Annotated in this window: 239 protein-coding genes, 2 tRNA genes, 1 other RNA gene and 8 pseudogenes (2 of these 250 running past the window's edge); 152 read left to right on the top strand and 98 right to left on the bottom strand. The window is 47.0% G+C overall.

Annotation, left to right across the window (positions count from 1 at the left end; all coding sequences use genetic code 11):
- The 3 genes in view from CELL2_RS02105 to CELL2_RS02095 are tightly spaced (at most 5 nt apart) and all read left to right on the top strand, a layout consistent with a single transcriptional unit that may run on beyond the window.
- Positions 1-873, top strand: the 3' portion of a protein-coding gene (locus CELL2_RS02105) for a clostripain-related cysteine peptidase (protein ID WP_039446261.1). Its footprint begins 48 nt before the window's first position; only the last 873 of its 921 coding nucleotides appear in the window; the start codon falls outside the window, past its left edge; the stop codon is at positions 871-873.
- A gap of 5 nt (positions 874-878) precedes the next feature.
- Entirely contained in the window at positions 879-1,484 is a 606-nt protein-coding gene (locus CELL2_RS02100; protein WP_231555953.1) for a DUF4234 domain-containing protein, read from the top strand.
- Positions 1,481-1,675, top strand: coding sequence for a DUF6485 family protein (locus tag CELL2_RS02095; protein ID WP_004081411.1), 195 nt, complete (start codon positions 1,481-1,483; stop codon positions 1,673-1,675). Before CELL2_RS02100 ends, CELL2_RS02095 begins: the two co-directional genes overlap by 4 nt.
- A 9-nt stretch (positions 1,676-1,684) precedes the next feature.
- Here the strand turns inward: CELL2_RS02095 and CELL2_RS02090 are convergent, their stop codons facing one another.
- A complete protein-coding gene (locus tag CELL2_RS02090; protein ID WP_012310534.1) occupies positions 1,685-2,614 on the bottom strand; it encodes a GAF domain-containing protein in 930 nt (309 codons plus the stop codon).
- On the bottom strand, positions 2,611-3,687 hold the full coding sequence (gene mnmA, locus CELL2_RS02085) for a tRNA 2-thiouridine(34) synthase MnmA (protein WP_038033664.1): 1,077 nt from the start codon (positions 3,685-3,687) through the stop codon (positions 2,611-2,613). Before mnmA ends, CELL2_RS02090 begins: the two co-directional genes overlap by 4 nt.
- 81 nt (positions 3,688-3,768) lie before the next feature.
- On the opposite strand from mnmA, the gene hslV reads away from it, so the two are divergent.
- The 18 genes and pseudogenes from hslV (at position 3,769) to CELL2_RS01995 (ending at position 20,698) form a co-directional block, all read left to right on the top strand.
- Entirely contained in the window at positions 3,769-4,299 is a 531-nt protein-coding gene (gene hslV / locus CELL2_RS02080; RefSeq protein ID WP_011943053.1) for an ATP-dependent protease subunit HslV, read from the top strand.
- 11 nt (positions 4,300-4,310) lie between these two features.
- Positions 4,311-5,702: an ATP-dependent protease ATPase subunit HslU gene (hslU, locus tag CELL2_RS02075; protein ID WP_012310532.1), complete on the top strand. Its 1,392-nt coding sequence runs from the start codon at positions 4,311-4,313 to the stop codon at positions 5,700-5,702.
- A 10-nt stretch (positions 5,703-5,712) separates the two neighbouring features.
- A complete protein-coding gene (locus tag CELL2_RS02070; RefSeq protein WP_012310531.1) occupies positions 5,713-6,345 on the top strand; it encodes a hypothetical protein in 633 nt (210 codons plus the stop codon).
- Between the two features lie 64 nt (positions 6,346-6,409).
- On the top strand, positions 6,410-6,628 hold the full coding sequence (locus tag CELL2_RS02065; RefSeq protein WP_038033666.1) for a hypothetical protein: 219 nt from the start codon (positions 6,410-6,412) through the stop codon (positions 6,626-6,628).
- Entirely contained in the window at positions 6,555-7,319 is a 765-nt protein-coding gene (locus CELL2_RS02060; protein ID WP_038033669.1) for a class I SAM-dependent methyltransferase, read from the top strand. Before CELL2_RS02065 ends, CELL2_RS02060 begins: the two co-directional genes overlap by 74 nt.
- Complete coding sequence (gene miaA / locus CELL2_RS02055) at positions 7,316-8,233, top strand: tRNA (adenosine(37)-N6)-dimethylallyltransferase MiaA (protein ID WP_038033670.1); 918 nt, start codon at positions 7,316-7,318, stop codon at positions 8,231-8,233. The genes CELL2_RS02060 and miaA overlap by 4 nt, the downstream gene beginning before the upstream one ends.
- Before the next feature lie 36 nt (positions 8,234-8,269).
- The gene (gene hfq, locus CELL2_RS02050) at positions 8,270-8,542 is read left to right on the top strand and encodes an RNA chaperone Hfq (protein ID WP_038033672.1); all 273 of its coding nucleotides are present in this window, start codon (positions 8,270-8,272) and stop codon (positions 8,540-8,542) included.
- Between the two features lie 13 nt (positions 8,543-8,555).
- Positions 8,556-9,776, top strand: a complete 1,221-nt coding sequence (hflX, locus tag CELL2_RS02045; protein ID WP_011943048.1) for a GTPase HflX — start codon at positions 8,556-8,558, stop codon at positions 9,774-9,776.
- Positions 9,773-10,713 (top strand): annotated as a pseudogene (fmt, locus tag CELL2_RS02040) (methionyl-tRNA formyltransferase). The gene hflX and the pseudogene fmt overlap by 4 nt, the downstream one beginning before the upstream one ends.
- Complete coding sequence (locus CELL2_RS02035) at positions 10,710-10,922, top strand: heavy-metal-associated domain-containing protein (protein WP_004081382.1); 213 nt, start codon at positions 10,710-10,712, stop codon at positions 10,920-10,922. Before fmt ends, CELL2_RS02035 begins: the two are co-directional and overlap by 4 nt.
- Before the next feature lie 16 nt (positions 10,923-10,938).
- Positions 10,939-12,108 carry an ABC transporter ATP-binding protein gene (locus CELL2_RS02030; RefSeq protein ID WP_038033678.1) on the top strand — a complete coding sequence of 390 codons (1,170 nt, stop codon included), beginning with the start codon at positions 10,939-10,941 and terminating at the stop codon, positions 12,106-12,108.
- Positions 12,109-12,123: 15 nt separating this feature from the next.
- Positions 12,124-13,863, top strand: coding sequence for an ABC transporter substrate-binding protein (locus CELL2_RS02025; protein WP_038033680.1), 1,740 nt, complete (start codon positions 12,124-12,126; stop codon positions 13,861-13,863).
- A 58-nt stretch (positions 13,864-13,921) separates the two neighbouring features.
- The gene (locus tag CELL2_RS02020) at positions 13,922-14,887 is read left to right on the top strand and encodes an ABC transporter permease (RefSeq protein ID WP_004081376.1); all 966 of its coding nucleotides are present in this window, start codon (positions 13,922-13,924) and stop codon (positions 14,885-14,887) included.
- Between the two features lie 13 nt (positions 14,888-14,900).
- Positions 14,901-16,451 carry an ABC transporter permease gene (locus tag CELL2_RS02015; RefSeq protein ID WP_011943043.1) on the top strand — a complete coding sequence of 517 codons (1,551 nt, stop codon included), beginning with the start codon at positions 14,901-14,903 and terminating at the stop codon, positions 16,449-16,451.
- 1 nt (position 16,452) lies between these two features.
- Positions 16,453-17,034: a sigma-70 family RNA polymerase sigma factor gene (locus CELL2_RS02010; RefSeq protein ID WP_004081373.1), complete on the top strand. Its 582-nt coding sequence runs from the start codon at positions 16,453-16,455 to the stop codon at positions 17,032-17,034.
- Positions 17,035-17,040: 6 nt separating this feature from the next.
- Positions 17,041-17,658, top strand: coding sequence for a hypothetical protein (locus CELL2_RS02005; protein ID WP_008192245.1), 618 nt, complete (start codon positions 17,041-17,043; stop codon positions 17,656-17,658).
- 182 nt (positions 17,659-17,840) lie between these two features.
- Entirely contained in the window at positions 17,841-18,425 is a 585-nt protein-coding gene (locus CELL2_RS02000; protein WP_038033683.1) for a hypothetical protein, read from the top strand.
- Positions 18,422-20,698: an ATP-binding protein gene (locus CELL2_RS01995; protein ID WP_029683201.1), complete on the top strand. Its 2,277-nt coding sequence runs from the start codon at positions 18,422-18,424 to the stop codon at positions 20,696-20,698. The genes CELL2_RS02000 and CELL2_RS01995 overlap by 4 nt, the downstream gene beginning before the upstream one ends.
- On the opposite strand, the gene CELL2_RS01990 is transcribed toward CELL2_RS01995, so the two are convergent.
- Together CELL2_RS01990 and CELL2_RS01985 are read right to left on the bottom strand one after the other, a co-directional pair.
- Positions 20,695-21,549, bottom strand: a complete 855-nt coding sequence (locus tag CELL2_RS01990; RefSeq protein ID WP_038033684.1) for a cation diffusion facilitator family transporter — start codon at positions 21,547-21,549, stop codon at positions 20,695-20,697. The two genes, CELL2_RS01995 and CELL2_RS01990, sit on opposite strands and share 4 nt — an antisense overlap.
- 13 nt (positions 21,550-21,562) lie before the next feature.
- Positions 21,563-22,842, bottom strand: a pseudogene (locus CELL2_RS01985) (TrpB-like pyridoxal phosphate-dependent enzyme).
- A gap of 45 nt (positions 22,843-22,887) precedes the next feature.
- Between CELL2_RS01985 and CELL2_RS01980 the strand changes: the two are divergent.
- From CELL2_RS01980 to CELL2_RS01970, 3 genes are read left to right on the top strand one after another with little or no spacing between them, the layout of a single operon-like run.
- Positions 22,888-23,706 (top strand): fumarate hydratase, encoded by an 819-nt coding sequence (locus tag CELL2_RS01980; RefSeq protein WP_011943039.1) that lies wholly within the window; start codon positions 22,888-22,890, stop codon positions 23,704-23,706.
- The gene (locus CELL2_RS01975) at positions 23,696-24,190 is read left to right on the top strand and encodes a FumA C-terminus/TtdB family hydratase beta subunit (RefSeq protein ID WP_011943038.1); all 495 of its coding nucleotides are present in this window, start codon (positions 23,696-23,698) and stop codon (positions 24,188-24,190) included. The genes CELL2_RS01980 and CELL2_RS01975 overlap by 11 nt, the downstream gene beginning before the upstream one ends.
- Before the next feature lie 5 nt (positions 24,191-24,195).
- Positions 24,196-25,326, top strand: coding sequence for an NADP-dependent malic enzyme (locus CELL2_RS01970; protein ID WP_011943037.1), 1,131 nt, complete (start codon positions 24,196-24,198; stop codon positions 25,324-25,326).
- Here the strand turns inward: CELL2_RS01970 and CELL2_RS09485 are convergent.
- The 6 genes from CELL2_RS09485 to CELL2_RS01945 are packed head-to-tail and all read right to left on the bottom strand — an operon-like array spanning position 25,318 to position 31,333.
- Positions 25,318-26,004, bottom strand: a complete 687-nt coding sequence (locus tag CELL2_RS09485; protein WP_241208683.1) for an ABC transporter permease — start codon at positions 26,002-26,004, stop codon at positions 25,318-25,320. The genes CELL2_RS01970 and CELL2_RS09485 overlap by 9 nt on opposite strands.
- 38 nt (positions 26,005-26,042) lie before the next feature.
- A complete protein-coding gene (locus CELL2_RS09480; protein ID WP_241208682.1) occupies positions 26,043-26,555 on the bottom strand; it encodes an ABC transporter permease in 513 nt (170 codons plus the stop codon).
- Positions 26,537-27,271: an ABC transporter ATP-binding protein gene (locus CELL2_RS01960; RefSeq protein ID WP_038033691.1), complete on the bottom strand. Its 735-nt coding sequence runs from the start codon at positions 27,269-27,271 to the stop codon at positions 26,537-26,539. Before CELL2_RS01960 ends, CELL2_RS09480 begins: the two co-directional genes overlap by 19 nt.
- Positions 27,272-27,282: 11 nt before the next feature.
- Entirely contained in the window at positions 27,283-28,128 is an 846-nt protein-coding gene (thrB, locus tag CELL2_RS01955; RefSeq protein WP_012310514.1) for a homoserine kinase, read from the bottom strand.
- Positions 28,125-29,171, bottom strand: a complete 1,047-nt coding sequence (gene thrC, locus CELL2_RS01950) for a threonine synthase (protein ID WP_012310513.1) — start codon at positions 29,169-29,171, stop codon at positions 28,125-28,127. The genes thrB and thrC overlap by 4 nt, the downstream gene beginning before the upstream one ends.
- Positions 29,171-31,333 carry an aspartate kinase gene (locus CELL2_RS01945; RefSeq protein ID WP_038033697.1) on the bottom strand — a complete coding sequence of 721 codons (2,163 nt, stop codon included), beginning with the start codon at positions 31,331-31,333 and terminating at the stop codon, positions 29,171-29,173. The genes thrC and CELL2_RS01945 overlap by 1 nt, the downstream gene beginning before the upstream one ends.
- 228 nt (positions 31,334-31,561) lie before the next feature.
- Between CELL2_RS01945 and ilvB the strand changes: the two genes are divergently transcribed.
- From ilvB to leuB, 9 genes are read left to right on the top strand one after another with little or no spacing between them, the layout of a single operon-like run.
- Positions 31,562-33,307 carry a biosynthetic-type acetolactate synthase large subunit gene (gene ilvB, locus CELL2_RS01940; RefSeq protein WP_038033699.1) on the top strand — a complete coding sequence of 582 codons (1,746 nt, stop codon included), beginning with the start codon at positions 31,562-31,564 and terminating at the stop codon, positions 33,305-33,307.
- Complete coding sequence (ilvN, locus tag CELL2_RS01935) at positions 33,304-33,819, top strand: acetolactate synthase small subunit (protein WP_004081340.1); 516 nt, start codon at positions 33,304-33,306, stop codon at positions 33,817-33,819. Before ilvB ends, ilvN begins: the two co-directional genes overlap by 4 nt.
- A complete protein-coding gene (gene ilvC, locus CELL2_RS01930) occupies positions 33,819-34,829 on the top strand; it encodes a ketol-acid reductoisomerase (protein ID WP_004081338.1) in 1,011 nt (336 codons plus the stop codon). The genes ilvN and ilvC overlap by 1 nt, the downstream gene beginning before the upstream one ends.
- The gene (gene ilvD, locus CELL2_RS01925; RefSeq protein ID WP_038033701.1) at positions 34,819-36,483 is read left to right on the top strand and encodes a dihydroxy-acid dehydratase; all 1,665 of its coding nucleotides are present in this window, start codon (positions 34,819-34,821) and stop codon (positions 36,481-36,483) included. Before ilvC ends, ilvD begins: the two co-directional genes overlap by 11 nt.
- Before the next feature lie 12 nt (positions 36,484-36,495).
- Positions 36,496-38,112: a citramalate synthase gene (cimA, locus tag CELL2_RS01920; protein ID WP_004081335.1), complete on the top strand. Its 1,617-nt coding sequence runs from the start codon at positions 36,496-36,498 to the stop codon at positions 38,110-38,112.
- Entirely contained in the window at positions 38,099-39,640 is a 1,542-nt protein-coding gene (gene leuA / locus CELL2_RS01915; protein WP_038033703.1) for a 2-isopropylmalate synthase, read from the top strand. The genes cimA and leuA overlap by 14 nt, the downstream gene beginning before the upstream one ends.
- A gap of 1 nt (position 39,641) precedes the next feature.
- Entirely contained in the window at positions 39,642-40,895 is a 1,254-nt protein-coding gene (gene leuC / locus CELL2_RS01910; protein WP_038033705.1) for a 3-isopropylmalate dehydratase large subunit, read from the top strand.
- A gap of 4 nt (positions 40,896-40,899) precedes the next feature.
- The gene (leuD, locus tag CELL2_RS01905) at positions 40,900-41,400 is read left to right on the top strand and encodes a 3-isopropylmalate dehydratase small subunit (RefSeq protein WP_011943026.1); all 501 of its coding nucleotides are present in this window, start codon (positions 40,900-40,902) and stop codon (positions 41,398-41,400) included.
- Positions 41,401-41,403: 3 nt separating this feature from the next.
- The gene (gene leuB / locus CELL2_RS01900) at positions 41,404-42,468 is read left to right on the top strand and encodes a 3-isopropylmalate dehydrogenase (protein WP_011943025.1); all 1,065 of its coding nucleotides are present in this window, start codon (positions 41,404-41,406) and stop codon (positions 42,466-42,468) included.
- 18 nt (positions 42,469-42,486) lie between these two features.
- Here the strand turns inward: leuB and carB are convergent, their stop codons facing one another.
- Positions 42,487-45,786, bottom strand: coding sequence for a carbamoyl-phosphate synthase large subunit (gene carB, locus CELL2_RS01895; RefSeq protein ID WP_038033706.1), 3,300 nt, complete (start codon positions 45,784-45,786; stop codon positions 42,487-42,489).
- Positions 45,786-46,964, bottom strand: a complete 1,179-nt coding sequence (gene carA / locus CELL2_RS01890; RefSeq protein ID WP_038033707.1) for a glutamine-hydrolyzing carbamoyl-phosphate synthase small subunit — start codon at positions 46,962-46,964, stop codon at positions 45,786-45,788. Before carA ends, carB begins: the two co-directional genes overlap by 1 nt.
- Before the next feature lie 211 nt (positions 46,965-47,175).
- Here carA and CELL2_RS09475 point away from each other — a divergent pair, with 211 nt between their 5' ends.
- The 4 genes from CELL2_RS09475 (at position 47,176) to corA (ending at position 49,683) form a co-directional block, all read left to right on the top strand.
- A complete protein-coding gene (locus tag CELL2_RS09475) occupies positions 47,176-47,439 on the top strand; it encodes a hypothetical protein (RefSeq protein WP_235231259.1) in 264 nt (87 codons plus the stop codon).
- Positions 47,436-47,900, top strand: coding sequence for a hypothetical protein (locus tag CELL2_RS09470; RefSeq protein ID WP_235231258.1), 465 nt, complete (start codon positions 47,436-47,438; stop codon positions 47,898-47,900). Before CELL2_RS09475 ends, CELL2_RS09470 begins: the two co-directional genes overlap by 4 nt.
- 97 nt (positions 47,901-47,997) lie before the next feature.
- Entirely contained in the window at positions 47,998-48,546 is a 549-nt protein-coding gene (gene dps / locus CELL2_RS01880) for a DNA protection during starvation protein (protein WP_004081317.1), read from the top strand.
- An 81-nt stretch (positions 48,547-48,627) separates the two neighbouring features.
- A complete protein-coding gene (gene corA, locus CELL2_RS01875; RefSeq protein ID WP_012310506.1) occupies positions 48,628-49,683 on the top strand; it encodes a magnesium/cobalt transporter CorA in 1,056 nt (351 codons plus the stop codon).
- Between the two features lie 21 nt (positions 49,684-49,704).
- Here the strand turns inward: corA and CELL2_RS01870 are convergent, their stop codons facing one another.
- Entirely contained in the window at positions 49,705-50,244 is a 540-nt protein-coding gene (locus CELL2_RS01870) for a hypothetical protein (protein WP_038033894.1), read from the bottom strand.
- 86 nt (positions 50,245-50,330) lie between these two features.
- On the opposite strand from CELL2_RS01870, the gene CELL2_RS01865 reads away from it, so the two are divergent.
- The 5 genes from CELL2_RS01865 to CELL2_RS01845 are packed head-to-tail and all read left to right on the top strand — an operon-like array spanning position 50,331 to position 53,521.
- Positions 50,331-50,882, top strand: coding sequence for a hypothetical protein (locus tag CELL2_RS01865; protein WP_241208681.1), 552 nt, complete (start codon positions 50,331-50,333; stop codon positions 50,880-50,882).
- Positions 50,879-52,258 carry an MFS transporter gene (locus tag CELL2_RS01860; protein ID WP_038033711.1) on the top strand — a complete coding sequence of 460 codons (1,380 nt, stop codon included), beginning with the start codon at positions 50,879-50,881 and terminating at the stop codon, positions 52,256-52,258. The genes CELL2_RS01865 and CELL2_RS01860 overlap by 4 nt, the downstream gene beginning before the upstream one ends.
- On the top strand, positions 52,179-52,658 hold the full coding sequence (locus CELL2_RS01855) for a flavin reductase family protein (protein ID WP_011943018.1): 480 nt from the start codon (positions 52,179-52,181) through the stop codon (positions 52,656-52,658). Before CELL2_RS01860 ends, CELL2_RS01855 begins: the two co-directional genes overlap by 80 nt.
- Complete coding sequence (gene sfsA / locus CELL2_RS01850) at positions 52,655-53,323, top strand: DNA/RNA nuclease SfsA (protein WP_004081303.1); 669 nt, start codon at positions 52,655-52,657, stop codon at positions 53,321-53,323. Before CELL2_RS01855 ends, sfsA begins: the two co-directional genes overlap by 4 nt.
- A gap of 3 nt (positions 53,324-53,326) precedes the next feature.
- Positions 53,327-53,521 (top strand): hypothetical protein, encoded by a 195-nt coding sequence (locus CELL2_RS01845; protein ID WP_004081301.1) that lies wholly within the window; start codon positions 53,327-53,329, stop codon positions 53,519-53,521.
- Between the two features lie 18 nt (positions 53,522-53,539).
- Here CELL2_RS01845 and CELL2_RS01840 read toward each other — a convergent pair whose 3' ends face one another.
- The 5 genes from CELL2_RS01840 to ftsY are packed head-to-tail and all read right to left on the bottom strand — an operon-like array spanning position 53,540 to position 57,133.
- Positions 53,540-53,953 (bottom strand): RrF2 family transcriptional regulator, encoded by a 414-nt coding sequence (locus CELL2_RS01840; protein ID WP_004081299.1) that lies wholly within the window; start codon positions 53,951-53,953, stop codon positions 53,540-53,542.
- A 1-nt stretch (position 53,954) separates the two neighbouring features.
- Complete coding sequence (locus tag CELL2_RS09465) at positions 53,955-54,230, bottom strand: 3D domain-containing protein (RefSeq protein WP_241208680.1); 276 nt, start codon at positions 54,228-54,230, stop codon at positions 53,955-53,957.
- On the bottom strand, positions 54,172-55,620 hold the full coding sequence (locus tag CELL2_RS01835) for a peptidoglycan DD-metalloendopeptidase family protein (RefSeq protein WP_241208679.1): 1,449 nt from the start codon (positions 55,618-55,620) through the stop codon (positions 54,172-54,174). Before CELL2_RS01835 ends, CELL2_RS09465 begins: the two co-directional genes overlap by 59 nt.
- Complete coding sequence (locus CELL2_RS01830) at positions 55,596-56,252, bottom strand: DUF2225 domain-containing protein (protein ID WP_011943013.1); 657 nt, start codon at positions 56,250-56,252, stop codon at positions 55,596-55,598. Before CELL2_RS01830 ends, CELL2_RS01835 begins: the two co-directional genes overlap by 25 nt.
- Complete coding sequence (gene ftsY / locus CELL2_RS01825) at positions 56,249-57,133, bottom strand: signal recognition particle-docking protein FtsY (RefSeq protein WP_038033718.1); 885 nt, start codon at positions 57,131-57,133, stop codon at positions 56,249-56,251. The genes CELL2_RS01830 and ftsY overlap by 4 nt, the downstream gene beginning before the upstream one ends.
- Positions 57,134-57,246: 113 nt before the next feature.
- Between ftsY and CELL2_RS01820 the strand changes: the two genes are divergently transcribed.
- The 6 genes from CELL2_RS01820 (at position 57,247) to polC (ending at position 66,982) form a co-directional block, all read left to right on the top strand.
- Complete coding sequence (locus tag CELL2_RS01820; RefSeq protein ID WP_038033720.1) at positions 57,247-58,626, top strand: DegQ family serine endoprotease; 1,380 nt, start codon at positions 57,247-57,249, stop codon at positions 58,624-58,626.
- A gap of 96 nt (positions 58,627-58,722) precedes the next feature.
- A complete protein-coding gene (locus tag CELL2_RS01815; RefSeq protein ID WP_011943010.1) occupies positions 58,723-59,874 on the top strand; it encodes a DegT/DnrJ/EryC1/StrS aminotransferase family protein in 1,152 nt (383 codons plus the stop codon).
- Complete coding sequence (lnt, locus tag CELL2_RS01810; RefSeq protein ID WP_011943009.1) at positions 59,867-61,330, top strand: apolipoprotein N-acyltransferase; 1,464 nt, start codon at positions 59,867-59,869, stop codon at positions 61,328-61,330. The genes CELL2_RS01815 and lnt overlap by 8 nt, the downstream gene beginning before the upstream one ends.
- Positions 61,305-62,312, top strand: coding sequence for a tRNA preQ1(34) S-adenosylmethionine ribosyltransferase-isomerase QueA (gene queA, locus CELL2_RS01805; RefSeq protein ID WP_011943008.1), 1,008 nt, complete (start codon positions 61,305-61,307; stop codon positions 62,310-62,312). Before lnt ends, queA begins: the two co-directional genes overlap by 26 nt.
- A gap of 82 nt (positions 62,313-62,394) precedes the next feature.
- Positions 62,395-62,892: a crossover junction endodeoxyribonuclease RuvC gene (ruvC, locus tag CELL2_RS01800; protein ID WP_011943007.1), complete on the top strand. Its 498-nt coding sequence runs from the start codon at positions 62,395-62,397 to the stop codon at positions 62,890-62,892.
- On the top strand, positions 62,879-66,982 hold the full coding sequence (gene polC / locus CELL2_RS01795; RefSeq protein WP_038033722.1) for a DNA polymerase III subunit alpha: 4,104 nt from the start codon (positions 62,879-62,881) through the stop codon (positions 66,980-66,982). The genes ruvC and polC overlap by 14 nt, the downstream gene beginning before the upstream one ends.
- Here polC and CELL2_RS01790 read toward each other — a convergent pair.
- Both CELL2_RS01790 and proC read right to left on the bottom strand, forming a co-directional pair.
- Complete coding sequence (locus tag CELL2_RS01790) at positions 66,979-67,518, bottom strand: GNAT family N-acetyltransferase (protein ID WP_038033724.1); 540 nt, start codon at positions 67,516-67,518, stop codon at positions 66,979-66,981. The two genes, polC and CELL2_RS01790, sit on opposite strands and share 4 nt — an antisense overlap.
- Complete coding sequence (gene proC / locus CELL2_RS01785; protein ID WP_038033726.1) at positions 67,519-68,286, bottom strand: pyrroline-5-carboxylate reductase; 768 nt, start codon at positions 68,284-68,286, stop codon at positions 67,519-67,521.
- Between the two features lie 89 nt (positions 68,287-68,375).
- Here proC and CELL2_RS01780 point away from each other — a divergent pair.
- From CELL2_RS01780 to CELL2_RS01755, 6 genes are all read left to right on the top strand, one after another.
- Positions 68,376-68,451, top strand: a tRNA-Thr gene (locus tag CELL2_RS01780).
- A 78-nt stretch (positions 68,452-68,529) separates the two neighbouring features.
- On the top strand, positions 68,530-69,774 hold the full coding sequence (tilS, locus tag CELL2_RS01775; RefSeq protein WP_038033727.1) for a tRNA lysidine(34) synthetase TilS: 1,245 nt from the start codon (positions 68,530-68,532) through the stop codon (positions 69,772-69,774).
- Entirely contained in the window at positions 69,761-71,593 is a 1,833-nt protein-coding gene (gene ftsH, locus CELL2_RS01770) for an ATP-dependent zinc metalloprotease FtsH (RefSeq protein WP_038033732.1), read from the top strand. Before tilS ends, ftsH begins: the two co-directional genes overlap by 14 nt.
- On the top strand, positions 71,590-72,015 hold the full coding sequence (locus CELL2_RS01765; protein ID WP_038033733.1) for a thioesterase family protein: 426 nt from the start codon (positions 71,590-71,592) through the stop codon (positions 72,013-72,015). The genes ftsH and CELL2_RS01765 overlap by 4 nt, the downstream gene beginning before the upstream one ends.
- Positions 71,975-73,435, top strand: a complete 1,461-nt coding sequence (locus CELL2_RS01760) for a radical SAM protein (RefSeq protein ID WP_038033735.1) — start codon at positions 71,975-71,977, stop codon at positions 73,433-73,435. The genes CELL2_RS01765 and CELL2_RS01760 overlap by 41 nt, the downstream gene beginning before the upstream one ends.
- Positions 73,429-74,733: a nucleotide sugar dehydrogenase gene (locus CELL2_RS01755; RefSeq protein WP_038033736.1), complete on the top strand. Its 1,305-nt coding sequence runs from the start codon at positions 73,429-73,431 to the stop codon at positions 74,731-74,733. Before CELL2_RS01760 ends, CELL2_RS01755 begins: the two co-directional genes overlap by 7 nt.
- On the opposite strand, the gene CELL2_RS01750 is transcribed toward CELL2_RS01755, so the two are convergent.
- Genes CELL2_RS01750 through CELL2_RS01735 form a run of 4 tightly spaced genes read right to left on the bottom strand, consistent with a single transcriptional unit; the run spans position 74,720 to position 78,975 of the window.
- On the bottom strand, positions 74,720-75,427 hold the full coding sequence (locus tag CELL2_RS01750; protein WP_011942998.1) for a rhomboid family intramembrane serine protease: 708 nt from the start codon (positions 75,425-75,427) through the stop codon (positions 74,720-74,722). The two genes, CELL2_RS01755 and CELL2_RS01750, sit on opposite strands and share 14 nt — an antisense overlap.
- Positions 75,424-76,506 carry a Gfo/Idh/MocA family protein gene (locus tag CELL2_RS01745; protein WP_011942997.1) on the bottom strand — a complete coding sequence of 361 codons (1,083 nt, stop codon included), beginning with the start codon at positions 76,504-76,506 and terminating at the stop codon, positions 75,424-75,426. Before CELL2_RS01745 ends, CELL2_RS01750 begins: the two co-directional genes overlap by 4 nt.
- Entirely contained in the window at positions 76,436-77,341 is a 906-nt protein-coding gene (locus CELL2_RS01740) for a DMT family transporter (RefSeq protein ID WP_011942996.1), read from the bottom strand. Before CELL2_RS01740 ends, CELL2_RS01745 begins: the two co-directional genes overlap by 71 nt.
- Positions 77,338-78,975, bottom strand: coding sequence for a putative manganese-dependent inorganic diphosphatase (locus CELL2_RS01735; protein WP_011942995.1), 1,638 nt, complete (start codon positions 78,973-78,975; stop codon positions 77,338-77,340). The genes CELL2_RS01740 and CELL2_RS01735 overlap by 4 nt, the downstream gene beginning before the upstream one ends.
- A gap of 81 nt (positions 78,976-79,056) precedes the next feature.
- Between CELL2_RS01735 and CELL2_RS01730 the strand changes: the two genes are divergently transcribed.
- From CELL2_RS01730 to CELL2_RS01715, 4 genes are read left to right on the top strand one after another with little or no spacing between them, the layout of a single operon-like run.
- The gene (locus CELL2_RS01730; RefSeq protein ID WP_038033738.1) at positions 79,057-80,067 is read left to right on the top strand and encodes a rod shape-determining protein; all 1,011 of its coding nucleotides are present in this window, start codon (positions 79,057-79,059) and stop codon (positions 80,065-80,067) included.
- Positions 80,067-80,690, top strand: coding sequence for a hypothetical protein (locus CELL2_RS09350; protein WP_038033896.1), 624 nt, complete (start codon positions 80,067-80,069; stop codon positions 80,688-80,690). The genes CELL2_RS01730 and CELL2_RS09350 overlap by 1 nt, the downstream gene beginning before the upstream one ends.
- The gene (locus CELL2_RS09345) at positions 80,687-81,031 is read left to right on the top strand and encodes a hypothetical protein (protein ID WP_038033740.1); all 345 of its coding nucleotides are present in this window, start codon (positions 80,687-80,689) and stop codon (positions 81,029-81,031) included. Before CELL2_RS09350 ends, CELL2_RS09345 begins: the two co-directional genes overlap by 4 nt.
- Positions 81,028-82,701, top strand: a complete 1,674-nt coding sequence (locus CELL2_RS01715; protein ID WP_038033741.1) for a penicillin-binding transpeptidase domain-containing protein — start codon at positions 81,028-81,030, stop codon at positions 82,699-82,701. Before CELL2_RS09345 ends, CELL2_RS01715 begins: the two co-directional genes overlap by 4 nt.
- On the opposite strand, the gene CELL2_RS01710 is transcribed toward CELL2_RS01715, so the two are convergent.
- From CELL2_RS01710 to CELL2_RS01690, 5 genes are all read right to left on the bottom strand, one after another.
- Positions 82,646-83,374 (bottom strand): amino acid ABC transporter ATP-binding protein, encoded by a 729-nt coding sequence (locus CELL2_RS01710; RefSeq protein WP_029683163.1) that lies wholly within the window; start codon positions 83,372-83,374, stop codon positions 82,646-82,648. The two genes, CELL2_RS01715 and CELL2_RS01710, sit on opposite strands and share 56 nt — an antisense overlap.
- Positions 83,371-84,021 (bottom strand): amino acid ABC transporter permease, encoded by a 651-nt coding sequence (locus CELL2_RS01705; protein ID WP_012310487.1) that lies wholly within the window; start codon positions 84,019-84,021, stop codon positions 83,371-83,373. The genes CELL2_RS01710 and CELL2_RS01705 overlap by 4 nt, the downstream gene beginning before the upstream one ends.
- Before the next feature lie 14 nt (positions 84,022-84,035).
- Positions 84,036-84,776 (bottom strand): basic amino acid ABC transporter substrate-binding protein, encoded by a 741-nt coding sequence (locus tag CELL2_RS01700; protein WP_012895946.1) that lies wholly within the window; start codon positions 84,774-84,776, stop codon positions 84,036-84,038.
- 38 nt (positions 84,777-84,814) lie between these two features.
- On the bottom strand, positions 84,815-86,131 hold the full coding sequence (locus CELL2_RS01695; protein ID WP_012310485.1) for an NCS2 family permease: 1,317 nt from the start codon (positions 86,129-86,131) through the stop codon (positions 84,815-84,817).
- 123 nt (positions 86,132-86,254) lie between these two features.
- Positions 86,255-87,514: an ABC transporter substrate-binding protein gene (locus tag CELL2_RS01690; protein WP_038033742.1), complete on the bottom strand. Its 1,260-nt coding sequence runs from the start codon at positions 87,512-87,514 to the stop codon at positions 86,255-86,257.
- 94 nt (positions 87,515-87,608) lie between these two features.
- Between CELL2_RS01690 and CELL2_RS01685 the strand changes: the two genes are divergently transcribed.
- Genes CELL2_RS01685 through CELL2_RS01670 form a run of 5 tightly spaced genes read left to right on the top strand, consistent with a single transcriptional unit; the run spans position 87,609 to position 94,004 of the window.
- Positions 87,609-88,871 carry a carbohydrate ABC transporter permease gene (locus tag CELL2_RS01685; RefSeq protein ID WP_038033743.1) on the top strand — a complete coding sequence of 421 codons (1,263 nt, stop codon included), beginning with the start codon at positions 87,609-87,611 and terminating at the stop codon, positions 88,869-88,871.
- 9 nt (positions 88,872-88,880) lie between these two features.
- Positions 88,881-90,986: a carbohydrate ABC transporter permease gene (locus tag CELL2_RS09340; protein WP_039446200.1), complete on the top strand. Its 2,106-nt coding sequence runs from the start codon at positions 88,881-88,883 to the stop codon at positions 90,984-90,986.
- A 13-nt stretch (positions 90,987-90,999) separates the two neighbouring features.
- Positions 91,000-91,233 (top strand): hypothetical protein, encoded by a 234-nt coding sequence (locus CELL2_RS09460; RefSeq protein ID WP_241208678.1) that lies wholly within the window; start codon positions 91,000-91,002, stop codon positions 91,231-91,233.
- Complete coding sequence (locus tag CELL2_RS01675; protein WP_241208677.1) at positions 91,230-92,657, top strand: CehA/McbA family metallohydrolase; 1,428 nt, start codon at positions 91,230-91,232, stop codon at positions 92,655-92,657. Before CELL2_RS09460 ends, CELL2_RS01675 begins: the two co-directional genes overlap by 4 nt.
- Positions 92,658-92,660: 3 nt before the next feature.
- Positions 92,661-94,004 carry an NAD(P)/FAD-dependent oxidoreductase gene (locus CELL2_RS01670; RefSeq protein ID WP_029683158.1) on the top strand — a complete coding sequence of 448 codons (1,344 nt, stop codon included), beginning with the start codon at positions 92,661-92,663 and terminating at the stop codon, positions 94,002-94,004.
- On the opposite strand, the gene CELL2_RS09335 is transcribed toward CELL2_RS01670, so the two are convergent.
- Positions 93,992-94,306: a hypothetical protein gene (locus CELL2_RS09335; protein ID WP_235231254.1), complete on the bottom strand. Its 315-nt coding sequence runs from the start codon at positions 94,304-94,306 to the stop codon at positions 93,992-93,994. The genes CELL2_RS01670 and CELL2_RS09335 overlap by 13 nt on opposite strands.
- Before the next feature lie 77 nt (positions 94,307-94,383).
- Here CELL2_RS09335 and CELL2_RS01660 point away from each other — a divergent pair, with 77 nt between their 5' ends.
- From CELL2_RS01660 to rpsR, 4 genes are all read left to right on the top strand, one after another.
- Entirely contained in the window at positions 94,384-94,839 is a 456-nt protein-coding gene (locus CELL2_RS01660) for a metal-dependent transcriptional regulator (RefSeq protein ID WP_008192436.1), read from the top strand.
- 76 nt (positions 94,840-94,915) lie between these two features.
- Complete coding sequence (rpsF, locus tag CELL2_RS01655) at positions 94,916-95,302, top strand: 30S ribosomal protein S6 (RefSeq protein WP_011942980.1); 387 nt, start codon at positions 94,916-94,918, stop codon at positions 95,300-95,302.
- On the top strand, positions 95,302-95,727 hold the full coding sequence (locus CELL2_RS01650) for a single-stranded DNA-binding protein (protein WP_011942979.1): 426 nt from the start codon (positions 95,302-95,304) through the stop codon (positions 95,725-95,727). Before rpsF ends, CELL2_RS01650 begins: the two co-directional genes overlap by 1 nt.
- 14 nt (positions 95,728-95,741) lie before the next feature.
- A complete protein-coding gene (gene rpsR, locus CELL2_RS01645; RefSeq protein ID WP_011942978.1) occupies positions 95,742-95,969 on the top strand; it encodes a 30S ribosomal protein S18 in 228 nt (75 codons plus the stop codon).
- A 25-nt stretch (positions 95,970-95,994) separates the two neighbouring features.
- Here the strand turns inward: rpsR and CELL2_RS01640 are convergent, their stop codons facing one another.
- The gene (locus CELL2_RS01640) at positions 95,995-96,342 is read right to left on the bottom strand and encodes a hypothetical protein (RefSeq protein WP_011942977.1); all 348 of its coding nucleotides are present in this window, start codon (positions 96,340-96,342) and stop codon (positions 95,995-95,997) included.
- A 117-nt stretch (positions 96,343-96,459) separates the two neighbouring features.
- Here CELL2_RS01640 and CELL2_RS01635 point away from each other — a divergent pair, with 117 nt between their 5' ends.
- From CELL2_RS01635 to CELL2_RS01595, 9 genes and pseudogenes are all read left to right on the top strand, one after another.
- Positions 96,460-97,335: an MBL fold metallo-hydrolase gene (locus CELL2_RS01635; protein ID WP_038033748.1), complete on the top strand. Its 876-nt coding sequence runs from the start codon at positions 96,460-96,462 to the stop codon at positions 97,333-97,335.
- On the top strand, positions 97,335-98,045 hold the full coding sequence (locus CELL2_RS01630) for a queuosine precursor transporter (RefSeq protein WP_029683151.1): 711 nt from the start codon (positions 97,335-97,337) through the stop codon (positions 98,043-98,045). The genes CELL2_RS01635 and CELL2_RS01630 overlap by 1 nt, the downstream gene beginning before the upstream one ends.
- A gap of 5 nt (positions 98,046-98,050) precedes the next feature.
- Positions 98,051-99,144, top strand: a pseudogene (locus CELL2_RS09880) (glycosyltransferase family 4 protein).
- On the top strand, positions 99,141-100,205 hold the full coding sequence (wecB, locus tag CELL2_RS01620; RefSeq protein ID WP_029683149.1) for a non-hydrolyzing UDP-N-acetylglucosamine 2-epimerase: 1,065 nt from the start codon (positions 99,141-99,143) through the stop codon (positions 100,203-100,205). The pseudogene CELL2_RS09880 and the gene wecB overlap by 4 nt, the downstream one beginning before the upstream one ends.
- A gap of 239 nt (positions 100,206-100,444) precedes the next feature.
- A complete protein-coding gene (locus CELL2_RS01615; protein ID WP_008192466.1) occupies positions 100,445-101,431 on the top strand; it encodes a hypothetical protein in 987 nt (328 codons plus the stop codon).
- 16 nt (positions 101,432-101,447) lie between these two features.
- Positions 101,448-101,723 (top strand): type II toxin-antitoxin system Phd/YefM family antitoxin, encoded by a 276-nt coding sequence (locus CELL2_RS01610; RefSeq protein WP_008192469.1) that lies wholly within the window; start codon positions 101,448-101,450, stop codon positions 101,721-101,723.
- 126 nt (positions 101,724-101,849) lie between these two features.
- Positions 101,850-102,242 (top strand): HEPN domain-containing protein, encoded by a 393-nt coding sequence (locus CELL2_RS01605; protein ID WP_235231253.1) that lies wholly within the window; start codon positions 101,850-101,852, stop codon positions 102,240-102,242.
- Positions 102,193-102,549, top strand: coding sequence for a nucleotidyltransferase domain-containing protein (locus CELL2_RS01600; RefSeq protein WP_029683144.1), 357 nt, complete (start codon positions 102,193-102,195; stop codon positions 102,547-102,549). The genes CELL2_RS01605 and CELL2_RS01600 overlap by 50 nt, the downstream gene beginning before the upstream one ends.
- A gap of 389 nt (positions 102,550-102,938) precedes the next feature.
- Entirely contained in the window at positions 102,939-104,333 is a 1,395-nt protein-coding gene (locus tag CELL2_RS01595; protein WP_029683143.1) for an ATP-binding protein, read from the top strand.
- A 438-nt stretch (positions 104,334-104,771) separates the two neighbouring features.
- Here the strand turns inward: CELL2_RS01595 and CELL2_RS09080 are convergent, their stop codons facing one another.
- The 25 genes and pseudogenes from CELL2_RS09080 to CELL2_RS01475 all read right to left on the bottom strand — a co-directional run bounded on the left by CELL2_RS09080 (position 104,772) and on the right by CELL2_RS01475 (position 124,894).
- A complete protein-coding gene (locus CELL2_RS09080) occupies positions 104,772-105,632 on the bottom strand; it encodes a formyltransferase family protein (protein WP_162178791.1) in 861 nt (286 codons plus the stop codon).
- 228 nt (positions 105,633-105,860) lie between these two features.
- Positions 105,861-107,300 (bottom strand): lipopolysaccharide biosynthesis protein, encoded by a 1,440-nt coding sequence (locus CELL2_RS01585; RefSeq protein WP_029683400.1) that lies wholly within the window; start codon positions 107,298-107,300, stop codon positions 105,861-105,863.
- The gene (locus CELL2_RS01580; RefSeq protein ID WP_038033751.1) at positions 107,297-108,334 is read right to left on the bottom strand and encodes a polysaccharide pyruvyl transferase family protein; all 1,038 of its coding nucleotides are present in this window, start codon (positions 108,332-108,334) and stop codon (positions 107,297-107,299) included. The genes CELL2_RS01585 and CELL2_RS01580 overlap by 4 nt, the downstream gene beginning before the upstream one ends.
- The gene (locus tag CELL2_RS01575) at positions 108,331-108,774 is read right to left on the bottom strand and encodes a glycosyltransferase family 2 protein (protein ID WP_039446199.1); all 444 of its coding nucleotides are present in this window, start codon (positions 108,772-108,774) and stop codon (positions 108,331-108,333) included. Before CELL2_RS01575 ends, CELL2_RS01580 begins: the two co-directional genes overlap by 4 nt.
- Before the next feature lie 200 nt (positions 108,775-108,974).
- Positions 108,975-109,295 (bottom strand): glycosyltransferase family 2 protein, encoded by a 321-nt coding sequence (locus tag CELL2_RS01570; protein ID WP_039446198.1) that lies wholly within the window; start codon positions 109,293-109,295, stop codon positions 108,975-108,977.
- On the bottom strand, positions 109,292-110,479 hold the full coding sequence (locus CELL2_RS01565) for a glycosyltransferase family 4 protein (RefSeq protein WP_038033755.1): 1,188 nt from the start codon (positions 110,477-110,479) through the stop codon (positions 109,292-109,294). Before CELL2_RS01565 ends, CELL2_RS01570 begins: the two co-directional genes overlap by 4 nt.
- A gap of 143 nt (positions 110,480-110,622) precedes the next feature.
- Positions 110,623-112,044, bottom strand: a complete 1,422-nt coding sequence (locus CELL2_RS01560) for a lipopolysaccharide biosynthesis protein (RefSeq protein ID WP_038033757.1) — start codon at positions 112,042-112,044, stop codon at positions 110,623-110,625.
- 27 nt (positions 112,045-112,071) lie between these two features.
- Positions 112,072-112,785, bottom strand: coding sequence for a polysaccharide pyruvyl transferase family protein (locus CELL2_RS01555; protein WP_256380511.1), 714 nt, complete (start codon positions 112,783-112,785; stop codon positions 112,072-112,074).
- A 23-nt stretch (positions 112,786-112,808) separates the two neighbouring features.
- The gene (locus CELL2_RS09770; protein WP_039446196.1) at positions 112,809-113,159 is read right to left on the bottom strand and encodes a polysaccharide pyruvyl transferase family protein; all 351 of its coding nucleotides are present in this window, start codon (positions 113,157-113,159) and stop codon (positions 112,809-112,811) included.
- Between the two features lie 234 nt (positions 113,160-113,393).
- Positions 113,394-114,461, bottom strand: a complete 1,068-nt coding sequence (locus CELL2_RS01545; protein WP_081980985.1) for a glycosyltransferase family 2 protein — start codon at positions 114,459-114,461, stop codon at positions 113,394-113,396.
- 54 nt (positions 114,462-114,515) lie between these two features.
- Positions 114,516-115,716 (bottom strand): annotated as a pseudogene (locus tag CELL2_RS01540) (glycosyltransferase family 4 protein).
- A 365-nt stretch (positions 115,717-116,081) separates the two neighbouring features.
- Positions 116,082-117,247: pseudogene (locus CELL2_RS01535) on the bottom strand (nucleotide sugar dehydrogenase).
- A 4-nt stretch (positions 117,248-117,251) separates the two neighbouring features.
- Positions 117,252-118,442: a glycosyltransferase gene (locus CELL2_RS01530; RefSeq protein ID WP_038033762.1), complete on the bottom strand. Its 1,191-nt coding sequence runs from the start codon at positions 118,440-118,442 to the stop codon at positions 117,252-117,254.
- 19 nt (positions 118,443-118,461) lie between these two features.
- Positions 118,462-118,710 carry a glycosyltransferase gene (locus CELL2_RS09875; RefSeq protein ID WP_369700512.1) on the bottom strand — a complete coding sequence of 83 codons (249 nt, stop codon included), beginning with the start codon at positions 118,708-118,710 and terminating at the stop codon, positions 118,462-118,464.
- Positions 118,711-118,835: 125 nt separating this feature from the next.
- Complete coding sequence (locus tag CELL2_RS01520) at positions 118,836-119,942, bottom strand: EpsG family protein (protein ID WP_038033765.1); 1,107 nt, start codon at positions 119,940-119,942, stop codon at positions 118,836-118,838.
- On the bottom strand, positions 119,930-120,304 hold the full coding sequence (locus tag CELL2_RS09870; protein ID WP_039446195.1) for a glycosyltransferase: 375 nt from the start codon (positions 120,302-120,304) through the stop codon (positions 119,930-119,932). The genes CELL2_RS01520 and CELL2_RS09870 overlap by 13 nt, the downstream gene beginning before the upstream one ends.
- Positions 120,301-121,038 (bottom strand): glycosyltransferase, encoded by a 738-nt coding sequence (locus CELL2_RS01510; RefSeq protein WP_039446194.1) that lies wholly within the window; start codon positions 121,036-121,038, stop codon positions 120,301-120,303. The genes CELL2_RS09870 and CELL2_RS01510 overlap by 4 nt, the downstream gene beginning before the upstream one ends.
- A gap of 2 nt (positions 121,039-121,040) precedes the next feature.
- Entirely contained in the window at positions 121,041-122,048 is a 1,008-nt protein-coding gene (locus CELL2_RS01505) for a glycosyltransferase (RefSeq protein WP_038033768.1), read from the bottom strand.
- Positions 122,045-122,173, bottom strand: a complete 129-nt coding sequence (locus tag CELL2_RS09765; RefSeq protein ID WP_255327267.1) for a hypothetical protein — start codon at positions 122,171-122,173, stop codon at positions 122,045-122,047. The genes CELL2_RS01505 and CELL2_RS09765 overlap by 4 nt, the downstream gene beginning before the upstream one ends.
- Positions 122,152-123,378, bottom strand: coding sequence for a sugar transferase (locus tag CELL2_RS01500; RefSeq protein ID WP_038033769.1), 1,227 nt, complete (start codon positions 123,376-123,378; stop codon positions 122,152-122,154). The genes CELL2_RS09765 and CELL2_RS01500 overlap by 22 nt, the downstream gene beginning before the upstream one ends.
- Before the next feature lie 25 nt (positions 123,379-123,403).
- On the bottom strand, positions 123,404-123,811 hold the full coding sequence (locus tag CELL2_RS01495) for a glycoside hydrolase family 73 protein (protein ID WP_038033770.1): 408 nt from the start codon (positions 123,809-123,811) through the stop codon (positions 123,404-123,406).
- Positions 123,812-123,853: 42 nt separating this feature from the next.
- Positions 123,854-124,231 carry a sigma factor gene (locus CELL2_RS01490; protein ID WP_012310443.1) on the bottom strand — a complete coding sequence of 126 codons (378 nt, stop codon included), beginning with the start codon at positions 124,229-124,231 and terminating at the stop codon, positions 123,854-123,856.
- Entirely contained in the window at positions 124,224-124,457 is a 234-nt protein-coding gene (locus CELL2_RS01485; protein ID WP_038033772.1) for a hypothetical protein, read from the bottom strand. The genes CELL2_RS01490 and CELL2_RS01485 overlap by 8 nt, the downstream gene beginning before the upstream one ends.
- 18 nt (positions 124,458-124,475) lie before the next feature.
- Positions 124,476-124,685 carry a DUF2922 domain-containing protein gene (locus CELL2_RS01480; RefSeq protein ID WP_038033773.1) on the bottom strand — a complete coding sequence of 70 codons (210 nt, stop codon included), beginning with the start codon at positions 124,683-124,685 and terminating at the stop codon, positions 124,476-124,478.
- Between the two features lie 14 nt (positions 124,686-124,699).
- Positions 124,700-124,894 carry a DUF1659 domain-containing protein gene (locus CELL2_RS01475; RefSeq protein ID WP_038033775.1) on the bottom strand — a complete coding sequence of 65 codons (195 nt, stop codon included), beginning with the start codon at positions 124,892-124,894 and terminating at the stop codon, positions 124,700-124,702.
- 225 nt (positions 124,895-125,119) lie between these two features.
- Between CELL2_RS01475 and CELL2_RS01470 the strand changes: the two genes are divergently transcribed.
- From CELL2_RS01470 to CELL2_RS01450, 6 genes are read left to right on the top strand one after another with little or no spacing between them, the layout of a single operon-like run.
- Positions 125,120-128,098: an SLBB domain-containing protein gene (locus tag CELL2_RS01470; RefSeq protein ID WP_038033777.1), complete on the top strand. Its 2,979-nt coding sequence runs from the start codon at positions 125,120-125,122 to the stop codon at positions 128,096-128,098.
- A gap of 1 nt (position 128,099) precedes the next feature.
- Entirely contained in the window at positions 128,100-129,302 is a 1,203-nt protein-coding gene (locus tag CELL2_RS01465) for a hypothetical protein (protein ID WP_038033779.1), read from the top strand.
- The gene (locus tag CELL2_RS01460; RefSeq protein WP_052123918.1) at positions 129,292-129,903 is read left to right on the top strand and encodes an HAD family phosphatase; all 612 of its coding nucleotides are present in this window, start codon (positions 129,292-129,294) and stop codon (positions 129,901-129,903) included. The genes CELL2_RS01465 and CELL2_RS01460 overlap by 11 nt, the downstream gene beginning before the upstream one ends.
- Before the next feature lie 4 nt (positions 129,904-129,907).
- A complete protein-coding gene (locus tag CELL2_RS01455) occupies positions 129,908-131,335 on the top strand; it encodes a hypothetical protein (protein WP_038033905.1) in 1,428 nt (475 codons plus the stop codon).
- A gap of 13 nt (positions 131,336-131,348) precedes the next feature.
- On the top strand, positions 131,349-131,921 hold the full coding sequence (locus tag CELL2_RS09445; protein ID WP_235231252.1) for a hypothetical protein: 573 nt from the start codon (positions 131,349-131,351) through the stop codon (positions 131,919-131,921).
- Positions 131,840-132,802, top strand: coding sequence for a clostripain-related cysteine peptidase (locus CELL2_RS01450; protein ID WP_235231251.1), 963 nt, complete (start codon positions 131,840-131,842; stop codon positions 132,800-132,802). The genes CELL2_RS09445 and CELL2_RS01450 overlap by 82 nt, the downstream gene beginning before the upstream one ends.
- A gap of 28 nt (positions 132,803-132,830) precedes the next feature.
- On the opposite strand, the gene CELL2_RS01445 is transcribed toward CELL2_RS01450, so the two are convergent.
- Both CELL2_RS01445 and nadE read right to left on the bottom strand, forming a co-directional pair.
- Positions 132,831-134,756 (bottom strand): exopolysaccharide transport family protein, encoded by a 1,926-nt coding sequence (locus tag CELL2_RS01445; protein ID WP_038033781.1) that lies wholly within the window; start codon positions 134,754-134,756, stop codon positions 132,831-132,833.
- A gap of 26 nt (positions 134,757-134,782) precedes the next feature.
- The gene (gene nadE / locus CELL2_RS01440) at positions 134,783-135,628 is read right to left on the bottom strand and encodes an NAD(+) synthase (RefSeq protein WP_038033782.1); all 846 of its coding nucleotides are present in this window, start codon (positions 135,626-135,628) and stop codon (positions 134,783-134,785) included.
- A gap of 53 nt (positions 135,629-135,681) precedes the next feature.
- Here nadE and CELL2_RS01435 point away from each other — a divergent pair, with 53 nt between their 5' ends.
- Genes CELL2_RS01435 through CELL2_RS01425 form a run of 3 tightly spaced genes read left to right on the top strand, consistent with a single transcriptional unit; the run spans position 135,682 to position 137,039 of the window.
- Positions 135,682-136,212 (top strand): Holliday junction resolvase-like protein, encoded by a 531-nt coding sequence (locus CELL2_RS01435; protein ID WP_012310436.1) that lies wholly within the window; start codon positions 135,682-135,684, stop codon positions 136,210-136,212.
- Between the two features lie 4 nt (positions 136,213-136,216).
- Positions 136,217-136,699: a 2-C-methyl-D-erythritol 2,4-cyclodiphosphate synthase gene (gene ispF / locus CELL2_RS01430; protein WP_038033784.1), complete on the top strand. Its 483-nt coding sequence runs from the start codon at positions 136,217-136,219 to the stop codon at positions 136,697-136,699.
- Positions 136,700-136,736: 37 nt separating this feature from the next.
- Positions 136,737-137,039, top strand: coding sequence for a nucleotidyltransferase family protein (locus tag CELL2_RS01425; RefSeq protein ID WP_052132630.1), 303 nt, complete (start codon positions 136,737-136,739; stop codon positions 137,037-137,039).
- A gap of 1 nt (position 137,040) precedes the next feature.
- On the opposite strand, the gene CELL2_RS01420 is transcribed toward CELL2_RS01425, so the two are convergent.
- The 7 genes from CELL2_RS01420 to CELL2_RS01390 form a co-directional block, all read right to left on the bottom strand.
- A complete protein-coding gene (locus CELL2_RS01420) occupies positions 137,041-137,775 on the bottom strand; it encodes a hypothetical protein (protein ID WP_200877811.1) in 735 nt (244 codons plus the stop codon).
- A complete protein-coding gene (locus CELL2_RS01415; RefSeq protein ID WP_012310432.1) occupies positions 137,735-138,541 on the bottom strand; it encodes a Cof-type HAD-IIB family hydrolase in 807 nt (268 codons plus the stop codon). Before CELL2_RS01415 ends, CELL2_RS01420 begins: the two co-directional genes overlap by 41 nt.
- Entirely contained in the window at positions 138,519-139,379 is an 861-nt protein-coding gene (locus CELL2_RS01410) for a phospholipase D-like domain-containing protein (protein ID WP_038033789.1), read from the bottom strand. The genes CELL2_RS01415 and CELL2_RS01410 overlap by 23 nt, the downstream gene beginning before the upstream one ends.
- Complete coding sequence (gene miaB / locus CELL2_RS01405) at positions 139,342-140,673, bottom strand: tRNA (N6-isopentenyl adenosine(37)-C2)-methylthiotransferase MiaB (RefSeq protein WP_038033790.1); 1,332 nt, start codon at positions 140,671-140,673, stop codon at positions 139,342-139,344. Before miaB ends, CELL2_RS01410 begins: the two co-directional genes overlap by 38 nt.
- Positions 140,674-140,746: 73 nt before the next feature.
- The gene (gene speE, locus CELL2_RS01400; RefSeq protein ID WP_038033791.1) at positions 140,747-141,628 is read right to left on the bottom strand and encodes a polyamine aminopropyltransferase; all 882 of its coding nucleotides are present in this window, start codon (positions 141,626-141,628) and stop codon (positions 140,747-140,749) included.
- A 13-nt stretch (positions 141,629-141,641) separates the two neighbouring features.
- A complete protein-coding gene (gene speD / locus CELL2_RS01395; RefSeq protein WP_011942943.1) occupies positions 141,642-142,034 on the bottom strand; it encodes an adenosylmethionine decarboxylase in 393 nt (130 codons plus the stop codon).
- Between the two features lie 24 nt (positions 142,035-142,058).
- On the bottom strand, positions 142,059-142,589 hold the full coding sequence (locus CELL2_RS01390; protein ID WP_012310429.1) for a cupin domain-containing protein: 531 nt from the start codon (positions 142,587-142,589) through the stop codon (positions 142,059-142,061).
- 281 nt (positions 142,590-142,870) lie between these two features.
- Here CELL2_RS01390 and CELL2_RS01385 point away from each other — a divergent pair, with 281 nt between their 5' ends.
- From CELL2_RS01385 to CELL2_RS01365, 5 genes are all read left to right on the top strand, one after another.
- Positions 142,871-143,383, top strand: coding sequence for a rubrerythrin family protein (locus CELL2_RS01385; protein WP_004081119.1), 513 nt, complete (start codon positions 142,871-142,873; stop codon positions 143,381-143,383).
- A gap of 12 nt (positions 143,384-143,395) precedes the next feature.
- Positions 143,396-143,791, top strand: a complete 396-nt coding sequence (locus tag CELL2_RS01380) for a class II SORL domain-containing protein (protein WP_004081116.1) — start codon at positions 143,396-143,398, stop codon at positions 143,789-143,791.
- 10 nt (positions 143,792-143,801) lie between these two features.
- On the top strand, positions 143,802-143,963 hold the full coding sequence (gene rd, locus CELL2_RS01375; protein WP_004081114.1) for a rubredoxin: 162 nt from the start codon (positions 143,802-143,804) through the stop codon (positions 143,961-143,963).
- 159 nt (positions 143,964-144,122) lie between these two features.
- Positions 144,123-144,914, top strand: a complete 792-nt coding sequence (locus CELL2_RS01370) for an S-adenosyl-l-methionine hydroxide adenosyltransferase family protein (RefSeq protein ID WP_004081113.1) — start codon at positions 144,123-144,125, stop codon at positions 144,912-144,914.
- On the top strand, positions 144,911-145,840 hold the full coding sequence (locus CELL2_RS01365; RefSeq protein WP_004081112.1) for a hypothetical protein: 930 nt from the start codon (positions 144,911-144,913) through the stop codon (positions 145,838-145,840). The genes CELL2_RS01370 and CELL2_RS01365 overlap by 4 nt, the downstream gene beginning before the upstream one ends.
- Positions 145,841-145,846: 6 nt before the next feature.
- On the opposite strand, the gene CELL2_RS01360 is transcribed toward CELL2_RS01365, so the two are convergent.
- The 5 genes from CELL2_RS01360 to cysE are packed head-to-tail and all read right to left on the bottom strand — an operon-like array spanning position 145,847 to position 149,513.
- The gene (locus tag CELL2_RS01360) at positions 145,847-146,092 is read right to left on the bottom strand and encodes an acyl carrier protein (RefSeq protein WP_004081111.1); all 246 of its coding nucleotides are present in this window, start codon (positions 146,090-146,092) and stop codon (positions 145,847-145,849) included.
- 33 nt (positions 146,093-146,125) lie between these two features.
- Entirely contained in the window at positions 146,126-147,694 is a 1,569-nt protein-coding gene (locus tag CELL2_RS01355) for a ribonuclease J (protein ID WP_038033795.1), read from the bottom strand.
- A complete protein-coding gene (locus CELL2_RS01350; RefSeq protein WP_012895997.1) occupies positions 147,633-148,064 on the bottom strand; it encodes a DUF123 domain-containing protein in 432 nt (143 codons plus the stop codon). Before CELL2_RS01350 ends, CELL2_RS01355 begins: the two co-directional genes overlap by 62 nt.
- Positions 148,061-148,936: a cysteine synthase A gene (cysK, locus tag CELL2_RS01345; protein ID WP_012895998.1), complete on the bottom strand. Its 876-nt coding sequence runs from the start codon at positions 148,934-148,936 to the stop codon at positions 148,061-148,063. The genes CELL2_RS01350 and cysK overlap by 4 nt, the downstream gene beginning before the upstream one ends.
- Entirely contained in the window at positions 148,851-149,513 is a 663-nt protein-coding gene (gene cysE, locus CELL2_RS01340) for a serine O-acetyltransferase (protein WP_012895999.1), read from the bottom strand. The genes cysK and cysE overlap by 86 nt, the downstream gene beginning before the upstream one ends.
- A gap of 163 nt (positions 149,514-149,676) precedes the next feature.
- Here cysE and CELL2_RS01335 point away from each other — a divergent pair, with 163 nt between their 5' ends.
- Positions 149,677-150,447 (top strand): TatD family hydrolase, encoded by a 771-nt coding sequence (locus tag CELL2_RS01335; RefSeq protein ID WP_038033798.1) that lies wholly within the window; start codon positions 149,677-149,679, stop codon positions 150,445-150,447.
- Positions 150,444-151,577 (top strand): DegT/DnrJ/EryC1/StrS aminotransferase family protein, encoded by a 1,134-nt coding sequence (locus tag CELL2_RS01330; protein ID WP_038033800.1) that lies wholly within the window; start codon positions 150,444-150,446, stop codon positions 151,575-151,577. Before CELL2_RS01335 ends, CELL2_RS01330 begins: the two co-directional genes overlap by 4 nt.
- On the opposite strand, the gene CELL2_RS01325 is transcribed toward CELL2_RS01330, so the two are convergent.
- Positions 151,574-152,173: a hypothetical protein gene (locus CELL2_RS01325; RefSeq protein ID WP_012310422.1), complete on the bottom strand. Its 600-nt coding sequence runs from the start codon at positions 152,171-152,173 to the stop codon at positions 151,574-151,576. The two genes, CELL2_RS01330 and CELL2_RS01325, sit on opposite strands and share 4 nt — an antisense overlap.
- Positions 152,174-152,681: 508 nt before the next feature.
- On the opposite strand from CELL2_RS01325, the gene CELL2_RS01315 reads away from it, so the two are divergent.
- From CELL2_RS01315 to fliY, 10 genes and pseudogenes are all read left to right on the top strand, one after another.
- Complete coding sequence (locus CELL2_RS01315; RefSeq protein WP_012896002.1) at positions 152,682-153,596, top strand: hypothetical protein; 915 nt, start codon at positions 152,682-152,684, stop codon at positions 153,594-153,596.
- Positions 153,593-155,599, top strand: a complete 2,007-nt coding sequence (locus CELL2_RS01310; protein WP_038033804.1) for a flagellar hook-length control protein FliK — start codon at positions 153,593-153,595, stop codon at positions 155,597-155,599. Before CELL2_RS01315 ends, CELL2_RS01310 begins: the two co-directional genes overlap by 4 nt.
- On the top strand, positions 155,596-156,270 hold the full coding sequence (locus tag CELL2_RS01305) for a flagellar hook assembly protein FlgD (RefSeq protein ID WP_012310418.1): 675 nt from the start codon (positions 155,596-155,598) through the stop codon (positions 156,268-156,270). The genes CELL2_RS01310 and CELL2_RS01305 overlap by 4 nt, the downstream gene beginning before the upstream one ends.
- Positions 156,270-158,537 (top strand): flagellar hook-basal body complex protein, encoded by a 2,268-nt coding sequence (locus CELL2_RS01300; RefSeq protein ID WP_038033907.1) that lies wholly within the window; start codon positions 156,270-156,272, stop codon positions 158,535-158,537. Before CELL2_RS01305 ends, CELL2_RS01300 begins: the two co-directional genes overlap by 1 nt.
- A 6-nt stretch (positions 158,538-158,543) precedes the next feature.
- Positions 158,544-158,747 (top strand): flagellar FlbD family protein, encoded by a 204-nt coding sequence (locus tag CELL2_RS01295; protein WP_011942928.1) that lies wholly within the window; start codon positions 158,544-158,546, stop codon positions 158,745-158,747.
- Between the two features lie 4 nt (positions 158,748-158,751).
- The gene (locus CELL2_RS01290; RefSeq protein ID WP_011942927.1) at positions 158,752-159,540 is read left to right on the top strand and encodes a motility protein A; all 789 of its coding nucleotides are present in this window, start codon (positions 158,752-158,754) and stop codon (positions 159,538-159,540) included.
- Entirely contained in the window at positions 159,540-160,406 is an 867-nt protein-coding gene (locus CELL2_RS01285) for a flagellar motor protein MotB (protein WP_012310416.1), read from the top strand. The genes CELL2_RS01290 and CELL2_RS01285 overlap by 1 nt, the downstream gene beginning before the upstream one ends.
- A 9-nt stretch (positions 160,407-160,415) precedes the next feature.
- Complete coding sequence (fliL, locus tag CELL2_RS01280; RefSeq protein WP_012310415.1) at positions 160,416-160,925, top strand: flagellar basal body-associated protein FliL; 510 nt, start codon at positions 160,416-160,418, stop codon at positions 160,923-160,925.
- Between the two features lie 9 nt (positions 160,926-160,934).
- A pseudogene (gene fliM / locus CELL2_RS01275) lies at positions 160,935-161,922 on the top strand (flagellar motor switch protein FliM).
- Positions 161,919-162,958: pseudogene (gene fliY, locus CELL2_RS01265) on the top strand (flagellar motor switch phosphatase FliY). The pseudogenes fliM and fliY overlap by 4 nt, the downstream one beginning before the upstream one ends.
- Here the strand turns inward: fliY and CELL2_RS01260 are convergent.
- The gene (locus tag CELL2_RS01260; protein WP_038033808.1) at positions 162,948-163,688 is read right to left on the bottom strand and encodes an MBL fold metallo-hydrolase; all 741 of its coding nucleotides are present in this window, start codon (positions 163,686-163,688) and stop codon (positions 162,948-162,950) included. The pseudogene fliY and the gene CELL2_RS01260 sit on opposite strands and share 11 nt — an antisense overlap.
- A 62-nt stretch (positions 163,689-163,750) precedes the next feature.
- Here CELL2_RS01260 and csaB point away from each other — a divergent pair, with 62 nt between their 5' ends.
- The 3 genes from csaB to CELL2_RS01245 are packed head-to-tail and all read left to right on the top strand — an operon-like array spanning position 163,751 to position 165,782.
- Positions 163,751-164,701 (top strand): polysaccharide pyruvyl transferase CsaB, encoded by a 951-nt coding sequence (gene csaB, locus CELL2_RS01255; RefSeq protein ID WP_012310411.1) that lies wholly within the window; start codon positions 163,751-163,753, stop codon positions 164,699-164,701.
- Positions 164,695-165,312 (top strand): site-2 protease family protein, encoded by a 618-nt coding sequence (locus CELL2_RS01250; protein ID WP_011942920.1) that lies wholly within the window; start codon positions 164,695-164,697, stop codon positions 165,310-165,312. The genes csaB and CELL2_RS01250 overlap by 7 nt, the downstream gene beginning before the upstream one ends.
- Positions 165,309-165,782 carry a tartrate dehydratase subunit beta gene (locus tag CELL2_RS01245; RefSeq protein WP_011942919.1) on the top strand — a complete coding sequence of 158 codons (474 nt, stop codon included), beginning with the start codon at positions 165,309-165,311 and terminating at the stop codon, positions 165,780-165,782. The genes CELL2_RS01250 and CELL2_RS01245 overlap by 4 nt, the downstream gene beginning before the upstream one ends.
- On the opposite strand, the gene CELL2_RS01240 is transcribed toward CELL2_RS01245, so the two are convergent.
- Entirely contained in the window at positions 165,779-166,348 is a 570-nt protein-coding gene (locus CELL2_RS01240; RefSeq protein WP_128080884.1) for a transglycosylase SLT domain-containing protein, read from the bottom strand. The two genes, CELL2_RS01245 and CELL2_RS01240, sit on opposite strands and share 4 nt — an antisense overlap.
- Positions 166,349-166,436: 88 nt before the next feature.
- Here CELL2_RS01240 and dnaX point away from each other — a divergent pair, with 88 nt between their 5' ends.
- The 11 genes from dnaX to clpP are packed head-to-tail and all read left to right on the top strand — an operon-like array spanning position 166,437 to position 175,079.
- Positions 166,437-167,873: a DNA polymerase III subunit gamma/tau gene (dnaX, locus tag CELL2_RS01235; RefSeq protein WP_012896012.1), complete on the top strand. Its 1,437-nt coding sequence runs from the start codon at positions 166,437-166,439 to the stop codon at positions 167,871-167,873.
- 1 nt (position 167,874) lies between these two features.
- Positions 167,875-168,231, top strand: a complete 357-nt coding sequence (locus tag CELL2_RS01230; protein WP_011942916.1) for a YbaB/EbfC family nucleoid-associated protein — start codon at positions 167,875-167,877, stop codon at positions 168,229-168,231.
- Between the two features lie 16 nt (positions 168,232-168,247).
- Positions 168,248-169,249: a type I glyceraldehyde-3-phosphate dehydrogenase gene (gap, locus tag CELL2_RS01225; protein WP_011942915.1), complete on the top strand. Its 1,002-nt coding sequence runs from the start codon at positions 168,248-168,250 to the stop codon at positions 169,247-169,249.
- A 52-nt stretch (positions 169,250-169,301) separates the two neighbouring features.
- Positions 169,302-170,501: a phosphoglycerate kinase gene (gene pgk, locus CELL2_RS01220; RefSeq protein ID WP_038033810.1), complete on the top strand. Its 1,200-nt coding sequence runs from the start codon at positions 169,302-169,304 to the stop codon at positions 170,499-170,501.
- A 32-nt stretch (positions 170,502-170,533) separates the two neighbouring features.
- Positions 170,534-171,265: a triose-phosphate isomerase gene (gene tpiA, locus CELL2_RS01215; RefSeq protein ID WP_038033811.1), complete on the top strand. Its 732-nt coding sequence runs from the start codon at positions 170,534-170,536 to the stop codon at positions 171,263-171,265.
- Positions 171,266-171,311: 46 nt separating this feature from the next.
- A complete protein-coding gene (locus tag CELL2_RS01210; protein ID WP_038033813.1) occupies positions 171,312-171,761 on the top strand; it encodes a GatB/YqeY domain-containing protein in 450 nt (149 codons plus the stop codon).
- Positions 171,758-172,408 (top strand): tRNA1(Val) (adenine(37)-N6)-methyltransferase, encoded by a 651-nt coding sequence (locus tag CELL2_RS01205; RefSeq protein WP_004081068.1) that lies wholly within the window; start codon positions 171,758-171,760, stop codon positions 172,406-172,408. The genes CELL2_RS01210 and CELL2_RS01205 overlap by 4 nt, the downstream gene beginning before the upstream one ends.
- Positions 172,405-172,914: a holo-[acyl-carrier-protein] synthase gene (locus CELL2_RS01200; protein ID WP_004081065.1), complete on the top strand. Its 510-nt coding sequence runs from the start codon at positions 172,405-172,407 to the stop codon at positions 172,912-172,914. The genes CELL2_RS01205 and CELL2_RS01200 overlap by 4 nt, the downstream gene beginning before the upstream one ends.
- Before the next feature lie 5 nt (positions 172,915-172,919).
- The gene (locus tag CELL2_RS01195) at positions 172,920-173,192 is read left to right on the top strand and encodes a flagellar protein FliT (protein WP_004081063.1); all 273 of its coding nucleotides are present in this window, start codon (positions 172,920-172,922) and stop codon (positions 173,190-173,192) included.
- 26 nt (positions 173,193-173,218) lie between these two features.
- Complete coding sequence (tig, locus tag CELL2_RS01190) at positions 173,219-174,496, top strand: trigger factor (RefSeq protein WP_011942908.1); 1,278 nt, start codon at positions 173,219-173,221, stop codon at positions 174,494-174,496.
- Positions 174,468-175,079, top strand: coding sequence for an ATP-dependent Clp endopeptidase proteolytic subunit ClpP (gene clpP, locus CELL2_RS01185; RefSeq protein WP_004081059.1), 612 nt, complete (start codon positions 174,468-174,470; stop codon positions 175,077-175,079). The genes tig and clpP overlap by 29 nt, the downstream gene beginning before the upstream one ends.
- Before the next feature lie 17 nt (positions 175,080-175,096).
- Here clpP and CELL2_RS01180 read toward each other — a convergent pair whose 3' ends face one another.
- The 8 genes from CELL2_RS01180 to CELL2_RS01145 are packed head-to-tail and all read right to left on the bottom strand — an operon-like array spanning position 175,097 to position 181,147.
- Entirely contained in the window at positions 175,097-175,750 is a 654-nt protein-coding gene (locus CELL2_RS01180) for a YSC84-related protein (RefSeq protein WP_004081057.1), read from the bottom strand.
- A 12-nt stretch (positions 175,751-175,762) separates the two neighbouring features.
- Entirely contained in the window at positions 175,763-176,029 is a 267-nt protein-coding gene (gene fliQ, locus CELL2_RS01175) for a flagellar biosynthesis protein FliQ (protein WP_004081052.1), read from the bottom strand.
- A gap of 6 nt (positions 176,030-176,035) precedes the next feature.
- The gene (fliP, locus tag CELL2_RS01170; RefSeq protein ID WP_011942906.1) at positions 176,036-176,785 is read right to left on the bottom strand and encodes a flagellar type III secretion system pore protein FliP; all 750 of its coding nucleotides are present in this window, start codon (positions 176,783-176,785) and stop codon (positions 176,036-176,038) included.
- A complete protein-coding gene (locus CELL2_RS01165; RefSeq protein WP_012310404.1) occupies positions 176,782-177,075 on the bottom strand; it encodes a flagellar biosynthetic protein FliO in 294 nt (97 codons plus the stop codon). The genes fliP and CELL2_RS01165 overlap by 4 nt, the downstream gene beginning before the upstream one ends.
- Positions 177,076-177,081: 6 nt before the next feature.
- Positions 177,082-177,444, bottom strand: a complete 363-nt coding sequence (cheY, locus tag CELL2_RS01160; RefSeq protein WP_004081049.1) for a chemotaxis protein CheY — start codon at positions 177,442-177,444, stop codon at positions 177,082-177,084.
- Positions 177,445-177,447: 3 nt separating this feature from the next.
- Positions 177,448-177,903, bottom strand: coding sequence for a chemotaxis protein CheW (gene cheW, locus CELL2_RS01155; RefSeq protein WP_010865187.1), 456 nt, complete (start codon positions 177,901-177,903; stop codon positions 177,448-177,450).
- 5 nt (positions 177,904-177,908) lie between these two features.
- On the bottom strand, positions 177,909-179,924 hold the full coding sequence (gene cheA, locus CELL2_RS01150) for a chemotaxis protein CheA (protein WP_038033816.1): 2,016 nt from the start codon (positions 179,922-179,924) through the stop codon (positions 177,909-177,911).
- Positions 179,921-181,147, bottom strand: coding sequence for a competence/damage-inducible protein A (locus CELL2_RS01145; protein ID WP_004081038.1), 1,227 nt, complete (start codon positions 181,145-181,147; stop codon positions 179,921-179,923). The genes cheA and CELL2_RS01145 overlap by 4 nt, the downstream gene beginning before the upstream one ends.
- Before the next feature lie 42 nt (positions 181,148-181,189).
- Here CELL2_RS01145 and CELL2_RS01140 point away from each other — a divergent pair, with 42 nt between their 5' ends.
- Positions 181,190-182,143 (top strand): protein-L-isoaspartate O-methyltransferase, encoded by a 954-nt coding sequence (locus tag CELL2_RS01140; RefSeq protein ID WP_004081036.1) that lies wholly within the window; start codon positions 181,190-181,192, stop codon positions 182,141-182,143.
- Here CELL2_RS01140 and CELL2_RS01135 read toward each other — a convergent pair.
- Both CELL2_RS01135 and CELL2_RS01130 read right to left on the bottom strand, forming a co-directional pair.
- Entirely contained in the window at positions 182,107-182,784 is a 678-nt protein-coding gene (locus CELL2_RS01135; protein ID WP_012896017.1) for an ABC transporter ATP-binding protein, read from the bottom strand. The genes CELL2_RS01140 and CELL2_RS01135 overlap by 37 nt on opposite strands.
- 5 nt (positions 182,785-182,789) lie before the next feature.
- A complete protein-coding gene (locus CELL2_RS01130; protein ID WP_004081033.1) occupies positions 182,790-185,348 on the bottom strand; it encodes an FtsX-like permease family protein in 2,559 nt (852 codons plus the stop codon).
- A gap of 47 nt (positions 185,349-185,395) precedes the next feature.
- Between CELL2_RS01130 and rsmG the strand changes: the two genes are divergently transcribed.
- From rsmG to CELL2_RS01035, 19 genes and pseudogenes are all read left to right on the top strand, one after another.
- Complete coding sequence (rsmG, locus tag CELL2_RS01125) at positions 185,396-186,082, top strand: 16S rRNA (guanine(527)-N(7))-methyltransferase RsmG (protein ID WP_038033819.1); 687 nt, start codon at positions 185,396-185,398, stop codon at positions 186,080-186,082.
- Positions 186,079-186,789: a biotin/lipoate A/B protein ligase family protein gene (locus CELL2_RS01120; protein WP_012896019.1), complete on the top strand. Its 711-nt coding sequence runs from the start codon at positions 186,079-186,081 to the stop codon at positions 186,787-186,789. Before rsmG ends, CELL2_RS01120 begins: the two co-directional genes overlap by 4 nt.
- Position 186,790: 1 nt before the next feature.
- Positions 186,791-187,459, top strand: a complete 669-nt coding sequence (gene rsmI, locus CELL2_RS01115; protein WP_004081030.1) for a 16S rRNA (cytidine(1402)-2'-O)-methyltransferase — start codon at positions 186,791-186,793, stop codon at positions 187,457-187,459.
- A gap of 4 nt (positions 187,460-187,463) precedes the next feature.
- The gene (locus CELL2_RS01110; RefSeq protein WP_012310398.1) at positions 187,464-187,895 is read left to right on the top strand and encodes a MarR family winged helix-turn-helix transcriptional regulator; all 432 of its coding nucleotides are present in this window, start codon (positions 187,464-187,466) and stop codon (positions 187,893-187,895) included.
- 60 nt (positions 187,896-187,955) lie between these two features.
- Entirely contained in the window at positions 187,956-189,170 is a 1,215-nt protein-coding gene (locus tag CELL2_RS01105; RefSeq protein WP_011942902.1) for an S-layer homology domain-containing protein, read from the top strand.
- A complete protein-coding gene (locus CELL2_RS01100; RefSeq protein ID WP_029683478.1) occupies positions 189,167-189,931 on the top strand; it encodes a patatin-like phospholipase family protein in 765 nt (254 codons plus the stop codon). Before CELL2_RS01105 ends, CELL2_RS01100 begins: the two co-directional genes overlap by 4 nt.
- Positions 189,932-189,975: 44 nt before the next feature.
- A complete protein-coding gene (locus CELL2_RS01095; protein ID WP_011942900.1) occupies positions 189,976-190,671 on the top strand; it encodes a hypothetical protein in 696 nt (231 codons plus the stop codon).
- The gene (locus CELL2_RS01090; protein WP_011942899.1) at positions 190,668-191,285 is read left to right on the top strand and encodes an LptA/OstA family protein; all 618 of its coding nucleotides are present in this window, start codon (positions 190,668-190,670) and stop codon (positions 191,283-191,285) included. The genes CELL2_RS01095 and CELL2_RS01090 overlap by 4 nt, the downstream gene beginning before the upstream one ends.
- Positions 191,286-193,877, top strand: coding sequence for a CBS domain-containing protein (locus tag CELL2_RS01085; RefSeq protein ID WP_039446192.1), 2,592 nt, complete (start codon positions 191,286-191,288; stop codon positions 193,875-193,877).
- Position 193,878: 1 nt separating this feature from the next.
- On the top strand, positions 193,879-195,426 hold the full coding sequence (locus CELL2_RS01080; RefSeq protein WP_012310395.1) for an acyl-CoA carboxylase subunit beta: 1,548 nt from the start codon (positions 193,879-193,881) through the stop codon (positions 195,424-195,426).
- 9 nt (positions 195,427-195,435) lie between these two features.
- Entirely contained in the window at positions 195,436-195,744 is a 309-nt protein-coding gene (locus tag CELL2_RS01075) for an OadG family protein (RefSeq protein WP_012310394.1), read from the top strand.
- Positions 195,717-196,121, top strand: a complete 405-nt coding sequence (locus CELL2_RS01070; protein ID WP_038033823.1) for a biotin/lipoyl-containing protein — start codon at positions 195,717-195,719, stop codon at positions 196,119-196,121. The genes CELL2_RS01075 and CELL2_RS01070 overlap by 28 nt, the downstream gene beginning before the upstream one ends.
- A gap of 12 nt (positions 196,122-196,133) precedes the next feature.
- Positions 196,134-196,517: a chemotaxis protein CheW gene (locus tag CELL2_RS01065; RefSeq protein WP_241208671.1), complete on the top strand. Its 384-nt coding sequence runs from the start codon at positions 196,134-196,136 to the stop codon at positions 196,515-196,517.
- A gap of 85 nt (positions 196,518-196,602) precedes the next feature.
- Positions 196,603-197,984 (top strand): annotated as a pseudogene (gene cysS / locus CELL2_RS01060) (cysteine--tRNA ligase).
- Between the two features lie 11 nt (positions 197,985-197,995).
- Positions 197,996-199,279, top strand: coding sequence for a serine hydroxymethyltransferase (gene glyA / locus CELL2_RS01055; RefSeq protein ID WP_012310391.1), 1,284 nt, complete (start codon positions 197,996-197,998; stop codon positions 199,277-199,279).
- On the top strand, positions 199,276-199,905 hold the full coding sequence (gene upp / locus CELL2_RS01050) for a uracil phosphoribosyltransferase (RefSeq protein WP_038033826.1): 630 nt from the start codon (positions 199,276-199,278) through the stop codon (positions 199,903-199,905). The genes glyA and upp overlap by 4 nt, the downstream gene beginning before the upstream one ends.
- Before the next feature lie 14 nt (positions 199,906-199,919).
- On the top strand, positions 199,920-202,052 hold the full coding sequence (gene rnr / locus CELL2_RS01045) for a ribonuclease R (RefSeq protein WP_038033827.1): 2,133 nt from the start codon (positions 199,920-199,922) through the stop codon (positions 202,050-202,052).
- Positions 202,049-202,468, top strand: a complete 420-nt coding sequence (locus tag CELL2_RS01040) for a secondary thiamine-phosphate synthase enzyme YjbQ (RefSeq protein WP_012310389.1) — start codon at positions 202,049-202,051, stop codon at positions 202,466-202,468. Before rnr ends, CELL2_RS01040 begins: the two co-directional genes overlap by 4 nt.
- A 7-nt stretch (positions 202,469-202,475) precedes the next feature.
- Complete coding sequence (locus tag CELL2_RS01035) at positions 202,476-203,405, top strand: calcium/sodium antiporter (protein WP_038033829.1); 930 nt, start codon at positions 202,476-202,478, stop codon at positions 203,403-203,405.
- On the opposite strand, the gene CELL2_RS01030 is transcribed toward CELL2_RS01035, so the two are convergent.
- Complete coding sequence (locus CELL2_RS01030; RefSeq protein WP_038033830.1) at positions 203,402-204,259, bottom strand: FlgD immunoglobulin-like domain containing protein; 858 nt, start codon at positions 204,257-204,259, stop codon at positions 203,402-203,404. The two genes, CELL2_RS01035 and CELL2_RS01030, sit on opposite strands and share 4 nt — an antisense overlap.
- Positions 204,260-204,367: 108 nt before the next feature.
- Between CELL2_RS01030 and CELL2_RS01025 the strand changes: the two genes are divergently transcribed.
- The 15 genes from CELL2_RS01025 (at position 204,368) to CELL2_RS00965 (ending at position 217,775) form a co-directional block, all read left to right on the top strand.
- On the top strand, positions 204,368-205,756 hold the full coding sequence (locus CELL2_RS01025; RefSeq protein WP_012310387.1) for a TldD/PmbA family protein: 1,389 nt from the start codon (positions 204,368-204,370) through the stop codon (positions 205,754-205,756).
- Complete coding sequence (locus tag CELL2_RS01020; RefSeq protein WP_038033833.1) at positions 205,753-207,060, top strand: TldD/PmbA family protein; 1,308 nt, start codon at positions 205,753-205,755, stop codon at positions 207,058-207,060. The genes CELL2_RS01025 and CELL2_RS01020 overlap by 4 nt, the downstream gene beginning before the upstream one ends.
- Positions 207,044-207,511: a DMT family transporter gene (locus CELL2_RS09430; protein WP_235231249.1), complete on the top strand. Its 468-nt coding sequence runs from the start codon at positions 207,044-207,046 to the stop codon at positions 207,509-207,511. Before CELL2_RS01020 ends, CELL2_RS09430 begins: the two co-directional genes overlap by 17 nt.
- Positions 207,436-207,873 (top strand): DMT family transporter, encoded by a 438-nt coding sequence (locus tag CELL2_RS09425; protein WP_327147106.1) that lies wholly within the window; start codon positions 207,436-207,438, stop codon positions 207,871-207,873. Before CELL2_RS09430 ends, CELL2_RS09425 begins: the two co-directional genes overlap by 76 nt.
- Positions 207,874-207,878: 5 nt before the next feature.
- An RNA gene (gene rnpB / locus CELL2_RS09075) (RNase P RNA component class A) lies at positions 207,879-208,216 on the top strand.
- Between the two features lie 41 nt (positions 208,217-208,257).
- A complete protein-coding gene (locus CELL2_RS01010) occupies positions 208,258-210,402 on the top strand; it encodes a bifunctional (p)ppGpp synthetase/guanosine-3',5'-bis(diphosphate) 3'-pyrophosphohydrolase (RefSeq protein WP_038033908.1) in 2,145 nt (714 codons plus the stop codon).
- Positions 210,399-210,848 carry a D-aminoacyl-tRNA deacylase gene (gene dtd / locus CELL2_RS01005; RefSeq protein ID WP_038033835.1) on the top strand — a complete coding sequence of 150 codons (450 nt, stop codon included), beginning with the start codon at positions 210,399-210,401 and terminating at the stop codon, positions 210,846-210,848. Before CELL2_RS01010 ends, dtd begins: the two co-directional genes overlap by 4 nt.
- Before the next feature lie 10 nt (positions 210,849-210,858).
- Positions 210,859-211,428 (top strand): epoxyqueuosine reductase QueH, encoded by a 570-nt coding sequence (locus tag CELL2_RS01000; protein WP_038033836.1) that lies wholly within the window; start codon positions 210,859-210,861, stop codon positions 211,426-211,428.
- A complete protein-coding gene (locus tag CELL2_RS00995) occupies positions 211,394-212,161 on the top strand; it encodes a DUF4940 domain-containing protein (RefSeq protein WP_038033839.1) in 768 nt (255 codons plus the stop codon). Before CELL2_RS01000 ends, CELL2_RS00995 begins: the two co-directional genes overlap by 35 nt.
- A 1-nt stretch (position 212,162) precedes the next feature.
- Positions 212,163-212,573 carry an anti-sigma regulatory factor gene (locus CELL2_RS00990; protein WP_012310380.1) on the top strand — a complete coding sequence of 137 codons (411 nt, stop codon included), beginning with the start codon at positions 212,163-212,165 and terminating at the stop codon, positions 212,571-212,573.
- A 4-nt stretch (positions 212,574-212,577) separates the two neighbouring features.
- Entirely contained in the window at positions 212,578-213,885 is a 1,308-nt protein-coding gene (gene trmFO, locus CELL2_RS00985) for a methylenetetrahydrofolate--tRNA-(uracil(54)-C(5))-methyltransferase (FADH(2)-oxidizing) TrmFO (RefSeq protein ID WP_038033840.1), read from the top strand.
- Between the two features lie 15 nt (positions 213,886-213,900).
- Positions 213,901-215,268, top strand: a complete 1,368-nt coding sequence (locus tag CELL2_RS00980) for a DUF342 domain-containing protein (protein WP_038033842.1) — start codon at positions 213,901-213,903, stop codon at positions 215,266-215,268.
- Positions 215,265-216,101, top strand: a complete 837-nt coding sequence (locus CELL2_RS00975; RefSeq protein ID WP_038033844.1) for a type I phosphomannose isomerase catalytic subunit — start codon at positions 215,265-215,267, stop codon at positions 216,099-216,101. Before CELL2_RS00980 ends, CELL2_RS00975 begins: the two co-directional genes overlap by 4 nt.
- Positions 216,102-216,174: 73 nt before the next feature.
- Positions 216,175-217,293 carry a metallophosphoesterase gene (locus CELL2_RS00970; RefSeq protein WP_241208670.1) on the top strand — a complete coding sequence of 373 codons (1,119 nt, stop codon included), beginning with the start codon at positions 216,175-216,177 and terminating at the stop codon, positions 217,291-217,293.
- Entirely contained in the window at positions 217,290-217,775 is a 486-nt protein-coding gene (locus tag CELL2_RS00965) for a hypothetical protein (protein WP_012310375.1), read from the top strand. Before CELL2_RS00970 ends, CELL2_RS00965 begins: the two co-directional genes overlap by 4 nt.
- Here CELL2_RS00965 and CELL2_RS00960 read toward each other — a convergent pair.
- Genes CELL2_RS00960 through CELL2_RS00900 form a run of 13 tightly spaced genes read right to left on the bottom strand, consistent with a single transcriptional unit; the run spans position 217,755 to position 229,280 of the window.
- Positions 217,755-218,594 carry an HD-GYP domain-containing protein gene (locus CELL2_RS00960; RefSeq protein ID WP_038033847.1) on the bottom strand — a complete coding sequence of 280 codons (840 nt, stop codon included), beginning with the start codon at positions 218,592-218,594 and terminating at the stop codon, positions 217,755-217,757. The genes CELL2_RS00965 and CELL2_RS00960 overlap by 21 nt on opposite strands.
- A gap of 2 nt (positions 218,595-218,596) precedes the next feature.
- Positions 218,597-220,519: a threonine--tRNA ligase gene (thrS, locus tag CELL2_RS00955; RefSeq protein WP_012310374.1), complete on the bottom strand. Its 1,923-nt coding sequence runs from the start codon at positions 220,517-220,519 to the stop codon at positions 218,597-218,599.
- Positions 220,516-221,001 (bottom strand): pantetheine-phosphate adenylyltransferase, encoded by a 486-nt coding sequence (gene coaD, locus CELL2_RS00950; RefSeq protein WP_012896027.1) that lies wholly within the window; start codon positions 220,999-221,001, stop codon positions 220,516-220,518. The genes thrS and coaD overlap by 4 nt, the downstream gene beginning before the upstream one ends.
- A 1-nt stretch (position 221,002) precedes the next feature.
- Positions 221,003-221,632, bottom strand: coding sequence for a metallophosphoesterase family protein (locus tag CELL2_RS00945; RefSeq protein ID WP_038033849.1), 630 nt, complete (start codon positions 221,630-221,632; stop codon positions 221,003-221,005).
- Positions 221,632-222,276 carry a hypothetical protein gene (locus CELL2_RS00940; protein ID WP_038033851.1) on the bottom strand — a complete coding sequence of 215 codons (645 nt, stop codon included), beginning with the start codon at positions 222,274-222,276 and terminating at the stop codon, positions 221,632-221,634. The genes CELL2_RS00945 and CELL2_RS00940 overlap by 1 nt, the downstream gene beginning before the upstream one ends.
- Positions 222,277-222,281: 5 nt before the next feature.
- Complete coding sequence (locus CELL2_RS00935) at positions 222,282-223,502, bottom strand: glycosyltransferase family 4 protein (RefSeq protein WP_038033853.1); 1,221 nt, start codon at positions 223,500-223,502, stop codon at positions 222,282-222,284.
- A gap of 6 nt (positions 223,503-223,508) precedes the next feature.
- The gene (locus CELL2_RS00930; protein ID WP_015646121.1) at positions 223,509-223,934 is read right to left on the bottom strand and encodes a hypothetical protein; all 426 of its coding nucleotides are present in this window, start codon (positions 223,932-223,934) and stop codon (positions 223,509-223,511) included.
- The gene (locus tag CELL2_RS00925; RefSeq protein ID WP_004080971.1) at positions 223,934-224,320 is read right to left on the bottom strand and encodes a hypothetical protein; all 387 of its coding nucleotides are present in this window, start codon (positions 224,318-224,320) and stop codon (positions 223,934-223,936) included. Before CELL2_RS00925 ends, CELL2_RS00930 begins: the two co-directional genes overlap by 1 nt.
- Positions 224,317-225,525 (bottom strand): S41 family peptidase, encoded by a 1,209-nt coding sequence (locus CELL2_RS00920; RefSeq protein ID WP_038033856.1) that lies wholly within the window; start codon positions 225,523-225,525, stop codon positions 224,317-224,319. Before CELL2_RS00920 ends, CELL2_RS00925 begins: the two co-directional genes overlap by 4 nt.
- Positions 225,522-226,310, bottom strand: coding sequence for a tRNA (adenine-N1)-methyltransferase (locus CELL2_RS00915; RefSeq protein WP_004080966.1), 789 nt, complete (start codon positions 226,308-226,310; stop codon positions 225,522-225,524). Before CELL2_RS00915 ends, CELL2_RS00920 begins: the two co-directional genes overlap by 4 nt.
- Positions 226,295-226,741 carry a GerMN domain-containing protein gene (locus CELL2_RS00910; RefSeq protein WP_004080964.1) on the bottom strand — a complete coding sequence of 149 codons (447 nt, stop codon included), beginning with the start codon at positions 226,739-226,741 and terminating at the stop codon, positions 226,295-226,297. Before CELL2_RS00910 ends, CELL2_RS00915 begins: the two co-directional genes overlap by 16 nt.
- Entirely contained in the window at positions 226,738-227,616 is an 879-nt protein-coding gene (locus CELL2_RS00905) for a DUF4941 domain-containing protein (protein ID WP_004080962.1), read from the bottom strand. Before CELL2_RS00905 ends, CELL2_RS00910 begins: the two co-directional genes overlap by 4 nt.
- Positions 227,613-229,280: a nucleoside kinase gene (locus CELL2_RS00900; RefSeq protein WP_004080960.1), complete on the bottom strand. Its 1,668-nt coding sequence runs from the start codon at positions 229,278-229,280 to the stop codon at positions 227,613-227,615. The genes CELL2_RS00905 and CELL2_RS00900 overlap by 4 nt, the downstream gene beginning before the upstream one ends.
- A gap of 60 nt (positions 229,281-229,340) precedes the next feature.
- Between CELL2_RS00900 and CELL2_RS00895 the strand changes: the two genes are divergently transcribed.
- Positions 229,341-229,414: transfer RNA gene (locus CELL2_RS00895), tRNA-Gln, on the top strand.
- A 34-nt stretch (positions 229,415-229,448) separates the two neighbouring features.
- On the opposite strand, the gene aglA is transcribed toward CELL2_RS00895, so the two are convergent.
- On the bottom strand, positions 229,449-230,108 hold the end of the coding sequence (gene aglA / locus CELL2_RS00890) for an alpha-glucosidase AglA (RefSeq protein ID WP_038033858.1). 750 nt of this gene lie beyond the right edge of the window; the window shows 660 of its 1,410 coding nt (coding positions 751-1,410); its start codon lies off the right edge, out of view; its stop codon occupies positions 229,449-229,451.

The raw sequence follows: 230,108 nt of genomic DNA, 5'->3' as shown, positions 1-230,108 counted from the left end.
GCGTCCGCTTCTGATACCCTGTACCGTGTGGAAAGTGATCTGGTACCTCTGGAAACGTTCAACGAGATAGATTCCGGTGATCCAGAGGCTCTTTCTTCCTTTCTGAAAGAGTACCGGGGAAACGATCTTTCCTTCCTTGTGATCTGGAATCACGGTGACTGGTGGCGTGGTGAAGCCCAGGTGAAGACGAAGGGTGTGGCTTACGATGTAAAAAACTCAGATTTTCTCTCGGTGAAAGAGATAAAGAACGTTTTAAAAAACTCTCCTGTCACGATACTTGGCTTTGATGCCTGTCTGATGGGAACTTTCGAGATCCTGTGGGAATTCAAAGACTGTGCAGAGTACATTGTGACCTCCTCCAAGGAGATTCCAGAAGAGGGCTGGGACTACACCGCATTGAGGGGGGTAACAGATCTTCCTTCGCTTCTTTCCAGAGTCGTTCAAAAATATTACGAGGGTTACGGGGAAGATTTTTCTTTGAGCGTCTGGGACACCTCGAGGCTGGATGAAATCATGTACTGGCTGAACAGAGTTTCTCAGTACATGATGGAAAAGGAGATCTCGCCGTGGAGTTTCACCGTTGAAAGAAGAAAAGCAGAAGGTGTTTTCACCGAACTCATAGAACTTGGAAGTTTTGCAGAAGCACTCTACGGGTCTTCAGACGATACCCTCAGATATTATGGGGAAAAGCTTCATGGTGCCATCGTTTCTGCCAGAATCTACGGAACACCGGAAGGCTACAGAGATCTTCTCATCTATCTGCCGGAGAACATGAAAAACCCTGAGTACTGGGATGATTTTTTCGCACTGAGTGACTTCATAACAGACAGTTTTTGGGACGATCTCATTTCGTACTGGAGGGATAGAGATTGAAGAGGGTGAGCACGAACCTTGCCTGGATAGGTGTGATCTTTTCGATCGCAAGCACCGTGCTGCTGGTAAAATATTACGGGGAAATCCTCGCCGGAAGGCAAGTTCACGTCTTCGGTCTCACGGCACTTTTTCTCTCGATGATTTCTTCTCTTTCTCTTTTTGTTGTCTACAGGCAGTGGACGGTCTTGCTGAACGAAAACGCTTTGAAAACGCAAAGGCTGGCGGAAAGCCACGGTTTTGATCTGAAAGGAGTACTGCTGGTTCCAAACTGGACGTATTTCACCTTCGTTCTTTTCTGGTTTCTTTCCTTTCTTTTTCCGGAGGTGTGGCTGTTTTCGCTTCTTCAGGTGGTGTTCTTTGTAACCTTTCTGCACTTTCTTTTCGAAGCAGCCAGGCACCTTCAGGAGGAAAAAGTACGTCTTTACCGTGTGCTGTTCGATGTAGAGTTTCGGCCCATCATAAAGGAAAGAAACGTTCTAACTGTTCTTCTGCTCACTTTGATCACATTCGGCGTGTACTGGCTGTATCTGATCGTTGAACTTTCAAAGGAAATCAACGAATTTCTCGATGCCGACGAGAGAACCATGAAGAATCTGGAGGTGAAACCGTGAAGGCCTGTCCGAACAAGGAAAGGAACCTCTCCTACTGCAACTGTTCATATCCTGGCTGTCCGAGGAAGGGTATCTGCTGTGAGTGTATGCACTACCACAGACAGCACGGAGAACTTCCCGCGTGTTATTTCCCGAACGACGCAGAGAAAACCTGGGACAGATCCATCGAGCACTTCAAAAGAGTGGTGTGAGGGAGAACCTCACACCACCTTTGATACGAGTTCGCACACCTTTTCGAGAAAGGCTCTGTCTTCTTCGGAGAAAGGAGAAGGACTGTACGAATCTATATCCAGTTCTCCTATGATTTTTCCATCTTTGAAAATGGGAACCACGATTTCCGCTTTCGTCTTTGGACTGCAGGAGAGATAGTTTGTTTCTTTGCTCACATCCTGAACAACGAAGGTCTCTTCTCTCTCCGCTGCCTGACCACAGATTCCAACTCCGAACGGTATCTCCACGTGTTCTGTTGGCTCTCCTATGAACGGACCGAGTTTTAGCTTTCCATCCTCCACGAAGTAAAATCCCACCCAGTCGTAGTACGAAACGTGGTTTCTCAAAAATTCGCACAGATCACCGAGAGCTTCTTTTCCTCTTTTTAAAATCTTCTCGATTTCCTTCAGCAGAGAATCGAAGTACTCTTTTTTTCCTCCGTAGTTCCCGATTTCTTTTCCTTTTCTGAACTCTATCACCGCGTGGAGCGTGGCGAGTGAAAGCTCTCTTAGAAGTCCCTTTCTCCAGAGAGAGAACACATCCATCACCACGATCTTCTCTTTCTCTCCATCCACAACAACCCAGTCTGAAAGACCCAAAAGCGACATGAGGAAAACGGAGAAGTCTTCTCTTTTCAAATCGAGGAAATCTTCTCTCTCTGAGAGCGATTCTGCACACTCTATTTTTTTGTTCCTCGAGACGTCCAGCCAGTCCCACTTGAATCTGTCGAGCTCTCTTCGTTCTATTTCCCAAAGGATCTTCTCGATCTTTTCATCGTTCAATTCGAGTTTTCTCTCGTAGTTTGGGACTATCGGGCCGAACTTTCTTCTCAACTCTCTCCAGAAGTCGATCCATTTCGTTTTGTCCCACTTCAATATCTCGAGACACTCTTCCACCTTGTTCTGAACGATGCTTCTCATCGGATTCCCTCCTTTATGATCGCTCCTCCAAGGAGTGTGTCTTCGTCGTAGAAGGCAGCGATCTGACCTGGTGTCACTGCAAATATCTTCTTTTCAAATCGAACTTCCACTTCAGAATTTTTCACCCTGACGATCGCCGGTGCCTCCTCTGCTTTCTTTCTCACCCTGCAGACACATCTGAACTCTTCCGGAAGATCGACGTGCCATACGGGATCGACGGCGATCAGTCCAGAGAAGAAAACACCTTCCAGACCAGAGACCACAACGACGTTGCTTTCTGGTATCTTCTCTCTCACGTAAAGTCTTTCACCGAACTTTTCTATCTTCAGTCCTTTCCTCTGGCCGACCGTGTAGAGTGGATAACCTCTGTGGTGTCCGACGACTTCGCCTTTTTCTGTGATCACCTTTCCTTCTGAAAGGGTTATTCCTTCATCTTTCAGAAAGTTTTCGATGCTTCCATCCGGTATGAAACACACGTCCTGGCTTTCCTGTTTCTTTGCCACGTGTATACCGGCCTCTTCTGCGATTCTCCTGATCTCTTCCTTCGTGTAGATGCCGTTTGGAAAGAGAAGTTTCTCTATCCTCCAGGGTTCTATCCTGGCAAGGAAATACGATTGATCTTTTTTTCCGTCCACGCCCTTCTTTATTACCTTTTTTCCGTATTTGCCACTGAACTCAACACGCGCATAATGCCCGCTTGCGAAAGCGTCGAATCCTTGCGAAAGTACGTAGTCCATGAAGTATCCAAACTTCACATACCTGTTGCAATGGACGCAGGGATTGGGAGTGAGTCCTCTGAGCAGATCCCTCTTGAAAGGTTCTATGACCTTTTCTCTGAAGACTTCTCTCACATCGACGATCTCTATCTCCACTCCGAGAAAGTGTGCTATTCTCATTGCGTCAGCCGTATCCGATGGACTACAGCATACCTTCTTCTTTATCTCTTTTCTGATGAAGAATTCATCTTCCTTCGTCTTCATGTGGAAGGCCTTTACCTCGTGCCCTTCTTTCAGCAACAGATAGAGAGCTACCGCACTGTCCACTCCTCCGCTGAGAGCCACCCCTACTTTCAAGTTCGCACCTCCTCATTTAAGATGATACCATTTCCTTCATTTGAGAAATTGAGTTAAAATAACTTGAGGAGGTGTTGAACCATGAAATTTCACGGAACAACGATACTGGTTGTGAGAAGAAACGGGCAAACGGTGATGGGAGGAGACGGTCAGGTCACTTTCGGTTCGACCGTTTTGAAGGGAAACGCGAGAAAGGTTAGAAAGCTTGGGGAAGGAAAAGTACTCGCTGGTTTTGCGGGATCTGTGGCGGACGCTATGACGCTCTTCGATAGATTCGAAGCGAAACTGAGGGAATGGGGCGGCAACCTCACAAAGGCCGCCGTTGAGCTCGCAAAAGATTGGAGAACGGACAGAGTTCTGAGAAGACTGGAAGCCCTGCTTCTTGTAGCAGATAAAGAGAACATCTTCATCATATCGGGAAACGGCGAGGTCATCCAGCCCGACGACGATGCGGCCGCCATCGGTTCAGGAGGACCTTACGCACTCGCCGCCGCCAAGGCCCTTCTCAGAAACACCGATCTCTCCGCGCGGGAAATCGTGGAGAAAGCGATGATGATAGCAGGTGAGATCTGCATCTATACGAACCAGAACATAGTGATCGAAGAAGTTTAGGAGGTGTTCTTATGAAGAGTTTCGATGAAATGACTCCGAAGGAAATCGTTCAAGAACTCGATAAATACATAGTTGGTCAGTACGAAGCGAAAAAGGCCGTGGCGATAGCAGTTCGAAACAGAATCAGAAGACAGAAGCTTCCAGAAGAATGGAGAAAAGAAGTGCTTCCCAAGAACATCCTGATGATCGGACCCACGGGTGTGGGAAAGACAGAGATCGCCCGGAGACTGGCTCAGCTTTCCGGATCCCCGTTCTTGAAAGTCGAAGCGACGAGGTTTACGGAAGTGGGATACGTGGGAAAGAACGTGGACTCGATGATAAGGGATCTGGTTGAGATCAGTGTCAACATGGTGAAGCAGGAAAAGATAAAAGAAGTGGAAAGACAGGCAGAAGAACTGGTTGAAGAGCGAATTCTCGATGCTCTCGTGCCCGAATCGAAAGCCGTGCCGGTTGTCACGAATCCCTTCATAAACCTCATAACCGGTGGACAGCAACAGCAGTACACGCCGGAAGACAGGAGAAGGTTCAGAGCGAAAAGGGAAGAAATGAGGGAGAAACTGAGAAAGGGAGAGCTGGAAAACGAAGAGATCGAAATAGAACTCGAAGAAACGGTTTCTCCGTTCATGGGAATCTTTGGACCGGGTATGGAAGACCTCGGGATAGAGATCACGAATATGTTCAGTGGGATGCTTCCAAAGCAGAAGAAAAAGAGAAAGATGAAAGTCTCTGAAGCGAGGAAGGTTCTGCTGCCTTTGGAAGCGGAAAAACTCATAGACATGGACAAGGTGGTTCAGGAAGCACTCGACAGAGCTCAGAACAGGGGAATCATCTTCATAGATGAAATAGACAAGATCGCCGGGAAAGAGAGTGCGGTGGGACCAGATGTCTCCAGACAAGGTGTCCAGAGAGACCTTCTCCCCATCGTCGAAGGTACCACGATCATGACCAAGTACGGACCGGTGAGAACGGATTACATTCTCTTCATAGCGGCTGGAGCATTTCACGTTTCGCGACCATCGGATCTCATCCCGGAGCTTCAGGGACGTTTCCCGATACGTGTGGAACTGTCACCTCTCACCGAGGAGGATTTCGTGAGGATACTGAAAGAACCAGAGAACGCCATCATAAAACAGTACCAGGCACTCCTTTCGACGGAAGGCGTGGAACTCGTCTTCACCGAGGATGGAATCAGAGAAATGGCTCGAATAGCGTACCAGTTGAATCAAAGGCTCGAAAACATCGGAGCCAGAAGGCTCTACACGGTCGCGGAAAAGGTCCTCGAGGAGATCTCTTTCGAAGCACCGGATATTCCGGAAAAGAGGATCGTTGTGGATGCCGAATACGTGAGAAGGAGGCTCGAAAGGATCGTTCAGGACGAGGACCTTAGCGCGTACATACTGTGAGGTGTTTCCCGTGAGGGTTCTTCTTCCTGCTTTTCTTCTGCTGCTCGCCGTTGGCTGTGCTCTGGTGAGCCCTGGAAAGGCGGATCTGTACGTCTATTTGTTCAACGTGGGAACAGACGAAAACGCTACTGTGGATCTGGAAAGCAGTTATTTATCGGTGAATGGAAAAGAGTACACGCTCGAGGATGTATTGGCCAATGATGAGGGAGTCTTTTTGACCACGGTGGATATACCGTTCGATCTGTCGGATTTTGAGCTCACCGTGGCGGCTACGATCGTGTTCGATGAGCAGACAAAAGAAGTGTCTTTTAAGACAACACCGGTGGTGCTTTACCACTCCGCGGGAAAGTTCAGCACCGACACGGTGCTGAAAAGCAACGCGTACCAACTCCTCGATCTCGAAAAGAAAAAAATCTTCGCAGTGGAAGACCCTGTGAAGGTGTACGGTGAACTCACCAGCGAGGGAAGTGTGGTGACGCTGAGTTTCGGGGAATACGAAATGAAAGTTCCCGTTTACAATGGGGAATTCCTGTTTTATCTGCCAGGAACGGATGAAAGTTACGATGTGGATGTGTTTTTTGATAGTGATTCAACATCCCTCACCATACAGGAGGGGAGGGACGAATACGAGGTCGCGTTCTAAACTGAGGCCAAGAAGGCGGAAACATTTCAGAGTTAATCTGGGACTTCTGACGCTTCTTTTCTTTATGATCTTTGTTTTTCTCGTGAGCTATCACAACTATCAGGTGGCACTGGAGAAGCACAATCGGTTGATGTCGAAATACCAGGAATTGAAGATAAAGATAGAGGAACAGAAGGCGCTGAACGAGAAGCTCTTAGAGGTGATAGAGAATGAGAAACTTCGTGGTCACAACCTCACACAAACCGGACAGGGAGCAGGTAATGAAAGCGAAGGAACTCGCTGAAAAACTCGGCACCATCTACGTTTCAAGAAGGAGATTGAAAGAGTTCAAAGTGGACTTTTACTACGTGGTGGAGAAGAACAGAATCTCAATAAAATGGCCCGGAGGAGAGTTCTTTTTTCATCCTTCTTCGGCTATCCTCCGGATGAGGAACATAAGAAGCGGTCAGAAGGACTACCTGATAGAATCCCTTCAACCGGAGGGAAACGAAATCGTGCTGGATACGACCTTTGGTCTTGGAAGCGAAGCCATCCTCATGGCCGCTTTTCTTCCTGAGGGTAAGGTAATCGGTCTTGAAGGATCCATTCACATATACACCATCGTGAAATACGGAATGGAAAATTTTGAGACTGACATTCGGTGGTTGAAAGACGCTTTAAAAAGAATAGAGCTTTATCACGCGAATTTCAAAGAATACATCAGAAGTCAGCCCGACAATTCTTTCGATGTGGTCTACTGTGATCCCATGTTTGAGAATCCCGTGTACGAGTCCTCTGCCATGAATCCTCTGAGGCCCTTCGCTGTGTACGACACGGTGAACGAAGAAGACATTGAGGAAATGCTGAGAATCGCGAAGAAGAAGGTGATCCTCAAAAGCCACGTGAAGGATTCTCTCTTCAAAAGAATCAGGGTTGACGAACTGAAAGGTTCCAGAAAGAGCGGTGTTCTCTATGGGGTGATATACAAGCGATGAAGATAGCCATAGTCGGTGGGCCCACTGCTGTTGGAAAGACAGATATCATGATCGAAGTCTGTGAAGAAATAGGTGCGGAGATCATCTCGATGGACTCGAGGCAAATCTATCGTTATATGGACATAGGAACAGCCAAACCAACACCAGAGCAGAGAAAGAGGGTTCTTCATCACATGATAGATATCATCGATCCTGATGAGTATTACAACGCTTTCATGTACAGGAAGGATTCTCTGAGAGCAATGGAAGACGTTCTCAGACGTGGGAAGATCCCTGTTTACGTTGGAGGAACGGGACTGTACGCCGACGCGCTGGTTCGGGGTATATTCGAAGGAGTGCCCGCCGACGAGAACATAAGAAAAGAGCTCAGAGAATTAGAGAGAAAAGAGCCCGGGATTTTGAGAAAAATGCTCGAAGAGTTCGATCCTGAAGCGGCGACACGCATTCATCCAAACGATCTCAAGAGAACGATCAGAGCCCTTGAAGTTTACATGAAAACGGGAAGAAGGATCTCGGAACTTCAAAAAGAAGCAAAGGGTGACGACAGGTTTTTCATAATTGTTTTGACTCGGGAAAGGTACGAACTTTACGAGAGAATAAACAAAAGAGTTGATAAGATGATAGAGATGGGCCTAGTAGATGAGGTGAAGAGACTCTTGGGGATGGGATATTCGAAAGATCTCAATTCGATGAAAACGATAGGATACAGAGAAGTCATCGACTATCTGGAAGGGAAGTACGATCTTGACAAGATGGTTCATCTCATAAAACGAAACACCAGACACTTTGCCAGAAGACAAATCATATGGTTCAAAAGATACAAAGAAGCTGTGTGGTACAATTTAACGTTCGAAGATGTAGGAGAAGTAAAGGAGAAACTCAAGAAGCTGATAGTTGAAAATTTTTCAGTATAATTCTATTTTGAAATCACATCGAGGGGGGAGTTTGCCTTGGCGGAGAAGTTCAACCTTCAGGACAGGTTTCTGAACCATCTCAGGGTTAACAGAATCGAAGTGAAGGTGTATTTGGTGAACGGTTTTCAGACAAAGGGATTCATCAGATCTTTCGACAGCTACACGGTTTTGCTGGAGAGCGGAAACCAACAGAGTCTCATCTACAAACACGCGATCAGCACGATCATTCCTTCCTCTTATGTGATGCTGATGCCAAAGAAACAGGAAACAGAGCAGGAGGATGAGATCTCTGAGAACGAGGGATCTTGAAGGGAAAAAAGCGGTGATCGTTGCTGTTGGTAAAGATGAAGAGAAAATAAAAGAGTCTCTTGAAGAAATGAAGGGTTTGTGTAAAACCCTTGGTGTTGAGGTTGTTGAATGGCTCTGGCAAAAGAGGGCAAAACCGGATCCGGCTACCTACCTTGGAAAGGGGAAGTTACAAAAGCTCAAAGAAGTAGTTGAATTCTGCGAAGCGGATCTCGTGGTCGTTGACGATGAAATCACACCGGTGCAGTACAAAAATATGCAGGAAGAGCTGAACATAGATGTTCTTGATAGAACGCAGGTGATCCTTGAAATCTTTGCCCGTCACGCAACGAGCGAAGAAGGAAAGCTCCAGGTGGAGATGGCGAGTTTGCTTTACGAGCTTCCAAGGCTCGTAGGAAAGGGTGAGGAACTCTCCAGACTCGGTGGAGGTATTGGCACCAGAGGGCCGGGTGAACCCTTGCTGGAGGTTTTGAGAAGGCACATAAAAAACCGCATCGCACAGCTTCGAAAAAGATTGAAAGAAATAGAGCAAGAAAGAAACACTCAGAGAAAACAAAGACTGGAAAAGAAAATCCCACATGTTTCCATAGTTGGATACACAAACGCCGGGAAATCTACTCTTCTCAAGGTTTTAACCGATAGTGATGTGTACGTCGCTGACAAACTCTTTGCCACTCTCGAGCCAGTCACGAGACGGTTGAAGCTGAAGAGCGGAAGAGTAGTTCTTGTGAGTGACACTGTCGGGTTCATCAGAAAGCTACCTCACACCATTGTGAGTGCGTTCAAAGCGACACTCGAAGAGATAAAGTATTCGGATGTGCTCATACATCTTGTTGACGCTTCCGATCCGTATCTCGAAGAAAAGATGAAAGCCTCTGAGAGGGTTCTGGAAGAAATCGGTGCCGATAAGATTCCAAGGATTCTGGTTTTCAACAAGATCGATCTCTGTCCCAGAGAGAGGATAGAAACGCTGAAATGGAAGTATCCGGAGGCTCTGTTCATTTCAGCGGAAAAAAGGATAGGACTGGATCAGCTTCTGGACACACTGGAAGAAATCATGGGACAAAAGGATATTCAGGAAACTTTGAAAGTTCCCCTGGAAAAGATAGGGCAGATCTACGCTCTGAAAGATCGACTGGAGATACTGAACGAAGACTACGGGGAAGGATACGCTCTTATCACGTTGAAGACTGATCGGGAAACTCTTGAGATGTTGAAAAGGAAGGTGGCATCTTGAGAATTGTCTTTGTGGGGACACCGGAGTTCGCAGCGGAAATACTGGAGCATTTGATCAAAAACGGGTTCAACGTGGTGGGTGTGGTCACCCAGCCGGACAAACCGAGGGGACGGGGAAGGAAAGTTGAGCCAACTCCGGTGAAGGTAGTAGCTGAAAAACACAGAGTTCCTTTCATTCAACCCGAATCGATAAACAAGAAAGAAGCTTTAGAATTTCTCCGGTCTGTGGGGCCAGATGTTATAATAGTCGCATCCTACGGAAAGATCCTGGGTGAAAAGGTACTTTCTCTTCCAAGCCTCGGTTGTTACAACATTCATCCCTCTCTTCTTCCAAAATACAGGGGCGCTTCTCCTATACAGAGAGTGCTCGAGAACGGTGAAGAAAGAACGGGCGTTACCATATACAAAATGGTGAGAGAGCTCGATGCAGGTCCCATCGCACTCCAGAGGGAAATTTCTATAGATCCATTTGAAACTTTCGATCAGCTGGAGAAACGTTTGATAGAACTGTCGAAAGAGATGTCGAACGAATTCTTAGAGAAGTTGAAAGTGGGGGACATAGAGCTGAAAGAGCAGGATCATTCTAGAGCAACCTATGCTCCAATGATAAAAAAGAGGACCTGATCGTGGATTTCTCAAAGGACGCTGAATCGGTGAAGAACAAGATCAGGGCTTACGATTCCAGACCCGGTGCAAGAGCTTTCTTGGGAAACGTTGAAGTGAAATTGTTCGGAGTGACAGCGATAGATAGTTCGGGAGATGAACCAGGTTTGATAAACTATATTGATAGGGAAGGTGCATGGATAGGTACCGGCGACGGAAAAGTGAAAGTGAGATACATTCAATTTCCCGGAAAGAAGAAGATGACCTTCTGGGAAGCAAAAAACGGAAGATTGATAATCGAAGGCATGAGATTCGAAAGGAGGTATGAGAGTTGAGAAGGTTGAACTATTTCATGCTCAAAGGTGCAAAAACAGAGGAAGATTACAAGAGAGTTAAAGAAGCCATCGAGAAACTCGACGGTGTGTTCAAGGTAGATTACGAAATGGCGGCTGAGGTTGTCGGCGTGGATTACGATGATGAAAAGGTCTCCAAAGAGCAAATAAAAAGCGCTGTGGATAGTTTGGGATACACACTCATCGTATGAAGGGGAGCTGTTCAGGATGAAGACTATCGAGGTGCTGAGTCTGAGAAAGTATTTCCCGATCAGAAAAGGATTTCTTGTGAAAAAGATCGTTGGTTACGTGAAAGCGGTCGATGATATCTCTTTTTCCGTGGAAAAGGGAAAAACGTTCGCCCTCGTTGGCGAGTCGGGATGTGGAAAAACAACGACTGCAAAGACGATCCTGCGCCTCACGAATCCCACCGCGGGCCGTGTTGTGATCGACGGTGACGACACCACGTACTACTTCATGAAAAGAAGAGATGCGGAGAACTATCTGAAAACGACCTACGTGGATATATTCCGCGAAATGAGGGAAAAACTCTCACCGGATCAGATTGTGGACGTGCTCGAGGATGTGGATAAGAAGTACGCGGAGATCTTCTTTAAAAAAGCGAAAGAAAGCGAAGAGAAATTCTATCAGATCCTGCTCGACGACATCGATGAAAAGAGAATGAAATTCAGAAGGAAGATACAGATCGTCTTTCAGGATCCTATGAGTTCCTTGAACCCGAGAATGACGGTTGGCGACATCCTCACTGAGCCCATTCTGTTCCACGGACTGGCGAAAACACGAGAAGAAGCCGTAGATATGGCAAAAGATCTTCTCAAAAGCGTGGGACTCAAGGAATATCACCTCGAAAGATATCCCCATCAGTTCAGTGGAGGCCAGAGACAGAGGATCGCTATCGCAAGGGCGATCTCCATAAACCCCGAGATAGTGATACTCGACGAACCCACGGCTTCACTGGACGTTTCCGTTCAGGCACAGGTTATAAACCTGTTTCTCAAACTGCAGGAAGAGAAAGGTTTCACATATCTTTTCATCTCGCACGACCTTGGACTTGTGAGATTTATAAGCCACGAGGTCGGCATCATGTACCTCGGCAGGATCGTGGAGATGGGAAACACCGATGAGATATTCGACAATCCCCTTCATCCGTACACCCAAGCCCTGCTTTCTGCTGTTCCCGTGCCGGATCCGAAGGTTGAGCGCACAAGAAAGCGTATCATTCTCAGGGGTGGGGTTCCAAGCCCGATCAACAGGCCGACTGGCTGCTTCTTCCATCCGAGGTGTCCTTACAAGATGCCCGTGTGTGAGAAAGAGTATCCGGTGATGAAGGAAATTTCCCCAGGTCACTGGGTGGCGTGTCATTTACATTCGTCATAGAGGAGGTGTGATGTTATGCGTAGGTTTCTTGGTATTTTCCTTATGATTGCAGCCGTTGCACTTTTCGCAGAACTTTCACCGTTCGCTCAGTTCGAAACGTACATCGGAGCAGAGTTCACAGGACAGTACGGGGGAGTGCTCGTAGTACCGACGCTTTCTGGTCCCAGAACGTGTAACGATGTCGTGGCTCAGGAGACGAGCTCTACAGATGTTATAGCGAGGTTCATGGCTTCCATGATCGAGCTCGACAATTACGCAAGGATCCATCCCGCTCTCGCAGAAAGCTGGGAACTCATCCAAAACGAGGACGGAAGCATGGAAATCGTTTGGCACCTGAGGAAGGGTGTCAAATGGAGTGACGGAACACCGTTCACAGCAGACGATGTGGTCTTCACAATTAACGATGTCTATTTCAACCCTGACATACCGAACGATATGCAGGATCTCTTTGCAGACAACTGGCCAGTAGCCGAAAAGATCGACGATTACACGGTGAAGACACCCCTCAAAGAAACGTACAGACTTGCGGTAAGGTACATTGGAGATATTCCCATCTTCCCAAAACACCTCGCGGAACCGTATGTGAAAGAAGGAAAATTCAAGGAATTCTGGACGGTTGACGCCATCAACAAGGGAGAAATCGTGGGACTTGGTCCGTTTATTCCGGTTGAGTACGTTCCCGATCAGTACGTGAGATTCGTGAAGAACCCCTACTACTGGAAGTACGACAAAGAAGGAAAGCAGCTTCCTTATCTCGACGGTATCATCTTCAAGATCATTCCGACACAGGACGCCCAGAGGCTCGCGTTCGAAAACGGAGAAGTTGACGTGTACGGGCCACGCGGAACAGAATACGCTGAGCTCAAGGCCATGGCTCAGGAAAAAGGCTGGGTTGTCGGTGTGGGTGGCCCCAACTTTGGTACCACGTTCATCACTTTCAACTGGAACGCCCCAGATCCTGTGAAGAGGAAATGGTTCAGAAACGACTTCTTCAGAAGGGCTGTTGCTTACGCCATCGACAAACAATCCATGATAGACACGCTCTACAACGGCCTCGCGGTTGAACAGTGGGGCCCCATCAGTCAGGCTGCGACCGTTTATTACGATGAATCCGTTCTCAGAAAGTACCCGTACAACCTCGATCTTGCCAGAACGATGCTCAAGCTCGGTGGTTTCAAATGGGATGAAAACGGCCAGCTCCTCGACAGCGAAGGAAACCCGGTGAAGTTCATCATCATGACTAACGCCGGAAACCAGATCCGCGAAGGAATGGGTAACATCATAACAGAAGCGCTCAAAAAACTCGGAATGGATGTCACCTTTGCTCCCATCGATTTCAACACGCTCGTCCAGAAGCTCGTTGTGAACGGTGACTGGGAATCTATCATTATAGGACTCACCGGATCCGATGAACCTCAGGGAGGAGCCAACGTCTGGAGAATCAAGGGATCTCTCCACTTCTGGAACTACCATCCGGAGGTCAAAGACTTCGTCGATCCCAACGATTACTACCTGCCAGACTGGGAAAAAGAGATCGACAGAATCTTCGAAGAGAACGTGAAGATACTCGATCAGCAGAAAGTCGTAGATATGTTCAGAGAATTTCAGAGGCTCGTGTCTGAACACATACCGCTCATCTACACCACCCAGCAGCTCTATCTCTACGCCTACAGCAACAAACTTCACAACGTGGAACCCACCGCTTTCGGCGGTGTGTGGGGTTGGAACCAGGATTGTGTCTGGAAAGAGCAGTAATCTATCGGGAGGGGATCTTCCCCTCCCCTTCAAATTCTGTTCAAAGAGGTGATCTTGCTTGCTCAAGTACATCGCACGTAGATTGATCATCATGATTCCTGAGCTCATAATCATCTCTTTCATAGTTTTCATCATCATGGAGGCGGCTCCAGGAGATTTCCTGGACATGTACCGTCTCGATCCTTCCGTTTCTCAGCAGTTCCTCGAGAAGATGGAAAAGGAGCTTGGCCTGGACAAGCCCTGGATCGTTCAGTACGGCATCTGGCTGAAAAACGTTTTGAAAGGAGATTTTGGTTACTCGTTCTACTACAGAAGGCCCGTTTCCACACTCATCTGGGAGAGGGTCTTCGCTACGGTGATACTCTCCGTTTCTTCCCTTGCGTTCGAGTGGTTGCTTGGAATAATCGTCGGTGTTTTCTCGGCTCTGAAGAAGTACAGCATCTGGGATAAGATTCTCACAGTTGTCGCTTTCAGTGGAATTGCCCTTCCAGGGTTTTTCCTGGCCATTCTGCTCCTTTACATGGCTGCGAAGACCGGCTGGTTTCCAATCGCCGGTATGGTCTCGGTGAATCACAACCAGATGACAACCTGGGAGAAGTTCAAGGATATCGCATCTCATCTTGTTCTTCCAACCATCGCTCTTGGTTTCGGTGGTTTTGCTTCCCTCATGAGATACATGAGAGGTAGTCTTCTCGACGTGCTGAACGAGGACTACGTGGAATTTGCCCGTGCGAAAGGAATGCCAGAACGTGTGGTGATATACAAGCACGCCCTGAGGAACGCTATCAACCCCATGATCACTTTCCTTGGGTTCAGTATTTCCAACGTTCTCGGAGGAGCGGTCATCATAGAGAACATCTTTGCCTGGCCCGGCATGGGAAGGCTCATTTACCAGGCACTCCTTCAGCAGGACATTTACATCGTTATGGCGTCCGCCGTGATCAGTGCGATAATGCTCGTGATTGGTAACCTTGTGGCGGATGTGCTTCTCGCCGCTGTGGACCCAAGGGTCAGATTCGAGTGAGGGAGGAATCGCAATGGCTGAGGAAAAGACGATGATAGAGAACGGGGAAATAGAGTTTAAGGAAAGGGTCCTTTCCAGGAGGGAACTCGTCTGGAGAGCCTTCAAAAGAAACAAACTCGGAATGTTCGGGCTGTACGTTCTGATCGTCCTCTATCTCATGGCGTTGTTCGCGGATTTTCTCTCCCCGCACCATCCCTACGAACAGTCTCTCAAGCATTCCTTCGCTCCTCCCACGAAGATACACAGGGAGTACAAGGGAGAACGAGTGGGTGCCTACGTGCTTCCCACGATAAGCTACGTGGACAAAGCAACTTTCGAGAGAAAATTCTACGAAATGCTCTTCCCGAAAAGGCTCGTTCTCGATGTTTTCGGAACACAGGTTGAGTACGAAATCGGAAAAGACGGTGTAACGGGATTCTCTTTCATGCTGGACGAAGAGTATTACATCGTTCCAAAGGACGGCACCATGAAATACGCCGGTTCAACAACGAAAGTGGTTGATTACCTTCTGTTCGGATACGACGAAAAGGTTCTAACGAAAGGAGAGGCAGATATAGAAACCTCTTCCGAAGCCGCGAAAGACACGTACTTTGGGAAATACGGTTTCAGACTTGGCCTGAATTCCCCCGATGAGATCGAAAAGGTCGTCATAAAAGAGAAGCTCAACATGATCCTCGTGAAAAAAGGTGAAGACATTGAGATGATCACAGGAAAGGTGGTCGATTACGATTACAAAACGTATCCGGTAAAATGGTTCATCAAATCTTGGGGTGGTGACAGAAAGCACAGACTCGGTTATCTTTTTTGGCTCATACCCTTCAGGTACCACCTCTTCGGTGTGGACAATTATGACAACAACGAATACGTGAGATTCTACATAATGGGTGCGGATCAGTACGGTAGAGACATCTGGAGCAGGCTCGTGTTTGCTTCGAGGATCTCCCTTTCCATTGGTTTCATAGGAATGTTCATCACCTTTGCGCTCTCTTTGATCTTTGGCGGAATCTCCGGATACTACGGTGGACTCGTGGACGAATTCATGATGAGGTTCTCTGAGATCATCATGTCGCTTCCGGGATTCTACCTTCTGATCCTTTTGAGGTCGTTGCTTCCCCTGGACATCCCATCCACACAGGTGTACATCTTGCTTGTCTTCATACTCTCTTTCATCGGATGGGCGGGCAGAGCCAGGGTGATAAGGGGAATGGTGCTTTCCATAAAGCAACGGGAGTTCGTGGAGGCAGCAAAGGCGCTCGGCTTTCCAGACACGAAGATCCTCTTTCGTCACGTTCTTCCAAACACGACGAGCTATTTGATAGTTGCCGCCACTCTTGCAATACCCGGATACATCCTGGGGGAGGCGAGTCTCAGCTTTCTGGGTCTCGGTATAAGAGAACCCGATGCAAGCTGGGGGCTCATGCTCGCACAGGCTCAGAACGTCACCTACATGACGAAGTACCCCTGGCTTCTCATACCCGGTATCTTCATCTTCATCACCGTGCTTTCTTTCAACTTCGTTGGTGACGCGTTGAGAGACGCTCTGGATCCGAGGTCTCTCGGATAGAATGCTGAAATACAGACTGAGAAGTAAGAGAGTTGAAGAACTCGTTGAGTACGCGCAGGCAGGATTCAAAGAAGCCATCGACCTCATTGTTGAGAAGTATTACCCTATGGTTGTTAAGATCGCTTCCCAGTATTTTGCGAGCTGGGCCGAACACGAAGATATAGTTCAAAACGGCCTTGTGGGATTGATAAAGGCGATTTTCTATTACGATAAAACCAAAAGCTCTTTCACGTCTTTTGCATGGAGGAGTGTTGACTCCGAGATAAAGTCCTTTCTCACTTATCTGAACAGAAAGAAGAACAGGATGCTCTCAGACGCTGTGAACGTGGATGGTATGGAAAAAGAGGAAGATGACGCACCTTTTGAAGTGCCCGATAGCGAGACCGATGTTGCCAGAAGCGCATTTTCTGGCATAATTTTAGAAACAGTCCTTGAACTATTGAATGAAAAAGAAAAAGAGATCTTTCTCAGATGGCTTGATGGATGCTCATACAGCGAGATAGCGAAAGAGCTCGGTGTGAACACAAAGAAAGTTGACAACACGGTTCAGAAGGTGAAGAGAATGATTTCTGGATTAGGGTGATCGAAGATGAAAAAAGACAGTCTCGTAACGTTTTTCGCTTCTTTGATAGTCATCGCTATTTTACTCTTCTTCGTGCTGTCTGTTTTCAATTTCTATTTTTTGAAGAAGCTTGAAGCCAGGATGGACGAAGTGGAAAAACAGTTTCAATCTACACTGAAGAGTTACGAGGAACGACTGAAGGTGGTAGAGGAACTTCTGAAACCCAATTCCATTATCAGTCGCTATATAACTGCGTACGAATACTTTGAAAAAGCCAGCGTGGATTTTGAAAGGATATTTTCTGAGATCGAAGACGATCCCACGACTGGATACATGAGGATCTTTGTCATAGGGAACGATCCCGTGTGGATCACCGTCAAGGACGGAAATGAAGTACTCTTTTCAAGGGATGTGAAGCCAGGTCTTTCACCTTACAGGTTCTTCTACTACAAAAAACCGAAGATCTCCACAGAATACGATATTGTAATACCACGAGACGCCACCTTAATAGTGGGGATTCCAAACAGGGTGTTCCTGCTCGTTTTCGGGGTTGGTACAACCTACCATCCCACGAAGATCGTTCAGGTGCAGCAGACCAGAATAGACAACATCGAGCGTGATTTGAAGCTTTACATACCTAAATAAAAACACAAGGAGGGACTTTCGTCCCTCCCATACTTTGTGTCTTGTCTTCATCGGGTCAGGGGGATCGGGGGGATGAGGGACACGCAAGTTAGAATTTAACCGATCTCCGTAACATCCTCTTGAAACGATCAAAAAGAACGCCTTAAATTTTCTTGAAAAACCCTTGAAAAAGGAGGGGTGAAATGAAGTACATTTTGATCAAAGGTTTGAGGTTTTTCGACTACCCGGGGGGCTGGTTGTTTTTTCGGAAAGAACTGGACAGCGCAAAACTTGAACTTTTGAACCACGTCTTGAGGACATTTGAAGGAGTGTTTGTGTTTATAAACCTCTTTTCAGAAGAGGTGGATCCTATCATCGCTGAAAAATTCATAAAGGACTATATTCCTCAGAATTCGATTGTTCTGGATGAGATCGTGGATTATCTCGATGTTTCTGTTGAACGAAGGCTGGATTTTTCCTACCCTGAGTTCACGTCTTCTCCCCTCTCTGAAAAATGTGAATGCCTCGTGTACGATGGTGAAAAATTCGAAAGAATAGATCTTTCGGGTTTCAAAGTGAAGCTCGAAGAAATAAGCGTTTTCGACGAATTGATGGAAGTTCCCGAGGAGTCTTTTACCCTTTTGAAAGGGATCTTCTGGGATAGGGAAGTTGAGAGAATAAAGAACAGAAGAAGCGTAAAGTTCACTGGTAAAATCTTGAAAAAGAAAAACCGGCCAAAGCTTGATGCATTGCTGCTGGAAGAAATCGAAACGGGGGATGAAACATGAAAATAGAGCGTGTACACGTTGAAGGGTTTGGAAAATTCGAGAATTTTTCTTTCCCCCTGAAAAGCGGGTTGAACATCATCTTCGGAGGGAACGCAGCTGGAAAAACCACCCTTGCGAATTTTATAAGATACTGCCTCACGGGAGAGCTTCCCGAACTTGAGAACTACAGGCCATGGTTTTCGAACAGGTTTGGGGGATATCTCGAGACGAGTGAGGGAAGGGTGGAATTCGGTCAGGGAAGACTGGATCCCGAACTGTTTTCCTTCACTTCTTTCATATCGGAGGGAGTGGACAACACCCTCAACGGTTCGAAAAAGGTCGCTTCCTTCCTTATGGAAAGCTACAGAAACAGACCCGAAGCAGTGGAACTTGAAAGGATATTGAACGAGGATTTCTCTGTCTTGATGAAGAAGACGAAAGAACTGGAGGCTGAGATCTCAAACCTGAAAGAGAGAGTTGAGGCCTGGAAAGAAAAAAGGCGATCGCTCCTTCTGGTTTTGAAGAGAAAGAAAGAGCTTTCGCGGGATCTTCAGGAGAAGAGAAGACTTCTGGAGGAAGAGATCGATAGATTCGAGAGTGAAAAATCTGAGAGATTGTCTTCTATCGAAGCCAGAATCAATGAGATGAAAGCGGAGCTTCTCCGTGTTGAAAAAGAACTCGAGGAGATCGAAAGGAAAACAGCGGTTTCCGAAGAAAAAGTTCGTGAAGCGATCGAGATTGCCCAGAAACTGGATTATTTGAGAGAGCGCGGTAAAGAACTGGAAAAAGAGATAGAATCACTCGAGGAAAAATCGAAAGATACGGAAGAAAGACTGAAGACGATCATGAAAGACTTCTCCGTCAGCAGTCTTGAAGAACTGAAACTCAAGTTGGAGAACATGAAGTTACAGATAGAATTGGTGGAAAACGAACAGAAAGCAAAGCTGAACGAGATAATAGGTCATCTCAGAGAGCCTCTCAGGGAAATAGATGAAAAACTCGAAGAAACTCAGGCAAAGATCGAAAATACAGGTGACGACATGAAGCGCTTCGACAAAACACTTTCTATTTTCAGGATTTTTGTTGCCGTTTTCCTGACCTTTGCACTGGTTTCCATCATCTTTGCCTTTCTCAAGTCGGGATACCTGTTCTTCTATCTGACACTGGCAGGAACAGGTGCCTCCGTGGTTTCCATGTGGAACTATTACAGGTTGAGAAGGAAATTGTTTGAACTTGAAAGTGAGCTCATGAATCTTTCGACGCAAAAGAGGTCGTTGATCGAGAGAAAGAACCAGATCGTGAGCAAGCTGAAGGAAACCGCAGGTGTTGATAACATCGAAGAACTCGAAAAATTTTTGAGGGATCAGATCGTGAAGAAGGTCTTCGAAAGAATACCGTTTCTTTCGAAGTACGGAAGTGAACCACGAAAGGCGGTTGAAAACGTGGAAGAACAGATGAGAGAACTTCTGATTTTGAAAAGCTCCGTTGAGGCTTCTCTATCTGCCAAGAAAAAGAATCTGGAAGAACTGCAGGAGTACTCCAGAGAGCAGGAAGAAGTACTGAAAAACACGCTGAAGGAAATAGGAGTCGACAGCGAAGATGAATTGAAGGTGTTGAGAGACCTTCTGGAAAGACGTGCAAATCTGAGGAAAACCAGAGATTCACTGGAAAAAGAAATCGCTAACTTCATGAAAGAAAAAGAAGAGATAGAATCGAGCAGATCAAACGCGATAATAGAAGAACTCAAAAGAGAAGTGGAACAGATAGAAAGTGAACTGGAGAAACTCGTGGTTTCACCTCTCGAAGAACCTTTCGATGTTCTGGAAGCGCTTTTCAGGAAGAAGGTTGAACTCGAGATTTTTGAGCGGGCCATTGGTTACATTCCCGAGTTTAAGGATCGGATCAAAAAAGAACACGAGGAACTGTTGAGGGGTTACACAAGGGATCTGGCAGTAGAGTTGACGGATGTTTACAGAAGGTTCTTCAAAGAAAGTCAGGTTTTCAAGGTTTCTCCGGATCTGATGGTGACGATCAACGTTCCCGAAGAAAAAAAGGTTGTCGATGTGTTGAACACCTCCGCTTTGAAACTCCTGAGTTTTCAGATGAAGAGGTTTATAAGTCGTGTTCTGGAGATTGAGAGTCCCCTTGTTGTGGACAACACTTTTGTCGATCTGGACGATGAGAAGATAGACCTACTCTGGCAGGAACTGAAAGAGGTGTCCAAGACCAGACAGGTTGTACTATTCACCAGCGACAGGAGGCTTTTGAAAGAAGAACCCGTTTTGAAACTCTAACTGCAGATCATCTCTTTGCTGCATCTTTCACATTCGAGCTGAACGGTGGTGTGGGTTATCCCGTATTTTTTCAATCTTTTTTCTATTTCGTCTATGATCTTCTGGGCGTCTTTCAGTTCCATGTTGTCCACTTCAACGTGACACTCGAAGTGGATTTCTTTCTCTCCCACTCTCCAGGCGTGAAAATAGTGGGCGTTCCTCACACCTTCTATTTTTTCAATTTCCTCCTTTATTTTCTCAAAGTCCAGGTTCGGTGAAGCTTCCATGAGAATTTCAAGAGACTCCTTCACTATCTCATAGGCTTCTTTGAACATGTATAAGGCTATAACGAAGGCGAGAACAGGGTCGAGCCAGTATATTTTCCAGACCCTCATGAAAACAGCCCCAAGAACCACAAGGATCGAGGACAGGGTGTCTGCGATGAGATGCAGGTACGCAGATCGAACGTTCATACTTTCTTTGCTGTGGGTGTGAAGAAGGATGACGGAAAAGAAGTTGGCAGTGAGACCTATCGAGGAGACGAGGAGAAGCACCGACGTGTGAACGGTGGCGGGGTTTACCAATCTTTTCACCGCTTCGATGACAACGAGTGTTGAAACAACGAAGATGGATACGGAGTTCAAGAAAGCCACAATGATTTCGCTTCTTCTGTAGCCGAAGGTGTACTTTTTGTTCTTCGGTTTCTCGCTGATCTTCATCGCGATGAAGCTTCCGAGAAGGCTCATGGTATCGGAAAAATTATGAAGGGAGTCGCCCAGAAGGGCGAGACTCCCGGATATCAAGCCGCCGACCACTTCAAAGAGCGTTATGATGGCGTTCAGCCATATGGAGAACAGCAGTTTCTTCTTCACGTGTTTTACCTCCTCACACGTACGCTGTGAGATCGAGCAGACCGTGGCCGCTCAGAGTGAATACTATCACACGTTCTTTTCCTTCTCTTTTCCTTCTTCTTTCGCTTTCTTTGCTTCCCTTATGGCTCCTGCGATGGCGTGAGCGGATTCCGGGGCGGGAATTATTCCTTCGAGCTTTGCGAAGATCTTCGCTGCCTCAAACGTCTCGTCCTGATCGAAAGCCTGTGCCTCCACAAGTCCTTCTTTCACGAGTCTTGCGATTATCGGAGCGGAGCCGTGGTATCTGAGACCTCCCGCGTGTATCTTCGGAGGAATGAAGTCCTTTCCAAGGGTGTACATTTTCAGCAGAGGTGTGAGTCCCGCGGTGTCTCCGAAATCGTAATCGTAATTCCCTTTCGTCAAGGATGGACACGCGGCGGGCTCGCAGGCGACGAACCTGATATCCCTTCCGGAAAGTTTGTCTGGAACGAAGGGAAGTATCGTTCCTCCAAAATTCGATCCTCCTCCGTGACATCCCAGTAAGATGTCTGGTTTTTCACCTATGAGTTCGAGCTGTTTCTTGATTTCGAGGCCTATAACCGTCTGGTGGAGCAGAACATGGTTCAATACGCTTCCGAGGGAGTACTTCGTGTTCGGATCAGACACGGCCACTTCCAGTGCTTCACTGATGGCGATGCCAAGACTACCTGGATTGTCTGGATCTTCACTCAGGATCTTTCTTCCGAAATTCGTTTCTTCACTGGGGCTTGGAGTTACCTTTCCTCCGAAGAGGTTCATCATGTATTTTCTCATCGGCTTTTGCTGGTAACTGATCTTCACCATGAACACTTTCACTTCCAGCCCGAACTTGGCGCCGGCGTACGAGAGAGCGCTGCCCCATTGTCCCGCTCCCGTTTCTGTGACGAGTCTTTTGACTCCTTCGGTTTTGTTGTAGTAGGCCTGGGCGATGGCCGTGTTCGGCTTGTGGCTTCCAGTGGGGCTCACTCCTTCGTACTTGTAGTAGATCCTCGCCGGAGTCTGGAGGTACTCTTCTAAGAAAGTGGCTCTGATGAGGGGAGTGGGTCTGTAAACGGCGTATTCTTTCAGAACGGGCTCGGGTATTTCGATGAACCGCTCTTCTGAGACCTCCTGTTCGATCAGACTCATGGGGAAGATAACAGAGAGCTTCTCGGGTGAAATGGGTTGTTTCGTTTCGGGGTCCAGCGGCGGATCGAGTTTGAACGGAAGATCTGCGAGTACGTTGTACCAGTGCTTTGGGATTTCCTCAGGTTTCAAATTCACAACAATTCTCATATTCCCCCTCCTTCAGTGATATAATCTCTCTTGAGGTGAAGAGCTTTGATAAACAAACATGTTATTTCCGAAAAGATCAAGAAGGCTATCATTGATGCCAACATAAAGATCAATCCAGAGGTAGAAGAAATCATCGAGCGGTACGAAGGTCCCTTTTCAGATATAATAAAGGAAAACTACCGCGTTTCCAAAGAGGAAAAACTTCCACTCTGTCAGGACACAGGGATAGTGGAATTCTTCGTCTTCATCGGTCACGAGGTAAAACTGGAAGAACCCATTGAGGAAACTCTGAACAGAGCCGTTGGAGAGGTGTACAGCGAGTATCCTTTTCGTTATTCGATCGTCACCGATCCACTCTTTGAAAGAATCAACACTGGAACGAACACTCCCGCAATCGTCCACATCTTCCAGGTGAAGGGAAAATCCCTTGAGATCAGATTTCTGGTGAAAGGTGGAGGCAGTGAAAATCTCACGGTTCTTCGTATGATGACTCCCACCTCGGATGTGGAGAAAGTCAAAGAATTCGTTATCGAGCACATCAAAGAACACGGAGCAAAGGCCTGCCCGCCGCTTCACGTGGGTATCGGAATCGGAGGAACAGCCGATAAGGCCCTTCTCCTCTCGAAGTTAGCGCTTACGAAGAGCTTCAAAGAGAGAAACAAAGATCCAAAGTACGCAGGGCTCGAAAAGGAACTTGAAAAGGAACTCAACTTTCTCGGAATAGGCTTTCAAGGTCTCGGAAAGGGTATCACCGTTTACTCCGTTCACATAGAACATTTTCCGACCCACATCGCCACCCTGCCGGTTGCCGTTTCGGTGGATTGTTACCTCTGCAGAAGGGGGAAAGTGACTTTTGAGGATTGAAGATCTGAAAGCCGGTCAGGAAATTCGTTACTCCGGTAAGCTCATCGTGATGAGAGATCAAGCTCAAAGACGTTTGAAAGAGATCGTCGATAGAGGAGAAGAACCACCGGTGGATCTCAGGGGTCAAATTGTCTTTTACGCGGGTCCCGCCAAAACGCCGTCTGGAAAGCCCGTGGGTGCCATAGGACCCACCACGAGTGCTCGAATGGACGACTACCTGGAGATGCTTTTCAAATTGGGAGCCATCGCAACGATAGGGAAGGGAAAGCGTTCAAAAAAGGCGATAGAGGCCTGTAAGAAGTGGAAGAGGGTTTATTTCGTTACCCCAAGCGGCACGGCCGCTGCCCTCTCGAAAAGGGTGAAGAAATCGAGAGTTTTGGCCTTTGAAGACCTCGGGCCCGAAGCGATCTACGAGATAGAAGTGGAGGATTTTCCCCTCATCGTGGCGATCGACAGCAGTGGGAACACGATTTTCAAGGAGTGAGAGATATGGATGCACTCGAGATACACAGATTTCTGAAGGGAAAGATAAGAACTGCCCTTCCTGTTGAGAAGGTTGATAGGGAGACGCTATCTCTGCTCTACACACCCGGTGTCGCGGACGTTGCCAAAATCTGCGCTGAGGATCCAGAAAAGACCTACGTTTACACCTCAAGATGGAACACGGTTGCCGTTGTTTCAGACGGAAGCGCCGTTCTGGGACTCGGTGACATAGGGCCTTACGGTGCCCTTCCAGTGATGGAGGGGAAAGCCTTTCTTTTCAAGGCTTTCGCCGATCTCGACGCCTTTCCCATCTGTCTCTCTGAATCGGATGAGGAAAAAATAATCTCCATTGTGAAGAGTTTAGAGCCGAGCTTTGGCGGCATAAACCTCGAGGACATAGGAGCGCCGAAGTGTTTTCGAATCCTTCAGCGCCTCTCGGAAGAGATGAACATTCCTGTTTTCCACGACGACCAGCAGGGAACCGCCGTTGTGGTGTCCGCAGCTTTTCTCAACGCGCTGAAACTCACGGGGAAAAAGATCGAAGAAGTAAAGGTGGTTGTGAACGGCATAGGAGCCGCTGGCTACAACATCGTGAAATTTCTACTCGATCTTGGTGTAAAAAACGTTGTAGCTGTCGACAGAAAAGGTATCCTCAACGAAAAGAATCCGGAGACCTGTTTGAACGAGTACCACCTCGAAATCGCACGTACCACCAATCCAGAAGGACTATCGGGCGATCTTGAAACGGCCCTGGAAGGGGCTGATTTCTTCATAGGTGTTTCGAGGGGGAACATCCTCAAACCAGAGTGGATAAGGAAGATGAACAGAAAACCTGTGATATTCGCCCTCGCGAATCCTGTTCCCGAGATAGATCCAGAACTCGCAAGGGAAGCGGGTGCCTTCATCGTTGCAACGGGAAGGTCAGATCATCCAAACCAGGTGAATAACCTCCTCGCTTTCCCCGGCATTATGAAAGGAGCTGTGGAAAAAAGATCGAAGATCACAAAGAACATGCTTCTCTCCGCCGTGGAAGCCATCGCTCGCTCGTGTGAACCAGAACCAGAGCGTATCATACCAGAGGCCTTCGACATGAAGGTTCATCTGAATGTCTATACTGCTGTCAAAGGTTCAGCGTGAGAAGAATTTCAACCTTTTCTCTCTTTGCCATCCGAGAACAGCGTAATCTGAGTTGAATATTCTGAACACAAAAACTGTGGTGACAATCGAAAAGATGAGAAGGTACAGAATTCCTGAAACAATGAGACCGTAGTCTCCATAGAAAGCCAGCTTTGGAGACATTATGGGATGGGAGAAAGGAATCAGGAAAACGATCACTTTGAGAACTCCTGGAAGGTTCGAAAAATCCATTATCATGTTCGCTATCATCGGAACCAGTGCGAGTATCGAAATGGGAAACGTGAGAAGCTGAGCGCTTCTGTAGTCTTTTGCCATCATACCGAGTAGCATACAGAGAGAAAGGCCAGCCAGGATGGAAAGAAAGAGACTCGATCCTATTAGCAGGAAATCCACAGCCTTAAAGTTCAATCCCATTCCCTGAACATTCTGCGTCAGAGAATTCATATAGCTGTAAAAGCCTGCCATGTATATTCCCGCAAGGATCGGACCAACGATCGCACTTCCCACGATCTTTGCGAGTGCGATGTGTTCTCTCTTCACGGGCATCGTGAGGAGTGTCTCGAGAGTCTTGTTCTCCTTTTCCAGCGCGAGTGAAGAGATGAGGGAAGATCCCGACATGATTATCAGCATCATGATGAGAATGGGAATCATTATGTTTTGAGAGTAGAAGACGTTCATTATCGCTTCTGGTGAGTGATTTTCGAAGAGGTTGCCCCTCAAGTAGGTGTGTTGAACGATCTCGAGTGGATCGAACAGAAGCTGGGCTTTTTCGGATCGTTCAGTAAGAATGAAGCAAGCTGCACCTTGAGGGATTCGATCAGGGATGAGATCATACCCGTGGAGACCGCTTCTGACAGGCCGGTTCCTCTCAGGTACCACACAATTTCCAACCGCGCTTTTTCACCTGATTCCAAGCTTTGAGAAAAACCTTTGGGTATCACAATGATCGCAGAAGCCTTTTCCTTCTTCACAGCTTCTTCCGCTTCTTTCAGATCACTTCCTGCGTACACGATATCCACCATATTGCCGAGTGCTTTTTCTGCGAGTTCGGCGATCGTTCCTGTGTCTTCCCTCACGATCGCCACCTTCTGACCAACAGTGGATTTCTCTACGGTGCTTTTGAACACGTTGCCCAGTGAACCGTACAGAACAGCCACCACAACGACAGAAACGATCGTCCCCAGATTGAGAAGCTCTTTTATCTCTTTTTTCAGGAGTCTTCCGAACATTTCACCACCTCCTCGAAGACCTCTTCGATGTTCTGTGCTTTGTACCTTTCCTTGAGTTCTTCAACGGTTCCCGTTTCCACAATCGTTCCGTTGTGAATCAGCGCTATTCGATCACAGAGGAATTCCACTTCGAGCATGTTGTGAGAAGAGACCAGTATGGTGAGACCTTCCTGAGATGCCTGTTTCAATATCTTTCTCACTTCTCTTGCGTTGAGGACATCGAGGCCGGAGGTGGGTTCGTCGAGGATGGCGAGACGAGGATTCACCATCAAAGCCCTCGCTATGAGGAGTTTTCTCACCATACCTTTGCTGTAGGTTAAGATTCTGTCTTTTATCTTTTCACCGAGACCGGCGATCTCCGTTGCCCGTTCGACCATCTCTTCTATCTCGCTTGAACTGGAAGCGTAGAAACCCGCGACGAATCTCAGATATTCGATTCCCCTCATGTTTCTGTAGGCACCCGCTTCTTCGGGAAGGTAGCTGATCAGCTTTCTCACTTCGTGTGGTTCTTCAACAACGTTCTTTCCAAATACGGTGACGATTCCGGAGGAAGGCTTGATCAGCGTGGAGATGATCCTGAGTGTTGTGGTCTTTCCCGCACCGTTCGGTCCTATGAGACCAAAGATCTCTCCTTCTTCGATCTCAAAAGAAATTCCTTTCAGGATCTCTTTCTTTCCAATCTTTCTTTTCAGATCCTTTACAACCACTGCCCCCATCGATACACCCCCTATTCTGAAACTATCATCCCCCTGTTGTTCACCCTCAGCTTCAGAACGTCCTTGAGATAGGGAATCCCTTCAAAGTCATTTATATTGGAACAAACAGAAGGACCGGATCCGCTCACAAACCAGTACTCGGGATTTTTTGATAAGATGGCTTCCACAAACTCTTTCATCTTCTTATTGTCGTTTATCCTGTAGTTCTGGTGAAGACGATCCCCTACGTATTTCAGAGCCTCTTTGATCTTTCCAGCTGCGATCTTTGCAAGGAACTGGCATGAATTCTTTATGTTGAAGACCGCATCTTCGAAAGGGACCTTCTCCGGAAGGATCTTTCTCATCTCGTTCGTGCACATCGAAAAGTTTGGAACGAAAAATGTGAGAGAAAGATCGATTTCGAACTTTTCGAAATCAAGATGACTTCCGTTTTGATAGCAAACGACAAGCCCCCCTGTGAAAGCGGGTACAACGTTGTCAGGGTGTCCTTCCAGCTCCACAGCGAGTTTCATGAGATCTTCCCGTGAAAGATTTCTGCCCGTTCCTTCGTTCGCAATGTGGAGCGCCGCGACGATCACAGCGGCGCTCGATCCAAGACCGCTCGATACAGGGATGTTGCATGTCTGCTTGATCCTGACTGGCGGAACTCTGTACCCGGTTTTTCTCTCAAAGAACCTGAAGACTTCGAAAAACAGATTGTGGTCCTTCAAATCCGAAGCGTATTTTCCAGTACTTTCTATGGTTGTCTCTTTTGTATCGAAAGAAAACTCCACTTCGTTGAAAAGATCCAGCGCGAGTCCAAAGACGTCGAATCCCGCTCCGAGATTGGTCGTTGTGGCCGGTACCAGGACCTTCATATGTCGAGTACCTCCAGAATCTCTTCTACTCTTCCTTCTATGGTCCTTGGGGGTTCGAGCTGTGAGATGACGATGTTCGGATCTTTCAAACCGTTCCCTGTGAGGGTACACACAACGATCTCTCCACCCCTGAAGATTCCCTGTCTGTGCTTCTTCAAAAGCCCCGCTATCGATGCAGCGGATGCGGGCTCACAGAAGATCCCTTCTTTCTGAGCCAAGAGTCTCTGTGCGCGCAGTATTTCTTCGTCGCTCACCATGTCGATGTCTCCACCCGATTCATCGCGTGCCCGGACCGCTTTTTCCCAGTTCGCGGGGTTACCGATCCTTATTGCAGTGGCGACCGTCTCCGGGTTTTCTATGGGATGACCGCGAACTATGGGGGCGGCCCCTTCCGCCTGGAATCCCATCATCTTTGGAAGCTTGGTGGAGAATCCATGCTGATAATACTCCTTGTATCCCATCCAGTAAGCGGAGATGTTGCCCGCGTTTCCCACGGGGATGAAGTGGTAGTCCGGTGCATCTCCGAGCTCGTCGACTATCTCAAAAGCGGCCGTTTTCTGACCTTCGAGTCTGTAGGGATTGATACTGTTCACGAGTGTGATGGGATATTTGGATGTGATCTCCTTGACCAGTTCCAGACACTTGTCGAAATTCCCTCTCACCTGAAGCACCACGGCGCCGTATATCATCGCCTGAGCCAGCTTTCCGAGTGCGATCTTCCCTTCTGGTATCAGAACGATCGCCTTTATTCCTGCCCTTGCGGCGTACGCGGCAGCGGATGCGGAGGTGTTCCCCGTTGAAGCGCACATGATGGCTTTCGAGCCTTCTTCCAGTGCCTTTGCGACGGCAACGACCATTCCTCTATCTTTGAAGGACCCCGTCGGATTGGATCCTTCGTACTTCACGTAGATGTTTATTCCGAGTTCCCTGCTCATGTTCACAAGAGGTATGAGAGGAGTGTTCCCTTCATTCAAAGAGAGCATAGGGGTTTTGTCTGTTACGGGAAGAAATCTTCTGTACTTTTCGAGTATGCCCAATTTCATCACTCCCTGTCCAGTTCGAATCTGCTGTGTATCGCCTTCACGGCATCCTCCACGTATTTTCCGTCTATGATCACAGAAATCCTGCTGCTCGATGCACTGATCATATCGATGTTGATCCCCTCGTTCGCCAGTGTTTCAAAGAGAGTAGCGGAGATTTCCGGTGTTGAAGTGAGGTTCACCCCTACGATGGAGACCTTTGCGAGTCCTTTTTCAATGATGATCTCTTTTGCTTCGCTTCTTGTTTTCAGAAGATCGATGTCGAGTTTTCCGAGTTGGGACTCCGGAACGATGAACGCCACGGTGTTGTACTCCCCGCTCTTCATTCCCTGTATGATCATGTCGATGTTCACTCCCATCTGAGAGAGTGTTCTCATAATCCGTGCTGCGACACCGGGTTTGTCCGGTACATCTTTCAGAACAACCTTCGCCATACCATCTTCAAAGGTAACCGCCCTGACGATTGGATTCTCCACTTTTGTCCCCTCCCATATAAGGGTTCCACGAGTTTCTTTGTGTGCGTTCTTTATGAGAACCTTGACACCATACTTTCGCGCGAACTCCGCCGCTCTCGCCTGCAGCACCTGGGCACCGTGTCTCGAGAGCTCGATCATCTCTTCCCAGGAGAGCTCTTTTATCACCCGCGCGTCTTTTACGATCCTGGGATCCGCCGTGTACACCCCGTCCACGTCTTTGTAGAGCTCACACAAATCCGCTCCCAGTGAGTAAGCGAGAGCGATCGCTGTGAGATCTGAGCCACCCCTCCCAAGTGTGGTGATATCCCCCGTTTCGGTTATACCCTGAAACCCGGCGACAACGGGTATGAAATCCTGCTTCAGATACCTCGAAATGATATCCGTGTTGATGTCGATGATCCTCGCTGATCCGTAACGCTTGTCGGTTATGATCTTCAGCTGATTTCCAGTGAAAGAGATCGCTTTGTAGCCTCTCTTTCTGAGTGCGATGCTCATGAGAGCCACACTCTGTATTTCTCCCGTCGAGAGGAGAAGATCCAGTTCTCTCGGGTCGGGGTTTTCATCGATCGTCTTTGCGAGTTCTATTAAGTGATCCGTGGTGTCTCCCATGGCGGAAAGCACGACAACGGGCTTCACACCGCTCTTCTTTCTCTTTATGATTTTCTCGGCCACTTTCTCGAGTTTTTCCACATCGGAGATAGCGGCTCCACCGAACTTCATCACCACAACCGAGAACTTCTCGGCACCGCCGAGCACTTTGTATTTCGCCACTCTGAAAAGATCCGCTATCACGGCGCTGGCGGTGGGATATCCACCCGCTCCCCTTCCCTTCAGCAGAAAATCTCCAGCGAGATCAGTTGAAACTTCTATCGCGTTGTCTACACCATCCACGTTGAAGAACGGATCCTCCGGTGTCACTTCTCTCAAACGTACCTCGTATCTGTTTGTTGAAAAATCGAGTTCCTCGATCAGCTTCAGCTTTTTTCCGGAGCGAACGATCTCTTTTAGATACTCCGGATCTATTCTGGTTATGCCCTCGAACTGCACGCTGTTTATGCCCGGAAACCTTCCCGTTACCACACCAGCTAAGACGGAGACCTTGTACGCCACGTCGTAACCTTCGATGTCGTTTGTGGGATCAGCTTCAGCATAGCCAAGTTCCTGTGCTTCTTTCAGAACTTCTTCGAAATGTCTTCCCTTGCTCATCTCCGTGAGGATGTAGTTCGTCGTTCCGTTCATTATTCCGCGTATCCTGGTGACTTTCTGAAAGATCAGATAATCCTGAAGGAGAGATATGATGGGAATACCCCCACCCACGGATGCCTCGAAGAAGAGCTTCCGTTTTTTTATGTACTCTGAGAACTCGTTGCCGTATTCGGAGATGAGATTTTTGTTTGGAGTTACGACGATTCGCCCCAGCTCCAAGGCACGTCGCACAAGATCGACCGCCACATCCGTTCCACCTATTGCTTCTACAATCACATCGCTGTTCAAAATGAGGTCATCGAAATCGAAAGCTATCTCCTCTTTCGGAACGCCAAGCAGTTCGTACTTTTGAGGAGAGCGATTTATCACCTTCGAAATGATGAACTTTTCACCGATCCTTTTTTCTATTTCATTTCCTCTTTCTTTCAGTATGCGGTATATACTGCCACCCACAGTTCCAAGCCCTGCGATTCCTACCCGCACTTTTCTCACTCCTTGGGAAGAGTTTGTGAACATTTTAAAGGATCGATATGTTCTCATCTTATCCTAAATTTTACATTTTCATGATAAAAATGCTACTTCTAACAAAAAATTCGATTCAACAACTTGACATTTTAAAGTGAGTGATATACCATTCCTAAAAACCCCCCGTGATTTATTTATTATTCCAGGTCTGGTATAATCATTCAATCTCCGAGAGGAGTGGTTCACGTGAAGATGAAAGGTTCAAAGATGTTATTCGAAGCCCTTCTGAAAGAAGGAGTCGATACGATTTTCGGTATCCCCGGCGGTGCCATCATCAACGTATACGACGAACTCTGCAATTACGAGGATAAGATAAACTTCTATCTTTTCAGACACGAACAGGGAGCCACACACGCGGCAGACGGTTACGCGAGGGTCACGGGAAAACCCGGAGTGGTCATCGTCACTTCTGGCCCAGGTGCCACGAACACGGTCACAGGCATAGCCACCGCCTACATGGATTCGATTCCGATCGTGGTGATTACCGGTCAGGTTCCCACCTCTTTCATAGGAACAGACGCCTTTCAGGAAGTGGATGTCACGGGAATCACCATGCCCATCACCAAGCACAACCACCTCGTTACGAGTATAGAAGAACTTCCTTACGCGATAAAGGAAATGTTCTACGTTGCCACAACGGGAAGGCCGGGACCTGTCCTTCTGGACTTTCCAAAAGATATACAAACGGCCGAGGGAGAATTCAACTATCCTGATACGGTGGAAATTCCGGGATACAAACCCACGGTGAAAGGCCATCCCAAACAGATAAAGAAGGCGATTGAACTCTTGAAAGAATCGAAGCGCCCCGTTGTCATCGTGGGTGGTGGAGCGAATCTTTCCGGTGCCATGGATCTTGTGAACCAGTTCATCGACAAATTCAAGGTTCCAGCTGTCAGCACGCTCATGGGACGCGGTGTGAATCCTTCCGACGAGAAGCTTTACTACGAAGGAATCGGAATGCACGGTACTTACTATGGGAACTACGCCGTGGCCAACGCAGATCTCATCATCGCCCTCGGTGTGAGATTCAGCGACAGAATCCTCGGAAATCCCAGGACGTTCGCGAAGAACGCCAGAATAGTCCACGTTGACATAGATCCCGCCGAAATCGGAAAGAACGTTCGGGTGGACGTGCCCATAGTCGGCGATCTGAAGAGTGTCCTTGAGGAATTCCTGAAGTACGAAATCGAGACGGACTTCTCAGACTGGATCGAAGAGCTCCAGGAGATAAAGAAAAAGTATCCGCTCACCTACAAGAGGGATGGGAAGCTCATAAAACCCCAGTACGTTGTGGAAAAGGTGAACGATGTCTTTCCAGACGACACGGTGGTCGTTGCGGATGTGGGGCAGAACCAGATGTGGGTTGCTCAGTTCTACAAGTTCAAACACCAGAGGTCTTTCCTGTGTTCCGGAGGACTCGGAACGATGGGATACGCCCTTCCCGCTGGAATAGGAGCCAAGATAGGAGCCCCAGACAAGGAGGTTGTAGTTTTTGCCGGAGACGGCGGTTTCCAGATGAACATACAGGAGCTCATGACGATAAAAAGGTACAACCTTCCTGTGAAGATCATCGTGATGGACAACAAAGCGCTGGGAATGGTGAGACAGTGGCAGCAGCTCTTTTTCAACTGCAGATACTCTGCCACCATTCTGTCTGACAACCCGGATTTCGCGAAGATAGCGGAAGCTGTTGGTATAAAAGCAATGAGAATAGAAAAGCCCGATCAGGTCGATGAAGCGATCGAGAAACTCGCAAAATCCAAAGAGCCGATGCTCATTCACGCCGTCGTTGATCCCGCCGAGAACGTTCTTCCGATGGTACCACCGGGAGGAGACGTGGGAACACCGCTCATTGAAGCCCCATACGACGAAACCTTCGTGGAAAGAGTTCTGAAGGTCATCGAAGAGAGCAGGAGAGGTGATGAAAGATGACGGACCAGATTCGAGAGCATCTTGTGTCCATGCTCGTTCACAATAAACCCGGTGTAATGAGGAAGGTGGCGAACCTGTTCGCCAGAAGGGGGTTCAACATCAGCAGTATCACCGTTGGAGAATCGGAAACTCCGGGTCTTTCTAGGCTCGTCATAATGGTGAAGGGCGACGATAAAACGATAGAACAGATAGAAAAACAGGCCTACAAACTCGTGGAGGTTGTGAAGGTAACTCCCATCGATCCCCTTCCGGAGAACCGCGTGGAAAGAGAAATGGCTCTGATCAAGGTGAGGTTCGATGAGGACAAACAGGAGATCTTCCAGCTCGTCGAGATATTCAGGGGTAAGATCATCGATGTTTCCAGAGAAGGCGCAATCATAGAAATCACTGGTGCGAGAAGCAAAGTGGAGGCTTTCATAAATCTTCTTCCTCAGAAGCAGGTGGAGGAAATAGCGAGAACAGGTATCGTAGCCATGAACAGGTGGAACGTAAAAGAAGGGGAGGGATTCTGATGGCAGTGATTTATTACGACAAGGACGCGGATCTCAATCTGATCAAGGACAAAAAGATCGCTATCATAGGGTACGGGAGTCAGGGGCATGCGCACGCGTTGAATCTGAAAGACAGCGGTCTCAACGTTGTGGTCGGATTGAGGGAAGGAAGCAAGAGCTGGAAGAAGGCGGAGGAACAGGGTCTCACCGTGAAAACAATAGAAGAGGCGGCAAAAGAGGCCGACATCATCATGATACTCATTCCCGATGAACACCAGCCGGAGATCTACAAAAAGTACATAGAAAAACACCTCACCGAGGGTAAGATGCTGATGTTTGCCCACGGGTTCAACATCCACTATCATCAGATCATTCCTCCAAAGAACGTGGATGTGACAATGATCGCTCCAAAGAGCCCTGGTCACATCGTGAGAAGAGAATACGTCGAAGGAAGGGGTGTGCCGGCTCTTGTAGCGGTCTATCAGGACTACACCGGTAAGGCCAAAGATATAGCGCTCGCCTACGCCAAAGGTATCGGCGTGACGAGAGCTGGTGTGATAGAGACGACCTTCAAGGAAGAGACGGAAACGGACCTGTTTGGAGAGCAGGCGGTCCTCTGCGGTGGAGTAACGGCTCTCATAAAAGCCGGTTTTGAAACTCTCGTGGATGCGGGTTATCAACCGGAAATTGCCTACTTCGAGTGTCTCAACGAGCTCAAGCTCATCGTTGATCTCATCTACGAAGGTGGTCTTTCCTTCATGAGATACTCCGTCAGCAACACCGCAGAGTACGGTGACTACATCAGTCAGGAAAAGATCGTTACAAAAGAAGTGAGAGAGAACATGAAGCAGATGCTCAAGGACATTCAGACAGGAAAGTTCGCTAAAGACTGGATACTCGAGAATCAGGCGGGAAGACCCTACTTCTACACCATGAGAAAGAAAGAATCCGAACATCTCATAGAAAAAGTGGGAAAAGAACTCAGAAAAATGATGCCATGGCTCAAGGAGAGGAACGTCGATGAGGAGTGATGTGATAAAAAAGGGCCTCGAAAGGGCTCCTCATAGATCTCTTTTGAAGGCACTCGGAATAACGGACGACGAAATGCGAAGGCCTTTCATCGGCATAGTGTCCTCGTGGAACGAGATCATTCCCGGCCATGTCCGCCTTGACAAGGTTGTCGAGGCGGTGAAAGCCGGTGTGAGAATGGCCGGAGGAGTTCCTTTCGTCTTTCCAACGATCGGGATCTGTGACGGAATAGCCATGGATCACAGGGGAATGAAGTTTTCCTTGCCCTCGAGGGAACTCATAGCGGACTCCATAGAGATCGTTGCAAGCGGTTTCCCCTTCGATGGTTTGGTCTTCGTCCCCAACTGCGACAAGATCACACCCGGCATGATGATGGCCATGGGAAGATTGAACATCCCGTCCGTTCTGATATCCGGCGGTCCCATGCTCGCAGGTCGCTACAACGGCAGAGACATCGATCTCATCACCGTCTTCGAAGCGGTTGGTGGATACAAAGTGGGAAAAGTCGATGAAGAAACGCTCAAAGCGATAGAAGATCTCGCGTGCCCGGGTGCCGGTTCGTGTGCTGGATTGTTCACCGCGAACACGATGAACTCTCTGGCGGAAGCTCTCGGAATCGCACCGAGGGGGAATGGGACTGTACCGGCCGTACATGCGAAGAGGTTGAGAATGGCGAAAGAAGCGGGAATACTCGTTGTGGAACTCGTGAAAAGAGATATAAAACCAAGAGATATCGTCACTCTGGACTCTTTCATGAACGCTGTCATGGTGGATCTCGCAACGGGAGGATCCACGAACACAGTTCTGCATTTGAAGGCGATAGCCGAGAGTTTTGGAATAGATTTCGATATAAAGCTCTTTGACGAACTCAGCAGGAAGATTCCTCACATCTGCAACATCTCTCCCGTTGGTCCGTACCACATCCAGGATCTCGACGATGCTGGTGGTATCTACGCTGTGATGAAACGTCTCCAGGAAAATGGTCTTTTGAAGGAAGACGCCATGACCATCTATTTGAGAAAGATTGGAGATCTCGTCAGAGAAGCTAAGATCCTGAATGAAGATGTGATCAGGCCCTTCGATAATCCGTACCACAAAGAGGGCGGGCTCGGTATCCTCTTCGGGAACCTCGCTCCGGAAGGAGCGGTTGCCAAACTCTCCGGTGTTCCCGAGAAGATGATGCACCACGTTGGCCCGGCCGTCGTCTTTGAAGACGGAGAAGAGGCGACAAAAGCCATTCTATCTGGAAAGATCAAAAAAGGAGACGTGGTTGTGATTCGCTACGAAGGACCGAAGGGTGGTCCCGGGATGAGGGAGATGCTCTCACCCACCTCCGCTATCGTGGGGATGGGCCTTGCGGAGGACGTGGCTCTCATCACAGACGGTAGGTTCTCGGGTGGATCGCACGGTGCCGTGATAGGTCACGTTTCTCCAGAAGCGGCAGAAGGCGGTCCTATAGGTATCGTGAAAGACGGGGACCTCATCGAGATAGATTTTGAAAAAAGAACCCTGAATCTCTTGATCTCAGACGAAGAGTTCGAAAGAAGAATGAAAGAGTTCACGCCTCTGGTGAAAGAAGTGGACAGCGATTACCTGAGAAGGTACGCGTTCTTCGTGCAGTCGGCGAGCAAGGGGGCAACCTTCAGGAAGCCCTGAGGAGGTGGTCTTTTGAGTATAAAGGTCTACGATACAACGCTCAGGGACGGTGCGCAGGCCTTTGGAGTTTCTTTCTCACTCGAAGATAAGATCAGAATTGCCGAGGCACTCGATGACCTCGGTGTTCACTATCTTGAAGGGGGTTGGCCTGGCTCCAACCCGAAGGATATAGCGTTTTTTGAAGCTGTAAAAGGTATGAACTTCAAGAATCTGAAAGTGGCGGCCTTCAGTTCCACAAGAAGGCCCGATGTGAAAATAGAAGAAGACGCGAACATTCAAACCCTCATAAAAGCGGAAACACCTGTTTACACGATCTTTGGAAAGAGCTGGGATCTTCACGTGGAAAAAGCCTTGCGAACGACACTCGAAGAGAATCTGAAGATGATATACGACACAGTTTCATATCTCAAAAGATTCGCCGATGAGGTGATATACGACGCGGAACACTTCTTCGATGGGTACAAGGCGAACAGAGAGTACGCCCTCAAAACTCTGAAGGTGGCTGAAGAAGCGGGGGCTGATTGTCTCGTTCTCGCTGACACGAACGGTGGAACGCTTCCACACGAGATCGAGGAGATCATCGAGGATGTGAAAAAGCACGTGAAAGCTCCGCTCGGAATACACGCTCACAACGATTCGGATGTGGCGGTGGCGAATACACTCGCGGCTGTGAGAAAGGGAGCCGTGCACGTCCAGGGGACCATAAACGGCCTTGGAGAGAGATGTGGAAACGCGAATCTCTGTTCGGTGATTCCGAATCTCGTTCTCAAGATGGGACTTGAGGTTATACCAAAGGAAAACTTGAAGAAGCTCTTCGATGTGGCACACCTCGTGGCAGAACTCTCCGGAAGGCCCCACATCGAGAACATGCCCTATGTGGGTGATTACGCCTTCGCTCACAAGGGAGGAGTCCATGTTTCTGCCATAAAACGCGATCCAAGGACTTACGAACACATCGACCCGGAACTCGTGGGGAACAGAAGGATCATATCCATCTCGGAACTTTCCGGTAAGAGCAACGTGCTGGAGAAGATAAAGGAAATGGGATTCGAAATAGATGAGTCATCGCCCAAGGTCAGGGAGATCCTCAAAAAGATCAAGGAATTGGAAGCGCAGGGGTACCACTTCGAGGGTGCGGAGGCATCTTTCGAGCTTCTCGTCAGGGATATGCTCGGGAAAAGAAAGAAGTACTTTGAGTTTCTCGGTTTCACCGTGATGACCATAAAGAACAGGGATGAGGAGAGTTTCTCCGAAGCAACCGTGAAAGTCAGAGTCCCGGACGAAGTTGCGAAGAGACTGGGACACGACGAACCCTTTGAACACACAGCAGCGGAAGGAGAAGGACCGGTAGAAGCGCTCGACAGAGCGGTGAGAAAAGCCCTCGAGAAATTCTATCCATCTTTGAAAGACACGAAACTCACGGACTACAAGGTGAGAATCCTGAACGAGCAGGCGGGCACCAAAGCGACAACACGGGTTCTCATAGAGTCCAGCGATGGAAAGAGAAGGTGGGGAACTGTGGGCGTCTCACCGAACATCATAGAGGCTTCCTGGACCGCTCTTCTCGAATCCTTAGAGTACAAGCTTCACAAGGATGAAGAGGAGATGAGAAACGATGAGGAGAATTAAGATCTTCGATACAACGTTGAGAGACGGAGAGCAATCCCCGGGAGCTTCGATGTCGATTGAAGAAAAAGTAGAAATGGCGCTCATGTTGGAGGATCTCGGCGTCGATCTCATCGAAGCCGGGTTTCCCGTTTCATCTCCCGTGCAGTTCGAGGCTGTGAAAAGAGTTGCGAGCGCCGTTCAGAAACCCATAGTGGTGGGACTCGCAAGGTGCGTTGAAAAAGACATAGACGCAGCATACGAGGCTCTCAAGGATCGACCAAAGGACAAACGTATGATACACGTTTTCATAGCGACTTCTCCGATTCACAGAAAGTACAAGCTGAGAATGGAAAAAGAAGAGATCCTCGAGAGGATCAGAAGATACGTCGGTTACGCCAAACAGTTCTTCGACCTCGTGGAGTTCTCGGCGGAAGACGCTTCGAGAACGGAGGTTCCCTTCCTGATAGAGGCTTACAAGACGGCGATCGAAGCCGGAGCCACTACGATCAACGTTCCGGACACGGTGGGGTACGCCCTTCCCGACGAGTTTGGAGAACTCATAAAGACTCTGAGGGAGGGTGTGCCCGGTATAGAAAACGTCGATCTCTCTGTGCACTGTCACAACGATCTCGGACTCGCCGTGGCGAACTCCCTTGCCGCCGTTCAGAACGGAGCCACCCAGGTCGAGGTGACTTTGAACGGCATCGGAGAAAGGGCAGGAAACTGCGCCCTGGAAGAGTTCGTGATGATCCTCAAGGTGAGGAAAGACAAACTTCCCTACGAGACGGGTATAAAGACGGAGCTCATATACCCCGCTTCCAGACTCCTCACACACATAACGGGGCTCATCCCGTCCAGAAACAAACCCATAGTGGGAGAGAACGTGTTCCTTCACGAGTCGGGAATACACCAGGACGGTGTGCTGAAACACAGAGAAACCTACGAGATCATGAAACCTTCAGATATCGGCAGGTCTTCCGAGACGCTCGTGCTTGGAAGACACTCCGGAAAACACGCCCTCAGGAAGAAACTGGAGACATACGGCATCAAACTCGACGAAGAGACTTTCCAGAAAGTGTTCGAGAAATTCACAGAACTCGCCGACAGAAAAAAAGAGGTTTACGACGATGATCTTTTCTCGATCGTCTCTGAAGTTTTGAGGGAACCCATCAACGGTTACAAACTCGTTCACTTCCATGTACACACCGGAAACACACTGCTTCCAACTGCGGCGGTCGTGCTTCAGGTTGGAAACGAGAAGAGAGAAGCAGCAGAGGCAGGAAACGGACCGGTGGATGCCATTTTCAAGGCCATAGACAAAGCGCTCGGTATACAGCCGAAGCTCGAAGAGTACATAATTCAGGCGGTTGGAACAGGAAAGAACGCGCAGGGAGAAGTCAAACTCACGTTGAGAATAGACGGCGAACTCTACAGCGGCAGGGGTGTTTCCACGGACATAGTGGAAGCCTCTGCGATAGCTTACATAAACGCGATAAACAAGTACCTCATCGCTAAAGGCCTTCTCAGAAAAAACGGAGGTGCTGAGTGAGATGACACTCGCAGAAAAGATACTCTCTCAAAAAGCGGGAAGAAAGGTGGAACCGGGAGAATTTCTCCTTCTGGAGCCGGACATCGCTCTCGCGAACGACATAACGGCTCCGCTTGCGATAAAGAAGTTCAAGGAGTACGGTGGAAAGAAAGTGAAGTATCCAGACAGAGTGGTGCTCGTTCCAGACCATTTCACCCCCAACAAGGACATAAAATCCGCCATGCAGGTAAAGATGATGAGAGAATTCGCCAGAGAGCAGGGGATCGAAAAGTTCTTCGAAATAGGCAGGATGGGAATTGAACACGTACTGCTTCCAGAAGAAGGAATCGTGAAATCCGGAGATCTCGTGGTCGGTGCGGATTCACACACCTGTACCTACGGAGCCCTTGGAGCGTTCGCGACCGGAGTGGGGTCCACCGACATCGCGGGCTTCTACCTCATAGGAAAGGTGTGGTTCCGTGTCCCCGAGAGTATAAAGGTGACTCTTCGCGGGAAGTTCGGAGATCTGGTGACTGCCAAAGACCTCGTGTTGAAGCTCATCTCGATACTCGGTGTGGATGGAGCCAACTACAAGGCGATAGAATTCTCTGGACCGGGTGTGAAAGAGATCAGCATGGACGGCCGTTTCACCATTTCGAACATGGCGATCGAGGCGGGAGGAAAGACGGGACTGTTTCCGGTGGACGAGATCACCATCGCCTACGAAAGAGAAAGAGGCATAGAAGTGGAAGAGATGTACCCGGACGAAGACGCAAAATACGTGAGAGAAGTGGAAATGGACCTTTCTGAACTCGAACCTCAGGTTGCCTATCCCTTCCTCCCATCCAACGCGAAGGACGTTTCCGAAGCTGAGAAAGAGAAAATAAAGATAGATCAGGCGGTGATAGGAAGCTGTACCAACGGAAGGATAGAAGATCTCAGACTTGCCGCGCAGATCCTGAAGGGAAGGACGGTATCACCGGACGTTCGATGCATCATAATTCCGGGATCCCAGAAGGTTTACAAACAGGCTCTCAAAGAAGGACTCATCGACATCTTCATCGATGCGGGCTGCGCCGTTTCCACGCCCACATGTGGACCCTGTCTTGGCGGACACATGGGAGTGCTCGCGGAAGGAGAGGTTGCGATCTCCACAACGAACAGGAACTTCGTTGGAAGGATGGGACATCCGAACAGCAAGGTTTTCCTGGCATCTCCCGCAGTGGCGGCGGCCAGCGCAATAAAAGGATACATCGCAGATCCGAGAAAGCTGTGAGGTGATGGTGGTGAAGATAAAGGGAAAGGTTTTCGTTTTTGGGGACAACGTGAACACGGACGAGATCATACCGGCTAGGTACCTCAACACTTCTGACCCTCAGGAACTCGCAAAATACTGTATGGAGGACGCGAGACCCGGCTTTGGAAGACGAGACGATATAAAAGGATCGATCATCGTGGCAGGAGAGAACTTCGGATGCGGTTCCTCGAGGGAACACGCTCCCGTTGCCATAAAGGCGGCTGGAATCTCCTGTGTCATAGCCAAGTCTTTTGCAAGGATTTTCTTCAGAAACGCTATAAACATCGGTCTCCCCATCGTCGAACTGAAAGAAGCCGACGAATTCGAAGAGGGAGACGTAGCAGAGGTGGATCTGGAAAACGGAGTGGTGAGGAATCTCACGAAAGGGAAAGAGTACAGAATAAGACCATATCCTGAGTTTCTCATGAAGATCATGGAAGCGGGTGGATGGCTTGAATACTGTCTCAAAGAAGTGGGGGAGTGACGGATGAAGATAGCGGTTTTACCTGGAGACGGTATAGGTCCTGAAGTTGTAAGGGAAGCTCTGAAAGTGCTCGAGGTGGTGGAAAAGAAAACGGGGAAAACCTTTGAGAAAGTCTTTGGACACATCGGAGGGGATGCCATAGACAAATTCGGTGAACCCCTTCCTGAAGAGACAAAAAAGATATGTCTGGAAGCCGACGCGATCTTCCTTGGAAGCGTCGGAGGACCTAAATGGGACGATCTTCCTCCGGAGAAGAGGCCGGAAATAGGGGGGCTTCTTGCCCTAAGGAAGATGCTCAACCTTTACGCAAACATAAGACCGATAAAGGTCTACAGATCGCTTGTGCATGTCTCTCCTTTGAAAGAAAAGGTGATTGGATCCGGGGTCGATCTTGTGACCGTCAGGGAACTTTCCTACGGAGTTTACTACGGCCAGCCGAGGGGATTGGATGAAGAAAAGGGATTCGACACCATGATCTACGACAGAAAAACCGTGGAACGGATCGCGAGAACTGCCTTTGAAATCGCAAAAAACAGAAGAAAAAAGGTCACCTCCGTTGACAAAGCGAACGTCCTCTACAGTTCCATGCTGTGGAGGAAAGTTGTGAACGAAGTAGCGAGAGAATACCCTGATGTGGAGCTGACGCACATGTATGTGGACAACGCTGCCATGCAGCTCATCCTGAAACCATCGCAGTTCGATGTGATCCTCACAACGAACATGTTTGGAGACATTCTCTCGGATGAGAGCGCGGCACTTCCTGGTTCTCTTGGTCTTCTGCCGTCCGCGTCTTTCGGTGATAAGAACCTCTACGAACCGGCAGGAGGTTCCGCTCCTGATATAGCCGGAAAGAACATCGCCAACCCGATCGCACAGATCCTCTCTCTCGCCATGATGCTCGAGCATTCCTTTGGAATGGTGGAAGAGGCAAGAAAGATAGAAAGAGCGGTTGAGCTGGTGATAGAAGAGGGATACAGAACCAGAGACATCGCAGAGGATCCAGAAAAGGCGGTTTCGACCTCTCAGATGGGAGATCTCATATGTAAAAAACTCGAAGAAATATGGTGAAGGGCCCTTCAGGGCCCTTCACATTTTCCATGTGTCGGTGAGTCTTCTCACCTTCACGATAGAGCCTTTCTTCATCTTTCTGATCGCCGCCACCGCTGCTCTGAGTGACTCGACTGTGGTCAGGTATGGGATCTTCCTCTTCAGCGCCGTGGTTCTTATCATGTATCCGACGGTTCTTCTTCCTTCAACTTTGAAGGGTTCCTTTCCATGAGAGACGGCGACGAGCGCAGGTTCATCACTGGACTGGGTGATCACGACAAGGGATATCTTTCCCTGCTCCAGAAGATCTATCACGTCCGGTCTTCCTTCTCCCACCTTTGGAACCACCTTCACTTCCACACCGTGTGACTGCAGAGCCTTTGCCGTTCCTCTTGTTGCGTATATCTCAAAGCCCATGTCTGCGAGGTGAGCCAAGAGAGGAACGGCTTCCCTCTTGTCTTTGTCTGCGACGGTTGCGAGGATTGCACCCGTTGTTGGCAGGGGGTTTCCGGCGGCTATCTGAGCCTTCGCGAATGCCTCTGCGAAATCTTCACCGATTCCCATCACTTCTCCTGTGGAGCGCATCTCTGGCCCGAGAAGTACATCCGTTCCCGGGAACTTATGGAACGGTATCACCACCTCTTTCACAGAGAACATCTTCGGCCAGGGAGTTGGGAGGATCTCACTCTCTCCCAGTTTATCAACTTTTACCCCTGGTCTTGTGGGATATGGGAAGTACTCAGAAAGGAGCTCGGGCAGGTTTCTTCCCACCATGATTTTGGCGGCGATTCTCGCCACGGGGATTCCGATCGCTTTGCTCACGAAAGGAACTGTTCTCGATGCTCTGGGATTTGCCTCTATGATGTAGATCTCCTCGTCTTTCACCGCAAGCTGTATGTTCGCAACTCCCACAACCTTCAGCGCTTTTACAAGCTTGTAAACGGTTTCCTCTATCTCTTCCACGAGTTTCTCAGAAAGACTCACAGGGGGCAGAACACACGCGGAATCTCCCGAATGGACTCCGGCTTCTTCTATCTGCTCCATCAATCCTGCTATCCACACGTATTTTCCATCCGACACGACATCTACGTCGAGTTCTATCGCGTCTTCAAGAAATTTGTCTATCAGAACGGGGTATCCCGGTGAGACAACGGCCGCTTCCTTGACGTACATTTCGAGTTCCTGAGGAGTGTCCACAATGGCCATGGCCCTTCCTCCGAGCACGTAGCTCGGCCTCACAAGAACGGGGTATCCAAGATTCTCTGCTACCCTCAACGCTTCTTCCACGGACGATGCCGTTCCAAATGGAGGGCACTTCAACCCGATTTGTTTCAGAAGCTTAGCGAATTTTTCCCTGTCTTCGGCGATCTCAATCGATTCGAAGCTCGTTCCTATGATGTTCACCTTCTCTTCTACGAGGTATTTTGCTATCTTCAGTGGTGTCTGACCGCCGAATGCCACCACCACTCCCTTCGGTTTTTCGTTCCTCACGATCTCCAGAACATCTTCAACGGTGAGCGGTTCGAAGTAAAGCCTGTCTGAAGTGTCGTAGTCAGTCGAAACGGTTTCGGGGTTGGAGTTGACCATTATGGTTTCGTATCCTTCTTCCTGGAAGGACCACACTCCGTGGACGTTCGTGTAGTCGAATTCTATTCCCTGACCTATCCTGTTGGGACCGGATCCCAGAATCATGATCTTCTCTCTGTCTGAAGGTACCGCTTCGTTCTCCACGCCGTTGTAGGTGGAGTAGTAATACGGGGTCTGTGCCTCGAACTCAGCGGCGCAGGTGTCCACCATCTTGTAGACGGGAAAGATCCGGTTGTCTTCTCTCATCTTTCTGATTTCTTTTTCTGAAACACCCCATATCTCCGCAATTTCCCTGTCTGAGTATCCCCACTGTTTTGCTTTCTTCAGGATCTCCACATCGAATTTCTTCAACTTCAGCTCTTCCTCGAGTTCTATACACGCTTTCATCTCTCTGAGGAACCATCTGTCGATCTTAGTGAGTTCGTGCACTTCCTCTACATCCATTCCGTTCCTGAACGCAGCAAAGATGTAGGAGATCCTTTCCGGCGTTGGATTTGCAAGGTGTTCTCTTATGTGTTCAAGATCCAGTTTGGGAGCGGCATCGAGTTCAAGGGATCTGAGGGCTTTTCCCAAGGCTTCTTTGAAGGTCCTGCCTATCGCCATCACTTCTCCTACGGACTTCATCTGGGTGTTCAGTCTTGGGTCGGCCCCGGGGAACTTTTCGAGTTGGAATCTCGGTATCTTCACCACGACGTAGTCTATGGAGGGTTCGAAGGCGGCCATCGTTTTGCCGGTGATGTAGTTCGGTATCTCATCGAGAGTGAAACCAACAGCAAGAAGTGCAGCAACTTTCGCGATGGGATAGCCCGTTGCCTTCGATGCCAGTGCGGATGACCTGGAGACCCTTGGGTTCATCTCTATGACGACCATTCTACCGGTTTCTGGATCCACGGCGAACTGAATGTTCGATCCACCCGTTTCTATACCGATCGCATCGATCACTTTGTAAGCTGCGTCCCTCATTCTCTGGTACTCAACGTCCGTGAGTGTTTGCGCAGGTGCCACCGTTATGGAATCTCCGGTGTGTATTCCCATCGGGTCGAGATTCTCTATGGAACACACCACTATAAAGTTTCCAGCTCCATCTCTCACCACTTCGAGTTCGTACTCCTTCCAGCCGAGGACCGACTCCTCTATGAGGACCGTGTGAACCGGGCTTTCTATGAGACCCTTTGTTACGATGTCTCTCAGTTCTTCTTCATTGAACGCGATTCCACCACCTGTTCCACCCAGGGTGAAACTCGGCCTTATTATGACGGGGTAGCCGAATTCTCTTGCCGTCTCCAGTGCATCGGCGAGGTTGTTCACGAGTCTGCTTCTCAGAACCTCAAGACCTGCCTTTTCCATGGTTTCCTTGAAGAGTTCTCTATCCTCGGCCTTCTTTATCGAGTCGAGCTTTGCACCGATCAACTGAACACCGTATTTATCGAGAATCCCCCTTTCGGCGAGTTCCACAGCGAGATTCAGGGCGGTCTGTCCTCCGAGGGTGGGGAGCAGAGCATCCGGTCTTTCTTTTTCAATAATCTTTTCGAGGAACTCCACCGTTAGAGGTTCTATGTAAACGGCATCGGAAAACTCCGGATCTGTCATTATGGTCGCGGAGTTGGAGTTAACTATGATCACCTCGTAGCCGGCGCTTTTGAGAGCCTTCAGGGCCTGGGTACCTGAATAGTCGAACTCCGCAGCCTGACCGATTGTGATCGGACCGGATCCTATAACGAGGATCCTCTTTATGTCTTCTCTCTTCGGCATTACCTTACCTCCTTTATGAGGCGTTTGAATTCTTCGAAGAAGTACTTGGCATCGTGAGGTCCGGGAGAGGCTTCAGGGTGATATTGAACAGAAAAGGCTGGATAATCAACCAGCCTCATTCCTTCCATCGTTCCGTCGTTCAGGGAGATGTGGGTGATCTCGACTTTTATTCCCTGAGGACTGATTCCTTCGAGGACGGATATCTTCTGAAGATTTTTCGTGAGAACGTTCGCGTCCTGATCCTCGCTTCCCAGTTCTGGAAGGCCGAAACTCTTTGGATCCACAGCGAAGCCGTGGTTGTGCGTTGTGATCAGAACACGACCGGTTCTCAGATCTTTAACGGGATGGTTGATGCCTCTGTGACCGAATTTCATCTTGTAAGTCCTTCCACCAACGGCGAGGCCAAGGAGCTGATGCCCAAGGCAGATCCCCGCGAGTGGAATTTCTTCTTTCAGAAGGTCTTTGATCAATCTGACGGTTTTCAAAAGGGCGGCGGGATCACCGGGACCGTTCGAGATCAGAACACCGTCGGGATTCAGCTTTTTGATGTCGTCTATATCAACACTGTAAGGAACTCTCATCACTTTTGCTCCCACTCTCTTCAGGTCTCTGAGAATACCCCATTTGACACCGGAATCGAGTACCACCACTGAGAAATCTCCTTCCGGGTTTTCTACGATGACTTCCTTCGGTGAAACAAGACCGGCTAAATCCCTTCCAACGATACTGGGGCTTTCTTTCACCCGTTTTACAAGGGAATCCGGATCGAGATCAACGGTCGATATGGCACCTTTCATAGCACCTTTCACTCGAATTTTCCTGGTGAGTGCTCTGGGGTCCACTCCTTCTATGGCCACGATGTTGTACTTTTTCAAGTAATCGGGGAAAGACATGGTGGCTCTCCAGTTGGAAGGGGTATCCACGCTTCTGTAGACAACAAAACCGGCAACTTTTATTCCATCTGATTCTACGTCTTCGTCGTTCACTCCGTAGATTCCTATTTCCGGGTAGGTCATGACGACGATCTGACCGGTGTAGGAGGGATCGGTGAGGACTTCCTGATAGCCTGTCATTCCCGTGTTGAAGACCAGTTCACCAAAAGTTTCACCCTCTGCACCCAGACTCTGTCCAAAAAAAAACGAACCGTCTTCTAAAGCGAGAAGTGCTTTTTTGGACATGTTGCACCTCCTTCCCTTTCTCAGAGATTATACCCGCTGAAAGGACCTCCCGTCTTTTTCTTTACTTTGAATTAAAGGAAAGTCACAGGACTTTAATTTGGAATAAACATTTGAAATTTGAGAATTTTAATGCAATGAATGCAGGGTTCTGAAAACTAATAAACAATGGCTTAAACATCACCTTCCAAACCAATCAAAGGAGTGACGATAAATGAAAACCGATACGGAATGGCTTCTTTGTGATTTCCATGTACACACGAACATGAGTGACGGGCATCTTCCTCTGGGAGAAGTGGTGGATCTGTTTGGAAAACATGGAGTGGACGTGGTTTCCATAACAGATCATATAGTCGACCGAAGAACTCTCGAGCAGAGAAAGAGGAACGGAGAACCGCTCGGAGCGATCACAGAAGATAAGTTTCAGGATTATTTGAAACGTCTCTGGAGAGAACAGAAAAGGGCCTGGATGGAATGATCCTCATACCGGGTGTTGAGATCACGAACAACACGGATCTGTACCACATAGTCGCCGTGGATGTGAAGGAGTACGTAGATCCTTCACTGCCTGTAGAAGAAATTGTGGAGAAGTTGAAGGAGCAAAACGCTCTTGTTATAGCCGCGCATCCGGATAGAAAAAAGCAAGATGAAGAACATCTTTCGTGGTATCTCTGGGCGAACATGGAGCGTTTCAAGGACATGTTCGACGCGTGGGAAGTCGCGAATCGTGATGACCTGTTCAACTCTGTTGGTGTGAAAAAGTATCGATACGTGGCGAACTCCGATTTTCACGAACTTTGGCACGTTTACTCCTGGAAAACCCTTGTGAAGTCGGAGAAGAACATCGAAGCGATAAAGGAAGCAATCAGAAAGAACACGGATGTGGCGATCTATCTGATGAGAAAAAACAGGTTGAATTCTCTGTCAGATGTGATATAATGAATGAAACTTCGAAGTAAAAATAGAACAACTACGATTTGTTACAAACACGAAAAGAACGCGTACTGAGTCGAGAGAGTGAGCAGGAGGTGTTACTATGGCGAGAGTAGCGAGGGAAATGGTGGAAAAAGCAGGGGTTGATGTCGATAAGTTGCTGGAACTTCTGATCAAGAATGCGGCGGCCGAACTCACGACTTATTACTACTACACCATCTTGAGAGCGAACCTCATAGGACTTGAGGGAGAAACCATCAAAGAGATTGCGGAAGTTGCAAGAATCGAAGACAGAAATCACTTCGAAGCGCTTGTTCCCAGAATCTACGAGCTCGGTGGGAAACTTCCAGATTGCATGAAGGAGTTCCACGATCTCTCTGCATGTCCACCAGCAAGACTTCCGGACAAACCAACTGTTCAGGAGATTCTGAGGGTGCTCGTTGCCGCTGAAAGATGCGCGGTGAAAGGGTACACCGAGATATGCAACATGACCGCGGGTAAAGATCACAGGACCTACGAACTGTCTCTTGCTATTCTGAACGAAGAGATCGAACACGAATCCTGGTTCTCCGAGTTCCTCGGAGAGGGGCCATCTGGTCACTTCATGAGGCGTGGTGAAACTTCGCCGTTCGTTTCGAAATTCCTCAAGTGAAAATTCTAAGGTTCGGACTGGCGCACCTTCGGGTGCGCCTTTTGTTTTAAAATAGGATCAAAAAGATCGGGAGGGATCGCAGTGGAGGAAAAGAGGCTGTCTGCTAAGAAAGGTCTCCCTCCAGGAACACTCGTTTACACAGGGAAGTACAGGGAAGATTTTGAGATCGAAGTGATGAATTACTCCATAGAGGAATTTCACGAGTTCAAAACCACAGATGTCGAATCCGTTCTTCCCTTCAAAGATTCTTCAACACCCACCTGGATAAACATAACAGGCATACACAGGACGGATGTGGTTCAAAGGGTAGGTGAGTTCTTTGGTATTCATCCTCTCGTGCTCGAGGACATCCTCAATGTGCATCAGAGACCAAAAGTGGAGTTTTTTGAGAACTACGTGTTCATCGTTCTGAAGATGTTCACCTATGATGAAAATCTTCATGAACTGGAATCGGAGCAGGTCAGTTTGATACTCACAAAAAACTGCGTTCTTATGTTTCAGGAAAAGATAGGGGACGTGTTCGATCCCGTACGGGAAAGAATCAGATACAACAGGGGAATCATAAGGAAAAAGAGAGCGGATTACCTCCTCTATTCACTGATAGACGCACTGGTGGATGACTATTTCGTCCTGCTGGAGAAGATCGACGATGAGATCGATATACTGGAGGAAGAAGTGCTCGAAAGACCTGAAAAAGAGACAGTTCAGAGAATACATCAACTCAAGAGAAATCTGGTTGAACTGAGAAAGACGATCTGGCCGTTGAGAGAAGTGTTGAGTTCTCTTTACAGAGATGTTCCTCCTCTTATAGAAAAAGAAACGGTCCCATATTTCAGAGATGTATACGATCACACTATCCAGATTGCAGACACCGTAGAAACCTTCAGAGACATCGTGAGCGGTCTTCTTGATGTGTATCTTTCGAGTGTAAGTAACAAAACAAACGAAGTGATGAAGGTGCTCACCATCATAGCGACGATCTTCATGCCTCTCACCTTCATAGCGGGTATCTACGGAATGAACTTCGAATACATGCCGGAGCTCAGATGGAAATGGGGCTATCCTGTGGTTCTCGCTGTTATGGGTGTGATCGCTGTCATCATGGTGGTCTACTTCAAGAAAAAGAAGTGGCTGTGATTTGTCAACTCGACAATTGATCTATTCCCGATGCCTCACAATGTCTTTCGAGATTCTTCTCTTCCAGAGAAGATAAACAAGTATCACAACTGCAAAAAGAACGATCCCCAGAATTTTTGAAAACTTCAGGAAGACCCTTCCAGCTATCAGACTGGAGAAAAAGAATGTACTCTCGTAGAGCAAGTCTCCAAGCCATATAATGAGGAGTGTGGGGAAGTTTCTTCCCGTGTAGCCCGCCAGAAACGGAGTGAACTTTCCCACCCAGGGAACGAATTTGCAAAGCGGCAGCAGTATCTTTTCCGAAGAAATATAAACGTTTAAGAACTCTATGAGAATCTTTCGTACGAATTTCCACCTGAGATTGAAAGGCACAGATTTGAGCTTTTTTCCAGCAAAGAATGTCACAGTATCCCAGCTCAAAAGCCCCATGTAGATTGTAAAGAAGGACGGAAAAATCTTCAGCTTTCCAACGGAGATCAGTGCTGTTGCTGTTAAAATTGGAATGGGAGTGCCCGAGTTGTCGAAAAGGAACGTTGCAAAGAAGAGTAACAGATATTTCAATCTTTTCATCCCTCCCGTGAAATATAATAGCGCAAGGAGGTGATGAGAAAATAAACGAAGTACTGGTGAAAAAGCGGAAAGAAAAATTGAACAGGGTTTTAGTGGCTCTCCTGGGAATTCCAGTTGTTTTTTCCATCATTCGAGCCAAAATCGTTGAAACGATAGGATATTTCATATTCTGGCTCGGTGGTTTTTCACCATACGTTTATGAGAAGATAACCCATCAGGAGATACCTGAGAGAACGAAATTGATGCTCTCTTCATCGATATTTCTCCACTCTGTGATGGGACAATTTTTGAACTTCTACGAGAAGATATTTTTCTGGGACAAGATACTTCACTTCTACGGATCTTTTGTCATAACGTACTTTTTTTACCAGATTCTGACGAAAAAGTCGAGATTCTGGGACGAGGTGCCGGGTGCCGTTTTGATGTCATTCCTTCTCGGGGTCTTTTCCGGGGTCCTTTGGGAAATAGCCGAATTCACGACGGATAAGATACTGCCTGGCTACAACACACAAAAAGGTCTGGACGGCACCATGCTGGATCTCATTTTCGATCTTCTTGGATGCTACACGATGGCAAAGATTGTGTACAGGAAAAAGACTGGACGATTCTTCTGGAGACCTCGTTCATGAAGAAGGCCTATCTCTTTCTCACACTCGAAGGTGTCTTCTCTCTGTTCTACGCGCTTCTAATACAGGGACCTGTGTTCACAGGTCTTGCGATGCTTTTCAATCTGGACGAGTTTCTCCTGAGTGTCGCTGCCGCAATCCCTCCTATGATGCAATTTTTTCAGCTGTTTGCCTCTTTCTTTGTTCAGAAATACAGAAAGAGGCGTTTTCTGGTCAACGTGTTCAACGCTTTCAGCAGATTCAGTTTCGCTTCTCTCGTCGTTTTTCTGCTGCTTGAGAAAACAGAACCGTTGATTTTCATCGTTGCGCTCGTGATTTCCCAGATCTTCGCGGCCCTCTCCAGCAGTACGTGGAACTCATGGATGAGAGATCTCGTTCCTCCAGAGGAAAGAGGAAGGGTGTTTGGAAACAGAAACATGTTTCTATCCATAGGAAATGCTCTCATTATATACCTCTATTCTTCTATAGTTGATCATTTTTCTTCGGGTTTTGTTCTTGTGCTTCTCATCTCCACAGTGGGAACCGTCCTTTCTATCTTTGCCATGAACAAAATACCGGACGTTCCAGTTAAGGAAACAGGAACGGGAATTCCTCTCAAAGTGGTATTCAAGGACGAAAACTTCATGAAATTTGTCTTCTTCACCTTTTACTGGAACATGGCAGTCACGTTCTCTTCTGCTTTCTATCACTATCATCTTTTGAAGAACCTGGGTGTGGATTACACGTACATCGCTTACATGATGATTGTGAACAACTTTGTGGCGATGCTGGTTTACAGGATTCTTGGAAAAGTATCTGACAGGGTAGGACACAAAACGATAGCCGAGTTCGGTATCACCCTTGCTTCTTTCGTCTCCGGTATGTGGTTCTTCATGAACACCAATACTTACAGAACTCTCATGATAGCGGACGCCTTCCTTTCTTCCATCGCGTGGTCTGCCATAAACCTGTCGCTTGCCATCCTTCCTATGGAGGTTGCTTTCGAGTCCGATCCCGTTTTCTTCGGTCTGAACGCGTCTTTTGCCAGCGCTGGAAGTCTTATAGGCTCATTCGCAGGAGGAATCACGGCGAAATTTCTCTCTGGTATTTACGTAAATCTCCACGGTTTCGAAATTTTTGGACTTCAGCTGCTCTTTCTGATGGCAGGAATCTTCAGATTCTCCGCTGTGTTCTTTTTGAGAAGAGTCAAGGTGAAAAAGTACATCCCGTTCAGGGCCTTCATGTTGAGTACCCTTTCTGTCACTCTGAGGCGCCCTGTGTACAGAATTCTCGATGTGTATCTACTTTTGAAAAGGGGGAATGAACGTGTACGAGAGCTTGTTGGAAGATCTAAGAGAAGGGAGAGTAATACTGACGAGCAAGGCGGGAAACAAGGTTAACGGCATGACGATTGGATGGGGTTTCTTCGGGATCATATGGGAGGAAGAGTATTTCATCTCTGCTATGAGACCTCAGAGATTCACCTGGCGTCTTGTGAAGGAGAGCAAAAGATTCACCCTGAACTTTCTAAGCGAAGAATACAGAGAAGCGCTTAATTACTTTGGACGTGTGAGTGGATACCAGGAGAACAAGTTTGAAAAGGGACTTCTTCACTTAGATGAATTGGAAGGATTCACCGCTCCCATTAAAGAAGCCCACACGCTGATCGAATGTTCTGTGACCTTTGCTAGCAACGTGGAACCATTCGTTCTTCCCGTGGAAATCATCGATAAATTCTACAAAGATCATGGATTCCACACACTGTTTTTTGGGAAGATCGAAAAGGTGCTTCAAAGATGAGACTGATACTTCCAGCTGATACGGAAGGGATCTTTCTGGAAAGAAAGAGCAGATTTACGGGAGTTGCTCTTGTCGAAGGGAAAAAGACCCTGATACACATCCACAATACAGGGCGCCTTCCGCTTTTGAAAAAAGGAAAAAGAGTTCTCCTGAAGCGTGCAGAATCCGATCGAAGGAAGACCGGCTGGGACCTTCTGGCAGTCGAACACAGAAATGAATTCGTCTTTGTCCATTCGGGTTTCCACAGTATCGTGGCCGGGAAGATTCTGGAAGAACTGTTCCCGGGCTCCACGATAGAAAGCGAGAAACGCTTTGAAAACAGCAGGTTCGATTTCCTGATCGACAGGAGGACCTTTGTGGAAGTGAAGGGATGTACGTACGAAGAAGATGGTGTCGCGATGTTTCCAGACGCACCCACAGGACGCGGAAGAAGACACATCGAGGAGCTGATCAGGTCTGTGAAAAGCGGTTTTAAGGCTCTTTTGTTGATCCTGGTTTTCCTCGAAAGCGACTGTTTTCTTCCGAACAGAAGCGTTGACCCGGCTTTTTCAGAGATTTTCTGGCGCGCTCTAAACAGCGGTGTTAATATCGACGTGTTCAGGGTAAAATACGATGGAGAGTACCTGTGTTCAACAGAGAAACTGTCGATCTGTGAGGAGGTGTAGCGCATGGAGAATCCCACCATTGAACAGCTGGTGAAGAGGTATGTGGAGATCAAAGATCTCATGAAAGAACTCAGGGCAGAGAAGAAAGAGATCGAGGAAGTTTTGAGGGAATACGCTCAGAGAACGGGGATAAAAGAGTTCAAGGTGGATGGAAAGAAGGTCTTTTTTGAAGAAAAACTCAGCCTGAAAGTAAAATGAGCCCGCTGGAAGCGGGCTTCATTGTTTCATTTTCTCTTCTTGTTCTCTCACCAAATCTTCGAGAGTCACACCGCTTAAAATCTTCTCTATTTCGTTCTCTACCCTTTTCCACAGGGCCCTGATAACGCAGTCCAGCTCGTCCGGACAGCCAGGCATGTCGAAGAAAACCTTCGACTTCCTGTCCAGAAGAAACACGATCTCAGAAACCTTTATTTCTTTTGGCGGACGCGACAGCATGTATCCACCGCTTTTCCCTCTTCTTGTTTTCACCAGCCCGGCTTTTTTCAGGGTGTACAGGATTTTTTCTGCGAATTCCCTTGGAACTGACTGTTTCGCTTTCTCCAGTATTTCTGTCATCGAAAGGTAGTTTCCGTACTCTTTTGCCATCACGATCATGAGCCTGAGCGCGTATTCACTACGCATCGTGAACATCTCAATCCCTCCACACGAAGACTCTGGACACGATCTTTCTGTTTTGGAGCGCCTCTCTTATGCTATCCAGGTATATATCGATTTTTCTTCCCATGATAACTCCGCCGATGTCTTCCACAACGAAGACTCCACCACTGGGGGTGTCTCTGAGCTCTGGTATGTAGAGAACAGAACCCAGGGGGAAGATGGTGGTGTCCGCGGCCGCTGTCTTCCAATCTTCAGGGATTTTTGCCGGATTTTGTGAGTCTGAAGGCGGGGTGTTCCGGTAATTTTCCATCTTCCCACTCCGTGTAGAAACTGATTTCGAACTCACCCATATTGGAGAAGAAAAGGAGCATGGGGTCCTTGGGCTCTCCTTCCACGTACAGTTCAAAGACGACGTTCTTTCCACCGTATCCTATGGTGTCACCCGCACTCACCCAGTCACCAGCGTTCACCGAAACCACAGCGAGATTTCTGTACACCGTTTCCACATCGTTTCCGTGATATACGACGACGGTTCCACTGCTTACACTCTTCACTCGCCCCGGAAGTGCGGCTTTTACCTTCTGTCCATCGCTTTCCACTTCGACTCCCGTGGAAAAAGTTCCGTCGGTTTTCAGACCAAAGCCGGAGACGATCACCTTCGGATCGGGTTTTTCTCCAACTGGAAAACTCGCCGAAAGATTCGTGACGGGAACCTTTATGATTCTTCCTGCTATGAGCTTCCTCGGGTCGTCTATGCCGTTCAGCTTCATGATTTTTTCCACACCGTCGGGTCCAAGGTTGAACGCGTTGCTGATCTTCGCGAGGGTGTCGCCCCGCTCCACTCTTACAAACACGTATCCTTCCTCTATTCCGAGGATCCTTGCGATCTCATAGCTCCTCACGAGTCTTCTGAACTCGTCGAGGTATTTTTTCAACTGCTGTGAGTAACTCTCAACATCTATGTTCGCGTAGCTGGAAGGCATCTGGTCTTTCAGATTCTGAACGATCTGTTCCAGCGCCTTCTGGTTGGTTTCGAGATAGGAGAGCTTTTTCTCGATATCAGATATCCTGCTTTCCAGCTCATCGTTTGAAACGTTCACCACCTTCGTTTCCGCTTCGCTCTGTGAAAGAACGCGTAAGGCCACTTTGGAGAGAAGTTTTTCAGTACTTTCCAGCCTTTCTTCTATTCGATCCACCACCGAAACGTTCTTTTCCAGAGTGGAAACCCTCTCTTCGAGATCGAGAAGGATGTGTTTCAGATCTTCTGAGACTTCCGGGGAACTTCCGAGTGAAACAATACTCACTTTTCTCTCCAATTCTGAGATTTTCGATTTCATGTCTTCTATCTCGGAGAAGATGGAGGCGGCTTTTTCCACTGCAGGAAGTTTCATGGAGATGGAGTAGTAACTGTTCTCGAGATCGCTCATTTTGCTGGAGAACTCTTCCTGCAGGGAAGATAGATCCTCTTTGAGATATCTTACATCTCTTTTCAGCGCTTCCAGCTCTTCCTGAGAACTTTCCTGTGCCTTCATCTTGTTTTCCAAGTCCAGCATCTTCTTTTCGATGGAGTCTATCTGAGTGTTCAGCTGTCTTATCTGGTTTTCTAAATTGTTCAATTTTTCCTCCAGTTCGGGAGATACGCATGCTGCGAGAAATATCAGTATCAGAGAAAACATTAAGATCTTCTTAATTCCTGCCATCTTTCCCTCCCCACCTTCGCGTAAAGGGATTTGCCGTCGTACTTTCTCAGGAGGAGTTCGTACCACCTCGCGGCTTCTTTCCTGTTGCCCAGGATTTGATTCAAAACACCCAGATAGAAGAGTATCATGGGTTCGTCCGATTCTTGGTAATAGTCGTACTTGTAGTGGCTTTCGAATTCCTTCAAAGCTCTTTCGAGATAGCGCTTTTCTTCTTCTGACTTTCCCAGCTCTCTGAACAGCCAGGCGATCTTCAGATAAGAGATCGCTACTTTTTTTCTCTGGTTCAAAACAGAGTACACCATTCCACTCAAAGCGTAGCGCTTGATCGCTTCCACGTGGTTCTCCACGTTTTTCAATTCGACCTTTTTCTTGGCCTCTTCGAGCAGTTTTTTCAGCTTTCTTTCCGTCTCTTCTCCTTTTATGGTGATGGTCTCGAAATCTTTGTCGAACGCAGAAAAGTAACAGTTCGGACAGGTCACCACTTCGTAAAACATCGGGTTCACATCTTCAAAAACAGGTTTCAAGTCGATATCTCTGGCTTTGATCTTTATGGAGTCGAAAAAGACCATCTTCTTTTTGAACTTCGTTCCACAGAAAGGGCAGGTGAATTCTTTTTCCCAGAACTTGCTCATTCTGAAAGCAATACCTCCACAAAGGCCTCAGGATCGAAAGGCCTCAGGTCTTCTGCCTTTTCTCCGACACCGATGAACTTTATGGGAATTCCCAGTTCCCGGGCAATGGCCAGAGTTATTCCGCCTTTCGCGGTTCCGTCGAGCTTTGTGAGAATTATACCGGTGACATTCACTGCTTCTTTGAATATTTTTGCCTGAACAAGTCCGTTTTGGCCGGTGGTGGCGTCTATCACGAGGAGCGTTTCGTGCGGAGCGTCGGGGATCTTCTTTTTGACAACTCTGTGAACCTTCCGCAATTCCTCCATGAGATTCTTCTTCGTGTGAAGTCTTCCGGCGGTGTCTATTATGACCACATCTTTGTTTCTGGCGAGAGCGTGAGCCACCGCGTCAAAGGCAACGGCGGCCGGATCTGCTCCTTCCGAGTGGGATATCACCGTGGCACCGACACGTTCTCCCCATATCTTCAGCTGTTCTATGGCGGCCGCTCTGAAAGTATCCGCCGCAGCGAGCACCACACTCTTTCCTTCATCCACGAACATCTTTGCGAGCTTTCCGCAAGAGGTGGTCTTTCCCGTTCCGTTGACACCAACAACCGTGATCACAAACGGAGGTTCAGGAGGAACGTTCAGCTTCGTATCGAAGTTCAGAATTTCCAGAATGATTTCCTTGAGAGACTCGAGAGCGTCTCCGTCCTTCTCTTTCAATCTCTCCAGAATGTATTCCGTTGTCTCGACTCCCACGTCCGCTTGAATGAGAAGTTCTTCCAGCTCCTCGCGGGTTTCATCGTCCAGCTTTTTTCCTTTGAGGAGCTTCACCACTCGTCCAAAAAACGTTTCTTTCGTCTTCTGGAGTCCCTTTTTCAAAAAATCGAAGAGTCCCATCCTTTCTACCTCCTGGTTTCCCGACTAATATTAAGCATACCACACGTTTTTGAACCAGTCCTTCGGGGTGTTTGTCTAAGAAACCGGAAACCTTTCGAAGGGAGGGGTAAAAGATGAAGAAATTCTTTCTGACCATCGCTGTGGTACTGATGCTCACCAGCGTCTTTCCATACGTCAATCCCGACTACGAAAGCCCCATCGTTAACGTGGTCGAAGCGTGTGCACCGGCCGTTGTGAAGATAGATGTTGTGAAGACGGTGAAGACTTCCTTCTTCGATCCTTATTTTGAGCAGTTCTTCAAAAAGTGGTTCGGTGAACTTCCACCCGGTTTCGAAAGGCAGGTTGCCAGCCTCGGATCGGGCTTCATCTTCGACCCAGAAGGTTACATACTCACAAACTACCACGTGGTCGGTGGAGCGGACAACATCACTGTGACCATGCTCGACGGAAGCAAATACGACGCGGAGTACATAGGAGGAGATGAAGAGCTCGACATCGCGGTCATAAAGATCAAAGCCAGCGATAAGAAATTCCCCTATCTGGAATTCGGTGATTCTGACAAGGTAAAGATCGGCGAATGGGCGATAGCCATAGGGAACCCCCTCGGCTTCCAGCACACGGTGACTGTGGGAGTGGTCAGCGCTACCAACAGGAGGATTCCAAAGCCAGATGGAAGTGGTTACTACGTGGGACTCATCCAGACCGACGCGGCGATCAACCCGGGAAACAGCGGAGGACCCCTTCTGAACATACACGGTGAAGTGATAGGCATAAATACGGCCATCGTCAACCCTCAGGAAGCTGTGAACCTCGGTTTTGCCATCCCGATCAACACGGTGAAGAAGTTCCTCGACACCATACTCACCCAAAAGAAGGTTGAGAAGGCTTACCTCGGTGTGACGGTCATGAACCTCACCGAAGAAACGGCGAAAGCTCTGGGGCTTGAATCTACGAGTGGTGCTCTGATAACGAGTGTTCAGAAAGGATCTCCCGCTGAAAAAGCCGGGCTCAAAGAAGGGGACGTGATCCTCAAGGTTGACGATCAGGATGTGAGAAGTCACGAAGAGTTGGTTTCCATCATACACACTTACAAACCGGGAGACACTGCCGTTCTCACTATAGAGAGAAAGGGAAAGATCATGAAAGTTCAGGTGACGTTCGGTTCCTCATCTGAAGAAGAGAAAACAACGACTGGTGAGGAAAAAATCGATGCCCTTGGTATCACAGTGTCGAACATCACGCCGGCCGACAGGGAGACTTATTCGATCCCGGAAGAGATAAACGGGGTCATAGTGAAGGAGAGCACCGGGAAGTTCGGTCTACAGAAGGGAGACGTAATCACCACAGTGTACGTGAACGGTAAAAGGTATGACATAAACTCTGTAGAGGATCTCAAGAAAGTTACATCCATTGTTAAAAATGGTGACTACATCGCCCTTTACATTTACAGGAATGGAGCGAAAGTCTTCGTGAGCTTCATCTATCAGAGATAGAGAACCTCCCCTCAATGTTAATACAGCCCCCTTTGGTGATCTTTCCCCCTCCGGTGGAGGGGGATTTTTTGATATCATTGAGACGAGGTGATATCGATGATTCCGTTATCAAGGCCCGATATAAACGAGCAGGACATCGAAAGGGTAGTGGAAGTTTTAAAAAGCGGAAGGCTCAGTCTCGGTGAATACACGAAGCGTTTTGGAGAGATGGTGGCCGAATACACGGGTGCCAGATTCGGCTGGGCGGTGAGCAGTGGAACAGCTGCGCTCCATCTCATCCTGGAGAGTCTCGATATCGACGAGGGAGATCTGATCCTTGTGCCTTCCTTCACCTTCATCGCTTCTGTTAACGTAATCCTCATGAAAAGGGCAGTCCCTGTTTTTGTGGATGTGGATGAGAGAACTCTGAACGTTTCTCCAGAAACACTGGAGGAGGCGGTGAAAAGGTGCCTCAAAGGATTCAAACAGGGAAACGTTGAGATAAAAGGAAAACCCCGTCTCTTCATGGCCGTTGATGTTTTTGGGCATCCCCTCGACTGGGACGGGATTCTCGACGTCTGTCAGAGGTACGGCATCGCGGTGGTGGAAGACTCCTGTGAGGCTCTTGGATCCGAGTACAAAGGAAGAAAGGTGGGCACCTTTGGAGTGGCCGGCGCTTTCGCGTTTTACCCGAACAAACAGATCACCACAGGAGAGGGTGGTGTTGTTGTGACGAACGATGAAAAGATACACACCGTTGTAAAGAGCATGAGCAACCAGGGAAGAGGTGAGGGGAACGAATGGCTCCACCATGTGCGTTTCGGTTACAACTACAGAATCGACGAGATGTCGGCTGCGCTTGGATGTTCTCAAATGGAAAGAATCGATGAGATCGTAGAAAAACGCGCAGGAGCGGCGGAGAGATATTCAAAGATGTTGAAGGAGTTTTCCTGGGTAAAGGTGCCCGTTGTGGAAGATTACGTCACTAAGATGAGCTGGTTCGTCTACGTCGTGAGGCTGGAAGATCCTGATAGAAACCGTGTGATGAGGTACATGGAAGAAAAGGGAATCCAGGTTAGAAACTACTTTTATCCCGTCCACTTTCAACCCTTCTACGAAAAACTCTTCGGCAGCATGAAAGGACTGCTTCCCGTGACGGAGAGGGAATCTGAGAAAACGCTCGCCATACCGTTCTTTACGAGCATCACAGAAAGTGAACAGAAGACGGTGGTGGAGGTCCTTAGAGAGGCGGTGGAGAGGGTTGGTTAGCCTTCTTCTCAGTGTTCTCTCCGGCTTTCTCACCGCTCTTTCGATGCCGGGATTTCTCTCCGGAGCTTTGATCTGGTTTTCTCTGATTCCACTTCTGTACGCGGTGGAAGGCAAGGGAGTGTGGAAAAGGGGGTTTCTTTCTTTCGTTTACTTTTTCACTCACGTACTGATATCTTTCTTCTGGGTACTTCCAACTCTGACGGAGAACGTGCCCCTTGTCTTTGGAAGATACCCTTCCTGGCTTGGAATCGTGGTGTTTGTGCTGATGGGAATCATTGAAGCTGTTCCATTTTTTGGGTTTGGATTTCTCTCGTACTTTGCACCGCGATCGATCGTTCTGAAGACTCTTTACCTTGCCTCCGTCTATACCATCTTCGAGTATCTCCGCGGTGTGGGAGAACTCGGATTCACCGGAGGAAGGATCTCAGAAGCGCTTTACAGCCACACCGGATTGATACAGATCGTTTCCATCACGGGGACTCTGGGCCTCGTTTTTTTGATAGTTTCCCTGAACGTCCTCTTCCATGAGTTCTTGAAGAGAAGAAAGGGTCTTCTCATATTTCCTGTGATCTTCTTCGTCTATCTGTTGAACTCTTCTGTTGTACACCTTCTTCCCGTTCCTGAACGTGGTTCTTTCGAGGTGGTCGCGCTTCAACCAAATGTTCCCACTTCTCTGAAATATTCTGTGTCAAGTGGAGAGATGCTTGAGCTTCTCGAGTCGATGACGAAGGATTTCCACGGAAGCATCGTGATCACTCCCGAGGCGTTCTTTCTGGAGGATGTGCGTTATTCTCAGAAGCTGAGAGAGCTCTCGGAGGAGAACACCTTCGTGATAGGATTTCCCGCGGACAACCAGAACAGTGTTTTTGTTCTGGAAGATGGAAGATTCAGAAAGGTCTATTCCAAGGTGAAGCTTTTTCCCTTTGTGGAAAAACTGCCGTACCCGAGGGTCTTTGGGGTTTTCAGTTTCCTGAAAGGATTGTCCTACTATGAACCTGGACGGGGTTTTTCTGTCTTCAACGTTGGGGAGAGTCCCCCGCTCTCTGTTCAGATCTGTTTTGAAAGTTACTTTCCGGAGGTATCACGCGCTTTCGTGAAAAACGGAAGCGAAATATTCATCGTTGTGACGAACGATGGGTGGTTTCACTACAAAGCAGCGCTGTTGAATCACTTTGTCCAGGGAGTGTTCAGGGCCGTTGAAACGAGAAGACAGTTCCTTCAGGTGGCGAACACCGGGATCACAGGTCTCGTTGACGAGTACGGTAGAATAGTAGATGCTCTTCCTCTGCGGGTGAGACTGGCAGGAGAGTTTCACATCAAACCGAGAAAAGGCGAAACGTTCTACGTCAGATACGGAGACTGGTTCTTTTACCTCTCTGTGATTCTGGCGGTAGTCAGTGTTTTCATTTCCAGAATGCGAGGTGAAAGGAATGAAGGTATCAGAGTTCGATTATGAACTTCCATCAGAACTCATAGCGCAGGAACCTGTGGAACCACGGGACGCTTCCCGACTCATGGTGCTCCACAGAAAGACGCAGAGAATAGAACACCGCATATTCCGGGAGATAATAGAGTATCTTGAACCCGGCGATCTGCTCGTTCTGAACGTGTCGAAGGTGATACCAGCCCGCCTCTACGCGAGGAAAAAAACGGGTGCCAGCATCGAAATTCTTTTGATAGAGCGTTTGGAGGAAGGTATCTGGAAGTGCCTTGTGAGACCGGGTCAGAAGGTGAAAAAAGGAACGGAACTTGTAATCGATGAGGATCTGTCCGCCGTCTGCCTCGGTCGGGGTGAAGATGGAACGAGGATTCTGAAGTTTCAGCCTCAGGACGATAGATTGATCTTCGAGAAGGGCAGAACACCTCTTCCGCCGTACATAAAAAACGAAGTTCCGCTCGAGAGGTATCAAACCGTGTACGCGAAAGAAGAAGGCTCCGTCGCTGCACCGACCGCGGGGCTTCACTTCACACCAGAACTCATAGAGAAGTTGAAGAAAAAGGGAGTTCAATTCGCTGAAGTTGTTCTGCACGTGGGAATAGGGACTTTCAGGCCCGTGAAGGTTGAGGAAGTGGAAAAACACAAGATGCATGAGGAATTCTACCAGGTTACAAAAGAGACGATCAAAAAACTCAGAGAGACAAGGGAAAGGGGAAACAGAATTGTAGCGGTTGGAACAACAACGGTGAGAACCTTGGAGACAATCGCCAGACTTCCCGAGCAGGAAGAATACGTGGGAAAAACCGACCTCTTCATATATCCACCCTTCGAGTTCAAACTCGTTGATGCTTTGATTACCAACTTTCACCTTCCTCGTTCCACTCTTCTTATGCTGGTTGCAGCGTTCGCGGGGAAGGATTTCGTCATGGAGGCCTATAGAGAAGCCGTGAAAAGAAGATACAGATTCTTCTCTTTCGGTGATGCGATGCTGATTCTGTAACGGTTTGGAAAAAACACCCTTCTCTTAAACACAAAGTATAGAAAACGAAAATATGTGAACAGTATAATGGAGGTTGGGTTCCTTGAGGATCCTTGGGGTAGATCCCGGCTACGGAATTGTAGGAATAGGCATCATTGAAGTGTCCGGAAACAGGATCTCTCACGTTTTCCACGGAACGATAGAGACTCCCAAAGATCTTCCAGCAGAGAAGAGGTTGAAGCGAATCTACGAAGAGTTTTTGAAAGTTCTTGAACGTTTCTCTCCAGACGAGTGTGCCATGGAAAAGCTGTTCTTTGTGAAAAACGTTACCACTGCCATAGGTGTGGGGGAGGCACGTGGTGTACTTCTTCTCGCTCTCGCGGAAAAAAACATACCTGTCTTTGAATACGCACCGAACGAAGTGAAGGTTTCGCTGTCGGGGTATGGAAGGGCAAGCAAGAAACAGATTCAGGAGAACATAAAGCGTTTTCTGAACCTTTCGGAGATTCCCAGGCCCGACGATGCGGCAGACGCACTCGCCATAGCTTGGTGCCACGCCCTTCAGAGCAGAGCAAGGAGGGTAACACATGGAGAAAATTGAAAATCTGAAATGGAAAGATGTAACATTCGAGAGTATAGAGATAGATCCCGACGCGGGTGTGGTTCTCGTTTCCGTGGAAAAATTCTCCGAAGAGATAGAAGACCTTGTGCGTTTACTGGAGAAGAAGACGCGGTTTCGAGTCATCGTGAACGGCGCTCAAAAAAGTAACGGGGATCTAAAGGGAAAGATACTTTCTCTTCTCAACGGTAACGTCCCCTACATAAAGGATGTTGTTTTCGAAGGAAACAGACTGATTCTGAAAGTGCTTGGAGATTTCGCACGGGACAGGATCGCCTCGAAACTCAGAAGCACGAAAAAACAGCTCGATGAATTACTGCCTCCCGGAACGGAGATCATGTTTGAGGTCGTGGAGCCTCCGGAAGATCTTTTGAAAAAGGAAGTACCACAACCAGAAAAGAGAGAAGAACCGAAGGGTGAAGAATTGAAGATCGAGGATGAAAACCACATCTTTGGACAGAAACCCAGAAAGATCGTCTTCACCCCCTCAAAAATCTTTGAGTACAACAAAAAGACATCGGTGAAGGGCAAGGTCTTCAAAATAGAGAAGATCGAGGGGAAAAAAACGGTCCTTCTGATTTACCTAACGGACGGAGAGGATTCTCTGATCTGCAAGGTCTTCAACGACGTTGAAAAGGTCGAAGGAAAGATATCGTTGGGAGACGTCATCGTTGCCACAGGAGACCTCCTTCTCGAAAACGGAGAGCCCACCCTTTACGTGAAGGGAATCACAAAACTTCCCGAAGCGAAAAGGATGGACAACTCTCCAGTCAAGAGGGTGGAGCTCCACGCCCACACTAAGTTCAGCGATCAAGACGCGATAACGGATGTGAACGAATATGTGAAACGAGCCAAGGAATGGGGCTTCCCCGCGGTAGCTCTCACGGATCATGGGAACGTTCAGGCCATACCTTACTTCTACGACGCAGCGAAAGAAGCTGGAATAAAGCCCATCTTCGGTATCGAAGCGTACTTAGTGAGCGACGTGGAGCCCGTAATAAGGAACCTCTCCTACGATTCATCGTTCGAAAATGCCACATTCGTCGTCCTCGACTTCGAGACAACGGGCCTCGACCCTCAGGTGGACGAGATCATCGAGATAGGAGCGGTGAAGATACAGGACGGCCAGATAGTGGACGAGTACCACACTCTCATAAAGCCTTCCAGGGAGATCTCAAGAAGAAGTTCGGAGATCACCGGAATCACTCAAGAGATGCTGGAAAACAAGAGAAGCATCGAGGAAGTTCTACCGGAATTCCTCGGTTTTCTGGAGAATTCCATCATCGTTGCCCACAACGCCAACTTCGACTACAGATTTCTGAGGCTGTGGATCAAAAAAGTGATGGGGTTGGACTGGGAAAGACCCTACATAGATACGCTCGCCCTCGCAAAGTCCCTTCTAAAAATGAGAACCTACTCTCTGGATTCCGTTGTGGAAAAGCTCGGATTGGGTCCGTTCCGTCACCACAGGGCCCTGGATGACGCGAGGGTCACCGCTCAGGTTTTCCTCAGGTTCGTTGAGATGATGAAGAAGATCGGGATCACGAAGCTTTCAGAAATTGAGAATTTGAAGGATACGATAGACTACACCGCGTTGAAACCCTTCCACTGTACGATCCTCGTTCAGAACAAAAAGGGATTGAAAAACCTCTACAAACTGGTTTCTGATTCCTATATAAAGTACTTCTACGGTGTTCCGAGGATCCTCAAAAGTGCGCTCATCGAAAACAGAGAAGGACTGCTTGTGGGAAGCGCGTGTATCTCCGGTGAGCTCGGACGTGCCGCCCTCGAAGGGGCGAGTGATTCAGAACTCGAGGAGATCGCAAAGTTCTACGACTACATAGAAGTCATGCCGCTCGACGTTATAGCCGAAGACGAAGAGGACTTAGACAGAGAAAGGCTGAAAGAAGTGTACCGAAGACTCTACAGAATAGCGAAAAAGCTGAACAAATTCGTTGTCATGACCGGTGATGTTCATTTCCTCGATCCCGAAGATGCCAGGGGCAGAGCTGCACTTCTGGCACCTCAGGGAAACAGAAACTTCGAGAATCAGCCCGCACTCTACCTCAGAACGACCGAAGAAATGCTCGAAAAGGCGATGGAGATATTCGAAGATGAAGAGATCGCGAGGGAAGTCGTGATAGAGAATCCCAACAGAATAGCCGATATGATCGAGGAAGTGCAGCCGCTCGAGAAGAAGCTCCACCCGCCGATCATAGAGAACGCCGATGAAATAGTGAGAAGCCTCACCATGAAGAGGGCGTACGAGATCTACGGTGATCCACTTCCCGAAATCGTTCAGAAGCGAGTGGAAAGGGAACTGAACGCCATCATAAATCATGGATACGCCGTTCTCTATCTCATCGCTCAGGAGCTCGTTCAGAAATCTATGAGCGATGGTTACGTGGTTGGATCCAGAGGATCCGTTGGATCTTCACTTGTGGCCAATCTCCTCGGGATAACCGAGGTGAATCCTCTGCCACCGCACTACAGGTGTCCGGAGTGCAAATACTTCGAGGTTGTCGAAGACGACAGATACGGAGCGGGTTACGACCTTCCCGATAAAAAATGCCCAGTGTGCGGTGTCCCTCTCAAAAAAGACGGTCACGACATACCGTTTGAAACGTTCATGGGGTTTGAAGGTGACAAGGTCCCCGACATCGATCTTAACTTCTCAGGAGAGTATCAGGAACGTGCTCATCGCTTCGTGGAAGAACTCTTCGGTAAAGACCACGTCTACAGGGCGGGAACCATAAACACCATCGCGGAAAAAAGCGCGGTGGGTTACGTGAGAAGCTACGAAGAGAAAACCGGAAAGAAGCTCAGAAAGGCGGAGATGGAAAGACTCGTTTCCATGATCACGGGAGTGAAGAGAACAACGGGCCAGCACCCAGGAGGACTCATGATCATACCGAAAGACAAAGAAGTCTACGATTTCACTCCCATACAGTATCCAGCCAACGATAGAAACGCGGGAGTGTTCACCACACACTTCGCGTACGAAACGATCCACGATGACCTGGTGAAGATAGATGCGCTCGGTCACGATGATCCTACTTTCATCAAGATGCTCAAGGATCTCACCGGAATCGATCCCATGACGATTCCCATGGATGACCCCGAGACGCTCGCCATATTCAGTTCTGTGAAGCCCCTTGGTGTGGATCCCGTTGAGCTGGAGAGCGACGTGGGAACTTACGGAATCCCGGAGTTTGGAACCGAGTTTGTGAGGGGAATGCTTGTTGAGACGAGACCGAAGAGTTTCGCCGAGCTTGTGAGGATCTCAGGACTGTCACACGGTACGGACGTCTGGTTGAACAACGCGCGCGACTGGATAAACCTCGGCTACGCCAAGCTCTCCGATGTTATTTCGTGTAGGGACGACATCATGAACTTCCTCATACACAAGGGAATGGAACCTTCTCTTGCTTTCAAGATCATGGAAAACGTCAGGAAAGGGAAGGGTATAACAGAAGAAATGGAGAGTGAAATGAGAAAGTTGAAGGTTCCAGAGTGGTTCATCGAATCATGCAAGAGGATCAAATATCTCTTTCCGAAGGCTCACGCTGTGGCTTATGTGAGTATGGCCTTCAGAATCGCTTACTTCAAGGTTCACTATCCTCTTCAGTTTTACGCGGCGTACTTCACGATAAAAGGTGATCAGTTTGATCCGGTTCTCGTCCTTAAAGGAAAGGAAGCCATAAAGAGGCGCTTGAGAGAACTCAAAGCGATGACCGGTAAAGATGTTCAGAAGAAAAACGAAGAGAGCGTTCTGGAAGTCGTTCTGGAAATGATACTGAGAGGTTTTTCCTTCCTACCGCCCGACATCTTCAAATCCGACGCGAAGAAATTTCTCATAGAAGGAAACTCGCTGAGAATTCCGTTCAACAAGCTTCCGGGACTGGGTGACAGCGTGGCCGAATCGATAATCAAAGCCAGGGAAGAAAAGCCGTTCACTTCGGTGGAAGATCTCATGAAGAGGACCAAGGTCAACAAAAATCACATAGAGTTGATGAGAAGCCTGGGTGTTCTCGGAAGCCTTCCAGAGACGGAACAGTTCACACTTTTCTAATCCAGAAGAAGCGCCATAACGAACACATCCTCGAAGGAGCCGTCGTCCCTTCTGACGGCCTTTCTCTTTACTCCCTCGAGTTCGAAGCCAAGTTTCCTGTAGAGACTTATGGCCCTTTCGTTCGACTTCAGAACTTCGAGCTGGATCCTTATAAAATCGTTCCTGCGTGCCCATTCTATGGCGCTTGTGATCATCTTGGTTCCGATTCCAATGCCCCAGTACCGCTTCTTCACGCTTATACCTATTTCTCCCACGTGCCTCGTCCTCTTTCTTCCGAACCCCGTGAAGGTCAGCAGAGAAACGATTTCTCTGTTGATCTCGCCCACTATCATGAGCTTTCCAGGGTTGTTTCTGTACATTCTTATGTAGTTCCTTTCCGTGGAAACGTCGTAAACCTCGTCTGGACGGGTGATCAGAAAATCCGTTTCCGATGTTACTTCTTTCATGTACTCCACGATTCTTTTCGCGTCCCAGATGCTGGCTTCTCTTATCAGGAGCAGAGAACCGTCTTTCAGGAGTTCCTTTCGTGGAAACATTCACTTTTCCTCCAGTTCGAGTGCCCTTCTGTAAGAAGAGATCAGAGATTCTATAACACCGCTTCTCACAGCAAACCTTTCCATTGTGATGAGCCCTTCTACGGTCGTTCCGGCTGGAGAACTCACCCTGTGTTTCCACAGAGCCGGGTGTTCGCCCGTCTCTATTAAAAGCTCCGCTGAGCCTTTGAAAAGTCTGTAAACGAGTTCTTTCGCTGTGTCGAGCGGAATGCCCATCTTCAGCGCGGCGTCGAGGAACGCCTCCACCACGACGAAGATGAAAGCGGGGCCACTTCCGGTGAGGGCAGTGACGGCTGAGAAGAGCTTTTCCTCTATTTCAACGACGAAACCGAGTTTCTCAAGGAGTGATTTGACGAGTTCTCTTTCTTCAAGGCTCATATCAGCGCTGAAGGCGGTGGCGAGCACCCCTTCTCCCACTCTCACAGCAACGTTCGGCATAATCCTTGCCACCTTGTGAATACCGTACTTTCTTATCTCTTCGATTTTCAAGCCGGCAACTATCGAGAGCAGGATTCCGTCGAAACCTTTCAATGCGCTAAGCACGATGGGAGCGTCCTGAGGTTTGACTGCGAGGACTATCAGATCTGCCTCACGAACTTTTTCCAGATCGGCAATTTCGTATGGAGGAGCATTGAATCGAGAGAGTTTTTCACTGTCCTTTTCAACAAGGAGAATCCTTTCGGCCTCCTTCGAAAATTTCTCTGCGAAGATCGAACCCATGTTACCAACACCGACGATACCGATTGTCATGATCTTCCCTCCCGGTCTTTTTGGATATTATACAACCCAGGAGGTCTTGAAAATTCCTGTGCGGCTGGTAAAATAGAAACCAGAGGGAGGCCAGCGTAGCTCAACCGGCAGAGCGGCGCATTCGTAATGCGCAGGTTGTGGGTTCGAGTCCCACCGCTGGCTCCATTTCTTTTTAATGGAGGGGTGTGAAGCATTTCCGACGAATTTGAAGAAAGATTTCTGAGCTTTTTGAAGGAAGAAAGGTTGCTTGAAGAAGGAGAACATGTGCTTGTTGCAGTCTCCGGCGGAATAGATTCGATGACCCTCCTGTACGTTCTGAGAAAATTCTCCCCCCTTTTGAAGATCAAGATCACAGCGGCTCACCTCGATCACAGGATAAGAGAGTCTTCCAGAAGAGACAGGGAGTTCGTGGAAAGGATCTGTCGCCAGTGGAACATACCTGTAGAAACGTCAGAGGTGGATGTTCCTTCTCTCTGGAAAGATTCGGGAAAGACATTGGAAGAGATCGCAAGAGAGGTGAGATACGATTTTCTGAAAAGAACGGCAAAGAAAGTCGGAGCCTCGAAAATCGCCCTCGCACATCACAAAAACGACCTTCTGGAAACGGTCGTTCACAGGCTGATAAGAGGAACAGGCCCCCTTGGTCTTGCCTGCATCTCTCCTAAAAGAGAAGAGTTCATCAGACCTTTTCTTGTCTTCAAAAGGAGTGAAATAGAAAAGTACGCCAGAAAGAACAATGTTCCTTACGTTGTTGACGAGACCAACTACAACGTCAAATACACGAGAAATTTCATCAGACACAGAATAGTCCCTCTCATGAAAGAATTGAACCCAACTGTGGAGGATGCCGTCTATAGACTGGTTTCTGTCACCCATTTGCTGAGAAATTTCGTTGAAAGAACTGTGCAGGACTTTGTTGAGAGGAATGTCTATTTCTACAAAGACTACGCCGTGTTCGTTGAGCCGGAAGATCTTTTTCTTTTCCTCGAAGTCACAAGATGGGTGTTGAAAGAGATGTACGGAAGGGTACCAGAGTATGAAAAACTGATCGGAACCTTGAAGTCGAAGAGAGTAGAGCTCTGGAGCGGAATTTTCGTGGAACGATCTTTCGGTTATGTAGCTGTGGGGAAGACAGTTTTCAAGAAAAAATACCGTGTTGAAGTGAAAGGTGACATGTTGGAGATGGAAGGGTTTAAAATAAGAGTGGTGAATAACAGAAACGATATGAAATTTTGGGTCAGAAACAGAAAAGAAGGTGATAGAATAATAGTCAACGGCAGGGAGAGAAAGCTGAAGGATGTTTTCATCGAGAAAAAAGTCCCAACTTTTTACAGAGACAGGGTTCCTCTCCTCGTCGATGAAGAAGATCGGGTTCTCTGGGTTCCGGGGATCGCCCGATCAGACTTTTTGCCAGAAGATGTGGTTGTGGAACTTCTGGAATACCCTGTCGGTTATGTGAAAGGAGGTACATATTTTGAACAGGTCTAACATCTGGAATCTACTGTTCACGATACTCATAATAGTCACACTTTTCTGGCTCGCCAGATTTTTCTACGTCGAAAACTCACCTGTGTCCAAGCTGAGCTACACGAGTTTTGTTCAGATGGTCGAGGACGAAAGAAGCGTGGTCTCAGAAGTTGTGATCAGGGACGACGGAGTACTGAGAGTTTACACCAAAGACGGTAGAGTTTACGAAGTGGACGCTCCGTGGGCCGTGAACGATTCGCAGCTCATAGAAAAACTGGTTTCAAAGGGAATAAAAGTCTCGGGAGAGAGAAGCGGAAGCAGCTCCTTCTGGATAAACGTCCTCGGCACTCTCATACCGACGATACTCTTCATTGTCGTGTGGCTCTTCATCATGAGGAGCCTCTCTGGAAGGAACAATCAGGCGTTCACGTTCACAAAGAGCAGGGCAACAATGTACAAACCCTCTGGGAACAAGAGGGTCACCTTCAAGGACGTTGGAGGCGCTGATGAGGCTATAGAAGAACTCAGAGAGGTAGTTGAATTTCTGAAAGATCCCTCTAAATTCAACAGGATCGGCGCAAGGATGCCCAAGGGGATCCTCCTTGTAGGGCCTCCGGGTACCGGTAAAACGCTCCTTGCGAGGGCAGTTGCGGGCGAAGCGAACGTGCCGTTCTTCCACATCAGCGGTTCTGACTTCGTGGAGCTCTTTGTCGGAGTCGGTGCCGCGAGGGTGAGAGATCTGTTTGCACAGGCGAAGGCTCACGCTCCATGTATCGTCTTCATCGATGAGATCGATGCCGTTGGAAGACACAGGGGAGCGGGACTTGGAGGAGGACACGATGAAAGAGAGCAGACCCTGAACCAGCTTCTCGTGGAGATGGATGGATTCGATTCGAAAGAGGGCATCATAGTCATGGCGGCCACAAACAGGCCCGATATCCTGGACCCTGCACTTTTGAGGCCCGGAAGGTTCGACAAGAAAATCGTGGTCGATCCACCTGACATGCTCGGAAGAAAGAAGATACTCGAGATTCACACGAGAAACAAACCGCTCGCGGAAGACGTGAATCTGGAGATCATAGCGAAGAGAACGCCGGGATTCGTCGGGGCGGATCTGGAAAACCTCGTAAACGAGGCGGCGCTTCTTGCGGCGAGGGAAGGTAGAGACAAAATCACGATGAAGGACTTCGAGGAAGCCATAGACAGGGTGATAGCCGGACCCGCAAGAAAGTCGAAGCTGATCAGCCCGAAGGAAAAGCGCATCATAGCGTACCACGAGGCGGGACACGCCGTGGTATCCACCGTGGTTCCAAACGGGGAACCCGTTCACAGAATTTCCATAATCCCCAGGGGATACAAAGCCCTCGGATACACGCTTCATCTTCCTGAGGAGGATAAGTACCTTGTTTCAAGGAACGAACTTCTCGACAAACTCACAGCTCTACTCGGAGGTAGAGCAGCAGAAGAGGTGGTCTTTGGCGATGTGACGAGCGGAGCAGCAAACGATATAGAAAGGGCCACGGAAATTGCGAGGAATATGGTGTGTCAGCTGGGAATGAGCGAAGAGCTCGGACCCCTCGCCTGGGGGAAGGAAGAGCAGGAAGTCTTTCTTGGAAAAGAGATCACACGGCTCAGAAACTACAGTGAAGAGGTAGCGAGCAAAATCGACGAAGAAGTGAAAAAGATAGTGACGAACTGCTACGAGAGGGCGAAGGAGATAATAAGGAAATACAGGAAGCAACTGGACAACATCGTGGAAATACTGCTGGAGAAAGAAACGATAGAGGGAGACGAGCTGAGGCGGATACTGTCCGAGGAGTTTGAAAAGGTGGTGGAATGATGGATTTTGATTTCCTTGAGGGGAAAAGGCTTACGGAAGACGTGGCTCTCGATGAAACTATGGTGTGGAACGAAGACATCGAGATGCTTGATCTCCATCTCGTCGCGACTTCAGCCCTGATAGGGGTAGTTCACAGAGTGTCGTACGAGCTGTTGAGCAGGTACCTTCCCAACGATTACACGGCTGTTGTGGTGGAGAGCCTGGTAAGACACGTAAAGGCCGTCTCAACGGGAACGAGAGTTGCTGTTGGTGTCAGGGTGGTTGGAGTTGTGGGAAACAGGGTGAAGTTCAGAGGAATCGTGATGAGCGGTGACGAAAAGATACTGGAGGCTGAATTCGTCAGAGCGATAGTTCCCAGGGAAAAGCTCCGGAGGTTAGCCCTTGAGAAGGCCGAGAAGACCTCAAGACTTTTTGGAATATGAGAAGGTGTTGAAATTCAAAGAGAGTGAAAAACAGATCGAAGAAACGGAGACAAAGGGCGACGTTCGAGTCGCCCTTGTTGTTCCTTCCGGCTACGAAGTGGCGGCCTCTGGACTCGCCTTTCACTACGTCCAGAAGCTCCTCAACTCCCATCCGAGGATCAGGTGTGAGAGATTCTTCTACGACGAGACCTTCAAGAAGTTCTACTCCCTTGAAACGCAGACACCGATAGATGAGTTCTCCATATGGCTTTTCTCCGTGAGCTTTGAGAACGACTTTTCAAACCTTCTCGATATTCTGAAGAAAAAAGACGTTCCTCTTTCCTGGAAAGAAAGAGAAGATTATCACCCCATCATAATAGCTGGTGGGGCGGTCACCTATTTGAACGAAGAATTCCTCATTCCGGTGGCGGATGCCGTCTACTACGGTGAGCTGGAAAAGTACCTGGATCTGTTCACGGAAGCCCTCACGGGAGAGACGAAGCAGGAAATTTTGAGTTCTCTTTCCAGGATTCCCGCTGTGGAGGTTCCCTCTCTGAAAGAACACACCGAAATAGCAGCAGGAGTCGATCTGAACGATTTTTTGCCTCACTCCAGCGTTGTTCCATCGCTGGGTGTCTTTCCCGGAAAACTTCTGGTCGAGGTGGGAAGGGGATGTATAAGGCGCTGTGCTTTCTGCATATTTGGAAAGAATCTGAAGCCGGCAAGGTTCGTGAAACCTGAAAGGTTCGAAGAGCTGGTGAGAAACACTCCATACAGAGAATATGGCCTTATAAGCGCCACCATAACCGATTACCCCTGGCTCGAGGATCTTCTCGATACAGTGGAGAAATATCAATTGAAGATCTCGGTTTCTTCCCTGAGACTGGATCGACTCTCGGAAAGGTTGCTCAGGACCCTCAAAGACTCCGGTCAGAGATCCTTTACGATCGCCCCAGAGGCGGGATCGCAGCGAATCAGGGACATCCTTAAAAAGGACATCACCGATGAACAGATAGAAAACGCCTTGAAACTGGCAAGGAGGCTGGATTTCGACAGGGTGAAGATGTACTTCATCTACGGACTCGAAGAAGAAACGGAGGAAGATCCTGAAGCCTTCAAGAAACTCGGAGATCTCGCGGTTCGGCTCGGATACAGGGAGGTCCACATGAGTTTCAACCCGCTCATACCAAAGCCGGGAACGGAGTTCGAAAGAAGAAAAATGGAACCGGTTGATGTTCTGAGAAAAAAAGAGAAAATTCTGAAGAACTTACTCAAGGGCTTCAGAGTGGATTTCGAAAGCATCAGAGAATCTGTAGTTCAGTACACGATCGCACACGCCGGTAAAGAAGAGGTAGAAAGCTGGCTGAAATTCTTCGAAAAATCGGATAAAAAATTACTTGGTAAGTTGATTTACGAAGAGGGGAGGAAAAGACTGTGTTGAAAGAAAAACTTCTGAGCAAAACGGCCCTTCTCGGAGTGATCGGCCTCGGGTACGTGGGACTCCCGCTCGCCGTTGAAAAGGCAAAAGCGGGATACAAAGTGTTAGGGTTCGATATCCAAAAGAAGAGGGTCGACATGGTGAACCGCGGGGAAAACTACATAGGAGACGTGGTCGACGAGGACCTCAAAGATCTCGTGGAAAAAGGTATGATCAGGGCCACCACAGATTTTTCTGAGATGAAGAACTGCGACGTCGTCACGATATGCGTTCCAACACCGCTCGGGAAGTACAAGGAACCCGACCTCACCTACGTCATAAATACTGCAAAGGAGATTGCAAAGTACCTCCACAGAGAAATGCTTGTTGTGCTGGAGAGCACCACCTACCCGGGAACCACCGAGGAGGTCGTCCTGCCCATCCTGGAATCCACCGGGCTGAAAGTCGGGAAGGATTTCTATCTCGCCTTCAGTCCTGAAAGGGTGGATCCCGGAAACAGAATTTACAAGACGAAGAACACACCGAAGGTAGTCGGTGGTGTGACGGAAAAATGCACGGAGCTTGCGAAGATCCTCTATGAAAACGTGCTCGAGGCACCCGTTCACACCGTCTCTTCACCGAGGGCGGCGGAGATGGCGAAGGTGCTCGAGAACACCTTCAGACTGGTCAACATCTCCCTCATAAACGAAGTGGCCATCGTCGCGCGAAGAATGGGAATCAACATCTGGGAAGTGATAGACGCTGCTGCAACAAAGCCCTTTGGATTCATGCCCTTCTATCCCGGACCTGGTGCGGGAGGGCACTGCATCCCGATAGATCCCTTCTACCTCGCTTACAAAGCGAAGGAGTACGACGTGAGGCTCGACCTCGTGGAGATGGCCGGTGAAATAAACGACTTCATGCCCGAGTACGTGGTGATGAGAGTTCAGGACATCCTGAACGAGAGAAAGAAACCTTTGAACGGCTCGAAAGTGCTTCTTCTTGGAGTCGCGTACAAGGGTGATATAGACGACACGAGGGAGTCGCCTGCGCTGAAGGTCTGGGACCACCTCGAAAAGAAGAAAGCGGTAGTTGAATTCTTCGATCCTTACGTTCCGGAAGTGAAGAGAGGAGACAGGATTCACCGACGGGTCGAACTCACTGAAGAGTACCTGAAAGGCGTGGACATCGTGGTGATCACGACCGCCCACAAGAACGGAGTTGATTACGACTTCGTTGTGAAGAACGCGCCCGTGGTCTTCGACACCAAAAACATCACAAAAGACGTGAAAGAAAACAGAGACAAGATCATCCTGCTTTGAACCTTCTGATCGCTTCGTCGATCTCCGGGATCTGTCTAATCAGGAAAACGTAAGAGAGAACGACGAGCGAAACGACGACTATCGCGAGGACCCTCCAGAGGGTCCTCCTTTTCCACGAGAAGGGTCTCATCGTGTATCCAAGAAGCATTCCAGACAGGAAACCTCCAAGATGAGCCGCGTTGTTGATGTTCGTGCCCGGGAGAAATCCGTACACAACGTTGATCAGAATGATGGGAAGAAGCGACATGCCGGTCACAGGTTTCATGAAGAAGGGTGTGTCCTTTCGAAAACCCGCCGCGAAGAGTATTCCGATGAGGCCAAAGATGGCACCACTAGCCCCGACGGAGATTGTGTCGTGGTAGAACACGTGCGTTGCCAGATTACCCACGATTCCGGTGAAGAAATAACCGACCAGGAACTTCTCCGTTCCGTATATATCCTCCACGATCAGGCCAAAGTAGTAAAGCGCGTATGAATTGAACAGTATGTGGAGTATTCCTCCGTGGACGAACAGAGCGGTGATCAACCTGAACCAGTCTCCCGCGTCGACTCTGGGACCGTACTGCGCTCCGTATCTCAACAAAAGCAGCATCTGAAGAACAGGATCCCTGGTCGAGAAAACACCAGAAAAGGTCATCATCACGAATATGAACGCGTTGAAGAGCAGAATGAAATAGACAGCCCGTTTTCTCATCGAAGTTTTACTCCTTTCATCTCTTCTGTGGAGAAGTCGAAGGGGTACTTCACCGGTCTTCCTTCCAGGAAAGACCTGTATATTCCAAGAACTATCTCCACCGCTTTTTTGCCGTCTTCTCCAGAGATGTAAGGCTTCCTGTCGTTCGTCACGGCCTCGTAGAAATCTCTGTACACGTACTTGTGACTGTCTCCGTACACCGTGTCCGGATCCGGTAGATTCATGAACGGATGACCCTCTTCCCCTTCGAATCTCCAGGTGAGGATCCTGTTGACGGCGAGTCCGCCGATGACCACCGTTCCTTTCTCACCGAAGATAGCGAGTGTCTCTTCTAGGTTTCTCGGAAACACGTTGCTCGTTGCTTCTATCAGGCCCGTCTTTCCACCTTTGAACTTCACGATGGCGAAACCTTCGTCTTCCGCCTCTATGTACGGGTGATTCGTGTTCGCTATGTGCCCGTAGATCTCCTCTATCTCTCCTCCGAGGAACCACTGAAGAAGATCTATGGCGTGCGTGGACTGGTTCATCAGGACCCCGCCGTCCATCTCCCAGGTACCTCTCCAGCTCGCCTGTTTGTAGTAATCCTCGTTTCTGTTCCACCTCACGGCGACAGACGCGTAGAAGATCTTTCCAAACGCCCCCGAATCGAGTTTTTTCCTCACTTCCTGAACGGGTGGATTGAATCTGTTCTGGAAGAAAACACCGAGTTTTAGATTCTTTCGTTTCGAGAGTTCTACCATCTCGTTCATGTGCTTCGTCGAAAGTGCCATGGGTTTTTCCACGAGGACGTGTTTTCCAGCTTCGAGCGCCTCCATGGTGATCTGGTAGTGTTTTCCGCTCTCGGTGGCTATGGAGATCACGTCTACGTCTTCTCTTTTGAGGAGCTCTCTGTAGTTCGTCATTGTCTCGGGTCTTCTCAAGCCCGACTTTTCGAACTGTTCGGCGGCGCGATTTGCCCTTTCTTCCACGAGATCACACACCGCCACCGTTTCGAACAAATCACGTGTTTCAATCAGCGCTGGAACGTGTTTCTTCTGTCCGATCCTTCCGCATCCCACGAGTGCTATCCTCAGTTTCATAATGAACCTCCCTTTCGAAGATCAAAAGACCAATCACCACAAGCACAACTCCTCCCACAAGAAGAGCGGAGGGAAGTTTCAGTTTCAGCAGGTGTTCCGCCACGGCCGTTACAACTGGTATGTAGTATATCATGTTCGTTGTCGTTCTGCTTCCCAGTCTCTCTATGGCTTTGTTCCAGAGAAAGTAAGCAAGACCCGAGCAGACGAGTCCCAGATAAAGAAGAGAAATCACAACGATTGAGTTCATCTCGCTTATCTGCCAGAACTTTCCGGCTGAGAAAGGAAGGAAGAACACAACGCCCCAGAACATGATCCCCGCGTTTTCTCTGAAGGAGAGACTCCCGAGACTTTCTATGTGGTGAGTGTAAAAGACCCACGACAGAGCCGCGCCGAAGGCGAGAAGGTCTCCGAGGGGATTCAGTTTCAGAACGAACCTGCCGTTCAAAACGACGAGGGCCACCCCGAGAAAGGACAGGATCACACCCAGGTACATCTTCGAAGTGGTTTTCTTTTTCTGAACGAGATGCGAGAAAAGGAGAAAGAATACAGGAGCTGAAGACACTATGATCGCTGCGTTGGTGGGCTCTGTGAACATGAGGGCGGAATTCTCAAACGCAAAATAGCTGAACACTCCCCAAAAGCCAGCCATCACGATATTTTTATTGAAAAGCTTTGGTCTTCCACCGGATATGAGGAAAAGAAAAAAGAAAGCGAAGATGAACCTCAGAAAACCCGCAAAGAACGGATCCAGAACCTGAACTACCACTTTGGTGGCAAGAAAAGAGATCCCCCAGAACACCACAACGAGCCACGCGAAGAACCTTTCCAAAGTCATCTCTCCCTTCTCAGCACCTCACCGATCTTGGGAACGAAGTCCTTCTTTCTGGACATAACCCCCTTCAACAGAAAGAGACCGTCCTTCTTTTCCGCGTTGAAGGCTTTTTCCACTAACTTTTGATCTCCATCCATCATCAGAAGACTCGCTTCTTCCACAGGATTCGTGAAGAGCACAAAGAAATGTTTGACACCGAATTCTCCCTTGAGGGTCTTCAGTGCGTTCGTGAAACGTTCCTTTTCTTTCAAAAGTGTTGAAAAGTCCGACGTCATTATCTGAGAAACGGCGAAGGATTCTTCTTCCATCTCGTAGACTTTCACGTCGCGCTTCAGCAGTTCAGCGGGATCGACGTCTTCCGGTATCTTCATCCCTTCTTTCAACAGTTTCTTCGCAAATTTTTCCAGATCGAGTTTGGCAACATCAGCCAGGAGATTCGCCATCTTCCTGTCTTTCTCTGTCGTCGTGGAGAGTTTGAAGAAGAGTGTATCGGAAACGATGCCCGAGAGCAGAATTCCGGCTATCTCCCTTTCCATCTTCACACCGTTTTTCAAGAAGAACTCTGCAACTATTGTTGAGGTGCTTCCGACGGGTTCGTTGTAGAAGAAAACGGGATTCAGAGTGCTCAGTCCACCGAGCCTGTGATGGTCTATGATCTCGAGGATTTCCGCTTTCTCGACTCCTTCCGGTGCCTGGGTGATCTCGTTGTGATCCACGAGGATCACTTTTTTCCTCACATCTTTGAGCAGGTCCGTCCTAGTTATAACACCACAAAGCCGCCCTTTCTCGTCTTCTACGAACGCTGCTCTTATCTTCGAGTTGAAGACGATCTCTTTTACTTCTTCGAGTGTGTCCTTCTTCGTCACCGTGGGGAATTTCTTGCTCATCACGAGGGTCACGGGGAGTGAAAGGTTTATGAGCTTTGCGGCGCCGAACGCGTCGAACTTCACTCTCAAAACGGCGGCGTTCTTTTCTTTTGCTATTTCAAGCACCCTGTTTGATACTGGGGCGTTGTTCACGACTATCATGAGTTTTGCTCCTTTTTCCAGAAGAGCGATCTGGGCCGGTTCGTTGTCTCCCACGATCACCACGTCACCTATCTCTATCTTTCCCAGGAGCACATGAAGGGCATCCACCGCTATGTGAACCTTTCCAGCCACGATTTTTTCTTTCATGTGGTCACACACGACCTCTGCTTTCAGTATCCTTACTAGCTGATCGAACGGAACCGGGTGTATAACCAATGGTTCTATCTTCAATCTCCTCACGTAGACTCGAGCAATGTTGCTTTCAGTGACCACTCCTATCATTTTCTCCTTTGAAACCACCGGAACGTTTTTTATTCCTTTGCTTTCCATGAGCATGGCCACGTCGTAAACCGGAGTGTTCGGAGAGACAAAAATGGGGTTTTTCAGCTCGAGATCTTCAACGGTAGGTTCGAGCGTTTCAATGAGAACGGGAGGCTTTACTCCAAAATATTTGAGTACGAAGAGAGACTCGTTCGTGAGTTCACCACTTCGAGCTGGAATGAATGTTTTTCCCTTTTCCACATTGTTTTTGAAGTGCGCGTACCCTATCGCAGAGCAAACGCTGTCGGTGTCCGGATTCTTGTGGCCTATCACGTACACTCTTTCCAATGCTTTCACCTCCGCTACTAAAAAGATTCTATCAGATGATATAATCCTTATCGAGAACGTGACCATGGGAGGAGGAATACGGTGTTGAGAAAAGACATAGGAATAGATCTCGGTACGGCAAACACCCTCGTCTTTCTCAGAGGGAAAGGCATCGTGGTGAATGAACCATCGGTGATAGCGATAGATTCGACCACAGGTGAGATACTGAAGGTCGGTCTCGAAGCGAAAAACATGATAGGAAAAACCCCCGCCACGATCAAGGCCATAAGGCCCATGAGGGATGGTGTCATAGCGGACTACACCGTGGCCCTTGTGATGCTCAGGTATTTCATAAACAAAGCCAAGGGCGGAATGAATCTGTTCAAACCTCGTGTGGTTATAGGAGTTCCCATAGGAATAACGGATGTGGAAAGGAGAGCCATTCTCGACGCAGGTCTCGAGGCGGGTGCCAGTAAGGTCTTTCTCATAGAAGAGCCCATGGCGGCTGCTATAGGTTCAAATCTCAACGTCGAAGAGCCTTCCGGGAACATGGTGGTGGACATCGGTGGAGGAACAACGGAGGTCGCCGTCATCTCCCTTGGAAGCATCGTCACGTGGGAATCGATACGTATCGCGGGAGACGAGATGGATGAAGCCATAGTTCAGTACGTGAGGGAGACCTACCGGGTGGCGATCGGTGAAAGAACGGCCGAACGGGTGAAGATAGAGATAGGAAACGTCTTCCCATCCAAAGAAAACGATGAGCTCGAAACGACGGTTTCCGGGATAGACCTTTCCACCGGCTTGCCCAGAAAGCTCACTCTGAAAGGAGGAGAAGTGCGGGAAGCCCTCAGGAGCGTGGTGGTGGCCATAGTGGAGAGCGTGAGAACCACTCTGGAAAAAACGCCTCCCGAGCTTGTTTCTGACATCATAGAGCGCGGAATCTTTCTCACCGGCGGTGGATCTCTTCTGAGGGGGCTCGACACTCTGCTTCAGAAAGAAACGGGAATCAGCGTCATCAGGGCTGAAGAGCCGCTCACCGCTGTGGCTAAAGGAGCGGGAATGGTTCTGGACAAGGTGAACATTCTGAAGAAGCTTCAGGGTGCCGGGTGATGAAAAGACTGATTCTTTTTCTTCTCTTCCTCACCGTTTTCTTTCTGAACGAGACTTTCAACGTGTCTGAAAAATTACAGCCCCTTTTTTACAGAATAACTTTCCCCTTCCTGAAGCTGAGAGCCACGGTTCAGGAAGTGATTTTGAGGTTTCAAAACAGGATCTATCCAGGTGATGTTTATCTGGGAACCAAGAGCGTGGGAAACCTTTTCTTTGTGACCGGGAAGGGAGAAGGTTTTTTCTACATTCTGGGAGAAGCGGAAGAAGGTGCCATCGTTCTCGATCCGCTGGAGAAGAGGTTCCTTGGGATAGTTGTGGAAAAAGGTCCTATTTCAAAGGTTATGAGAGTGTTTTCTGAAGATTTCGTGGAGAAGGTGAAGGTGGAGAACGACTACGAGTCTGTTGTGGGGGTCGTCAAAGGAGGGCACGTTCCCAGACTCTCTATCATTGAAGACATAGACGTGACGGGCTGGAAGGTGTACTTCGAAAGCGAAAAATGGAACGTGGCCTTCAAAGAGTACCTGTTCATAGGAACCGTGGTGGGACGTGATGAGGAGTACTTTCTGCTGAACGTGACACGGGACGTTCCGGACAGGGTGATCGTCATCGGGGTGGTAGAATGATCTATGTTCTTGCCTTTCTCAGCATCTTCTGGGACTACGTCTTCCAAGACGTTTTGAGTTTCTTTCCCGCCTTTCTGGGCCTTGCCTTCTGCAGGAGAACCATTCCTCTTTTGTTTATTGTGATTTTGATCAGACTCTTCGCAATTCCAGGATACTGGTATATCTTCGTTTTGATCGTATTTTTGATCCTTGACGCCTTGAGGGAGCATTTCTCTTCGACGGTGATGCCCGCTGTTGTTCTCGTGGCTGTCGGCTGTCTTGCTGGTGAGATTCAGGTGCTGCCGGTTCTGCTTTCTACCACCGCTGGCATCGTGTTCATTCTGGGAGGATCGAAGCGGTGAAGAACAGGTTGATTCTGATCCTGATGGCCCTATCGTTTGTCTTGATCATCATGAAAGCTTTCCAGGTGCAGATCCTCGAACACGAGAAACACAAAAAGTACATAGACCTTCTTCAAACAAGGCTCGTGAAAATACCCGCTCCACGGGGAAAGATCATCTCAAGTGATGGAAAAGTGCTCGCAAAAGATGAAGTGGTGTACGTCCTCGATCCGTGGCTGAACAGCATAGATGAGCTGAAAAAAACAGGCCTCTTCACTCCCGAGGAGATTCTTTCACTTGTCAAAGGTGAATCCATAGTCATCGACAAAGCGAGAGCGGATGTGATTTCGAAGGCTGGAATGCGGGTCGTCATGGATTACAGGAGAAAGTACGAGCCGCTCGCACCACACGTGGTTGGTTACGTGAACGCAGACAGGGCGGGAGTGTACGGTGTGGAGAGTGTGTACGACGAATTCCTGACGGGTACAGACGGTGTGAAGATGGTCTTTGTGGAGCCGTCCGGCGCGATATCTTCCGAGGTTCTTAGAAGCCCTCCAAAGCCCGGCGAAGATGTAACACTCACGATCGATACCAGGATACAGAAAGTTGCCGAGGAATCTCTCGAAGAAATCGGAAATCCAGGCTCTGTGATCCTCTCCGATGTCAGAACAGGTGAAATTCTCGCCCTCGCATCGTTCCCAGAATACGATCCCCAGGATTTTTACGAAGGCTTCACGAAAAGAGAGTGGGAAAGGCTCGCCAGAAATTCACCTTCTCCTTTGATCAACAGAGCGATATCGTCCGCGTACAGTCCAGGGTCTTCCATAAAGATACTCTGGGCCGTAGCCGCTTTGCTGAACGGTGTCGATCCGGAAGAGAAGATCAACTGCCGTGGAGTGTTCGAATACAGAAACAGCAAAGGTGAAGTGGTGGCGAGGTACAGGGACTGGAAAGAAGAGGGTCACGGCCTCACCGATCTCAGAAAGGCGATCAGGGTTTCCTGCAACGTCTACTTCTATCAGCTTGGGCTGAAGCTCGGTGTGGACAAAATGGTGGAAATTGCGAAAAAGCTTGGCATCTTCGAAAAGACAGGAATAGACCTTCCAGGCGAGAAGAGCGGTACACTTCCATCACCCGAGTGGAAGATGTCCAGAATAGGAGAACCCTGGTATCCCGGTGACACCATCCTGATGTCCATCGGACAAGGGTACCTTACAGCCACTCCCATAGAGCTTCTGAAACTCGTTTCACTTGTGGCGAACGAAGGAATCTTCTACAGACCACACGTGGTGAAAAGAATCGGCTCAAAGGTGGTGAAACCGGAGATCGAAACGCAAGTTCAGATCGATGAGAAGATATGGAACTTTATCAAGGATGCCATGGTCGATGTGACGTCCTTCAAAGGGAACGAGAAGGAAGACCCCGGAACGGCGTACCACGTGTTCAGAGACTTTCCGTACAGAGTGGCCGGGAAAACAGGTACTGCAGAAGCTGGGAACGGTGTTCCTCACTCGTGGTTCATAGGCTTTGCTCCCGCGGAAAATCCAGAAGTTGCGATTGTGGTGATGGTGGAACACGGAGGATACGGTTCCGGTGCAGCATCCCAGATAGCAAGAAAGGTCCTGGAAGAATACTTCAAACTGAAAGAAAGTGCCCAAGAAACTCCCGCGTCCTCTCGTTTTCGGGATTAGAGAAGATCTTCTCGGGGGGTCCCATCTCGACGATTCTTCCTTCGTCCATGAAAACCACCCTGTCGGAGACGTCACGGGCGAACCTCATCTCGTGTGTCACGATCAGCATGGTCATACCCGATTGAGCCAGGTCTTTTATGACGTCGAGTACCTCTTTCACTAGCTCCGGATCGAGAGCGGAAGTGGGTTCGTCGAAGAGCATGAGCTCCGGATCCATCATGAGAGCCCTCGCTATGGCCACCCTCTGCTGCTGTCCACCGGAGAGGTTTCCGGGCTTTTCGTTTATCTTTTCGATGAGTCCAACCCTTTCCAGGAGCTTTTTCGCTTTTTCTACAGCTTCATCTTTTTGCATGTTCTTCACCTTCATCGGAGCGAGTATGAGGTTGTTCAGAACGGAAAGGTGCGGAAACAGGTTGAACTGCTGAAAGACCATACCTATGGAACTCCTTATCCTGTTTATGTTTCTGTGGGTGATGAGCTCACCTTTGAAGTAGATCTTCCCCCGCTGATACTCCTCGAGCAGGTTTATACAGCGAAGAAGGGTGCTCTTTCCACTTCCGCTTGGACCGATGATAGAAATCACTTCACCCTTTTTCACCTCGAGATCTATTCCCTTGAGCACGTAGAGTTTTCCGAAATACTTGTGAAGACCTTCGACTTTTAAAACGGTCATACTTTCAACCTGCCTTCCACGAACTTCACCAGTCTGGAAACGGAGAAGGTGATGGCGAAGTAGATCAGCGCCACACCGCCGTATATGGGAAAACTCATGAATGTTCTGCTCACAATGTACTGAGCGCTTCTCATGAGTTCGACGGTTCCTATCACCATAGCAAGGGAACTGTCCTTTGCGAGGGCAATGAATTCGTTTCCAAGGGCTGGAAGTATGTGCCGGAAGGCCTGGGGAAGAATCACGTAGATCATCGCCTGTGCGTGTGACATGCCGAGAGATCTCGCCGCTTCGTACTGTCCCTTTGGAACGGATTGTATCCCCGCCCTCACGATCTCGGCGACGTACGCACCGCTGTTTATTCCGAGAGCAATAACGGCGGCTGTGAACCTGTCGAATTCGAGCCCCAGTTCGGGAAGTCCAAAGTACACGAGAAACAGCTGGACCATCAGGGGTGTTCCCCTGAGAAACTCCACGTAGACAGAGGACGGGTACCTTATGATCCGGTACTTCGAGAGCCTTCCCATGCCGACGAAGATCCCTATGGCGAGCCCTATGAGAACGGCCAGAGAAGTAAGCTGAAGGGTGCTCAGGGCACCCTTCAGAAGGAGCGGTAGATTATCCACAATCACGCTCAACCATTCCGGCATCTTTCACTCCTCCATCACTCTGAGAACCATTTTTCTATGAGCACGTCGTACGGACTCTTTTTGAGCTCTCTCAAAACGCTGTTGATGAATTCCAGAAGATCCGTGTCCTCTTTCCTCACGGCGATACCGTACTGCTCGCTGGAGAGCACTCCACTCGAGATAACAAGATCCGGATTCTTCGCCACAAAGGCCCTTGCCGTGGCGGAGTCCAGCACCACCGCGTCTGCTCGGCCTCTCTTCAGTTCGAGAAACGCGTCCGTGAATTTATCGAACCTGACGACCTTGATACCTTCGTACTTTGAAACCTCTATGTCTCCGGTGGTACCGATCTGAACGGCCACGGTTTTCCCCACGAGATCTTCGTAGGTCTTCGGTCGGAAGTCGCTGTCCTTCCTCACCACGATGACCTGTCCTGCGTCGAAGTACGGATCGGAGAAGGCCACGACCTTCTTTCTCTCCTCTGTGATCGTCATGCCGGAGATGATCACATCGATCTTCTTTGTGAGCAAGCTCGGAATGAGTCCGTCGAAGGTCATATCGACGATCTTCAGTTCAACACCGAGTCTTCTCGCGATTTCCTTTGCGAGATCGACATCGAAACCCACGATGTTTCCGCTCTCATCAACGAACTCGAACGGAGGAAAATCCGCAGAGAGTCCAACGAGCAGGTACCCTCTGCTTTTGATCTCGTCGATGACTCCAGAGAAGATCACGATCGAAACCAGAAGAACCAAAACCACGAGTAATTTTTTCATATTACCACCTCCGATTTATTATAACACAATGCTGCATATCAATGCTTTATGAAGAGCAGCCACAAAGCGAAGGCGAGAGCGAGAATCCACGTGAACCAGTGTACTTCTTTCGATTTCCCGGAGAAGAGCTTTACCAGTGCATAGGAGATGATGCCGAGCGCTATTCCATTGGCTATGGAGTACGTGAGTGGCATAGTTATAACGGTGATGAACGCGGGGAGCGCTTCTGTGATGTCGTCCCATTTCACTCTTCCAAGGTTTCCGATCATGAGCGCTCCAACGAAGATCAGAGCGGGAGCGGTCGCGTATCCCGGGACTGTCTGGGCGAGGGGAGCGAAGAAGAGCATGGCGAGCATACAGAGTGCAACGACGAGGGCCGTGAGGCCAGTTCTTCCTCCTTCCGCGATACCCGCACCGCTCTCGATGTACGTGGTCACCGTCGAAGTTCCAAAGAGTGCACCCACGGAAGTTCCTATCGCGTCCGCGAGGAACGCCCTGTTCGCCCTTGGAAGCTCTCCGTTTTTCATGAAACCGGCGCTCTGAGCGAGTCCTGTGATGGTACCGAGTGTGTCGAAGAAGTCGACGAAGAAGAAAGTGAGAACAACGATCCAGAAGTCAAGGCTCAAAAATCCAGAAAAGTCGAGCTTCATGAACGTCGGAGATATATCTGGAACAGGACCGACGATTCCCTGGTACTTCGTGACTCCTATGCCGGGGATGGCACCTACGAGTGTGGCCACGAGAATCCCTATCATCACCGCTCCCGGGATCTTCCTGTGGTAGAGCGCCACGATCACCAGGAGCCCCACGACCGTCACGAATACACCGGGATTCGTGAGATCACCGAGGGCAACGGAAGTGGCAGGATTGGATACAACGATTCCCGCGCTTCTCAACCCTATGAACGCGATGAAGAAACCGATACCCGCGGAGATGGCCACTTTTATGGACTCGGGTATGATCCCGGCGACGAACTTTCTGAACCCAACGAGTGTCAAGCCTATGAAGATCAGACCTTCAACGAACACGGCAGCGAGGGCCACTCTCCAGTCTATCCCCATGCCGAGACACACGGTGTAGGTGAAGTACGCGTTCAGTCCCATACCGGGTGCGAGCGCGAAAGGATAGTTCGCGAAGAAGGCCATGACGAGAGTGGCTGTGGCGGATCCCAGTATCGTTGCGACCATGAATGCTCCGAAAAACTGCTGGTACAGGGGGCTGCTCGCGTCCACACCAACCGCCTGAACGAGGATGGAAGGATTCACAAAAACGATGTAGGCCATGGTGAGGAAAGTGGCGATACCCGCGAAGATCTCCGTTTTCACGTTCGTCCCGTTCTCTTTGAGACGGAACACACAGCTCACCTCCAAATATAAAAATTTAAGGGGATCTCTGGATCCCGTACTTTGTTTTGATTCTCTCATGTTTTCTTTAAAGGAGTTTTAAACAAAGGAAAAGCGGGAGGAACACCCTCCCGCTCATTCGCCGTACTCTTCCTTCAGATACTCTTTTATCTTCTGATCCGCCGTCTTTATCGCCGTTTCCATATCGACTTTTCCGTTTATGAAATCGGAGAACATGTTTCCAACGACCGTTCTGATCTCGTACCAGACACCAATCTGTGGATCGAACACGGCGTTGTCTATCTGCTTCAGAGGTATTTCGATCAGAGGATCGGATTTAGCCGCTTCCTTCCAGATCGACGTTTCGAGGGCGCTTCTTCTCACAGGAATGTAACCCGTGTTGATCGCCCAGTAAGCAGTCACCTCAGGAGAGATGAGGTACTTCATGAACTCCCAGGCGGCACGTTTTTCCTCATCGCTTGCCGTGTTGAACATGATGATGTCTGTTCCGGCGAACGGCACCTTGTTCGTCACCCAGGTGGGAACTGGAGCCCAGCTCCAGGTGAACTTCCCCTTCGTGGAGCTTTCCACGTAGGGCCTTCCCGCTATCGTGTCGATGTACATCATGATCTTCTGCTGACCAAAGATATCGTTGAGGTATCCTCCCTGGTAGTAGGCGATACCATCGTCGACCATCTTCTTCACGAAAGCAAGAACTTCTCTTGTTTCCTGACTGTCGATGTTGGACACCCACTTCCTATCGACTTGTTTCAGAATGGATCCACCGCGCAGAGTGAGAAGAATCTGGAAGAAGTCAACGGTGGTTCTGAAGCCAAATCCGTACTGGTCGATCTTTCCGTCTCCGTCGAAATCTTCCGTCATGATACGTGCTGCCTCGTAGAGCTCATCGATCGTCTTGGGAACGTCCACACCGTACATCGCAAAAGCATCCGCGTTGTAGTAGAGTACATAGAGACTCTTGTTGAAAGGAACAGCGTATATGGTGTCACCCCACATACAGTTCTTCCTCAAAGGTTCGAAGATGTCTTCCCATTCTTCTTTCGTGAGGCCTATCTTTGGATCGTTCACGAACTCGTTCAGAGGCTGCACAACTCCGCTCTGTATGAGTTTTGCCGTCCAGTTGGAGTACGCCTGGGCGATGGTGGGAAGTTCTCCTGCCTGTGCGGCCGCAAGGAGTTTCTGGGAAAGGGCACCGTAGTTTCCAACGTAGACCGCTTCCACTTCGATGTCGGGATGGAGTTCGTTGAAGGTGTTCACTATCTCCTGGAGAGTTTCACCGTGTCCCCCGCCCATGGCGTGCCAGAACGTGACCTTCACCTTCGCGAGGGCAAAAACACTGAGAACCACCATGAGAACAACGAGAAATTTCTTCACAAGAATCCCTCCTTTCTCGATGTTTTCCCCTTGAATTATACCGCATAGGTTATAATTTGAATGTGAAGAAACTCAAGGAAAGAGAGGTCTGAGTATGAAGCCTTCGAAGAAGCTGAGAGAAGCAGTTCTTGCGTACCTCTTTCTTCTTCCGTCACTTGTGATCCTTGGGATGTTCGTCTTCTGGCCAGTTGGATTCTCTTTCGTTCTGAGCTTCTTCAAGTGGGACTTCAGGAACATGAAGAATCCCTACTTCACGGGTCTTGACAACTACATCGAGATCTTCAAGTTCGACTACCCGCCGAAGTACTCTTTCGTTTTCACCGTTTTGAACACCTTCTTTCACCTTGCGGTTGCCGGCGCGATCGTGATGCTGATCGTTCACCTGATCAGGAAAAGAACCCTCTCAGGTATCATCTCCAACGCAGTTATAGTACTGGTTTACATCGTTTTGAACCTCTTCAACGTGGAAAATCCTATCCTCTCCTTCCTGATTGCGGCTATCTCCTGGAGCTGGCTGGTGTACGACTTCAAGCGGGTGGAGTTCAAGAACACCTGGTTCTGGTTCATTCTGTTTCTTGCGGTCTTCGTTTTCGTGGAGCTGAACTCGTCTCTTCCGGGACTTGTGAACTTTTTGCTCGACGCGAAGGACAAGAATCTCTTCCTGAAGGCGCTCACCAACACGCTGTACTACGTGATACTGAGCGTTCCTTCTCAGATCTTCCTTTCTCTCATGATCGCTCTTCTTCTGAACAGCAACGTGAAGTTCAGGGTGTTCTTCAGGACCGCCTACTTCATACCCTTCGTCACATCAGTTGTGGCCATATCCCTCGTCTGGAAGTGGATCTTCAACGACGAATTCGGTCTTTTGAACTACATCCTCTCTCTGTTCAACATAGAACCCATCTCCTGGCTGAAAGACGAAAGATGGACCATTCCCACGATAGCCATCGTCTCCGTCTGGAAGACCGTCGGGTACGATGCAGTGATCTTCCTTGCGGGGCTCCAGAACATAGACAGGTCTTACTACGAAGCGGCGGAGGTGGATGGTGCAAATTCCTTGCAGAAGTTCTTCTACATCACCTGGCCGCTTTTGTCGCCGACGACCTTCTTTCTGCTCATAGTTTCCCTAATAGGAGCCTTCAAAGTCTTTGCGGAAGTCTACGTTCTCTACGATGGACTTCCGGGACCGTACAACAACAGCGGTATGACGCTCGTGTACTACGTGTTCGACCTGTTCTACAGACAGCAGAGAATGGGAATTGCCTCGGCGGCGGCCTACATCCTCTTTGCGATCATTCTGATATTCACCTTCATCCAGTACAGAGTTGGGAGAAGAGCGGTCGAATATGTCTCGTGAGGTGATAGCGTGAAGAAGCTGGTCATATACATCCTTCTCATATTCGGTGCCGTTGTCATGCTGGGGCCTTTCATCTGGATGCTGCTCACCTCCTTCAAAGCACCTTCGGAGGTTCAGCAGTGGCCCCCGAGCTTCTACACGAAGAATTTCGCTTTCTCGCGCGATGTAAAAGTGATCCTGAAACCGGGTGTCCAGAGGGTCGCAAAAGGAGTCAGCCTGAGAGAAGCGTACGCTCTGAAAACAGCCGAGGAAAATCTGCTCACCATCACGGTGAACGACGACCCGTTCTACAGAGGAACGATGACGATCCCCCTCAAAGGGGCAAGATACGCAACGGGGGTAGATGTTGAAAGAGTCAAAGAACTCTCCTCTAAATCTCCGGTGGAATTTTCCTGGAAAACACCAGAAGAATTCTTCGAACAGTTCTTCATATACTACAAAAGCGGTGCGGATCCGTACTTTCAGAGGGCAAAACTGGTGAACGAAATTCTGAGTTCAACTGAAGGAGCTCTGAGAACTATCTCTCAAATGAAGCGCTTTGTGGACATCAGAATAAAAGATGAGGAAGAAAAGGAAAAATTTCTTTCTTTTCTCGAGGCCTTGAGTGGAGAACTCTCTTCTTTCCAAGAGAAGGTGCTCGTCATGAAGGCGGGTACCACTCTCATTCTCTCCGACGAAGAGATAAAGAAACTCTATGAACTTCTCGATGATTTACAGCTCGAATACTCTGGAGACAACCCGCTCGTTCCTGTCTACAGAAAGAACGTGGTCTCTCCCTTCGAAGAGGTGAAAAGAAACGTCTCCTACTACCTTGAGGTCAGCGGCTTCTTCCAGAGTGTTCAGAACCTCGCTGTGGAAAAAGACATCGTCGCCCGCTCGATGAAAAAAGATGAGAGAAAAGCTCTCTTTTTGAAAAAGATCGGAAACTTCCCCGACAGAGAGCTCGTGGAAAGGCTCCTGGAGGAATCGGAAAGCCCCGTTGAGGACTACGTCTCTTTGAAAGAGAAAGAACTCTCGGAGAAACACCACGTGGATCTTCTTACCATCGCTTCGGTGAAGCCGGTTGTTTCTTCTCTGATCTCCCTCGCTCAGGAAAACGGAATTAAAACAGAAAATTTCTCGCAAATGGTCGCTGAAATGGACGTCAAACTCGCTGAAAGCAGCACCTACAAAGTGTTGAAGTCGAAACTCTCCCAGCTCGATCTGGGCGAAGAGTTTCTCAACGAGGTAGCCGGGTATCTCAGAAACGTTTCAATTCTCAGAAAAGCCTACGAAGATACGATGAGTTCGTGGAAAATCGTGGACGCCCCGGACTTCGTGAAAGAAGTCCGTGTGAAGGGAGGAGAAGTGATAGAGATCCTTCTGGAGGGTGTTCCTTCTGTCTTTCTGAGCGACGAGCCCATCGACTCTGTGAAACTCAAGTTCTCGTTTTCCGAGGTGCTGGCCAACATCTTTCAGAACTACGTTGATGCCTGGAACGCCGCTCCGTTCCCAAGGTACTACTTCAACACGTTCTTAGTTGCGACAACAACGACACTGCTCGAGGTGGTCACCGCCTCCCTGGCCGCGTACGCCTTCTCCTGGATGGTCTTTCCCGGAAGAGATTTCATCTTCGGACTCTTCCTTGCGACCATGATGATCCCGGGTGAGGTGCTCCTCGTTCCCAACTTCATCACGATCTCGAAACTCGGCTGGATCGACACTTACTACGCCCTCATAATTCCCTGGATCGTCAGTGTCTTTGCAATATTCCTTCTGAGACAGCACTTTTTGACCATACCGAGAGAACTCTTCGACGCGGCGAAGATAGACGGGTGTTCTCACTGGAGATTTCTCTGGCAGATGGTGGTGCCTCTCAGCAAACCTGCCGTCATCACCTCCGCACTTCTCAAATTCGTTGGAAGCCGGAACGCGTTCCTGTGGGTCCTCATCGTCACGAACAGCGAAAAGTACAGAACACTGCCCGTGGGACTCCAGGCGTTCAGTTCAGACGTGGGAACTCAGTACAACCTGCTCATGGCGGCCGCTACGTTCTCGATACTCCCCGTGGTGATACTCTTCATCTTCACCCAGAAGTACTTCATTCAGGGAATCGCGAGGACCGGATTGAAATGAAGGAGGCGATGATATGAAAAAGCTCGTTCTTCTGCTTCTGATTCTTTCCTGTGCGGTCTTTGGAGAGATCTTCTACGGAAACCTTCACTCGCACACGTCTTACTCCGACGGTTCCGGAACACCGGACCAGGCCTACGAATACGCGAAAAAATACCTCGACGTTCTCGCGGTGACGGACCACGCTTACTACTTCGCCCAGAAGATCAACGGAAAGACAAAACCCTATTTGACAAAGCTCGCCATTTGACAAAGCTCGCCGCGGAGAGGCACACAAAAGACGGTGAATTCGTCGCACTTCAGGGTTTCGAATGGACCGCGGGAGTGGGGCACATAAACGTGTACGAGTCTCTCGAGTGGATCGACAGAAACCAGGAAAGTTCTCTAGAAGGTTTCTACAGGTGGCTCGTTGAACACAAAAAACTCGCCCAGTTCAACCACCCCATAAGCACCTTTGGCACCTTCGATTCGTTCCGCTATTTTCCTGAAGCGGACCAGTATGTGAATCTGATCGAGGTGGGAAACGGGAACTGGTCCTCCGGAGACGTGATAAACGAAGAGATGTTCGGAAACTACATCCTCGCTCTGAACAAAGGATGGCACCTCGGTGCTACCGTGGGACAGGACAACCACAAGCCTAACTGGGGGAGCGCGAACGAAGGAAGAACCGGTATCGTAGCAGACGCTCTGACCTACGACGACATCATGGATGCCCTCTGGAAGAGGCACACCTTCGGAAGCGAAGACAAGAACGTCAAAGCGCTCTTGAAGAGCGGCTCCCATCTGATGGGGGATATCGTTTCTGTGGAAGATCTCTCTCCACAGACGATCAGCCTCGAGTACGAAGACACGGAAAAACTCCTCTATCTTGCCGTTATCTCTCAGAGCGGGACCGTTCTGGAGCTCAGACCTAACACTGAGAAACTGAATCTGACCCTTTCGGTCACGCCTCCAGATGGATACGAGTGGTACTTCGTCTATATGAAACAGTTCGACGGTGATGAGATAGTCACCTCACCGATCTGGTTCCAGACACCTTCTCCTGTCTATGTGAACAGTGTGAGAGTCTCTCCAGAAGAGATACACGACGGTGAATCGGCGAAGGTCTACTTCGAGATCTACAACGTGACCGGTGAGGACCAGAATGTGAAGCTTTCTGTCCTTCTCGATGAAAACCCGCTGAGAGAAGTGGAAATGAAGTTCTCACCGTACCAGGTGAAAAGGTTCGTCGTTCCCACAGAACCGTTGGAGAAAGGCTACCATCGTGTTTCTTTCGTGGTGGATGGAAAACTCGTCCAGTCGAGCGGTTTCTCTGTGAAAGAGAAACTGAAGGGTGTGGTCATGATCGACACGCTCCACGAGAACGATCATCTGGAAGAACTCAAATCGCTCGTAGAAGAACTGGAAAAGAGAGGCTACAACGTGAAGTACCCGAAAGTGATGCTGAAGGACCTGGAAGGTGTGGACATCCTCATCATCTCAACTCCCAAAGAAGGCGGATTGAGCTTTGCAAAGAAGCTTTCAGACAAAGAGCTCGAGGCTATTGAGAACTTCAAGGGTAAAATATACATCGTCCCGGGTGGTGATGAGGAGTACAGGAAGATCTATCTGGAGAAGATAAAAGGGGAGGTCGTCACGCTCGAGGAATTGAGAAAGAAACTGCTCGAGGAGTGATGAATGTTGAAGAGACTTGGAATAGTCGGCTTTGGAGCGAGCGCCATCGGGTTCATCAACGGTCTCATAGAAAGCGGTAAGGTGAAAGACTACAGAATCACCGTTCTGGAGAGGGGAAGAGACTACTCCCACAACACCATCTCCGGTGTGAGGATGGATGGGAAGATCTTCATCTCCCACGGCATGGGAGGAGAGATCTACATTCCCCTTGAGATCCAGGCGAAGACGGTGGAGTTCTACCTGAAGTTTTCCGGCTACACTCCCACCGTCGATAAAAGAGAAGGCATCGTGAACTACCTGAAGTCCTTCGAAAGGGATGGCAGGAAGATAGAGTTCGGAGAGTCCTTCTCGAACGAAGAGATCTACAAGCGCTTCTATCACCACGGTTTCGAACCGGTGAAGTCCTATTTCTTCCATCTGGGAACGGATATCCTGAAAGAGACTAACAAGAACATATACGAGTACTTCTCCTCCTTTGAGAACATAGAGTTTTTCTTTGGAACCGCTGTGGAGGATGTGGAGTTCGGCCCTCCCCACAGGGTGCACACAAGCAGGGGAGAGTTCGAGTTCGACGAGCTCGTGATCGCCGTTGGAAGAAGCGGACACAGACTCATGGAGCGTCTCAAAGAGAAATATCCACAGCTTGTCAAGCCGAACCAGTTCGTCGACATCGGTGTCAGGTACGAACTCCCGAACCACGTGATGGATCCATTCTCCGATATGTACGAGGTGAAGGTTCGCTACAGGACCAAAACGGGTTACATCTGCAGGATCTTCTGCCAGAATCCGGCAGGGAAGGTGACACTGGAAAAGTACGAAGACTTCACCACGGTGAACGGCTATTCTGACAGCCTGCATAAGACGGAGAACACGAACTTCGCCATTCTCGTCACCACGCGCTTCACAGAGCCGTTCAAGGATCCCACGGGATACGGTGTCAACCTCGCAAAGCTCGCAAACATCTTAGCCGGTGACAAAGAGAAAGTGATTCTGCAGACGTACGGTGACTTCAAGGAATTCAGAAGGACGAAGAGGCTCGGAAGGGTCCACCCCACTCTGGATTCTGAGAGTTACATTCTGGGAGACGCGAATCTCGTCTTTCCGTCGAAGATCAGAGAATCCCTCGTGGATTTCGTGGAGAACCTGGAGAAGGTCATACCGGGGGCTTCCTACTTCGACAACCTGCTCTACGCCGTCGAGGTGAAGTTCTACACGAACAAGTTCCTGAACGACATCGTGGAAGGTCTCCACGTGGTGGGAGACTGCTCCGGGTGGACCAGATCGATCCAGTACGCCACCTCGATGGGATACATGAGAGCTGTTGGAATGAAGATTCAATCCCTGTGAGACAGAATCGCAAAGAATCCCCACTCGATGAGAAGAACAGAGAAGAAAACGACGAAACCTTCCCAGAAGGTGAACCTGTGCACGTTGAAGATGTGAAGAAACAGAACGGTGGCTATGGCACAGGAAACAAGACCGTTCGGGAAACCCTTTTTCACGAGAGCGCTGATTCCCGCGTATCCGAAGAGAGTGGCAAAGACGATTCCAAGAAACTTTCCAAACGAAACATCGAACACATTGAAAACGGAAAGAGGAATGAGTACACCGAGAAGTATCAGAACCATTCCAAAGAATCTCAAGTCCATCCCTCCCTCATCTGCACTCGAGAATATTCTACCACTTTAAAACCTGTGTTAGAATAACCTTAAAGGGAGGTAGAAATATGTTATCACCAACGGAAAAAAGGTATCTACTCGCCGTTCTTTTGACAACGGAAGAGGGAAGCACGAGACTGAAGAGAGTATCGGACTTTTTGAAAGTGAAAATGCCCTCCGCGAAGCAGATTCTGGAAGACCTCGCGAACAAAAAGCTCGTAAATTACGTGAGAAGAGGTCCTATCTCTCTGACAAAAAAGGGAATGGAACTCGCTCAAAAAGAGCTTGAGCGCTTCAACAACCTGAAAGAATTTCTGAAGAAGATCCTCTTCCTCGATGAAGAAGAGGCAGAGAAAGGTGCCTGGGAGATCTTCTTCAACCTCGAGGAGAGTATCGCCGATAGGGTCGTTGATTTCATGAACTTCCTCACCCACTGTCCACACATAACGCCGATATGCATAAAGGGCTTCAAAGAATATCTGGAAACAGGAGAGTTTCCAACTCTTTGCAGACTCAGAAGGTGATGGTATAATCGTGAAAGTGAAATCCCGCTCCACCCGTCCGGAGGTGGGGCCGAACGTCCGAGGGAGGTGAGTTTCTGTGGCTTACGTGAAAGAGAGGATCTACGAGAGCATGTTCATCATCGCACCGAACGTTCCAGAGGAAGAGAGAGAAAATCTCGTCGAAAGAGTCAAGAAGATCATCGAAGAAAGAGTCAAGGGAAAGATCGAAAAAGTGGAAAGGATGGGTATGAGAAAGTTCGCCTACGAGATCAAGAAGTTCAGCGAAGGAGATTACACGGTGATTTACTTCAGGTGCGATGGTCAGAACCTTCAGGAGCTGGAGAATTTCTACAGAGTGACACCCGAAATCATCAGATGGCAGACCTTCAGAAGGTTCGATCTGGAAAAGAAAGAGAGAAAGGCGCAGAGAGAAAAGGCAGCTGCTGAAGCTGTCGAGACAGGTGAAGGAGGATCCGAAGCTTAATGTCTTTCTTCAACAAGATCATACTCATAGGAAGACTCGTGAGAGATCCTGAAAAGAGATACACGCTCAGCGGAACTCCCGTCACCACCTTCACGATAGCGGTGGACAGGGTTCCCAGAAAGAACGCGCCGGACGATGCTCAGACAACGGATTTCTTCAATGTTGTTACCTTTGGAAGACTCGCAGAATTCACGGGAACCTATCTCACCAAGGGAAGGCTTGTTCTCATCGAAGGTGAAATGAGAATGAGAAGATGGGAAACACCGTCTGGAGAAAAAAGGGTATCTCCGGAGGTTGTCGCAAACGTTGTTAGATTCATGGACAGAAAACCTGCTGAAACGGTCAACGAGACTGAAGAGGAACTGGAGATACCGGAGGAAGACTTTTCCAGCGATACTTTCAGTGAAGATGAACCACCATTTTGAGGGAGGTGTGTTTGATGGCTTACAAGAGAAAAAGAAAGAAGGTCAAGAAGTGCAGACTCTGTGAAATGGAATTGGACTACGTTGATTATAAAGACACAAGGCTTCTCAGTGAATTTCTCACCGACAAGGGAAAGATCATACCAAAGAGGCTCACCGGAAACTGTTCAAAGCACCAGAGAATGGTGAAGGTAGCTATCAAGAGGGCAAGACAGATGGGACTCCTTCCATACCTGAAGATATGAAAGAAGGGCGCTGAAGCGCCCTTCTTCATTCTCCGTCCTCTTCAGTGTCTTCTTCGAAGAAGATCTCTTCGATATCGGGTATGCTGTTCTGCCACTTTTCGAAGACTTTCTGAGCCGTTGCGTATTCTACTCCTTCAAGCATAACACCCTCGGGGGTTTCTTCCGCTTTGAAGATGTAGACTTCACCGAGGTCTTCGATCATGTCTCTTGCGTCGTTCAGAAAGACCTCTTCGCAGACCCAGAAGAGATTTCCTTCGTCCTCCACTTCTCCCAGCTTGTGGAAGAAGACTTCGTTTCCATCCTGATCGATCAGGCTGAAAACTTCCGTTGTGTGTTCGTGTTCATGTTCATGCTCATGTTCGTGCATACTCATAATAAAAACCTCCTTGACAAAAAACTGGGCTCTGAGAAATACTACCATTTGTGGAGGATAAAATCAAGTAGCCGGTATGGTCTTCCAAAGACTCGATCTTCGGGAGGTCCTGAAACCGTGGAAATAAAGCGTCTCACAGAGAGAGTGGCCTACGTTCCAAATCCGGTGAACATAGGTGTTGTGTACACAGAAAGCACCGCCGTTCTCGTGGACAGCGGGCTCGATGAGAGCGTGCCAAGAAAGATTTCTCGACTTCTGGAAAAGCCTCCTTTGTATCTCATAAACACCCACTCTCACGCCGACCACTGCGGTGGGAACGCCTTTCTGAAAAAGCGCTTCTCCACCCGCGTGTTCGCCCCAAAGATGGAAAAAGAGATCATAGAAAACACCGTCTTTGAGCCTTTCTACCTGTACGGTGCTCATCCTCCAGGTGAACTCAGAAACAAGTTTCTCATGGCAGACCCCTCCGCTGTCGATGAGGCGATCGAAGAGGGAACCATCACGATTGAGAGCGTGGATCTTGAGATAGTACCTCTTTCTGGACACTCACCGAACCAGATCGGAGTGGCTGTGGATGGTGTCCTTTTCTGTGCAGACGCCGTGTTTTCTGAAGAAACACTGAGAAAACACAGAATATTCGTCATCTACAGCGTGGAGAAGTTCCTTGAAACGCTCGACTTTCTTGAAAAGACAAACTACAGCTGCTACGTTCCGTCTCATGGAGAGGTGACTCGAGATATCGGTGAACTTGTGGAGAAAAACAGAAAGACGGTGGAGAACATCATCAACGCTGTTCTGGAAATCACAGTAAATCCTGTGAGCACAGACGAACTGATGAAACAGCTCTTCAACAGATTCGAAATCACACTGGAGAATCTCACACAGTATGTACTCTACAGATCCACCGTTCACGCGTATCTGAGCTTTCTTCTGGACAGGAAAGAGATAGAGAGGGAATTCAGAGACAACGTTCTTGTATGGAGGCGGTGCTGATGCTGGTGAACTGGATGTTCCTTGGACTCGAGTATCTTGTGGGAGTTCTTCTTGTTTTCTTTGCGATACGTTTCTTTGGTCTGAAGGGGATGTACGCTCTTGGAGCGATTCTTGTCCTCTACATGAACGTTGCCGTTTTGAAGGCGTACGAATTGCTTCCCGGTGTTCAGCTGTACGCCGGGGTTTTCCTTGGACCTTTCTTTGTCACGTTGATCGCCATCGTGACCGAGGTGTACGGGTACAGAGAGGCGCAGAAGCTGGTGGCGATGGGTTTCTTTGCCCAGGTCGTGTTTCTGGTGGGGATGCTGATCGCGCTCGGTTATATACCTTCCAGCGAAGATTGGGCGCACGAACACATGAAGGCTCTCTTTCTTCCCGTCTGGAGAACCACGCTCTTCAGTTGGCTTGCGTTCGTCGTGTCTGGTATATTCAAGGCAAGGTTTCAGGATTTTTTGAAGGGAACAAAGGGCCTTTTCGGAAAACACCTGTGGCTCCGCGACAACGCCGCAACGAAACTGGCCCAGCTTGTGGACAACGTGATCTTCTTCTACGGAGCCCTCACCGGGTACTTCTCCCTGAGAACGATCACGGTCTTTCTGATCTGGACCACACTCTTTGAGTGGCTCTTCGACTACCTTGACACGTGGGTCGTAGTGAAGGCTGTGGGGTGGATGTTGAACAGCAGTGAACCTTATCTTCAGAAGGAGTGAGCGATTTGAAGGTTCTTGTCATTGGATATATGCACCCAAGAAACGACAAGAGGGTCTTCAGAACGGTTCAGGCTCTGTCCAAGAAAGGTGAAGTTATTTATCAGTACTGGACGGAGAAAGAAGAGCTACCTTTTAAGGAGAATAACATCAGATACATCCCCGTGAAATGTTCGAACAGGGGAAATATTTTCCAGAAAGCCGTTGAAAGAAAACAAGTCGATGAAAAAATCCGTCATTTCGTAGAAACTGAAGATTACGATATCTTATACATGCATCACTTTCCGGCTACAAAACCTCTAAAGCCCTTCGTTGTGGCTAAAAAGCGTGGAAAAAAGATTGTCTACGATATACACGAGTATCATCCTCAGAATTTTCTCAGTACTCTTCCCAGGCCTTTGAGTGATCTGAAAGAATTTGTAATGTGGAGGATATTCAAAAAACAGCTTCAGCTGTCTGACCTGTGTATCTTCGTCTCTGAAGAAACACGGAACGATGTTGTGGCAAAGACCGGACTGGATCCGGAGAAGACTTTCATTGTACCAAACTACGCATCGATGAAAATCGAACCAGATCCGAGCAAAAAGAAAAAGAAATCGTTCTGGTAGGAAAAACACCGAGAAATCTCATTCATGAAAAGAAACTCATAAGGGCACTTGTTGAAAGAGGATTTTCTTTCAGAATAATAGGAATGGATTCAGAAGCGTTTTCTGATGTTCCGCACACGTACACATCTTTTCTGCCGTACGAAAAGATGATGGAAGAACTCTCAAAGAGCATGTTTTCACTGATATCGTACAGCACTACTGGGAGAGAAGATTACAAGAACGATCTGTACGCTTTACCGCACAAATTTTACGACTCCATCGCTGCCGGAACACCCGTTATCGTGAAGAATTCTTTCGTTTCGATGGCAAAGATAGTCGAGGATCTGGGAATAGGAGTTGTTATAGACCCGGCAAACGTTGAGGAAAGCCTGAAGAGAATAGAAAATGCATGTCAGAGATACGAAGAGATACTGGAGAATATCAGAAGACATCAGGAGGGATTCGTGTGGGACGAGAAGAAGGAAGAAGAATTTCTGGAAAGAGTCATGGGTTGAGAGTACTCTCACTGGTCGGTGCAAGGCCTCAGATCATAAAAGAGGCAGTGCTTCACAGGGAATTCAAAGAAAAGGGGATAGAGGAGATCCTCGTTCACTCCGGACAGCACTACGACTACAATATGTCAGATGTGTTCTTTGAAATTCTTGAGATCAGACAACCTCACTACAATCTCAACGTGGGATCTGGAACCCATGGAGAAATGACGGGAAAGATCATGATCGAGTTTGAAAAGGTTCTCCTCAGGGAAAAACCTGATCTTGTTCTGGTTTACGGCGACACCAACACAACCCTTGCTGGTGCGCTCGTGGCTGCAAAACTCAAAATACCTGTCGCCCACGTTGAGGCGGGGTTGAGGCAGCATCCCAAAGACATGCCCGAGGAGATAAACAGGATCGTCACAGATCGTGTCTCTCAACTTCTTTTCTGTCCGAGCAAACTCGCGGTGAGGAATCTCGAAAGGGAAGGAATCACAGAAGGAGTTTACTTTGTGGGGGATGTGATGTACGATCTTTTTCTCAAGATGGAGGATAGATTCAGATACGATGTGTTCGAAAAGCTGGGGCTGAAAGAGAACGAATTCATTCTCGTTACTCTCCACAGGGATTTCAACGTGGACGATCCAGTAAAACTGAGAAAGATTTTAGAGCAACTCAAAAGAATCTCCAGAGAGAAGAAAGTAGTCTTTCCCATCCATCCTAGAACGAAAAAGAGAGTGGAGGAATTTGGTCTCAAAAACCTCCTGGAAGGTATGGTTGTGATAGACCCGGTGGATTATCTGAACCTCATGGGACTTGTAAAAAGGTGCTGGAAAGTAGTGACAGACAGCGGAGGTCTTCAGAAAGAAGCGTATTTTGCGGGGAAAAGAGCGATAGTCGTGATGCCGGATACGGGCTGGAGAGAACTCGTCGAAGCAGGCTGGAACAAGTTAGCCAGTGAAGAGAATCTCTTCGACGTGACCATGGAAGAAGACCGTTCGGAATATCCATCAGGACTGTACGGCGACGGAAACGCCGCTGGAAAGATCGTTGAGGTGATAGAGGAATGGTTTCGGAGTTGAAGAAAGAAGGGCCTGAAGAATCTTAGTTTCACGTGAGTTTCTCTTCAACAGTGTCGATGAAGCGGTTCAAAAGATCGTCGAAGAAGACTACGATTCGAAAAGGTACAGAGACTACGTGATCAAAAAAGGCTGGACCATCGAACACCAGGTGAAGGCGTTCGAGGAATTTATTGAGTCTCTTTAAAAATTTTGTTTGTCTCAAGTGATGAGATCAAAAATATTCGGTAGGGGGGATGTGTATGAAAATGAGAGTGTTCGTCGTGGTTTTTGTCCTCATCGCTTTGGTGCTTTTTGCGAAGGGGACATTTTATGTTCGAGATTTCTTAACGGATACCCTTTACAAAATCTACTACATGCTTGATTCGGAGCTTCATACGTGGGTTGGACATGATAATTACGTGGACATTCCCAAAGACGATTTCAATAAACTTAGATTGGCAATTGAAGACAACGAAAAGCATATCTGGGAACTAAAAAAGAAGATTAGCGATTTAGAAGGTCAATGCTCGGAACTGACAACTCAAATCAAAGAGCTCAAAGGACAGCTTTCAGAAAAAGATCGGGTTATAGCAGATCTGGAAAGAGAGAAGTCCATTCTGGAAACCCGTACTAAAACACTCGAGGCTTCTGTGACTATACTGGAAAATTTAGTTGAAGAAAAGGATCAGAAAATAGCTGAACTTGAGCAGCAGATTTCCTTAAAAAATCAGCATATTTCAAATTTAAAGGAACAAATTGATATCTACAAAGATTTGCTCGGTTCAAAAGATGAAGAGATCGCGACGCTTGCTTCGCTCGCGAATGCTCCTGCGACGATAACAGAAATCCTCAGAGAGAACGAGGATTTGAAGAAACAACTTGAAATAGCAAATGCTACCATAACTGTTCTGGAAGAAAAAATCAGAGAAAAAGAAGAGCAACTCTCTTTGGCGGAATCTCAACTACAGCAGATCGACCAACTAAAAGTCATCGTAGAAACCTATGAAAGCTCAATAACAACTCTCCAGGAAGCTCTGGATGAAAAAGATGAACAACTGAAAACTCTTTCGGATGTTCTTTCAAATGACATAAAGAATCTCCGGGAAAAATTAAAAGTTGCACTATCAACTCTAAAGTCGTTAAGCAATTTTTTGAAGAGTTTTCAAGATGTTGCTTCAAACCTTGAAGACTTTCAGCTTGAAATTCAGAAACTAATAGAAGACATAACTATGGTCGTCGAAGAATAGGGTAAAGGGTGATAATGTGCGCTTTGTCTCGATTAGAGATATCAGGAACAATCCAGCAGTGCTCTGGAAAGACAGTGAAGCGGTCATCACAGTGAATGGAAAGCCGAAGGCTGTTGTCATGAGAATCGATGGAGATCCAAAAGAAATTCTGGATTTCATAGAAAAGATGAGAGTTCAAATGGCTGTTGAGAAATTACGGATGTTTTCTCTGGAAAAAGGATTGAACAATCTCTCAGATGATGAAGTTGAAAAAATAGTTAGAGAAGAAAAACGAAGGTGTTCTCCTGAATAATGAATTTGAATTCATCTATCCCGGTATTATCAAAGACGCGGCAGGTATCGAAAGGGGCAACAGTTTTTCAAACCGGCAGAGTATAATAAATAATTGGAAAAACTCTCAGTGAAGGGTGGTATTGATTTGGAGAGAAGCAAAGACTGGTTGGATGCGGCAAAAGATGATCTGGAGCATGCAAAACACGATTTGGAGCACGGCTTCTACAACTGGGCATGCTTTTCTTCCCAGCAGGCAGCAGAAAAAGCTGTGAGAGCTGTGTTCCAGAGAATGGGTGCGCAGGCATGGGGACATTCTGTAGCGGATTTGCTCGAGGAACTCTCCAGCCATTTTGAAATTCCTGAAGAACTCATGGATTTCGCCCTCGAACTGGACAAAGCCTATATCCCCACCAGGTACCCGGATGCCCTTCCTTCCGGATCTCCCAGAAACAGGTACTCCAGAACCGAAGCCGAAAGGCTGGTGGACTATGCCGAAAAGATCGTCAGATTCTGCGAAGATCTTCTATCCAGAATATGATCGGGAAAAGGTCCTGAAGATAATCAGAAACTCCCTTCCACAGCTTTTGAAGGTACTTCCTGTAAAGCTTGTTGTGCTTTTTGGCTCTTATGCAAAGGGAAATTTCACCGCCTTCAGTGATATCGATCTCCTCGTGGTGTACGAAGATCCAATCAGAGAAGACGCCTACAAGATAGTGAAAAAGACCATCAAATTGAGAGGTCTCGAACCCCACGTTTATTCCCTGAGTGAATACAAACAGATAGAAACGACCATCGCAAAGATGATCGAAAACGGAGTGGTTGTTTACAGGAAAGAAGATATTTGAAGAAGCGCCACAATTGAGAGCTTTTGTGCTTGAGAGTGTTGAAATATCTGATATTGAATCCAGAGATTATGTTCATCTTCTCTCCCTGGTCTGTCTACCAGAACACTCAAAAGATCAGCCACTGCTTTCTTCACAAGATCACCCCTGTTCTGTTTTCTGTTTTGTTTAGATTATACTACAAATCCCTATCCACATCTCGACATCGTCGACAAACTCGACAAACACCGGACAGGTTCGACAGATTTCTCAAGCGGACGTGACTTGAAAATCAAACACGTCGATATTTATCGAATTGATTCGATAAATTCGTACGTTTTTATCGAATGAGATAGATAAATTCGAACGAATATGGTAAAATAGAATGAGATCTCTCCAGGGAGTGGTTCGCAGTGAGAATGGACGAGCTTTACATTATGAATCCGTGGTGGCGAGATCCAGGGGTCATAAACACTGATCGGCACATATCGATGTTCGAAAACAGCACATTCAAATATTTCCCAGAAAATCTCTTTAAGAAGATTCCGTCGAACAAACCCGGGATATACACAATAAGAGGGCCTCGCCAGGTAGGAAAAACTACGTTCTTAAAACTCTACATAAGGAAGCTTTTAAGAGACGGTGTGAAACCATCGAACATTTTCTTTTTCACATGCGATGCCGTGAAAGATAGGTTCGAATTGATAGAAACGATGAAGACCTATTTTCAGATTTTCGAAAGGAAAGCCGGTGAAACAAGATACCTATTCATAGATGAGATAACCGCGGTGGAAGACTGGCAGAAATCCATCAAATATCTGGCAGATATCGGTTTACTTGAAAATTCCCTCCTCATACTCACAGGTTCCTCTGCTTTTGATCTGAAGAGATCAAGCGAAAGACTTCCAGGAAGAAAGGGTTACGGTGAAGACCTGGTTTACCTTCCTCTCACCTTCGGAGAATTTCTGGAAAGTCTTGGAATCTCAGTGGAAAGAATGTCAGTGGATGATATCTTCTCGAAAAGCGAGGAAGAACTTCGAATTCTATATCTCAAGAACTCTTTTCTGAAGGAATACTTCCTGAAATACCTGAACACAGGTGGATTTCCAAAAGTGATAGATGTTTTCCTGAAGAAAGGTCAAATTGACGAAATCACAAAGGGGATTTATCGGGATTTCATCCTGGGGGACGCGGAGAAATACCTGGGGTCGAGGATTAAGGTCATAGAGATCTTCAAAAAACTTCCGGATATAGTGGGACAGCGTTTTTCATGGAATTCTCTTGTTGACATATTCAGCGGTGCTATAGAGAGCGTTGACACGATTCAGAAATATTTCGAGTATCTTGGTTACAGCTTCATTCTGATGAACGTGTTTTTCGTGGATATTTCCAGAAAAACCGTCAGATTGAAGAAGCAGAAGAAGACGTATCCCATCGATAGAATTGTAGCCGATATCATTGAAGAGATCAGCGGAAAGCAGATCAAGCTTCCTCAAATCATAGAAATGATAACTCTCAGACATCTTCTTGGAGACGGCAAGACCTTGCAAAATGGAACAAATCTCTACAGCGGACCGTTTTTCTGGTACTCAGATCGTGGAAATGAAATAGATTTCGTTTTCGAACACAAAGGTTCCTTGATACCGGTGGAGGTTAAATACCAGAACAAGATACATAGATCTGACTACTTTGGAATGAAAAGAGTCTTCAAAAAAGGAATTCTCGTTACCCAGGAGACAATTTTCAAAGATGAAGATATCGTAGCCATCCCCGCGTGGCTTTTCTTTGCTGTGTTCGAAAGAGACTGACCTACAGAAAGGTCAAATTTTCCAAATTTTGACCTGTGGGTGGGTCAAATCGAACTATAGTTTCTCCAATGAAGTTCTACTAATGATTTTCGGAATTTTAAGTTCTGTATTGATATATGATACATCAGCATGAGAGCGGACGCTGCAAAATAAACACTGTCAAACATTTCGTGAAAGAGATCGATATCGATTAGCTTGGAACTGGAAAATAAGGAACTTTTCTGCGATCGGGAGAACACGTTAAAAGGTGCTTTCCTTTTGATCCGGAGGAGATCTCGTTTTCGATTGGTGATGAGACAAAGCTTCAAAATTAATGATGTTGTGAAAGTTCAATTCGCAAATTCAGGCTGGTTGTCGAATGAATCAATTAGGATAAAAGAACTTGTTTAGTGTACTTAGACTGAGAATTGGGAGTGAACCCATGAAACTGGGGGAAGATTATTTTCCAAACTTTTTCACATACTCAGGAAATTTTTTCAGTAATTCTTTCTCTTTTTCTAAAGGCATTCTTCTTTTGGGTTCTCCCGGGGGAATGTCTTTGAATGGATTTACTGGGTTCGCAAGGAATTCATCGAATCTTGATAGGACATCTATTTCATTTTCGTAGTGTCTTCTTGCCAATGTAGATATGCTGTCAGCTTTGTAAACATTTGTGGGAACAACAGCGATTATCTCTCCACTATCGACTTCCTCATTTATGAAGTGTAGTGTAACACCTAAAGGCTTCATTTCGTAAATTGACCATTTGAATGCATCAAGCCCTCTAACGGCAGGAATGATTCCTGGATGACAATTGATAATCTTTTTACCTTCAACACACTCTTTGGATAGTAGTCCTGCTCCAAGTATGAGGTACAGATCGCAAGAATTATCAATATCTCTATCGCTCTCACAGATGATATAGGGTATGTTGTGTGCTTCTGCTATTACCTGTGGCGGCACAGCTTCTGTCTGATCAGGTCTGTGTGCAAACAACACTTTTCTCTTTGGACGATTGACAAAAGGCAAAGCATAAATTTTGTATTTGTAGGGCTTATGCAATAAGCGCTGTATAACTTGCTCTGTTTTTAAATTCGGTATGTTGAGTTTTGTTCTATCGCGAAGATTGCTGATATATGATACATCAGAATGGGAGTGGATGATAATACAGTAAAAATTAAGGAAAGACCCTGCTATCTGATAGAACTGGGGAAGGTAGACTGTCTTCCTCTGGTTTCTACCGTGCCTTCGTAATTCTTCATCTCTCCCACTGGGATTTTCACAAGTGTTGCAGTTGAAACGCTTTTCCGAAAAGATCATACTTGACAGCATGGTGATGTGTGGTGGTGTATTCGCTGGTGTGATGAAGCTATCAGGATGCTTTGGCGTTTAAGGTGATTCCAATCTGTAAAAGCGGAGATTTGTGCGTGATATACAGCATACTGTTCTGCTGATAGTTTTCTTTTTCTTGCATGTGAGCCGATTTGCTACAGTAGAGAAAACACCATTCTGTAATTTGGGTTTCAAGGAACCTTGGAGATGTAGGATCTAATTGTGATGAAGTATGGATTTCAGAAAATCAATACCAATTGACACCACTTTCAGGAATTCACTTTTGTAGGCAAAGATTGTGACAAAAACACCAAAAACAGATGAAAGAACAGGCAAAATTAGATTCTGGGAGAACGTATGCAACGTCGCTGAGAGGACAAAGAGTGAGACAAGATAGTAGACTTTCTTCAAATCGTATGGAACGGGGTACAACCTTTTAGAGATAATGGATTCGACTGTGAACAATATTATAAAAGAAAGACCCGTCGACATGGCTGCACCTTTTGCACCAACCAGTGGAACCAACAAAAAATTTCCCAAAAGATTGAAAAATGCTGTTATTCCATTACATATCATTAACCAGTATGTTTTCCCCGAAAAGTCAATTCCACGCCCGATGATTGTTATAAGGGTTGTCATTACAGGATACAATATGAGGAAAGGAGAAATAGCAGCAGCTGATCTATACGACTTTGCAAGGAAAAGGTAGATAAAATCTTTCAAAGAAAGGAGTAGGAAACCAATGGTAAATACAAAAAAAGTTACATAGTCAAAAATTCTTTTGAAAACCATTTTATTGTCAGGGTTTTTTTCATATTGTTCATATGCAATGGGAAACCAAAGTGTAGAAAAACCAGTTGTAAACAAGCTCATCGCTGAAACGATTTTGAATGCTGCAGAATACAAGCCTATATCAGAAAAACTCGTGTACAGACGAAGAACAATTCTGTCTATCCAGCTTAGAAACCACCAGAGAAGACCAGAGAAAGCAAAAGGATACCCATACTTTATGATTTCAAAGACGAGTTTTTTGTCCATTTTTATAGGGAACCAATAGGACCTTTCAAAGAACATACCGACAACAAGTGCCACAACGTTTGAGAAAAGCTGTGCGTACAGCAGAGCATAGAAGTCACGACTCACGAGTAAAGCGTAGAGAACAATAAAACCCATCTGGCTCAAAGACTGAATCATCTGAATCGCTGAGAAAAGAATAGCTCTTCCTTTGGATTTCACAAGGTTCAGATTGAATGTCTGGAAAATGCCCGTTATGAGTGTTGCAATCAAAATAATGTGGACTTTTGACTCAGAAGTTCCCACAAGAAAGGAATTTATGGGAGATCTGAAGATGAAAACAACAAGACTCACCAGGATACTAAAAAGAACTGGTGGGACAAGACTGCTCCACAAAAGAACTGGTTTTTCCTCTTCCGATTTTTGTGGAAAAAATCTGAGAAAAGATTGCGGTGTACCAAGGAGACTGATGAGAAGAACAATGGAATACACAGAGGAGAACATTGAAGCTTTTCCAAACTCTCCAGGATTGATGAGCCAGGTTGTGATGGGTGTGATGAAGAAAGAGATGAGCGCTCTGAACCAGGTCCCAAGAGAAAAGGAAATGTATTTTTTCAAAAGATTGTGTTCGTTGAGAGTCATTTAGATCCTCCCTGACGACCATTGATCTCGTTTATCATCCGATCAACCAGATGTTTTGGTGAAGTATCCGGTATTTTGAATACCAACTCGGGATTTCCGAAAGCTTTATAGACTCCCAGATTCTTTATCCGGTAATAATCTTCCATGTATACCGCAGCTGATGGAACACCAGTGGACAATGAGAAGATATTAAAATGATAGGACATTCCTATTGTAAAGCAGCATTTTGCTATTACTCCCTTTATCATTTCTGGTGTTAAATTTTCTATCTCTACAATATCACTGAGGAAAGTACCGTAAACCTTTCCTTTTAAGAATTCATTGTCTATGTATTTTCTTGTTCCACCGTACGCTATGGGGATAAAAAGAGGTTCGTATCCACGTTCTTTCAAATATGATACTAATCTCGCCACGTAGTCAATCAGCACCTCTTCATCTTTCCATGGTCTTACACACAAGCCAACGTATCTTCCTCTCAGAAGAAATACGGATCCATCTGTTGGTATATACCACGCGTCATCTTTAGAAAGTTTTACATTTTGATGTTTCTTTCTTAAATACTCGTACGAAAGAAGTTCCCGAACGTAGAATACATCCGACATCTTTACAATTTTGTTGACCAGATGCTCTATCAATATTCTTGTCTTTCCGTAAAAGGGTCCTACACTCTGCGGTCTAAATTCTACGTATTTTCCTTTTTTTCTGAATTCTCTAACCATTGAGAAAATATTGACCACATGAAAAGGATATAAGCTGTTTAAATTACCTCCACCTGAGATATATAGGGCATCAAAAGCAGAAATGTCCAAGCCTGGGGTAGAAAACCCAGATAATTCGATAACGAGATTTTTCAGGGAAGTTGTGGGAATTTTTATGAATTTGACATCCGGAAATCTTTTCTTGGCTTCTTCCACCTCATATGTTGCAACAGTTACACTGTGTCCTCTATCGATTAGTGATTTATATATTGCTTTAAACATCGCTTCATCTCCAAAATTTTTACTTCCCACTATTGCTATCAGGAGGATTTTCATTTATGAACCTCCTTTAAAATTAAGGCGTTCACCCTTCTCAAGTCACCGTTATCAACAGAAGAGAAATGTTCTTTCAAGACCTCTATCACTTCATCTATCAGCTTCTGCATTTCTTTCCAAAGATACGGTTTTCTGATTTTGAGAGTTCGTAAAGATCTTTTGTAACACTGAACGTATTCCCAAAAAATTTTGTCTTTCTTCTCTGGATAGAACTTCGCTATCATATATCTTCTATAAGCAAACCTCATCATCAAGGCAGCCTTGTTTGGAAGACTTTTCAAACCAGAGGGAATGTGCTTCAACTTTGCCGATGGTATCGTAAGGAGTTTCATTCCTTTTTTGAACAATCGGTACGAAAATTCCAGATCTTCCCCCAATCCATATAGTATGAAATTCTCATCGAATCTTTCATTTTTAATGTACCCTACTCTGTAACTCATGTTGCATCCGCTCAACCACTCTGAGCGAACGGGATGAAGTGGAGGAAAATGAGGATAGGTATTTACGAAGCATCTTGTTACAACAGGTCGCAGAGTAATAGGTGTTGCATTTACAACTTTAAATAGAAAACCTCTCAAACCACCCTGATTTTCTATGAATCCCTGACATCCTGCTAATTCCCTATCGTTTTCAAATGTTCCTATGATTTTTCTAGGTAATCTTTGTGAAGCACAACATCATCATCAAGGAATGTAATTACATCGAAATCCCCCGAACGTTCAAGGATTTCATTTCGAGCTTTCGTCAATCCTTTATAGTCAACTTTAAGGTATTCTATGTTCAACTTATCCATAAATTCTTTTGTTGCTTTCCATGTTTCATCATTATCACTTTGATCAACGATGAGAACTTTATCAGGAATGATTGTATTCCTGGAGATAGACTCCAGTGTTTTTGAAAGCTGCTTGGCTCTGTTTAAAGTGGGAATTCCCACTAGAAGTTTTAATTTCTTTAATCTCATTCTATCACCTTCAAATAAACATCTATTTCTCTCCTCACAATTTCTTTCCAAGTGAATCCTTTCGCTCTTTCCAGGATTCTGTTTACATCGTATCCTTCTTTTAAAACCTCAATCACTCTTTTTGCGAATCTCTCTTCGAATTGATCTCCTTCTTCAATAACGTACTCTGGAAATCCTATCGCTTCTGGTATCCCTCCGTTACTGCTTCCAATCACACATGTACCACAGGCCTGCGCTTCAAGAACGACACAGGGCCACCCTTCATTTCTGCTTGGAAGCACCATCACGTCCATTGCGTTCATATATTTTGCCACATCTTTCTGTGGAAGTCTTCCTGTGAAGATTATATTCAAACCTTTCGTTTCTTTTTCGATCTTTTCCCTCAACGGCCCGTCTCCAACTACGATGAAGAGAGTCTCTGGTATCTCTTTTGCAATGAGACGGAATATTTCTCCCAACTTATCTGCCCTCTTTATCGGTATGAGATTTCCCACAAAGCCCACGTACCTGTAGCCCTCTCTGTGTATCCCGAGTTCTTTTCTTACAGCTTCTTTGTCCACGGGTTTGAATATCGTCTCGTCGTAGCCATTTGGAATTACAACAGCATTTTTGCCGGAAAATCCCATAGATTTTGCTCTTTCAAGAAGTGCTCTGCTGACGAATATGGTGGCTGATGCCTTTTCAAGAACGTCTACATATATCTCTTTTCTGTGTGGCATAAGGATATTGACATCACTTCCATGGAGAGTAACAACAAAAGGTTTTCCATACTTTTCTGCCAGGATCTTTGCTATCAAACCCGCTGGGACACTGTACATTCCATGAGCGTGAATCAGATCGTACTCTCTGAGATCGAACGATCGTTCGATAGCTCTGACAAATCGCTCTGCAATTTTCACAAAATAGATTCGAGAGATTTTGTTCATCAGTACTGTATGCAAGTTTCGATGGATCAAAACAGGTTTGAACTTCACTCCTTCGTGTTTTTCTAATGGATATTCTCCATCCTGTTTCTTCAAGAGTTTCTTCAATAGAAATACCGATTTACTGTTCTCATAGGCCGGTGAAACAGCGTCGAAGTTCACACCATAGGTCTTGTAATGCTTCAATCTCTGAACAATGAAGATGCCTGAATTTGGATTTGAAACCTTTGGAAAAAGATTGGTGATGAGGAGAGTGTTCATGTTTTGAGATTGCCTCCGGTATTCTTAGATTTTGTGGAGCGTGAAATCCTATTTTATGATATCTCAAAAGCAGTTATTAAAAAATAATCCCCTTTGCAGGGGATTTCTTTTTGCTAATACAAGAAGCATATCGGAATCAATCACTAAATTCGAGCGTTCCTTTCACGAAACACAGATCTGGCAAATTGTAGAACCTGTTTGAGATATTTCCTTTGTAATACAAGCAAAATTGCTACTATTATTCCTTGGAACGTATACATGAGGATTGTGTTTTCAACAAGCAACAAGACAAGCGTTTGACAGATCAAGAGTATACTTGAAAAGGTCAAGTGTTTCTTATCAATTTCCACCTGTGCCAGTTTTCTTGTGTGGTAGATCCTCGCAAGCCACATGGAAATGTATGCCAGAAAAGAAGAAACAGAAGCAGCTTGAATACCAAGGAATCTTATCAACGCAAGTATGGACATGAGCTTTATTCCTGCCGCGATGACTGAAGTTGAAAAAGCGCCAATAGTTTTCTTCGAGGCCGTGTAGTTTACACCGTAAAAGGTAGCAAAAGTGTTGTAAACTGCTCCAAGGAAAAGGAAAGGTACATATTTCCAGCTTTCTGCAAAAGCTTTACCAACAAATACATTCATAAAGGGTTTAACAATCAAGAAAAACAACGAAGATAAGAGAAACATAGCACTTGAAATCACACCAAAGACCCTTCCGAAAAAGACGCTGTAGCTTTCTTTGCCGTATTCTTCCATTGCTGAAAGCTGCCAGGCCTGAAAGAAAATGCTGTACAGCACAGTCAGTAATGCTGGAAACCTTGCTGCCACAGAGTAAATACCTGTCGATTCGTATCCAAGGAAATATGCGATTATATACCTGTCTGCTGCGGTAACAATCCACCACATAATACCGTTGGGCATCAAAGGTACAGAATAAGCAAGCATCTCTTTCAAAAGTGTTTTGTTCAGTTTCAAACGAATCTGCTTGTACAAACCAGCAAATACTATTATGAAAAGCGAAGAAGCCAATGAGGCAAAAATATTTGACAGAAGATACGCTTTTATACCGAGTTTAAGTCCAACAAGGAGAATCAAATTACTGATTATAAAAACAAGAGAGTAAAGAATATCACTGAGAACATATAGTTTTATTTTTTCTATGCCACGGATGTACTGTCTGACGATTTCCCTGAGAATTGTTAGATAGAAAATTGCATAGAAGTAAGTTCTGTATTCTGAAAAAACGCTTATTTTTATGAGAACTGGATAAAGAGATAAAGAAAAAACAATTGCAATTGTCGAAAAAAGGATAGCAGAGGATAGAAGATCTTCGCTTTTTTGTTCTTTGCGAAGCTCGACAGCGAATCGGAAAACCGCTTCAATGATCTGGAGAGAAAGGATAGGAACTAACAGCGAAACAGTTGTGTTTATAACATCCAGTTTGCCAAAATCCTCTGGGATCATGTATCTAGTAAAAATTGGTAACATCAAGAAACTTATGCTCCGTGAACCAATATTTCCTATAGCGAAAAGAAAAGTATTTACCGCTAGTTTCTTGTATTGTTTCATTTAAGAACCTCCATGATTCAACTCTCTCTATTTATGTGTGAAATTGTTTAAAAAATCCTTCAAAACGTCGAAATGCTTACTTAAGGATCTTGCTTTGTCAATATTTGCATTATCAAAGCAATCTACCTTTTTCAAAATTTGATCTAACAAGAAAAATACCTCATTTGTGGTTAATTTATCCCAAAATATCTTTTTTCCAGAAAAACCAAGATCCTCAAGAAGGTTTTCAGTTTTTTCTGAATAGATGATGGGATAGCAAGGTATTTTTTGTATTAGAGATAAAACAATTGAATGAAATCTAGTACCTATAATATAAGAACATTCCGAAAATTTATTCACAAAGCTTTGTATATCGCCATCGAAAATCACAACTTCAATTTTTTTGTGTTTTTCTGGATGATTTACTAACTTGAAAATTTCTATAGCTGAAAGTGTATCGTTTTCACTGCCAGAATCGAATGCAAAAAGTCTCACTTTATTTCCAGTCTTAGAAATATATTCTTCAATCAGGCGAGCTATTTGAACTAAAAAATTATAATTTTTCTCTGGATAGACTATTGACCTATAAACACTTATCCCAAGAATTTCTGCAGAACTTTTAGTATTTTCTTTTTTTAAGGGGGAAGCTTCAAATCCAAAGACTATATCGGGAAAAAAATAGTAATTCCCTCTTTTCTTTATTCTAGACACAAATTCATATGATTTCCTATCTCTAACAGTTATTAGATCTGATATTTTTATTATCTGCTTGATAAAAAACCATCCTATTTTTTCCTAACTGGTCCTATGTTACATCCCAATATTATTATCCTTTTCCCTAATAACTTGATATAGGAGTAGAATAACAATTTTTTAAAGTAATAGTATAGATATCTGTAATTGTGAATTTGAAAAATAGATCCTCCAATCCATATTATTCCATCACAATCTTTTATTATCTTGTGCTTCTTATTATCGACTGCTTTGAAATTTTTATATTTAAGAAAATCTGATATAAATGTTCTATCTCTAACATTGACAAAAAACTCTATGTCGCGAAATTTCGATAATAGCATATGAACCATTATATCGTCACCAAAATTTCTATCGAAATAAGCTTCTAATAAAAATTTCATAGTTTCACCTCCATTTCTACAATTTGTACACAAACCTTCGTTAATTTTAGGAGTATAAAAAACCTCTTCAGAAAGAACATATCCACGGTTTTTACCGGACAAGTGTTGTAACATACGAAGCAACCCGAACAATAGTTACAAGTAGTATGCGAGATTTATCTTTACTCATAAAAAACAACCTCCTATTCTGTTTGCTAGATAACTCAATTTTTGCTCAACTCCAAGGAGTCGAAACTATAATCCTCTACACTTCATTTTTACTGTAGAAAAATTTTTTAACCTTGAAAGGTAAGACCAGGTATTCAAAGAAACATAAGGGGAGATCTTGAATAACCAAAAATAGATTTTTTGTCTGAATGTAACCTTTGAAATCAGCCTTTTTATAGATTTAACGTCACTTAGTACCAATTGATATAATCTAGGATAATTTTGTCGTAAATTTTTCAGGAATCTTCCAGCTGTGATAGAGTTTCTTTCTAAATAACATCGAACATTGTACAGGAAATTGAAAAGTGACCACTCTTTGATAGCTTGTAATATATCGTTTATAAATTCATTAGTTGTTTTCAAGCCTTTGTAATCCTCACAAAGTTTATTAATAGCAAAATAAAAATCAAAAAGCTTGAAGTCGTTCATTTTAGTTATTGAACCAGGGTGTTGAACATAAAAGGATAATACTTTATTAATCACAAGCACTTTTGGGTTTTTCAAAAGGACTTCCCATTCAAATGCGAGGTCTTCTCCAGTGTAATATCTCTCATCATAAACCAAACCATTTCGATTCAAAAAATCCCTGGAATAAGCAGCACTACCGGTCCATATCCATAGTTGCTTCTCAATTAAAATTTTTCGAAGAACAACAAATCCATTTAATGAATTATAAGAGCCACTAAATTGCCATGGGAACTGCTTCTTCAAAGCAGAGCCTGATTCATCAACCATTAAAAATTTCCAACAGAAAACATCAGCCTTTTCTATGGATGAAGCTTTTTTCAATTCTTCTACCAAAGTCGGTGCAATATAATCGTCTCCATCAAGAAAGATCACGTATTGTCCTTGAGCCTCTTTCAAACCTCTATTTCTTGCAGAGCTTGGACCACCATTTTCTTTAGAGATGATCTTATAGTTTTTGAAACCACTGTTAGAAAGTACTTCATAAGCCACTTGTTCTGTTTGATCTGTGGAACCATCATTAACAACTATTATCTCAAGATCCCTATCCGTTTGAGAAAGCAAACTTCGAAGTGTCCTGGATATGTATTTCTCCACGTTATAAGCAGGTATTACGAAGCTTACAAACATGTATCTAACCTCCTCTTTCACCTTCTTGCCCTTAATGAAATCCAAGCAGTTGTGTCAAATACGCAAGATTTGCCTGTACACACCTATTTCCTTTCCCACTATATTTTTCCAGGTAAATTCTTTTACTCTCTCCAGAATTCTGTTCATATCGTATCCTTCCTTTAGAACTTCAACCACTCTTTTTGCGAATCTTTCTTCAAACTGATCTCCTTCCTCGACAACGCATTTTGGAAATCCTATCGCCTCTGGTATCCCTCCGTTGCTGCTTCCAATCACACATGTTCCACAAGCTTGGGCTTCTATTACAACAGCACCAAAACCTTCTTCTCTGCTTGGAAGCATCATCACATCCATTGCGTTCATGTACTTTGCCACATCTTTCTGTGGAAGTCTTCCTGTAAAGATGATGTTCAAGCCTTTCGTTTCTTTTTCGATCTTTTTTTCTCAACGGCCCATCTCCAACTATGATGAAGAACATCTCTGGTATCTCTTTTGCAATGAGATGGAATATCTCTCCCAGTTTATCTGCTCGCTTTATCGGTATGAGGTTTCCTACAAAGCCCACGTAGTGTGTGTTTTCTTTGTATATTCCAAGTTCTTTTCTCACGGTGTTTTTGTCCATGGGTTTGAACACATCCGGGTCGTACCCGTTTGGTATCACAGTTGCGTTTTGACCAGAATAGCCAAAAGATTTTGCCTTCTCAAGAAGTGCTCTGCTTACAAAGATGCATCTTGCGGCGTTTTCTAGAGTTTCCAGGTATATATCTCTCACATCACGTCTTGCCATGTTCAGGTTCACATCGCTTCCATGAAGCGTCACAACGTAAGGAACGTTCCAGATCTCAGAGACCTTCCTTGCAACAACACCTGCTGGTGCGGGAAGATACATCCCGTGTGCGTGGATGACAGTGTGTTTTGGAAAGTTTTGAACGACCTGTTCAGCAAATCGATCCGTGAGGTTTTCAAGTGCTCTTTTCATTGTCCAGAACTTCTGAACAACTACATCAAAAAGCCCTCTTTCAACAAAAACAGGCTTGAAAGACACTCCTTCCAGCCCTTCAAGAGGGACTTCAGAAGGTTTGCGTAGAAGGCTTCTTAGAAGGCTTAGAATGCTTCCTTTATTCCTGAACGCCAGCGAAACGGCTGTGAAGTCGACATCGAGTTTTTGATACTCCTGCAATCTTTTGGCAATGAAGATACCGGAGAATGGATTTGTCTTTATTGGGAAGATGTTGGTTATTACTAACGCTTTCAACTTTTTCCCTCCTGCGACGTTTTTGATCTCAGTTAATTAAGCGACCCCAAGATATTACAACAAGTTTTTAACTTATCTAATTGAAACTATTTCTGATTCCTTCATACTTGAAACCGAATTCAATAGTCTTTCTTAGATTAATTACATTTCTTGGGCTTTTATTATTGCTTCAGCACACCCTCTAATGGTCTCATGAATCATTCTTGAAATATCTTGTTCCACGATTTTTAATTGATTGATGATAACAATTGCTAATTTCCTATATCATCGACCTCAACATTTAGAACAATTCTAGCATAAACAATACACTTTCTTTCGAATTATTAACAAATTTATTATATAAATCTCGTATTACTCCTGTTCTCTCAATCTCTGTTGAACAGATCTCTAGTGTAAACCTTCTCTTTCACATCATTCAATTCGGTCGACATTCTGTTGGCCAAGATCAGGTCGCACATTTGTTTAAATTCTTCTAAGTTGTTGACCACAGGAATTTCTTTGAAAGTCTTTTCCTTTATCAGTGGTTCATAAATGATAATTCTAAATTGACCATACTCTTTCAAAAGATCCAGTATATCGAGAATGGAGGAATTTCTAAAGTTGTCGGAATCTTTTTTCATGGTGAGCCGATAAATACCCACAGTTTTTGGTTTCTTTTTTATAACCATATCAGCTATATGACGTTTCCTGGTTTGATTCGACCTTACAATAGCAGTTATAATTTCATGAGGTATTCCATTGAATTGAGCGGCAAGTTGATTTGTATCTTTTGGTAAGCAGTATCCTCCGTAGCCAAAAGAGGGGTTGTTGTAGTGGTTTCCTATCCTTGGATCCAAACAAACTCCCTCTACGATTTCTCTGGTGTTCAATCCTTTGAGTTCAGCAAAGGTGTCCAATTCATTGAAAAAAGCCACTCTCATTGCCAGATAAGCGTTTGAAAAAAGTTTTATAGCCTCGGCCTCTGATGAACCTGTAAGAAGAACGGGGACGTCTTTTTTTATGGCTCCTTGAAGCAGAAGATCTGCGAATTTTCTTGCCCTTTCTGATTTTTCTCCCACCACTATCCTGGAAGGATATAAATTGTCATGAAGTGCTTTTCCTTCTCTAAGAAATTCTGGTGAAAACACTATCCTGTCTGTGTTAAACCGCTTTTTCATGTTCTCTGTAAATCCAACGGGAACTGTTGATTTTATGACAATGAGAGCTTTATCATTGTACTTGATTGCATCCTCCAGAACCTGTTCCACAGAACTTGTATCAAAGCCATTTTTGTTGTGATCGTAATCAGTTGGAGTGGCAATGATTATGTAGTCGGCATTACTGTAGGCTTTTTCTTTGTCCAGAGTAGCTTCTAGATGTAAGGTTTTGTTTCTCAGAAAATAATCGATGTCAGGATCTCTTATACTTGTTTTATCATACTCATTTTCTGAGGGTTTATATCTAAAACCGTTATCTCATTGTGCTGAGCCAAGAATACTGCCAGCGATAATCCAACATATCCCGCTCCGACAACTGTTATTTTCCATGGCACAATATCAGCCTCCCCTTAGTAAATCTTCATAGAGATTTTCAAACTTTTTAATGTGAGATGTTAGTGAGAATTCCAGCATGTGCTCTTTTAAATCCATCATTTTTTCAAACCACGCATCTTTGTTATAGAAATACTTGTTCAATATTGAAAGGAACCCATTGTAATCCTCAAAAATCAGAGATCTGTCTCCTATGACTTCAGGAATGCCCCCCCAATGACTTCCTATTGGTAAACATCCATTATAAAAACCTTCCACAAGCACTCTACCGAACGTTTCTTGGCACAAAGAAGGCAAGATTACAATATGATGATCCTTCATAAGACATTCGACCTTTTCATGAGGTAACCATCCCGTGATCTGTACGTTTCCCTTTTCAATGAAGTCTTTCAGAGATTCTTCCAAATATGACCTCAATGGTCCATCACCCACGAGAGTCATGTAAATTCTTCCACGGAAAGTTTCATAAGCTTTTACGTACCATTCACTTAAAATGTGAACCCCTTTATGTTTTGAAAAAGTTCCAACATAAATGATTCTCAATAGATTTTCTTCATCCTTTTTCCTGTTGATGAGGTTCATCCACTCTCTTTCATTGAAATCTTTTCCAACAGTATTTGGAATGACAATCTTCCTGGTCGATATATCTTCACCAAATTTTTTCATCATTGTGCCGGATGGGAAATGAACCACATCACTTCTTGAGACCACTCTTGCTATGTAAGCATGCCAAATTGGTATTTTTCTTCCTGTAGAAGTAATGCCCAGTAAAAAATTATCATGGATTGACTGTACTATTTTTATATTTCTCTTTTTTAGCAAGGTATATATCTTGTTCAAAGGGAACCCTACTACATTGTTTAGATGAACAATATCTGGATTATATTCATTAATTATTCGCTCTAATTCTTCTATGAGTTTTTTATGGTATGAGGCAAGGACCATTGATAAACGGATTTTCAAACTTGCTATCTTACTTTGCTTGGCTGGCAAGTTGAATAACGTCTCTGAAAGATGCGGAATATAACGTCTTATAACAAAAACGTCGCTTATGGTATCCTCTGAATCATGTTTGTCTATAGTAAAAACAAACACCTTGTGACTGTGAGCCATATTTTCAGCAAGTATTCTCAGAGATATCTCTGCACCCCCTCTTTCGTGGGGATAGTAAAACTGGCTAATGTATAGTAATCTCATCTTATACCTCCTTGCCAAATTAGTTCAAGGTCATTAATCTTAAATCCTCACAATGAGCAAAACCTCTGCTTTTGGGTGATTTCAATACAACTATACTGGAATTGTCTGAAAACTTTTCCTTCAAAACCTCATAGTCATTGTTAGGAGAAGCATTATCAACGACCACTATCTTATGTAGTGGCACGGTTTGATTGAGAAGGGTTTTCACGCATTCTATTGTGTGATGGAAACCGTCATAGTTCACCAAGATAGTAGCAGTTTTCCGCATCATACTAAAGCATCTCCTTATTGATTAGGTTTTATCTTCTCGTAGCGAAAACATCGTTGATAGTGTCATGAAGATCATTAGAATAATATCCCTAATACCAGGTTTATCCAGTCTGAATACAAGAATCATTTGAAGAGAATATTCCTATATGGTATAAATACAAACTCCCCGGTTTCTATTGGAATGAAAAACAAACCGTATACATACTGAGTTAGAAAATAAATGGTAAATAAATACAGCCATAGTAATCGTTCATGAGGGTCCCTGATGGATTTTAAGATATTTGGAACTACGGATAATTGAAATATCAGGAAATAATACGCAAGCCTTGTTATTACTGGATTATGACTAGAGAAAATTATAAAACTTCCTAGAATCAGCAAATTTAACTGAGTAATTGTTATGTTTCTATAGTAATCCGTTTTCTTTGTAGAATAGCAGAACACAAATATCAATAATGCACAAAATAACATATAGATGGTAACTTTTAAGGGATCTACAGTTTCGCTTGCAAAGATATAAGCCCAATACTTGCGGGGAAACACCGGGAGAAAAAGAGTTAGAATATATTTCGTGATTTCAAGTTGTCCTATTAACACCCCTATTGTTAAAAATCCAAGATAGTAGCACATGGGGTACTTCTTACGCAGTAGCCGATAAACAATAAAGAATAGTGCAGTTGCAAAGATAGCTGAATAGTGTACGAATGAAGCAAATATAAAGAATATCCATGAAACCCTTTTCTTTCCCGTCAAAAACAATCCAATTGCAAAGAAAAATATTGCCACTGCTAAAGTTTGTCTCATTTCTACAAAGGTGTTCAAAAAGAATCCTGGAATTGTCAGATAAATAAAGAAGGAATATAGGTAATCCTTAGATAACAATTTTGCACCGAGTATTACAAACAAAACTGTTAATAAGAAGTTTATAAAACTCATAGCATAAAAATTTGCATGTACTGAATTCAATAAGCTTGAAAGAAAAATGAAAAATGGTTCTATACTGGTAAAAGAAAGTGCTTTATAATTTCTATACATCGCTTCATACCTTACAAAATCAGGACTCATAATGTCTTTGAAACCACCAAAAAATATGATCACACTCAAAACCAGGTACCACAAGTACTTTCGAAAGAATTTTGGAAATGCAAAAATTAGTAGATAAATGAAGATGACGAGAAGATAAGGCCATATATAAAATCCCATTTCAAAGAAAAATCTTATTCTTTCCATGTGTTTGAATCCTCCAATTGCTGGATCAAGTTCAAATACAAGTTTCCGAGCCTATAAGAAGAAAACGATTTAAAAAGAGTATTTTGAAAGCTTTTAGGTTTTCCTTGTAATAGTATTTCTTTTATGCTTAATGCTATTTCGTCTACGGACCAAGGATCAAACACTGCTATTTCATCCCCCAGAATTTCACGCAAAACAGGTATGTTTGAAGTGATAACTGGGCAACCACATGCAAGCGCTTCAAGCGGTGGATAACCAAACCCTTCGTAGAACGACGGAAAGACAAATAATTTCGCATGCTGGTATAGATTTATTATCACTTCGTCCGATGGACTTACAATTTGTATTACGTGATCACTCAATCCTTTTTCTTCGATAAGTCTATCGATTTCGTCAACCTTTTTCCTTTATCTTTACCCCCGGCTATTACAAGCTTACAGTTGATTTCGTCCTTTATGAGAGAGTAAGCTAAAATAAGATTCCGCAGGTTCTTATGCTTTTTTCTGTTGCCTACAAACAGAATATAGTCTTCTTTTATGATTGGTTCAGTTTTCTGAGAACACTTATGAACAAATTCGGGCGACAAGAAGTTGTAGATCACTTTTACCTTTTCTTTAGATTGGGGAAATTTTTTCAGCAATTCATCTCTTGTGGCCTTAGATGGAACTACGATGAATCTTGATTTTTCAACTGCCTTTTTCAAGAACAACAAAAACAAATATTTCTTTAGAATATTGCGGTCCCACCAGGCTGTCAAAGGACATAAGTCATGAACAGTCACTATTGTATTTTTTGGAACATAGAAAGGTAGATTTACATGTGGAAACCAGAATACTTTGCAACCGTTTTTTTCGAGTTCTTTGACAACTTTACTTGTATAATACAAATCCCTCAAGTTGAACCTTCCTTGTTTTATGAATACAGGTCTTACGTTAGAGTATTTGCCAAATTCCGAAAGCCAATCTTCTTTGAACAATATTGGAACAGTTGTGTATATTTCCCAATCAGTTTCATCTGCTATAAGTTTAAGGAGATTAGAATAGTATCTTCCAATGCCAGTTCCCTTGTAAAAAGATCCGTCTATGAAAATCTTCACAACTATAAAACCTCCTCGATTCTCTGCTTGAACATTTCAAGGGAAAACTCTTTTGCACGTTTGATAATAATATCCTTTTTTGTATTTTTCCAATCACTCTCACAAATTCTTTTTATAGATTCAGCAAGAATTTTTGAATTTTTCGGTGGAACCACAAGTCCTGTTTTTTCGTGAATGTTGTAGTAACTTGTTCCAGTCCCAAGTTCTGTGGTTATAACAGGTGTTCCACATGCCATCGCTTCCAGTCCTACCAGTCCAAATGCTTCAGCTCTGCTAATGGATGGGAGCACGAACACATCAGCAGCTGAATAGTACTCTGGTAGCTCATCGTATGGAACATGATCCAAAAAGACAACTCTTTTCTCAACCTCAAGCTTCTGAGCAAATCGTTTTAATTCTTCTTCTTTTCTACCTTTTCCAATTATCACTAAACCATATTTTTCCTCAAGCATTGTCATGGCTCTTGTTAGGTACTCCAATCCTTTGTATCTCGCAAGGCGACCGATATAGAGAACTATTTTTTCAGGTGGTTTTGGAAACAAAGATACGAGGTATTCACGCTTATTAGGATTTCTTGGATAAAAATGTGAAGTATCGACAAACAAGGGGATCACCGCTATTTTCTCTTTGTAATCTTTTAAGATATTGGAACTCTCAACTATATTTGGTGATGTGACTATTATCTTGTCCATTGAATCTAAGAATCGTTTAACGAAAAAAAGATTGTACACAGCACCTATTACTCCATATTCAACTATATCAGCATGATAGACACATATTTTTTCACTCTGGATTTTCCTGTAGAGCAAATAATACAATTCAGGTTGTCCAGTGGGAAAATTAAAAATAATTTGCCTTGCTCTCCGAGATATCTTCAAAAACAATTCTCTGAATTTTATTGAAATCCTTACTGTTTTTCCACGAAAAATACTTGGCAATCTGATAATTTCAATTCCATTTGTTTCTTCCCTACTTAAGAGGTTAGACTTGTTAAAGGTAAGTACTGTCACTTTTTTTTGTGCGACAATGACTCTGCTAGAACTTTAACGACAGTCTCAACTCCTCCGATTTCTGGATAGTAGGCTTTACTCACTATGAGTATGTCTGTAGCTTTTACTTCGCCCCTCTCCGCCATAACACAGCCTCCAATGTCTGCAGGATGATTCGAAGGTCAAGGAAGATGTTTCTATTCTTCACGTACCAGAGGTCGTACTCTGTCTTCTTCCTGTAATCTTCAAGTGTGGTGGTGTGCTTGTAGTTCAGCTGTGCCCAACCGGTGATACCCGGTTTGACGAGCAGACGCATATTGTAAAAAGGAATCTGTTCTTTCATCATGTTATGAAACTCAACCATCTCAGGACGAGGACCGACCACACTCATGTCACCTTTCAAGACGTTCAGAAACTGTGGAGACTCATCTATTCTCAGTTTTCTAATGATCCTTCCCACTCTCAATGGTCTTTCCTCTATAGCTCTGTTTGGATTTGCTGGGTCGATCTTTCCATTTCGCAGGGAACGAAGTTTGTAGATGATGAAAGTTTTCCCGTCTTTTCCCACCCTCTTCTGCCTGAACACAACGGGCCTTCCATCTTCCAGGTATATAATTATACCAACGACGAGTATGATGGGAGAGAAGACAGCGAGGGCGATCAGAGAGACAGCGATGTCCAGGATTCTTTTTGCCGGAGAGTCGTCACTTACAGCGCTGAAGCAAACTTCGTAGTACTCTCTGAACTTTTCCAGAACCTTCAGGGAGATTCTCTTGAGTGTCTTTTCCACAAGGTTTGGAAGGTATTCCAAGTTCTCAACTTGGACTTTCTCTAAGATGTGTTCGAACTGAGGATCTGCGAGGAGAACTGCGTCGTAGAGTTTTTGCTTTGCTTTCACCGTCTCGACGGAGGGATTGATGTACTCGACGAATCTGTATCTTCCAAGGGATTTCTCTTCGATCTCTTTCAGAACAGGTTCGATCTCTTCTCTTCTTCCCAGAACGAGATATCTCTTCACGGGTAGTTTTTTTGTGAACAGCCTGTGCACCAGAACGTTTAAAACGGGAACCCCTGCCGAGGAGAACAGGAAGTTCCCGAAGAAATGGTATCTGTTTATTTCGTTTTCAAACAAGGGGTAGAACATCAAAACGATGATAAAACCAGCTATCGTTCCCACTACGGTTCTTATCAGCTGTTCGTTGTAACTTTGAAGGCTTTCTGTGTCGTAGAGCCTGAAGGCAAAAAAAGAGAGTGTCAAACTTACAGTGAACAGGATCGCTGAGAACCAGTTAAAAAAGAGGAGGTTGAATGAGAAAACTACCAGGAAATCTATGAGGATTAACCCGTTCAATCTGTCTCCTCCTCTTCGTCAATTCTCAGAAACACCTGTACACTCCTATGCACTTTTCCGCGTACGATGGATCTGTCGCGTACCCGAGTCTTTGAAGAAGTTCGAAGTATCTCTCTGGTTCCTTTCTACACTCCCAGGCTTTATTATAACACTCTTTGATAAGAATCAAGTAGGCGATCATACTGTTTTCTGGGCTGACAAAAATTTGAAACGTATCGATCGTTTTCACTCCATCGAATTCTTTCGTTTCTGCTTCAACTCCACCCTCGAGCCAGGAAAGTTTCTTTATGCCAAAAAGGTTGTTTCCCACCGTGTGCCTTCCCCAGCCGGTTTCGAGGGCGGACTGGGCAAGGAGTATCTTTGAGTCCATTCCGGTGAGCTTTCCCAGAAGAAAGGCGGTTTCGCTGAACCTTTTGAGAAATTCCTCTTTCATTTTATCACCTCCGGAAAAAAGAAAGCGGGGATGCCCCCGCTTTCAGTTTTCGATCTTTTCGTCGAGGTCTTCTGGATAACACGGCTCTTTGAGATACTCAGGTTTGAGCACGTTGAAAGGATAATCACAACAGCGAGGAGGTGTTTTCCCTGCTACGATGTCGTTCATCTTTCTGTTTACGATGCACCTGAAGTAGGGTTCGAACTCTCCTTTGTCTTTGTTCCACAGTTTGTGTGCGTAGCAAAACAGGTAACAGATCGTCTGGTAGAGGTCTTCGTAGGAGAGGAACTTGTATCCGAATTTCTTGAAGTAATGTCCCGCTTTTTTCTTCAGATCTGGTTCGTATTTTTGAAAAAGCAAATCGATGGAGAGATCTTCGTCCTTTGTGTTCTCGAGTTTTCTTCTGGTGTGATCAGGCATTGTTCCACACCCGATCGTTGAAGAAGTCCACCACGAAGTCTATGGCGTAGTCCAGGATGTGATCCAGGATATCGTCGTCGAAGGGAAGGTCGATTCCGAAGCTGTCGAAGAGACCGAAGACGATCTCTTTCACTTCCTCCTTCTTGGACTCACCGTCCCCCGGTCTTTCGACCAGGGAGACGGCGAGCGGGAGGACGTCCTTGAGAAATGGAAGTATTGTCATCATACAGACGCCCTCCCTTCGTCACTGGATGAGATCGAAGAATTCGTTCGAGTTGGTTTCAACTATCACTGCTCTGTCGATCGTGTAGCCTTCCAGGACTTTTGAGTCCACAAGCGTCTGCATGGCTGCCTGAACCTGATCCGCTGTGAGACCGTCAGCTGGACTGTTCACTATGATTCTCCTTCTCTTTCCCTCTGCCTCGTTGTAAAAATCCATGTACAATCTCTTCATGCCACTTCACCTCCTCATATGGTTTCGTACGTGACGAGCTGGGCGGAAACGTAGGTGTAGCTCGAGAGAGAATCGAGGGCGTTCACCGCATTTGCAAGGTCCTGTGCCGTCGCGTTTGAACTGACGGAGATGGTCTGTCTTCTCGTCACAGGGTTTCCGTTTTCGTCCACTTCACCTGTTGCCCACACGATCCTGAGGGCCTTTTCCATGATAACACCTCCTGTGAATTTTTTGGTGGGCTGCGCAGCCGCTCCATATATTATAGTCCGTGTTTTTGACATAGATTGTGTAACGGTTGTGTTAGGATGAAAAATCTATTTTATGTATTCAACATATTAATGAATAAAAGACGGTTAACGAATCAGTTCTGATTCGGTCTTTTTCCGGACATAAGGTATAATCTTCAACAGAAAAAACGAAGAGGAGGGTTCGGCATGAAAAGAGTGCTGATCTTTCTGTTTCTCTTAGCTGCGGTGTTTTCTCTGTCCTACACCATAAGAAAGGGAGACGTTTTGAGGATCGAAGTGGTGGGATACCCAGATCTGACGAGAAGTTGCGCAGTGGACATAGAAGGTGCGATCACGTTTCCGTACGTGGGACGTGTGAAGGTGGAAGGCCTCAGTGTGGACCAGGTGACAGAGTTTCTCAAAGAGAGGCTCTCCAAGAGTTTTTCTGATCCTGAGGTGATCGTGTCTCTTCAGCAGATCGCACCGAGGAACGTTTACGTCTCCGGTGTTGTGAACAGAGTGGTAGACATGGGAATAGAAGATCTCAGCGTTTCTGAACTTCTCTCTCTTCTCTCTGTGGATCTTTCCTCCGTTGACCTTTCGAAGGTGAAGGTCCTCAGGGATGGGAAGGTCTTTGAACTGGATCTCTCCTCGCTTCTCTGGGGAGAAGCTCCCGATAAGGACGTGGTGCTCCAGGAAGACGATCAGGTGATACTTCCAGAAAAGAGCTACACGGAGTTCGTGAAGGTCGTTGGAGCCGTGGCAAAGCCCGGGATCTACCCCTACAGAAGAGAGATGACCCTGCTCGACGCCGTAGCGGCAGCGGGTGGCACCACACAGGAGAGTTCAGGAAAGATAATCGTCCTCTCGAAGGACCAAACGACCGAGATATCTGAGAAAGATCTCTATCAAAAGAACCTTCTTCTGAAGCCGGGAGACACGGTCCACGTTCAAAAGATCGACGAGAGGTTCGCCTACGTTGTGGGAGCGGTGGCAAGACCGGGAATGTACACCTTCTCCAGAGAAGAGTCTCTCACGCTCAAGAACCTCGTGGCGAAGGCCGGCGGAGTCTCCGTTGATAACAGATACATAGAAAAGGTTCTGATCACAAGGAATGGAAAAACCACGGAGTACGCACCGGAAGTGCTGGATGAGAACGTTCAGCTGAATGTCGGAGATGTCGTTGAGATAAAAAAATACGAAGAGACAAGAGTCTATGTATCAGGATATGTGGCAAGACCAGGTGTTTACGAGATCTCTCCGAAAGAATCGGTGACCCTGGAAAAGCTCCTCTCGATGGCAGGAGGGTTCAGAGGAAGTGTTGAAGAAATCGATTCGATCGTCATCACAAGAGGCGGAAGCACTGTGGAGCTTTCACCAGACAAGTTAGATTTTCTTGTGAAACCCGGCGACGTAGTGAACGTGAAGGAGTTCGTTCCAAAGAAGGCTTACATCCTCGGGTACGTGAGAAGCCCCGGGCTTTACGCCTTTGGAAAGGATGAGGCGTTCACGCTGAGAAACCTCATAGCGAAGGCCGGTGGGTTCATCGATGAAAGTCAGGTTGTCTCCGTGAAACTGTCTGGAAAGGAATACTTCCCAGAGGAGATAGTGGAAAAAGAGATTCCCCTCGAAGACGGAGTGTTCGTCTACGTGGAGAAATACACGGACAGGTTCGTTTACATGGTGGGAGACAATGCTACAAGGAACGGAAGGATGAGTTTTGCTAAGGACGAACCCTTCACACTCTCGACGGCCCTGAAGAAGTACGGGATCGAGGATTTCTCTCTTGTGAAGAGTCTTTCACTTTTGAGAGACGGTGAAGAAAAGAGCTTCGATCCAGAGAAGGTATTGACGGAGGATGTTTCTCTCAAAACAGGCGACACGATCCTCGTGAAGACGATACAGACGAAGAGGGTCTATTTCACCGGGGACGTGTACGGATACGTCGATTTTGCGAAAGACGAAGACATCACACTTGAGAAAGCCCTCGCGAGGTTCGGAAAAATACAGAAGAAGTACATAGCGGGATTGAAGGTGCGCTCGAGCGGAAAGGTGCAGGAACTGGCGGAAGTTACCGATCTTTCGCTCGAAGACGGTGCGGTTGTCGAAGTGGATGTGAAAGAAGCCGTCAGAGTCTACGTGGACGGCTTTGTGAAGGTGCCTCAGATGGTTGTCTTCGAGCCCGATGAGTCGGCTCTCTTAGACAGAGCCATTGTGAAGGCGGGAGGGTACAAAGAAGACGCTCTCTTCGAAGCGGGCAACGTGGTCGTTCTGAGAAACGGCGGTGAGATCACCGTTCCTGAAAGCCAGCTCAGCTTGTTCGAGCTGAAGGACGGTGACCTCGTGTACGTGAAATACACCGAAAGACCTCACGTTTACGTCTTCGGAGAAGGCATCACGAACACGCTCGTGACCTTCAAAGACGAGGAAACACCAACGCTCAGGAACGTCCTGGGCAAGGTGGGCGGTGTAAAGAGCACGGGATCGAGCAGGATCGTCGTTGTGAGTCCATCGGGTGAGAAGAAAGAAGTGTATTATGAAGACGTGATCAACACAGGTGGGCCTGTTCTTGAGAGCGGAAGCGTGGTCTTCGTGCCTCTTGAGACGGAGAACTTCGCCTACGTCGTGGGAGAGGTGGTAAGACCCGGTGCGTACGAGCTCAAAGGAGACGTGACACTTCTGAAGCTCATAGCACAGGCCGGTGGGCTGAGCAACTGGGCCCTGAAGACGAAGGTGATCCTGAGAAGGGGAGAGAATGAAACGACTTACGACTTCACGAACATAGACGAGGTGCAGAAGGTGAAGATAGAGCCAGGAGACGTGGTGTACGTACCACCCGTTGAAACGAACTACGTGTACGTGCTCGGTAACGTGAGGACACCGGGTATCGTGAAGGTGGACAGGTACTCGACGGTGTTCGATGTGGTGATGAGGGCCGGTGGGTTCACAGACAGAGCCGCCACAAGCAGGATATTCTTATTCAAGGGAGGACCTCAGGGAGAGGTCACCGTTTGCGATCTCTCAGGAGTTCTTTCTGGAAAGGGTGGAGGTGTGAATCCGAACGTCGCACCGGGTGATGTGGTCTTCGTTCCCGACAACCCGCTCATACAGGTGACAGAGGCGCTCTCCATAGTGAACACCGTGATAAACACAATCAGCAACGTCAGAGACTTCATGGGGTGGTAACGTGAGGAGATTGGTTTCAATTTTGATAGCTCTGCCGGTTCTCATCTTCGCCGGTATGAATGTCTCCTTCGATCTTTCTTATGAGAACGGCTTCAAATGGACGGGAGAGCTGTCCGAGAGTGTGTGGCTCGACGAGGACTGGCAGTTCAACTGCAGAGCCGGTGTGGGCAAGGGCTTCGGGATAGTTCACACCGGTATCATCGATGAACTCAAAAAGCTAGTGGAGTTCTACTACATCCCGGAGGCGAACCTTTCTGGGAAGGTAGGCCCCTTTAAGCTGAAGGCGGGGATCCTGAACGAGGAGAGGGGTCCCGGGATCGACAAACTCTTTCTGGACAACAACTCCCGCTTTTACGGCTTTCCCGGGTTTTCTCTGAATTACTCCCGAAACAACTGGCACGTTGAATCACTCTGGCTTCGTATAAACGACGAAAAGAGCTTCAACTACAGAACGGTGGTGTTCGACCTTGGATTCTTGAAGATCGCCTACGAGGACGCCGTGGTTTATCTGAACGAGGTGTTCAATCCTTACTACTTCTTCGTTCCTATCCCAACGATCGCCGTACAGGAGATCTGGCAGTACCAGGAGGGGGCTCCCTGGAGGGATCCTTCAGAGAACGCGAACGCCCTCATGGGAGGATGGGTTGAGTTCAATTTCGGTGCGGGAAGGGTATATTTCGAGGCACTGATAGACGACATGAGCCTGAACAGGCTCCTTGGAACAGGAGGATATCTGAACCCGGACAAGATAGCACTCCTTCTCGGCGGTGAATACAGAACGGGTCCCTGGAGATTCTACGGAGAAGCCTCCGGTGCGAGCGCGTACACCTTCGAGAGGACAAGCTCAAACGTTCCCTACGAATACACGTACTTTTCCGAAGGAGCGATCGAAGACAGGATGATCGGATACAAATACGGTGAAAACTCTTTTTCTTTGAAACTCGGCCTTGAACGCTCTCTTGGCTGGTGTTCTCTCGGTGTTATGTACCACTACCTCGTCTATGGAGACAGAACACCAGAGGAGCCCTGGCACGGTGAACAGATGCCCCCCGACACGAAATGGCTCATCGGCGATCTCACAGAGGAACACACGGTGAAGGTGTCCCTGAAGGCCTTCTTTGGAGAGTACGGAGGAAACGTGGATGTCTGGTGGAACAGCCTCAATGGGCTCGGTCTGGAGGTGAAGCTCGAAGTTGGCTTTTGAAGTGAAGAACATCGTTTTCGATCTTGGAGGGGTCCTGATCGACTGGAGACCGTGTGAGTACCTGATCGAGTCTTTCCCAAAAGAGGTGGCGAGGGTTCTCGAGAAAGAGATCTTCAAGCACGAGGACTGGAAGTTGATGGACAGAGGTGTTCTTCCTGAGAACAAGCTGTGGGAAAAGAAGAAGAGAGAGCTTTCTGGGTTCAGAGAGTACGTAGAAAGGCTTGAAAGGGAAGTTCCAGAACTTTTGAGACCCATTGAAGAGAACGTGAAACTTCTTCCAGCTCTGAAAAGGACCTTCAAACTCTACGCTCTTTCCAACTACGGGAGGATCTACTTCGAGATGGTGAGGGAAAGGTACGATTTCTTCGAACTCTTCGACGGCATGGTGATTTCCTCTCATGTGGGCTACCTGAAACCTGAGAAAGAGATATACCTCGAGCTGATCAGAAGATACAAGATTGTACCTGAAGAGAGCCTCTTCATAGACGACACACCGGAAAACGTCGAGGCCGCAAGAGAACTTGGCTTTCGGGCTGTTCATCTCGAAGAGCCGTTGAGATTGAAAGAGATTCTGATCAGAGAGCTGAAGATTGAACTGTGAGGGGATGATCGTGAGAAAGTGGTGGGTTTTCTTTGCTGTGATTGTCTCTTCTGTTTTGTTTTCAGAGCCGTTGATCACAGAGCTCGCACCTCAGATGGTTTACGAGTACGTTCTCGAAGGAAAAGCGCTTCCCGGTGTTCTTCCCATGCCTTCTGGTGAGAGAGAAAATAGAGTTTCTCTTGAGATCTCACCGTTTTTTTATTTCGGGAATTTTCAGGGAAAGACAAAAACGGGATGGTTCGTCCTCTCTGATCCTCCCTGGGAGAACTTCTACCTGTACGAGAACACTCCTTACTTTTTGAACGTTTCTTTCGAAGGCTTCGTGGGAGAGATTTCGTTTTACACAGAGATCCCCTTCACAAACAACTACAGCGACTTTTATCTGGACCTTCACAGCAATGTTCCACCACTGTGGAAAGAACTTTCGAGCGCCGATTCGACTTTTCCGTACACCGCTTACGGTGTTTACGATGGTGAGAATTTCTACGTAGCCGTTGGAAGATCGAAGATCAGATGGGGAAGCTCCGAGTTTCCCGTTGTGATCTCGGATGTGAGTCCTTACTTCAGCCATTTCACGTTCTCAACGAAGGCCCAGGTACAGTACACGTTCCACCTGATCTCGATAAATCCCGTTTTGACAACTGAAGAGTGGGAAAAACAGAGTACTTTCAGGCCTGTGAACGCAGATCCCCTCTCTCCGTACACCGAGAAGGTGAAAACCTTGGTAGCCCACAGGCTCGACTTTCACCCCTTTGAGAACTTCAGGTTCAGTGCGGGAGAGCTCACGATGATCGGCGGAAAGTACCCCGATCTTTTCTCAGCGAGTCCCTTCGCAATCTGGCACAACAACTACAACGAAGGCTACACGAACTCTATGGCGGTGCTTGACTTCTCTTACGTTCCGCTGAAAGGCTGGGAGATCCACGGAGAGTTCGCTCTCGACGATCTTGTGGGAACGACTGAGAACGAATCGAAACCAACAGCCTACGCCTTCAACGTGGGAGCAAGAAAGGTGTTTTCTGCGGGAAGCTTGAAAGGAGTTCTGGGTGTCGAGTACGCTCTGGCTACAAAGTTCGTGTACAACACGTTCCTTCCCTACTTGAAGTTCAACAACAGATTCGTCTATCTCACCAATTTTCCTCCCTCCAGAACGATCGTTGACTATCCGGTGGGGTTTGCCTTCGGACCGGATGCGAGGATCTTCAACGCCTCGCTTGAGCTGTTCGGAAAAGATCTGAACCTTGGGGTGAACGCTTTCTACCTGGTGAAAGGGCCGAACACACTGCAGTCGGAGTATCCGAAGGAAGAGGAGGGAGAAACAAAAAAAGTACCCGGTTTGAGCATAAGAGGGAGTGTGAAGAATTTTCTCTTTTCTTTAGAGCTGTTTGAAGGAAGCGCGAGTGTGGGACTCGGCATGAAATGGGAATTCTGAGGGAGGCGAAGAGATGAGGTGGTTTCTTCTTGTGGCAGGTGTGGTAATTCTTGTTGCTGGATGTACGCTGCCTGATTTGACAAGTGGTTTGCAGACCCCCGATTCTCTTGTGGTGAAAACGAGAGGGGAACCCGTTGCGGGAAGGTACGCGCTGATCGATGTTCAGGTGCTCGATAAGAGTGGAAATCCTGTTTCTGGCGTGACGGTGGAACTCTACAGGAAGATAAAAAATTCCTACGGTTCTTACTACGTGAAAGAAGATGAAGCGAAAACGGATTCCTTCGGATGGGCTGAACTTTCGTTTTTTTCTCCAAAAGAAGGTGAGTGCGATCTTTACGTTCAGGTGAAGGGAAATCCTTTTCTTATGGAAAACTTTTCCCTTGATTTTATCTCTCCAAAATGGCTCTTTGTGGTGTGGATGTGCGGGGACAACAATCTGTGGGGATACAGTGATCAAGATCTTGAAGAGATGAGAAACACCAACAAAAAAACGTCTCCGTGGTGGTGTTTTACGATGGGGGAGGTACGAGCGATGGAATTCTGGTTCTCGACAATGATGGAAACTGGAAAGCAATCATGGGAATAACGGGGGTAGACTTCAACAGCGGTTCTTACGAAGACCTCGAATACTGGTTGAAGTATGTCTTTGAGAACTTCTCGTCAACCTACAGAGCGCTGATCATGTGGGATCACGGAAGTGCGTGGATAGGTGATTCAATGTACGATTCTTCAAAAGCAATCAGCTTTGATGATACCTCCGGAAGCGCAATAGCAGTGAAAGATCTGAGAATGGCGCTTGAAAACGTGATCAACGGCGCTCTTGACGGACAGAAGCTCGACATTCTCGGGTTCGATGCGTGCCTTATGGGTTCTCTGGAGGTGATATACGAACTCAGAAACACGGCTCATTACATTGTGGCTTCCAGTTTCAACGAACCAGCGGATGGATGGAATTACAGTTTCTTGGATGAGATAACTCCCGATAGTACACAGTTCAGTGTGGCAGAGATGATTGTTGACAGTTACAGGGATTACTATTCTTCTCCCGCTTACGATTCTTACCGTCAAGATGGACTGAGCCTTGCGGTGTACGACACTTCGCAAGTAGAAGGTTTTGTTTCTGCTTTAGATTCATTCACTTATGATCTGAAAGCGAATCTGAGCAAGGTCGACGCGGTTTATTCTGATGTGGTGAAGAGTTACATTGACTATTACAATCGGCCCGTTCTTGTTGATCTCGGTGATTTTATAGACAAATGGGTGACAAAACTCTCTATAGCTCCCGATCCATCCTCGTTTGTTGTTCATTCCTACGGTGAAAAAGGTGATCGAAAACTCTTGGCTCCAGTCAGCATCTTCATGCCTGAAAGCAGGAGTGTGTATGGAATATATGAGAACGACTACATGACTCTCTCCTTCCCCAACGACACACAGTGGGATGAATTTCTGGTGTATTGGCTGCAGTGAAAAATAAAAGGAGGGGAAAATCCCCTCCTCATTTTTCCTCCACGTACGTTGAGTTTCTCCTCGTCAGGCCGTTCAGGATGAAGCCGTCTACCTTCTTCAGAGAGTGGAGCATCTTTAGATCTTCCGAGTAGGTGTGTTCGAGTCTGATCACGATGTACGTGGTGTCGCTTTTTTCCGCTACCGGGAGGAACTCCGGTGTTCTCTTCAGCGAAGGTGCGTCGATGATCACTTTGTCGTAGTGTTCTTTGAATTCTTCGAGGATCTCCGGGTTCCTCAAAAGGTCGAAGACGTCCTTTCTGTCGAATGGGCCATCGACGTTTTCCTCAGTGAGAAGAAGTACCTTTCCCTTCTTCGAGAGAAGGTGCGCCATGTGCTTTGCTGTGGTGCTCACACCCGCTCCGTCCTCTATTGCGGTGATGAACACCACCTTTCCTGCTTTCACTGCGGAAATTCCGAGGGCCTTTTCTATCACTTCACTTTTGTTTGTCAGAGGAACTCTCGCCACGATCTTTTCCACACCGAGGAGGTACTCCGCCTCACTTTCTGATTTGATTCTTCTGTCGGTGAACTCCGCGAAGAAGACAGCGAGGATGCCAAGAAATATTCCAAGCACCCCTCCGACCGCGAGGGTGAGTTTTTTGTTTGGCTTTGAGGGTGAGAGCGGTGGAACTGCCCAGTCTATGACGTTCGCGTTGGCGGTGATCGCTGCTTCAGATATGAGAGATTCATACTTTGCCTGAAGAAGAGTGGTGTAGATTGTTTCTTTCACTTTGTAGTCTCTTTCGAGTTCAATGAGTTGCTGTTCGAGTTCGGGAAGTTTTGAAAGTTCTTTTTCCATGTCCTCGTAGAGTTTCTTGAAGGCTTCGTACTGAGACTGATACAGGATTTTCTCCGACTCTGCCTTTATGAGACTGCTGAGTGCTTCTTCGTAGACGGGGTTGCCTGTTTTTTTCACCTGGGAGGTGAGAAGTCTTTTGAGCTCTATTTCGAGCTGTTTCTGTGTCTCCTGGAGTTCAGCTTTTTTCTGCACCACAGCCGGGTTTGTCTCTGTGTAACGTTCCATGAGACCAGCAAGCTCTATCTGAATGTTGATCATATTGCTTTTGAGTTGAGAAATGATAGGATCGAAGGTGATGCTGTCTTTGATCTGCTCGATTTCGATGTCGAGATCTTTGAGTTCTTTCGAGAAGAACTCAGACTGTTTCTGTGTTGCTTCCATGGCGATTCTGGCTTCTTCCATCTTTTGAAGAAGAGAAGCGTACCTGTCTATCAGAACCTGTGTCTGTGCTTCAACAGAATAAATTCTGTTCTGCTCTTTGAAGACCTTGAGTTTGCTTTCTGCTTCTTTGAGTTCTTGCTCCACCTTCGGGATCTGTTCTTCGAGGAACTCTTTTTTCGCCCCAAGCTGGGTTTTGGCGATGCTTTCACTGATCTTGACGTAATTTTCTACGATCTTGTTCGCCACCTCGGCGGCGAGCTTTGGATCCTGCCAGGTGAATTTAACTTCCAGTATGTTCGAATTTTTCACAGGCTCGACGGTTATGAGCTTTTCCACCATGTAGTTGTAAAGAGAGAGTTTCAAATCGTCTTCTGTGAGGCCGTTTTCCATAGCTTTTTTTATGTCTTTTTCATCGAGGAGTTTGTGGGCAAGGTCAAGCTCGTCTATCACGGCTACAATGTTTCTTCGAGAGAGCATGATCTGTATTTCGTCCTCGAGACTTCCTCCTCCAAAAAGTCCGGAAAGACCTCCGAGAAGACCTTCAACCGAAAGCCCAAGACTCATACCTTCCTGTGTGGAGACCTTCACTTTTGCAGAGGCTTCGTATTTTGGCGTGGCGAGTAAAAGATAAATCCCCGTTGCAAGGACCGTCAGAACGAGAACGATCCAGAAGAGTTTTGACCTTCTTTTGAACATCGAAAGGATATCGCCGAGCGTTAGTTCTCTTTCTTCCACAGCTTTCCCTCCTTGGTGTGTTCTGATTATATTCTATCAAAGCTGATTGGAATCCCACGGCGGTGCTTTTCTGCAAGTTCGAGGATCTTCTTCACTCTCTCTACTTTTTCTGGGTCTTCGTCTTCCAAACTCTCTCCCCTGTCGATCTTCATCAGTATGCGGTCAAGCTCCATGTAGCTCATGCCGAAGGCCATCTCATCTGTGACACCCGGAATGAGATCTGGAGACGGCGGTTTCTTCTGGATCTTCTCCGGGATGTTCAGCTCTCTTGCGAGTTCAAAAACCTGCGTTTTGTAGAGATGCATGATGGGTTCTATATCCACAGCCTCGTCACCCCACTTCACGTACAGGCCTGTGAGGTACTCCGTTCTGTTCGTCGTTCCCACAACGGCGTAGCCTCTCTTCTCCGCCTCGAAGTAGAGAAGGCACATTCTGATTCTGTGTTTTATTCTGTAGTAGGCGAGGCCTTTCAGAAACTCGTCGGGACCGGAGTTTCTGAGGTCGTCCAGGAAGGGATCCTTCGAAAGAGAGTTCCATTTGTTGAGGACGTATCTTTTCACGACCGATTCTGGAAAAAAGAGTTTTGGTGGAAAGAGCCTGTAGACACCTATTTTTCTCAAGATGGGAGTGATGGGTTTTATTTTGTACTCAACTTTCAGGCTTTCGCAGAGTTCAACGGCGTCTTTCACCGAATCTTTTGAAGAGTCGCGCTCTGGAAGAATGAGACCAAACACACGATCTTTTCCGAGCGCTTGAACACACAGAGAAAGAACGACGGCGGAGTCGATCCCACCGCTCACTCCGACAACCGCTCCTCTGTAGTTGTACTCTTCTATCTTTTCTTTTATGAAACTGATGAGACTTTCTTTCACTGCTATCACCCTCTGGGATTTTAACATGTAGAATTAAGACAGGGGGGATTCGCATGATGATAGTAATTATTGTAATTCTCGTCATTGTAGTTTTCATCTTGGCGAGGAATCTTCTAAAAATGTCACGCGAGATTCAAGAGCTCAAAGGAACAGCCGAAAGCAGGGCTATGAAGATGTTTGAAGACTGGAAGAAGAACGAGTGGGAACTTCAGAGAAAAGTTCTTGAGGCAAATTTGAAAAGAGAATACGAAGTGAGGTTTCAGGAGTGGAAGTTGGCGGAAGAAAAAAAGATCAGAGAGGATGCTATCAATAAAAGCAGGAGCGTGATCATGGGACAGGTCACGGAGCATCTCATACCGTACTTTCCGGATTTCAAGTACAATTCAAAAGATGCGAGGTTTATAGGAACACCCGTGGATTTCGTGGTCTTTGATGGTTTGAGTGAGGGAAACGTTAAGAAGATAGTGTTCGTGGAAGTTAAAACGGGAAAAACAGGGAATCTGTCCACCAGAGAAAGACAGGTGAGAGATGTGGTGGAAAGGAAAGAAGTCTACTGGGAAAAATTGCACTATCAGGGGGAATGATTTTATGTTCATCGGCTTTGGATACGACAGACACCCCCTTGTTGAGGGAAGAAGGCTTATTCTGGCGGGTGTGGAGATAGACTCTCCTGTTGGAAGTCTCGGCCACTCGGACGGTGATGTTCTTTCACATGCGATAATAGATGCTCTGCTTGGAGCCGTTGGCCTTGGCGACATAGGAACGTGGTTTCCGGAGACGGAAGAGTACAGAGGCGCAATCAGCTTTGAGCTTCTGAAAAAGACGATGGGCATGATAGAAGAAAGAGGGTTCAAGGTGATAAACGTTGACTCGACGGTTGTCCTCTCCGGTGTGAGGATGTCAGCTTACAGGGATAGAATCGTCGAGAATCTGAAGAGCGTGTTGAAAACACCCCACGTGAACGTGAAGTTCAAAAGCGGAAACACCTTGGGATTCGAAGGTGAAGGCAGAGGCATCTCAGCTTACGCGGTGTGCCTTTTGGAGGAGAAAGAATGTACGAAGAGTACATAAGGGACTGGGTAGAGAGAAAAAGAAAGAAGAAGAAAAGATGAAGGTGTTATCTCAGAAGGCCCTCAAAGAGGCAAAGAGGATCGCAGAAGTGCTGAGGGAAAAGTACGGCGTAGGAAAAGTGGTTCTTTTTGTCTCTCTTGCAAAGTACCTGAGAGGAACAGGCGAGTTCACAGAAAGGTCCGACATCGATCTTGCGGTGGAAGGCCTCCCGAAAGAGGAATATTTCAGGGTGCTTTCTGAAATCAACAGGTTCTCTGAGTTCGAGATAGATCTGATCGATCTTGAAGGATGTCCCGAGTTTCTCAAAAGATTGATCGAAAGAGAGGGGATAGAGATTTGAACTATGGTGTCCTTCCTGTGGGGGCTCTTCTCCCATCGAGTACGTCCTGAGCGATTTTCAGAAGCCACTCTTCATCAGAGAAAACGAGCACCCCACCGCTCCACGGATCGTTCACACTGATTTTTTTGACGTTTCTATCAAGAAGGACGATAGAATTTTCCAGTACTTCCCTTCTGAGAGATTCGTAGTCTATCTCCTTTTCATAGGACCAGGAGAATTTCAAGGGCTTTCCAACAAGCACGTTTCCTTCTGTGTCGATGACGAGCGTTGTTGTGTAGCCGAGCCTTTTCAGCCGTTCGTACTTTTCCACGCTTTCCACCATCATGGGATAGGTGGCCTTTCTTGTGATGAGAGCACTGATCACCTGCTCGTTCACCTCTCCAGCTGCGCTGAAAACGGGCACAACTCCCGCTGTGGAGAGTCCCTCCGCGAGAAGAGATAGCACCTGAGCGGTGATATATGGGGAAGTTGAGACCTTTGCGAGGGGATCTGTGTCGGTTATTCTCAAAACGTCGAAACTGCCGAAGACGTAGTAGGTCACACCTTTTTCTTTCAGGATCTTTCCTACAGCGATTCCGACGTCTTTTGCGAGGGTCAAATTTCCAGAACTTCCAAGGCACAGAAGAGAGACGTCTTTCAAAACGTTCTGAAGAGGAACTCTCACCGCCACCAGACCCGTGGGGTTCTCTGGAATCTCATCCGTCAAGACAATCTGTGGAAATGCGCTCAAGAACATGAGACACACCAGAATCGTTGTTAGTGAGCGTGACAACGTCCGCCGCCTCCTTCACCTTGTCGATGGCGTTTCCCATGGCCACGCGAAGCCCCGCTTCCTCGAACATGAACAGGTCGTTCTCGTTGTCGCCGAAGACGACGATCTCTTCTTTCTTCCATCCCATTCTCTCCCGGAGAAACCTCAGCGCCTTTCCCTTGTCTACGTTCTCTGGAACGATCTCTAAGTACGTCGGGAACGACTTGAAGACCTTCACCACATTGTTGAACTTCTCCAAGAGGATCTTCTTCAGTTCGTCGAGTTTTTCCGGAGTATCGATGAGAAGGATCTTGGTTGTTCCCACCTTTGAGACAAGCTCCAGAAGTTTCGGTTCAACCCGGTATTCCACACTCGAGTGTTTCGCATAGCCCCTTATCTCTTCGTTGTCTTTCTCGGAGTAAAGCACGTCGTCTATGTACGCTTGCCAGTGCACGTTGAACTGCTTCACGTACTCCACGATGTCTTTTGCGACCTCGGGTGGAATCTTTTCGTTCAAAATCACACCTTCTTCTGGAATGTACACCATCGCGCCGTTGTATGCGATTGTGGGAAAAGTCCTGCCGAAGTATTTCTTCTCCACATTCAGCGTCGAGACGAGCATCCTGCCGCTTGCAAAAACGACGTGGCAATTTCTGGAAAGCCTTTCGATCACTTTTCTGTCCTTTTCCGAGATCTCCAGGCTGTCGTTCAGGAGCGTTCCGTCCAGATCAAAAACGAACACCCTGTACAAAGTATCCCCTCCAGATCCTTTCGAACTCTTCCACGAAAGATTCTACGTACTCTCTGTTACTCGTTTTGAACACAACCTCCACGTTTTTGTGAAAACCACTCTCTGTGAAGTTCGCAGAGCCCGTGATCAGAGTTTTTCCATCAACGACAAGAAACTTGTGGTGCATCAAGGGTTCTTTCACCTCGAGAATGTGAAAGGTTCCAAGTGGAAGTTCTCTGAGCTTTGAAGACTCGAACCACTCGTCCGTGATGATGTACACCTCCACACCCTGCGAGGAGAGGAATTTCAGCGTGGCAAAGACGTCTTCATCTGTGAAAGCGTAGCTGCAGAGAAGAACGTACTTTTTCGCCTTCCAGAGCGAATCCAAGACGATCTCTTCAACATCCACCGCGGGAATCAAAAAGAACTCACCTTCTTCAGTCTTGAGCCGAACCTGTGGCCTTTTCCCGTGAACGAGCCAGTCATAAATTCCCTCGAAAAAGTCCGCTATCTCTTTGGAGTGAAAGACGATGAGGTTGTTCAGATGTTCTTCTAAGCTGGAGCGGTTGAAGTTCGCAGAACCGAAGATCACCGTTTCGCAGTCGAGAACGATGAATTTCGAGTGAAGAAGACCCTCTGAAACGTGAACGAAAGCGCCCTGAACGGGCACCTCGGAAGCCATTTTCGCAGTTTTCAATCCGAGATACTCCGGGTCGATCGAGTAGGCAACGATCGTGATGTCGCTTGCAGAGTTCAGGTGTGAGAGAACCAGCTGTGAAAGATCGTCCACCGTGCTGAAATAGACCCGCGAGAAAATTATCTCATTTATCAGTAGAAACAGGAGAAGGAGTTTCTTCAATCCATACCACCTTTCCGTAGAGCGGACCGGCCGTGATCTTTTCGATCTTCACGTCGGCGAATCGGCCGATCATCCACTCCTCACCCTCGAAGGCGATGATCTTGTTTCTGATGTCCCTGCCGTAGAAGAGGCCGTTCTTTGCCTGAGCCTCCACGATGACGCGCACCGTCTTTCCCTTGTAGTGCTCGTTCAGTTTCCTGTTGATCCTCTTTTGGAGGTTCATGAGAAACTGCATGCGCCTCACTTTCTCTTCGTAGGGCACGTCGTCTTTGTAGTGTTTCCACGCCACCGTACCTTCTCGTGGAGAGTAGATCGCGAGGTTGAGGCGTTCGAACTGCGCCTTCTCCACAAGATCGATCGTCTCCATGAAGTCTTCTTCCGTCTCCGTTGGAAAACCGACGATGATGTCGCTGCTTATGGCAACGTCCGGCACCTTCGATCTGATCCTCTCAAGAAGGGCGAGGTACTCTTCCTTCGTGTAACTTCTGTTCATGAGCTTCAGTATCCTGTTGCTTCCGGACTGCACGGGGAGGTGGACGGACTTTGCCACCTTCGGATTTCTGGCGATCACCTCTATGAGTTCGTCGGAGAAGTCCGTCGGATAGGAAGTGAGAAACCAGATTCTTTCAATTCCCTCTATCTTTGAGGCCTCTTCGAGGAGTTTGGCGAGGGAAGAGCCGTCCTTCAGGTCTTTTCCGTAGGCGTCCACGTTTTGACCGAGGAAGGTCACCTCGCGGTAGCCCTGTTTCGCGAGCTCTCTCACCTCTTCCAGAATATCCTCCATCGGTCTGCTCTTTTCCCTGCCGCGCGTGTACGGAACGATACAGTAGGTGCAGAATCTGTCACAGCCGAATATGATCGTGATCCAGGCATGGTGCTTGCTGGATCTGATACGTGGAAGCTCATGTGTGTACTCGTTGAGACGGTCTTCGAAGAGCGCCACCTTCTCCCCCTGAAGCGCCCTTTTCACCGCTTCTGTTATTTTAGGAACGGCGCGGGTTCCAAGGACGAAGTCGGCTCCTCTCTCCAGGAGTTTCTCTCTTTCCTTTTCGGCGACACAACCCGCAACTCCCACAACGAGCTTTCTTTTCCTTTTGATCTTCAGCATCTGACCGAGCTCGCTGTAGGCCTTCTCCTCAGACTTTCTTCTCACTGCACAGGTGTTTATGATGACCACATCCGCCTCTTCGGGAGCCGAGGCGGGGGTGAACCCTTCCTTCATTAGAAGACCGGCCATCGTTTCCGAGTCGTTCTCGTTCATCTGACAGCCGAAGGTCTTGATGTAAAATCTCATGTTCGACCTCCCAGTTCGTTCAGGCTAATTAGATTATACCAGAAAGGAAAAACCCCGCCGGAGCGGGGTCGATTCACATCAGTCCGAGTTCTTTCTTCACGAAGTTCGGAAGGGCGAAGGACGCGACGTGAACTTCTTCGTTGTAGTACTTCAGCTCTTTGTTGAAGTTTTTCACCTTTTCGGGGTTGAAGTCTTTTATCGGGTCTATTCCCTTGGAGGCGAAGGTGTAGGACCACATGCCGGAGGGATAGGTGGTCATGAATCCAAGGTAAACCTTCGTGATAGGAAAGACCTTGCTGATCCTCTTGTAAGCGAGCTTGAACCATCCGATGTCGTAGAACGGGTCTTCCGTCTCGGCGGAGAAGACTCCGTCTTCCTTGAGGGCATCGTAACAGGCCTGGTAGAACTCTTCGGTGAAGAGGTGCCCACCCTGGCCCGCCGTCGGGTCCGTGGAGTCTATGATGATGACATCGAACTCGTTCTTGAACTTCCTCACGTATTCGGCACCGTTTGCGATCATGATCTCTGTCCTTGGATCGTCGAAACCGCACGAAGTCTGCTTCAAATACTTCCTTGCGGCTTCTATGACGAGTCCGTCCACTTCGCAGAGAACCGCCTTCTCCACGCTGTCGTGTTTCAGGACTTCTCTGAGCGTTCCGCCGTCTCCACCGCCGATGATGAGCACCTTCTTCGGGTTCGGATGGAGGAACATGGGAACGTGTGCGAGCATTTCGTGGTACATGAACTCGTCCTTTTCCGTGGTCATCGTGATGCCGTCGAGCGAAAAAACCACGCCAAGATCGGGATTCTCGAAGATATCTATCCTCTGAATGTCGCTCTGTCCGGAGTAGATCATGCGGTTTATCTTCATGAAGAGTCCCACGTTGTTTCCTGTATAGTACTCGAAGTACCACAGGTGCTGTCTTGGCTGGAGATCTCTTTCAAATTCTTTCAACTTTTCCACCTCCTCAAACGGTGACTTTGTGTGGCGAGTCCTCGGGTATTCCTATCTCGTCGTACCTGCCTCTTTCATGCTCCACCACGTGAACTCTCTTTGCCTTCAGCGCTTTTTTCAGATGTTCGAAGGCTTTCCAGGGATCGACATCCTCTCCGCAGGTGAAGAGATCGATAGCAGCGTACCCGTACTCTGGCCAGGTGTGAATGGTTAGGTGGGATTCGGATATCACCACCACACCACTCACCCCATAGGGGAGGAACCTGTGAAACGTTGACGTGACTATTGTTGCTCCACTTTCATAGGCTGCCTGCTTCATCTCCTGTTCTATCAGCTGCACGTTGTCAAGAACCTCTTTGTCACATTCGTAGAATTCCGCCACCAGGTGCCTTCCCAGACTTTTCATGTTAATCCCTCCCCTCTGAAATTTTTAGTCAATCATGATCCAGAGTAACACCGCCTTCTTCTTTCCCGAATTCTTTACGTAATGCTTTTTATCTGCTTTGTAGTAGAAACAGTCTCCCTCTTTCAACCTGTAACGTTTGTCATCGAGGTAAAGATCTATCCTTCCCTGGATCACAAAGCCGAACTCCGAACCTTCATGGTACGATTCTTCCTCCGTCTGTGCACCGGGTTCCAGTGTTACGAGAATCGGATCGATCTCTTTGTCTTCCACACCGCTCATCAGAATCTCACTCTTCACACCCTCTGGCTCGTCGTAGACCGGAACCCTCTCTTCTTTTTTGAACACAACCCTCTCTTCTTCCACGTCGGAGAAAAAGTGCTTCAAATCTGTACCCAGTGCTTCTAAGATCCTTTCAAGAGTATCTATGGATGGAGACGTCTTGTCCGATTCGAGCTGTGAAATGAAACTTCTTGAAAGATCTGTGCGTTCTGCGAGTTCTTCTTGTGTGAGCCCTTTTGAGAGCCTTAATTTCCTGAGTTTTTCTCCGATCCTCACAAAGTTCCCAACTCCTTTGTCCACTATAGTTGACAAACTTGTTCAGTATCACAGACATTATTATACCCACCCCCCTTTCGTTGTCAAGGTTAATTTTGTGTTACTTAAGTTACATTAAGGTAACTTATCTTGGAGGAATGATCTAAAAGCAGATCGCAATCTTTTCTCAGTTCAATTAGAACAGCCTCATCGTTTAATGTAACTATTCAAAATCATTACAGTTTATAATTATGTGGTAAAATAAATCCAGGAAATACCATGGAAATAGGGAGGTGCAGAGTATGAGAGAGATGACGAAGAAGTTCCTTGAGGACGCTTTCGCAGGGGAGAGCATGGCGCACATGAAGTATCTGATCTTCGCGGATGAAGCAGAGCAGAGGGGACTGAAGAAACTCGCGAATCTCTTCAGGGCGATCGCGTACGCGGAGTACGTCCACGCGAGGAACCACTACAGAGAACTCGGAAAGATCTACAAAGAGATGGCCGAAAACGTCCAGCAGTGCATCGACGGTGAAACCTTCGAAATCGATGAGATGTACCCGGTTTACAACACCGTCGCACAGTTCCAGGAAGAAAAAGGAGCGGAAAGAAGCACCAAGTTCGCCTGGGAAGCCGAAAAGATCCACGCGGAGATGTACAAAAAGGCCAAAGAACTCGTGGAAAAGGGAGAAGACTACACAGCGGAGAAGATCTACATCTGTCCCGTCTGTGGTCACACCGTTGAAGGAGAGCCACCAGAGAAGTGTCCGGTTTGCGGAGCACCGAAGAGCGCTTACAGGGAATTTTCAATTTAAAGGAGGGATAGCATGAAACTTTCTGATTTCATCAAGACGGAAGATTTCAAGAAGGAAAAGCACGTTCCGGTCATAGAAGCACCCGAGAAGGTGAAAAAAGACGAAAAAGTTCAAATCGTGGTTACCGTGGGAAAGGAGATCCCGCACCCGAACACAACAGAACACCACATCAGGTGGATCAAAGTTTTCTTCCAACCTGATGGTGATCCATACGTTTACGAGGTGGGAAGGTACGAGTTCAACGCGCACGGAGAGTCCGTTCAGGGGCCGAACATCGGCGCTGTTTACACAGAGCCTACTGTCACAACCGTGGTAAAATTGAACAGATCGGGAACGATCATAGCCCTCTCCTACTGCAACATACACGGCCTCTGGGAAAGCAGTCAAAAGATCACTGTTGAAGAGTGAGGTGAGTTCTGTGAAGAAGTACAGGTGCAAACTCTGTGGTTACATCTACGATCCTGAACAAGGAGATCCCGACAGCGGAATCGAACCGGGGACACCCTTCGAGGATCTTCCAGACGACTGGGTCTGTCCGCTCTGTGGAGCTTCGAAGGAGGATTTTGAACCGGTTGAGTGATCTGGAAGTCTTACCGTCAGAGAAAGGGGAGGCTGGCCCTCCCCTTTCTCTTTCCCCACGACCCGGCGGGCTCGGGCGGGATCCGAAAAGAAAATGATAACTCTCGTTATAATAATACCATAAAGTAGATAAACAAACAAAAAATCTGGGGGGAGAAAGATGATCGGATTTCTCACAGACTGGGGCTTGAAGAGTCACTACGTGGGAGTCGCGAAGGCGGTGATCAAGAGGATAAACCCCTCCGCGGAGATCATCGACATCACGCACGAAGTAGAACCTTTCAACGTGAGAAAGGCGAGTCACGTTCTCTACAGAGCCTCCCTCGATTTTCCTCCTTCCACCGTCTTTCTTGTGGTTGTCGACTACGGCGTTGGAACTTCAAGAAAGGCGATCGTGATGAAGACCAAGAACGACCAGTACTTCGTGGCACCCGACAACGGAGTTCTCACGGTTGTAGCTGAAGAATACGGAGTTGCCGAGATCAGAGAGATAGAGAACAGAGAGCTCTTCTACAAGAAGAATCCTTCCTTCACTTTCCACGGAAGGGACATCTTCGCACCGGTTGCCGCCCACCTCGACATGGGACTTCCGCTGGAGAGAGTGGGAGACAGACTGCTCTCGTACGAGGTTCTCAAGATGAGAAAGCCTGTTGTCGAGAACGAGAAAGTCATCGGAGAAGTGGCGATAGTTGACACCTTCGGAAACGTGTCGACGAACATTCCCTTCGATCTCTTTTTGAAGCTCAGTGTGGATTTCGACGACGTGGTGAGAGTGAGAGTGGGAAGAAAAGAGTTCAAAGCGGCTGTCGCGAAGGCCTTCGGAGATGTGGACACGGGAGAACTGCTCGTTCATCCAGACAGCGCAGGTTTCCTCGAAATCGCCGTGAATCTGGGAGACGCGAGTCAGGTGCTTTCGGTTAAAGAAGGAGACGAGATCGAGATATGCAGATGAAACAGGTTCTTCTTGAGGCAAGGCAGGATTTTCTGAGTCTTCTCAAAAGAAGAGGCTGGAAGGAGAAAGACCTGAATATACTGAGAGGAATCTTCCTTGGAGAGCTTTCCAGGGTGGACGTGCCGGCTGACATCTTTGAGCTTGCTATCAAGGAGGCCGTGAAGGGGAACTTGAAGCTTTCTTCGAAACTCCTTGGAGTGAGTGAGATAGACACTCTTGAGATCCTCTTCTGGTACCTGCCGAAGAAGTATCCCCTTCCTTCAGAGAGGCTCAAAAAGAGGCTGAAAGCCGAAAGCGTGAAAGAGTTCATCGAAGAAGCCAACAGACTTAGGGTGAAACTTGGAAAGAAGGATTTCATGGAGCTCTACCTTCATCTCGAAGAAGCGGAAGAAGAGGAAGAAAAAAGAGAGAACACGGATCTTCTGGAGAGAGTTCGAAACCTTTCGATTGAGAAACTATCAGAGAGTGAGATTGAGGAGTTGAGATACTTCTACTCCTTGCTCGATCTTCGAGGAAAGGAATCCGTGAGAACGCTGAACGTTCACCCGTACATTCTTTCTGCCATCATCAGAAACCCTTCTGCACCGATCGTCATCGATGGAAGCAACCTGCTCTGGCGTGGAGGACTCTCCGTCTCTTACATCTACGAGGTGTTTGAGAGGCTTGCTGTTTTCAGGGAGTTCTTCTTTCCCTACAGGATCGTTTTCGACAGGAACGCGGAGTTCGTGCTGCCAGTTCACGAGAGGAAGGGATTCGAAAGGTGGAAAAACTCTCCGAACGTTCTCTTCGAATCTCCAGCGGATGGCCTCATCATCTCCCTTGCGAACACCATGGACGCGGTGGTTCTGAGCGGTGACAGGTTCAGAGATCACGGTCTTCCCAGGAGGGTTAGGGTCCTAACACCGGAGGAGATAGAAAAGGGGTGAGCGAGCTCACCCCAATTTCTTTTCAATGTAGCTGACGATGTCGCCGACCGTTGAGATCTTTTCAAGATCGGCGTCATCCACCTTTACACCGAACTCGCTTTCGAAATCCATCACGAGATCAACGAGGTCGAGGGAATCCGCACCGAGATCGTCTATGAGTTTTGCCTCCTCTGTGACCTGTGACTCATCCACTCCGAGTTTTTCAGAGATTATGCTCTTCACCTTTGAAAAGATCTCCTCTCTGCTCGCCACTTTTCCACCTCCTCTTAGAAGTGTCGAAAAAAATTATAACACAATCACATTCTCAAGTAAGACCCTTTCATCCCAGCGCTCGACGAACCAGCCCGGATTCAGGGTGTGAACGGGCACTATGTAATCCGGGTTCAGTTCGTTCAAAATCTTTTCCAGACCCTGAGGAGAAACGTGGCCCGAGGCGTGGAACTCTTTTGTGAAGACGATGTTTCCGTTCACTTCTCTTATACCGAAAGGAACTATGTTGAAGTACCTGAGCCAGTTCATGAAGCGCCTTGCGTCGATCTCCTGCTCTTCCGTGTAGGCTTCGCTCGTTGAGTGGATATAGACGGCGCCGTTCAGAACTCTTTCGTCGAGATCGAGGATGTGCGGGAAGTCCCAGTATCCCGCAACCATGGTGTGTTTTTCTGGATGCAGGTTTATCTCCTCTGGTGAGAGAAGGATCCCTTCCTCTCTGGCTCGAAGCAGTGCGTCTTTTTCGAGGTTTATGTAGGTGACCTTCCCGGGGTGGTACACACGAACGAAGGACCTTTCCTCATCCGTCAGCTTCCAGAGTGGTTCCACTCGTTCCATCTCGAGAAGATAGGCGTAGTCTTTTGGCATGAGAACGAGTCTTCTGTCGTTTTCCATGCAGACCTTAAGGAAGGTGAAGAGCCTCTCCAGGTGTCTGATGGGAAAATCTACGAGTATCAGATTCTTCGTCCCCCTGAAAACTCTCATCGCGTTTTCGAAGACGTCCTTTTCCGTGTTCTCCACGTTCTCTTCCCTCGTGACTCTGGTTCCCTCAACGATGAGAACGAGCGGGCGCTTGTCTTTCAGATTCTCAAAAAATCTCGAGGTCCTGAGAGAAAGCGCGAGTCTCTTTTCACCGAGAGTGTCCAGCCAGTAGCGCTCTTCTTCTGCTGTCTCGGGACCCGTTCTGAAGTCTCCGGTGTAAGCGAGCCAGAGATCGTCCACCCTTGCCGCAAGGCCCGCGGCTCCTATGACGGAGTGGTACACAGGTTCAACGAACAGCTCGTTCTTCCACAGGGAGTTCATATCGACAACAGTTGAATCGTCGTTGAGTTCGACCTCTTTAGGAAAAGAAACGCGTCTTGTCAATCTTTCCGCGCTCTTCGAATTTCCCGGGCTCACCGTGAGGTCTTCGCGGATTCCGTTTTCCAGATCTTTATCTGAGACCCTTCTTCTTTTCTTTCCACCGAGCTGAGTCAGAACGTTTGAGTTGCTCGTGTACACACTGGCTCTCATCACAGCGAAGGTTTCGCCGGTCATGAGGAGGGGGATCTTTTCGTCTATGAGGCCCACCATTCCGGTGTGATCCGCATGCGCATGGCTCAAAAAAAGAAAGGCGTGGTTCACAGGATCTTCGAACTTTCCATCGAAGAGGTCGTCCCTGTAAATGTTGAGCCGGGGAACCATTTCGAGCTTCAGCAGGTCATGAAGGATCTTACCTGTTCTGGGGTTCAAAAACTCCTCGAAGAACTCTCCCCATCTGGAAAAGTTCAATCCAAAATCCAGCAGAAAACCGTCGTTCTCAGAATCAACCACTCTGATCTTGTTTCCCCCTATGTTTCTGTGCCCGTCGAGTATCTCTATTCTCACGGAACCCCCCCAGAAGAGAAAAGAGTTTGTCGGGATCAACGCGGTAGAGGTTGGTTTTCACCCTGAGGTCACTCGCACCGAAGCTCTCTATTCCTTCAAAATGATATGATAACACATTCGAGATCTCCTCTTCGATATTTCTTCCGCTGAACATTATCAACCCGGCGATCTGTGCGTGATCCAGCAGGTAGTCGATGTGCCAGTGTTTCTTTTTAGGACCGAGAAAATAACGGGGGATCCTCTTGAAGAATCCCCCCATCGCGGATCCTACGTAGGCGTAGTAACCTGGTTCCAGATGAGATGTTTTCTTTCCATACCTCAAAGCAACACTCTCTTCGAGTTTCAAAAGCAGAATGTAAGTTCCCTTCATAGGATACTCAGGTATCTTTCCGCGTGGTCCGGTGCAACGGTCACGACCCTCGCGTCTGGCCCGAGTTTCTGGGCTACCTTCAGAGCGGCTGCGACGTTGGCACCGGAGGAGATTCCCACAAGGAGTCCCTCTTTCTTTGCGAGGTATCTCGCCATCTCGTAGGCCTCTTCGTCCTCCACGGTGATCACTTCGTCAATCACGGATCTGTCCAGGATCTTCGGAACAAAGCCCGCTCCTATGCCCTGGATGGCGTGTTTTCCCGGCTGGCCTCCAGAGAGAACGGGAGATTTCGCTGGTTCCACCGCTACTATCTTCACTTCGTTTCCAAAAAAGCCTTTCAAAACCCTTCCCACTCCGCTGATCGTACCTCCCGTTCCCACTCCCGCAACGAAGGCGTCTATCCGATAGTCCATCTGTTTGAGGATCTCCGGACCTGTGGTGAACTGGTGAGAGTAGACGTTGTAGGGATTTTCGAACTGGTTGAGCATGTGTGCACCGGTTTCTTTGGATATCTCTATCGCTTTTTCCACGGCACCCTTCATTCCCAGTTCCCCTGGTGTGAGAACGAGTTCCGCCCCGAGCATTTTCAGGACCTTTCTTCTCTCAACACTCATGGTCTCGGGCATCGTGAGGATCACTCTGTGTCCTCTCTTTGCTCCAATCATCGCTATGGCGATTCCCATGTTGCCGCTCGTTGGCTCCACGATGCCGTTCCTGAGAAGGTCTCTTCTTTCCGCATCGAGAATCATGAAGAGGGCGGGCCTGTCCTTTACACTGCCACCGGGATTATTCTTTTCCAGTTTCAAGAATATTCTCGAGTCTATCGAATCGAGCCTCACTATAGGAGTGCTCCCTATCAGTCTTTCCATCATCGCAGAAATCCCTCCTCCACTTGACTATTCTTGCAGGAACACCTACGACAACGGCTCCGTCTGGAACATCCTCAAGGACGACCGCGTTCGCACCCACAACGGCGTTGTTTCCAACTCTTATCGGGCCGAGGATCTTCGCTCCCGTTCCAATCATCACGTTCTCACCCACGTCAGGGTGTCTTTTTCCGGAGCACGGCTTTCTCGTCCCGAGAGTGACTCCGTGGTAGATGAGCGTTCCCCTTCCCACCGAGGCGGTGCTTCCGATGACCACACCGATACCGTGGTCTATCACCACTCCCGGAGCGATTCTTGCCGCTGGATGGATGTCCATGGAGAACACAACACGCACAAAGTAATAAATGAGGTAGGCGAGGACTTTCAATTTCCACTTGTAGAAGAAATGAGCGAATCTGTACCACATAAGACCCTGGAAGGAAGCGTAGAAGAAAAACACCTGAAGCTTACTCTCTGCGGCGGGATCGAGCTTGAGGTACATCTCAAGATCCTCTGATATGTGCTTGAAAATACTCACGAAATCCCTGAAGAACTCACCAACCTTTCTGAACAACAACCGCATCCCGATACCATATCCACCACCTCCAGATCGTTTGATCCAATAGAATTATATCAACCTAATTGTTAAGGTCAAAGAAACCTCTTCATCACAAAAAGGTGAACCTCTTCACTTTTTTCACAAAAGCCTTTGTGTAGTATATTAACACAGGAGGAGGGATATTTCAATGGTGGACACGCACACGCATCTTCATTTTCACCAGTTCGACGGCGACAGAAACGCTATCATCTACAGCTTTGAAGAGAACAGCATTGAATTTGTGGTGAACGTGGGTGTGAACCTCGAAGATTCGAAGAAATCACTCGATCTTTCAAAGACAAGTGATCGCATCTTCTGTTCTTTAGGTGTGCATCCACACGACGCGAAGGAAGTTCCCGAAGATTTCATAGAACAGCTCGAAAAACTCGCGAAAGATGAAAAGGTGGTCGCTATAGGTGAGACCGGACTCGATTTCTTCAGGAACATCTCTCCAGCCGAAGTCCAAAAAAAGGTCTTCGTTGAACAGATCGAACTCGCAAGAAAGTTGAACCTTCCCCTCGTTGTTCACATCAGAGACGCGTACAGCGAGGCGTACGAGATACTCAGATCAGAACCGCTTCCAGAGAAGCGGGGTGTGATTCACGCTTTTTCTTCGAACTACGAGTGGGCGAAGAAGTTTATAGACCTCGGCTTTATGCTTGGAATAGGAGGCCCTGTGACGTATCCGAAGAGCGAGGCTCTGAGAGAAGTGGTTAAAAGAGTGGGCCTTGAACACATCGTTCTGGAGACGGACTGTCCTTTTCTTCCACCACAGCCGTTCAGGGGAAAAAGGAACGAACCGAAGTACCTGAAGTACGTCGTGGAAACGATCTCGCAGGTGCTGGATGTGCCTGAAGCGAAAGTGGATGAAGTGACCACAGAGAACGCCAGAAGGATCTTTCTGGAGGTGAAGGAATGATCCACCTTTTTGATCTCACAAGGCAGTACGAGAGAATCAGGGGAGAAATCTTGAACGCGATAGACAAGGTGATCTCTTCGGGAAGGGTGATTCTCGGAGAGAACGTGAGAAGACTCGAGGAAGAAATCGCCAGTTTTATCGGCGTGAAGCACGGTGTTGGCGTTGCGAGCGGAAGCGATGCGCTTCTCATAGCACTGAGGGCGATGGGAGTGGAAAAGGGAGATACGGTGGTCACAACACCCTACACCTTCTTTGCCACGGCGAGCGCACCCTACAGACTCGGTGCCAGGGTGATCTTCGTCGACGTGGACGAGAACACCTTCAACATAGATCTGAACCAGCTCGAACACGTTCTGAAAAAAGAGAAAGTGAAGGCTGTCATTCCCGTTCACCTCTTCGGTAGAACCGTGGATCTTGAGGCGCTGAGCTTTTTGAGGGAGAAATACGGAGTGATGCTCCTCGAAGACTGTGCTCAGTCGATGGGATCGGAGTGGAAGTTCTCGAGTGGTGAGATCAGAAAAAGTGGGTCTGTAGGGGATGCGGCGATTTTCTCTTTCTTTCCCACGAAGAATCTGGGGACTTACGGCGACGGCGGAATGATCGTGACGAACAGCGATGAGATAGCGGAAGAAAGCAGGATCTTGAGAGTGCACGGTGCAAGAAAGAAATACTTCCACGAAGAGGTGGGATACAACTCGAGACTCGACGAGATACACGCCGCGATTTTGAGGGTGAAACTCAGGTATCTGGAAAGGTGGACAGAAGAGAGAATACGGGTGGCAAGGACGTACCAGGAGCTGTTCGAGGAGAAAAAACTGCCGATGGTCTTTCCCCGTGTGGAGGAGAAAGGCTTCAGGTACCACGTTTTCCATCAATATGTGGTGATCTTCGAAAGTGAAGAGGTGAGGGAGAGAGTCAGAGAAGGATTGAAAGAGAGAGGTATTCAGACGGCGGTTTATTACCCCCTACCTCTCCACCTTCAAAAGTGCTTCAAAGATCTGGGATATCGAGAAGGGGATTTCCCAGTGGCCGAATCACTTTCAAAAAGAAGTCTTGCGCTTCCCATGTTTCCAGAACTGAGGGACGACGAAATAAAAGAAGTCGTTGACACGATAGCGCTCTTTTTTTAGGTGAGATCTTTTACCACCTTGAGCGTGGCCGTGGCCACTGATTTCAAAAAGTCTCCTTCGAGGGGTGCAACCCCAACTTCCGTTCTTTCTCGATCTTCGTCCTGGATCGTGAGGTGGACGAGCACGAACTCTCTTCCAGCCAGAAAGACCTTCTGAACGTCGTCCACCGAGACGGAATATTCAGGATTGAAAGCCTCTATCACCGCTTCTCCAACGAGCCTTGGAAGGTTCGTGGATGTTCCAGGCCCCGCACTTTCACCCACCATGTCTTCGTCTTCGAGAGGGTTGCGTATTGTGACTTTCACCTGCTTTTTCCTGTCGAGGTTTTTTACCTCTATGGAGGTGATCTCATAAGTCTGCGAAGGAGAGAACCTTCCCTGACTCAGTTGGGCAATGCTGATGATCCTTCTGTCTATCTTCATTCCAAGAGACGCGAGGGCAACAGTTTCGATATCGCGAACGATCTGTTTTGGATTCCTGGAAGGATCTGCTATGACGTGGATTTCTCTGGGTTGACCGTCTTCCTCTATCACCTTGGCGGAGATGACCCCGGATATCTTCGATATGACTTCTTCCAGTGTCTTTGCGCTGCTCATCCAAATACCCCCCACGCACTGTTTTTTACTATTTTACCAGAGCATCTATTAACGCGAAAACGACGCTCTGGAGAAGATCTTTTTCCAGAGGAGCCGCACCGATTCGCCAGTTTTCTTTTCCATTCTTCGAGAGTGTGAGATGAGCAAAAACGAACCTTCTTTCTGCGAGAGCGACTTCTTTGATGTCGTCTAATGAAAGCTTCTGTTACCGCTTCTCCGATGAGTTTGAGAAGGTTCCGGGATGTTCTGGGCCCTTCACTCTCATCAGAAAAGATCTTACCACGAGGATCTCTCAGAACGATCTTCACACGGTATTTCTTTCCGGAAGAGGAGATTTTCAAATAGGATTTGATCGATTTTCTATCGATATAAAATACTTCCCTGCTTCGTTTTATCACGAGTATTCTGCCCATATTTGTTTCCCTCTTTTGTTTTACCATACTTTACCATCCTTTAGGAAAAGATAGATCTCCCGTAGAAGTATGAAACCGAGGGAGGTAGATGGACCTTGCCTGGAAAACGAAGAGGTTTTTTCGTTGTTTTTTTAATAACGTTTCTGATACTCTTGATTCTGTTCATGTACGGCTACATCTCCTTTGAAATAAACAGGCTGTACGGTGGAAGAGTTTCTCCTTTTGAAGACTGGAGGAGTTATATCGCTTTTCTTGCTTCCAAGGTTCCGTTTTTGAAAGACAGAATCAACTATCAGCCTCTCAAAGCGGAAAGTCCCGCTGAGTACTACTCTAGAATTTATCAGAAATACATAGAGATATACAACCAGAAGATAGACGAATTGATCAGCAAAGAAAAAGAACTCGAAGAGCAGGCGAAGGTGCTGGAAGCGCAAAGAAACGTTGTTGAGAAAATGATCGAAGATATTCAATCCCTCAAGAATCAATTGTTCGAGGAGAAAAACAGGCTGGAATCCTACAAGAAGCAGGTAGACGAGCTTATCAACGTGCTTTTGAACGCTGATCCGAGAAATCTTGCGAGCGCACTCAATGAGGTGGACGATGAGACGCTCGCTGTGATCTTTAAAAGAACCGATCCAGAGTACGCTGGAGAGTTTCTCGAGGCGCTCTCCGGTGTCAACCCACAGAAAACCGCACGGGTGATGGAACTCATGGTGGGTGTGGAAAGCACCATTGAAAGGCTCGAAATGCTGGTTAAACAAGCTCAGGAAGCGGTGAAACAGATGACAGAAAAAGAATCTCAGCTTTTCCAGAAAGAAGCCTATTTGAAATCGGTGGCGGACGCTTTGAACAACATCACACCAGAGGTAGCCGTCGATTTCCTGAGAAGGGAGAATGTGGATCCAGAAACTTTGAGAACGGTTCTTTCCATGATGGATAGGGAACACGCTTCTGTTCTGGTTCAGTACATAGTTCAGAACGCTCCGGATCTTCTGGAGGAGAGAAAGTGAAGGTAGGACAATTTTCTCTTTTTGCGATGATCAAGACGGCAGAGGAAAAAGGTGAATTAAAAAAGAAATCAGCAGCGGGTCTGTTCTCTCAGTCTGTTAAGGACCTGATGAAAACGCTGGGGAGAAAGGGAAAAATGATTGATTCCACATATGAGAAGAAAAAAGAGATCGCTGGAAAGAAAAGCGAACGTCAAAAGAATAATGATATTGACCTTCTGAATGTTCAGGAAAAGGTAAAGTCAGAATCTACTGAAAACCGTGATGAAGTCCTCAAAAAGGTGAAAAGGAACACGCTGGACGATCTCGACAGTGTCAGCGCTCAGCACATTTCGATGTCGGTTGAGGAAGATGTGAATTTGGAAAAGATGCTGGATGGACAGTTTTCGGAAAGGCTTCAGAATGTCTCTGAGGATCAGAAAGAACGGGAAGAAGAAGTTGGACGTTCATCTTCGAGCAAGACAAGCAAAGAGATCAAAACAACCGATGATAAATCCAGTGAAAAACATGTTTTGGAAGAAATGTCTAAAAGAAACGAAAAGTTAGAACAGCTCATTGATGAAAATCATGATGAGTACCGAAAAAGTGAGCAAGGGATTTTCAAATCCAGAACACATGATATTTCAACGGAAAAGCTTTTGACTTCCACTGAACATGAAGAAAAGAAAGAAAACGGTTTTCTGGTGAAAGATTCAGAGAACAAAGAAAGTGCAAGTCAGATTTCGTTCGAAAAGAAACACCGTTCTATCTTGTACTCGGAATCAGAGACTTTTCGGAGTGAATCGAACAAAAAGCTTTCGAGTTCTTTTAGAACACCTGTTGAAGTTTCTCAGACAAGTTCTGAAGTTTTTTTGAAATCAGATGATCGGAAGATAAGGCACACAGCAAAACGACCGATTTTCGACGAGACAAGATCTCTTTTTAAGAATTCCGATACAGAGAAACTTTCAGGAGACTTTGAAAAGACAGCAGGTATCAAAAACGAACCTTCTGAAGAAAGGATTACGGGAAATATCGGGAATGAAATAAAAATGTCCAAACTCAGTTTTGTTCCGCTTCTCTCTGCAGACGAAAAGCAACAATCATCGAACGGTGATGGAGAAAAGGTCTGGAAGGTTAACAATCAAAGAATTTCACAGGCGAGCTTTGACGATACTGGTTTGAATCTCGTAAATGAAAATTCCGAGAATTCCAGAGAAAATCAGAAAATCAACTCTTTCACAAAGAGAGGAGATACTCACACAGAAGAACTATCAGAGAAAACCTCTTCCAGCTTGAGAGAAACCGTCCTGTCATTCAGAAATGATGGTTCCTCTCCAGAAAAGAACACCAGAAACGTACTGAACGACCGTAGTGAAACTTCTTCGGTGAGGAGAGAACCCCCCGCAAACAGATTTGATGGTCAGAAGGTTGTTGAAAACAATTCCAAGGTATCTCCGGAGAAAACTTCTGAAAAACCGCCCTCCCAAAACCGAGAGAAGAATCAGCCAATGGAAATGAAAATGAGGTACGAAGAGAAAGGAAAAATCGAAAGTTACAGAGAAATAACAAACAGAGAGGCGTTGGAGTTTCTGTCTCAGGAAAGGGCGAAGCAGGTTTACTTACTCCCCGAACTGAAAAGAACAGAGACTGTTCATCTACCAAGGTTTGTGGAACAGATGTACTACCACAAGACAGAAAGGGCCGTCATAGACCTTGAACCACCGGAGTTAGGAAAACTGGAGATCACCATAACAAAGGAAGAGAACCAGCTGAAGATAGTGTTCAAAGTTCAGACAGAAGAAGCCAAGCACGTTTTAGAACATGACGTACCACGGCTGATCGAAAGATTCAACGAAAAGGGATTCGATGTGCAGGTCTACGTAGAAAAACAGGAAGAAGACTACCTGTATCAGGAAAATCAGAACAAAGAGGGAAATCAAAGACAGCAAAGAGAAAGCAAAAACCACAAACGTGAAACTTCGGGCAGTCTATTTGAGGAGTTCATCCAGGAGGTGAAAACGTGATCTACGACATGAGCGGTATATACCTTTCTTCTCTTACAGGAGTAAGAAATAATTCCAGCTCTTCGAGTAATTCTCTCGACAAGGAAGCTTTTCTCAGACTCCTTCTTCAAGAACTGGAAATGCAGGATCCACTGGAGCCCATGGAAACGAAGGACATGATCTCTCAGCTTTCTCAGCTCACGAGCCTTGAACAGATCACAAACCTCACCAGTGCGGTGAAAGATTTCGTCGAAGCTCAGACGAGTGTGAACCCAGCCCAGCTTGCTTCTCTGATAGGAAAGTACGTCGTGGTGAAGAACAACACGGTAAATCTTGTAGACGGTCAGTCAGACAGCATCATATTCAACGTGGATGAAGATGCACATGTTGTGGTTCAAATACTTGACGAAAACGGAAAAGTGGTGAGAACAGAAGATCTTGGAACTGTTCAGGCGGGAGTTCACGCCTGGCAGTGGGATGGAAGAGATGACAGCGGGATCAGTGTTGAAGATGGCAGTTACACTTACCATATTTATAAACTCACATCGAGCGGACTGGAGGAAATAGGGGGAATGGAAGGCGGAGTGGTGGAAGCCGTTCAGATAAAGGATGGAGAGGGATTCGTTCTTGTGAACGGTTCACTCTATCCTGTTGATTCTATCCTGGAGATCTCTCAGGAGGGTGATGCGTGATGATGAGATCACTCTACAGTGGCATAACGGGTCTCAAAAACTTCCAGGTAGCGATGGATGTTGTAGGAAACAACATCTCCAACGTGAACACAGTTGGCTTCAAAGCGTCACGGGTGAATTTCGAGACGATGCTCGCTCAGACGATCAAGGCGGGAAGATCTCCTCAGGAAAACGTGGGCGGTACAAATCCCATGCAGATAGGTCTTGGTTCTCAGGTGTCCAGTATCGACAAGATCATGACGCAGGGCTCGTTCCAGAACACGGGTGTGAAAACCGACCTTGCCATTCAGGGAGACGGGTTCTTCATCGTATCAGATGGCAGTTCCTATTATTACACAAGAGCCGGCGCATTCACTCTGGACAGCAACGGAAACTTGATTCAGACCTCTACTGGTTACAAGGTTCAGGGATGGACAGCTGTTCAGGATCCAGAGACCGGTGAAAGGTACATCGACACCAACAAACCCATAGGGGATCTGGTGATCAGTGCAGGTATGACGATGCCGGCAAAGAAAACTTCGAACGTTCGTTTTGAAGGAAATTTGAACTCCAAATTGGGACCTGGTTCGTTCGTCATCACTTTAACTGATGAAAATGGAATTAATCACGATGTCAGGGTGTGGTTTGAAAAGACACAGAGTGATCTGGGAACAGATCCGTTCAGTTCTTCTCAGAGGTACACGATGAAGATCGATATCGACAACGATGGAACAGCCGATGTGGATGGTTACATGGTGTTCAACGAATTTGGAAGAGTGGAAGAGGCCGGGGTGTACGCTGAATCTCAAACCATGACAGCGATCGGAATTTCCGGCACCACAACGCTGTCAGATGGCACCTATCAGGCCATCGTTCTGGATTCTTCTGGAAATGTGGTGTACAACGGTACCACGACGGTTTCTGGCGGTAGCTTCACCATCAGCGACCCAGATATTGTCAGCGGAAACAATTACACTGTGATACTGTATTCGGCTGATGATACTCGAAATGTAACAGCGAGTTCTAATGGCAGCATTTCCGACACCACGACGTTGTCAGATGGCACCTATCAGGCCATCGTTCTGGATTCTTCTGGAAATGTGGTGTACAATGGTACCACGACAGTTTCTAGCGGCAGCTTCACCATCACTGACCCAGATATCGTTAGCGGAAACAATTACACCGTGATACTATCTTCAAACAGTGATGCTCAAACCATAACAGCGATCGGAATTTCTGGCACCACAACATTGTCAGATGGCACCTATCAGACCATCGTTCTGGATTCTTCTGGGAATGTGGTGTACAACGGTACCACAAACGTTTCAGGTGGTAGTTTCACAATCAACGATTCTGACATCACAGCTGGAAACAATTACACCGTGATACTCTTAACCCCAAACAACGCATCAAATTCTCTCACAATAGCACCCGGTGCTGAACTTGTCATTCCTACCTCCGGTGAGCCCAGGTTCTACGAATCAGACAATCCGACGAATTTCGTTCAAACTGATTACACTTCTCCAAGGTACACCACCGCCGTCCAGGTTTACGATTCTCTTGGAAACGCGTACACCGTTTACTATGAATTTGTCAGACTTGGAAACACCACTATTGGTTCAGAAAGTTTCAAGAACGCCTGGATCTGGAGAGCGTATACGGATAGTGGAGAACCGATCTCACTGATCGATGAAGACGGTGGTAGTGGCTATGTAGCGGGGTTGATAGATTTCGATGAATCAGGAAGACCCATTCAATACAGAGGGCTGGACTCTTCATACAATCTCAGCTCTGGAGAGGTTAGAACGATCCAGTTTGATGCAGGTCAGAGTGGAGATGGGGTGGTAACAATAACAGCTGATTTTTCCGGAGCAACTCAGTTCTCCGGCGACAGCACTCTGAACATTCCATGGCAGGATGGAAATCCGATGGGTGTTTTGGAATCCTTCGCTATAAACGAGCAGGGAGAGATCATAGGAACCTTCAGCAACGGACTCACCGACGTTCTTGGACAGATCGCCCTCGCAGTGTTTAACAATCCTTCGGGACTCTCAGAGGTTGGTAATTCGCTCTACGTCGTGTCTGCCAACAGCGGCGTTCCAAAGATAGGAGCCCCCGGTAGCGGTGGAAGAGGAATTTTGATCCCCGGTGCCCTTGAGATGTCCAACGTGGATCTTGCGGAAGAGTTCACCAAGATGATCGTCGCACAGAGAGGTTTCCAGGCGAACGCGCGTGTTATCACGACAGCCGATCAGATTCTGAACGAACTTGTGAACATCAAGAGATGATGAAAGATGATCAGGTTGACCAGAATAGATGGTAGATGGTTTTTCCTGAACGCCGATTTGATAGAAACCGTAGAAGCACTGCCCGACACAACGATCACCCTCATAAACGGTAAAAAATACATCGTGAAGGAATCCGCAGAGGAGGTTGTTCAAAAGGTGATAGAATACAAGAGAAAGATCTTCAACTGGTGGAAAAACCAGGGTAGGTGATCCTATGGACCTTGCAACCCTGATGGGTTTGGTTCTTGTGATAGCGGCTCTTTTCATAGGAATCCTGACGGGTGGAGGAGACTTCGCAGCGTTCATAAACATACCTTCACTGTTCATAACCGTTGTTGGTTCTATCGCAGCAACCATGGTGGCTCATCCGAAGGACAAAGCCTTCAAGATCGTGAACATCATGCTTTCAACTCTGAAAGAGCCAAAGCTCGATCACGTTTCTCTGATTCAAACGATGGTTTCTTTTTCCGAAAAAGCACGAAGGGAAGGTCTGCTTTCTTTGGAAGAAAACTTGGAGAGTATAGAAGATCCATTCATGAAAAAGGCACTCCAGCTTGTGGTTGACGGAACAGATCCAGATCTTCTGAGGAACATGATGGAAACGGAAATGGAACTCTTCGAGGAGGAACTCGACGGAGAAAGGGCTGTTTTGGAATCTGCAGGGGCGTACGCTCCTGCGTTCGGTATGATTGGAACGCTGATCGGACTCATTCAAATGCTCAAATCCTTGAACAATCCAGAAACACTGGGACCTTCTATGGCGGTTGCTTTGATAACGACACTCTACGGTGCAGTTCTGGCTAACGGTGTCTTTCTTCCCATGGCTGAAAAGATCAAAAAGAGAAGAGATATTCTGGTTTTGGAAAAAAGAATGATACTGGAGGCTGTTCTTTCTATCCAGGCAGGAGAGAACCCGAGGATCCTCGAGGAAAAACTCAAATCGTTCCTCCCTGAGAAAGAAAGACAGGCTTACGAAGCGGCTTCTCAGGAGGCAACTGCGTGATGGCGAAGAAACGAGAAGAAGAGCAGAAAGGAAGTCCACAGTGGATGACAACCTATTCAGACATGGTGACGCTGCTTCTCACGTTCTTCGTGGCTCTGATCTCGATGTCCACTATCAGTCCCGGAAAGTTCCAGCAGGTGGCGGTGGGACTCAGAATTGCGTTGAGTGGAAACCCACCGAGCGTCCTAATGGGTGGAAGGAGTATAAACGAAGAACCTTTGATCACATCGAAAAGAGGAATATATCAAGAACTCATGAGATTGTCCGAAGAATATAAGGGAAAGATCACGGTCGAAGAGAGAGACGAAGGAACACTGATCGTTCTGAAGGACATGGTGTTTTTTGAGCCGGGAAGCGCCAAGCTCACAGCGGAAGCCAAAGAACTGCTGGCTAAGGTGGGGCAGATAGTTATAGAGCACACCACGAACGTTCTTGAGGTTTACGGTTACGCGGACGACAGATTGCCTCTTCCAAATTCAATATATGTCTCCAACTGGCATCTTTCGAGCGCCAGAGCAGCGAGTGTGGTGAATTTCTTCCTTACCGAGTTGAAGGAAAAAAGAATGATCGAAAGGGCTGCAGACATAAAGCTTGGACGTTTCAACATCGATCTTTTCTACAATCCTGACAGATTCTACCCAATAGGGCTTGGAGACAGGGAGATAAAGAAAAAGATCCAGGATCTTGAAAACCAGATCAACGTCGAGAAAACACTTATCAATGAAAGGTTCAGAAACGGGGAAATTTCTCGATCGGAATACGAATCGGAACTGAAAAAATTGGAAGAAAAATATCAGCAGGAATTGGATAGATTGAGAAGAGAATTCAGGAGAATAGATATCCTCATAAAACGAGAGAAACTGTGAGGTGAAAGAATGGCAGAAGAAGAAAGAAGAGAAGAAGAACAACCAAAACGTCGAATGGGTGCGTCTTTGATCACGAGCATTGTTGTTCCGCTTGTGGTTTCCGTGGCAGTGTATTTTTTGCTGCCCATGTTCCTTGGTTCGAATCAAGGCAAGCAGGGTGAAAACGTACCTTCGACCCCCGTCAGGATAAAGGCGGTTCTCATTCAGCAGGGGGAAAACCAGACCTTCCTTCTCAAAGGAGGAAGGGACGTAGTCGTGATAGATTCTCTTTCTTTCAGTGTGGGAAGCGATGCCTGCAGGGCGGCTGTAGCTGAGAAGAATGACGAGATCATGGATGCGCTCATGATGATCTTTCTCAGCAAAGATAAGAGTGAACTGAGCACCGTTCCGGGGCTAGAACTGTTGAAGCGTCAAATAAGAGATGCGGTGAACACAATCACTGGATTCGTTGGTGATAAGGAGAAATACGGGGTTCTGGATGTGTACCTGTACATCAAAGCGTTCGCAACCACCGAGTGAGGTGGTAACATGTCGGATGTTCTCAGCCAGGAAGAAATAAACCAGTTGATCGAGGCACTGATGAAGGGTGAGTTGAAGGAAGAGGACCTCCTGAAGGAAGAAGAGGAGAAAAAGGTTAAGCCTTACGATTTCAAGAGGCCGAGCAAGTTTTCCAAAGAACAACTTCGAACCTTTCAGATGATACACGAAGACTTTGGGAGGGCTCTTTCTACGTATCTCTCAGGAAGGCTGAGAACTTTTGTGGATGTCGAAATCAGCATAGATCAGCTTACTTATGAGGAATTCATAAGATCCGTGATGATACCATCGTTCATAGTTATCTTCACCGGAGATATTTTTGAGGGAAGCGCCATCTTCGAAATGAGACTGGATCTCTTTTATACCATGCTCGACATCATAATGGGGGGGCCCGGCGATAACCCTCCAAACAGACCTCCCACGGAGATAGAAACCTCCATAATGAGAAAAGAAGTGACCAACATGTTAACCCTTCTTGCTCAGGCCTGGAGTGATTTTCAATATTTCATTCCTTCGATAGAGAATGTGGAGACGAATCCTCAATTCGTTCAGATTGTACCTCCCAACGAGATCGTTCTTCTTGTAACCGCCTCCGTTTCCTGGGGCGAATTCACAAGCTTTATCAACGTGTGCTGGCCGTTTTCACTTCTTGAGCCTTTGCTCGAAAAACTTTCGGATCGCTTCTGGATGATGGGAAGAAAACCCGAAAGAGTCGAAGAGCGAATAGAAGAACTCAAAAAAAGCCTCTCAAAAAGTACCTGTGACTGTCCAAGCGGTGATAGGAGAAACTGAGTTGAGATTGAAAGAAATCCTGGATCTGGAAGTGGGAGACGTCATAAGGCTCGGCACTCACTACAAGGATGAAATAAGAATAGACGTTGAGGGGAGACCCAAGTTCAGGGGAATTCCCGGAGTGTTCAAGGGAAAGTATGCGGTGAAGGTGACCGGTGAATTCACCAACGGAGGTGAATACGAATGACGGAAAATGAATTCCTCTCTCAGGAAGAGATAGACAAGCTTCTCAGCGGCTCTGATACCGATGGTGTTCTTACTCCCGAAGAAAAGGACATGATAGGCGAGATAGGAAACATCGCAATGGGGAGTGCTGCCACGACGCTCTCGATGATTCTCGGAAGGGATATTCACATCACCGTTCCAACTGTTCGGGAAGAAAAGATGAAGAACGTCAAGAGTGACTTCAGTGGTGAGCAGGTAGTGGTGAGTGTGGAATACACGGAGGGGCTCGAAGGTTTAAACGTACTTGTCCTCGATAAAAAGCTCGTGGCAGTGATAGCTGACCTCATGATGGGGGGAAGTGGAGAGGTAGAAACCGAGGAACTGGACGAGATCAAACTCAGTGCGGTTGGAGAAGCGATGAATCAGATGATGGGAAGCGCTGCAACGTCGCTTTCTGAACTTCTGGGAATAACCATCAATATCTCTCCGCCAAAGGTGGAGATATTGAATTTCGATGATCCAAGCACTCAGTTTCCACCGGTGACCGACAATCCGGAGAAAGATGTTGCCGTTGTCGAATTCGAAATGGAGATAGAGGGACTTCCGAAGTCGAAGTTCTACCAGGTGATAAGCGCCGATCTGGTGAAGAAGATGTACGAGTATTTCACGAAAAAACAATCCGAAGCTAAAGGCAGTGAGAAAAAAGAAGAAAAGAAAGAGGAGAAAAAGTGAGGGTTGAACCGGTAGAATTCGCCGAGTTGAAACCTTCTGAAACCAGAAAAACCGAAGTACCGAGTGACAAGCTGGAACTGCTTCTCGATATTCCTCTCAGAGTCACAGTGGAACTTGGAAGAACGCGAATGACCCTGAAACGAGTTCTGGAAATGATCCCCGGCTCTATAATAGAGCTGGACAAACTCACGGGCGAGCCTGTGGATATCCTTGTAAACGGAAAGCTCATCGCCCGCGGAGAAGTTGTCGTGATAGATGAAAACTTTGGGGTGAGGATAACAGAGATCGTGAGTCCAAAAGAAAGGCTCGAGCTTCTCAACGAATGATGTTTTCCAGTCCCCAGGTCAGAAGTTCCGGGTGTTCCCTGTTGATGAAATTCGGGTCTTCCAGGAGTTCTGAGTGTTTTATACTGCCTTCTCTGAAGCGCAGGACTTTTGAGATGTAGTTTTTCATGTTCCTGATATCTTCGATGGTGCCCACTTTTCCGTGACCCGGTACGAAGTAATCTGCCCGTATTTTTTCGATTTCGCTGAGCGCTTCTATCCATTCGAAGAGGTCACTGTCCGTGACTATTTCAGCATGGATGCCGGTTGTCAGAAGGTCCCCGCAGATGACGATTTTTTCGTTCTTCAAAACGAAGATCGAAGAATCCGGAGTGTGTCCTCCCAGGTGAACCGCTTCCACCACGATGTCTCCAAATCTGTAATTTTCTCTTTCGGAGAAGGTCTCATCTGGAAACTTCAAAGAAACCTCCACTCCGATCTTTCTTATGTACTCTTCATCCATTTCTTCCAAGGCTTTTCTGGTGAGACTGTGGGATATGATCCTGTCAAAAACCTCGTTCCCGAAGGTGTGGTCAGGGTGGTAATGCGTGTTGAAAACAACGGCAATATCTTTGCCCAGAATTTCTGTGGCGAATTCTTTGATCTTCCTCGCCTTTTCAGGAAAAAGCGTTGAATCGAAGAGTACACAGAATTTCTTTCCACAGACGAGCACACTGTTCGCTGATGTTCCTGTTCCTATCACGAATACTCTGTCGGAAAGATTCGTGATCATCTTTTCACCTCGTGTAGTATAATTCTCCAAGAGTATTCTTCTACACAATGAGGTGGTTTTCCTTGGCAACGGCCTTTCTCTGGGGATACTACGGCTTCGACAACTTCGGAGATGAACTGATGTTCAAAGCGTGTGTGAATCTTCTGAAAGAGCTGGGATTCGGGACCATATACACACCCCTGCCGAAGGGGAAAAAATCCATGGGGATCACCTCTGTCGATAGATATTCGCTCAAGATACTCTCTCTTTTGAAGAAATCTCAAGTTTCCATAGCGGGTGGAGGGGGATTGTTTCAGGACGTTACCAGTTTCCGGAGTCTTCTCTACTATTACTCTCTTTCAAAAGCTTCACTTCTCATGAACAAACCTCTCATATTCTTTGGAAACAGCGTGGGACCGTTGAGAAGGAAGCTTTCAAAAAAGCTCGTGTGGGACGTCTTCAAAGATAAAAGGACTGTTTTCATAGCTCGCGATCCTGCTTCTTACAGGTACATCAAAATGATTGGTGGAAATGCGGTGCTCGGAACGGATCCAGCTATAATCCACCTCATGGAGTCCGATATGGAAAGAAATACCGAAAAGAAAGCGGTGTTTTTCCTGAAATCTCCGATGGATGTGTCGTATATATTGAAGAGCCTCAAGGATCAGGGAATCAACGACTTTGTCATATCAACGGCTTTTCCAGGGGATCACTCCTATCTTCCACCTCTCAGAAATGGAGAGAACTTGCTCGAAGAGATAGTGAGTTCGTCCATTGTGATAACGGAGAGGTTCCACCCGGCGCTTGTGGCAGCGTATTTCGAAGTACCGTTCATTATCGTCGATTGTCAAAAAGCGAGAAGATTTTTCACAAGATACACAAAAGAGGATCATTTCTTTTCAAAGAGAGATCCTCTGGAAATCTCTTTGAAGGTTCCCGTTGTGTTGAAGAAAGAATTGAAGCTGAAAGAGAAAATGAAAAACGACGCTATCGAGATGAAGGAGATGCTGAAAGGAGTCCTGAAAGGATGGTGAACATGAGGATAATCGTTCCCACACTGAGCAACATACTCACAGGGTTTCTCGCAGTGCTCATAGTCGCTACTCCCAGAGAGTACATCAAAGGCTTTGTAGCCTACAAACTCGGTGATACCACACCGAAACAGGCCGGAAGGCTTTCTCTGAACCCCTTTGTTCATCTCGATCCACTGGGAACGATCTCTTTCATCCTCTTCGAGTTCGGGTGGACGAGATCCGTGCCCATTCGCTATTGGAAGCTCAAAAACAAAAAGAAGGATCTTTTGAAAATCTCGCTGCTCGGTCCTGCCGTTAGCTTCATCCTTTTCTTTCTTTGTGGATTGATCGCCTCGCATCTTCCCGAGGAGGATTTCTGGTGGTTTCTCATGGTGAAGGCCGCAAAGTACAACCTCACGTACGCGCTCTTTTCTCTTTTTCCCATACCCCCTCTCGATGGAAGCAAGATTCTCGCTTCTCTTCTTCCCGACAAGTATATGGAGTGGCTGGTAAAATACGAGGTGTACGGGGTTCTCTTCATGATCGCTCTGCTCGTGCTCTGGATAATACCACTCGTTATGAATCCCTTTGTGAGGTTCATCGATGGTTTTGTCTGGATGATCGTGAGGTGATTCTTTTGATAGTACTCAGATATCCCGTGTCTCTGAACGTCATAAGAAAGTTGAAGACAGGAGATGTTGTCTACTACACGGGAAAGATCGTTGTTATGGACAGAAGCGTTGTGGACGTCCTTGAAAAATACGAAAGATACGAAGGAACAAAGCTCTACGATCTGACGGGAGAAATAGCGGTATTGGGAACGTTCAGGAAGAACAAGCTTCAGTTTCAAGAGATGAGTGAAGAGCTCCTGGAAAAACTCTTTCTCTTGGGAGTGAACGGCGTGATTCTGGAGAAAGTGCATCCTTTTTCTGCAACGAAGAGGTTTTCCAGGGTGGTGTTCGAGCCCCTCGAAGAAGTCATGGGAACGAGGAGGGTGATTTATAAAACTCCGGACAACAAGAAACTCGAGGAACTGGAAGTGGAAAAGCTGATTCTCCGTGTGGTACAGGACTCTTCCGGCAAGGTCTACTCGAAGGTTTAGATCCCCAGTTCTTTCTTGAACTCTTCGTACGTTTCCAGTATCTTTCGTGCGTAGGACTTTCTGCTGTTTCCACCGTTGTAGTACTCGAGTGCCAATCTCAAACTGTTGAACTTGTCGAAGAGGTACTTCAAATAGTGGGCTCCGTACTTTATGTTCAACCGGTAGTTCCACACGAGTTCTGTCCAGCCTGACTCTGGGATTTCCAGACCGTACAGGTTCGCCACCATCTCCGCCGTCTCTTTCTTTATCTGCATCATACCGAGTTCTCCGTACAACCCCACAACATTTCTGAAGTCACTTTCCACATCTATGACGGATATTATGAGAATAGGATCGAAATTCGTTTCTTTTGCCACGTTGTTTATCGTTTTCCACAGATCTTCGAGGAATTCTTCATCGCTTTTCAGTTTGTAGGAGGCTCTTCTTGATCTGACCAGTTCTTTGAACCATTCCTTCACCGCGATGGAGTTGATCTCGCGAAAGGAAATATTGTTTTCAGAAGGAACGGTGCTCAGAAAAACTGGAATCACCAAGAGCACCAGGATCAGGATAGTTATTTTTTTCACGATTTTCCTCCTCTGTTCAATCATTCTTAATGTCTCCTCTGGTATAATAAAAGCTGGATGCAATTCGATTATAACACGGGGGGATTCTGTGGAAGTTCTTTACAGGAAGTACAGACCAAAGACTTTTTCTGAGGTTGTCAATCAGGATCATGTGAAGAAGGCAATAATCGGTGCTATTCAGAAGAACAGCGTGGCCCACGGATACATATTCGCCGGTCCGAGGGGAACGGGGAAGACTACTCTTGCCAGAATTCTCGCAAAATCACTGAACTGTGAAAACAGAAAGGGAGTTGAACCCTGCAACTCCTGCAGAGCCTGCAGAGAGATAGACGAGGGAACTTTCATGGACGTGATAGAACTCGACGCGGCTTCCAATAGAGGAATAGACGAGATCAGAAGAATCAGAGACGCCGTTGGATACAGGCCGATGGAAGGCAAATACAAAGTTTATATAATAGACGAAGTTCACATGCTCACGAAAGAAGCCTTCAACGCGCTCCTCAAAACACTCGAAGAACCTCCCTCCCACGTCGTGTTCGTGCTGGCAACGACAAACCTTGAGAAGGTTCCTCCCACGATCATCTCGAGATGTCAGGTTTTCGAGTTCAGAAACATTCCCGACGAGCTCATCGAAAAGAGGCTCCAGGAAGTTGCGGAGGCTGAAGGAATAGAGATAGACAGGGAAGCCCTGAGTTTCATCGCAAAAAGGGCCTCTGGAGGATTGAGAGACGCGCTCACCATGCTCGAACAGGTGTGGAAGTTCTCGGAAGGAAAGATAGATCTCGAGACGGTACACAGAGCGCTCGGGTTGATACCGATACAGGTTGTTCGCGATTACGTGAACGCTATCTTTTCTGGTGATGTGAAAAGGGTCTTCACCGTTCTCGACGACGTCTATTACAGCGGGAAGGACTACGAGGTGCTCATTCAGGAAGCGGTCGAGGATCTGGTCGAAGACCTGGAAAGAGAGAGAGGGGTTTACCAGGTTTCAGCGAACGATATAGTTCAGGTTTCGAGACAACTTCTGAATCTTCTGAGAGAGATAAAGTTCGCCGAAGAAAAACGACTCGTCTGTAAAGTGGGTTCGGCTTACATAGCGACGAGGTTCTCCACCGCAAACGTTCAGGAAAACGATGTCAGAGAAAAAAACGATAATTCAAATGTACAGCAGAAAGAAGAGAAGAAAGAAACGGTGAAGGCAAAAGAAGAAAAACAGGAAGGCAGCGAGTTCGAGAAACGTTTCAAAGAACTCATGGAAGAACTGAAAGAAAAGGGCGATCTTTCAATTTTCGTCGCCCTCAGTCTCTCAGAGGTAGAGTTTGACGGGAAAAAGGTGATTATTTCTTTTGATTCATCGAAAGCTATGCATTACGAGTTGATGAAGAAAAAGCTGCCTGAGCTGGAAAACATCTTTTCCAGAAAACTCGGGAAAAAGGTAGAAGTTGAACTTCGACTGATGGGGAAGGAAGAAACAATAGAGAAGGTTTCTCAGAAAATCCTGAGATTGTTTGAACAGGAGGGATAATTTGAAAAAGATCAAAAGCTTCGGAGGAAAGAACCTGGGTGGGGGAAAGCAGGAAAAGCTTTTGAAGGACTTCGCCAAAATGCAGGAGGAGCTCCAGAAAAAAATCCAGGAACTCGAAGAGAGCTTTTCGCAGATAGAGGTCGAGGCTTCCGTTGGTGGAGGAGCCGTCAGAATCGTTGCAACCTGTGATAGGAGAGTCAAGGATATAGAAATAGACGAGGATCTGAAAGAAGACTTCGATACGTTGAAGGATCTTCTGATAGCGGGAATGAACGAAGTCATGGAAAAGATCGAGAAACGCCGTGAAGAGGAGATGAGCAAAATAACTCAGCAATTTGGAATACCAGGATTGATGTGAGAAGGAGGGAAAGAGCATGGCAAGAGTGGCTATTAACGGTTTCGGTAGGATAGGAAGGATTGTCTACAGGATCATCTACGAAAGAAAGAACCCCGATATCGAAGTAGTGGCCATCAACGATTTGACAGACACCAAGACCCTCGCATACCTTCTGAAGTACGACTCCGTTCACAAGAAGTTCCCCGGTAAAGTCGAGTACACCGAGAACTCTCTGATCATCGACGGAAAAGAGATCAAGGTCTTCGCGGAACCCGATCCTTCGAAACTTCCCTGGAAAGACCTCGGTGTTGACTTCGTGATCGAATCCACCGGTGTCTTCAGAAACAGAGAAAAGGCAGAACTTCACCTGCAGGCTGGAGCGAAGAAAGTCATCATCACAGCGCCCGCTAAGGGAGAAGACATCACCGTTGTTATCGGTTGTAACGAAGATCAGCTGAAACCCGAACACACCATCATCTCCTGTGCGTCCTGTACAACCAATTCCATCGCCCCCATCGTGAAGGTGCTCCATGAGAAGTTCGGAATCGTCAGCGGAATGCTCACGACCGTTCACTCTTACACGAACGACCAGAGAGTGCTCGATCTGCCTCACAAAGATCTGAGAAGAGCAAGAGCAGCTGCGGTGAACATCATCCCGACAACCACGGGTGCCGCAAAAGCAGTTGCACTCGTTGTTCCTGAAGTGAAGGGTAAACTCGATGGTCTCGCTCTCAGAGTCCCAACTCCCGACGGATCCATCACCGATCTCACAGTACTGGTCGAAAGAGAAACCACGATTGAAGAAGTCAACGCCGTCATGAAAGAAGCCACAGAAGGAAGACTCAAGGGAATCATCGGATACAACGATGAACCCATTGTGAGCAGCGACATCATCGGAACGACGTTTTCTGGTATCTTCGATGCCACACTCACCAACGTTATCGGTGGAAAACTCGTGAAAGTGGCTTCCTGGTACGACAACGAGTACGGATACAGCAACAGAGTTGTCGATACACTCGAACTGCTCCTCAAGATGTGAAGAACGGGCGGGTTTCCCCGCCCTTCTCAGACTCAAAAGAGGGGGTGCGAACATGGAAAAAATGACCATAAAGGACGTTGATCTGAAAGGCAAAAGAGTCATAATGAGAGTGGACTTCAATGTTCCAGTGAAGGATGGAGTCGTTCAGGACGACACGAGAATAAGAGCCGCCCTTCCAACGATAAAGTACGCTCTCGAACAGGGTGCAAAGGTGATACTCCTGTCCCATCTTGGAAGGCCCAAGGGAGAACCTTCGCCGGAGTTCAGCCTCGCACCTGTCGCCAAGAGGCTCTCCGAGCTTCTTGGAAAAGAAGTGAAGTTTGTCCCCGCAGTTGTCGGTGACGAGGTGAAAAAGGCCGTTGAAGAGCTCAAAGAGGGAGAAGTTCTCCTCCTTGAAAACACCAGATTTCATCCGGGAGAGACCAAGAACGATCCTGAACTTGCAAAGTTCTGGGCTAGCCTCGCCGATATCCACGTGAACGATGCCTTTGGAACAGCGCACAGGGCGCACGCTTCCAACGTTGGGATTGCGCAGTTCATTCCCAGCGTAGCGGGATTCCTTATGGAAAAAGAGATAAAGTTCCTTTCCAAAGTGACTTACAATCCAGAAAAACCGTACGTTGTGGTTCTTGGAGGGGCAAAGGTATCTGACAAGATCGGCGTCATCACGAACCTCATGGAAAAAGCCGACAGAATTCTCGTAGGTGGAGCCATGATGTTCACCTTCCTGAAGGCTCTTGGCAAAGAGATTGGATCGTCCAGGGTTGAAGAAGACAAGATCGACCTTGCAAAAGAACTCCTCGAAAAAGCGAAAGAAAAAGGTGTTGAGATCGTTCTTCCCGTCGATACTGTCATTGCTCAGAAGATAGAGCCCGGTGTGGAAAAGAAGGTTGTCAGAATCGACGACGGAATACCCGAAGGATGGATGGGACTCGACATCGGACCTGAGACAGTAGAACTCTTCAAGCAGAAGCTCTCCGATGCCAAAACCGTTGTCTGGAACGGGCCTATGGGAGTCTTCGAGATAGACGATTTCGCTGAGGGTACAAAGCAGGTCGCACTTGCAATTGCGGCGCTCACGGAAAAGGGAGCGATCACCGTTGTGGGTGGAGGAGACAGCGCAGCGGCGGTGAACAAGTTCGGTCTGGAAGACAGATTCTCCCACGTTTCAACGGGTGGAGGGGCTTCTCTCGAATTCCTTGAAGGAAAAGAACTTCCTGGCATCGCCAGCATCGCGGATAAAAAAAAATAACACGTAAGCTGATCCTCGCTGGAAACTGGAAGATGCACAAAACGATCGCGGAAGCGAAAAAGTTTGTGTCGCTGCTCGTGAACGAGCTCCACGATGTGAGAGAGTTTGAAATAGTGGTCTGTCCTCCGTTCACAGCTCTATCTGAAGTGGGGGAAATACTCTCTGGTAGAAACATCAAATTGGGAGCTCAGAACGTTTTCTACGAAGATCAGGGAGCTTTCACCGGAGAGATTTCTCCTCTCATGTTGAAAGAGATCGGCGTTGAGTACGTTATCATCGGGCATTCCGAGAGAAGGCACATCTTCAAAGAAGACGACGAGCTCATAAACAAGAAAGTGAGAGCGGTGCTTGAAAAAGGCATGACTCCCATTCTCTGCGTTGGAGAAACGCTCGAGGAAAGAGAGAAAGGACTCACTTTCTGTGTTGTGGAAAAGCAGGTGAGAGAAGGTTTCTACGGTCTTGACAAAGAGGAAGCACAGAAAGTGGTAATAGCTTACGAGCCAGTCTGGGCAATTGGAACAGGAAGGGTGGCGACACCACAGCAAGCACAGGAAGTACACGCGTTCATAAGAAAGCTGCTCTCGGAGATGTACGATGGGGAAACGGCTGAATCGATAAGGATTCTCTATGGTGGAAGCATAAAACCGGACAATTTCCTCGGTCTCATTGTTCAGAAAGATATAGATGGCGGTCTCGTTGGAGGAGCGAGTCTCAAAGAGTCTTTCATAGAACTTGCACGAATAATGAGAGGTGTGATTTCCTGAGGCCCCGCCCCGCGGGGTCTCGATTTTTGGGAGGAGGTATTCGGACATGTCTCTAAAGGAGAAACTAATGTCAGATCTGAAAGAAGCAATGAAAAACAAGGACATGGTGAGGGTGAACACCCTTCGTATGATACTCACAACCTTGAAGAACCTGGAAGTGGAGAAGATGAAGGAAGCCACGGATGAAGAAGTAACGGAAGCATTGATGAGGGAAGCCAAGAAAAGAAGAGAAGCTATAGAGGAGTACGAAAAGCACGGTAGAGAAGAACTCGCGGAGGCGGAAAGAAAGGAACTGGAAATCATAGAGTCGTACCTTCCAAAACAGCTTTCGGAGGACGAAATCAGAGGGATCATCATGGAAGCGATAAACGAGGTGGGTGCGTCTTCCCCAAAGGATCTGGGAAAGGTCATGAAGGTAGTGATGCCAAAGGTGAAGGGAAGAGCGGATGGAAAACTTGTGAACAAGATGGTCAGAGAGATTCTGGAATCGTTATGAAGTTCGACCCCGATATCATCAGGTGTGTCGAAATAGTGGACGCGGGACCTCAGCACAGACCCACTCACGCTTCTTCTCTTCTTGTGTGGTACACGAGGCCGTCTAAGAACGTCAGAAGCGTTCTTGAACTTGGAAGCGGTGTGGGAACGGTGAGTTTTGCCCTCGCAAAGCTCTACAACGTGAAAGTGGTCGGAGTGGAAAAAGAAAAGGAGCTGTACGAAAAAGCACTCGAAGGTATCTCGTTGAACAAACTCGAAGAAAGAGTCTCTTTCGTGAACTCCTCTGTGGAAGAACTTTCCTTTCCTCCGGAATCTTTCGATATGGTTGTTTCGAATCCTCCTCATCACACAAAGGTTAAGAGCCCCAACCGCTTGAGAGCTTCTACCCGGAGCATCGAAAGGAGAGACATAGAAGGATTCGTCCAGGCGACGTTTCGTTTTTTGAAAAATGGAGGAACGGCCGTCTACGTTCTCTCACCGGAGAACCTCATGGAGTGGCTGGAAATGTTTGTGTCTTTCAGACTGGAGCCCAAGAGAATGTGTTTTGTCCATGGTAAAATTGAAAAGGCTGCAACTCTTGTTCTTTTGAGATTGAGGAAAAACGGAAAAAGGGGATTGATTGTAGATCCTCCGGTGATTCTCTCATGATAGTCGGTGTGGGTATTGATGTTCTGGAGGTAGAAAGAGTTCCGGAAAAATTCGCAGAAAGAATCCTTGGTGAATCAGAGAAGAGACTGTTCCTGACGAGAAAGCGCAGGAGGGAATTCATTGCAGGGAGATTCGCTCTAAAGGAAGCTTTTTTCAAGGCTCTGGGAACGGGTTTGAATGGGCACAGCTTCACGGATGTGGAATTTCTGGAAAGCAACGGGAAACCAGTTCTGTGCGTTCATAAGGATTTCGGCTTCTTCAACTACGCTCATGTTTCACTTTCTCACGATAGATTCGCTGTGGCTCTTGTTGTTCTCGAAAAAAGAAAAGGTGATATCATTGTAGAAGGTGACGAAAGCTTTTTGAGGAAAAGGTTCGAAGTCCTTGAAAGGTCAGTCGAAGGGTGGGAGATAGAGACTTCACTCCCACCGTTTACTTTGAAGAAACTGCTGGAAAGCTCGGGTTGCAGGCTTGTGAGGTATGGTAACATCCTCATCGGAGAGTGAGAGAAATGAACATCGATGAGATAGAAAGAAAAATAGACGAAGCGATTGAGAAGGAAGACTATGAAACGCTTCTTTCTCTTTTGAATAAAAGGAAAGAGTTGATGGAAGGACTCCCAAAGGACAAACTGTCTGAGATCCTTGAAAAGGACAGAAAAAGATTGGAAATCATCGAAAAGAGAAAGACAGCGCTTTTTCAGGAGATCAATGTTATCAGAGAAGCCAGATCGTCTCTTCAAAAGAACATATGGACCAGAGGAGATACCTTAGGGAGAGGATAAAAACACGACAGGAGGGATGAACAGTAATGGAAGTGAAGGAGCTTGAAAGAGACAAAAACCGAGTTGTGCTGGAGTACGTTTTTGGAGCAGAAGAGATCGCGCAGGCCGAGGACAAAGCGGTCAGGTACTTGAACCAGAGAGTGGAGATTCCAGGATTCAGAAAAGGACGAATCCCAAAGAATGTCCTGAAGATGAAGCTCGGTGAAGAATTTCAGGAGTACACGCTCGACTTTCTCATGGACCTCATACCAGACACGCTCAAAGACAGAAAGCTCATTTTGTCTCCTATAGTGACCGAAAGAGAACTGAAGGACGTCACTGCCAGAGTGGTGGTGGAGGTTCATGAAGAACCGGAAGTGAGAATAGGTGACATTTCGAAGATAGAAGTGGAAAAAGTGGACGAGGAAAAGGTCCTGGAAAAATACGTGGAAAGGAGAATAGAGGATCTCAGAGAAAGTCACGCTCTCCTCGAGCCCAAAGAAGGACCCGCTGAAGCGGGAGATCTCGTGAGAGTGAACATGGAAGTGTACAACGAGGAGGAAAAAAAACTCACCTCTCGTGAATACGAATACGTGATAAGTGAGGACGAAGACAGACCCTTTGTGAAAGACCTCGTGGGAAAGAAGAAAGGCGACGTTGTGGAAATTGAGAGGGAGTACGAGGGAAAGAAGTACACATACAAGCTCGAAGTGGAAGAAGTGTACAAACGCACCCTTCCAGAGATCGGTGATGAACTTGCAAAGTCAGTGAACAACGAATTCGAAACACTGGAACAGCTGAAAGAATCTCTGAAGAAAGAGGGAAAAGAGATCTACGATGTGGAAATGAAAGAGAGCATGAGAGAGCAACTTCTTGAGAAACTCCCTGAAATTGTGGAGATCGAGATATCTGATAGGACTCTGGAGATACTCGTTAACGAAGCGATCAACAGGTTGAAGAGAGAAGGAAGGTACGAACAGATCGTGAGTTCGTATGAGAGCGAGGAGAAATTCAGAGAAGAACTGAAGGAGAGAATTCTGGATGACATAAAGAGAGACAGAGTGATAGAGGTTCTCGCACAGGAGAAGGGGATCAGCGTGAACGATGAGGAACTCGAGAAAGAAGCGGAGGAACTCGCTCCTTTCTGGGGAATCTCTCCTGATCGTGCTAAGAGCCTTGTCAAAGCACGGCAGGACCTCAGAGAAGAATTGAGATGGGCTATTCTGAAAAGAAAAGTGCTCGATCTGTTACTTCAGGAAGTCAAGGTGAAAGTGGTTGAACCAAAAGGAGAGGGTGATGACAGTGAAGGAAAAGAAGATAATTGATCAATACGTTCCCATAGTCGTTGAGTCTACGGGAAGGTACGAGAGAGCCTACGACATCTTCTCGAGGCTCCTAAAGGACAGAATAGTTTTCCTCGGATCCCCCATAGACGACTATGTTGCAAACCTGGTCATAGCTCAACTTCTGTTTCTTGAGGCGGAGGATCCGGATAAAGACGTCTACCTCTACATAAACTCCCCCGGAGGTTCTGTGACGGCGGGACTCGCTATCTACGATACGATGCAGTACATAAAGTGTGATGTCTCAACCATATGTGTAGGACAGGCGGCTTCCATGGCGGCTGTGCTCCTCGCAGCCGGTGCAAAGGGAAAAAGGTACGCGCTTCCGAACGCTCGAATAATGATACACCAGCCGCTCGGTGGTGCTGAGGGACCTGCCAAGGATGTGGAGATCATCACGAGAGAGCTTCTGAGAATAAAAGATCTTCTCAACAGAATTCTGAGTAAACACACGGGACAGCCGATTGAAAAGATAGAAAAAGACACAGACAGAGATTTCTTCATGAGTGCAGAAGAAGCGAAAGAGTACGGGATAGTCGATAAAGTCGTCAGCACAAGAGAGTAAGGGCACCGGAAGGTGCCCTATTCTTCTGTCAATTTTTCGTTCAGAAGGTTTACGATCTTTTCTGCCCTTCCCGAGACTTCTCTTCTCAGTATTTCTTCAGGTTCGATTCTGTACACGTTGTAGTACTCCCTTGTGAGATCTAAGTCGACGTCTATCTTTGCCCCTTCTAAGGAAAAACCCGCGTAGAACCCACGTGCTATTGAATACGAATAGACGGAAGCGTCAAGATTGTAATCGGCGCTGAGTCTTCTTCCAAGAGGTCCCGCCGCGACGCTCAGTGATCCTCCCAGGGTGATGTTTCCTTCGGCGAAGGCATCGACATTTTCCATGATGACGGCTATGAGAGAAACTGATTGAAATCCTATCTGCGGACCGAAGCTCAATCCGTACATTTTCACAAACAGAGGGCCGTACCAGGTGTTCGTCTCTGGGTCTCTTTTCAAAAGCACTCCCTGGCCGTACTGCCCTCCCAGTACCCAGCCGAGTTTCAGGTATTTGGGCACGATGAATATGCCCCTGGCCCTCTCGAGAAGTGAGAGAAACGCACCGCTGTCCGGTTGATCGAGAAACTCTTTCAGTGCGAGGAACGATTCATCGATTATATCAAGCGCACTTGCGAAAGAAAACAGCGAAGATGTGAGGATCGTTAAAGCAACGAGGAATTGTTTCACCTCATCACCTCCTCAGATCATCTGGAAGTACTTCTGAAGCATTTCACTGAAGAAGTCGAGGATTTTCTGCGCCATCCAGCCGCTCAGAAACAGGATCGTGAGAAACAGCACAATTATTCTTGGAGCGAACATCAGCGTCTGCTCATGGATTTGAGTGACGGCCTGAAAGATGCTGATCACAAGCCCCACGATGAGACTCACAACGAGGGGTGGTACGATGATCTCCAGCAGAAGACTTATTCCGCTTTTCATTATATCCAGAAAGACCTCAATGGTCACGGCAAATCACCTCGCAAAACTCTTTATCAGCCCTTCTACAAGCAGATCCCAGCCGTTTGCCATGACGAAAATGAGAATTTTGAACGGCAGAGAAACGAAAACCGGAGGTATCATGATCATTCCCATCGCTAACAGTATGCTGGCCACTATCATGTCTATCACTATGAAAGGCACGTAAAGAACAACTCCCATTTTGAAGGCAACTTCCAGTTCTCCCAGAACAAAGGCTGGTATCAGAACGGCATTCGGTGCTTCTTCGATTTTTGCGATTTCAATGCCGGAGTTTTTCGCGAGCATGAAAACGTTATCCTCGTTGTGGTGATTCTTCAGTTCGTTGATCATGAACTCTCTTATACGGGTGTTTACCCGTTGAAACATCTCCTGATAGCCTATTTCTTTGTTCAAATACGGCGTTATGGCATTGTTGTAGATATCGTTCCAGACGGGCTGCATGATGAGAAATGTGAGAAAAAGGGCAAGACCTATCATAACCTGGTTAGGAGGAGTTTGACGCGTTCCAAGAGCGTTTCTGAAGAGTGAAAAGACAACGATTATGCGTGTGAATGAGGTGAAGAGAACGAGGATGGAGGGTGCAAGTGCCAGAACGGTGAGTACGAGAAGGATCTCGAGAGTAACGACGAGGTCCTCTGGTTCTTCGGCAGGTCTTACACCTATGGATATCGAAGGAAAAGGTATTTCCTGAGAAAAATACAAAAGGGGAAGAAAGATCAAAAGAATCAGAAGAAGCTTTCTCATTTAATTTTTCTCCCCAGCTTTTTGAAGAACATACTGGAAAAAGATTTTTCTTCGTAGTCCTCCAGTTTCTTTATGACGGTGGCACCGGAATCTGTTACCAAAATGACGAAGTATTCATCGATTACCCTGACAATGGCGATGAAAGTTTTCCTATCCAGGTAGTGTCTCTCCAGAACGGAAATGCTGGATCCCTTTTGAATGAAGGTTCCCCGCTTCACAAAATAGTAAACCAGAAGAAGAAAGAAGAGAACTATTCCGAAAGCCAGAAGAAACTGCAGAATCCCACTCATGGGATTTCACTTCGAAACCTTGTTGAGAGCCTCTACCACCCTGGAAGGCTGGAAGGGTTTCACAATGAAGTCTTTCGCTCCAGCTTTTATAGCTTCTATGACCATTGCCTGCTGTCCCATGGCACTGCAGACGATGATCTTTGCGTTGGGGTCGATCTTCATGATCTCTTTGATCGCATCGATACCGTTCATCTCCGGCATGGTGATGTCCATCGTGACGATGTCCGGTTTGAGTTCCTTGTATTTTTCAACGGCTTCACGACCGTTTGTTGCTTCCCCTGCAACTTCGTATCCCGCTTTTGTGATGATATCTTTCAACATCATCCTCATGAACGCTGCATCATCGACTATCAAAACTCTCTTTCCCATCTTTTACACACCCTCCTTAACGGTTATTTCTTCGATTATCTTGTCGATATCCAGATAGATGATGAGCCTTCCGTCGGTTTTTACAAGACCCTTTGATTTTTTACCGAATTTATCGGACACATTTGTCAAATCGAGCTGATTCTCGGTTATTCTCAGGACTCCCAGGACTCTATCAACAAGAAATCCCACTTCTACATCCTTCGTTCTGGCGACAATTATACTCTTCATCTTTTGCTCGTCGAATGAAATACCCAGAATCTTCGCAAGGTTCACCACAGGAATGATTCTTCCTCTTAGATTGATCACACCCTCTACGAAGTGTCTTGATTTTGGCACAGGTGTTATATCGGATTTCTCAATCACCATTTCTATGTTGTCGACATCAAAAGCCAGTGCCTGTTCATCTATTTCGAAAGATAGAACTTCGAACTCTTTCAAAGCATCCGCCAATGTTTTCACCCCCGTTATACAATGCCGGAGACGTTGATTATCAGCGCTATACTACCATCACCGAGAATAGCTGCTCCGCTGAATTCCTTCACCTCAGAGAACACCTTTCCAAGAGATTTTATCACGATATCGTCCTGACCGAGAAGATCGTCTACGACGATACCGTACTTCCTGTTTCCTACCCTCACAATAACCGCTTCCATCTCCTCCAGTTCTTCTTTGTGCTCTATTTGAAGCACTTCCCATAGGCGGTAAACGGGTATCACTTCTCCTCTTATGACTATCACATCTCTGTCCTGAACTCTTTGAATATCCTCTTTTGAAATGCTGAGTATTGTGTCTATGTTCGCTATCGGAATCGCGTAGACGAGATTGTTGACTTTGACGAGGAGCGCCTGAATGATGGCCAGAGTGAGCGGTAGTCTTATCGTAACTTTTGTTCCTTTATCTTTCTCGCTTTCTATGCTTATGCTACCATTCAAAGATTCCACCACATTTTTCACGACATCCATTCCCACGCCTCTTCCGGAGACTTCTGAGACTTTTTCCTTTGTGGAGAATCCCGGAACGAAGAGGAAGTTCAGAATCTCCTGATCAGAAAGGGTAGCGGCCTTTGATTCATCTATGAGTCCCTTTTCTATGGCTTTTCTGATGATCTTTTCCTTGTCTATACCCCTTCCGTCATCTTCGACTTCTATTACCACGTTGTTTCCCTCGTGACGTGCCGAGAGAATGAGTGTTCCAATGGGGGGTTTTCCTTTGGCTATTCGTTCTTCTTTGGGTTCTATACCGTGGTCGATGGCGTTTCTCAGGAGATGGAGCAGGGGTTCGCCAATTTCTTCAACGAACGTTCTGTCGAGCTCTGTGTCTTCTCCTCTCATGATGAAATTCACTTCTTTGTTCATCTTTTTGGCAAGGTCTCTCACCATTCGAGGGAATCTGTTGAAAACAAAGGAGATGGGAACCATTCTGATCTTCATCACAACATTCTGAAGGTCTAAGGTGATCCTGCTGAGATGAGACAAACTCTCATCCAGTTCTTTTATGTTGTATTTCTTGAGCGTTTCCAGTATTCTGCTCCTTGCGATGACCAGTTCTCCCATCAAATCCATCAAATTGTCCAGTTTCTCTATATCTACCCTGACTGTTTGCGAAATAACCTTTTTTCTTTCAGTCTTTTCCTCAGTTTTTTCAGTTTTCTCTTCTTTCTCGGTTCTTTTCTCAGCCCCTGATTCTTCGGTGACGGCGGTTACTTCTTTTATTATTACCCTCTCTATATCGGCGATGCTTGACAGAGCTTCAGAGAGTTTCTCCAGATCCACAGGGGAGATTACGAAGAGTTCCACTTCGTTTTCGAATTTCTCTTCTTCTATCTCTTCAACCGAAGGAATCGTTCTCACAACTTCACACTTCAGTTCTTCAAGCTTGTGGAAAACGAGGTAAATCCTGGCGGATTTCAACTGCGTTCCTTCTTTGAGAATCACTTTAATATAAAACGTTTTGAAACCCTTGTTTCTCGCTTCCTGAAGAACGTGGGCAACTTCTTCAGGAAGAACTACGACTTCTTCATTGCTTGTTGATTCTCCTTTGTGTTCTTCCTCACCCTTTGTTTCCGTTTCATTTTTGATTTCTGAAGGCTTCTCTTTTCCCGATGATGCAAAGCTTTTTATGGTGTCGGAGAACACGTCTATGTTTTCTCCGATGTCGTCACTTCCCTCGGAGACGATCTTATCAACCATTCTGGTTATCATATCGACCCCCGCGAAGATCTTATCGAGGAGATCGGAAGTTATCTTTATCTCGCTGTTTCTGGCTTTATCGAGGATGTTTTCTAAGGTATGGCAGAGCTTCGCCATACTGGAAAACCCCATTGTACCTGCCATTCCTTTCAGGGTATGAAGAGCCCTGAACGCTTCGTTTATGAGTTCCATATCTTCGGGATTTTTCTCCAATTCGAGGAGGGTATCGTTCAGATTTTGAAGGTATTCTTTTGTCTCATCGACAAACACTCCGAGATATTCTTCCATCATACTCTTTCACGCCCCTTCAAGTATTTTCTGAGGTTTTCCAGGGCCATCATAGCGGATCTGGTTCTTATCATGTTTCGATCGCCTGTAAAATTATACCTCATAGTAATGTGTTCATGTTCAAAGATATCTATGAAAACTGTACCTACGGGTTTCTCCGGAGTACCACCTGATGGGCCTGCTATTCCGGAGATAGAGACGCAGATATCTGCACCGGTGAGTTTTTTTAGCCCCTCCGTCATCTCCTGTACACATTCTTCGCTCACCGCACCGTGTTTTTTGAGAGTGTCCTCTCTAACACCGAGGATGTGTTTTTTCAGATCGTTGCTGTAGGCTACCACACCTCCTATGAAAACCTCTGAAGCCCCCGGCACGTTCACCACCAAAGATGAGAGCATGCCACCCGTGCAGGATTCTGCAACGGCGAGCGTTTTTTTCCTGTCTTTCAGGAGTCTAACCACGACTTCTTCCATCTTTTCGTCGTTTACACCGTAGAGGTGTTCGCCAGTCTTATCGAGAATCTTTTTCACCATCTCGTCCAGATATTCTTTGTTCTTCATATGGGTGGTCAATCTGAGTCGTACTCCTTCTACATGATCGGCCATGGTGGCTACTTCCACTATGTTCTGGGAGTAAAGAATATCTTTCAAAAGATCTTCGAGAACGGCTTCGGGAATGCTGTAGTATTTCAAAACAACCTGATACAGGGCATCTGGAGTTCTCAATCGATCTTTCAGTGCGTTGAACATGGGGATCAGCTCTCTGGGAGGTCCCGGCAGGAGAATCACGATTTTCCCATCCACAGTGAGGAGTTGTCCTGGAGCACTTCCCACAGGGTTGTCCAGAACTTCGGCACCGTCTATTACTAAAGCCTGTCTTTCAATGTTCTGCGGTATTTCAGAATGGTATTTTTTTATCTTCTCTTTTATCTTCGAGAGGAGTTCTTCATTGAGTTTGAGACTCCTGTTCAGCACTTTTGCGACTGCATCCCGGGTGAGATCGTCCTGTGTGGGGCCGAGTCCTCCTGTGAGGATGAGTAGATCGACCTTGAGAAGGAGGGTTTTCACTTCTTCTGAGATGGAGATCAAATCATCTCCTACCGTTGATACCTTGACAACTCTATATCCCAGATTCTTCAATTCCTGGCAGAGAAACTGTGCGTTTTTGTTGAGTATCAAACCTTCCAGCAGTTCACTTCCGATAGTGATGATCGCTGCTTTCTTCATACGATCCCTCCTCAGTGATATGATAACACACAGGGGGATGTTATGAGAGAAAAGCTCTTTTGGATTCTTAAAAAGTACGGTGTGAGCGATCACATCGCGAAGGCTTTTCTGGAAATACCCCGTGAGGAGTTCCTGACGAAGTCCTACCCACTCTCTTACGTTTACGAGGATATCGTTCTGGTTTCCTACGATGATGGAGAAGAATACAGCACTTCCAGTCAGCCCTCTTTGATGGCGCTGTTTATGGAGTGGGTGGGTCTGGACAAAGGAATGAGAGTCCTCGAAATAGGCGGAGGAACGGGTTACAACGCTGCCGTGATGAGCAGAGTTGTGGGTGAGAAAGGCCTTGTGGTCTCCGTGGAATATTCGAGGAAAATCTGCGAGATCGCGAAAAGGAACGTGGAACGCCTTGGAATAGAGAACGTTATTTTTGTCTGTGGCGATGGATACTACGGTGTTCCGGAGTTTTCCCCGTACGATGTTATCTTCGTAACAGTCGGTGTGGATGAGGTGCCGGAGACGTGGTTCACTCAACTCAAAGAAGGTGGGAGGGTGATAGTACCTATCAATTTGAAACTTTCAAGAAGACAGCCCGCTTTCCTGTTCAAAAAAAAGGATCCGTATCTTGTGGGAAACTACAAACTGGAAACCAGGTTCATAACGGCAGGGGGCAATCTCGGAAATCTTCTCGAGAGGAACAGAAAGCTTTTGAGAGAATTTCCATTCAACAGAGAGATCTTACTCGTACGTTCTCATATCTTCGTGGAGCTGGTGGATCTCCTCACCAGGAGACTCACAGAGATTGATGGAACGTTCTACTACGCTGGGCCAAACGGCGTGGTAGAGTTTCTCGATGACAGGATGAGAATCTACGGGGACGCTCCAGAGATAGAGAACCTTTTAACTCAGTGGGAAAGCTGCGGCTACAGGAGCTTCGAGTATCTCATGCTTCATGTGGGTTACAACGCTTTTTCACATATATCCTGTTCTATTTGACCGTCTCTTATTCTTATAACCCGGTCCGCTTTCTCTGCTATTCTTTCATCGTGAGTCACGACCACCAGTGTGGAATTCTCCTTCATTTCCATCAGAAGATCTATGATCATTCTCCCCGTCTCGTTGTCCAGAGCACCGGTGGGTTCATCTGCCCATATGACTTTTGGATTGTGGACGATGGCCCTCGCGATGGCGACACGCTGTTTTTCCCCTCCGGAGAGTTCTTCGGGGAACCTGTCGCACTTGTGAGCCAGCCCCACTTTCCCCAAGATTTCGAAGGCTCGTTCTCTTGCCTCTTTTCTGTTCACACCCAGAATGAGCAGAGGTAGTTCCACATTTTCAATGGCGGTGAGGACAGGAACGAGATTGAAGAACTGGAACACAAACCCCATGTTTTCCGCTCTGAACCTCGTTCTTTCCTCTTCTGAGAGCGTGTACAGGTCTGTTCCATGGATTATCACAGTTCCCCTTGTAGGGCGATCCACACCAGAAAGACAATTCAGAAGCGTTGTCTTTCCAGAACCGGAGGGGCCCAGTATCACAACAAACTCTCCCGTGTTTATTCTTAGATTTATACCCTTCAAGGCTGTTACTTTCTCTTTCCCATTGTATTCCTTCCACAGATTGTGAACCTCGATCAAAGCCTTCACTCTCCTTCCTTCATGGCTTCGAGTGGTGAGAGTTTTGACATCATGAGGCTCGGTATCACCATAACGGCTGAAGCAAGGGCGATCACTGTGAGGAGCGAAAGAAGGATAGAAGCTGTTGGTACGGAAACCATGAAAGTTCCGAGGCTTTCAGACATCGCTTCTGAAACGAAATACCCCATGAGAACACCTGAGACGGTACCTATGAGTATTCCTCCGAAGAGGAAGAAAAGGTGTTCTATCAGGAAAGAAGCTACCAGCTGGTTTATTTTCATCCCCACGGCACGGAGTGTTCCCATTATCTTTATCCTGGAAAAATACGATTTCAGAACGAAGAGTAAGAGCCCGGAGGAGGCGGATAAGAATCCAAACAGGAAAATGAACTTTATCACGCTGACGAGCCCCTCTATTCCGCTGTAGAGTTTTTTGAATTCTTCATCCAAAAAGAAAGGATAGGCAAACTTTGAAAAGTAAAACTGTTTCACGCTGGAAGCACTGCTCTCTTCAACTCTTCCAAGGAGCAGGGATAGGGGTTTTACGTCACTGGGAACGTTTGAAATCGGTGCAATCATGTCGATCGGAACCAGATAATCGTTCTTGTTGTAGATCCCCGCTACTTTAAACTTAACTTCTTTTCTTCCACCGAGCGGAAGGATGGACTTCAGAGTACCTGTTATTTCTTCAAGATCAACGGGATCTCCTATCAAGGCGGTATCAGAGGCTTCCAGAGATCTCGCAGATCCCCGGAGAAGCTTCAGCGTTGAGTTTCTAAAGAACGATTCATCAACGAAAGCGATCATTTTTTCTCCTCTTTCCGTTTTCAAAGTGTAGAGGTAAACTCTGGAAGGATCTTTCAGTTCCTCGTGGACGGGAAGAGATGTTTTCGCCAACAAGGACCTGAATGGATTTTCCAGAACCAGAAAGTTGTATCCAAAGAGTCCTCCTTTCACCTTTTCTTGAACGAATCGGTCCGCGCTGGCCGATAGTATATTGAAAACAGTGACGGAGAAAATCAGGAAAGCGAAGGTCAGGGAAACTGTGATGCCTTTCTTCGGAAAGCGCTGGACGTAGGACAATCCTATCAGTAGGGAAAGATTGCCCCTGGACATGAGGTTGTTGAAAACGTTTTTTGAAAGAAGAACCACCGAAAAAACCAGAAGAGTCACACCAAAGAAAATGGCGGACCCTTTGTTCAGAGATGAAAAGATGAAGGCTTTCTCACTTTGAAGATTCAAACTGGAAAAGAGCCCCATACCGAGATTCAAAGTACCGAGAGCCATCATGATGAATGGATTTCTGAGTTTGATGGCGATGATCAGTGACAGCAAAACCACAGAAAACACCCGAAGTTCGGAGAAGAAAAGAACGAAACTCAAAAGCACAGCAAAGATCACGAGTTTCCAAGAGACATCCAGCTGTTCTCTCATTTCTCTGTAAATGGGTGGTTTTCCCGTTATTTCTCTCGCTTTCAGAAAGAAAAGGAACATCGGGAAAAGAACCCCGAGTCCAAGGGAAAGAAGAAGTGTACTGATCGAAAGGTGAAATCCTATTTTATCAAAGTGGAAAAACGAAGATGAGATCACATCAACGACTTCCTGAAAACGACTCAAAAGAAACTTTCCGACGAAAATTCCGATCAACACACCCACTGATGCCGATATCAAAGAATACATGAATCCTTCCAAAAGCAGTATTCCCCACTCTTCCATCTTTCTTAGTCCTATCTTTCGCAGAGTCACGAGTGTGGAGCTCCTGTCTCTTATCACGTCCTCACAGAACATGTAAAAAACCAGGAAACCAACGAAGATCGAAATACCGGAAAAGGCGAGTGTCACGTAGGCAAGGGATTTGTTGATCGGAGATTTGAGAAAGCTGTACTTTATATTCCTCACCCTGAGATTTGTTTCTATGGTTGTTTCTTCGTGCTTTTCAACCGGAAGATCGTAGTGAAGGTAACACTTCGTGGGAAAAACTCCGTCAAAATCTTTCACGTTGATGAAAACAGTTCCCGAGAGGCTCGCCGATTCGCCTTTGAAATTCAAAAAACCTTTCTCACCGATTTTTACAACGGTGAATTCCTTACTCCCCGATGAGAAAAGCAGTGTGATTCTGTCTCCCACCTTCAAGTTCATCAGTTCTGCGATGGATTTTCCAACTAAGGCCTCTCCTGGATTCAAAGTCAGTGACTCGCCAACGAAATCTGAGAGGTATTCCGGTTCTGTGGCTATCACGAGAACGTCCAGAGTGCTGTTTAGCCTGGCGCTGTCTTCTGAGACCGGGAGAACACCTTTCACTTGTTTTTTCAGGTTTTCTATTTCAGAATCGTCGATTTTTGAGGTTGCAAATGAGAAAAAGAGAAAGGAAGGGCTTTTTGGCTCCGCCACGGCATCTGCGTTGCCGAAGTTTTCTTCTATCCTTTCCCATTTCCACACGTTTATCGAATCCGAAAGGGACAGCGCTCCCGTTACCAGTGACAAGCTGATGGCCAATCCTAAGATCACAACGAGGGAGATTTTCAAATTTTTTGTGAAGTTTCTCAGAGCGATTTTCAAGATCACAGATGTTCCCTCCACAAATGTTAGAATTTTCTTCGGAGGTGTCGCTTTTGGATTCAGTAAAGAACATTCTTCTCGAGTACGGACTGAGATTTCAAGAACCGCAGATAGAAAAGGTAGATAAGTACATTGAGGAACTCCTGGGAGTTCCCTACAATCTCACCGCTCACAGGGATTTAGACTCTGCTGTCCATAAAAATGTTGTAGAAATTCTCCTTCCTTTGAAAGAAGAACTGAAAGGGACACTCCTGGACGTGGGATCAGGCAATGGTGTCCCAGGGCTTATTTTAGCGATCTTTTTCTCGAAACTCAAGGTGGTACTTCTGGATTCAAGAGAAAAGTCGGTGAATTTCCTCAGAGGAGTGATAGAAAAGCTGGATCTGGAAAATGTCTCTGTTGTCAAAGAGAGGGCGGAGAACTTTTCCAGAGAAAGGCGAGAGGAATTCGATTACGTAACAGCCAGGGCCGTGGCGCGATTGAACGTTCTGGTGGAGATCTGCACTCCAGCACTGAAAACTGGTGGAAAACTTCTTTTCTACAAAGGACCTTCATACATAGAAGAGTTGAAAGAGGCGCAGAGAGCCATGAAAGAGCTGAAGGTGGAACTCGAAAAGGTACGAGAGTATTCTCTAAAAACCGGCGAAAGAAGGGCGCTATTGATACTCAGAAAATACGAGAGTTCTCCTGAAAAATATCCAAGGAGGGTGGGTGTACCATTCAAGAGGCCTTTGTTGTGATTGAAAAAGGTGTTTTTCCTGGAGCGTTGAACATGGCCATCGATAGTCTGATGGCGGAGTGGTCCGCGAATATGAACTCGGTGTTGTTCAGATTCTACGGTTGGAAAAGGCCCACCGTTTCTCTGGGTCGTTTTCAAAAGGAAGACGGAATAAACGTTCCTGATTGGATAGATGTTGTGAGAAGACCTTCCGGAGGCAGGGCTCTGCTCCATCACCGGGAGATCACCTATTGTTTAGCAGTCCCTAAAAAAATAAATTTTGGGAAGCTTTCTGTTTTGGAATTTCACAGGCTTGTACACAGTTTGATAAGGGACGCTCTTGTGGAAGCCGGGTTGCACGCCGAGTTGTCAAGCGAAAGGCGGGGAAACACGGCGCTTTGTTTTGATGCTCCGTCGAGGTACGAGATCGTTATCAACGGTGTCAAAGTGGTGGGAAGTGCCCAGTTCAGAACGGCCGAGTCCATCGTTGAACATGGATCCATAGTTTTGAAGCAGGATATCGATCTTCTGAAAACCATCTTTGGCGAGGACGTTCCTCCTTTGAAGGGCATCCTGGATCTCTACGATGTTGATGTGAAGGCTCTGGAAGAAAGAATCTTAGCGCAGTTTGAGAAGGTTTTCGGTACTTCGAGGAAGATACAGCTGGACAGCAGTATGTTGAAAGAAGCGAGGGAAAGATCCCCTCTTTATGAGGTGAGGAGGAGATAGTTTGGGGAAGCTGATCATAGTGGGAACACCTATAGGGAACCTCGAAGATATCACCATCAGGGCTTTGAAGACGCTCAGGGAGGTTGACCTGATACTTGCGGAGGACACCAGAAGAACAATGGTTCTTCTCAACAAATACAGAATAAAAAAACCGCTTCTTTCTTTCAACGAGAGGAACTCGAAGAAAAGAATAAAAGAAATTCTGCCGCTTCTCAAGGAAGGGAAGAAAGTAGCCATTGTCAGCGACGCGGGAATGCCGGTGATCTCCGATCCGGGATACAACCTCGTGGAGGAATGCTGGAGGGAAGGCATAGAGGTGGATATCGTTCCGGGACCGAGTGCTCTGACGAGTGCCGTCGCGGTGAGCGGATTTCCCGGCTCGAAGTTCATCTTCGAGGGTTTTTTGCCGCGCGGAAAAAACAGAAGAAGACTCCTCAAATCCTTGAAGAAAGAAAACAGAGTAATCGTGTTTTTCGAGTCACCGGAAAGGTTACTCTCAACTCTGAGAGATATTCTGGAGATAATTGGGGATCGAGAAGTGTTCATCGCAAGAGAAATGACGAAGCTTCATCAGGAATTCTTCAGAGGAAAGGTGAGCGAGGCCATTTCGCACTTTGAAAAGAAGAAACCTCTCGGTGAGATTACAGTGGTGCTATCTGGGAAGGAGTGAGAACGTGAAGCAACCTTTTGAAAGAATTCTCAGAGAGATCTGTTTCATGGTGAAGGTGGAAGGCAGAAAGGTGTTGAGAGACTTCGGCATAACACCGGCTCAGTTCGACATTCTTCAGAAGATCTATTTCGAAGGTCCCAAACGTCCAGGAGAACTCAGTGTTCTGCTGGGAGTTGCGAAGAGCACGGTGACCGGTCTGGTGAAAAGACTCGAGGCGGATGGTTATCTGACGCGCACTCCAGACCCCGCGGACCGGAGAGCCTACTTTCTGGTTATAACGAGAAAAGGAGAGGAGGTCATAGAAAAGGTCATCGAACGAAGGGAGAATTTCATCGAGAAGATCACAAGCGATCTTGGTAAAGAAAAATCCTCAAAGATACTCGACTATCTGAAGGAGTTGAAGGACGTTATGGAGAGAAATTTTTCCAAACAATAAACCGGCCGTTCACGGGGTGTTTTCAAGGATGTTTTAAGGTTGAAGAGGGAGGTGAAGTCTTTGAGAAAGATCCTTGTTCTTGGGTTGGTAGTGATAAGCATTCTCCTGCTTTCACAGAACATAAAGGATTTAGAACCAGACTCTCCGTTTTTCGAAGCCGTGAACTACGTGGTGAAAGCGGGCATCATGGAGCTCGATGACAAGGGGAACTTCAGGGGAGCGCTCCTCGTGACTCGATACGACGTGGCGCAGTACATCTACAGACTGGTCATGAGATTCGAACTTGAAAAACTCAAAGAAAAGCTCCCGCTGCTCGATGAGCTCGATATTGTAAAAGCAGCCACGATCGCTCTAGATGAACGAACTTCCAATCTAGAAAAGAACTACAATTCTTTGAACTCTCGTGTTGATTCTGCTGTACTCGAAATTACCTCCACGGCGAGTGAAGTTTCAGAGTTGAAGACAAAGATCGATTCTCTGGAAGAAGCGTTCAACAATTTATCTCTGGCTTTCACCAGCTTCAAGCAGGAAACGGCTGGAATAGATTCGGAGATACTGAGGAGAATAGACGTTGTGGAAAAAAACCTCAAGAAGCTTGAAGAGAGTTCACAACAGAATACCTCGAGACTGACTCTTCTGGAAAAGAATCTGGAAAACGTGTCAAAAGAGATGACCTCTCTTGAAGGAGCAATCACTCAGCTCAGCTCAGACACGCGCAACCTTCTCGCATGGAAACAGGACGCGGGCGAGGATATCCTCATGCTGAAGGGAAGAACAGGAAGTCTTTCAGAAGAGTTGAACCAGCTTCGCAAAGAATTGGACTCACTCTCCTCGGATGTGGTGAATCTGAAAAACGAAATGAACCAGAAGGTTTCTGTCGTTTCCAGCAGAGTCTCCGCTCAGGAGGAAAAGGTCTCTGATCTGGAAAAGAGTATCCTTCAGACAACAGCAAAATTTCAGATGCTGGAGTCCAGCGTGGAAAACCTGAAAAGCGATCTGGAAAACCTGAATAAACGTTTCTCCGGACTGGAAGAATCCGTCGCTGAAGATCAGCAAAACAGAACGACAATGGAGAGTGAAATCCAGGATCTGAAAAAGCAGGTGAGCGACCTTTCAAAGAAGATCGAAAGGCTCTCTTCGGACTTGACAGCACTTTCCCAGAGGGTGGAAGAAAAAGAGAAATCTTCGCTCCAGATGGATACCAGTACGCTGATGGTGATCGGCGCTGGTGCTCTTGCTCTTCTTTTGGGAATCATTCTTCTTGTGGGGCGATGAGCGTGACAAAGGGAATAGCGTTCGCGGCGGGAGGAGTCAAAGGGGCGGCTCACGTTGCTTTCCTGGAGAAATCTGGAGACGTGTTCGATGTGATCACCGGATCATCGATAGGAGCCGTTGTAGGTGGTCTGTACGCGCTCTACGGAGAGCCCGCTTTGGTGAAAGACATCACCTTTTCCCTTATGAAGAAACACTTCGAAGACCTGAAGAAGACGGAATCGGAGAACACCTGGAGAGGATTGTTTCAGCGCTCTCTTTTCAAGGCGGACCTGCTGTTTTCTGTTCTCAAAGAGGCTTTTGGTAGAAAGAAATTTTCTGACTGCAAGAAGACGCTCGGTGTTGTGGTCTTCGATACAGAAAACATGGATTCTCTCCTTGTGACAGAAGGATTTCTGATAGATGCCGTCGTAGCGAGCAGTTCTGTGCCGGGATATTTCGAGCCGATCTGGATAGGAGGGACTCCCTGTCTGGATGGTGGGGTTCTTGCACCCACACCGGTTTCTCAGGCGCGGGAACTCGGAGCAGACTTCGTCGTAGCTTCCGCTTTCAACAGAGAGAGAAAAGACGGATTTAAGAATCATTTCGAGATGTTCTTTGTGATGGACAGGTGGAAGGAGATTCTCCTGGAAAGAGAAGAACTTTCAAAGGCGGATTTTGTGGTGATGCACGATGTGAACGAGCCCTGGAACGCCTTTGATAAGTACGAAGAAATCTATAGAAAGGTACTTAAAAATCTAAGGGGAGTGATTTTACCCTGGTAATTTCGTTCGGTGGAGATAGCGGTGCTTATCTGGGAGTCATAGGGGTGCTGAAATTTTTAAAAGATTCGAAAGTCGATTTCACGGTGAGGTGCTGTGGAATTTCCTCCATTCCCTGCGCTCTTTTTTTCCTTACAAGATCTACTAACAGGACGTACTCGATTCTGGTGAAGGAATGGAAGAACATTGAAAAGCTTCTCGATCCTTTCTTCACGAAAGGCATAGATCAGCTTTCAATGGTGGATGCTCTTCGAATACTGATGAGAATCGGTGACACGCTGAACGGTGTTCGAAATCACGAGCGCCTGTACAGGTACATAGATTCGCTGTTCCCCGCACAGAAAATCCCAGGAGGTCTTGAAATCTGGGTTTTCGATCTTTTTGAAGGAAAGGAAGTGGTTTTCAAAGAGGGGGACGATTTGAGAAAAGCGCTCAAGATTTCTCTTTCCTTTCCGATACTCTACCGCCCATACGAAGACAGGTACGTTCCCATCACCTGGATCACGGGAGTTCCCGAAGGAGAGCTGACTATCCTTTTCGATGTGGAGAAAGAAAAGAATCCCCCCAGAAACGCGCTCGAGTACCTGTTTTTGTCGACAACAGCCAGAACAAAGCATCTGGAGAAAGAAAGAATAAAAAAGGCTAAAAGCTTGAGAATAGCATGTTCTTCCCTTTCTCCGGTTTCTACAACGAGACGCGCTTACGAAGAGTTCTCCAGGTTCTTTGAGGAGGTGGTTCTGTGAAAAAGTTGTTGATCGCGTTCTTCATCCTTGTGAGTCTTTTCGCATTCTCAAAGACGATCCACATAAAAGCAGATTTTGTGAAGCCTTCTGATGAAAGGATAGAGTATTCCGGAAACGTTGTTCTCAAGATCGAAGAAGAGAACTTTACGCTGACTGCGGACAATTTAATCGTGAAAAAACTGAGTGGAAAGTGGAGAATAACGGAAGCGAGTTCATCTGTGACTGTGACCCTTGAAGATGGGGAGTTGAAAGGAGATAGCCTCATTTACGATGTGGAGACCAGAGTGGGAACTATCACGGGAAATGTGAAAGGTGAGTTCATCGATAAAACCAGTACAGAAACGATCTATATAGAGTGCGAACAAATCACCTTCGATCTTGAAGAGGACGTTTTCCAGGGAACTGGAGAGGTGAAGATTCAGAAGGGTTCAGTTGTGGCAAATTCCGAAGAGGTGGTTTACAGAAGAAAAGACGGTATCATAGAACTCCTCCGCAGTGTGAGGTTGAAGGATAAAGAAAAAGATCTGGAAATGGAAGCAGAGAGAGTGGTCATGGATCTTGAAGAAGATACAATGGAAGCGAGTTCTGTGACCGTCACCTTAGAGGTGGAGTGAATGAGGGTCATCACCACACACAGGTCACCCGATTTCGATGCCTTCGCTTCCTGTGTCGCGGCAAAGAAGCTGTTTGATGACCACATTATAGTTCTGCCTTCCAATCCAGCGAGGAATCTTTCCGATTTCCTCAAGGTTTACTCGGATCGGTTTGAATTCGTCTGGGATCATGAGTTTGAAGGTGAGATCACAGAACTTGTGATCGTCGACGCACCTTCTCCGGACCGCATACCGGAGAGCATCAGAGAGAGAAGCCAGGGGGCGAAAATAACTGTTTACGATCACCACGTAGATGAAAGTCCTTACGATGGAATGGTATCGAAGGTAGGAGCCACGATCACGATACTCGTTGAGCTCATTCGGGAGAAAAATATACCACTGGATCCCACCGAAGCCACTCTTTTCATGATCGCTCTCTACGACGACACGGGAAATCTCCTTTTTTCTTCAACCACACCGCGGGATCTGGAGATAGCGAAATTCCTTCTGGAGAACGGGGCAAATCTCGATGAAGTGGCACTTTACACAAGAGAAGAACTCACCCCCAAGCAGATGGAACTGCTGGACAAACTGATAGAGAACGCACGTGATTATGAAGTGAACGGTGTTCCGATAACGATCTCGTTGATAGAGTGCGAGGATTTCGTTGGGGGAATGGGGCTGATTGTGAGTAAAGCCTGGGAAATGATGGGAAAGGAAACCTTCATAGCGATCGTGAAGATGGGAAAAAAGATCTACGTTATTGGAAGAACCGGTTCACCAGATGTGGATCTCGGCTCTCTCATGAAAGACCTCGGGGGAGGCGGACACATGAGGGCAGCCTCTGCGACTATCACCGGAAAAGAGATCGACGAGGTTTTGAAAGAAGTTTTGAATAGACTCCATGATCACGTGGTGCCACTCCTCCGCGCAAGAGATATCATGTCCTCTCCCGTGAAGGTGGTCCTATCTAACATGACGATAAAAGAAGTGGATAGGTTGATGAAGCAAACCGGACACAGTGGATTTCCAGTCGTTGAAGGAAACAGGCTGGTAGGTATTGTTACGAAGAAAGCGGTCGAAAAGGCGATGAACCATGGTCTGGGAGACAGGCCTGTGAAATCCATCATGTCGACGAACCTGGTGGTGGCGACCCCTGATACTTCTGTAACCAGGTTAAGAGAACTCATGGTGGAGCACGCCATAGGACGAATCCCCATACTGGAAAACGGTATTCTCGTGGGCATCGTGACAAGAAGTGACGTTCTGAGGGCGATATTCGGAAAACCCTTCAAAAAATACGTAATGCCGGTGTTTCAGGCGAACGGACAGATATTCAGAGACGTTTCAAAGCTCCTCGTGGAACGGGTGGATCCGAAGATTTTGAATCTTTTCAGACTCCTCGGGAAGTTCGGTGATGAGGTGAACATGCCCGTTTACGTTGTGGGAGGTTTCGTCCGCGATCTTCTACTCGGTATAAAGAATCTCGATGTAGACATCGTTGTTGAAGGCAACGCGCTGGAATTTGCCGAGTACGCTAAACGTTTTCTACCGGGAAAACTGGTGAAACACGACAAATTCATGACCGCCTCTCTTTTTCTGAAGGGAGGCCTCAGAATAGACATCGCAACAGCAAGACTGGAGTACTACGAATCACCCGCCAAACTCCCCGATGTGGAGATGAGTACGATAAAGAAAGATCTCTACAGGAGAGACTTCACGATAAACGCGATGGCTATAAAGCTGAATCCGAAAGATTTCGGATTGCTGATCGATTTCTTTGGAGGATACAGAGATCTGAAGGAAGGAGTAATACGGGTTCTTCACACCCTGAGTTTTGTAGACGATCCCACAAGGATTCTACGTGCCATTCGGTTTGAGCAACGTTTTGACTTCAGAATAGAAGAAACAACAGAGAGGCTCCTGAAACAGGCCGTTGAAGAAGGTTACCTTGAGAGAACAACTGGACCACGTCTCAGGCAGGAACTGGAGAAAATACTCGAAGAGAAAAACCCCCTGAAGTCGATCAGAAGGATGGCACAGTTCGATGTGATAAAACATCTGTTTCCAAAAACCTATTACACACCTTCCATGGACGGGAAGATGGAAAATCTCTTCAGAAACATTCCGTGGGTGGAGGAGAACTTCGGAGAGGTTGACAAATTCTACGCGGTGCTCCACGTGTTCCTTGAGTTCTACGACGACGAGAGCTGGAAAGAAGTGAGGGATAGATATTCTCTTCGCAGGGATTTGATAAATGAAATCAGGCATGTAGAAAAGAGTGCCCCCGCTCTTTTAGAAATGCTTTCAGAAAGGGTTCCTGCTTCCTTTGTTTATCCTCTCGTGAAGGGAGTTTCGAACGAAACGATCTGTCACTTCTTAGCGTATCTCAGCGGTGAGAAAGAAGAGCTGTTCAAATCTTATCTTTTGAAGATAAAGAACACAAAGCTCGAAAAGATAAACGGGGAGTATCTAATCAGAAAAGGAATAACATCCGGTAAAATAATTGGAGAGGTTCTCGAGAAGATTCTCATGAAAAAACTCGATGGAGACACAAGAGATGAAGAGGAGATACTGGAGGAAGTCCTGGCATCATTAGAAACGGAGGGATAAGATGAGTCTGAGGGATAAGATCGAAGAATTGAAGAAAATTGAGAAAGAGATTGAACAGGGTGGCGGTCCTGAGAAAGTAGAAAAACAGCATGAGTCTGGAAAACTCACCGCCTGGGAAAGATTAGAACTACTCCTCGATCCAGGAACGTTCGTGGAGTTCGACAAGTTTGTGAGACACAGAAACACGTACTTTGGGCTCGACAAGCTGAAACTTCCAAGGGATGGAGTCATTACAGGTGTGGGAGAGATAAACGGAAGAAAAGTCGCCGTTTTCTCTCAGGACTTCACGGTGATGGGCGGCTCACTGGGAGAAATGCACGCGAAGAAGATCGCGAAACTCCTCGATCTGGCTCTCAAGATGGGAATACCGGTGATCGGTATAAATGATTCTGGAGGCGCACGGATTCAGGAAGGTGTGGATGCACTCGCCGGTTACGGCGAAATATTTTTAAGGAACACCCTCGCTTCCGGTGTGGTGCCGCAGATCACCGTGATAGCTGGTCCCTGTGCAGGTGGGGCTGTCTATTCTCCCGCCCTAACCGATTTCATCGTGATGGTGGACCAGACCGCCAGGATGTTCATAACGGGGCCGAACGTGATAAAGGCGGTGACGGGTGAAGAGATCTCCCAGGAGGATCTGGGAGGTGCCATGGTTCACAATCAAAGGAGTGGGAACGCCCACTTTCTGGCAGACAACGATGAAAAAGCCATGTCGCTGGTGAGGACACTCCTTTCGTACCTCCCTTCCAACAACGCCGAAGAACCGCCCGTTGAGGATCCCGATACCAGTCTGGAAACTCCGGAGGACATTCTCGACATCCTTCCGGACAATCCGAACAAGGGGTACGATGTGAGAGAAGTCATCAAAAGGGTCGTGGACCACGGAGAGTTCTTCGAAGTCCAACCGTACTTTGCAAAGAACATCGTCATAGGCTTTGCCAGAATCCAGGGAAAGACAGTGGGAATAGTGGCGAATCAGCCTTCCGTACTCGCCGGTGTTCTGGATATCGATTCCTCCGACAAAGCGGCGCGTTTCATCAGGTTCCTTGACGCCTTCAATATTCCTATTCTGACCTTCGTGGACACTCCTGGTTATCTCCCCGGTGTCGCTCAGGAACACGGCGGTATCATAAGACATGGAGCGAAGCTGCTCTACGCGTACAGCGAGGCAACGGTCCCGAAGATCACGGTCATTCTCCGAAAGGCCTATGGAGGAGCGTACATCGCCATGGGAAGCAAACATCTGGGGGCGGATATGGTGCTTGCCTGGCCGTCCGCTGAAATCGCGGTCATGGGGCCTGAAGGCGCTGCGAATATTATCTTCAAAAGGGAAATAGAGGCTTCTTCCAATCCAGAAGAAACGAGAAGAAAGCTCATCGAAGAATACAAACAGCAGTTCGCGAATCCGTACATAGCAGCGAGCAGAGGATACGTGGACGCGGTGATAGATCCGAGAGAGACAAGAAAATACATAATGAGGGCACTTGAGGTCTGCGAAACGAAAGTTGAGTACAGGCCGAAGAAAAAGCATGGAAACATCCCTCTGTGAGGTGAGGTAATGATCACCATCTTTCTGTTCGGAATAGTGACAGTATTTTTTGTATTTCTTATTCTGTATTTCTTCTCTATTGTTTTGAAATTCTTCTCGGGAAAAGAGAGACCCGCTGTTGTTGAAGAAAAGAAGACCAGGTATTCAGGAGAGAACGAAGAATTGATAGCAGTTATCTCGGCGGTGCTTTCGCAGGTAATCGAAGGTGAATACAGAATAGTTTCTGTGAAAAAAAGCAGAGAAAAACGAGGGTACGAAGCGTGGAAAAAAACTGGCTGGAGGAGGAGAAGATGGTCAGAAAGTTCAGAGTGGTGGTGAACGGAAAGGAATACATTGTGGAAGTGGAAGAAATAGGAAACGTTCGTAAAAAGGAATCAGCTGAGAAACCAGCGAAAGAAGTGTCTCAGAAAGTAATTCAGGAAATTCCCAAGGAAGAACCAAAACCAGTTGTGATGGAAAAAGAAGAGTCTCCAGATCAGGAAGAAAAACTGGTTAAGGCTCCCATGGCGGGCATCGTGTTGAAGTTGCTTGTAAAAGAGGGTCAAAAGGTGAACGTGGGAGATAAACTGCTTGTCTTTGAAGCCATGAAGATGGAAAACGAGCTTCAGTCCGAGTTTTCTGGAACAGTAAAGGAGATCCTCGTGAAAGAGGGAGACAACATAGAAACAGGTCAGATACTCATGAAGATCGTGTAAGGGGGGATGAAAATGGAACTGAAAGTGGTGACGTTCAAGCTGGGAAATCAGGTGTTCGGTGTTGACATCATGAAAGTGGAGAGCATCGTCGAAGTGGAAAAGATCGTTCCTGTTCCAGAGACGGCAGAGTACATAGAGGGAGTCATGAACCTCAGAGGAAAGATCATTCCGGTGGTGAATCTCAGAAAGAAGTTCAAGATGTCGGATATGGAAGACAAAAAGAAGGCGAAAATCATTGTTTCGATGGTGAAAGACACACTGGTAGGTTTCTTAGTGGACGATGTGAGCGAGGTTTTGACCCTCACAGAGAGTGACATCGAACAGCCTCCTCAGAGTCTTTCGGGAAAAGGAAAAAATACATTCTCGGGCTTGCTAAAGTTCGTGACGATATTGTGATCATTCTGAACATAGAAGAGGTTCTCACTTCGGAGGAACTGGTGGAGATCAGCAACATCAACGTGTGAAAACAGGAGGTGCATCGATGAGAATAACCAACACCCTGACAGGAAAAAAGAAGAATTTGTGCCCATTCAACCCGGTGTTGTGAGGATGTACGTGTGCGGACCCACCGTGTACGACCTCATCCACGTAGGGAACGCGAGACCCGCGGTGGTATTCGATGTGTTCAGGAGGTACCTCGAGTACAGGGGTTACAGGGTCATAATGGTTCAGAATTTCACAGATATAGACGACAAGATCATAAACAAGGCGAATCAGCTCGGTGTCGATTACAAGACCGTGGCGGATACCTTCATAGCCGAGTACTGGAGAGACGCTCATGCCCTCGGTATAAGACCGGCGAATTTTCATCCAAGAACCACCGATTTCGTCGACGATATTGTTGAGATAATAGAAAGACTTGTAGAAAAAGGGGTTGCGTATCAAACGGAAACGGGTGTCTATTTCGACGTGAGAAAGTTCGAAAAGTACGGTGAACTCTCAAAAAAGAAGATAGAGGATCTCATCGCGGGTGCCAGGGTCGAGGTGGACGAAACGAAGAAGTTTCCTCTCGATTTCTCTCTCTGGAAAAAGGCCAAACCTGGTGAACCCTGCTGGAAGTCTCCCTGGGGAGAGGGAAGACCAGGTTGGCACATAGAGTGTACGGTTATGTCCGTAAAAATCCTGGGAGAGAGTTTCGATATACACGCGGGTGGGGAAGATCTCGTGTTTCCGCACCACGAGAACGAGAAGGCCCAGGCCGAGGCTCTGACCGGTAAGGTTTTCGCGAGATACTGGATGCACAACGGCATGGTCAGGTTCCTCGGTGACAAGATGAGCAAATCGACGGGAAACATCTTCACCGTCCGTGAAGCCGTGAAAAGGTACGGCAGAGACGGTCTAAGGTACATGATTCTCTCAAAGCATTACAGGTCGCCGATGGACTTCTCTGAAGAACTCCTTCAGGATTATTCCAGGGCGGTCAAACGTGTTTGGGAGATCCTGGGACGATACGAAAAATCTGGAGACATCGGGATACCTAAGAGAAACGCTGTTTACGAAGAGTACGTTAATCGTTTTGTGGAAGCTCTCGACGACGATTTCAACACACCGGTGGCTGTGTCCTTGATTTTTGAACTCGCGAGAAACCTCAGCAAAGCGATGGATGACAACGACCGTGAAGATGCCCTTCTCTACTATCACCTGATCAGAAGGGAGTTTGGCCCCGTTCTGGGACTTTTCGATCTCAACGAAGAGAAGAAAGAAGTTTCCTCTGAAGAACTACTCAAACTGCTGATAGAAGTGAGAGATGTCTTGAGGAAGGAAAAAAGATACGATCTTTCTGATCGAATAAGGGATCATCTCAGGGAGATTGGAATCATTTTAAAGGATACCCCTTCGGGGACAGAATACACTGTCGAGTGAGGTGATTTTTCGTGTGGAAACATGTAAAACAGGTTGATCCCGAAATATACGAAGTTCTTGTGAACGAGTTGAAGCGTCAAGAGTACGGCCTGGAGCTGATCGCCTCTGAGAACTTCGCGTCACTCGCTGTCATAGAAACCATGGGAAGCATGCTCACCAACAAGTACGCGGAAGGATACCCGCAGAAGAGGTACTACGGTGGCTGCGAATGGGTGGATCGAGCAGAAGAACTCGCTATAGAGAGAGCGAAGAGGTTGTTTGGAGCCAAATTTGCGAACGTTCAGCCGCACTCCGGTTCTCAGGCGAACATGGCGGTTTATCTGGCACTCGCCCAGCCCGGAGACACGATCATGGGAATGTCCCTGTCTCACGGGGGACACCTCACCCATGGAGCGCCGGTGAATTTCTCAGGGAAGATCTTCAAGGTGGTACCCTACGGAGTCAATCTGGAAACGGAAACGATAGATTACGATGAGGTCAGAAGACTCGCCCTGGAACACAAGCCAAAGATAATCGTTGCGGGTGGAAGTGCTTACGCCAGGATCATCGATTTCAAAAGATTCAGAGAGATAGCCGATGAGGTGGGAGCATATTTGATGGTGGATATGGCTCACTTTGCCGGACTCGTCGCTGCAGGAATTCATCCGAATCCTTTGGAGTACGCCCATGTGGTGACTTCTACCACACACAAGACCCTCAGGGGACCCAGAGGTGGTTTGATACTCACGAATGATCCGGATATCGCCAAAGCCGTGGATAAAACCATCTTCCCTGGCATTCAGGGCGGTCCTCTCATGCACGTCATAGCGGCGAAAGCCGTCTGTTTCAAAGAAGCCATGACGGAGGAGTTCAAAGAGTACCAAAATCAGGTGGTCAAAAATGCTAAAAAGATGGCTGAAGAGTTCCAGAAACGAGGTTACAGGATCGTTTCTGGAGGAACTGATACACACTTGTTCCTGGTGGATCTCACACCAAAAGACATAACGGGTAAAGCGGCGGAAAAGGCCCTGGAAAGCTGTGGTATCACAGTGAACAAAAACACCATTCCCAACGAAAAGAGATCTCCGTTCGTGGCGAGCGGTATCAGAATAGGAACACCCGCTGTTACAACCCGCGGAATGAAGGAAGAAGAGATGGAAGAGATCGCCGAGATGATAGACCTGGTTCTTTCAAACGTGACCGATGAAAACGGAACGGTGAAACCAGAGGTGAGGGAAGAGGTTTCAAAGAGGGTAAGGGAGCTCTGCGAAAGGTTTCCTCTGTACCGCGACAAGATCGAAGGGGTGGAAATATGAAGAATCTCGTTGTAGTGGATCATCCCCTCATAAAGCACAAACTCACGATCATGAGAGACAAGAACACCGGTCCAAAGGAGTTCAGAGAACTGCTCAGAGAGATAACGCTCCTCCTCGCGTACGAAGCCACGAGACATTTGAAGTGCGAGGAGGTAGAGGTGGAAACTCCCATAACGAAAACGATCGGATACCGTATAAACGATAAGGATGTCGTGGTGGTTCCTATTCTCAGAGCCGGTCTTGTGATGGCGGATGGTATTCTTGAACTGCTTCCAAACGCATCGGTGGGCCACATAGGAATATACAGAGATCCGGAGACGCTTCAGGCGGTGGAATACTACGCCAAGCTGCCTCCTCTCAACGACGACAAAGAGGTCTTTTTGCTGGATCCCATGCTGGCAACGGGTGTTTCTTCGGTAAAGGCCATCGAGATTTTGAAGGAGAACGGGGCGAAGAAGATCACGCTGGTGGCTCTGATCGCGGCTCCAGAGGGAGTGGAGGCGGTGGAGAAAAAATACGAAGATGTTAAAATCTACGTTGCGGCACTGGACGAGCGCCTCAACGATCACGGTTACATCATTCCCGGTCTTGGAGATGCGGGCGACAGACTCTTCAGGACAAAATAGAAGAAGGTGAGTACATGAGTCCGATAAGTAGGAAAGATGTGGAAAGGTTCATTCTCTCAGACGATTACAAACCCATGGCTTTGAAAGAACTCTACAAGAAATTCCGGGCAAAGACAAGAGAAGAGAGAAGAAAAGTGAGAGAAGTTGTGAAAAAGCTGGAAAAAGAGGGAAGGATCTTCAGGGACAGCAGGGGAAGGTACAGAAAACTCGGCGAAGATCTCAAAGTAGGAACGATCGAATTCACACGAAGTGGTTACGTGGCCTTTGTCATAACAGACGAGTTTGAAGAAATCGCTGTTCCTGTTGAAGACACGAAGTACGCCATGCACAAGGACAGAGTCGTCGTTGAAATAGCAGGAACCTGGAGAGGGCTTCCAAGGGGACGAGTCGTAAAGGTTCTCGAACGTGGCCTTACGAGGGTAGTTGGTGTTTTTGATCACAAAGGAACCTTTGGATTTGTTGTGCCGGATGACCCGAAGATTGCGTACGATTTTTACGTGGCACCCGAGAACATCGATGGCGCGAAACCCAACCAAAAGGTGATAGCGGAGATTCTGAAATATCCCTCTCCCGGCAAGAACCCTGAGGCGAAGGTTGTGAAAGTACTCGGTGATCTCGATGACCCTTCCATCGACCTTCCAAGTGTCATAGTGAAGCACGATCTTCCAGAACCGGGTGAATTTCCAGAAGAGGTCATAAGAGAAGCGAACGCGATTCCTGCCAGAGTGAGGAAAAAAGACCTTGTCGGAAGAAAAGATTTGAGAGATAAAGTCATCGTCACGATAGACGGTGAGGACGCAAAGGACTTCGACGATGCCATCTCCGTGGAAAAGCTTTCGAACGGAAATTACCTTCTCGGTGTTCACATAGCGGACGTTTCACATTACGTGAAAGAAGGTTCCGCACTGGACCAGGAGGCCTTCAAGAGGGGAACGAGTGTGTACCTCATCGATACCGTGATTCCAATGCTCCCCTTCAGACTGTCCAACGGTATCTGCAGTCTCGTTGAGGGGAAAGACAGACTCACCATGAGTGTGGAGATGGAAATAGACAGAGACGGACGGGTCGTGAGATACGATGTCTATCCGAGTGTGATAAAGAGCAAAAAAAGGATGATCTACGAGAGGGTGAACGAATTCCTGGAAGATCCCTCTTCTATGAAGGAGTACGAACCTTTCAAAGATCTCATATACAACGCGGTGGAACTCGCAGAGATATTGAGAGAAGCACGGAGAAAGCGTGGAGCCATTCTCGATATAGAGAGTGACGAAGTGAAGGTCATACTGGACGAAAACGGTCAGGTGGTGGATATCGTTCCAAGAAAGAGAGGAATTGCAGAGAAGTTGATAGAAGAATTCATGATCAGAGCGAACGAGACGGTGGCTGAAATATTCGATCACGCCGGACTTCCATTCATGTATCGTGTACACGAGGAACCCGATCCCGAGACCATTTTTCAGTTGAGGAACTATCTTGAAGCGATGGGGATAAGAGCGAATTTTCCCCAGAATATCCACCCGGGAATGCTTCAGAAACTTCTGGAAAAGGTCAAAGACCATCCTTTGAGAAGCAGTGTAGAAAGACTCCTCGTCAGATCCATGAAAAGGGCAATGTACTCCGCCGTGAACATCGGTCATTTCGGACTTGCTTCTTACGCTTACACGCATTTCACTTCACCCATAAGAAGATATCCCGATCTTGTCGTTCATAGGCTTTTGAAACTCTACCTTGAGCAGAACGGATACTTCACCCCCGAACAGATCGAAAAATTCTCCAAGGTGCTTCCGAAGATCGCGAAACACTGCAGTCGAAGGGAAAGAGTCGCGGACGAAGCGGAGTGGGACCTTGTAGCTATGAAGAAAGTAGAATACATAGCCCGCCACATAGGGGAGGTTTTTGACGTTGTGGTAACGAACATCACCAAATTTGGGCTGTTCGTGGAGATTCCTGAAAAGAGCATCTCCGGTCTTGTTCACATATCGACGCTGGACGACTACTATTACTACGACGAAACAAGGAACATGCTCATCGGGAAGCGAAAGGGAAGGGTCTTCAGGCTGGGAGATGTTCTCAAGGTAAAAGTGATGAGGGCAGACAAGATCAGGGGCGAGATAGACTTCGTACTGGTGGAGGAGGATGAAGAATGAAGAGCTACAGAAAAGAACTCTGGTTTCACACGAAGAGGAGAAGGGAGTTCATCAACATAACTCCCCTTCTGGAGGAGTGTGTTAGAGAAAGCGGTATAAAAGAAGGTCTTCTTCTCTGCAACGCCATGCACATAACCGCGAGTGTCTTCATAAACGACGATGAGCCGGGACTTCACCACGATTTCGAGGTGTGGCTCGAAAAACTCGCTCCGGAGAAGCCGTACTCCCAGTACAGGCACAACGACACCGGAGAAGACAACGCGGACGCTCATCTCAAGCGCACGATCATGGGAAGAGAAGTGGTCATAGCCATCACCGATGGAAAGATGGATCTGGGACCGTGGGAACAGGTTTTCTACGGTGAGTTCGACGGTATGAGACCAAAGAGAGTCCTCGTCAAGATCATAGGAGAGTGATCAGGCTGTGGCTTTTCTTCTGACTGCCCTGGGAATAGCGATTCTGGTGATCGGCGCAAACTGGCTCGTCACGGGGGCGTCGTCGCTGGCACTGACACTGGGGATCTCCAAGTTGATCGTGGGACTTTCTGTTGTTGCTTTTGGAACGTCCCTTCCCGAACTTGTTTCTTCTCTCGTTTCCGCCATTAAGGGATATTCCAGTATAGCTATTTCCAACGTGGTTGGAAGCAACATAGCAAACGTTGGACTCTGCCTCGGGCTCGCTGCCGTTCTTCGAGCAGTGCCGGTGAAAAGAAGCACTGTGAGATCTGAAATTCCGTTCATGATCCTTGCGACTATCTCTTTCATCAGTTTGTTTCTGAAAAATTATTATCTTTCCTGGTACGATGGGGTGGTGTTCCTTTCTTTCATGGTCATCTTCATGTATTACTTAGTCACCTCAGCGAAGGAAGTGGTGGAAGAGGAACTGGAAGAGATAAAACCACAGAAGAGTGTTGCAGTCAGTCTTTTGATGATCGTGGGTGGAATCCTCGCTCTCTGGTTCGGAGGCGACCTTGCCATAGAGAACGCGGTGAAAATAGCCGAAACTTTCGGTCTTTCTCAAGCGTTTATAGGTTTGACTGTGATAGCCGTTGGGACTTCTCTGCCGGAACTCGTGGTGAGCATCGTTTCAACGGCGAAAAAAGAGAGTGATATCCTCGTTGGAAACATCGTGGGAAGCAACATCTTCAACATCCTCTTCATACTGGGAGTGAGTTCGTTCTTTGGAAGATTGACAGTGGATGTCAACTACTCTGTGGATCTCTGGTTTCTTTTCTTAACGTCGGTCCTTCTTCTTGTTTTTGCTGTCTCCAGAAGGAGAATTTCCCGTTTTGAAGGGGCAGTTTTCCTCATCATCTATTCTGTGTACATTTACTTTGTAGTACTCAGAGGTTAATGAACGAGAATCAGGAGAACCACCAGGGCGAGGACCGAACCGATGAACAGTTCTTTGAAGTAGGTGTACTCGCTCCTGTCCACGATCACTTCTTTTTCTACAGACTGCATCTCATCGTCGGTTGAGGCAGTTACTCTCACCCTGTATCTTCCGTCTGATGCGTCTTTTCCGTCCCAGATCACCTTGTTCGTTCCCTCGGAGCCTTTCAGCTGTCTGAACCAGATGGTTTCTCCTCTGTCGTTCAGAACTTCCACACTCAGGTCCGCGGGTTTGGAGAGGTAGATATAGAATGTAGTTTTATCGTTGTACCAGTCACCGTTCGGTGAGAATCTCTCGGGTTCCACTTTCAAGTCGAGTGCGAGCGCTTTCTCTTCCAGATAGATGTTGATTGTGTTCTCGCTCCTTGGTTTTACCTGGACGGTCACCGCTTCTTCCTTGTACCCCGGAGCTTTGAATGTGAGCGTCACCGTACCGGCCGGCACGTAGAGTACATCCTTGACGCTGTGGATCTTTCCTAGGTACATGCCTTCAGCGAAGACCTCAACGGGGTACACGTTCGAGAAGACTCTCAGAGCTCCTGCTTCTTTCAAGTTCGCGAATATAACGAATTCTCCTGGAGATGAAACGATGATTTCGCTTTCAAAAGGAATGTACCAGCTCTTTCTCACCGTTATGGTGAATTTCCCGGAAGAATTCAACGTAAGTATCATCTGACCGGTCACATCGACCGTTCCCACGTAGTTTCCGTTTACGAAAACCTGAGAAAGGGGCTCTGAATAAACGATCAGGACGTAATCACCAGCCAGTACGGCGCTTGCAATCAGCAGAAAAAGAATTGGCAAAAATTTCCTCATGGTATCACCTCCCATCGATCTTATTCTACACCAGTTGGAGGTGCTGAAATAGTTAGCACCCCGAACTTGGAAAGTAGTATAATGGTTAAAAAGAAAGGAGGGATCACGGTGCTCAACGAAAGCGTTATCAGAGACGTTCTTTCAGCTGTTTTGAAGAACGGAGGGGATTTCGCTGAGCTTTTCTTTGAGAGAAAATTCGAGAATCGATACGAGCTGAAGGATGGGAAGATCGAGCAGGCAACGAGCGGTGAGATCGTTGGGGTGGGAATAAGAGGTTTTCTCGGTACAAAAGCCGTTTACGCCTACACTAACGATCTTTCGAGAGAAAATCTGATAAACGTCGCAAAGAAGGTGGGAGAAGCACTCGAGGAAACGAAAGTTGAGGATCTCACGTTCAATTTCAACAGAACGAAAAGGAAGGAAAGACACGTGGTACTCATTCCACCGGCTCAGGTGGAAAAAACAGACAAAGTGTCTGTCATGAAAAAAGCCTATTACGCGGCGAAAAATTACTCCGAACTCATAAAGCAGGTGGTAGTCTGGTACTGGGACTACGATCAGGAGATTCTGGTTGCAAATTCAGAAGGAACCTGGGCTGAAGACAGACGGGTGAGAACTCGCTTGATGATAAACGCGGTGGCGGAAAAGGACGGAGTGCTCGAAAGGGGTTTCTACGGTCCTGGGGCAGGAATGGGTTTTGAATTCTTCGACAGAATAGATGTGGAGGAAGCGGCAAGGAAGGCAGCGAGAATAGCAGCCAGGATGGTCGAGGCAGAACCCGCTCCAGCTGAAAAAATGACGGTTGTGATTGCCAACGGCTTTGGAGGAGTCATTTTCCACGAGGCGGTTGGACATGGTCTTGAGGCAACGTCCGTGGCGAAGGGGGCTTCTGTTTTTGCGGGAAAGCTCGGGCAGAAAGTGGCTGCGGAATGTGTTTCCGCGGTGGACGACGCCACCATTCCGAACGGCTGGGGTTCCGCTAACGTGGACGACGAAGGAACTCCCACACAGAGAACACTGCTCATAGACAAGGGGGTTCTCGTTGGCTACCTTGTGGACAAGCTCGGTGCGAGAAGAATGGGGATGAAGAGCACAGGAAGCGGCAGAAGACAGGACTACACCTTCCCACCCACTTCGAGGATGAGCAACACCTTCATACTCCCTGGAGATTACCACCCGGAAGAAATCATCGCGGCTACCGAGTACGGTCTCTACGCGAAGACCATGGGAGGTGGATCGGTTAATCCGGCCACTGGAGAGTTCAACTTCGCGGTTTCTGAAGCGTATCTCATAGAAAAAGGAAGGATCACGAAACCGGTGAGGGGCGCCACACTGATAGGTAAGGGACACGAGATCATTCAGAAGATCGACATGGTGGGAAACGATTTGGCGAGAGACCAGGGTATGTGCGGTTCGTTCTCTGGATCCGTTCCGGCAGATGTGGGCCAGCCCACGATAAGAGTTAAGGAGATCGTAGTAGGGGGGCGAAACAAATGACCTTCGAAGAATTCAAAGATAGATTGTTCGTTCTTGCAAAGAAAAATGGAGTGGAAGTTCAGATAAGTTTTCTGGAGACTAAAGAATTTTCCCTTCGTCTCGCAAACGGTGACCTCGATCAGTACACGGACGCGGGAAAATTCAACGTGGAAATAAAAGTGCTGAAAGATGGAAAAACAGGAGCGTTCAGAACACAGGTTCTGGAAGATCCAGAAAAGTGTTTCGAAGAGGCACTGAGCAATTTGCAGATCAAGGACAGTGAAGAGAAAGAATACTTCTTCGAGGGTGGGGAAGAGTACAGAGAAATGGAAACGTACGTTGGGAGATTCGAAAAGCTCTCTGTCAAAGAGAAAATGGGTATGGCCAAAAAGGCTCACGAGAGCGCTGCGAAAGACGAACGCGTCGCCATGGTACCAACAGTCATGTACAGGGACATGGTAATAAAGAAGATCATCACCAACACACTGGGCTTGAACGTTGAGAGTCAGATGGACGGCGGTTTCCTTTTCGCCATGGCGATCGCTAGAGACACCAATCCGCGATCTGGTTCTTGGTATGAACTGGCGAGGGTACCGGAAGAGCTGGACCCCGAGGAAATAGGGAAAAGAGCTGCGGAAGAGGCAATTTCTCTCATCGGTTCAAAAACGATACCATCCGGGAAGTATCCTGTGTTGATGAGAAACACAGCTCTGCTCGATCTCATGGAGATGTTCATACCCATGATATCGGCTGAAAATGTGCAGAAAAATCTTTCTCCGCTGAAGGGAAAGCTTGGAGAGCAGGTGGGAAACCCCGCTGTTTCGATAAAGGATCTGCCTTACCATCCCAAGGGACTTTCCAGCACTCCCTTCGACGATGAAGGAGTTCCCACAACCGAGAAATTTGTGCTGGAGAACGGTGTGCTGAAAACGTTCCTTCACAATCTGAAGACGGCCAGAAAAGAAGGAGTGAAACCAACGGGGAATGGATTCATAGGAGGAATACGTCCGGTCAATCTCATGCTGATGCCGGGTGAGAAATCTTTTGAAGAACTTTTGAAGGAGATGAGCAGAGGAGTCGTTATCACGGAAGTTGAAGGAATGCACGCGGGGGCGAATTCTATATCTGGGGAATTTTCGCTGTTTGCGAAGGGATACTGGGTGGAAAACGGAGAGATCGTACACGGTGTGGAAGACATCACCGTATCGGGTAACTTCCTCGATCTTCTGAGAAAGATAGTTCTCGTTGGAAACGATGTGAAGGTGTCTCAACACACGATAGCACCGAGTGTTCTGGTGGAGGTTCTGGATGTGGCGGGAAAATAAAGCCCTTGCGTTTCTCGTTCTAACGGCGGTTCTTCAGGGTTCGACTTTTCCGCTTCAGAAACTCGTTCTGGGAGGCGTTTCTCCCTTCGTTTACAACACTGTGAGGTTTGGAAGTGCGGCCTTACTTTCGCTTTTCGTGTTCGGACCCGGCAGGTTTGTGAAGAGTTTCCTACTGGGGCTTGTTCTCTGTGGAGCGTACATATTTCAGCTCTGGGGATTGAAATTCACAAGTGCTGTAAAAAGCGGTTTCATCGTTTCGAGCTTTGTGTTTCTTGTGCCCTTGTTTGCTTTTCTTCTTGAAAGGGAGAAATTGAGAAAAATTCACTTTATCTCTTTCACTTCAGGGTTTTTGGGCTCTATCTGCTCACAGGTGGCGTGTCGCAAATTACACTGGGAGATCTTTTTCAGTTTTTCTGCGCGGTTCTGTTTGCACTGCACGTGGTTCTCATAACCAGATTTTCCAGATCCGAAGAGGAAAAGAACATGCTTTTCTGGCAATTCGTGACCGTTGGAGCCGTTAATTTCCTTTTTGGATTGGGCGAAAGGTGGCACCTGAATCTCGAAGCGATTTCTGTGGGGATCTACAGCGGAGTGTTCGCTACGACCCTCGGTATCCTCTGGCAGATGAGGTATCAGAAGGAAGTGGGAAACAACACGACTGCGCTCGTTTACATGACTCAACCTTTTGTTTCTCTTGTGCTTTCGTTTCTCCTTCTTGGAGAGCGTATGTCTTTCCTTCAACTTTTGGGAGGAATACTCGTTCTGGTAGCGCTTTTTACCGGAACGATGATGAAACCGAGAGAGTCTAATTAAACCGGGGAGAGGAGCAGGCGGTCGCGGGGGCGCACACCTGCGCTTCCCGAGGAAAGTCCGGACTCTGGAGCGGGGTGCCGGGTAACGCCCGGGAGGGGTGACCCTCGGACAGGGCCATAGAGAAGAAGACCGCCCGTTGAGGGCAAGGGTGGAACGGTGGGGTAAGAGCCCACCAGCGTCGGGGCAACCCGGCGGCTTGGCAACCCCCACCTGGAGCAAGGCCAAGCAGGGGGTTGGGTCGCTCCCCCTATTCCCCCGGGTTGGCCGCTTGAGGTGTGCGGTAACGCACACCCCAGATTGATGACCGCCCACGACAGAATCCGGCTTATGCTCCTCTCCCGTGTTATAATTTTCTCCACAGAAGGTGAATTCGGTGGTGAAATTGTGATCAATCGAACAGAGATCGAAACGGAAGCGAAAGTGGTAATCAGAGAGCTGGAAAGTCTCAAAAAAAAGAGCTTCACAAGAGAGGAGAAGAAACTCCTCATAAAGGCTTATGAGTTTGCTCGAATCGTGCATGAAGGTCAAAAGAGATTCTCCGGAGAGCCATTCATAACTCATCCCGTCGAAGTCACGAAAATCCTTGCGGGTCTGGGTGTTGATGTAACGACTCTGGTCGCAGCCCTTCTGCACGATGTCGTTGAAGACGGCGAAAATGTCAGTCTTGATCAAATAAAGAAAGAATTTGGGCCTGAGGTGGCCAGGATCGTGGATGGTGTCACCAAGGTCAGCAGCATAAACGCACCGATCGGTCGTGATCATGACTCTCGAAAAAAGATAGAAACCATACAGAAAATGTTTCTTGCAATGGCGGAGGATATGAGAGTTATATTCGTAAAACTCGCCGATCGTCTCCACAACATGCGGACCATTCACTACGTTCAAGATCAGGAAAAGAAGAGGTACAAGGCTTACGAAACCCTCGAGATCTACGCACCTCTGGCTCATAAGCTTGGAATCTACTCGATAAAGTCTGAACTCGAAGATCTGGCTTTCAAAGTGCTGTATCCGGATGAATATTACAAGATAAAAGAACTCGTCGCTGAAAAGAGAAAAGAGAGAGAGAAAAGAACCAATGAATACATCTCGCTTCTCACAAGTGCTTTGGAAGAGCACAAGATAAAAGCGATTGTGGAGGGAAGGTACAAGCATTATTACAGCATATGGAGGAAAATGAGGGAAAAAGGGAAAAAATTCGAAGAAATCTACGATTTGATCGCCCTGAGGGTGATAGTGAAGGACGTGACCACCTGTTACACAGTTCTGGGGATCGTTCACAACATCTGGAAACCACTTCCGGGAAGGTTCAAAGATTACATCGCTGCGCCGAAGTCGAACGGTTACCGCTCGCTCCACACAGCTGTGATAACGGGTTACGGCGAACCTCTTGAGATACAGATAAGAGACGAGGAAATGCACAGGGAAGCGGAGTACGGTTTGATCGCTCACTGGATATACAAGGAAAAACCTGACTTGAAAACGGCAAAAGAATGGATAGAGAGACTCCTCGATTGGAGAAAAGAACTCGCCCAGGGATTCACCGAGTTTGAAGATATCAAGAAAGAACTTCAGATGGACGAGGTGTTTGTCTTCACCCCAAAGGGAGATATTCTGCACCTTCCCAAAGGTTCCACACCAATTGATTTCGCGTATGCGATACACACAGAGATAGGGCATCACTACAGTGGAGCGAAAGTGAACGGAAAGATCGTTCCCATCGACTATCAACTGAAAAACGGAGATGTTGTTGAAATAATCGTCAACAAGAACTCCCTGGGTCCCAGTGTCGACTGGCTGAAGTACGCCAAGACCCACAGCGCACGAGCAAAAATCAGAAGATTTCTGAAGGAAAAACTCGCGCCGGAACTTGTAGAAAGAGGAAAGGAAGTTCTCAGGAAGATCTGCCGAAAGCTCGGAAAATCCTTTGAAGAAGTGATGCAAACGGAAGGGATCAAAAGGTATTTGAACACGTATCAGGAAAAAGATTTCTTCATGAGAATCGGAGAAGGCAGTATCACTACACAGGATCTCATAGAAGCTATTCTGGGAAAAAAGATCGTTGTGAAAAAGCGATCCACGAAGAAGAAGACGAGGATACAGAATCTTGTGAAGGTAGATGGGATAGATAGCATAGAGTTCCACATCGCGAAGTGCTGTCATCCGATCATGGGCGATCCCATAGTGGCTGTAGTGAGCAGAAGAGGCATGACTATACACAGGAGGGATTGTAGGAACCTGAAGAACATGTCACAGGACAGGATATTCCCAGCTGAATGGAACCTTGAAACCTCAGAGATGTTCGATGCGCACATAAGGGTGGTCCTCGATTCGGGAAAAAACCTTCCGAGTTTGATAGATCGAATAACGAACCTCGGTGCGGAATTCGTGGCCATGAAAACTTTGAAGTCAGAAGAACCGCTCGTCGTACAAATTCACATAAAAATATCTAACACTGTCGAACTCACCGGCCTTCTCGACAGACTCAGATCTTACAGGTACGTTCTGGACGCGGAAAGGGTGGTGCAATGAGGGCAGTTGTACAGAGAGTCAGCGAAGCAAGGGTGGTTGTCGAGGAAGAAACGGTGGGAGCCATAGGAAAAGGTCTTCTCGTCTTTGTTGGAGTGGGAAAGGACGATACAGAAGAAGACTGCGAGTGGCTGGCCGATAAGGTTTCTGGTCTTAGAATCTTCGAGGACGAAGGTGGAAAAATGAATCTCTCCGTTAAAGACATAAACGGTGAAGTCCTTGTTGTTTCACAGTTCACCCTCTATGGAGATTGCAGAAGAGGGAAGCGGCCTTCTTTCACAGAAGCTGCACCTCCAGATAAAGGAGAAGCGCTTTACGAGAAATTCGTGGAACTTCTCAGGGAAAAGGGTTTGAAAGTGGAAACGGGGAAGTTCAGAGCCCACATGCATGTTCATCTGGTGAACGATGGACCGGTGACCATTCTTCTCGATTCCAGTAAACTCTTCTGAGGTGGGCACTGTGCTGATTCATGTTTGCTGTGCGCCGGATCTTCTCACGACAATATTCCATGTGAGGGATGCCGAGTTCTTCTTTTACAATCCGAACATCCAGCCTCCTTCAGAGTACGAGAAAAGAAGGGAGGCCGTGGACAAAGTTGCTAATCACTTTTCGCTGAGTGTTCGCTACGGTGAGTATTCAACAGAAGAGATAAGAAAGTGGTACGCAGCGGTCAAAGACTACAAAGATCTCGGTGAAGGCAGCAAGCGATGTGAGAGTTGCATCGCTTTCCTTCTTGAAAGAACGGCGCAAGAAGCGATGAAAAGAGGTCACGAGTCTTTTTCCACAACCCTTCTTGCGAGTCCCCGGAAGAATCTTCCGATGATAGAAAATATTGGAAAAACCATTGAAGAAAAATACGGGGTGAAATTCTTCTTCAAGAACTTCAGAAAGGGAGGAGCCTACCAGGAGGGCGTGAGACTCTCAAAGGAGCTCGGGATATACAGACAGAACTACTGTGGTTGTGTTTTCAGCCTTCTGGAAAGAAGGGAGAAACATGCTGAAATTCCCGGAAAACGTGGTTATATGTGATGGAAAGAGAATACTCTGGAACGGACTGGGTTTACCGGAGAACTTAGTTTTCGAAATGGCCAGGACTGTTCTCGAGTCGAATGTTCCGCTGAAGGGAAAAATTTTCTGTTTCCCGGCGCAGACTGTCCTCGGAAAGTTGGCGATTTTCACCGACGAGAAAACACAAGGGCGCGACTTTCTCGTCGAACTTTTGAATCACGAGCTTCTTCGAATGAGGCTGTACAGCGAAGAAGTGGAAAACCTCGTAGATTTTCTGTTCAACGATTGGCGACCTGGAAAGAGGGTCTTCATCGTTCGATCGAAGAACTTCGAAACCAGACTTTCTCTGAGGGAGAAACTCTCAAGTTTTGCGGACGTGATTTACAACGCCGGAGAAATAGACGTGGGTATTGCACCTGCTGGAATATCGCTGCAGATCAACGAAGGAAAGGTCTCTTTTTCCGATCCAGAGAAGGATATTAAAGAGGCTGTGAGAAAAGCTCTGTTGATGGACAGATATGTGAACGAACCTTTTTCTTTCTACGAAAAACTGCCCGCGTACAACTTTTCTTTGAACATACAAATTCCTGAATTGGTGAAGACTTTCCTGAGAACGGGTGATATCCAGAAGATGGCAGAATTGACTGAAAAGAGTGTGGAAGTCGTTTTCAGAGAGATTCTGAAGTTCGAGAAGAAAACCCTTCTGTCACCAAGAGTACCCGTTGAAGCGTTTTTGATTTTAAAGGGGGCTTGAATTGATCGACACCGTGAATGTTGTGCTTTTCTCTAAAAAGTCTCATATAAAGATTGCTCGTTCTGTCTTGCGCGATTTTCTTCAAATACATGAATCATCAGAAAGTTTGATCGTTGACATGGAGATAGTTTTGGGAGAGATCCTCGCGAACGTGATCAAACACACTTACAAGAACGATGAAACGAAGCGAATCATCGTGAGTTACACGTTAAAAGACGAGGTCTTTCACGTGTTGGTGAGAGACTTCGGTCCTCCCGTAGATCCCGCCAGATTGAAGCCTACACCGCCCGATTTGGAGAATCCGCGAGAGGGTGGGTATGGCCTCTACATAATTTCTCGCGTCACCGACGAATTCAGGGTTCGCCCTCTTAGAAATGGAAACCTCACCGTTGTCAAGAAAAAATTGAGGTGAAAGAATGATCGTGAATGTCATCGGAGCAGGGCTCGCGGGTTCAGAGGTGACTTACAACCTTGGAAAAAGGGGAATAAGGGTTCGTCTTTTTGAAATGAGACCGAAGAAGATGACGGAAGTGCACAAAACAGGATATTTCGCGGAACTTGTTTGCAGCAACTCTCTCAAATCGGAAGACATAACAAACGCCGAAGGACTCCTGAAAGCTGAGATGAGGCTGATGGGTTCCATAACACTCGAAGCCGCGGAGAAAGCACGTGTTCCATCTGGAAAGGCCCTCGCGGTGGACCGTAACATCTTCGCGAAGGAAGTGACAGAGGCCATAGAAAGGCTTGAGAGTGTGGAGATCATCAGAGAGGAAGTAACCGAGTTCGATCCAGAAGAAGGAATATGGGTTGTAGCGACGGGGCCAGCCACATCGAATGGTTTATTCTCTTTTTTGAGAAACCTTCTCGGTGACGATTTTCTTTTCTTCTTCGATGCCGTCTCTTCGATCGTGACCTTCGAGTCTATAGACATGGAGCGCGCTTTCTGGGGAGACCGATTTGGGAAGGGAAAGGATTACATAAACTGTCCTCTCACCAAGGAAGAGTATGAGGAATTCTGGAAGGCGCTTGTCGAAGCTGAAGTGATAGAAATGGAGGATTTCGATCGGAAGCTCCTCTTCGAGCGCTGCCAGCCCATAGAAGAAATAGCCAGAAGTGGGAAAGACGCGCTGAGATACGGTCCTTTGAGACCAACAGGTCTGGTGGACCCAAGAACGGGTAAAGAGCCCTACGCTGTCATTCAGCTTAGAAGGGAGGACAAAGAGGGCAGATTTTACAGTCTCGTTGGATTTCAGACCAGGCTGAAATGGAGTGAACAGAAGAGAGTTCTGAGAAAGATCCCCTGTCTCAGAAACGCCGAGATCGTAAGGTATGGAGTTATGCACAGGAATGTTTACATAAACTCTCCAAAATTGCTCGATATCTTTTTCCGTCTGAAAAAGCACCCTAACATCTTCTTCGCTGGTCAGATCACAGGTGTGGAGGGATACATGGAATCTGCCGCGTCGGGAATCTACGTGGCCTACAATGTTCATCGTATCCTGAAGGGACTCTCTCCGTTAAAACTTCCCGAGGAGACCATGATGGGAGCGCTCTTCAGTTATATAATAGAGAAGGTCGAAGGAGATCTGAAGCCGATGTACGCAAACTTTGGACTCCTTCCTCCGCTGAAGGTCCGTGTGAAGGATAAGTTCGAAAAGAGAAAAAAACTCGCCGAAAGGGCCATTGAAACAATGAAAAAGTTCCTGGAAGAGAATCCCTGGTGATTCGGAGGGATAGGGGTGAAGGTGGAGATCACAGTTTCTGAAGACAGAATGCAGGCTTATGTGACTCTGCGAAAAGAGGGATCCAGCGAACTTCCTCTCACAAAGGAAGAGCTTTTGAATGCACTACGCTCCGCCGGAATAAATCACGGTATAAAGGAAGAAATCATAGAGGACCTGGCAAGATCACCTGTGTACAACACACCTGTTCTCGTAGCGGAGGGCACTCCACCGGTAGATGGAGATGATGGAAGAGTTGAACTTTTGAAGAGGATAGAATTTACTTCTCAAGAAGGAGAAAAGATAGATCTGAGAGAAATTCCTGCCAAGCAGAGAATGATCGTGCGGAAAGGAGAAACAATTGCCCGCATTATACCACCGACTCCTGGAAAGGAAGGAATAGATGTTTTTGGAAACCCCGTGAAACCAAGACCTGGAAGAGTGCCGGAGTATCATTTGGGATACAACGTGACGATGAAGGATAACGAGATTATCGCAACGAAGAGCGGGATTCTGGTCATAGAAACAAACGGTACGATACACGTGTATGACACTCTGGAAGTTGACAACGTGGACTATTCCACCGGGAATATAGATTTTCCCGGCAAGGTGGTTGTGAAAGGTGATGTGAAACCAGATTTCGTCGTAAAGGCTCAGGAAGACATCACAGTGAAAGGTGTAATAGAAGCGGCAACGGTGATTTCCTTCAATGGAAGTATCACAGCTGGAGGAATAAAGGGAAGAGGGAAGGCGTTCGTAAAGGCGAAGAAAACCGTCAAAGCCGTTTTTGTAGAGAACGCAGAAGTGGAAGCCGAAGAAGTTCAGGTGGAAAAGAACATAGAGAACTCCACAGTTAAGGCCATCAATGTCGTTGTTTCCGGTAAAGGAGGAAGTATAAGAGGTGGTATAACCATAGCTCGGGTGAAGGTGGAAACCTGTTTTTTGGGTTCTCCCATAGGTGTTAAGACAAGGATAGAAGTTGGAGTCGACCCTGAGATCAACGAGAAAATAAAACTCCTCTCTGCCCAGATCTCCCTTGATAGAGAAAACGTTCAAAAATTGACGAAACTGCTCGTTGAGCTCAGAAAGCTTCAGGGAATATTGAAAGACAAATTTCCACCTGACAAAGAAGCGCTTCTGAACAAAGTGAACAACACTTTGATAAATCTCAGAGATTCCATTCAGAAAAACGAGGGAGAACTGAAAAAGCTCAAAGAAATAGCCGAAGAAATGGCAAAAAATGCCTCCGTTGTTGTGAAAGAGGTTGTTTATCCCGGTGTTGAAATCGTCATGTTCGAGAGAGTGTTTCGTGTGGAAAAAGAACTCACAAAAGCGGTTTTCTACTACAGAGACGGTGAAATACGAGTAGGAGGGTATTCAGCGTGACGATAAAAGTCTTTCCAAAACTGAGAAAGCAGATATGGGGCAGTTATCGCCTTGGTGAGATGTTCGGTTCAAACGAGAAAATAGGAGAAGTATGGCTTTTATCCGGACATCCACTCTTCATTACAGAGGCGGAAGGTGGTCTCGATCTCAACGAAGATATGGAGAAGCTCATTGGAAAGAAGTTGCCGCGTTTTCCACTCCTTGTGAAACTCATTTCTGCCGAGGATTGGCTTTCCGTTCAGGTTCATCCCAACGACGATGAGGCCCAGGAGCTGGAAAACGAACCGTGGGGCAAGACCGAAGCGTGGTACTTCGTAGAAAAAGGTCAGATCGCCATAGGGGAAGATCCAGAAAAGATCAAGAGAGCACTTGAAGACAACAGCTGGGATGAAGCGTTGAAAAAGGTGGAAATAGAACCTGGAACTTTTGTTTTTCTACCCGCTGGAACGGTCCACGCCCTCGGGCCTGGTGGTCTTCTCGTGGAGGTTCAGCAGGCGTCCGACCTCACCTACAGGGTTTACGATTGGGGACGTGGCAGAGAGCTCCACATAGAAAAGGCTTTCAAAGTGATGAAAGAAAGGAAAGTCGAAGACTTGATAGTGGAGAACTTTGAAAACTTCGAATGTGAGTACTTCAGGATAGAAAAACTGGAAAGAGGAAAATTAGAGGGATTCTGCGCGATTGTGATTCTAGAAAACGGTGTACTGGACAACAGGCAGGTTTCCCCCTTTGAAACGTTCATCGTACCAAAAGGCGAGAAAGCAGAACTTCAAGCAACCGCTTTGGTTATGAGAATCGGAAAGTTTTTCGAACAATGGGGTGATAAAAAATAAAGAGGGTGTTCATCAGCGATCTTCACATAGGAGACGGTTCTGCGAAAGACGACTTTTTTTCGATAAGGAGCTTGTGAATTTCATCGAAGACATGTCTCAAACTGAAGATGTTGAACTCTTCGTCGTTGGTGATGGATTTGAAATACTCGAAAGTCGCACGGTGAAAGAAATTGGGCTTGTCTCTTTCGAGGAGGTTGTAGAAACACTCGATGAGACGGTGATCGACGAAATCGAGAAAAAACACTCCGAAGTCTTTGAGACTCTCAAGAAGTTTTCCAGACGACACAGAGTATATTACGTGGTGGGAAACCACGATTACCATATTCTCAAAAACAAAAAACTTCAGAATGCCTTGAAGAATCGCTTTGAAAAGTTCGAGATACTTCCGTACTACTACGATCCTCACAGCAAACTCCTTGTGCTCCATGGAAACCAGTTCGATGTTATAAACCGCTTCACCGTGGACAGGAAAACCAAAAAGGTAATACCGCCTCTTGGAGACTACATAGCCAGATACATGATGATAAATTTCGACAGTCAGGTGGTTAACTTCGCTCCTGAGGATGTCATTCGAGATTACGACAACGTGAGGCCTCTGCTCGACGTCTTTCACTGGTTCGACTACGTGACGGAAATCTACGATCTCAGCGTTGATCTGGTTGAACTGTGGCTGAAAAGTTTCCTCAGTATGTTGAAAACGAAAGAAGCCAGGAAATGGATGAGAAACAATTTTCCGAGAACGCACTGGCTTTCCAGGGTGTTTGTGAACAGGTTCGGCGGTGTGGAGCTGGGTAAAGTACTCGTAAGGAGCATATACACACTCAGAAAATTGAGAAGAGTTGACTATCTTCAGAGATGGGCGATATCCATATTGAAGGGAAACCTTCGCTGGAAGGAGTTCATGACGGGTTACCCCGGAGATTTACATGAAGTAGAAGAAGTTGATATACTTGTGATGGGGCATGTTCATCACTTCACTTACCGAATAGTTCCAACGACTCAGGGTAAAAAGCTGTACGTGAACTGTGGTAGCTGGAGACCCGTTCTCGAAAAGATCGGCCTCAGAAAGAAGCACGGCTTCCACAGGAAAGCAGAGCTTCCGAAGATCATAATGGATTTCTCAGGGAAGAACGTCGAAGTGAAGGCATCTATCACGAATGTCCTCGGGAAAATTCAGGGGGGAGATTCATGATCTCAAACCCCGTTCTTGGATACAAACTCGATCCTGGAGAACCCGGTATTCCACATTCCGCACCCGCGAGCCGCAGTATAATAAGAGTCCTTTCTCAGGAAATATCCAACTTGATCTACTTCAAAAAAGAAGCCCTCAGAGAGGGCGGGACGATCATCTACAGCAACATAGCACTCGATCTCAGAAAGAGAGGTTCATTCCTTGCGGCCGTTGCGGGAAGAACCCAGGTTTTCATCTATACACCAGGAACTAAAAGCAGCGAAAGAACTCACTCCCTCGGATCGGAACTTCAAAACAAACAGCAGGAGATCGAAAGAAAAATACTCGAGCTTGAAAGACGACTGAAAACAGAAACAGATCCGCTCGAAAGAGAAAGACTCAAAGAAGATCTGGAAAGATTGAAACTCGCCCTCAACATCCTCAAAGCGAGTCTCAGAGCACCAGAACTCCTCGTTGGTGTCTTACTCGACAGCCTCGTCTGAGAAGATTTCAAGAAAAGCTTCAACCACTTTTGGATCGAATTTTTTCCCAGCCTCTTTCTTTATGATTTCCAGTGCCTCTTCGTGTGTTTTGGTTCTCCCTTCCCATTCCGACGAAACAAAATTGGTGAGAACGTCGTAGTAATCACACACGCTTATTATTCGCGCTTCAAGTGGGATCTCTTCACCTTTGAGCCCATCGGGATATCCCGTGCCGTCCCAGTTTTCGTGGTGGTGTCTCACGATCGGAACGACATCCCACAAAACCTCTAAAGACGCGAGAAAAACAGACCCCATGATGGTGTGATCTTGGGGATATTGCTCGAAAATTCTAATCCGGGTTGGAGTGTAAAGCATGAGTTGCTCTATTCCGATCTTTCCCACATCGTGTAACATGGCGTATTCTCTCAACAGAGAGAGTTTCTCTTCCGATAAGCCCAGTTTCTTTCCCACACGTTCTGCGAGTCTTGCAACTCTCTGAGAGTGACTCCAGCCGTTTTCGTCTTCTATCTCCATGAGAACAATCATCGCCTGAAGAAGACCGCTGACCATCCTTCTCACCCAGCTTCCAGAGAGCAGCTTCTCTCCTGCGAGAGCATACGCCATCGATGTGGCTTTTTCCGGATCTTCGAATTCTACAAGTTTCTTTCCAGCTTTGTAAACGGTGTACGTTTCTTCTTTTACCACGGCTACTCCCTGAAAAGGCTTTTTTTCTTTCAAGAAAGCTATTTCTGCCTCCTCCATTGAATCAACCTTTTCGTAGAGTCGATCTATTTTTTCAACAGCTTTCTCGAATTCTTCACTCTCAAAGAAACACTTCACGCTCATCCCTCCATCAAAAGTTCGAGCTTTCTGCTCAAAACTTCGTTTCTCAGGGTTTCAACAAAGTGTTCCAGGTCCACGTCTTTTATCTCTTTTCCTGTTCTTGTTCTCACGGAGATCTTTCCGCTCTCCAGCTCTTTGTCGCCTAATATTATCATGTACGGTATTTTCTGGGTTTGAGCCTGTCTGATACGGTATCCAAGAGTTTCACGGCGGTTATCGAAGAAGACCCTGAACCCTTCCTGAGAGATCCTTTTTGCAATCTTTTCCGCACCGTCGTTGTGTTTTTCTGATATGGGAATAACTGCCACCTGGATCGGTGCCAGCCAGGTTGGAAACGCTCCAGCGAAGTGTTCTATCAGGATGCCAAAGAACCTTTCGAGCGAACCGTATATCGCCCTGTGTATCATCACGGCTCTGTGCTCTTTGTTGTCCGGACCTATGTAAGTGACGTTGAACTTCTCTGGCATCATGAAATCCAGCTGAATCGTGGCGCACTGCCACTCTCTTCCTATCGAATCTCTTATGTGGAAGTCTATTTTCGGACCGTAGAAAGCGCCTTCACCCTCGTTCACTTTGTACGAAAGACCGGCCCTTTCTAAGGCATTCTTCAAGGCAGTTGTTGCCTTCTCCCAAATCGCTTCGTCACCCATGTGATCTTCGGGCATCGTGCTGAGTTCCACTCTGTAGGTGAAGCCGAATTGGCTGTAGATGGTGTTTATGAGATCGAGAACGCCGAGTATCTCTTCTTCGATCTGACCGGGAGTGCAGAATATGTGTGCATCGTCCTGTGTGAAGGATCTCACCCTCATGAGACCGTGGAGAACTCCGCTCCTTTCGTATCTATGAACCCGGCCAAACTCGAAGAATCTCAGCGGTAGGTCCCTGTAGGAAACAGTTCTGCTCTTGTACACGAGAATGTGACCGGGACAGTTCATGGGTTTCACCGCGTACCTTTCCTCGTCTTTCTCTATGAAGTACATGTTCTCAGCGTAGTGATCCCAGTGACCGGAGATCTTCCAGAGCTGCTCGTTCATTATGAGCGGTGTGAAGATCTCCTGGTATCCTCTCTCACGATGGAGTTCTCTGGAAAATTTCATCAATTCGTTGAGCACGACGACTCCCTTTGGAAGGAAAAACGGCATACCGGGAGCGTATTCAGTGTTCAACATGAAAAGTTCGAGGTGAGGTCCCAATTTTCTGTGGTCCCTCCGCTGCGCTTCTTCAAGGAACTTCAAGTAATTGTCGAGGTCTTCCTTTTTAGCGAAGGCCGTTCCGTAAACTCTTGTGAGCATGGGATTCTTCTCACTACCTCGCCAGTACGCACCTGAAACAGAGAGGAGTTTGAAGTGCTTCACTATTCCCGTCGAAGGAAGATGTGGGCCTCTGCAGAGATCCACGAACTCTCCCTGACGGTAGATCGTTACTCTGTCACCTTCGATCTCCTCTATGAGCTCGAGTTTGTAAGGCTGATTGTTGAAAAGCTTTCTTGCCTCTTCTTTGCTGATCTCCTTTCTTTCTATAGGAAGATTTTCCTTTATTATCTTCTTCATCTCCTGTTCTATCTTTGGAAGATCTTCCTCTGTGAGTCTTCCGTTCTTTATGTCGAAGTCGTAGTAAAAACCGTTCTCTATAGTGGGGCCGATTCCCAGCTTTACGTTTTCTTTTCCATAAATTCTCATCACAGCCTGTGCGAGGATGTGTGCCATGGTGTGTCTGTAGAACTCGGGTGCCTCGGGATCCTCCAGAGTTACAAGTCGCAGTTCGCAGTCATTTTCGATGGGTCTTTTCAGGTCCCAGAGTTCACCGTTAACAACCGCTCCGATCGCCTTTTTTACGCCCAGTTCTTTTGCGATCTCCGCCGGTGTGATGCCTCTGTCGTACTCTTTTTCTTTTCCATCTGGAAGCTTCACCTTTATCTTCATCGCTTTCCCTCCTTCAACTTTTCGTTCAGGGCTCTGGCCACCTCGGGTGGAACCCATTCGGTCACATCACCGCCGTACAAGGCCACTTCTTTCACAAGACTGGAGGATATGAAAGAAAATTTTTCGCTTGCTATCAGAAACACCGTTTCCAGATCGCTGTACAATTTTTTATTTGCAAGCGCCATCTGCAACTCGTACTCGTAGTCGGTCACAGCCCTGAGTCCCCTCACCAGGACTTTTATACCATGTTTTTTCAAATAATCCACGAGTAAACCATTATGAACATCCACCTTCACTCCGTCCAGGTCGCTGAGAACTTCTTCTATCAGCTTTTTCCTTTCCTCCAGGGTGAACATACACTTTTTTCTCGGATTCTCCGTGACGAGGACCACAAGCTCGTCAAAGATAGAAAGCGCTCTTTTGATGATGTCCACATGCCCGAGAGTGATGGGATCGAAAGATCCTGGATAGACCGCTTTCACTCTACCATCTCCTGTTTGCACATTCTACCTGAAAGAATTTTCTATCTTCAACCCTAAGAGCGGTGAGTCTTCCTCCGTAGACACATCCCGTATCGATTCCAATTTTATCGCGAGAAACAAACGGCTCTTCAAAGGGAGTGTGTCCGAACACCACGATCTTTCCTGGAAGAGGATTTTCACTGTAGATGAACTCGTCCCTTATCCAGACAAGATCGAAAGGATCCTGATCCTCGAGGGAGACCCCCGGTCTCACTCCTCCATGAACGAAAACGTAGTTTTCCTTTTCATAGTGGTATACGGTGTTTTCGAAAAAAGGAAGAAATTTCCTGATCTCTTCGACTCCTCCAAAGCTTTCCACCGTGCTTCTTGCTCCGTTGAAGAACCACAGATCACAATCAGAGCCATTCTTCACACAGTTCAGAAGCATTTCTTCGTGATTTCCTCTCAAAAAAATACACCTGTGGTGTTTCGAAAGTTCTATCAAAAATTCGATCACTTCACGAGAATTCGGTCCCCTGTCAACGTAGTCCCCCATGAAGATCAGCTCGTCCTCTTCAGAGAGTGGAAGTTTTTCCAAAAGACTCTTCAGAGCGTAAAAGCACCCATGAATGTCCCCCACCGCGTAAGTCATCAGAAGATCCTCCCGTACATCATCCAGTTCCAGAGAACGGAGATCAGAACTCCAAGAACTGGACTCATCCACCACCTCACATCGGGCTTTCTGAACTTCCAAAGCCGGTATAGAAAACCAAGGGCGAGGGAAAGGAAAGCGAAGAGATCCTTACCAGCGAGGAGGAACACAAAGAAGGCCAGTCTTTCAGAAATTCCTTCGATATCGGATATCTTTGGATCTCCCGGGACGAAGTTCCTGAAGACGTACGTCACGGCAACGGATACCGCGTTCATCCCAAGCAGATAGAAAACGAACTCCGCTGTCAGGTACGATCCTTTGAAGAGATCTTTCACCGCGGCGTTCAGTACGAGAAAAATCACAAGAAGGGCGACTTCCAGAAGATCTATCAAACGCTTCTTTCCCTTCCGGTGAAGATAGACTCTCAGGAGATCTCCCGTGAGATGCACCACCACAGAGACCAAGAAGACAACCACACCAGTGGTGGACTGAAAGATGACGTCGAATGTGAATGCAAGGATGGCAAAGACCGACCAGATCATGTGCCCGATCAGCTTCCAGCCCCTGTACTCTCTTATCTTTGCGTTGTTCGTGAAACCGTGGTCTGCTACAACGTGCCCGAGAAACAGATGAAATGGAAACAAGAAGATCACCTCCAGATTCTGTCTTCGATCTTTGAGAAGAACTCTTTCAATTTTTCGAACTTGACGAATTCCTTTATCATGAGAGATGTGTTTATTTCAACAGGACCTTCTTCTATTGCTCTCGTGTATATCTCTTCAAGCCTTTGAACGAATCGATCAACGGACCATTCCTTTCTGACGAATTCTCTCCCCTTTGTTGAGAGCTCTTCTCTGAGTCGATCGTTTTCCAGAATGTGTTTTATCTCTTCGGCGAAGAGTCTTTCATTTTCTTCTTCTATGAGAACCGCTGCTTCGCAATTTTTCAAAACATCTTTAACCCCTTTCCACTTCAGAACCACCACGGGAAGACCAGAAGCCAAGGCCTCCAGGAGTACCAGTCCCTGTGTTTCCGTTTTCGAAGCAAAAACAAAGACATCTCCGAGTTTGTAATAGAGGGGAATTTCGTCATGAGGTACGAATCCTGTGATCTTCAAATCGAGTCTTTTCTCTTTCGCGAATTCCTCCACTTCTTCTCTTTCAGGACCGTCTCCTACCATAATGAAGGCGATGTCCGGTGCGTTCAAACTCTCGAAAACTCTCAGAAGAAAATCCAGATTCTTTTCTTTGGCTATTCTTCCGGCGTAGAGAACCACTTTCTTTCCCTCAGGATTCCATTTTCTTTTCAATTCTTCAGGTGCTTCTACTTCGAATTTCTCCACTTCTATACCGGTGGGTAACACTTCAATGGGTCTTTTCACGCCGTAGCTTTCGAGTTCTCTTTTTATGTCTTCTGTGGGAGCGATCACCACGTTTGTCATATTGCAGAACCACGCGCTGAAGTGTTCCACCAATCTTTTGGGAGGAGTGAAGGGTTTTGGGATGTAGTGTCTGTATTCGGGCAGGAGTGTGTGATACGTGTGAACGTGTGGCAATCCCATTTCCTCCTGAACCCTCAACGCTTTAAACCCTATGAAAAAGGGAGAGTGGCTGTGTATTATCTGGACGTTGTTTTCTCTCATGAACTCCAGAATATTTTTTGTAGAAGCGATGGAGATTCTGTGTTGCGGCTCGAAGGGAAAGGGAATGCTCCTCACAACGAATACATCCTTTTCTTCCTCGGGGGCGGAAGGAGCCACCACCACAACCTTGTGACCACGTTCCGTCAGCTTCTTTTTGTACACCCTTATCGACGTTGCCACGCCGTTTATTTGAGGAGCGTAGGTATCGCTGAACATCGCTATGTTCATCTTCCCTCACCTCATCCATGAGGAGATCTTCCATATGAAAAGGCAAAGCGCAGATGCTCTCACAAGTGAAATAAGAATCAAATTTTTCAGTTCCAGCTTCCTAAAAAGGAACAAAGAAGCGAAAAAGAGAATCAAAAGAGAAATTCGAACATCCAGAAACGCAGAAAGAAGGGGTAAGAAAACGTATGGAGAAAGTGCCCACATCATCTCTGCTGGTGCTCTGTTCGTTATCGTTTTGTAGAGCCCGGATATCGAGAGAGAATAGAGAAAAAACAAAAAGAAATCCTCGAAAATCTTCAGGAGAATCCTGAGCGAGTTGTACACCATCGCTATATCGTTCCAAAAAACGACAGTGTTCACAAAGAACACCAGAATCGGCACCAGAAAAGAGTACTTCTTCCCTGAATCGTCCAGATTTATCAGGTTCAGCATCATTTCACCTTCAAAATGAAGTACATCCCGCTGGAAAAGAAGTATTCTACACCATCTTCTGTGGTCTTGATGGACAGTCTCTCACCCGTCTCTCTTTTCACCACGTTGATCGCCTTTTCAAAGTCTGCTCTGCTCCTGAAAACAAAAGCCTTCCACTCCGGATAGTACTCGGCTTTCTCCACTTCCTTCAAAACCTCGCTCACCAGGATCGATCGGTTGAGTTCTATCTTCATCTCTTCAACGGTTTCTTTGAAGGGTGTTTCAACGACAACATCAAAGGAAGGAAGTCTCTCGATTCTCTTCCTTTCGTTCTTGAAAGATACGTCCACAATCAGTAAAGCCAGAGTTACCACAAACAGGATGAAGAGAAATCCGTTTCTCGTCATTTTATCTTCTCGAGCAGCACCTCAAGACCTTTTTTCACGAATGGATCCTTTTCTGGATCTACTTCTATCTGTTCTCTGGTTTCTGCATGGAGTTCCTCCTCAACGCTTTCTTCTACCAGGACATCGGGCTCTATTCCGATCTTGTGAATGTCCTTTCCAGATGGTGTCAGGTAGTGAGCCGTTGTGAGAAAGAGAACCCCACCATTGCTCAGTGGGAAGCCCGTCTGTACTGAGCCCTTACCGAAGGTTTTTCTCCCAACAATGGTTGCAATGCCGAGGTCTTTGAGCGCTCCCGTCAGTATCTCGGATGCCGAGGCCGATCCTTCGTTCACCAGAACTACTATCGGTACGTTCGGATAGCTGTTTCCATAGGATTCGTAGACGTCTTCTTCTCCGAATCCGTTTCTGACCTTCAGAATCACACCTTTGTCGACGAACATGCTGACGATCTTGAGAGCGACATCGAGGTATCCACCGGGGTTGTCCCTCACATCGATTATCAATCCCTTCACACCCTTTTCGAAGATCTTGTCCAGGGCGTTTTTCATGTCGGAATCTGCTTTTTCTCCGAAGCGTGTGATCCTGACGTACCCGATACTTCCTTTTTCCGTTTCTATGAAGGAGTAAAGCACCATCTTTATCTCGATCTTCTCCCTCACGATGGTGAAGGTGAGTTTTTCACCGTCTCTGAGAACCTCGATCGTGACGGAGGTTCCGGGTTCTCCTCTCAGGTTGTTCACGGCTTCCATGTAGGTCATCTTGGACACGGGTGTGCCGTCTATGGTTATGATGAGATCACCCGCTTTGAGTCCAGCCCTCCAAGCGGGAGTGCCATACATAGGAGCCACTACCTTTATAGCGCCATGTTCCGCATCGTAGGTCACTTCTATTCCAAGCCCACCGTACTCTCCCTTCATTTCTATCTGGTTTTCACGGTAGGTTTCTGGGTCCTGGTAGTAGGAAAAATCGTCTCCCGTTCCCTTCACAAGGCCGTCTATCGCGTGGTCTATGAGCTTGTTGATGTCAAGCTTGTCCGCTTCGTAGTAATAGTTCAGGATGTAAGAAAGCGAATCAAAGAACGGCTCCAATGCCTTGTTCACTTCTTCTACGGTGAGATTCGTTTTAGCAGAACCCCCGAGAAGAAGCGCAAGAACGAGTACTACTACACTGACGATAGCAAACTTTGAAATCTGGTTCAGTCTCATTCTGTTTCCTCCCTTCTGCACACTTTGGTGGCGAATATCATGTACGCAGTATGGGCAACCATTCTATCCACCGGTCTCAGTCTTTCCGGAACTGGTTTGTACGGTCTGAAAAGACTTTCCCACACTTCTATCCTTATGAACGGAAGCTCCTGGAGTTTTTTCAGGGTTTCCTGGACTTGGTTTGTCGTTGGACATACGGTTGCGAACCTACCACCGCCTTTCAGAGCTTCCCAGCACTTATCGATGTAGTTCCAAGGATCTGGAACATCCAGGAACAGAGCGTCCACATCTTTTTCATCGAAGCCTTCGGAGATGTCCCTCACCTTTATTGTAACTCTTTCTATCAACCCCCACTTCGTTAGATTACTTTCGGCGAGCTTTGCGAATTCTTCTCTCTTCTCATAAGCAAAGACCTTTCCAGAACTTCCAACGGCCCGCGCGAGCACAGCGCACATGGCACCGCTTCCCACACCTGTGTCGATGATCCTGTCTCCCTCTTTCACATCGAGCATCATCGCGATGAAAGATGAATCCTTTGGATAGACTATCTGGGTCCTTCTTTTCATGTTCATGATCTCGTCGATCAGGCTGGGTATCAAAATGTACCCCTTCTTTCCTGCGGACGTTCGTATGATTTCTCCAGGACCTTTCTCGAACACTTCGTTCAAATCGATGATACCGAGATGAGTGTGAAGCTTTTTATCTTTTTCGAGATCGACCAGAAATTCGCTCTCATCTTCGAAAGAAAGCAGTACTCTGTCTCCAGGCTTCAGCGTATCGGCCACTTTTCCCACACCTCTCTTGGAAAGCTGAATCTGATGTCCACGTGCTTCGCGAGAACATCTCGTTTCTTTCCATCTATTATGATGTACACGTTGTTCACACCCTTTACGTTCAGAAAGGTCGTGTAGAGCACCTGATGGAGGAAGTACCTCTCCGAATCAAAGTTCATTCCCTTCAATTTCTCTCCATAAAAATCGAGAATGAGGTAGTCACCTACAAAGAAGTACGCTCTCAGAACACCTTCTGGAACGAAGGTTTTCAATCCCTCGGGTGGAGAAGAAAGTGCTTCGAAGATTTCGAGAACAGGATTGTCCCTTCCCTCCGTAACTTTCACAATGGGAAGGAGATCTTCGTTCAGATAACAGATCTTCAGTTCAACGGAGAAAAGAACGGATGCCATCAAAAAAACAAGAACAAAGACGCTTTTCCTCATTCCGCCATCAACCTCTCAACGGTATTCAGAAATACGGGCATTTCGTCTTTTCCCTTCAAAAGTACGATCATCCCGATAACACCAACGGGTATATCGTACACAGGACATTCTTCGAGTTTGTAGCCCAGCTCATTTGCTATCTTTCTTGCGAGCTTCAAAGATTCTGAATATGCGGGAAGATCCAGCCCGTTCAGGTCTTTCGAAAAGCTCCTCACGATTATTCTTCCATCACCGTAACCCACGAGAAAAACGACATCCTTCTCGTACGGATCGACCCTTTCACCGAAGGGTTTCACAACGTATTTTCCTACCGATTCGGCGGACAACAGAATCCTGAACTGGCCATCACTCTCGGCCGTTCTTTCGATTCTGACATTCTCTTTTTCGTAGAGAACTTCCTCGGGCATCTTAACGACTCCTCTGAACAAGAGCCAATCTTTTGCAATGATTCTCACAGAGTTCTGAGTTTGTTCAACGTCGAAGTTCTTCTCACCTTCGAAATTCACAACGACGGTTTTTCCTATCTCTTCGATCGAGTTCACGCGACACGTTATGATCTTCACACCATCGCCGGTTTGAATGTAATCCACTCCGAAGAGTTTCAAGGTTTCCACCGGAACCCCAGGAGACGGCAGTTTGTTGTTGTCGAGTATGTAGAGGTCTTCAACGTTTGCAAGAACGTGCCCGTTGTACTCGAGGTACCTCATACTTCCCACAGTCCCAGTGGAAGGTGGGGTGACGTCAAACACCCTGGAGTGGATCTCCAGAAGCTGCAGCAGATCATCGAAATTCAAAAGAGTCGCATCGAGTGTGATTGTCTCCGCAAGCAAAGTCACAGAAAAGATAGCAAAGAGCAGTATCAACCTTCTCATCAATATTTGAAGATACTCCTTCCTATGAACTCTCTGAGGATCGATTTATCGGGAATATCTTCTATGTTCGTGATCGGAAGGAAGAAGTCCAGAAGTTTCAGAAGTCTCAGCGCTTCCGAGTACTCTGGAACATCTTCCGGAACTTGAACGAGAAGCGGTTCAGCGAATATCCTGAGCACTGGTATTTCGTAAACCAGGGCCGAGTTGAACATCACATCGGCCTCTTCCTGGAACGGGAAGATGTTTCTTTCTTCACCCTTTCTGACGTTTGGCCACATCTTCAATGTATCGTACGCGGTGTGTCCCCGGAACTTGTAGTCCCTCACGATTCTTCTGATGAGCCGCGTGTCCGTTGTTGTGACTCTGTTGTGATCGTCTATGTTCAGCTGAGTCAATGCACTCACGTATATCTTGAACTTTTGCTCTTTCGGTATTGAGGCCGTCAGACGTTCGTTCAGACCGTGTATTCCTTCGACGATGATGATGTTGTCCTTCTCCAATTTGAGCGTGGGACCTCTCATTCTCTTTCCGGTCTTGAAGTTGAACTTCGGCAGGACCACCTCTTTTCCAGCCAAAAGATCCTGAAGGTTCCTGTTGAAGAGTTCTATGTCGAGGGCCTCTATCGAGTCGAAATCGTAGTTTCCGTTTTCATCACGCGGTGTTTTTTCTCTGTCCACAAAGTAGTCGTCAAGGGAAATGGCAACCGGTTTTAGACCGTTCACTCTGAGCTGGAGTGAGAGTCTCTTGGCGAAGGTGGTCTTTCCCGAAGAGGAAGGACCCGCAATCAGAATGAGCCGTTTTCTTTTGTCTTTTGCGATTTCATCCGCTATGTCTGAGATCTTCTTTTCATGAAGTGCTTCGGAAAGAAGCATAAGGTCAGCCACGTGCCTTTCCCCACGGGCTATGATATCGTTGAGATCGGATACGTACTCGAGTTCCAGAACGTTCAGCCATCGGGCGTATTCGAGGAACACCTGGGAGAGTTTGGGCATGTGGATGACGGGAAGCTCTCTTGTTTTTGGATCCGGATGGACAAGAACGAGCCCCTGATTGTAGGGCTGAACATCGAAAACGTCAATCCTGCCGGTGCTCGGTGGAAGATATCCGTAGAAGTACGCCCAAAAACCATCGCAGTGGTAAAGCTTCACGGTTCTCTTCTTTCTGTACTTGAAGAGGTTGACCGTTTTCACAAGTCCTTCCTTCATTAATATCTCCCTTGCTTCGTCTTTGTAGAACGTTCTCTTCTCAATAGGCAGATCTTTCTCGACGAGTTCTCTCATCTTATCTTTTATGGCGAACACCTGATTCTGATCGGGAACGATTAATTCATTTCCCTTATAGATTTCGCAGTATATCCCCTTCCCGAGTGAGTGAAGGACCTTCAATCGCCATTCCGAATTCAGTTTTCTCACGGCGAGACTTGCGAGGAAGACGAGTCCTCTCTGGTATATTCTGAGTCCGTCGGGATCTGTGAGGTCTAAAAATTCGAGTTCTCCGCTTCTATCGGGTGTTCTGAAGAGTTCTATTATCCTGTTGTTCACCCTCGCAGCCAGTATTTTGTACCTGTAGTACTTCTGGTACTCTCTGGCTATATCGAAGAGATTTTGATTTTCCTCGAAAACGATCTCTCTCCCGTCCAGTTTTGAACGAAGTGTGATCTTTCGCATGCTGGCTTCCTCCCTTGAAGGAGCTTTCCTACAGTGGTAAAATTATAGCACGGAAAGGGTTGGGGCGTGGCCAAGCGGTAAGGCGGCGGACTTTGGATCCGCGATCGGTGGTTCGAATCCACCCGCCCCAGCCAAAAGAAAAGCCCCCGGTCAGGGGGCTTTGTTCTTTCAGAGTTTCTCTTTGTAGTATCTCCTCAACTCTTCGTTGAACGGCAGGTTGAAGATCTCATCGAGCACTTGCACGATCTGCTCGTAGGATTTTGTCCTTGGATCTCTGATGAGGATTTCTTCGAGCACCTTTCTGTCCCTTGAGATGTACGCTTCCAGATTCCACTCCATCCTCAGGATTCTGGGCCACAGATAGAAGATCTTGATCCTGTGAGTGAGATCCGGTTCCACTTTCTCTCTGTGTATTCCACTGCTATCCACCAAGACAGGAAGTTCCATCACGAGGTCATCGGGAAAGTCCTTGAGCGTTCCCTGGTTCTCTACGTTCAGGAAGAGTCTCACACGTTTGTTGTTCGCTATCGCGTTTATGAAAGGAATGTGCTGTTCTCCACTGAGTTTCCCTTTCGGGAAGATCTCGGGATGTTCTTCTGTGAGTTTCATGCCTGGATGGACCTCTTCTGCGAGTTTTATGAGGCGCTCTCTTGCTCTTCTGAGCTGTTCGTGGAATTTTGGCCTTTCCACTTCGTTGTCTATGCCACCGAACTTTCCAAACCACTTCTTCTTCGTCTCCAGGTTGTAATGGTATTTCCAGGTACCGTTCCTCACGGTGTCACCTATCGGAAGCATACCGTAGAATCTGTACATGTCCATCGCGGCAGG

The organism is Thermotoga sp. Cell2 (genome assembly GCF_000789375.1).
In the GTDB taxonomy this organism is placed as follows: Bacteria; Thermotogota; Thermotogae; order Thermotogales; family Thermotogaceae; genus Thermotoga; species Thermotoga petrophila.
This window is presented reverse-complemented; position numbering and strand designations above follow the sequence as displayed.

Excerpts from the sequence above, each read along its gene's own strand:
- CELL2_RS02090 (WP_012310534.1), bottom strand. The coding sequence starts at position 2,614 with ATGAGAAGCATCGTTCAGAACAAGGTGGAAGAGTGTCTCGAGATATTG.
- hslV (WP_011943053.1), top strand. The coding sequence starts at position 3,769 with ATGAAATTTCACGGAACAACGATACTGGTTGTGAGAAGAAACGGGCAA.
- hslU (WP_012310532.1), top strand. The coding sequence starts at position 4,311 with ATGAAGAGTTTCGATGAAATGACTCCGAAGGAAATCGTTCAAGAACTC.
- CELL2_RS02065 (WP_038033666.1), top strand. The coding sequence starts at position 6,410 with ATGATCTTTGTTTTTCTCGTGAGCTATCACAACTATCAGGTGGCACTG.
- CELL2_RS02060 (WP_038033669.1), top strand. The coding sequence starts at position 6,555 with ATGAGAAACTTCGTGGTCACAACCTCACACAAACCGGACAGGGAGCAG.
- miaA (WP_038033670.1), top strand. The coding sequence starts at position 7,316 with ATGAAGATAGCCATAGTCGGTGGGCCCACTGCTGTTGGAAAGACAGAT.
- CELL2_RS02030 (WP_038033678.1), top strand. The coding sequence starts at position 10,939 with ATGAAGACTATCGAGGTGCTGAGTCTGAGAAAGTATTTCCCGATCAGA.
- CELL2_RS02025 (WP_038033680.1), top strand. The coding sequence starts at position 12,124 with ATGCGTAGGTTTCTTGGTATTTTCCTTATGATTGCAGCCGTTGCACTT.
- CELL2_RS02015 (WP_011943043.1), top strand. The coding sequence starts at position 14,901 with ATGGCTGAGGAAAAGACGATGATAGAGAACGGGGAAATAGAGTTTAAG.
- CELL2_RS02010 (WP_004081373.1), top strand. The coding sequence starts at position 16,453 with ATGCTGAAATACAGACTGAGAAGTAAGAGAGTTGAAGAACTCGTTGAG.
- CELL2_RS02005 (WP_008192245.1), top strand. The coding sequence starts at position 17,041 with ATGAAAAAAGACAGTCTCGTAACGTTTTTCGCTTCTTTGATAGTCATC.
- CELL2_RS02000 (WP_038033683.1), top strand. The coding sequence starts at position 17,841 with ATGAAGTACATTTTGATCAAAGGTTTGAGGTTTTTCGACTACCCGGGG.
- CELL2_RS01995 (WP_029683201.1), top strand. The coding sequence starts at position 18,422 with ATGAAAATAGAGCGTGTACACGTTGAAGGGTTTGGAAAATTCGAGAAT.
- CELL2_RS01970 (WP_011943037.1), top strand. The coding sequence starts at position 24,196 with ATGGATGCACTCGAGATACACAGATTTCTGAAGGGAAAGATAAGAACT.
- CELL2_RS09485 (WP_241208683.1), bottom strand. The coding sequence starts at position 26,004 with ATGAACGTCTTCTACTCTCAAAACATAATGATTCCCATTCTCATCATG.
- CELL2_RS09480 (WP_241208682.1), bottom strand. The coding sequence starts at position 26,555 with ATGTTCGGAAGACTCCTGAAAAAAGAGATAAAAGAGCTTCTCAATCTG.
- CELL2_RS01960 (WP_038033691.1), bottom strand. The coding sequence starts at position 27,271 with ATGGGGGCAGTGGTTGTAAAGGATCTGAAAAGAAAGATTGGAAAGAAA.
- thrB (WP_012310514.1), bottom strand. The coding sequence starts at position 28,128 with ATGAAGGTCCTGGTACCGGCCACAACGACCAATCTCGGAGCGGGATTC.
- thrC (WP_012310513.1), bottom strand. The coding sequence starts at position 29,171 with ATGAAATTGGGCATACTCGAAAAGTACAGAAGATTTCTTCCCGTAACA.
- ilvN (WP_004081340.1), top strand. The coding sequence starts at position 33,304 with ATGACGGACCAGATTCGAGAGCATCTTGTGTCCATGCTCGTTCACAAT.
- ilvC (WP_004081338.1), top strand. The coding sequence starts at position 33,819 with ATGGCAGTGATTTATTACGACAAGGACGCGGATCTCAATCTGATCAAG.
- ilvD (WP_038033701.1), top strand. The coding sequence starts at position 34,819 with ATGAGGAGTGATGTGATAAAAAAGGGCCTCGAAAGGGCTCCTCATAGA.
- leuA (WP_038033703.1), top strand. The coding sequence starts at position 38,099 with ATGAGGAGAATTAAGATCTTCGATACAACGTTGAGAGACGGAGAGCAA.
- leuC (WP_038033705.1), top strand. The coding sequence starts at position 39,642 with ATGACACTCGCAGAAAAGATACTCTCTCAAAAAGCGGGAAGAAAGGTG.
- leuD (WP_011943026.1), top strand. The coding sequence starts at position 40,900 with ATGGTGGTGAAGATAAAGGGAAAGGTTTTCGTTTTTGGGGACAACGTG.
- leuB (WP_011943025.1), top strand. The coding sequence starts at position 41,404 with ATGAAGATAGCGGTTTTACCTGGAGACGGTATAGGTCCTGAAGTTGTA.
- carB (WP_038033706.1), bottom strand. The coding sequence starts at position 45,786 with ATGCCGAAGAGAGAAGACATAAAGAGGATCCTCGTTATAGGATCCGGT.
- carA (WP_038033707.1), bottom strand. The coding sequence starts at position 46,964 with ATGTCCAAAAAAGCACTTCTCGCTTTAGAAGACGGTTCGTTTTTTTTT.
- CELL2_RS09475 (WP_235231259.1), top strand. The coding sequence starts at position 47,176 with ATGAAAACCGATACGGAATGGCTTCTTTGTGATTTCCATGTACACACG.
- CELL2_RS09470 (WP_235231258.1), top strand. The coding sequence starts at position 47,436 with ATGATCCTCATACCGGGTGTTGAGATCACGAACAACACGGATCTGTAC.
- dps (WP_004081317.1), top strand. The coding sequence starts at position 47,998 with ATGGCGAGAGTAGCGAGGGAAATGGTGGAAAAAGCAGGGGTTGATGTC.
- CELL2_RS01860 (WP_038033711.1), top strand. The coding sequence starts at position 50,879 with ATGAAGAAGGCCTATCTCTTTCTCACACTCGAAGGTGTCTTCTCTCTG.
- CELL2_RS01855 (WP_011943018.1), top strand. The coding sequence starts at position 52,179 with ATGAACGTGTACGAGAGCTTGTTGGAAGATCTAAGAGAAGGGAGAGTA.
- sfsA (WP_004081303.1), top strand. The coding sequence starts at position 52,655 with ATGAGACTGATACTTCCAGCTGATACGGAAGGGATCTTTCTGGAAAGA.
- CELL2_RS01845 (WP_004081301.1), top strand. The coding sequence starts at position 53,327 with ATGGAGAATCCCACCATTGAACAGCTGGTGAAGAGGTATGTGGAGATC.
- CELL2_RS01840 (WP_004081299.1), bottom strand. The coding sequence starts at position 53,953 with ATGTTCACGATGCGTAGTGAATACGCGCTCAGGCTCATGATCGTGATG.
- CELL2_RS09465 (WP_241208680.1), bottom strand. The coding sequence starts at position 54,230 with ATGGAAAATTACCGGAACACCCCGCCTTCAGACTCACAAAATCCGGCA.
- CELL2_RS01835 (WP_241208679.1), bottom strand. The coding sequence starts at position 55,620 with ATGGCAGGAATTAAGAAGATCTTAATGTTTTCTCTGATACTGATATTT.
- CELL2_RS01830 (WP_011943013.1), bottom strand. The coding sequence starts at position 56,252 with ATGAGCAAGTTCTGGGAAAAAGAATTCACCTGCCCTTTCTGTGGAACG.
- ftsY (WP_038033718.1), bottom strand. The coding sequence starts at position 57,133 with ATGGGACTCTTCGATTTTTTGAAAAAGGGACTCCAGAAGACGAAAGAA.
- CELL2_RS01820 (WP_038033720.1), top strand. The coding sequence starts at position 57,247 with ATGAAGAAATTCTTTCTGACCATCGCTGTGGTACTGATGCTCACCAGC.
- CELL2_RS01815 (WP_011943010.1), top strand. The coding sequence starts at position 58,723 with ATGATTCCGTTATCAAGGCCCGATATAAACGAGCAGGACATCGAAAGG.
- queA (WP_011943008.1), top strand. The coding sequence starts at position 61,305 with ATGAAGGTATCAGAGTTCGATTATGAACTTCCATCAGAACTCATAGCG.
- polC (WP_038033722.1), top strand. The coding sequence starts at position 62,879 with ATGGAGAAAATTGAAAATCTGAAATGGAAAGATGTAACATTCGAGAGT.
- CELL2_RS01790 (WP_038033724.1), bottom strand. The coding sequence starts at position 67,518 with ATGTTTCCACGAAAGGAACTCCTGAAAGACGGTTCTCTGCTCCTGATA.
- proC (WP_038033726.1), bottom strand. The coding sequence starts at position 68,286 with ATGACAATCGGTATCGTCGGTGTTGGTAACATGGGTTCGATCTTCGCA.
- CELL2_RS01765 (WP_038033733.1), top strand. The coding sequence starts at position 71,590 with ATGATGGATTTTGATTTCCTTGAGGGGAAAAGGCTTACGGAAGACGTG.
- CELL2_RS01750 (WP_011942998.1), bottom strand. The coding sequence starts at position 75,427 with ATGAGAAAACGGGCTGTCTATTTCATTCTGCTCTTCAACGCGTTCATA.
- CELL2_RS01745 (WP_011942997.1), bottom strand. The coding sequence starts at position 76,506 with ATGAAACTGAGGATAGCACTCGTGGGATGCGGAAGGATCGGACAGAAG.
- CELL2_RS01740 (WP_011942996.1), bottom strand. The coding sequence starts at position 77,341 with ATGACTTTGGAAAGGTTCTTCGCGTGGCTCGTTGTGGTGTTCTGGGGG.
- CELL2_RS09350 (WP_038033896.1), top strand. The coding sequence starts at position 80,067 with ATGAAAAGACTGATTCTTTTTCTTCTCTTCCTCACCGTTTTCTTTCTG.
- CELL2_RS09345 (WP_038033740.1), top strand. The coding sequence starts at position 80,687 with ATGATCTATGTTCTTGCCTTTCTCAGCATCTTCTGGGACTACGTCTTC.
- CELL2_RS01710 (WP_029683163.1), bottom strand. The coding sequence starts at position 83,374 with ATGACCGTTTTAAAAGTCGAAGGTCTTCACAAGTATTTCGGAAAACTC.
- CELL2_RS01705 (WP_012310487.1), bottom strand. The coding sequence starts at position 84,021 with ATGCCGGAATGGTTGAGCGTGATTGTGGATAATCTACCGCTCCTTCTG.
- CELL2_RS01700 (WP_012895946.1), bottom strand. The coding sequence starts at position 84,776 with ATGAAAAAATTACTCGTGGTTTTGGTTCTTCTGGTTTCGATCGTGATC.
- CELL2_RS01685 (WP_038033743.1), top strand. The coding sequence starts at position 87,609 with ATGAAGCCTTCGAAGAAGCTGAGAGAAGCAGTTCTTGCGTACCTCTTT.
- CELL2_RS09460 (WP_241208678.1), top strand. The coding sequence starts at position 91,000 with ATGAAAAAGCTCGTTCTTCTGCTTCTGATTCTTTCCTGTGCGGTCTTT.
- CELL2_RS01670 (WP_029683158.1), top strand. The coding sequence starts at position 92,661 with ATGTTGAAGAGACTTGGAATAGTCGGCTTTGGAGCGAGCGCCATCGGG.
- CELL2_RS09335 (WP_235231254.1), bottom strand. The coding sequence starts at position 94,306 with ATGGACTTGAGATTCTTTGGAATGGTTCTGATACTTCTCGGTGTACTC.
- CELL2_RS01660 (WP_008192436.1), top strand. The coding sequence starts at position 94,384 with ATGTTATCACCAACGGAAAAAAGGTATCTACTCGCCGTTCTTTTGACA.
- CELL2_RS01650 (WP_011942979.1), top strand. The coding sequence starts at position 95,302 with ATGTCTTTCTTCAACAAGATCATACTCATAGGAAGACTCGTGAGAGAT.
- rpsR (WP_011942978.1), top strand. The coding sequence starts at position 95,742 with ATGGCTTACAAGAGAAAAAGAAAGAAGGTCAAGAAGTGCAGACTCTGT.
- CELL2_RS01640 (WP_011942977.1), bottom strand. The coding sequence starts at position 96,342 with ATGAGTATGCACGAACATGAGCATGAACATGAACACGAACACACAACG.
- CELL2_RS01630 (WP_029683151.1), top strand. The coding sequence starts at position 97,335 with ATGCTGGTGAACTGGATGTTCCTTGGACTCGAGTATCTTGTGGGAGTT.
- CELL2_RS01615 (WP_008192466.1), top strand. The coding sequence starts at position 100,445 with ATGAAAATGAGAGTGTTCGTCGTGGTTTTTGTCCTCATCGCTTTGGTG.
- CELL2_RS01600 (WP_029683144.1), top strand. The coding sequence starts at position 102,193 with ATGCCGAAAAGATCGTCAGATTCTGCGAAGATCTTCTATCCAGAATAT.
- CELL2_RS09080 (WP_162178791.1), bottom strand. The coding sequence starts at position 105,632 with ATGATCTTTTCGGAAAAGCGTTTCAACTGCAACACTTGTGAAAATCCC.
- CELL2_RS01585 (WP_029683400.1), bottom strand. The coding sequence starts at position 107,300 with ATGACTCTCAACGAACACAATCTTTTGAAAAAATACATTTCCTTTTCT.
- CELL2_RS01580 (WP_038033751.1), bottom strand. The coding sequence starts at position 108,334 with ATGAAAATCCTCCTGATAGCAATAGTGGGAAGTAAAAATTTTGGAGAT.
- CELL2_RS01575 (WP_039446199.1), bottom strand. The coding sequence starts at position 108,774 with ATGAGTTACAGAGTAGGGTACATTAAAAATGAAAGATTCGATGAGAAT.
- CELL2_RS01570 (WP_039446198.1), bottom strand. The coding sequence starts at position 109,295 with ATGAGATTAAAGAAATTAAAACTTCTAGTGGGAATTCCCACTTTAAAC.
- CELL2_RS01565 (WP_038033755.1), bottom strand. The coding sequence starts at position 110,479 with ATGAACACTCTCCTCATCACCAATCTTTTTCCAAAGGTTTCAAATCCA.
- CELL2_RS01560 (WP_038033757.1), bottom strand. The coding sequence starts at position 112,044 with ATGAAACAATACAAGAAACTAGCGGTAAATACTTTTCTTTTCGCTATA.
- CELL2_RS09770 (WP_039446196.1), bottom strand. The coding sequence starts at position 113,159 with ATGAAATTTTTATTAGAAGCTTATTTCGATAGAAATTTTGGTGACGAT.
- CELL2_RS01545 (WP_081980985.1), bottom strand. The coding sequence starts at position 114,461 with ATGTTTGTAAGCTTCGTAATACCTGCTTATAACGTGGAGAAATACATA.
- CELL2_RS01530 (WP_038033762.1), bottom strand. The coding sequence starts at position 118,442 with ATGAGATTACTATACATTAGCCAGTTTTACTATCCCCACGAAAGAGGG.
- CELL2_RS09875 (WP_369700512.1), bottom strand. The coding sequence starts at position 118,710 with ATGCGGAAAACTGCTACTATCTTGGTGAACTATGACGGTTTCCATCAC.
- CELL2_RS01520 (WP_038033765.1), bottom strand. The coding sequence starts at position 119,942 with ATGGAAAGAATAAGATTTTTCTTTGAAATGGGATTTTATATATGGCCT.
- CELL2_RS09765 (WP_255327267.1), bottom strand. The coding sequence starts at position 122,173 with ATGGCGGAGAGGGGCGAAGTAAAAGCTACAGACATACTCATAGTGAGT.
- CELL2_RS01495 (WP_038033770.1), bottom strand. The coding sequence starts at position 123,811 with ATGAAAGAGGAATTTCTCAAAAGGTTCAGCGAAACCGCCTTTCTTCTG.
- CELL2_RS01490 (WP_012310443.1), bottom strand. The coding sequence starts at position 124,231 with ATGCCTGATCACACCAGAAGAAAACTCGAGAACACAAAGGACGAAGAT.
- CELL2_RS01485 (WP_038033772.1), bottom strand. The coding sequence starts at position 124,457 with ATGATGACAATACTTCCATTTCTCAAGGACGTCCTCCCGCTCGCCGTC.
- CELL2_RS01480 (WP_038033773.1), bottom strand. The coding sequence starts at position 124,685 with ATGAAGAGATTGTACATGGATTTTTACAACGAGGCAGAGGGAAAGAGA.
- CELL2_RS01475 (WP_038033775.1), bottom strand. The coding sequence starts at position 124,894 with ATGGAAAAGGCCCTCAGGATCGTGTGGGCAACAGGTGAAGTGGACGAA.
- CELL2_RS01470 (WP_038033777.1), top strand. The coding sequence starts at position 125,120 with ATGAAAAGAGTGCTGATCTTTCTGTTTCTCTTAGCTGCGGTGTTTTCT.
- CELL2_RS01455 (WP_038033905.1), top strand. The coding sequence starts at position 129,908 with ATGATCGTGAGAAAGTGGTGGGTTTTCTTTGCTGTGATTGTCTCTTCT.
- CELL2_RS09445 (WP_235231252.1), top strand. The coding sequence starts at position 131,349 with ATGAGGTGGTTTCTTCTTGTGGCAGGTGTGGTAATTCTTGTTGCTGGA.
- CELL2_RS01435 (WP_012310436.1), top strand. The coding sequence starts at position 135,682 with ATGATGATAGTAATTATTGTAATTCTCGTCATTGTAGTTTTCATCTTG.
- ispF (WP_038033784.1), top strand. The coding sequence starts at position 136,217 with ATGTTCATCGGCTTTGGATACGACAGACACCCCCTTGTTGAGGGAAGA.
- CELL2_RS01425 (WP_052132630.1), top strand. The coding sequence starts at position 136,737 with ATGAAGGTGTTATCTCAGAAGGCCCTCAAAGAGGCAAAGAGGATCGCA.
- CELL2_RS01420 (WP_200877811.1), bottom strand. The coding sequence starts at position 137,775 with ATGTTCTTGAGCGCATTTCCACAGATTGTCTTGACGGATGAGATTCCA.
- miaB (WP_038033790.1), bottom strand. The coding sequence starts at position 140,673 with ATGAGATTTTACATCAAGACCTTCGGCTGTCAGATGAACGAGAACGAC.
- speD (WP_011942943.1), bottom strand. The coding sequence starts at position 142,034 with ATGAAAAGTCTGGGAAGGCACCTGGTGGCGGAATTCTACGAATGTGAC.
- CELL2_RS01385 (WP_004081119.1), top strand. The coding sequence starts at position 142,871 with ATGAGAGAGATGACGAAGAAGTTCCTTGAGGACGCTTTCGCAGGGGAG.
- CELL2_RS01380 (WP_004081116.1), top strand. The coding sequence starts at position 143,396 with ATGAAACTTTCTGATTTCATCAAGACGGAAGATTTCAAGAAGGAAAAG.
- CELL2_RS01370 (WP_004081113.1), top strand. The coding sequence starts at position 144,123 with ATGATCGGATTTCTCACAGACTGGGGCTTGAAGAGTCACTACGTGGGA.
- CELL2_RS01365 (WP_004081112.1), top strand. The coding sequence starts at position 144,911 with ATGAAACAGGTTCTTCTTGAGGCAAGGCAGGATTTTCTGAGTCTTCTC.
- CELL2_RS01350 (WP_012895997.1), bottom strand. The coding sequence starts at position 148,064 with ATGAAGGGAACTTACATTCTGCTTTTGAAACTCGAAGAGAGTGTTGCT.
- cysK (WP_012895998.1), bottom strand. The coding sequence starts at position 148,936 with ATGATGGAAAGACTGATAGGGAGCACTCCTATAGTGAGGCTCGATTCG.
- cysE (WP_012895999.1), bottom strand. The coding sequence starts at position 149,513 with ATGCGGTTGTTGTTCAGAAAGGTTGGTGAGTTCTTCAGGGATTTCGTG.
- CELL2_RS01335 (WP_038033798.1), top strand. The coding sequence starts at position 149,677 with ATGGTGGACACGCACACGCATCTTCATTTTCACCAGTTCGACGGCGAC.
- CELL2_RS01330 (WP_038033800.1), top strand. The coding sequence starts at position 150,444 with ATGATCCACCTTTTTGATCTCACAAGGCAGTACGAGAGAATCAGGGGA.
- CELL2_RS01325 (WP_012310422.1), bottom strand. The coding sequence starts at position 152,173 with ATGAGCAGCGCAAAGACACTGGAAGAAGTCATATCGAAGATATCCGGG.
- CELL2_RS01300 (WP_038033907.1), top strand. The coding sequence starts at position 156,270 with ATGATGAGATCACTCTACAGTGGCATAACGGGTCTCAAAAACTTCCAG.
- CELL2_RS01295 (WP_011942928.1), top strand. The coding sequence starts at position 158,544 with ATGATCAGGTTGACCAGAATAGATGGTAGATGGTTTTTCCTGAACGCC.
- CELL2_RS01290 (WP_011942927.1), top strand. The coding sequence starts at position 158,752 with ATGGACCTTGCAACCCTGATGGGTTTGGTTCTTGTGATAGCGGCTCTT.
- CELL2_RS01285 (WP_012310416.1), top strand. The coding sequence starts at position 159,540 with ATGGCGAAGAAACGAGAAGAAGAGCAGAAAGGAAGTCCACAGTGGATG.
- fliL (WP_012310415.1), top strand. The coding sequence starts at position 160,416 with ATGGCAGAAGAAGAAAGAAGAGAAGAAGAACAACCAAAACGTCGAATG.
- CELL2_RS01260 (WP_038033808.1), bottom strand. The coding sequence starts at position 163,688 with ATGATCACGAATCTTTCCGACAGAGTATTCGTGATAGGAACAGGAACA.
- CELL2_RS01250 (WP_011942920.1), top strand. The coding sequence starts at position 164,695 with ATGGTGAACATGAGGATAATCGTTCCCACACTGAGCAACATACTCACA.
- gap (WP_011942915.1), top strand. The coding sequence starts at position 168,248 with ATGGCAAGAGTGGCTATTAACGGTTTCGGTAGGATAGGAAGGATTGTC.
- pgk (WP_038033810.1), top strand. The coding sequence starts at position 169,302 with ATGGAAAAAATGACCATAAAGGACGTTGATCTGAAAGGCAAAAGAGTC.
- tpiA (WP_038033811.1), top strand. The coding sequence starts at position 170,534 with ATGCACAAAACGATCGCGGAAGCGAAAAAGTTTGTGTCGCTGCTCGTG.
- CELL2_RS01210 (WP_038033813.1), top strand. The coding sequence starts at position 171,312 with ATGTCTCTAAAGGAGAAACTAATGTCAGATCTGAAAGAAGCAATGAAA.
- CELL2_RS01205 (WP_004081068.1), top strand. The coding sequence starts at position 171,758 with ATGAAGTTCGACCCCGATATCATCAGGTGTGTCGAAATAGTGGACGCG.
- CELL2_RS01200 (WP_004081065.1), top strand. The coding sequence starts at position 172,405 with ATGATAGTCGGTGTGGGTATTGATGTTCTGGAGGTAGAAAGAGTTCCG.
- CELL2_RS01195 (WP_004081063.1), top strand. The coding sequence starts at position 172,920 with ATGAACATCGATGAGATAGAAAGAAAAATAGACGAAGCGATTGAGAAG.
- tig (WP_011942908.1), top strand. The coding sequence starts at position 173,219 with ATGGAAGTGAAGGAGCTTGAAAGAGACAAAAACCGAGTTGTGCTGGAG.
- clpP (WP_004081059.1), top strand. The coding sequence starts at position 174,468 with ATGACAGTGAAGGAAAAGAAGATAATTGATCAATACGTTCCCATAGTC.
- fliP (WP_011942906.1), bottom strand. The coding sequence starts at position 176,785 with ATGAGAAAGCTTCTTCTGATTCTTTTGATCTTTCTTCCCCTTTTGTAT.
- CELL2_RS01165 (WP_012310404.1), bottom strand. The coding sequence starts at position 177,075 with ATGAGTGGGATTCTGCAGTTTCTTCTGGCTTTCGGAATAGTTCTCTTC.
- cheY (WP_004081049.1), bottom strand. The coding sequence starts at position 177,444 with ATGGGAAAGAGAGTTTTGATAGTCGATGATGCAGCGTTCATGAGGATG.
- cheA (WP_038033816.1), bottom strand. The coding sequence starts at position 179,924 with ATGATGGAAGAATATCTCGGAGTGTTTGTCGATGAGACAAAAGAATAC.
- CELL2_RS01145 (WP_004081038.1), bottom strand. The coding sequence starts at position 181,147 with ATGAAGAAAGCAGCGATCATCACTATCGGAAGTGAACTGCTGGAAGGT.
- CELL2_RS01140 (WP_004081036.1), top strand. The coding sequence starts at position 181,190 with ATGAGAGAAAAGCTCTTTTGGATTCTTAAAAAGTACGGTGTGAGCGAT.
- CELL2_RS01100 (WP_029683478.1), top strand. The coding sequence starts at position 189,167 with ATGAGCGTGACAAAGGGAATAGCGTTCGCGGCGGGAGGAGTCAAAGGG.
- CELL2_RS01085 (WP_039446192.1), top strand. The coding sequence starts at position 191,286 with ATGAGGGTCATCACCACACACAGGTCACCCGATTTCGATGCCTTCGCT.
- CELL2_RS01080 (WP_012310395.1), top strand. The coding sequence starts at position 193,879 with ATGAGTCTGAGGGATAAGATCGAAGAATTGAAGAAAATTGAGAAAGAG.
- CELL2_RS01075 (WP_012310394.1), top strand. The coding sequence starts at position 195,436 with ATGATCACCATCTTTCTGTTCGGAATAGTGACAGTATTTTTTGTATTT.
- CELL2_RS01070 (WP_038033823.1), top strand. The coding sequence starts at position 195,717 with ATGGTCAGAAAGTTCAGAGTGGTGGTGAACGGAAAGGAATACATTGTG.
- CELL2_RS01065 (WP_241208671.1), top strand. The coding sequence starts at position 196,134 with ATGGAACTGAAAGTGGTGACGTTCAAGCTGGGAAATCAGGTGTTCGGT.
- upp (WP_038033826.1), top strand. The coding sequence starts at position 199,276 with ATGAAGAATCTCGTTGTAGTGGATCATCCCCTCATAAAGCACAAACTC.
- rnr (WP_038033827.1), top strand. The coding sequence starts at position 199,920 with ATGAGTCCGATAAGTAGGAAAGATGTGGAAAGGTTCATTCTCTCAGAC.
- CELL2_RS01040 (WP_012310389.1), top strand. The coding sequence starts at position 202,049 with ATGAAGAGCTACAGAAAAGAACTCTGGTTTCACACGAAGAGGAGAAGG.
- CELL2_RS01030 (WP_038033830.1), bottom strand. The coding sequence starts at position 204,259 with ATGAGGAAATTTTTGCCAATTCTTTTTCTGCTGATTGCAAGCGCCGTA.
- CELL2_RS01020 (WP_038033833.1), top strand. The coding sequence starts at position 205,753 with ATGACCTTCGAAGAATTCAAAGATAGATTGTTCGTTCTTGCAAAGAAA.
- CELL2_RS09430 (WP_235231249.1), top strand. The coding sequence starts at position 207,044 with ATGTGGCGGGAAAATAAAGCCCTTGCGTTTCTCGTTCTAACGGCGGTT.
- dtd (WP_038033835.1), top strand. The coding sequence starts at position 210,399 with ATGAGGGCAGTTGTACAGAGAGTCAGCGAAGCAAGGGTGGTTGTCGAG.
- CELL2_RS00995 (WP_038033839.1), top strand. The coding sequence starts at position 211,394 with ATGCTGAAATTCCCGGAAAACGTGGTTATATGTGATGGAAAGAGAATA.
- trmFO (WP_038033840.1), top strand. The coding sequence starts at position 212,578 with ATGATCGTGAATGTCATCGGAGCAGGGCTCGCGGGTTCAGAGGTGACT.
- CELL2_RS00965 (WP_012310375.1), top strand. The coding sequence starts at position 217,290 with ATGATCTCAAACCCCGTTCTTGGATACAAACTCGATCCTGGAGAACCC.
- thrS (WP_012310374.1), bottom strand. The coding sequence starts at position 220,519 with ATGAAGATAAAGGTGAAGCTTCCAGATGGAAAAGAAAAAGAGTACGAC.
- CELL2_RS00945 (WP_038033849.1), bottom strand. The coding sequence starts at position 221,632 with ATGACTTACGCGGTGGGGGACATTCATGGGTGCTTTTACGCTCTGAAG.
- CELL2_RS00935 (WP_038033853.1), bottom strand. The coding sequence starts at position 223,502 with ATGAACATAGCGATGTTCAGCGATACCTACGCTCCTCAAATAAACGGC.
- CELL2_RS00930 (WP_015646121.1), bottom strand. The coding sequence starts at position 223,934 with ATGCTGAACCTGATAAATCTGGACGATTCAGGGAAGAAGTACTCTTTT.
- CELL2_RS00925 (WP_004080971.1), bottom strand. The coding sequence starts at position 224,320 with ATGACGAGAAACGGATTTCTCTTCATCCTGTTTGTGGTAACTCTGGCT.
- CELL2_RS00920 (WP_038033856.1), bottom strand. The coding sequence starts at position 225,525 with ATGAGACTGAACCAGATTTCAAAGTTTGCTATCGTCAGTGTAGTAGTA.
- CELL2_RS00910 (WP_004080964.1), bottom strand. The coding sequence starts at position 226,741 with ATGAGGAAAAGCGTCTTTGTTCTTGTTTTTTTGATGGCATCCGTTCTT.
- CELL2_RS00900 (WP_004080960.1), bottom strand. The coding sequence starts at position 229,280 with ATGCGAAAGATCACACTTCGTTCAAAACTGGACGGGAGAGAGATCGTT.